Annotated in this window: 219 protein-coding genes, 3 tRNA genes, 1 other RNA gene and 4 pseudogenes (2 of these 227 running past the window's edge); 81 read left to right on the forward strand and 146 right to left on the reverse strand. The window is 69.8% G+C overall.

Annotation, left to right across the window (positions count from 1 at the left end):
• Together AMO33_RS12135 and AMO33_RS12140 are read left to right on the forward strand one after the other, a co-directional pair.
• Window positions 1-338 carry the 3' portion of a DUF5919 domain-containing protein gene (locus tag AMO33_RS12135; protein ID WP_060592657.1) on the forward strand. Its footprint begins 424 nt before the window's first position, so 338 of the gene's 762 nt are visible here — the last part of the coding sequence; the start codon falls outside the window, past its left edge; it ends in the stop codon at window positions 336-338.
• Entirely contained in the window at window positions 335-802 is a 468-nt protein-coding gene (locus AMO33_RS12140) for an NUDIX hydrolase (RefSeq protein ID WP_060592658.1), read from the forward strand. Before AMO33_RS12135 ends, AMO33_RS12140 begins: the two co-directional genes overlap by 4 nt.
• On the opposite strand, the gene AMO33_RS12145 is transcribed toward AMO33_RS12140, so the two are convergent.
• Window positions 795-1,328 (reverse strand): HD domain-containing protein, encoded by a 534-nt coding sequence (locus AMO33_RS12145; protein WP_076574116.1) that lies wholly within the window; start codon window positions 1,326-1,328, stop codon window positions 795-797. The two genes, AMO33_RS12140 and AMO33_RS12145, sit on opposite strands and share 8 nt — an antisense overlap.
• 692 nt (window positions 1,329-2,020) lie before the next feature.
• Here AMO33_RS12145 and AMO33_RS31455 point away from each other — a divergent pair.
• The 7 genes from AMO33_RS31455 (at window position 2,021) to AMO33_RS12175 (ending at window position 7,210) form a co-directional block, all read left to right on the forward strand.
• Window positions 2,021-2,197 (forward strand): hypothetical protein, encoded by a 177-nt coding sequence (locus AMO33_RS31455; RefSeq protein ID WP_159005459.1) that lies wholly within the window; start codon window positions 2,021-2,023, stop codon window positions 2,195-2,197.
• Between the two features lie 809 nt (window positions 2,198-3,006).
• A complete protein-coding gene (locus AMO33_RS12150; protein ID WP_060592659.1) occupies window positions 3,007-3,387 on the forward strand; it encodes a hypothetical protein in 381 nt (126 codons plus the stop codon).
• Window positions 3,388-3,584: 197 nt separating this feature from the next.
• Window positions 3,585-3,779: an antitoxin VbhA family protein gene (locus AMO33_RS12155; protein WP_228799768.1), complete on the forward strand. Its 195-nt coding sequence runs from the start codon at window positions 3,585-3,587 to the stop codon at window positions 3,777-3,779.
• 4 nt (window positions 3,780-3,783) lie between these two features.
• Window positions 3,784-4,446, forward strand: a complete 663-nt coding sequence (locus AMO33_RS12160; protein ID WP_060592661.1) for a Fic/DOC family protein — start codon at window positions 3,784-3,786, stop codon at window positions 4,444-4,446.
• A gap of 77 nt (window positions 4,447-4,523) precedes the next feature.
• On the forward strand, window positions 4,524-5,900 hold the full coding sequence (locus AMO33_RS12165) for a M20/M25/M40 family metallo-hydrolase (protein ID WP_228792361.1): 1,377 nt from the start codon (window positions 4,524-4,526) through the stop codon (window positions 5,898-5,900).
• The gene (locus AMO33_RS12170) at window positions 5,897-6,736 is read left to right on the forward strand and encodes an alpha/beta hydrolase (protein WP_060592663.1); all 840 of its coding nucleotides are present in this window, start codon (window positions 5,897-5,899) and stop codon (window positions 6,734-6,736) included. The genes AMO33_RS12165 and AMO33_RS12170 overlap by 4 nt, the downstream gene beginning before the upstream one ends.
• 9 nt (window positions 6,737-6,745) lie before the next feature.
• On the forward strand, window positions 6,746-7,210 hold the full coding sequence (locus AMO33_RS12175) for a 6,7-dimethyl-8-ribityllumazine synthase (protein WP_060592664.1): 465 nt from the start codon (window positions 6,746-6,748) through the stop codon (window positions 7,208-7,210).
• Between the two features lie 5 nt (window positions 7,211-7,215).
• On the opposite strand, the gene AMO33_RS12180 is transcribed toward AMO33_RS12175, so the two are convergent.
• A complete protein-coding gene (locus tag AMO33_RS12180) occupies window positions 7,216-8,157 on the reverse strand; it encodes an endonuclease/exonuclease/phosphatase family protein (RefSeq protein WP_240327490.1) in 942 nt (313 codons plus the stop codon).
• Between the two features lie 87 nt (window positions 8,158-8,244).
• On the opposite strand from AMO33_RS12180, the gene AMO33_RS12185 reads away from it, so the two are divergent.
• Entirely contained in the window at window positions 8,245-8,571 is a 327-nt protein-coding gene (locus AMO33_RS12185; RefSeq protein ID WP_060592666.1) for an HPr family phosphocarrier protein, read from the forward strand.
• On the opposite strand, the gene AMO33_RS12190 is transcribed toward AMO33_RS12185, so the two are convergent.
• The 4 genes from AMO33_RS12190 to AMO33_RS12205 form a co-directional block, all read right to left on the reverse strand.
• Window positions 8,514-11,528 (reverse strand): bifunctional [glutamine synthetase] adenylyltransferase/[glutamine synthetase]-adenylyl-L-tyrosine phosphorylase, encoded by a 3,015-nt coding sequence (locus AMO33_RS12190; protein ID WP_060592667.1) that lies wholly within the window; start codon window positions 11,526-11,528, stop codon window positions 8,514-8,516. The two genes, AMO33_RS12185 and AMO33_RS12190, sit on opposite strands and share 58 nt — an antisense overlap.
• A gap of 17 nt (window positions 11,529-11,545) precedes the next feature.
• Window positions 11,546-12,886 (reverse strand): type I glutamate--ammonia ligase, encoded by a 1,341-nt coding sequence (gene glnA / locus AMO33_RS12195; RefSeq protein WP_011208191.1) that lies wholly within the window; start codon window positions 12,884-12,886, stop codon window positions 11,546-11,548.
• 77 nt (window positions 12,887-12,963) lie between these two features.
• Window positions 12,964-14,493, reverse strand: a complete 1,530-nt coding sequence (locus AMO33_RS12200; RefSeq protein WP_060593453.1) for an alpha/beta hydrolase — start codon at window positions 14,491-14,493, stop codon at window positions 12,964-12,966.
• A 115-nt stretch (window positions 14,494-14,608) separates the two neighbouring features.
• Window positions 14,609-15,172, reverse strand: a complete 564-nt coding sequence (locus AMO33_RS12205; RefSeq protein WP_060592668.1) for a TetR/AcrR family transcriptional regulator — start codon at window positions 15,170-15,172, stop codon at window positions 14,609-14,611.
• 385 nt (window positions 15,173-15,557) lie between these two features.
• On the opposite strand from AMO33_RS12205, the gene AMO33_RS12215 reads away from it, so the two are divergent.
• Together AMO33_RS12215 and AMO33_RS12220 are read left to right on the forward strand one after the other, a co-directional pair.
• Window positions 15,558-16,781: a CaiB/BaiF CoA transferase family protein gene (locus AMO33_RS12215; RefSeq protein ID WP_060592670.1), complete on the forward strand. Its 1,224-nt coding sequence runs from the start codon at window positions 15,558-15,560 to the stop codon at window positions 16,779-16,781.
• Between the two features lie 6 nt (window positions 16,782-16,787).
• Entirely contained in the window at window positions 16,788-17,462 is a 675-nt protein-coding gene (locus AMO33_RS12220) for a hypothetical protein (RefSeq protein WP_060592671.1), read from the forward strand.
• Here the strand turns inward: AMO33_RS12220 and AMO33_RS12225 are convergent.
• The 4 genes from AMO33_RS12225 to AMO33_RS12240 all read right to left on the reverse strand — a co-directional run bounded on the left by AMO33_RS12225 (window position 17,442) and on the right by AMO33_RS12240 (window position 19,721).
• Window positions 17,442-18,035 (reverse strand): NAD-dependent epimerase/dehydratase family protein, encoded by a 594-nt coding sequence (locus AMO33_RS12225; RefSeq protein WP_060592672.1) that lies wholly within the window; start codon window positions 18,033-18,035, stop codon window positions 17,442-17,444. The genes AMO33_RS12220 and AMO33_RS12225 overlap by 21 nt on opposite strands.
• A gap of 51 nt (window positions 18,036-18,086) precedes the next feature.
• Window positions 18,087-18,899 (reverse strand): acyl-CoA thioesterase domain-containing protein, encoded by an 813-nt coding sequence (locus AMO33_RS12230; RefSeq protein ID WP_060592673.1) that lies wholly within the window; start codon window positions 18,897-18,899, stop codon window positions 18,087-18,089.
• Between the two features lie 253 nt (window positions 18,900-19,152).
• Complete coding sequence (locus AMO33_RS12235; RefSeq protein WP_338068923.1) at window positions 19,153-19,311, reverse strand: VOC family protein; 159 nt, start codon at window positions 19,309-19,311, stop codon at window positions 19,153-19,155.
• 2 nt (window positions 19,312-19,313) lie between these two features.
• Window positions 19,314-19,721 (reverse strand): hypothetical protein, encoded by a 408-nt coding sequence (locus AMO33_RS12240; RefSeq protein WP_060592674.1) that lies wholly within the window; start codon window positions 19,719-19,721, stop codon window positions 19,314-19,316.
• 467 nt (window positions 19,722-20,188) lie between these two features.
• On the opposite strand from AMO33_RS12240, the gene panB reads away from it, so the two are divergent.
• The 4 genes from panB to AMO33_RS12260 all read left to right on the forward strand — a co-directional run bounded on the left by panB (window position 20,189) and on the right by AMO33_RS12260 (window position 23,433).
• Entirely contained in the window at window positions 20,189-21,040 is an 852-nt protein-coding gene (panB, locus tag AMO33_RS12245; protein ID WP_060592675.1) for a 3-methyl-2-oxobutanoate hydroxymethyltransferase, read from the forward strand.
• A 120-nt stretch (window positions 21,041-21,160) separates the two neighbouring features.
• Entirely contained in the window at window positions 21,161-21,595 is a 435-nt protein-coding gene (locus tag AMO33_RS12250; RefSeq protein WP_060592676.1) for a hypothetical protein, read from the forward strand.
• On the forward strand, window positions 21,595-22,560 hold the full coding sequence (gene pip, locus AMO33_RS12255) for a prolyl aminopeptidase (RefSeq protein WP_060592677.1): 966 nt from the start codon (window positions 21,595-21,597) through the stop codon (window positions 22,558-22,560). The genes AMO33_RS12250 and pip overlap by 1 nt, the downstream gene beginning before the upstream one ends.
• On the forward strand, window positions 22,561-23,433 hold the full coding sequence (locus tag AMO33_RS12260) for a CHAD domain-containing protein (RefSeq protein WP_060592678.1): 873 nt from the start codon (window positions 22,561-22,563) through the stop codon (window positions 23,431-23,433).
• A gap of 31 nt (window positions 23,434-23,464) precedes the next feature.
• Here AMO33_RS12260 and AMO33_RS12265 read toward each other — a convergent pair whose 3' ends face one another.
• Window positions 23,465-24,898: an RNB domain-containing ribonuclease gene (locus AMO33_RS12265; RefSeq protein ID WP_011208177.1), complete on the reverse strand. Its 1,434-nt coding sequence runs from the start codon at window positions 24,896-24,898 to the stop codon at window positions 23,465-23,467.
• A gap of 11 nt (window positions 24,899-24,909) precedes the next feature.
• Window positions 24,910-25,359 carry a hypothetical protein gene (locus tag AMO33_RS12270; RefSeq protein WP_228787242.1) on the reverse strand — a complete coding sequence of 150 codons (450 nt, stop codon included), beginning with the start codon at window positions 25,357-25,359 and terminating at the stop codon, window positions 24,910-24,912.
• A 319-nt stretch (window positions 25,360-25,678) separates the two neighbouring features.
• Here AMO33_RS12270 and AMO33_RS12275 point away from each other — a divergent pair, with 319 nt between their 5' ends.
• Complete coding sequence (locus tag AMO33_RS12275; protein WP_011208175.1) at window positions 25,679-26,062, forward strand: hypothetical protein; 384 nt, start codon at window positions 25,679-25,681, stop codon at window positions 26,060-26,062.
• Window positions 26,063-26,133: 71 nt separating this feature from the next.
• On the opposite strand, the gene rnpB is transcribed toward AMO33_RS12275, so the two are convergent.
• Window positions 26,134-26,551, reverse strand: an RNA gene (gene rnpB / locus AMO33_RS12280) — RNase P RNA component class A.
• A gap of 74 nt (window positions 26,552-26,625) precedes the next feature.
• On the opposite strand from rnpB, the gene AMO33_RS12285 reads away from it, so the two are divergent.
• A complete protein-coding gene (locus tag AMO33_RS12285; protein WP_060592679.1) occupies window positions 26,626-27,513 on the forward strand; it encodes an alpha/beta hydrolase in 888 nt (295 codons plus the stop codon).
• 19 nt (window positions 27,514-27,532) lie between these two features.
• Here the strand turns inward: AMO33_RS12285 and AMO33_RS12290 are convergent, their stop codons facing one another.
• From AMO33_RS12290 to AMO33_RS12305, 4 genes are all read right to left on the reverse strand, one after another.
• Window positions 27,533-28,513, reverse strand: a complete 981-nt coding sequence (locus AMO33_RS12290; protein ID WP_060592680.1) for a YihY/virulence factor BrkB family protein — start codon at window positions 28,511-28,513, stop codon at window positions 27,533-27,535.
• Between the two features lie 125 nt (window positions 28,514-28,638).
• A complete protein-coding gene (locus AMO33_RS12295) occupies window positions 28,639-29,328 on the reverse strand; it encodes a chymotrypsin family serine protease (RefSeq protein WP_011208172.1) in 690 nt (229 codons plus the stop codon).
• 179 nt (window positions 29,329-29,507) lie between these two features.
• A complete protein-coding gene (locus AMO33_RS12300; RefSeq protein ID WP_060592681.1) occupies window positions 29,508-30,728 on the reverse strand; it encodes a bifunctional RNase H/acid phosphatase in 1,221 nt (406 codons plus the stop codon).
• Between the two features lie 4 nt (window positions 30,729-30,732).
• Window positions 30,733-31,470, reverse strand: coding sequence for a zinc ribbon domain-containing protein (locus AMO33_RS12305; protein WP_060592682.1), 738 nt, complete (start codon window positions 31,468-31,470; stop codon window positions 30,733-30,735).
• A 222-nt stretch (window positions 31,471-31,692) separates the two neighbouring features.
• Here AMO33_RS12305 and AMO33_RS30325 point away from each other — a divergent pair, with 222 nt between their 5' ends.
• The 9 genes from AMO33_RS30325 (at window position 31,693) to AMO33_RS12340 (ending at window position 37,816) form a co-directional block, all read left to right on the forward strand.
• Window positions 31,693-32,235, forward strand: coding sequence for a DUF3558 domain-containing protein (locus AMO33_RS30325; RefSeq protein ID WP_076574112.1), 543 nt, complete (start codon window positions 31,693-31,695; stop codon window positions 32,233-32,235).
• A gap of 44 nt (window positions 32,236-32,279) precedes the next feature.
• Window positions 32,280-32,684 carry a hypothetical protein gene (locus AMO33_RS12310; protein WP_060592683.1) on the forward strand — a complete coding sequence of 135 codons (405 nt, stop codon included), beginning with the start codon at window positions 32,280-32,282 and terminating at the stop codon, window positions 32,682-32,684.
• Window positions 32,684-32,824, forward strand: coding sequence for a hypothetical protein (locus AMO33_RS31460; RefSeq protein ID WP_159005457.1), 141 nt, complete (start codon window positions 32,684-32,686; stop codon window positions 32,822-32,824). Before AMO33_RS12310 ends, AMO33_RS31460 begins: the two co-directional genes overlap by 1 nt.
• Before the next feature lie 173 nt (window positions 32,825-32,997).
• Window positions 32,998-33,534, forward strand: coding sequence for a DUF3558 domain-containing protein (locus AMO33_RS12315; RefSeq protein ID WP_060592684.1), 537 nt, complete (start codon window positions 32,998-33,000; stop codon window positions 33,532-33,534).
• Between the two features lie 279 nt (window positions 33,535-33,813).
• Window positions 33,814-34,359 (forward strand): DUF3558 domain-containing protein, encoded by a 546-nt coding sequence (locus AMO33_RS12320; RefSeq protein ID WP_060592685.1) that lies wholly within the window; start codon window positions 33,814-33,816, stop codon window positions 34,357-34,359.
• A gap of 320 nt (window positions 34,360-34,679) precedes the next feature.
• On the forward strand, window positions 34,680-35,216 hold the full coding sequence (locus tag AMO33_RS12325) for a DUF3558 domain-containing protein (protein ID WP_060592686.1): 537 nt from the start codon (window positions 34,680-34,682) through the stop codon (window positions 35,214-35,216).
• A gap of 49 nt (window positions 35,217-35,265) precedes the next feature.
• The gene (locus tag AMO33_RS12330) at window positions 35,266-35,670 is read left to right on the forward strand and encodes a hypothetical protein (RefSeq protein WP_060592687.1); all 405 of its coding nucleotides are present in this window, start codon (window positions 35,266-35,268) and stop codon (window positions 35,668-35,670) included.
• Window positions 35,670-37,055, forward strand: coding sequence for a hypothetical protein (locus AMO33_RS12335; protein WP_060592688.1), 1,386 nt, complete (start codon window positions 35,670-35,672; stop codon window positions 37,053-37,055). The genes AMO33_RS12330 and AMO33_RS12335 overlap by 1 nt, the downstream gene beginning before the upstream one ends.
• Entirely contained in the window at window positions 37,052-37,816 is a 765-nt protein-coding gene (locus tag AMO33_RS12340) for an ESX secretion-associated protein EspG (RefSeq protein WP_060592689.1), read from the forward strand. Before AMO33_RS12335 ends, AMO33_RS12340 begins: the two co-directional genes overlap by 4 nt.
• 1 nt (window position 37,817) lies before the next feature.
• Here AMO33_RS12340 and AMO33_RS12345 read toward each other — a convergent pair whose 3' ends face one another.
• From AMO33_RS12345 to cobC, 3 genes are all read right to left on the reverse strand, one after another.
• Window positions 37,818-38,462 (reverse strand): hypothetical protein, encoded by a 645-nt coding sequence (locus AMO33_RS12345; RefSeq protein ID WP_060592690.1) that lies wholly within the window; start codon window positions 38,460-38,462, stop codon window positions 37,818-37,820.
• A gap of 99 nt (window positions 38,463-38,561) precedes the next feature.
• Window positions 38,562-39,686 carry a Nif3-like dinuclear metal center hexameric protein gene (locus AMO33_RS12350; RefSeq protein WP_060592691.1) on the reverse strand — a complete coding sequence of 375 codons (1,125 nt, stop codon included), beginning with the start codon at window positions 39,684-39,686 and terminating at the stop codon, window positions 38,562-38,564.
• Window positions 39,687-39,888: 202 nt separating this feature from the next.
• A complete protein-coding gene (gene cobC, locus AMO33_RS12355; RefSeq protein ID WP_060593454.1) occupies window positions 39,889-40,899 on the reverse strand; it encodes an Rv2231c family pyridoxal phosphate-dependent protein CobC in 1,011 nt (336 codons plus the stop codon).
• A gap of 71 nt (window positions 40,900-40,970) precedes the next feature.
• Here cobC and AMO33_RS12360 point away from each other — a divergent pair, with 71 nt between their 5' ends.
• Together AMO33_RS12360 and AMO33_RS12365 are read left to right on the forward strand one after the other, a co-directional pair.
• Window positions 40,971-41,471: a low molecular weight protein-tyrosine-phosphatase gene (locus AMO33_RS12360; RefSeq protein WP_011208162.1), complete on the forward strand. Its 501-nt coding sequence runs from the start codon at window positions 40,971-40,973 to the stop codon at window positions 41,469-41,471.
• Window positions 41,471-42,355 carry an SURF1 family cytochrome oxidase biogenesis protein gene (locus tag AMO33_RS12365; protein WP_060592692.1) on the forward strand — a complete coding sequence of 295 codons (885 nt, stop codon included), beginning with the start codon at window positions 41,471-41,473 and terminating at the stop codon, window positions 42,353-42,355. The genes AMO33_RS12360 and AMO33_RS12365 overlap by 1 nt, the downstream gene beginning before the upstream one ends.
• Window position 42,356: 1 nt before the next feature.
• Here the strand turns inward: AMO33_RS12365 and AMO33_RS12370 are convergent, their stop codons facing one another.
• The 3 genes from AMO33_RS12370 to AMO33_RS12380 all read right to left on the reverse strand — a co-directional run bounded on the left by AMO33_RS12370 (window position 42,357) and on the right by AMO33_RS12380 (window position 44,990).
• Window positions 42,357-43,181: a sterol desaturase family protein gene (locus AMO33_RS12370; RefSeq protein ID WP_011208160.1), complete on the reverse strand. Its 825-nt coding sequence runs from the start codon at window positions 43,179-43,181 to the stop codon at window positions 42,357-42,359.
• Window positions 43,182-43,183: 2 nt separating this feature from the next.
• Complete coding sequence (locus AMO33_RS12375; RefSeq protein ID WP_060592693.1) at window positions 43,184-43,909, reverse strand: FadR/GntR family transcriptional regulator; 726 nt, start codon at window positions 43,907-43,909, stop codon at window positions 43,184-43,186.
• A gap of 163 nt (window positions 43,910-44,072) precedes the next feature.
• Window positions 44,073-44,990, reverse strand: coding sequence for a cobalamin biosynthesis protein (locus tag AMO33_RS12380; protein WP_011208158.1), 918 nt, complete (start codon window positions 44,988-44,990; stop codon window positions 44,073-44,075).
• Between the two features lie 109 nt (window positions 44,991-45,099).
• Here AMO33_RS12380 and sigJ point away from each other — a divergent pair, with 109 nt between their 5' ends.
• The gene (sigJ, locus tag AMO33_RS12385) at window positions 45,100-46,038 is read left to right on the forward strand and encodes an RNA polymerase sigma factor SigJ (protein ID WP_060592694.1); all 939 of its coding nucleotides are present in this window, start codon (window positions 45,100-45,102) and stop codon (window positions 46,036-46,038) included.
• A gap of 21 nt (window positions 46,039-46,059) precedes the next feature.
• Here sigJ and ald read toward each other — a convergent pair whose 3' ends face one another.
• Window positions 46,060-47,175, reverse strand: coding sequence for an alanine dehydrogenase (ald, locus tag AMO33_RS12390; protein ID WP_060592695.1), 1,116 nt, complete (start codon window positions 47,173-47,175; stop codon window positions 46,060-46,062).
• Window positions 47,176-47,414: 239 nt separating this feature from the next.
• On the opposite strand from ald, the gene AMO33_RS12395 reads away from it, so the two are divergent.
• The 3 genes from AMO33_RS12395 (at window position 47,415) to AMO33_RS12405 (ending at window position 49,004) form a co-directional block, all read left to right on the forward strand.
• Window positions 47,415-47,930, forward strand: coding sequence for a gamma carbonic anhydrase family protein (locus AMO33_RS12395; RefSeq protein ID WP_011208155.1), 516 nt, complete (start codon window positions 47,415-47,417; stop codon window positions 47,928-47,930).
• Between the two features lie 130 nt (window positions 47,931-48,060).
• Window positions 48,061-48,246 carry a hypothetical protein gene (locus AMO33_RS12400; RefSeq protein WP_060592696.1) on the forward strand — a complete coding sequence of 62 codons (186 nt, stop codon included), beginning with the start codon at window positions 48,061-48,063 and terminating at the stop codon, window positions 48,244-48,246.
• Window positions 48,247-48,356: 110 nt separating this feature from the next.
• Window positions 48,357-49,004, forward strand: coding sequence for a TetR/AcrR family transcriptional regulator (locus AMO33_RS12405; RefSeq protein ID WP_011208153.1), 648 nt, complete (start codon window positions 48,357-48,359; stop codon window positions 49,002-49,004).
• On the opposite strand, the gene AMO33_RS12410 is transcribed toward AMO33_RS12405, so the two are convergent.
• Complete coding sequence (locus tag AMO33_RS12410; RefSeq protein ID WP_060592697.1) at window positions 48,962-50,638, reverse strand: Eco57I restriction-modification methylase domain-containing protein; 1,677 nt, start codon at window positions 50,636-50,638, stop codon at window positions 48,962-48,964. The two genes, AMO33_RS12405 and AMO33_RS12410, sit on opposite strands and share 43 nt — an antisense overlap.
• Window positions 50,639-50,779: 141 nt before the next feature.
• Here AMO33_RS12410 and AMO33_RS12415 point away from each other — a divergent pair, with 141 nt between their 5' ends.
• Window positions 50,780-51,472: a nitroreductase gene (locus AMO33_RS12415; RefSeq protein ID WP_011208151.1), complete on the forward strand. Its 693-nt coding sequence runs from the start codon at window positions 50,780-50,782 to the stop codon at window positions 51,470-51,472.
• Window positions 51,473-51,488: 16 nt separating this feature from the next.
• Here the strand turns inward: AMO33_RS12415 and AMO33_RS12420 are convergent, their stop codons facing one another.
• From AMO33_RS12420 to aceE, 7 genes are all read right to left on the reverse strand, one after another.
• A complete protein-coding gene (locus tag AMO33_RS12420) occupies window positions 51,489-51,953 on the reverse strand; it encodes a winged helix-turn-helix transcriptional regulator (protein ID WP_060592698.1) in 465 nt (154 codons plus the stop codon).
• 112 nt (window positions 51,954-52,065) lie between these two features.
• On the reverse strand, window positions 52,066-53,499 hold the full coding sequence (locus AMO33_RS12425; RefSeq protein WP_011208149.1) for an acyl-CoA carboxylase subunit beta: 1,434 nt from the start codon (window positions 53,497-53,499) through the stop codon (window positions 52,066-52,068).
• Window positions 53,500-53,623: 124 nt separating this feature from the next.
• Window positions 53,624-54,874, reverse strand: coding sequence for a KasA/KasB family beta-ketoacyl-ACP synthase (locus tag AMO33_RS12430; RefSeq protein ID WP_011208148.1), 1,251 nt, complete (start codon window positions 54,872-54,874; stop codon window positions 53,624-53,626).
• Window positions 54,875-54,884: 10 nt separating this feature from the next.
• Window positions 54,885-55,184, reverse strand: a complete 300-nt coding sequence (gene acpM / locus AMO33_RS12435) for a meromycolate extension acyl carrier protein AcpM (protein ID WP_011208147.1) — start codon at window positions 55,182-55,184, stop codon at window positions 54,885-54,887.
• Between the two features lie 125 nt (window positions 55,185-55,309).
• A complete protein-coding gene (locus AMO33_RS12440) occupies window positions 55,310-56,224 on the reverse strand; it encodes an ACP S-malonyltransferase (RefSeq protein ID WP_011208146.1) in 915 nt (304 codons plus the stop codon).
• Between the two features lie 128 nt (window positions 56,225-56,352).
• A complete protein-coding gene (locus AMO33_RS12445) occupies window positions 56,353-57,684 on the reverse strand; it encodes a PucR family transcriptional regulator (RefSeq protein ID WP_050767980.1) in 1,332 nt (443 codons plus the stop codon).
• Between the two features lie 11 nt (window positions 57,685-57,695).
• Entirely contained in the window at window positions 57,696-60,500 is a 2,805-nt protein-coding gene (gene aceE / locus AMO33_RS12450) for a pyruvate dehydrogenase (acetyl-transferring), homodimeric type (protein ID WP_205317783.1), read from the reverse strand.
• A 377-nt stretch (window positions 60,501-60,877) separates the two neighbouring features.
• Here aceE and AMO33_RS12455 point away from each other — a divergent pair, with 377 nt between their 5' ends.
• From AMO33_RS12455 to AMO33_RS12470, 4 genes are all read left to right on the forward strand, one after another.
• The gene (locus tag AMO33_RS12455; RefSeq protein WP_228791250.1) at window positions 60,878-61,438 is read left to right on the forward strand and encodes a hypothetical protein; all 561 of its coding nucleotides are present in this window, start codon (window positions 60,878-60,880) and stop codon (window positions 61,436-61,438) included.
• Between the two features lie 105 nt (window positions 61,439-61,543).
• Window positions 61,544-61,966 (forward strand): DUF3052 domain-containing protein, encoded by a 423-nt coding sequence (locus AMO33_RS12460; protein ID WP_041560789.1) that lies wholly within the window; start codon window positions 61,544-61,546, stop codon window positions 61,964-61,966.
• A gap of 79 nt (window positions 61,967-62,045) precedes the next feature.
• A complete protein-coding gene (locus tag AMO33_RS12465; RefSeq protein ID WP_011208141.1) occupies window positions 62,046-62,525 on the forward strand; it encodes a peroxiredoxin in 480 nt (159 codons plus the stop codon).
• A gap of 32 nt (window positions 62,526-62,557) precedes the next feature.
• Window positions 62,558-62,629, forward strand: a tRNA-Val gene (locus AMO33_RS12470).
• 443 nt (window positions 62,630-63,072) lie between these two features.
• On the opposite strand, the gene AMO33_RS12475 is transcribed toward AMO33_RS12470, so the two are convergent.
• On the reverse strand, window positions 63,073-63,381 hold the full coding sequence (locus tag AMO33_RS12475; RefSeq protein WP_060592700.1) for a putative quinol monooxygenase: 309 nt from the start codon (window positions 63,379-63,381) through the stop codon (window positions 63,073-63,075).
• 89 nt (window positions 63,382-63,470) lie between these two features.
• Here AMO33_RS12475 and AMO33_RS12480 point away from each other — a divergent pair, with 89 nt between their 5' ends.
• Together AMO33_RS12480 and AMO33_RS12485 are read left to right on the forward strand one after the other, a co-directional pair.
• Window positions 63,471-64,457 carry an alpha/beta fold hydrolase gene (locus AMO33_RS12480; RefSeq protein ID WP_240327492.1) on the forward strand — a complete coding sequence of 329 codons (987 nt, stop codon included), beginning with the start codon at window positions 63,471-63,473 and terminating at the stop codon, window positions 64,455-64,457.
• On the forward strand, window positions 64,454-64,891 hold the full coding sequence (locus AMO33_RS12485; RefSeq protein WP_060592702.1) for a GbsR/MarR family transcriptional regulator: 438 nt from the start codon (window positions 64,454-64,456) through the stop codon (window positions 64,889-64,891). Before AMO33_RS12480 ends, AMO33_RS12485 begins: the two co-directional genes overlap by 4 nt.
• Here AMO33_RS12485 and AMO33_RS32315 read toward each other — a convergent pair.
• From AMO33_RS32315 to AMO33_RS12510, 6 genes are all read right to left on the reverse strand, one after another.
• Entirely contained in the window at window positions 64,824-65,012 is a 189-nt protein-coding gene (locus tag AMO33_RS32315; RefSeq protein ID WP_240327554.1) for a hypothetical protein, read from the reverse strand. The two genes, AMO33_RS12485 and AMO33_RS32315, sit on opposite strands and share 68 nt — an antisense overlap.
• Window positions 65,013-65,135: 123 nt before the next feature.
• Complete coding sequence (locus AMO33_RS12490; protein WP_041560788.1) at window positions 65,136-65,672, reverse strand: DUF3145 domain-containing protein; 537 nt, start codon at window positions 65,670-65,672, stop codon at window positions 65,136-65,138.
• 95 nt (window positions 65,673-65,767) lie between these two features.
• Window positions 65,768-66,586, reverse strand: a complete 819-nt coding sequence (locus AMO33_RS12495; RefSeq protein WP_060592703.1) for a serine hydrolase domain-containing protein — start codon at window positions 66,584-66,586, stop codon at window positions 65,768-65,770.
• An 89-nt stretch (window positions 66,587-66,675) separates the two neighbouring features.
• Complete coding sequence (locus AMO33_RS12500; RefSeq protein ID WP_011208135.1) at window positions 66,676-67,806, reverse strand: NDMA-dependent alcohol dehydrogenase; 1,131 nt, start codon at window positions 67,804-67,806, stop codon at window positions 66,676-66,678.
• Between the two features lie 146 nt (window positions 67,807-67,952).
• Complete coding sequence (locus AMO33_RS12505) at window positions 67,953-68,528, reverse strand: DinB family protein (protein WP_060592704.1); 576 nt, start codon at window positions 68,526-68,528, stop codon at window positions 67,953-67,955.
• 68 nt (window positions 68,529-68,596) lie between these two features.
• Complete coding sequence (locus AMO33_RS12510) at window positions 68,597-69,661, reverse strand: phosphotransferase family protein (protein WP_076574106.1); 1,065 nt, start codon at window positions 69,659-69,661, stop codon at window positions 68,597-68,599.
• A gap of 80 nt (window positions 69,662-69,741) precedes the next feature.
• Between AMO33_RS12510 and pabB the strand changes: the two genes are divergently transcribed.
• Window positions 69,742-71,814 (forward strand): aminodeoxychorismate synthase component I, encoded by a 2,073-nt coding sequence (gene pabB / locus AMO33_RS12515; protein WP_060592706.1) that lies wholly within the window; start codon window positions 69,742-69,744, stop codon window positions 71,812-71,814.
• Here the strand turns inward: pabB and AMO33_RS12520 are convergent.
• On the reverse strand, window positions 71,806-72,303 hold the full coding sequence (locus AMO33_RS12520; RefSeq protein ID WP_011208131.1) for a hypothetical protein: 498 nt from the start codon (window positions 72,301-72,303) through the stop codon (window positions 71,806-71,808). The genes pabB and AMO33_RS12520 overlap by 9 nt on opposite strands.
• Before the next feature lie 155 nt (window positions 72,304-72,458).
• Here AMO33_RS12520 and AMO33_RS12525 point away from each other — a divergent pair, with 155 nt between their 5' ends.
• The 3 genes and pseudogenes from AMO33_RS12525 (at window position 72,459) to AMO33_RS12540 (ending at window position 75,639) form a co-directional block, all read left to right on the forward strand.
• On the forward strand, window positions 72,459-73,277 hold the full coding sequence (locus AMO33_RS12525; RefSeq protein ID WP_060592707.1) for a hypothetical protein: 819 nt from the start codon (window positions 72,459-72,461) through the stop codon (window positions 73,275-73,277).
• An 80-nt stretch (window positions 73,278-73,357) separates the two neighbouring features.
• A pseudogene (locus tag AMO33_RS31015) lies at window positions 73,358-73,780 on the forward strand (TerD family protein); the annotation flags it as partial.
• Between the two features lie 845 nt (window positions 73,781-74,625).
• On the forward strand, window positions 74,626-75,639 hold the full coding sequence (locus AMO33_RS12540) for an HNH endonuclease (protein WP_082668650.1): 1,014 nt from the start codon (window positions 74,626-74,628) through the stop codon (window positions 75,637-75,639).
• Window positions 75,640-75,657: 18 nt separating this feature from the next.
• On the opposite strand, the gene AMO33_RS12545 is transcribed toward AMO33_RS12540, so the two are convergent.
• Window positions 75,658-76,380, reverse strand: coding sequence for a TetR/AcrR family transcriptional regulator (locus AMO33_RS12545; protein ID WP_011208128.1), 723 nt, complete (start codon window positions 76,378-76,380; stop codon window positions 75,658-75,660).
• Between the two features lie 88 nt (window positions 76,381-76,468).
• Window positions 76,469-76,762 (reverse strand): hypothetical protein, encoded by a 294-nt coding sequence (locus tag AMO33_RS12550; protein WP_011208127.1) that lies wholly within the window; start codon window positions 76,760-76,762, stop codon window positions 76,469-76,471.
• A 216-nt stretch (window positions 76,763-76,978) separates the two neighbouring features.
• On the opposite strand from AMO33_RS12550, the gene AMO33_RS12555 reads away from it, so the two are divergent.
• Window positions 76,979-77,254 (forward strand): hypothetical protein, encoded by a 276-nt coding sequence (locus AMO33_RS12555; protein WP_041559979.1) that lies wholly within the window; start codon window positions 76,979-76,981, stop codon window positions 77,252-77,254.
• Window positions 77,255-77,270: 16 nt separating this feature from the next.
• Here AMO33_RS12555 and AMO33_RS12560 read toward each other — a convergent pair whose 3' ends face one another.
• The 3 genes from AMO33_RS12560 to AMO33_RS12570 form a co-directional block, all read right to left on the reverse strand.
• Window positions 77,271-78,536 (reverse strand): vWA domain-containing protein, encoded by a 1,266-nt coding sequence (locus tag AMO33_RS12560; RefSeq protein ID WP_060592710.1) that lies wholly within the window; start codon window positions 78,534-78,536, stop codon window positions 77,271-77,273.
• A gap of 64 nt (window positions 78,537-78,600) precedes the next feature.
• On the reverse strand, window positions 78,601-79,047 hold the full coding sequence (locus AMO33_RS12565; RefSeq protein ID WP_011208124.1) for a hypothetical protein: 447 nt from the start codon (window positions 79,045-79,047) through the stop codon (window positions 78,601-78,603).
• Between the two features lie 61 nt (window positions 79,048-79,108).
• Entirely contained in the window at window positions 79,109-79,555 is a 447-nt protein-coding gene (locus AMO33_RS12570; protein ID WP_060592711.1) for a MarR family winged helix-turn-helix transcriptional regulator, read from the reverse strand.
• Window positions 79,556-79,649: 94 nt separating this feature from the next.
• Here AMO33_RS12570 and AMO33_RS12575 point away from each other — a divergent pair, with 94 nt between their 5' ends.
• Window positions 79,650-80,951, forward strand: a complete 1,302-nt coding sequence (locus tag AMO33_RS12575; RefSeq protein ID WP_060592712.1) for a Dyp-type peroxidase — start codon at window positions 79,650-79,652, stop codon at window positions 80,949-80,951.
• A 75-nt stretch (window positions 80,952-81,026) separates the two neighbouring features.
• Here AMO33_RS12575 and AMO33_RS12580 read toward each other — a convergent pair whose 3' ends face one another.
• The 7 genes from AMO33_RS12580 to AMO33_RS12610 all read right to left on the reverse strand — a co-directional run bounded on the left by AMO33_RS12580 (window position 81,027) and on the right by AMO33_RS12610 (window position 87,615).
• On the reverse strand, window positions 81,027-81,704 hold the full coding sequence (locus tag AMO33_RS12580; RefSeq protein WP_041559978.1) for an MspA family porin: 678 nt from the start codon (window positions 81,702-81,704) through the stop codon (window positions 81,027-81,029).
• A gap of 68 nt (window positions 81,705-81,772) precedes the next feature.
• Complete coding sequence (locus tag AMO33_RS12585) at window positions 81,773-82,447, reverse strand: MspA family porin (protein WP_041559977.1); 675 nt, start codon at window positions 82,445-82,447, stop codon at window positions 81,773-81,775.
• A 504-nt stretch (window positions 82,448-82,951) separates the two neighbouring features.
• On the reverse strand, window positions 82,952-83,647 hold the full coding sequence (locus AMO33_RS12590) for a type 1 glutamine amidotransferase domain-containing protein (protein WP_060592713.1): 696 nt from the start codon (window positions 83,645-83,647) through the stop codon (window positions 82,952-82,954).
• Window positions 83,647-84,684 (reverse strand): cytochrome d ubiquinol oxidase subunit II, encoded by a 1,038-nt coding sequence (locus AMO33_RS12595; protein ID WP_041559976.1) that lies wholly within the window; start codon window positions 84,682-84,684, stop codon window positions 83,647-83,649. Before AMO33_RS12595 ends, AMO33_RS12590 begins: the two co-directional genes overlap by 1 nt.
• Window positions 84,684-86,090 (reverse strand): cytochrome ubiquinol oxidase subunit I, encoded by a 1,407-nt coding sequence (locus AMO33_RS12600; RefSeq protein WP_098083021.1) that lies wholly within the window; start codon window positions 86,088-86,090, stop codon window positions 84,684-84,686. The genes AMO33_RS12595 and AMO33_RS12600 overlap by 1 nt, the downstream gene beginning before the upstream one ends.
• Window positions 86,091-86,185: 95 nt before the next feature.
• On the reverse strand, window positions 86,186-86,809 hold the full coding sequence (locus AMO33_RS12605; RefSeq protein WP_197657701.1) for a PQQ-binding-like beta-propeller repeat protein: 624 nt from the start codon (window positions 86,807-86,809) through the stop codon (window positions 86,186-86,188).
• A gap of 14 nt (window positions 86,810-86,823) precedes the next feature.
• Window positions 86,824-87,615: an AraC family transcriptional regulator gene (locus AMO33_RS12610; protein WP_060592715.1), complete on the reverse strand. Its 792-nt coding sequence runs from the start codon at window positions 87,613-87,615 to the stop codon at window positions 86,824-86,826.
• 44 nt (window positions 87,616-87,659) lie between these two features.
• Here AMO33_RS12610 and AMO33_RS12615 point away from each other — a divergent pair, with 44 nt between their 5' ends.
• The gene (locus tag AMO33_RS12615) at window positions 87,660-88,454 is read left to right on the forward strand and encodes an alpha/beta fold hydrolase (protein WP_060593457.1); all 795 of its coding nucleotides are present in this window, start codon (window positions 87,660-87,662) and stop codon (window positions 88,452-88,454) included.
• A 1-nt stretch (window position 88,455) separates the two neighbouring features.
• On the opposite strand, the gene AMO33_RS12620 is transcribed toward AMO33_RS12615, so the two are convergent.
• On the reverse strand, window positions 88,456-88,830 hold the full coding sequence (locus AMO33_RS12620; RefSeq protein ID WP_060592716.1) for a VOC family protein: 375 nt from the start codon (window positions 88,828-88,830) through the stop codon (window positions 88,456-88,458).
• A gap of 96 nt (window positions 88,831-88,926) precedes the next feature.
• Window positions 88,927-90,093 (reverse strand): NAD(P)-dependent oxidoreductase, encoded by a 1,167-nt coding sequence (locus AMO33_RS12625; protein ID WP_240327494.1) that lies wholly within the window; start codon window positions 90,091-90,093, stop codon window positions 88,927-88,929.
• A gap of 29 nt (window positions 90,094-90,122) precedes the next feature.
• On the opposite strand from AMO33_RS12625, the gene AMO33_RS12630 reads away from it, so the two are divergent.
• Together AMO33_RS12630 and AMO33_RS12635 are read left to right on the forward strand one after the other, a co-directional pair.
• Complete coding sequence (locus AMO33_RS12630) at window positions 90,123-90,929, forward strand: inositol monophosphatase family protein (RefSeq protein WP_060592718.1); 807 nt, start codon at window positions 90,123-90,125, stop codon at window positions 90,927-90,929.
• Window positions 90,930-91,483: 554 nt separating this feature from the next.
• On the forward strand, window positions 91,484-92,413 hold the full coding sequence (locus AMO33_RS12635) for a helix-turn-helix domain-containing protein (protein ID WP_240327497.1): 930 nt from the start codon (window positions 91,484-91,486) through the stop codon (window positions 92,411-92,413).
• Window positions 92,414-92,684: 271 nt separating this feature from the next.
• Here the strand turns inward: AMO33_RS12635 and AMO33_RS32320 are convergent, their stop codons facing one another.
• The 11 genes from AMO33_RS32320 to AMO33_RS12695 all read right to left on the reverse strand — a co-directional run bounded on the left by AMO33_RS32320 (window position 92,685) and on the right by AMO33_RS12695 (window position 103,220).
• Entirely contained in the window at window positions 92,685-97,538 is a 4,854-nt protein-coding gene (locus tag AMO33_RS32320) for a transglycosylase SLT domain-containing protein (protein WP_060592719.1), read from the reverse strand.
• Window positions 97,538-97,978 carry a phage terminase small subunit gene (locus AMO33_RS33100; protein WP_444980005.1) on the reverse strand — a complete coding sequence of 147 codons (441 nt, stop codon included), beginning with the start codon at window positions 97,976-97,978 and terminating at the stop codon, window positions 97,538-97,540. Before AMO33_RS33100 ends, AMO33_RS32320 begins: the two co-directional genes overlap by 1 nt.
• A 147-nt stretch (window positions 97,979-98,125) precedes the next feature.
• The gene (locus tag AMO33_RS12650) at window positions 98,126-98,317 is read right to left on the reverse strand and encodes a hypothetical protein (protein ID WP_060592721.1); all 192 of its coding nucleotides are present in this window, start codon (window positions 98,315-98,317) and stop codon (window positions 98,126-98,128) included.
• 33 nt (window positions 98,318-98,350) lie between these two features.
• Window positions 98,351-99,280, reverse strand: a complete 930-nt coding sequence (locus AMO33_RS12655) for a hypothetical protein (protein ID WP_060592722.1) — start codon at window positions 99,278-99,280, stop codon at window positions 98,351-98,353.
• Between the two features lie 237 nt (window positions 99,281-99,517).
• Window positions 99,518-99,850, reverse strand: coding sequence for a helix-turn-helix domain-containing protein (locus AMO33_RS12665; RefSeq protein WP_060592724.1), 333 nt, complete (start codon window positions 99,848-99,850; stop codon window positions 99,518-99,520).
• A gap of 156 nt (window positions 99,851-100,006) precedes the next feature.
• Entirely contained in the window at window positions 100,007-100,996 is a 990-nt protein-coding gene (locus AMO33_RS12670; protein WP_060592725.1) for an AAA family ATPase, read from the reverse strand.
• 368 nt (window positions 100,997-101,364) lie between these two features.
• Entirely contained in the window at window positions 101,365-101,715 is a 351-nt protein-coding gene (locus AMO33_RS12675; RefSeq protein ID WP_060592726.1) for a hypothetical protein, read from the reverse strand.
• The gene (locus tag AMO33_RS12680) at window positions 101,712-102,062 is read right to left on the reverse strand and encodes a hypothetical protein (RefSeq protein ID WP_060592727.1); all 351 of its coding nucleotides are present in this window, start codon (window positions 102,060-102,062) and stop codon (window positions 101,712-101,714) included. Before AMO33_RS12680 ends, AMO33_RS12675 begins: the two co-directional genes overlap by 4 nt.
• Window positions 102,059-102,412 carry a hypothetical protein gene (locus tag AMO33_RS12685; protein WP_060592728.1) on the reverse strand — a complete coding sequence of 118 codons (354 nt, stop codon included), beginning with the start codon at window positions 102,410-102,412 and terminating at the stop codon, window positions 102,059-102,061. The genes AMO33_RS12680 and AMO33_RS12685 overlap by 4 nt, the downstream gene beginning before the upstream one ends.
• Window positions 102,409-102,930, reverse strand: a complete 522-nt coding sequence (locus AMO33_RS12690; protein ID WP_060592729.1) for a DUF6907 domain-containing protein — start codon at window positions 102,928-102,930, stop codon at window positions 102,409-102,411. The genes AMO33_RS12685 and AMO33_RS12690 overlap by 4 nt, the downstream gene beginning before the upstream one ends.
• A gap of 89 nt (window positions 102,931-103,019) precedes the next feature.
• Complete coding sequence (locus tag AMO33_RS12695; protein ID WP_060592730.1) at window positions 103,020-103,220, reverse strand: helix-turn-helix transcriptional regulator; 201 nt, start codon at window positions 103,218-103,220, stop codon at window positions 103,020-103,022.
• A gap of 125 nt (window positions 103,221-103,345) precedes the next feature.
• On the opposite strand from AMO33_RS12695, the gene AMO33_RS32175 reads away from it, so the two are divergent.
• Together AMO33_RS32175 and AMO33_RS12705 are read left to right on the forward strand one after the other, a co-directional pair.
• Window positions 103,346-103,957, forward strand: coding sequence for a helix-turn-helix domain-containing protein (locus tag AMO33_RS32175; protein WP_060592731.1), 612 nt, complete (start codon window positions 103,346-103,348; stop codon window positions 103,955-103,957).
• A 103-nt stretch (window positions 103,958-104,060) separates the two neighbouring features.
• Entirely contained in the window at window positions 104,061-105,158 is a 1,098-nt protein-coding gene (locus AMO33_RS12705) for a site-specific integrase (protein ID WP_240327499.1), read from the forward strand.
• Between the two features lie 44 nt (window positions 105,159-105,202).
• On the opposite strand, the gene AMO33_RS12710 is transcribed toward AMO33_RS12705, so the two are convergent.
• Window positions 105,203-105,276: transfer RNA gene (locus AMO33_RS12710), tRNA-Ile, on the reverse strand.
• Between the two features lie 134 nt (window positions 105,277-105,410).
• Between AMO33_RS12710 and AMO33_RS12715 the strand changes: the two genes are divergently transcribed.
• Window positions 105,411-105,842: a nitroreductase/quinone reductase family protein gene (locus AMO33_RS12715; RefSeq protein WP_041560783.1), complete on the forward strand. Its 432-nt coding sequence runs from the start codon at window positions 105,411-105,413 to the stop codon at window positions 105,840-105,842.
• Between the two features lie 7 nt (window positions 105,843-105,849).
• On the opposite strand, the gene AMO33_RS31465 is transcribed toward AMO33_RS12715, so the two are convergent.
• Entirely contained in the window at window positions 105,850-106,005 is a 156-nt protein-coding gene (locus AMO33_RS31465; RefSeq protein WP_157838360.1) for a hypothetical protein, read from the reverse strand.
• Window positions 106,006-106,601: 596 nt separating this feature from the next.
• Between AMO33_RS31465 and AMO33_RS12720 the strand changes: the two genes are divergently transcribed.
• Both AMO33_RS12720 and AMO33_RS12725 read left to right on the forward strand, forming a co-directional pair.
• On the forward strand, window positions 106,602-107,126 hold the full coding sequence (locus tag AMO33_RS12720; RefSeq protein WP_060592733.1) for a glycine-rich domain-containing protein: 525 nt from the start codon (window positions 106,602-106,604) through the stop codon (window positions 107,124-107,126).
• Window positions 107,127-107,175: 49 nt separating this feature from the next.
• Complete coding sequence (locus AMO33_RS12725) at window positions 107,176-108,594, forward strand: WS/DGAT/MGAT family O-acyltransferase (protein ID WP_060592734.1); 1,419 nt, start codon at window positions 107,176-107,178, stop codon at window positions 108,592-108,594.
• On the opposite strand, the gene AMO33_RS12730 is transcribed toward AMO33_RS12725, so the two are convergent.
• The 8 genes from AMO33_RS12730 to kdpF all read right to left on the reverse strand — a co-directional run bounded on the left by AMO33_RS12730 (window position 108,591) and on the right by kdpF (window position 117,623).
• Window positions 108,591-109,496, reverse strand: a complete 906-nt coding sequence (locus AMO33_RS12730) for an alpha/beta fold hydrolase (RefSeq protein ID WP_060592735.1) — start codon at window positions 109,494-109,496, stop codon at window positions 108,591-108,593. The genes AMO33_RS12725 and AMO33_RS12730 overlap by 4 nt on opposite strands.
• Before the next feature lie 71 nt (window positions 109,497-109,567).
• Window positions 109,568-109,879 carry a pyrimidine/purine nucleoside phosphorylase gene (gene ppnP, locus AMO33_RS12735; RefSeq protein ID WP_060592736.1) on the reverse strand — a complete coding sequence of 104 codons (312 nt, stop codon included), beginning with the start codon at window positions 109,877-109,879 and terminating at the stop codon, window positions 109,568-109,570.
• 80 nt (window positions 109,880-109,959) lie between these two features.
• Window positions 109,960-110,640, reverse strand: a complete 681-nt coding sequence (locus AMO33_RS12740) for a response regulator (protein ID WP_060592737.1) — start codon at window positions 110,638-110,640, stop codon at window positions 109,960-109,962.
• Complete coding sequence (locus AMO33_RS12745) at window positions 110,637-113,123, reverse strand: sensor histidine kinase (RefSeq protein WP_060592738.1); 2,487 nt, start codon at window positions 113,121-113,123, stop codon at window positions 110,637-110,639. Before AMO33_RS12745 ends, AMO33_RS12740 begins: the two co-directional genes overlap by 4 nt.
• 7 nt (window positions 113,124-113,130) lie before the next feature.
• Window positions 113,131-113,775, reverse strand: coding sequence for a potassium-transporting ATPase subunit C (locus tag AMO33_RS12750; RefSeq protein WP_060593459.1), 645 nt, complete (start codon window positions 113,773-113,775; stop codon window positions 113,131-113,133).
• A 5-nt stretch (window positions 113,776-113,780) separates the two neighbouring features.
• Window positions 113,781-115,835 carry a potassium-transporting ATPase subunit KdpB gene (gene kdpB, locus AMO33_RS12755; protein WP_060592739.1) on the reverse strand — a complete coding sequence of 685 codons (2,055 nt, stop codon included), beginning with the start codon at window positions 115,833-115,835 and terminating at the stop codon, window positions 113,781-113,783.
• Window positions 115,832-117,517 carry a potassium-transporting ATPase subunit KdpA gene (gene kdpA, locus AMO33_RS12760; protein WP_060592740.1) on the reverse strand — a complete coding sequence of 562 codons (1,686 nt, stop codon included), beginning with the start codon at window positions 117,515-117,517 and terminating at the stop codon, window positions 115,832-115,834. Before kdpA ends, kdpB begins: the two co-directional genes overlap by 4 nt.
• Window positions 117,518-117,524: 7 nt before the next feature.
• Window positions 117,525-117,623, reverse strand: a complete 99-nt coding sequence (gene kdpF, locus AMO33_RS12765; protein ID WP_060592741.1) for a K(+)-transporting ATPase subunit F — start codon at window positions 117,621-117,623, stop codon at window positions 117,525-117,527.
• Window positions 117,624-118,294: 671 nt separating this feature from the next.
• On the opposite strand from kdpF, the gene AMO33_RS12770 reads away from it, so the two are divergent.
• Together AMO33_RS12770 and AMO33_RS12775 are read left to right on the forward strand one after the other, a co-directional pair.
• Window positions 118,295-119,482, forward strand: a complete 1,188-nt coding sequence (locus AMO33_RS12770; protein WP_060592742.1) for a lipase family protein — start codon at window positions 118,295-118,297, stop codon at window positions 119,480-119,482.
• A 333-nt stretch (window positions 119,483-119,815) separates the two neighbouring features.
• Window positions 119,816-120,850: a PQQ-dependent sugar dehydrogenase gene (locus tag AMO33_RS12775; protein ID WP_076574182.1), complete on the forward strand. Its 1,035-nt coding sequence runs from the start codon at window positions 119,816-119,818 to the stop codon at window positions 120,848-120,850.
• An 827-nt stretch (window positions 120,851-121,677) separates the two neighbouring features.
• Here AMO33_RS12775 and AMO33_RS12780 read toward each other — a convergent pair.
• From AMO33_RS12780 to AMO33_RS12790, 3 genes and pseudogenes are all read right to left on the reverse strand, one after another.
• Window positions 121,678-122,973: a low temperature requirement protein A gene (locus AMO33_RS12780; RefSeq protein WP_240327500.1), complete on the reverse strand. Its 1,296-nt coding sequence runs from the start codon at window positions 122,971-122,973 to the stop codon at window positions 121,678-121,680.
• On the reverse strand, window positions 122,970-123,305 hold the full coding sequence (locus AMO33_RS12785) for a nuclear transport factor 2 family protein (RefSeq protein ID WP_060592744.1): 336 nt from the start codon (window positions 123,303-123,305) through the stop codon (window positions 122,970-122,972). Before AMO33_RS12785 ends, AMO33_RS12780 begins: the two co-directional genes overlap by 4 nt.
• A 118-nt stretch (window positions 123,306-123,423) precedes the next feature.
• Window positions 123,424-124,181, reverse strand: a pseudogene (locus tag AMO33_RS12790) (SDR family oxidoreductase).
• Between the two features lie 74 nt (window positions 124,182-124,255).
• On the opposite strand from AMO33_RS12790, the gene AMO33_RS12795 reads away from it, so the two are divergent.
• Both AMO33_RS12795 and AMO33_RS12800 read left to right on the forward strand, forming a co-directional pair.
• On the forward strand, window positions 124,256-124,963 hold the full coding sequence (locus AMO33_RS12795) for a TetR/AcrR family transcriptional regulator (protein WP_060592745.1): 708 nt from the start codon (window positions 124,256-124,258) through the stop codon (window positions 124,961-124,963).
• A 56-nt stretch (window positions 124,964-125,019) separates the two neighbouring features.
• Window positions 125,020-125,472 (forward strand): IclR family transcriptional regulator, encoded by a 453-nt coding sequence (locus tag AMO33_RS12800; protein WP_082668652.1) that lies wholly within the window; start codon window positions 125,020-125,022, stop codon window positions 125,470-125,472.
• Window positions 125,473-125,516: 44 nt separating this feature from the next.
• Here the strand turns inward: AMO33_RS12800 and AMO33_RS12805 are convergent, their stop codons facing one another.
• The 4 genes and pseudogenes from AMO33_RS12805 to AMO33_RS32575 form a co-directional block, all read right to left on the reverse strand.
• Complete coding sequence (locus tag AMO33_RS12805; protein ID WP_240327511.1) at window positions 125,517-127,031, reverse strand: aldehyde dehydrogenase family protein; 1,515 nt, start codon at window positions 127,029-127,031, stop codon at window positions 125,517-125,519.
• 285 nt (window positions 127,032-127,316) lie between these two features.
• Window positions 127,317-127,568 (reverse strand): hypothetical protein, encoded by a 252-nt coding sequence (locus tag AMO33_RS32225; RefSeq protein WP_179946645.1) that lies wholly within the window; start codon window positions 127,566-127,568, stop codon window positions 127,317-127,319.
• Complete coding sequence (locus AMO33_RS32230; protein WP_179946649.1) at window positions 127,555-128,064, reverse strand: fumarylacetoacetate hydrolase family protein; 510 nt, start codon at window positions 128,062-128,064, stop codon at window positions 127,555-127,557. The genes AMO33_RS32225 and AMO33_RS32230 overlap by 14 nt, the downstream gene beginning before the upstream one ends.
• A gap of 141 nt (window positions 128,065-128,205) precedes the next feature.
• Window positions 128,206-129,054 (reverse strand): annotated as a pseudogene (locus AMO33_RS32575) (cupin domain-containing protein); the annotation flags it as partial.
• Between the two features lie 460 nt (window positions 129,055-129,514).
• Here AMO33_RS32575 and AMO33_RS12820 point away from each other — a divergent pair.
• The 6 genes from AMO33_RS12820 to AMO33_RS12845 all read left to right on the forward strand — a co-directional run bounded on the left by AMO33_RS12820 (window position 129,515) and on the right by AMO33_RS12845 (window position 135,610).
• A complete protein-coding gene (locus AMO33_RS12820) occupies window positions 129,515-130,249 on the forward strand; it encodes an IS5/IS1182 family transposase (RefSeq protein WP_062954307.1) in 735 nt (244 codons plus the stop codon).
• A gap of 213 nt (window positions 130,250-130,462) precedes the next feature.
• Window positions 130,463-131,389 (forward strand): hypothetical protein, encoded by a 927-nt coding sequence (locus tag AMO33_RS31470; protein ID WP_139337617.1) that lies wholly within the window; start codon window positions 130,463-130,465, stop codon window positions 131,387-131,389.
• Between the two features lie 1,185 nt (window positions 131,390-132,574).
• Window positions 132,575-133,156: a TetR/AcrR family transcriptional regulator gene (locus AMO33_RS12830; protein ID WP_060592748.1), complete on the forward strand. Its 582-nt coding sequence runs from the start codon at window positions 132,575-132,577 to the stop codon at window positions 133,154-133,156.
• A complete protein-coding gene (locus AMO33_RS12835; RefSeq protein ID WP_060592749.1) occupies window positions 133,153-133,806 on the forward strand; it encodes a TetR/AcrR family transcriptional regulator in 654 nt (217 codons plus the stop codon). Before AMO33_RS12830 ends, AMO33_RS12835 begins: the two co-directional genes overlap by 4 nt.
• Window positions 133,807-133,924: 118 nt before the next feature.
• The gene (locus AMO33_RS12840; RefSeq protein ID WP_060592750.1) at window positions 133,925-134,902 is read left to right on the forward strand and encodes an alpha/beta hydrolase; all 978 of its coding nucleotides are present in this window, start codon (window positions 133,925-133,927) and stop codon (window positions 134,900-134,902) included.
• Between the two features lie 36 nt (window positions 134,903-134,938).
• Window positions 134,939-135,610, forward strand: a complete 672-nt coding sequence (locus tag AMO33_RS12845) for a hypothetical protein (protein ID WP_060592751.1) — start codon at window positions 134,939-134,941, stop codon at window positions 135,608-135,610.
• A gap of 33 nt (window positions 135,611-135,643) precedes the next feature.
• On the opposite strand, the gene AMO33_RS12850 is transcribed toward AMO33_RS12845, so the two are convergent.
• The 15 genes from AMO33_RS12850 to AMO33_RS12920 all read right to left on the reverse strand — a co-directional run bounded on the left by AMO33_RS12850 (window position 135,644) and on the right by AMO33_RS12920 (window position 150,949).
• Window positions 135,644-136,243 carry a hypothetical protein gene (locus tag AMO33_RS12850; RefSeq protein ID WP_139337616.1) on the reverse strand — a complete coding sequence of 200 codons (600 nt, stop codon included), beginning with the start codon at window positions 136,241-136,243 and terminating at the stop codon, window positions 135,644-135,646.
• An 11-nt stretch (window positions 136,244-136,254) separates the two neighbouring features.
• Complete coding sequence (locus tag AMO33_RS12855) at window positions 136,255-137,199, reverse strand: MlaD family protein (protein WP_076574209.1); 945 nt, start codon at window positions 137,197-137,199, stop codon at window positions 136,255-136,257.
• On the reverse strand, window positions 137,196-138,215 hold the full coding sequence (locus AMO33_RS12860; protein ID WP_060592754.1) for an MlaD family protein: 1,020 nt from the start codon (window positions 138,213-138,215) through the stop codon (window positions 137,196-137,198). The genes AMO33_RS12855 and AMO33_RS12860 overlap by 4 nt, the downstream gene beginning before the upstream one ends.
• Window positions 138,212-139,141 (reverse strand): MCE family protein, encoded by a 930-nt coding sequence (locus AMO33_RS12865; RefSeq protein WP_115411096.1) that lies wholly within the window; start codon window positions 139,139-139,141, stop codon window positions 138,212-138,214. The genes AMO33_RS12860 and AMO33_RS12865 overlap by 4 nt, the downstream gene beginning before the upstream one ends.
• A complete protein-coding gene (locus AMO33_RS12870) occupies window positions 139,141-140,166 on the reverse strand; it encodes an MCE family protein (RefSeq protein ID WP_076574213.1) in 1,026 nt (341 codons plus the stop codon). The genes AMO33_RS12865 and AMO33_RS12870 overlap by 1 nt, the downstream gene beginning before the upstream one ends.
• A complete protein-coding gene (locus AMO33_RS12875) occupies window positions 140,163-141,170 on the reverse strand; it encodes an MCE family protein (RefSeq protein ID WP_060592757.1) in 1,008 nt (335 codons plus the stop codon). Before AMO33_RS12875 ends, AMO33_RS12870 begins: the two co-directional genes overlap by 4 nt.
• The gene (locus AMO33_RS12880) at window positions 141,167-142,141 is read right to left on the reverse strand and encodes an MlaD family protein (RefSeq protein WP_240327555.1); all 975 of its coding nucleotides are present in this window, start codon (window positions 142,139-142,141) and stop codon (window positions 141,167-141,169) included. The genes AMO33_RS12875 and AMO33_RS12880 overlap by 4 nt, the downstream gene beginning before the upstream one ends.
• A 67-nt stretch (window positions 142,142-142,208) precedes the next feature.
• Entirely contained in the window at window positions 142,209-143,075 is an 867-nt protein-coding gene (locus AMO33_RS12885; RefSeq protein ID WP_373457337.1) for an ABC transporter permease, read from the reverse strand.
• On the reverse strand, window positions 143,072-143,908 hold the full coding sequence (locus AMO33_RS12890; protein ID WP_373457311.1) for an MlaE family ABC transporter permease: 837 nt from the start codon (window positions 143,906-143,908) through the stop codon (window positions 143,072-143,074). The genes AMO33_RS12885 and AMO33_RS12890 overlap by 4 nt, the downstream gene beginning before the upstream one ends.
• 108 nt (window positions 143,909-144,016) lie before the next feature.
• The gene (locus AMO33_RS12895) at window positions 144,017-144,550 is read right to left on the reverse strand and encodes an SRPBCC family protein (protein WP_060592760.1); all 534 of its coding nucleotides are present in this window, start codon (window positions 144,548-144,550) and stop codon (window positions 144,017-144,019) included.
• Window positions 144,534-146,156, reverse strand: coding sequence for a flavin-containing monooxygenase (locus AMO33_RS12900; protein WP_082668655.1), 1,623 nt, complete (start codon window positions 146,154-146,156; stop codon window positions 144,534-144,536). Before AMO33_RS12900 ends, AMO33_RS12895 begins: the two co-directional genes overlap by 17 nt.
• A 53-nt stretch (window positions 146,157-146,209) precedes the next feature.
• On the reverse strand, window positions 146,210-147,754 hold the full coding sequence (locus AMO33_RS12905) for a flavin-containing monooxygenase (RefSeq protein WP_240327512.1): 1,545 nt from the start codon (window positions 147,752-147,754) through the stop codon (window positions 146,210-146,212).
• Window positions 147,751-148,671, reverse strand: a complete 921-nt coding sequence (locus AMO33_RS12910; RefSeq protein WP_076574203.1) for an SDR family NAD(P)-dependent oxidoreductase — start codon at window positions 148,669-148,671, stop codon at window positions 147,751-147,753. Before AMO33_RS12910 ends, AMO33_RS12905 begins: the two co-directional genes overlap by 4 nt.
• Window positions 148,668-150,296, reverse strand: coding sequence for a flavin-containing monooxygenase (locus AMO33_RS12915; protein ID WP_076574201.1), 1,629 nt, complete (start codon window positions 150,294-150,296; stop codon window positions 148,668-148,670). The genes AMO33_RS12910 and AMO33_RS12915 overlap by 4 nt, the downstream gene beginning before the upstream one ends.
• Window positions 150,293-150,949, reverse strand: coding sequence for an SRPBCC family protein (locus tag AMO33_RS12920; protein WP_159005644.1), 657 nt, complete (start codon window positions 150,947-150,949; stop codon window positions 150,293-150,295). The genes AMO33_RS12915 and AMO33_RS12920 overlap by 4 nt, the downstream gene beginning before the upstream one ends.
• Before the next feature lie 188 nt (window positions 150,950-151,137).
• Here AMO33_RS12920 and AMO33_RS12925 point away from each other — a divergent pair, with 188 nt between their 5' ends.
• Window positions 151,138-152,469, forward strand: coding sequence for an ABC1 kinase family protein (locus tag AMO33_RS12925; RefSeq protein WP_240327556.1), 1,332 nt, complete (start codon window positions 151,138-151,140; stop codon window positions 152,467-152,469).
• 680 nt (window positions 152,470-153,149) lie between these two features.
• On the opposite strand, the gene AMO33_RS12930 is transcribed toward AMO33_RS12925, so the two are convergent.
• Window positions 153,150-153,222 (reverse strand) — tRNA-Asn (locus AMO33_RS12930).
• A 224-nt stretch (window positions 153,223-153,446) separates the two neighbouring features.
• Here AMO33_RS12930 and AMO33_RS12935 point away from each other — a divergent pair.
• Window positions 153,447-153,701 (forward strand): hypothetical protein, encoded by a 255-nt coding sequence (locus AMO33_RS12935; RefSeq protein ID WP_011208001.1) that lies wholly within the window; start codon window positions 153,447-153,449, stop codon window positions 153,699-153,701.
• 13 nt (window positions 153,702-153,714) lie between these two features.
• Here the strand turns inward: AMO33_RS12935 and dnaG are convergent, their stop codons facing one another.
• From dnaG to AMO33_RS30355, 5 genes and pseudogenes are all read right to left on the reverse strand, one after another.
• On the reverse strand, window positions 153,715-155,622 hold the full coding sequence (gene dnaG / locus AMO33_RS12940; protein ID WP_060592763.1) for a DNA primase: 1,908 nt from the start codon (window positions 155,620-155,622) through the stop codon (window positions 153,715-153,717).
• Window positions 155,623-155,655: 33 nt separating this feature from the next.
• The gene (locus tag AMO33_RS12945; RefSeq protein WP_060592764.1) at window positions 155,656-156,915 is read right to left on the reverse strand and encodes a deoxyguanosinetriphosphate triphosphohydrolase; all 1,260 of its coding nucleotides are present in this window, start codon (window positions 156,913-156,915) and stop codon (window positions 155,656-155,658) included.
• Between the two features lie 4 nt (window positions 156,916-156,919).
• Window positions 156,920-157,615, reverse strand: a complete 696-nt coding sequence (locus AMO33_RS12950) for a YdcF family protein (protein WP_170916209.1) — start codon at window positions 157,613-157,615, stop codon at window positions 156,920-156,922.
• Between the two features lie 69 nt (window positions 157,616-157,684).
• Complete coding sequence (locus AMO33_RS12955) at window positions 157,685-158,836, reverse strand: serine hydrolase domain-containing protein (RefSeq protein WP_060592766.1); 1,152 nt, start codon at window positions 158,834-158,836, stop codon at window positions 157,685-157,687.
• A gap of 61 nt (window positions 158,837-158,897) precedes the next feature.
• Window positions 158,898-159,340 (reverse strand): annotated as a pseudogene (locus tag AMO33_RS30355) (hypothetical protein); the annotation flags it as partial.
• Between the two features lie 297 nt (window positions 159,341-159,637).
• Here AMO33_RS30355 and AMO33_RS12965 point away from each other — a divergent pair.
• Entirely contained in the window at window positions 159,638-160,210 is a 573-nt protein-coding gene (locus AMO33_RS12965) for a dihydrofolate reductase family protein (RefSeq protein ID WP_060592768.1), read from the forward strand.
• Window positions 160,211-160,349: 139 nt separating this feature from the next.
• Here AMO33_RS12965 and AMO33_RS12970 read toward each other — a convergent pair whose 3' ends face one another.
• Window positions 160,350-161,072, reverse strand: a complete 723-nt coding sequence (locus tag AMO33_RS12970) for an MBL fold metallo-hydrolase (protein ID WP_081433165.1) — start codon at window positions 161,070-161,072, stop codon at window positions 160,350-160,352.
• A 7-nt stretch (window positions 161,073-161,079) separates the two neighbouring features.
• Between AMO33_RS12970 and AMO33_RS12975 the strand changes: the two genes are divergently transcribed.
• Entirely contained in the window at window positions 161,080-163,086 is a 2,007-nt protein-coding gene (locus AMO33_RS12975; protein ID WP_060593464.1) for a TPM domain-containing protein, read from the forward strand.
• Here the strand turns inward: AMO33_RS12975 and AMO33_RS12980 are convergent.
• Window positions 163,064-163,414, reverse strand: coding sequence for a DUF6463 family protein (locus AMO33_RS12980; protein ID WP_228791262.1), 351 nt, complete (start codon window positions 163,412-163,414; stop codon window positions 163,064-163,066). The two genes, AMO33_RS12975 and AMO33_RS12980, sit on opposite strands and share 23 nt — an antisense overlap.
• 29 nt (window positions 163,415-163,443) lie before the next feature.
• Here AMO33_RS12980 and AMO33_RS12985 point away from each other — a divergent pair, with 29 nt between their 5' ends.
• The gene (locus tag AMO33_RS12985) at window positions 163,444-164,043 is read left to right on the forward strand and encodes a TetR/AcrR family transcriptional regulator (RefSeq protein ID WP_011207992.1); all 600 of its coding nucleotides are present in this window, start codon (window positions 163,444-163,446) and stop codon (window positions 164,041-164,043) included.
• Between the two features lie 9 nt (window positions 164,044-164,052).
• Here AMO33_RS12985 and AMO33_RS12990 read toward each other — a convergent pair whose 3' ends face one another.
• Complete coding sequence (locus AMO33_RS12990) at window positions 164,053-165,324, reverse strand: phthiocerol/phthiodiolone dimycocerosyl transferase family protein (protein ID WP_076574198.1); 1,272 nt, start codon at window positions 165,322-165,324, stop codon at window positions 164,053-164,055.
• A gap of 106 nt (window positions 165,325-165,430) precedes the next feature.
• On the opposite strand from AMO33_RS12990, the gene AMO33_RS12995 reads away from it, so the two are divergent.
• On the forward strand, window positions 165,431-166,036 hold the full coding sequence (locus AMO33_RS12995; RefSeq protein WP_011207990.1) for a TenA family protein: 606 nt from the start codon (window positions 165,431-165,433) through the stop codon (window positions 166,034-166,036).
• Between the two features lie 48 nt (window positions 166,037-166,084).
• On the opposite strand, the gene AMO33_RS13000 is transcribed toward AMO33_RS12995, so the two are convergent.
• Window positions 166,085-167,485 carry a glycine--tRNA ligase gene (locus AMO33_RS13000; protein WP_011207989.1) on the reverse strand — a complete coding sequence of 467 codons (1,401 nt, stop codon included), beginning with the start codon at window positions 167,483-167,485 and terminating at the stop codon, window positions 166,085-166,087.
• A 300-nt stretch (window positions 167,486-167,785) separates the two neighbouring features.
• Here AMO33_RS13000 and AMO33_RS13005 point away from each other — a divergent pair, with 300 nt between their 5' ends.
• Both AMO33_RS13005 and AMO33_RS13010 read left to right on the forward strand, forming a co-directional pair.
• Entirely contained in the window at window positions 167,786-168,130 is a 345-nt protein-coding gene (locus tag AMO33_RS13005) for an ArsR/SmtB family transcription factor (protein ID WP_011207988.1), read from the forward strand.
• 3 nt (window positions 168,131-168,133) lie between these two features.
• Window positions 168,134-168,559: a Fur family transcriptional regulator gene (locus AMO33_RS13010; RefSeq protein WP_011207987.1), complete on the forward strand. Its 426-nt coding sequence runs from the start codon at window positions 168,134-168,136 to the stop codon at window positions 168,557-168,559.
• Between the two features lie 146 nt (window positions 168,560-168,705).
• On the opposite strand, the gene AMO33_RS13015 is transcribed toward AMO33_RS13010, so the two are convergent.
• Complete coding sequence (locus AMO33_RS13015) at window positions 168,706-169,683, reverse strand: hypothetical protein (RefSeq protein ID WP_060592770.1); 978 nt, start codon at window positions 169,681-169,683, stop codon at window positions 168,706-168,708.
• 101 nt (window positions 169,684-169,784) lie between these two features.
• Here AMO33_RS13015 and AMO33_RS13020 point away from each other — a divergent pair, with 101 nt between their 5' ends.
• Window positions 169,785-170,402: a TetR/AcrR family transcriptional regulator gene (locus tag AMO33_RS13020; RefSeq protein WP_060592771.1), complete on the forward strand. Its 618-nt coding sequence runs from the start codon at window positions 169,785-169,787 to the stop codon at window positions 170,400-170,402.
• On the opposite strand, the gene AMO33_RS13025 is transcribed toward AMO33_RS13020, so the two are convergent.
• The 23 genes from AMO33_RS13025 to AMO33_RS13140 all read right to left on the reverse strand — a co-directional run bounded on the left by AMO33_RS13025 (window position 170,388) and on the right by AMO33_RS13140 (window position 200,072).
• The gene (locus tag AMO33_RS13025; RefSeq protein WP_011207984.1) at window positions 170,388-170,801 is read right to left on the reverse strand and encodes a YbjN domain-containing protein; all 414 of its coding nucleotides are present in this window, start codon (window positions 170,799-170,801) and stop codon (window positions 170,388-170,390) included. The two genes, AMO33_RS13020 and AMO33_RS13025, sit on opposite strands and share 15 nt — an antisense overlap.
• A 29-nt stretch (window positions 170,802-170,830) precedes the next feature.
• A complete protein-coding gene (locus AMO33_RS13030; RefSeq protein ID WP_011207983.1) occupies window positions 170,831-171,634 on the reverse strand; it encodes an isoprenyl transferase in 804 nt (267 codons plus the stop codon).
• A 43-nt stretch (window positions 171,635-171,677) separates the two neighbouring features.
• On the reverse strand, window positions 171,678-172,448 hold the full coding sequence (gene recO / locus AMO33_RS13035; RefSeq protein WP_076573565.1) for a DNA repair protein RecO: 771 nt from the start codon (window positions 172,446-172,448) through the stop codon (window positions 171,678-171,680).
• A gap of 61 nt (window positions 172,449-172,509) precedes the next feature.
• The gene (locus tag AMO33_RS13040; protein ID WP_041559946.1) at window positions 172,510-173,112 is read right to left on the reverse strand and encodes a TetR/AcrR family transcriptional regulator; all 603 of its coding nucleotides are present in this window, start codon (window positions 173,110-173,112) and stop codon (window positions 172,510-172,512) included.
• Entirely contained in the window at window positions 173,099-173,965 is an 867-nt protein-coding gene (locus AMO33_RS13045) for an alpha/beta fold hydrolase (RefSeq protein WP_011207980.1), read from the reverse strand. The genes AMO33_RS13040 and AMO33_RS13045 overlap by 14 nt, the downstream gene beginning before the upstream one ends.
• Window positions 173,966-174,041: 76 nt before the next feature.
• Entirely contained in the window at window positions 174,042-175,271 is a 1,230-nt protein-coding gene (locus AMO33_RS13050; protein WP_240327513.1) for an acyltransferase family protein, read from the reverse strand.
• Between the two features lie 86 nt (window positions 175,272-175,357).
• Window positions 175,358-176,728 (reverse strand): SGNH/GDSL hydrolase family protein, encoded by a 1,371-nt coding sequence (locus tag AMO33_RS13055; RefSeq protein WP_159033816.1) that lies wholly within the window; start codon window positions 176,726-176,728, stop codon window positions 175,358-175,360.
• Window positions 176,729-176,751: 23 nt separating this feature from the next.
• Window positions 176,752-177,321 (reverse strand): 1,2-dihydroxy-3-keto-5-methylthiopentene dioxygenase, encoded by a 570-nt coding sequence (locus AMO33_RS13065; protein WP_011207976.1) that lies wholly within the window; start codon window positions 177,319-177,321, stop codon window positions 176,752-176,754.
• On the reverse strand, window positions 177,318-178,889 hold the full coding sequence (locus AMO33_RS13070; RefSeq protein ID WP_060592776.1) for a bifunctional S-methyl-5-thioribose-1-phosphate isomerase/methylthioribulose 1-phosphate dehydratase: 1,572 nt from the start codon (window positions 178,887-178,889) through the stop codon (window positions 177,318-177,320). Before AMO33_RS13070 ends, AMO33_RS13065 begins: the two co-directional genes overlap by 4 nt.
• A 12-nt stretch (window positions 178,890-178,901) precedes the next feature.
• A complete protein-coding gene (locus tag AMO33_RS13075) occupies window positions 178,902-180,035 on the reverse strand; it encodes a DUF3419 family protein (RefSeq protein ID WP_060592777.1) in 1,134 nt (377 codons plus the stop codon).
• Complete coding sequence (locus tag AMO33_RS13080) at window positions 180,032-181,612, reverse strand: MFS transporter (RefSeq protein WP_060592778.1); 1,581 nt, start codon at window positions 181,610-181,612, stop codon at window positions 180,032-180,034. The genes AMO33_RS13075 and AMO33_RS13080 overlap by 4 nt, the downstream gene beginning before the upstream one ends.
• Window positions 181,609-183,105, reverse strand: coding sequence for an FAD/NAD(P)-binding protein (locus tag AMO33_RS13085; RefSeq protein ID WP_060592779.1), 1,497 nt, complete (start codon window positions 183,103-183,105; stop codon window positions 181,609-181,611). The genes AMO33_RS13080 and AMO33_RS13085 overlap by 4 nt, the downstream gene beginning before the upstream one ends.
• A 17-nt stretch (window positions 183,106-183,122) precedes the next feature.
• The gene (locus AMO33_RS13090) at window positions 183,123-184,232 is read right to left on the reverse strand and encodes an acyl-CoA dehydrogenase family protein (RefSeq protein ID WP_060592780.1); all 1,110 of its coding nucleotides are present in this window, start codon (window positions 184,230-184,232) and stop codon (window positions 183,123-183,125) included.
• Between the two features lie 42 nt (window positions 184,233-184,274).
• A complete protein-coding gene (locus AMO33_RS13095; RefSeq protein WP_060592781.1) occupies window positions 184,275-186,896 on the reverse strand; it encodes an aminotransferase class III-fold pyridoxal phosphate-dependent enzyme in 2,622 nt (873 codons plus the stop codon).
• Between the two features lie 24 nt (window positions 186,897-186,920).
• Entirely contained in the window at window positions 186,921-187,964 is a 1,044-nt protein-coding gene (locus AMO33_RS13100; RefSeq protein WP_060592782.1) for a 3-oxoacyl-[acyl-carrier-protein] synthase III C-terminal domain-containing protein, read from the reverse strand.
• A gap of 1 nt (window position 187,965) precedes the next feature.
• Complete coding sequence (locus AMO33_RS13105; RefSeq protein ID WP_076573569.1) at window positions 187,966-190,065, reverse strand: AMP-binding protein; 2,100 nt, start codon at window positions 190,063-190,065, stop codon at window positions 187,966-187,968.
• Window positions 190,066-190,949: 884 nt separating this feature from the next.
• Window positions 190,950-193,784: a type 1 periplasmic-binding domain-containing protein gene (locus AMO33_RS13110; RefSeq protein ID WP_060592784.1), complete on the reverse strand. Its 2,835-nt coding sequence runs from the start codon at window positions 193,782-193,784 to the stop codon at window positions 190,950-190,952.
• 135 nt (window positions 193,785-193,919) lie between these two features.
• Complete coding sequence (gene era / locus AMO33_RS13115) at window positions 193,920-194,837, reverse strand: GTPase Era (protein WP_060592785.1); 918 nt, start codon at window positions 194,835-194,837, stop codon at window positions 193,920-193,922.
• Window positions 194,830-195,189, reverse strand: coding sequence for a cytidine/deoxycytidylate deaminase family protein (locus tag AMO33_RS13120; protein ID WP_011207965.1), 360 nt, complete (start codon window positions 195,187-195,189; stop codon window positions 194,830-194,832). The genes era and AMO33_RS13120 overlap by 8 nt, the downstream gene beginning before the upstream one ends.
• Window positions 195,186-196,547, reverse strand: coding sequence for a hemolysin family protein (locus AMO33_RS13125; protein WP_060592786.1), 1,362 nt, complete (start codon window positions 196,545-196,547; stop codon window positions 195,186-195,188). The genes AMO33_RS13120 and AMO33_RS13125 overlap by 4 nt, the downstream gene beginning before the upstream one ends.
• Window positions 196,544-197,098: an rRNA maturation RNase YbeY gene (ybeY, locus tag AMO33_RS13130; protein ID WP_011207963.1), complete on the reverse strand. Its 555-nt coding sequence runs from the start codon at window positions 197,096-197,098 to the stop codon at window positions 196,544-196,546. Before ybeY ends, AMO33_RS13125 begins: the two co-directional genes overlap by 4 nt.
• 76 nt (window positions 197,099-197,174) lie before the next feature.
• A complete protein-coding gene (locus AMO33_RS33105; protein ID WP_107103122.1) occupies window positions 197,175-199,316 on the reverse strand; it encodes a PhoH family protein in 2,142 nt (713 codons plus the stop codon).
• A gap of 255 nt (window positions 199,317-199,571) precedes the next feature.
• The gene (locus AMO33_RS13140; protein ID WP_060592787.1) at window positions 199,572-200,072 is read right to left on the reverse strand and encodes an SgcJ/EcaC family oxidoreductase; all 501 of its coding nucleotides are present in this window, start codon (window positions 200,070-200,072) and stop codon (window positions 199,572-199,574) included.
• 55 nt (window positions 200,073-200,127) lie between these two features.
• On the opposite strand from AMO33_RS13140, the gene AMO33_RS13145 reads away from it, so the two are divergent.
• Window positions 200,128-200,616, forward strand: a complete 489-nt coding sequence (locus AMO33_RS13145) for a MarR family winged helix-turn-helix transcriptional regulator (RefSeq protein ID WP_060592788.1) — start codon at window positions 200,128-200,130, stop codon at window positions 200,614-200,616.
• 76 nt (window positions 200,617-200,692) lie between these two features.
• Here AMO33_RS13145 and AMO33_RS13150 read toward each other — a convergent pair whose 3' ends face one another.
• From AMO33_RS13150 to AMO33_RS13170, 6 genes are all read right to left on the reverse strand, one after another.
• A complete protein-coding gene (locus AMO33_RS13150; protein ID WP_060592789.1) occupies window positions 200,693-201,433 on the reverse strand; it encodes a 16S rRNA (uracil(1498)-N(3))-methyltransferase in 741 nt (246 codons plus the stop codon).
• A gap of 4 nt (window positions 201,434-201,437) precedes the next feature.
• Window positions 201,438-202,592 (reverse strand): molecular chaperone DnaJ, encoded by a 1,155-nt coding sequence (dnaJ, locus tag AMO33_RS13155; RefSeq protein ID WP_060592790.1) that lies wholly within the window; start codon window positions 202,590-202,592, stop codon window positions 201,438-201,440.
• A 132-nt stretch (window positions 202,593-202,724) separates the two neighbouring features.
• A complete protein-coding gene (hrcA, locus tag AMO33_RS13160; RefSeq protein ID WP_060592791.1) occupies window positions 202,725-203,759 on the reverse strand; it encodes a heat-inducible transcriptional repressor HrcA in 1,035 nt (344 codons plus the stop codon).
• Window positions 203,760-203,940: 181 nt separating this feature from the next.
• Window positions 203,941-204,144, reverse strand: a complete 204-nt coding sequence (locus AMO33_RS31475) for a hypothetical protein (RefSeq protein ID WP_011207954.1) — start codon at window positions 204,142-204,144, stop codon at window positions 203,941-203,943.
• A gap of 75 nt (window positions 204,145-204,219) precedes the next feature.
• Window positions 204,220-205,428 (reverse strand): radical SAM family heme chaperone HemW, encoded by a 1,209-nt coding sequence (gene hemW, locus AMO33_RS13165; RefSeq protein ID WP_060593467.1) that lies wholly within the window; start codon window positions 205,426-205,428, stop codon window positions 204,220-204,222.
• 62 nt (window positions 205,429-205,490) lie between these two features.
• Window positions 205,491-205,919, reverse strand: coding sequence for an SgcJ/EcaC family oxidoreductase (locus AMO33_RS13170; RefSeq protein ID WP_060592792.1), 429 nt, complete (start codon window positions 205,917-205,919; stop codon window positions 205,491-205,493).
• A gap of 422 nt (window positions 205,920-206,341) precedes the next feature.
• On the opposite strand from AMO33_RS13170, the gene AMO33_RS13175 reads away from it, so the two are divergent.
• The 5 genes from AMO33_RS13175 to AMO33_RS13195 are packed head-to-tail and all read left to right on the forward strand — an operon-like array spanning window position 206,342 to window position 211,880.
• The gene (locus AMO33_RS13175) at window positions 206,342-208,060 is read left to right on the forward strand and encodes a nitrite/sulfite reductase (RefSeq protein ID WP_060592793.1); all 1,719 of its coding nucleotides are present in this window, start codon (window positions 206,342-206,344) and stop codon (window positions 208,058-208,060) included.
• A 38-nt stretch (window positions 208,061-208,098) separates the two neighbouring features.
• Window positions 208,099-208,818, forward strand: coding sequence for a phosphoadenylyl-sulfate reductase (locus AMO33_RS13180; protein ID WP_060592794.1), 720 nt, complete (start codon window positions 208,099-208,101; stop codon window positions 208,816-208,818).
• The gene (cysD, locus tag AMO33_RS13185) at window positions 208,815-209,759 is read left to right on the forward strand and encodes a sulfate adenylyltransferase subunit CysD (protein WP_011207947.1); all 945 of its coding nucleotides are present in this window, start codon (window positions 208,815-208,817) and stop codon (window positions 209,757-209,759) included. Before AMO33_RS13180 ends, cysD begins: the two co-directional genes overlap by 4 nt.
• Window positions 209,759-211,102, forward strand: coding sequence for a sulfate adenylyltransferase subunit 1 (locus AMO33_RS13190; RefSeq protein ID WP_011207946.1), 1,344 nt, complete (start codon window positions 209,759-209,761; stop codon window positions 211,100-211,102). Before cysD ends, AMO33_RS13190 begins: the two co-directional genes overlap by 1 nt.
• 1 nt (window position 211,103) lies before the next feature.
• Window positions 211,104-211,880, forward strand: a complete 777-nt coding sequence (locus AMO33_RS13195; RefSeq protein WP_060592795.1) for a sirohydrochlorin chelatase — start codon at window positions 211,104-211,106, stop codon at window positions 211,878-211,880.
• A 47-nt stretch (window positions 211,881-211,927) separates the two neighbouring features.
• On the opposite strand, the gene AMO33_RS13200 is transcribed toward AMO33_RS13195, so the two are convergent.
• A complete protein-coding gene (locus AMO33_RS13200; protein ID WP_060592796.1) occupies window positions 211,928-213,538 on the reverse strand; it encodes a cation:proton antiporter in 1,611 nt (536 codons plus the stop codon).
• Window positions 213,539-213,643: 105 nt separating this feature from the next.
• Window positions 213,644-214,252 carry a TetR/AcrR family transcriptional regulator gene (locus tag AMO33_RS13205; RefSeq protein ID WP_060592797.1) on the reverse strand — a complete coding sequence of 203 codons (609 nt, stop codon included), beginning with the start codon at window positions 214,250-214,252 and terminating at the stop codon, window positions 213,644-213,646.
• A 97-nt stretch (window positions 214,253-214,349) separates the two neighbouring features.
• On the opposite strand from AMO33_RS13205, the gene AMO33_RS13210 reads away from it, so the two are divergent.
• Together AMO33_RS13210 and AMO33_RS13215 are read left to right on the forward strand one after the other, a co-directional pair.
• Window positions 214,350-215,762, forward strand: coding sequence for an MFS transporter (locus tag AMO33_RS13210; RefSeq protein ID WP_060592798.1), 1,413 nt, complete (start codon window positions 214,350-214,352; stop codon window positions 215,760-215,762).
• Complete coding sequence (locus AMO33_RS13215) at window positions 215,759-216,457, forward strand: SGNH/GDSL hydrolase family protein (protein ID WP_060592799.1); 699 nt, start codon at window positions 215,759-215,761, stop codon at window positions 216,455-216,457. The genes AMO33_RS13210 and AMO33_RS13215 overlap by 4 nt, the downstream gene beginning before the upstream one ends.
• A gap of 100 nt (window positions 216,458-216,557) precedes the next feature.
• Here AMO33_RS13215 and AMO33_RS13220 read toward each other — a convergent pair whose 3' ends face one another.
• From AMO33_RS13220 to AMO33_RS13250, 7 genes are all read right to left on the reverse strand, one after another.
• Complete coding sequence (locus tag AMO33_RS13220; protein WP_159005593.1) at window positions 216,558-218,612, reverse strand: Hsp70 family protein; 2,055 nt, start codon at window positions 218,610-218,612, stop codon at window positions 216,558-216,560.
• Between the two features lie 552 nt (window positions 218,613-219,164).
• Window positions 219,165-220,754 (reverse strand): FAD-dependent oxidoreductase, encoded by a 1,590-nt coding sequence (locus tag AMO33_RS13225; protein ID WP_076573573.1) that lies wholly within the window; start codon window positions 220,752-220,754, stop codon window positions 219,165-219,167.
• A 13-nt stretch (window positions 220,755-220,767) separates the two neighbouring features.
• Window positions 220,768-221,772 carry an AurF N-oxygenase family protein gene (locus AMO33_RS13230; RefSeq protein WP_041560754.1) on the reverse strand — a complete coding sequence of 335 codons (1,005 nt, stop codon included), beginning with the start codon at window positions 221,770-221,772 and terminating at the stop codon, window positions 220,768-220,770.
• A gap of 181 nt (window positions 221,773-221,953) precedes the next feature.
• Window positions 221,954-222,949, reverse strand: coding sequence for a sulfate/molybdate ABC transporter ATP-binding protein (locus AMO33_RS13235; RefSeq protein ID WP_011207937.1), 996 nt, complete (start codon window positions 222,947-222,949; stop codon window positions 221,954-221,956).
• A 34-nt stretch (window positions 222,950-222,983) separates the two neighbouring features.
• Window positions 222,984-223,790, reverse strand: a complete 807-nt coding sequence (gene cysW, locus AMO33_RS13240; protein WP_011207936.1) for a sulfate ABC transporter permease subunit CysW — start codon at window positions 223,788-223,790, stop codon at window positions 222,984-222,986.
• Complete coding sequence (gene cysT / locus AMO33_RS13245; RefSeq protein WP_041560753.1) at window positions 223,787-224,596, reverse strand: sulfate ABC transporter permease subunit CysT; 810 nt, start codon at window positions 224,594-224,596, stop codon at window positions 223,787-223,789. Before cysT ends, cysW begins: the two co-directional genes overlap by 4 nt.
• A gap of 127 nt (window positions 224,597-224,723) precedes the next feature.
• Window positions 224,724-224,823 carry the 3' portion of a sulfate ABC transporter substrate-binding protein gene (locus AMO33_RS13250; RefSeq protein WP_060593470.1) on the reverse strand. It continues 941 nt past the right edge of the window, so 100 of the gene's 1,041 nt are visible here — the last part of the coding sequence; the start codon falls outside the window, past its right edge — the gene reads right to left on this strand; its stop codon occupies window positions 224,724-224,726.

A 224,823-nucleotide genomic window follows, 5' to 3' on the forward strand; every position in this document is an offset into this window, starting at 1 on the left:
CAGCCGACGAGGTTGTGAAGCGCAGCATCGAAGAGCGCTTGGCCGCGGGCACCGTATCGGCGCGGATCAGAAACGCCCTGGCGCTGATCGAGCCATTGGCCAACATCGATGGCGTGGAGCTGCGTTACCACGACACCACCCTGTACAACTCGGTGTTCCGGTTCGATGACGAGATGATCGTGAACATGCACGTCTACGGCCAGCCCGGCGCCTATGCCCCCGCGATGCACTTGCGGCGTTTGGCCGGCGGCGACTTGTTCGACACCTACCTGACCAGTTTCGAACAGGTCTGGTCACAGGCGGTGCCCAAGGCCGCGATCGAAGGAGGAGCCGCATGAGGACCGACTACCTGAACGATCCCACCGCACCGCGGGCAAACAGCCTCAAGGTGGCCGTCAGCGCGTTCGTCCAAGACAAAGCCGGGCGAATCCTGATGATCCACCGCACCGACAACAATTTCTTCTCCCTCCCAGGCGGCGGCATGGAGGTAGGCGAAACCGTCGCTGGAGCGGTCATCCGGGAAGTCGCCGAGGAAACCGGCATCGACGTCCATCCGACTGATGTGATCGGCATTTTCTCCGACCCTGGCCACGTGATCGCCTACGATGACGGCGAAGTCCGCCAAGAGTTTTCGATCTGCTTCGCCGCCGAACCGATCGGTGGGACCGCCCGCGCAAGTTCGGAGTCGAAAGCCGTCGAGTGGGTGGCTCCCGACGAACTCGGCGACCTCCGGATACACCCGTCGATGCGCCAGAGGATCGACCAATGCCTTCAAGCGTCCGGGCGGACCTACTTCACTTGAAACTGAGCCGGTCCTCAGTGCGGCGCACCACCTCACGGATGATCGGCTCGGACTCACGGACCGACCGTCCCACCACATGGTCCGCCCCGTAACGGCGATAGATATCGGCCAGTCGATCATCCAGTGTGGTCGTCTTCCCGTCTGCGGTAGTCGTGAGGTCCGCCCACCACAGCGCGTCCCTCAGCGGCGTCTGTTCGTCTTTCCAGTCGATGCTCAGTTCGCGATTGCGCGCCTCGATACAGGCGCACGAATGGTTCGCCACCAGGGCACATAGCCGTTTCGATGCCCCGATCGACTCGAGGAACACCGCCCCATCGATCGGATGGAACCCCGTTCGCACCAGCACGGGCGCGTAGCCGATGTCATGCAGCCACCCGGCCGCCACTAACAGCTCTGCATCGTCGACCACCGGCCCAGCTAGCGCTGCACGACTCGCTACGCCCTCCACATGCCGCAGCCGGCGCGGCAACACGGACAGGTGCGCACGAGCAGTCTCCGCTGCCCAGCCAACGAGGTCCACAGCCATGCCACCACCGTATCGACCACATCCGACGAGCGTTTAACTGCCGAATTTGGCTATATAGGATCAAGAGCGCCCGCGGCGGCGCATACGCGCCGCCGCCGCGCTACGACGCGCGGCGCTGGCTGATAAGGCGTCGCCCGCGGCGCGTCGGCGCGTCGGCGGCACGTTTGCGCCCTGGCAGAACGCCGACTGTTCCTGTCTGGCCGCCTTCTCCAACACCCTGACGGTGCTGGGCACGACGACTGCCCTACCGGACTTGCCTCCCGCAGCCGAGCACGAATCAGCCGGCCGGTGCCCGGTCAACCGGCCGTGGTCGCCTCCTCCCACGCTTCACCAGAGCACCTGGCGGTAGCGGACGGGACAGCGGGGCAGCGCTTCTGGTCGCCTTCGGGACCGAGGTCGGTGACGGGGGCGGTGCAGCCACGACCCGGGAGCAGATCGCGGCGGGGGCGAGGGCCGCGGTCCTTTCCGGGTCGACGGAATCTGCCCGAGGGGTGTACCAGACCACACCCACCCCGGCAAAGGCCAAGCGGTGTCGGCACCAGAGGCGGGCACGCGGCAATTCCCGGCCCATCCGGCGGTGACCTCCAAGGCTACGGCCGCGCGCCCCCCTCCGGCGCCGAGCCTTTGCCGGGGCGGGCGCGGCCTGGTCCAGGCGGAGCCCAGATCCCACCGACCCGGAAAGGACCACAACCATGACCCTCACCCCCGCCGCGACCTGCTCCCTGCGCGACTGCACCGCCCCCGCCACCGACCTCTACCACTACCAGTGGCAGAACCGCACCATCACCGATCACCTCTGCCCCGCCCACTACCGCCAGGCACTCCGCAACGACGCCGCCATGGAAGCGTTCGACCGCGACTACAACTGACCCGGAGGGGGCTCCGGCCCCCTCTCCCTCACGCCCCGGCGCGGTACTTGCGCGTCCTCCGGCCGCGTGGCCTTCCTCGGTGGTGGCCTGCATTGTGATCCCGCGCCCCTCACGCCTCAAGAGCGCCTATCGGCGTCCCTACGGGATCGGCATCCGCCGACTCTTGACCCGTGAGCCTCTGCGCGTGACAGGCAGGCCGTAGGGGCAGGCGGTAAGCCAGCCCCGAGGTGTGCACGCCACCACCGAGGAAGGCCAACCGTGGTCCAGACACGACGAAGGCTGCGGAGCATTCACCCCGCAGCCTCGGTACGCAGAACGTACGCAGCAGCACCAGCCGCGACCAACGCCGCCAAACGTGGGCACCGCAAAACGCCAGGTCATAGCCACTGACACCTACAGCCACCAACGAACCAAACGCCGAGATACTAGTCCGAGCTGTACTTCGACGTGTAAGTCGAAACCGGCTCCGACCGGGGATGAGCAGCCGGGGCGACCCGTTCGTCCACCGCTCGTCCCCAGGGATTTCAGCGAGTCCACCCGTTCTCGTGATCACTTCACCGATCGCGAAGCGGGTGGACTCGTTTGCGTTCTGCCACACCTGTTGTGGCATACAGCCCAGTACTCATTTCCCGGAAACGGAACCGGCGCGACGCCCCCGTGTTTGCGTGTGGTTCGCCGAACGACGGTGAGTGAGCCGGGTTATGGTGCGATCACCCCGGCGGGAGGCACGTGGCGGGGAACCAGGAGGGTGAGCCGGTCAGGTCGGCAAGCGATCGGCGCCGGCGCGCCGCGGCCGAGGAGGATGCGCCGTGCGTGGGAAATGGTCGATCGCGCTCGTCGCTGTCTCGGTAACGCTCGCGGTAACCGTCGGCGGGCTGGTGCTCCATCGGACGATGGCCGAGCCCACAACAGACCCGGAGGAGTACTCGGTGATCGACGGACAGCACCCTCTAGACCAGCCGGGCGGCGATCTCGCCGACCTCGAGGAACCTCTGATCGAAGGACCCGAGCCGACAACGGCCCGGGACTTCGTCGACGATTCCCGACCCGGCCCGGAGACGGCGCCCGAGACCCTGACACCATCCGGGCCTGGCGTGACTGACGAAGGCGGCGGGTGGACAGCGATCGTGCCGGAGAATTGCATTCGACAACTCGGTGACACCCGCACCAGCCAGGAGGGACACCGATGACCTACCAGCCGCCGCAAGGGTCGCCCGGACCGTCAGAACCGCGTTACGGCACGGCCAGAGCTGATGCAGTGCTTCAATGTCGATCTTCGTCGATCTTCGCGACAAGGTGAAGCTCACTCTGTGCGACACCCCGCTGGCCCGCACTCCGTAAGCACCGCGCTGACACGTAGACTGGGTTGAGATCAACAAGGAGGTCGATGATGGCGACGCCGCCTCCCGCCGACGAGCGGGTGCGACGTGCGCGGGTGATCAAGGCAGCGCGCACGACCAGCGAGTTGGAAGGCGCCCGAAGCACCGATGCCACGCGCGCAGACCAGGACGCCTATGTGCGCGGCGAGATCGACATCGAGCAGTTGAGCGCCAGAGTCCGGGCACGCTACAAGCTGGCCTGACGCCTTGTCTCGACTCGTCGACGACGGCGCTACCCGCCCGTGGGAGAGTGGGAACTTCGAGGCCAGGTGGCTCGGCTACTTCGTTCCCGGCACCTCGGTTCTTCGAAATCGGGTCGGCGCAACGACGGCAGAAGAACTTGTCGACGCGGAGAACGATCTGGTCGAAGTCCGTATCGCCGAGTTGCGCGAATGTCCCGATCGCGTTTCTCGGACCTACGACCTCGCACATCTTCAGGCACTGCACAAGTTCCTTTTTCAGGATGTGTACGAATGGGCGGGCGATCTGAGGACCGTCGGCATCGAAAAGGGTGGAGAATCATTCTGCCCACCTGCTGACATCGCCCGGCCAGTCGACCATATTGCCGCATTGATCGGAGAGTCCGACCGGCTCCGCCGTGTGGATGCGGACGATCTCCCACGTCAGCTGGCTTACCTGTACGACTACGTCAACTTCGCCCACCCGTTCCGTGAAGGCAACGGACGGACACAACGCGAATTCTTCGACCAACTCCTGTCGGAGTCCGGGCGCGGCCTCGCCTGGGACACGATCGACAAGGCGCAACTACATTCCGCATGTCATATCGCTCGCGCTGATAGTGATCTCGCCGCCCTCGAAGAGCTCTTCACTCGAATAGTGGATGACGAGCCCGCGTACTTCTACGATTGATTCTCTGTCCGAGGGTGGACGCCTTCCCATGGCACGGAGACGACCGATCGGGACAGGATGTGGTCATGACAGCGCAGATGAGCAGATCGCATGACCTCGCACCGGTGGACGACGCGACTGCCGAGCGGTTGGCGGGGGCGTTGCGGTGCGCCACGGTGTCCGGGACCGGGGAGCGGGCCGATGACAGCGCCGACGGGGAGTTCGTGCGGTTGGCGGCGCATCTCGAGGCGTGTTTTCCGCGGGTGCATGCCGAGCTGGAGCTCGAGCGGTTCGGGCACAGCAGGCTCTACCGTTGGCCGGGGGTCGAACCGGAGCGGGTGTCGGCGATTCTGCTGGCGCATCAGGATGTGGTGCCTGCCGGGGACGGGTGGACGCATCCGCCGTTCGCGGGCGTCGTGGACGACGGGTTCATCTGGGGGCGGGGGGCGATCGACGACAAGAGCCGGGTGCTGGCGATTCTGGAGGCGGTGGAGGCGGCGCTCGCGGCGGGGGTGCGGCCGCGGCACACCGTCTATCTGGCGTTCGGGCACGACGAGGAGGTGTTCGGGGACGCGGGGGCGGTGCTGATGGCGCGGCGGTTGCGGGATGCGGGGGTGCGGGCGGAGCTGCTGCTGGACGAGGGCGGGGTGATCACCGAGGGGGTGGCCGACGGGGTGTCGACGCCGGTGGCGTCGATCATGGTCGGTGAGAAAGGGTATGCGACGGTGCGGCTCTCGGTGCGGGAGACGGGCGGGCATTCCTCGATGCCGGGGCGGCAGACGGCGGTGGGGCGGATCGCGCGGGCGGTGGCGCGGGTGCAGGATCGGCCGTTGCCGCTGCGGTTGACGCCGGTGATCGCGGACATGCTGGCGCGGTTGCGGACGGTGATGCCGCCGGCGCGGCGGATGCTGCTCGGGGCAGCCGGGGTGGCGGGGCCGGTGATCACGCGGGTGATGGCGGCGCGTCCGCAGACCGAAGCGCTGGTGCGGACCACGACCGCGCCGACGGTCATCCGCGGCGGGGTGAAGGCCAATGTGTTGCCGCAGCACGCCGAGGCACTGGTGAATTTCCGTATCCTGCCCGGTGATTCGGTCGACGGGGTGCTCGCGCACTGCCGCCGGGTGATCCGGGACCGGGGTGTGACGGTGGAGTTGGTGGGGATGGCCTCGGAACCCTCCCGCACCGAGCGGCCGGGTCCGGCGTTCGACCTGGTCGCGCGGCTGGCGCGGCAGGTGGTGCCGGGGGTGGCGGTGACCAGCGGGCTGGTGCCGGGGGCGACGGACTCGCGACATTACGACGGGCTGGCGGCGACCCGCTGCAATTTCGCGCCGATCGTGCTGAGCGAGGCCGATCTGGCGACCATCCACGGAACCGACGAACGCATCTCGCGGGTGAACTACGCTCGCCTCATCGAGTTCAATCGGCGGTTGATCGGCGAACTCGCGGCCGGGCCGATCGGAGAGGAGCAGCGGTGAGCCAGACCAAGGACGGCTCGTTCGAGGGCACGGGGAGCCGGATCGCCTGGCGTGCCTGGCTGCCCGACGGGCCGGCGCGCGCGGCGATCGTGCTGGTGCACGGGGTGGCCGAGCATTCCGGCCGCTACGTGCACGTGGGCACCCGGCTGGCCGATGCCGGATACGCGGTGTATGCGCTCGACCATGTGGGGCACGGCAAGTCGGCGGGCGGCAAGGCCAACATCGGGTCGCTCGACGGTGCCGCCGACAACGTCGCGGGCATGCTCGACATCGCCGCGCGCGAGCACCCCGGTGTGCCGCGATTCCTGCTCGGGCATTCGATGGGCGCGCTGATCGTGCTGTATCTGGCGACGCGCGCGCCGATCGACGTCGCGGGCGTGGTGGTCTCGGCGCCGCCGCTCGAGATTCCGGTCGGCAACCCGTTGCAGAAACTGCTCGCGCCGGTGCTGACCAGACTGACCCCGAATCTCGGTGTATTGCAATTGGATTCGTCGTCGATCAGCCGCGACCCGGCCGTCGTCGCCGCCTACGATTCCGATCCGCTGGTCTACCGGGGCAAGCTGCCCGCCCGCACCGCCACCGAGATCCTCGACGGCTCGCTGACCGTGAAGCGGCGCCTCGGCAAGCTGACGGTGCCGACGCTGGTGCTGCACGGCACCGCCGACACCCTCGCCGCGCCGTCGAGCGCCGACCTCATCGAGCGCGGTGCCGCGGCCGAGGACCTGACCGTGCACCGTTACGACGGCCTCTATCACGAGGTGTTCAACGAGCCGGAGAAGGAGACCGTGTTCGCCGACCTGGAACGGTGGCTGCAGGACCATCTGACGACCCAGTAGGCTCGCGCCATGGGAACCACATCCAGCGCATCGGTGGCGTTCGTGCGCGCGACCTGGCACAGCGGGATCGTCGGCAAGGCACTCGAGGGCTTCACCGCCGAGTTCGCCGACCTCGGCTTCGACCCCGCGGCCATCGACGTCTACGAGGTGCCGGGCGCGTTCGAGATCCCGCTGCACGCCCAGCGGCTGGCCCGCAGCGGCCGCTACGCGGCGATCGTGGCGGCGGCGCTGGTCGTCGACGGCGGGATCTACCGGCACGAGTTCGTCGCCTCGGCGGTGATCGACGGGCTCATGCGGGTGCAGCTGGACACCGATGTGCCGGTGTTCTCGGTGGTGCTCACCCCGCACCACTTCCACGAGCACCGCGAGCACATCGACTACTTCACCGGGCATTTCGTCACCAAGGGCGCCGAGGCGGCGCGGGCGGTGGCCACCACGCTCGCCTCGCTGCGGTCGCTGCCCGCCGCCCGCTGACCCGGTCAGCCCGGTAACCGCAGCTCCGCGTACACGGCCCGGTGGTCGGATCCCGGGATGGTGATGCTCTCCACGCGCCCGGCGCCGCCGTCGGCGACCAGGACGTGGTCGATGCCGATCACCGGCCCCCAGGCGCGGTCCGCGGGCCAGGTGGGCAGCGGACCGGCACCGGCCAGCTCGGCGGCGGAGGCGAACCGGCCGCGCAGCAGGTCGCGGAACAGCGCGTGATCCATGGTGGCGTTGAAATCGCCGCCGACCACGGCGGGCCCCAGCTGGACGTCGAGGACCTCGCGCAGCCTGCGCATTTCCGCGCTCCAGGCGGGGAAGTTCATCGGCGGCGGGACCGGGTGGACCGCGAACACCGTGACCGGGCCGCGCTGCGGATGGTCCATCGTCGCGGAGAGGTTCGCCAGCAGGAACCCGTCCAGTTTCCGGGTGTCGTGCAGCGGATAGCGGCTGAAGATGCCCGTTCCCGCGCCGCCGGGGCCGGGCTCGAGGTGGTGATACGGCAGGTCGGCGGCGAGGTCGGCGGTCAGCTGGTGCGCCGCGTCGGGCGTCAGCTCCTGCACGGTGAGCAGTTCCACGCCACGGCCGCGCACCTCCCCCACCACCGCGTCCAGATCCGAACCGCCGAACAGCAGATTCGACTGCAGCACACGCAGTTCCGGCCCGCTCGCGGCCCGGCCGTCGGGCACGAAGGCGGGCAGCTGCGTCCAGACCACCGCGGCCACGACCACCCCCGCCACGGCGGCGCTACGCCAGCCGCGCACGATCAGGAACAGCAACAGCGCGACCAGCGCGCCGAGCATGAAGTAGGAAGCACCCGAGGCGGCCAGCGCCGGCCATTGCGACCGCCAGCCCCGCAGGTGCAACACGATTCCGGCGATCCCCACCAGCAGACCGCACCAGCCCAGTCCGAGCACGGCCCGCATCGTCCACATTCGCATGTCCCCGACCCTAGGCGGGCCCGCCAACGGTCGACTTGCCACCCGCATAACGGCGGGCGTCGTACGCTCGGCGTGGGAGGCGAACCGATGTACTACGAACAGGTGACGGTGGCGGGCGGGCTCACCGCCGTGGACGCCGAGGAACTCGCGCAGGTGGCGGGCCGGTACCGGGCGCGGGTGACGTTCACCGCGCACGGCCGCAGTGTGCACGCGCCGGTGCTGCCGTACTGCTGGGACGTGCTGCGAGTGGCCGCGGGCGACACGGTGGCGGTGACGGTCGAAGCCGGACCGAGCGCCGACGAGGAGCGCGCCGCGCTGCGCGAGGTCGCGGCCCGGCTGGGCATGTTCGCCCCGCCTCAGGAGCCGAAGACGCGCTCCACGACCGCCCTGGCACGCCGGGTGATGCGCAGGTAGTGGTCGAGGAATTCGCTACCGCCGTCGTTGTTCGGCCAACCGGCCACGGTGGCGACCGCCGAGAGCAGCCTGCCCGGGCCGGGTAGCTGGTCGGAGGGCTTGCCGCGCACCAGGACCAGTGCGTTGCGCGCCTTGGTGGCCAGCAGCCAGGAGTCGCGCAGCAGGGCGACGTCCTCGGCCGCCAGCAGCTCCGCCTTCTCGATGGCCGCCAGCGTCTCGAGCGTGGCGGTGTTGTGCAGCGACTCCACCTCGTGGGCGTGGCGCAGTTGCAGCAGCTGCACGGTCCATTCGATGTCGGCGAGGCCGCCGCGACCGAGTTTGGTGTGGGTGGCGGGGTCGGCGCCGCGCGGCAGCCGCTCGGAGTCGACCCTGGCCTTGATGCGGCGGATCTCGCGCACGGCGTCCTCGGACACGCCACCGGCCGGATAGCGGACCTTGTCCACGGCGTGCAGGAACCGCACGCCGAGCTCCTGATCACCGGCCACCTGGTGGGCCCGCAGCAGCGCCTGCACCTCCCAGGACTGCGCCCACTGCCCGTAGTAGGCCTGGTAGGCGCTCAGCGTGCGGACCAGCGCGCCGCTGCGGCCCTCCGGTCGCAGCCCCGCGTCGACGTGCAGCGGCGGGTCGGTGCTCGGTGCGCCCAACAGCCGCTGCACCCGCTCGGCCACCGTGTTGGCCCACTTCACGGCCTTGGTCTCGTCGACGCCTGGCCGCGGTTCGCACACGAACAGCACGTCGGCGTCGGAGCCGTAACCCAGCTCCATGCCGCCCAGCCTGCCCATGCCGATGACGGCGAAGGCGGCGGGCGCCGGTTCACCCGATTCGGCCTCGCCGGCCCGGATCACCGCCGCCAGGGCCGCGTCCAGCACCGCCACCCACACCGACGACAGTGCCCGGCACACCTGCGGCACCTCCAGCATGCCGAGCAGATCCGCCGAGGCCACCCGTGCCAGCTCGTGCCTGCGCAGCGAGCGGGCCGCCGCGACCGCCCGGTTCGGATCGTCGTAACGGGCGGCGGCGGTGAGGATGCCGCGCGCGACCTCCTCCGGCTGCGGACCGAGCAACAGCGGGCCGTGCGGACCGTCGGCGAACATCCGGATGGTCTCGGGCGCGTTGATGAGCAGATCGGGCAGGAACTCCGAGGAGCCGAGCACGATCATCAGCCGTTGCGCGACCGCGCCCTCGTCGCGCAGCTCGCGCAGGAACCAGGTCTGCTCGTCGAGCGCTTCCGACACCTGGCGGTAGGCGAGCAGGCCCGCGTCGGGATTCGGTGTCTCGCCGAGCCATTCGAGCAGCGTCGGCAGCAGCAGCGCCTGGATGCGGCCCTTGCGCGACACTCCCCCGGTGAGCGCCTTCAGGTGGCCGAAGGCGTTCTCGGGGGCGGCGTAACCGAGCGCGGCCAGCTGCCGGACGGCGGCGTCGGGGCTCAGCCGCAGCGCGTCCGGGTCCATCCGGACGACCGCCTCGAGCAGCGGCCGGTAGAACAGCTTGGCGTGCAGGCGCCGCACCCGCACCGCGTTGCGGCGGATCTCCGAGCGCAGCACGCCCATCGCGTCCTGCCTGCCGTCGGGGCGGATGTGGGCGGCGCGGGCCAGCCAGCGCATGCCCTCCTCGTCGTCGTCGGCGGGCAGGGTGTGGGTGCGCTTGAGCCGCTGCAACTGCAGCCGGTGCTCGAGCAGGCGCAGGAATTCGTAGGAGGCGGTGAGGTTCGCGGCGTCGTCGCGGCCCACGTAACCGCCCGCCGCCAACGCCGACAGCGCGTCGACGGTGCTGGCGACGTGCAGGTTCTCGTCCACCCGGCCGTGCACCAATTGCAAGAGCTGCACGGCGAATTCGACGTCGCGCAGGCTGCCGCGGCCGAGTTTCAGCTCGCGCTCCCGCAGTTCGGCGGGCACCAGATCCTCGACGCGCCTGCGCATGCCCTGCACCTCGGGCACGAAGTCGGGCCGTTCGGAGGCCGTCCACACCATCGGCATCACCGCGTCGCGGTATTCGCGGCCCAGCTCCAGATCGCCGGTCATCGGCCGGTTCTTCAACAGCGCCTGGAACTCCCAGGTGCGGGCCCAGCGCTTGTAGTAGGTCAGGTGCGAGTCCAGGGTGCGCACCAGCGCGCCCTGCTTACCCTCCGGCCGCAGGGCCGCGTCGACCTCGAAGAAAGCCTGGCTGCCGACGCTCATCATCTCCGCGGCCAGCCGGGTCGCGGTCGCGTCGGCGGGCTCGGCGACGAACACCACATCCACGTCGCTGACGTAGTTCAGTTCCCGCGCACCGCATTTGCCCATCGCGATCACGGCCAGGCGCACCGGACACGGCTGGTCCTTGCACACCCGCGCCACCGCCACCGCCAGCGCCGCGGTGAGCGCCGCGTCGGCCAGATCGGTGAGGTGCCTGCCGACCACCCGATACGGCAGCACCGGCTCGTTCTCCACGGTGGCGGCCAGGTCGAGCGCGGCCAGCAACATCAGCTGGTCGCGGTAGCGGCAGCGCAGCAGCGCGACCGCCTCCGGGCCCGCGATCCCGGCACGGAACAGCATGGGTCCGGCGTGCGGGCCCGCCTCCGGGGTCGCCTGCACGGCCGCGAGGAGGTCGGCCAGCAGCTCGTCGCGGTCGGGCAGATCACCGCGGCGCAACACCTCCCAGGCGGCGGGTTCGGCGACCAGGTGGTCGCCCAGCGCCGTGGAGGAACCCAGCAGCGCGAACAGCCGGCCGCGCAGCGAGGTGTCGGTGCGGATCGCGGAATCCAGCCGCTGCCAATCGCTTCCGAGTGCCTCGCGCAGCCGCATCAGGGTGTTCAGCGCGAGGTCGGCGTCGGGGGCGCGGGAGAGCGCCCACAGCACCGGGATGCTCTCGACGTTGTCCCAGCCCAGCTCGCGCAGCGAGGCCGCGGCCGTCGGATCGAGCAGGCCGAGCCGGCCCACACCGGGCACGGCGGAACGGGCAGATGGGGGCCGGACCATGAACCCAACCTACCGTGCTAGAGACCCAGGTACTCCCGCAGCTCGAACGGTGTCACCTGGCTGCGGTAGTCGGCCCATTCGCGTCGCTTGTTGCGCAGGAAGAAGTCGAACACGTGCTCGCCCAGCGTCTCGGCGACCAGCTCGGAACGCTCCATCGCCTGCAGTGCCTCGTCGAGGGTGCCCGGCAGCTCGCGGAAGCCCATCGCGCGCCGCTCCGCCGAGGTCAGCGACCACACGTCGTCCTCGGCCTCCGGCGGCAGCGTGTAACCCTTCTCGATGCCGCGCATGCCGGCGGCCAGCAGCACCGCGAAGGTGAGGTAGGGGTTGCAGGCCGAATCGGGGCTGCGGATCTCGACGCGGCGCGAGGACGCCTTGTTCGGGGTGTACATGGGCACGCGCACCAGCGCCGAGCGGTTCGACCGGCCCCAGGACGCGGCCGTGGGCGCCTCGCCGCCGTGGATGAGCCGCTTGTAGGAGTTGACCCACTGGTTGGTGATCGCGCTGATCTCCGAGGCGTGCTCGAGGATGCCCGCGATGAACGCGCGGGCCGTGGCCGACAGGTTGTCCGGGTCGTCCGGGTCGGCGAAGGCGTTGGTCTCGCCCTCGAACAGGCTCATGTGGGTGTGCATCGCCGAGCCCGGCCACTCCGCGAACGGCTTGGGCATGAACGTGGCCCGCACGCCCTCGTCGATCGCCACCTCCTTGATGAGGTAGCGGAAGGTCATCACGTTGTCGGCCATCGACAGCGCGTCGGCGTAGCGCAGGTCGATCTCCTGCTGGCCGGGCGCGCCCTCGTGGTGGCTGAACTCCACCGAGATGCCCATCGATTCCAGGGCGTCGATGGCGTGCCTGCGGAAGTTCGGCGCCGCGTCGTGCACCGCCTGGTCGAAGAAACCACCGGAATCGGCGGGCCGCGGCGGTGAGCCGTCCTGCGGGCCGTTCTCGAGCAGGAAGAACTCGATCTCGGGGTGCACGTAGCAGCTGAACCCGACATCGCCCGCCTTGTTCAGCTGCCTGCGCAGCACGTGCCGGGGGTCGGCCCAGGACGGCGAGCCGTCGGGCATGGTGATGTCGCAGAACATCCGCGCCGAGTGCTGGTGGCCCTTGCTGGTGGCCCACGGCAGCACCTGGAAGGTGGAAGGATCCGGCCGCGCGACCATGTCGGCCTCCGAGACCCGGGCGAAACCCTCGATCGCCGATCCGTCGAAACCGATCCCCTCCTCGAAGGCGCCTTCGAGTTCGGCGGGGGCGATGGCCACGGACTTGAGGTAGCCCAAGACGTCGGTGAACCAGAGCCGTACGAAGCGGATGTCCCGCTCTTCGAGCGTCCGCAGCACGAATTCCTTCTGGCGATCCATGCTCGCGAGCGTAGGCACCCGGCGTTAAATCCGTGTTACATGAGGAATATGTGTTGTTTTTCCGACCGCGGCGCGACTCAGCAGGTGAGGCCCGCGGGCGGGATCGTCAGGTCGACGAGATAGGCGATGACGGCGCTGTCCAAGCACTCGTTGCCCGCCACCAGCGCGGCGGTGTGGCGGTTGCCGCGGAAGGTGACGAGCGCGGCGCCGAGCTGGGCGGCCAGGTCGACACCGGCTTGATAGGGCGTGGCCGGGTCCTCGGTGGTCGAGACCACCACCGTGGTGGGCAGGCCCTGCACGGAGATGCTGTGCGGCTCCCCCGAGTTGGGCACCGGCCAGGCGGCGCACAGTTCCAGCGGGGCGGCGCCGGTGCCGCGACCGTCGTCCAGGAAGGGTGCGGCCTTGCGGTACTCGGTGTCCTGGCGGGCGGCCACCGCCGGGTCGGTGACGCGCGGGTCGTCCACGCAGCGGATGGCGTTGAACGCGTCCTGGGTGTTGCGGTAGGTGCCGTCGTCGCGGCGGCCGTCGTAGAGGTCGGCCAGTTGCAGCAGCGTGTCACCGCGCCCGTCGCGCAGTTCCTGCAGACCGAGGGTGAGCACCTGCCACAGGTCGTCGGTGTAGAGGGTCTGGGTGACGCCGGTGATCGCGTCGTTGTAGCTCAGGCCGCGCGGGTCGGTGGTGGCGGCGGGCCGCTCCCACAGCGGGTCGACGAGTTCGCGGAAGCGGGCCACGGCCTGGGCCGGATCGGTGCCGAGCGGGCAGTCGGGGGTGCGGGCGCAGTCGGCGGCGTAGGCGTCGAAGGCGCGCTGGAAGCCCGCGGCTTGGCGCAGCGATTCCTGCACCGGGTCCTGGGAGGAGTCGACCGCGCCGTCGAGGACCAGGGCGCGCACCCGGTCGGGGAACTTCTCGGCGTAGAGCGACCCGAGCTTGGTGCCGTAGGAGTAGCCGAGGTAGGTCAGCTTCGGATCGCCCAGGACCGCGCGGATGACGTCCATGTCCTGCACCACCTCGCGGGTGCCGACGTGCTCGAGCAGTTCCGCACCGCTGCGTTGCGCGCACTTGGCCGCGTAGTCGCGGTTGTCGGCCTCGGCGGCGGCGATGCCCGCCGGGGTGTTGTCCTCGGGACGTTCGGCGCGCTCGGCGTCGGCTTCCGGCGGGGTCAGGCAGGTGATCGCCGGGGTCGAGGCGCCGACGCCGCGCGGATCGAAACCCACCCGGTCGAACCGCTCCGACAGCGGCGTCTGGTTCGCGATGGCGACGGTGTCGAGGCCGGAGACCCCCGGGCCGCCGGGGTTGAGCAACAGCGAACCGATCTTGGCTCCCGACGCCGGAATCCGCGACAGGGCGATCTGCGCGGTCGGCCCGGCCGGGTCGGCGTAGTCGACCGGCACCTCGATGCGGGCGCACTGCGCGTTGGGCGGCAGCCGCACCTGGTCGTCGGTGAAGCCGGCGCACGGCCCCCACGGCACCGCCTGCTCGTAGAACCGTTCCAGCCCGGCGGGCGCGGCAGGCATCGGCCCGGCCTGCTCACCCCGCTCGATCGTGCACCCGGCCGCCACCACGGCCAACGCCGCCACCAGCACCCCGCACCCACGCCGCAATCCCATGCCCCGATCCTGCCAGTTACCCCCGGCGGGCCCGGCGATCAGGCGCTGCCCACGCGTGCCGCGCACCTCGAACCCGGTACCGGCACCCGACGTGGCCGTCGCCGACCGCACCCGCTCACGGGCGGAGCAGGAAGTCCACCAACTCGGCGCGCTCGGCGGCGGAGGGCCGGCCGCCACGCGGGGAACTGGCCAGGTGCAGGGCGCCGATACCGATCGCGAAGGTCCATTCGGCGCGGCGCGCGGCGGTCTCGGGGTCGAATCCGTGATCGGCGAAGGCGCGACGCACCGCGCGGCGGGCGTGCCGGTCGGAGGCGCGCACGCTGGCGGCGGCGCGCGGGTCGGAGCGGGCCCATTCGCGCATCGCCCGCTCCAGCGTCCAGTGCCGGGGGCTCACGAGCAGGCCCATCATGGCGACCAGGCGTTCGCGCGGTGGCTGCTCGGCCAGGGCGTCCATCCGGCGGTGCTCGGCGTCGCTCCAGTCGCCCCAGGAGTCCACCAGGGCGTTCTTGAACGAGGTGATGTCCTGGAAATGGTGGTAGAAGCTGCCCTTGGTCACGCCCAGACGGCGGCACAGCTCGTCGACCTTGAGCGCGCGAAAGCCCTGCTCGGCCAGCACCGTGTACCCGGCCTGGAGCCAATCGTCGACCGTCAGCTGGACGGCACCGCGTGCCCGCGCCACCGGGCCAGCTTAGGTCGGGATCGTCCGCCCGGCGCTCGCGGCCTCGGCCGCGACACCCGCCACGATCCTGTCGGCCACGGAGTGCGCGGAGCGGACGGGGTCGCCGGGCGGTCGACCGTTGGCAGCCATCGAAGGCTGCGCGGTGGCGGATTTCGTGGTACCGCACGAGGACTGGATGCTTGTGCCCCGTGACCACGGCGCCGACAACATCTGCACCCCGGTCACGCGCACGCATCCAACGCCGCGATCGGACACCCGGACAAGGGACTCCACGAGATCGCCGACGCCTACCACTACTATCTGGTCCGAACCAGCGCGAGCCCCTCACCGAAGCGGTGCGGATCATCGGGGACTGGTTGCACCGACACGATCTGGCACCCACCACATGAACCCTTCCGACACCACCGAGACCCCCGGCGCGCTGGACGGCATCCGCGTGCTCGAGGTCGGCACCTTGATCTCCGGGCCGTTCGCCGCCCGCCTGCTGGGCGACATGGGCGCCGAGGTGCTCAAGATCGAGCCACCCGACCGTCCCGACCCGCTGCGCACCTGGGGGCAGGCCGAACTCGACGGCCACCACTTCTTCTGGACCGTGCACGCCCGCAACAAGAAGGCGCTCACGCTGAACCTGCGCGAGCCCGCGGGCCGCGACCTGTTCCTGGAGCTGGTCGCGCGCTCGGACATCGTCGTCGAGAACTTCCGCCCCGGCACCCTGGAGAAATGGGGCCTGGACTACGAGACGCTGCGCGCGCGCAACCGCGGCATCATCCTGGTGCGGGTGTCCGGCTACGGCCAGACCGGCCCGGACGCGCACAAGGCCGGGTACGCCTCGGTGGCCGAGGCCGCCAGCGGTCTGCGGCACATGAACGGCTTCCCGGGCGGTCCGCCGCCGCGCCTGGCGCTGTCGCTGGGTGACAGCCTGGCGGGCATGTTCGCGGTGCAGGGCGCGCTGGCCGCGCTCTACCGTCGCACCGTCACCGGCGAAGGGCAGGTCGTCGACGCCGCGCTGACCGAATCCTGCCTGGCCATCCAGGAATCCACCATTCCCGACTACGACGTGGGCGGGGTGGTGCGCGGCCCGTCCGGCACCCGCCTGGAAGGCATCGCGCCCTCGAACATCTACCGCAGCGCCGACGGCAGCTGGGTGGTGATCGCCGCGAACCAGGACACGGTCTTCCGTCGCCTGTGCGCCGCGATGGGGCAACCGGAACTCGCCGACGACCCGCGCTTCGCCGACCACGTCGCGCGCGGGCGCAACCAGGACGAGCTGGACCGCATCATCGGCGACTGGGCGGCGCAGCGGCAGCCCGACGACATCATCGCCACGCTCAACGCCGCCGGGGTGATCTCCGGGCCGATCAACACCGTGGCCGAGGTCGTGCGCGATCCGCAGCTGCGCTCGCGCGGCATGATCGCCGAGCACTACGACGAGCGGATCGGGCGCGCGGTGCTGGGGCCCGGCATCGTCCCGGTGCTGTCGCAGACGCCGGGACGGATCCGGAACGCGGGCTCGGCCCACCCGGGGCAGCACAACGAGGAGATCTACCGGGGGTTGCTGGGCAAGAGCGCCGAGGAGCTGGCGGAGCTGCGCGCGGCCGGGGTGGTCTGAACCGCCGTGGTGTCCGCGCTGCTGCTGCTCGTCGCGGCCGGGCAGCTGGCCTGTGTGGGGGTGTTGTGGACGCGGGTCACCCGGGTGCCGCGGGTCTGGTTGCTGGGTGTGGTCGGGGTGGGGCTGGCCTATGACTCGGCGGTGATCGGGCTGGGTGCGGTGCTCGGCGAGGGGGCTTTCCTGCACGTGCTGAGCGTGCCGCGGTTCGTCGCGCACGCGGTGCTCACGCCGTTGTTGATCGTCTGGGCGGCGGACCGGCTCGGGGCGCGGCGCGGCACGGAGGACGGGCGTCGCGACCGATCGGTGTCCGCTGCACGCGGTTGGTGGTGGACGGCCGTGGTGCTCACCGGCGCGCTGCTGGCCGGGGGTGTGCTGACCGAACTACCCCATCTGCGGCTGGTGCCGCGCGAGTACGCCGACACCCTGCGCTACGCGGCCGAACATCCCGCGCCGCCGGTGCCCGCGCTGGTGGTCGGCATCGTCATGCTCGCCGCCGGAATCGTGCTGTGGCGCAAGGAGTCCGCGCGGACGCTGCTGATCGGCACGGTGGTGCTGATCGGCGCGTCGGCGGCCGCCGTGGCCGTGCCGCCGCTCGGCAACGTGGGCGAGGCGGCGCTGCTCGTCGGGCTGGTCGCCGCCGAGCTGCATGCCCGGCGGGAGTCAGTCGGCGTCACCGTCTGATTCGGCCAGGACCACCACGCCGCTGTCGGCCTCGAGCAGCGGAATCGTCCGGGCCGCGGCGTCGTCGACGTGGATGCGGGGGTGCGTCGGCGGCTCGGATTCGTAGTAGGTGCCCGGGCCGTAGAGCTGGCCGTAGCGGACCACCACACCACCGATCCCGAGGACGGCCCGTTCGTGGACCGCGACGGCGTCACCGCGACCGGGCGGCGTCCAGGCGATGCTCTGCGCCAGGAAGCGCGGCGCGGCGGCCGCGGTGGCGGCCGCGATCAGGTTCGCGGTGCCCTCCGTGCGGATGCGGGCGTTGGCGTCGGCACGGGCGGGGATCTGCGCGGGGTCGTCGGGAAGGTCGGTGAGCTGATGCATGACCAGGTCGGGACGGAACCCGACCACCGCGTCGGTCAGCGCCGCCCGGTCGTAGACGTCCACGACCACCGGCACGCCACCCGCCGCCGCGATCCCCGCGGCCCGCTCGACGGCGCGGGTGGTACCCGCGACCTGGTGACCCGCCGCGACCAGCAGCGGCAGCAGCCGAACACCGAGAACGCCGGTCGCACCGGCGAGGAAGACGCGCACGGGGGGAGCTTAATGTTCGTGACGGTGCGGCCGTTCGCGACCGGATGCCTCCTACGGTCGATTCGGGATGCGATCGCGCGCGACGGCCGCGAGGTCGACCTGGCGATGGGCGTTCGACAGCGTCGTCACGGTGCAGGTGCCCAGCGGTCCGACGCGGTCGTACACGATCGCGGTGCCGATCGAGATGCCGGCGTCGGCGAAGGTGTTCTCGGCGTAGAGGCCGAGCTCGAAGCCAGCTGGCAGACGCGAGAGCGCCAGGGTGACATCGGCATTGATGTAACCGGCGCCGTGCGTGCCCCAGTGGCACACCTGATTCGCCGCGTCGGCGGTGAGTGCCGCCCGTCGGAAGGGCGTGGCCTGCTCCCCGATCACGACCGGCGGCATGCTGTGCCAGGACGCCTTGCGGTCGGCGTTCTGATTCGCCGCGAAATCCCCGGTCCAGGCCGCGCTGCCGCTCCGGAACAGCGGCGGCCCGCCGTCGACGGGCACGCAGCCCGGCGGCGGCACCGGCAGGTCGAGGTCCCGCGTCCACACCCGGCCCGGCGGCTGCTCGCCCCGGCGCAGAAACACCCCCGAGGCACGCACCCGTTCGTGCCCGCCCTGCACGATCCACACCTCCGCGACGACGATCCTGGAACCGGCGCGGATCACGTCGGAGCGGAGTTCGATCGGTGCGTCGAACACCGGCGCGAACAGATCGGCGGTGAATCGGGCGGGCACGAAACCCGTGGGGCACAGCGCTTCCAACCCTCGGCCCAGCAGCCCGCACACCGCCACGCCGCCGAGATGGTCCGGCCGCCACCAGCTCACCGCCACCGGTTCGGGGTGGAACACCTCACCCCGTCTGGTGAAGAACCCCACCATCGCCTACCACCCGTTCGCCGCCGTCCCGATCCGATTGCCGCCGAATGTAACCGGTGAAGCGGACGCACGGCGGTGGATCGGCCGAGCTTCTTCGCGTGCCCGGCCTGTTCGACCCCGAGCGCCCAGGCGACACCGCCTCGATCAGCCACAGCTTCGAGTACACGTCGACCCCGCCCTGGTCGCGGGCGCCGCCGGGCGGCACAACGGATTCTCCGGGAATCGCACTCGCCGCGGAGCTGCGGAACGCAAAGGTCTAGCGCGGTTCGCCGCCCAGCACCCACAGGTGGCCGAACGGGTCACGCACGCCGCCTTGCCGTCGACCGTACGGACGGTTCTCCACCGGAATCACGAGTTCGCCGCCGTGCCGGACCATCTGTGCTGCGGTCGCGTCGGGGTCGGGCACGGTGAGCATGATCAGCACCGGTGAGCCGCCGCTCGATTCGGGGTCACACCATCCCCACTCCGGAACGCTGTGGGCCAGGGCGAAGGTGGCCGCCGCGCCACCCGGGAGGCGAACTCGGGCGTCACTCCCGGGGCACGGCGCATCATCTCGCGCAAGCGCCGTGGGCTCAGGTGCGCCTCGCCGGCCAGTGTCGGCACCGGCACCGTCCCGCCACCGGCGCGGATCCTGCCCAGCGTCAGGAAGGCGTCGTCGGGTCCGGCGGCGCGATCGGTACCGACCAGCCGCTCGAGGAGGCGGACGCCCATGACGTGCACTCGGTCACCGACCGGCCGGCCGGCCAATTCCTCGCACAACGCGTCCACCCACCGCAGCACCGCGTCGGCCGCGAGACCGCCCGCGTCCACGTCGCTCAGCGGCACGCCGATGCCGCAGGGCTGCGGGCGCCAACTCGGCGTAGACCACCGGCCGCCGGGAGCACAGCACCGTCGCGGGCGTCGCGCCCCCGGCCGCATCAGTCCGGTCCCCACGGTCCGGGCGGTATGGACCGCGCCGTCGTAGCGGAACTCCAGCGGGGCGCCCAGGCTCACCACCACCGCGTCGACAGCGTCGAGACCGCCCGGTGCACACGATCGGGTCCCTCGTGTTCGCCCGCGGTCACCACGCCGATACCCACGGCCCGACACGCGCGACGCAGTTCCACCGTCGCGTCGTCGCACGGCGCGGCGGGCCGGGGGCGGTGACGGCGACGCATCCGCGGACGTCCCTGTGACCAATCGCACCCGCGTGCGCCCCTGTTTCCGCGGCGACCCCGGGTGGCACACTGGAGGCGTCAGAGAACCCGGGGACCCGAGAGCGGCCTCGAGGCGACAACACGAAAGGGACGACGATGTCCGTATCCGATTCGGAAACCCCTGCCTACGGTGCGGCGCAGCCAGCTCAGCCGCGGCGCAAGACGCGCATCCCGCACCTGCGGCAGATGAAGGCCGACGGTGAGCGCTGGGCGATGCTCACCGCCTACGACTACTCCTCGGCGCGACTGTTCGAGGAGGCGGGCATCCCGGTCCTGCTGGTCGGCGACTCCGCCGCCAACGTCGTCTACGGCTACGACACCACCGTGCCGATCACCGTCGACGAACTGATCCCGCTGGTGCGCGGCGTGGTGCGCGGCGCACCGCACGCCCTGGTGGTCGCCGACCTGCCGTTCGGCACCTACGAGGGCTCGGCGCAGCAGGCGCTGGCGGCCGCCACCCGTTTCATGAAGGAGGGCGGCGCGCACGCGGTGAAACTGGAGGGTGGCGAGCGCGTAGCCGAGCAGATCGCGCTGCTCACCGCCGCGGGCATTCCCGTGATGGCGCACATCGGTTTCACCCCGCAGAGCGTGAACACCCTCGGCGGGTTCCGGGTGCAGGGCCGCGGCGACGGCGCCGAACAGCTCATCGCCGACGCGATCGCGGTGCAGGAGGCGGGCGCGTTCTCGGTGGTGATGGAGATGGTGCCCGCGGAGCTGGCCGGACAGGTCACCCGCAAGCTCACCATCCCGACGATCGGCATCGGCGCCGGTCCCGACTGCGACGCGCAGGTGTTGGTGTGGCAGGACATGGCCGGGTACACCAGCGGCAAGACCACCAAGTTCGTCAAGCGCTTCGGCGACATCGGCGACCAGCTGCGCGCGGCGGCGGCCGCCTACGCCGCCGAGGTCCGCGAGGGCACCTTCCCCGGGCCCGAGCACAGCTTCTGACACGGCATCGAGCGGGCCGGCCGGTTCGCCGTCCGGCCCGCTCGTCCGTCGGTTGCGCGCCGCCCGCGGCGGGAAATGGCAGACTCGGAGCCGACATTCTCGACTCGAGCAGAGGTATCGATGCCGCACAGCCGTTGGATCTCCCGCAGCCCCATGCTGGTCGCCGCCGCGTTCGCCGTCGCGGCGTTGAGCGCGTGCGGCACGTCCGGTGACCCGAACCCCGCCGGTAGCTCGGGGCCGACCACCTCGTCGGCCACCACCACCCAGGCGCCCACCACCCAGCGACCGGAACCGCAGGTGAGCGAGGCGGCCGCGCAGAAGCTGTGCGACGCGATCCGCCCCGAACTCTCCAACTTCCGCGTCCAGGGCCCGACGCTCGGCCGGGTCGGATTGAACCTGATCGTGCACCCGTGGGGCCTGCAGAACGGCATCGACGTGCTCAACAACAAGACCGTCGTCGACACCGCGACCAGCAAGAGCTGCCCGGACGTGCGCCAGCAGGCCATCGAGGCGCTCGAGGTGCCGGATCTGGCGACGGTCGTCGTGGGGCTGTGATGCGCCGCGAACTGTATCCGCCGATCGAGCCGTTCGACTCCGGCATGCTCGACGTCGGGGAAGGCCAACGGGTGTATTGGGAGGTCAGCGGCAACCCCGAGGGCAAGCCGGTGGTCTTCCTGCACGGCGGCCCCGGCGGTGGTACCGCACCGCTGCACCGGCGCTTCTTCGACCCGGCCTGCTACCGGATCGTGCTGTTCGACCAGCGCGGATGCGGCCGCTCCACCCCGCACATCGCCGACGGCGCGGACCTGTCGGTCAACACCACCTGGCACCTCGTCGCCGACATCGAGGCGCTGCGCGAGCATCTGGGCGTCGAACGCTGGCAGGTGTTCGGCGGGTCCTGGGGCTCCACGCTGGCGCTGGCCTACGCGCAACGCCATCCCGAGCGGGTCACGGAGATGGTGTTGCGCGGAGTGTTCCTGTTGCGGCGCAAGGAGATCGACTGGTACTACAACGGCGCCGCCGGCTACGTCTACCCCGACGAGTGGGAGAAGTTCCTCGCACCGGTGCCCGCCGGCGAACGCGACGGCGACCTGGTGGCGGCCTACCACCGGCTGCTGCACTCCCCCGACCCCGCGGTGGTCGAGCGGGCGGCCGTCGCCTGGTCGGTGTGGGAGGGGTCGACGAGTTCCCTGCTGCCGCACCCGGATCGGGTCGCCGAGACCGCCGAGCCGCGGTTCGCGATCGCGTTCGCCCGCATCGAGAACCATTACTTCCGCCACGGCGGCTTCCTCGCCGAAGGCCAGCTGCTGCGCGACATCGACCGGATCGCGCACCTGCCGGTGGAGATCGTGCAGGGCCGCCACGACATCGTCTGCCCGGCGGTGAGCGCCTGGGAGTTGCACCGGGCGTGGCCGGGATCGCGGCTGCACATCGTCGACGACGCCGGACACGCGGCCAACGAGCCCGGCATCGTCCACCATCTGGTCGAGGCCACGGATCGGTTCGCGAAGGAGGGCTGAATGAGCGACGCCGGGTCCGCGCTCGCCGCCGCGCTGGCCGCCGACATCGATCGACTGCTCGCCGCCGAGCCCGAAGTGCGGGCCGACGCCCCCGATTCGGTGCATCAGATGCGGGTGGCGACGCGCAGGCTGCGCAGCGTGCTGAAGTCCTATCGCACACTGCTGCACAAGGATCCGGCCGCCGAACTCGGCGCGGAACTGCGATGGCTGGCCGGGTTGCTCGGCGCCGCCCGGGACGCGGAGGTGCGAGCCGAGCGTTTCACCGCCCTGCTCGCCGCCGACCGGGAGACCAGCGCGGATCGCCGCGCGGCCGTCGCGGCCCGGCTGGTCGACGGCGAGCGGGAGCGCTACGCGAGCGCCCATGCCGCGGTGCTGGACGTCCTCGACGGCGAGCGGTACCGCGCGCTGCGGCGGGCCCTCGAGCGCTGGCGCGCGCAGCCGCCGCTGCGCCCCGCCCGTGCCGCCCGGCCCGCCGCGGAGTTCTTCGGTGTGGTGCTCGAACGCGACAGCGAACGGTTGGAGGCGCAGATCCGCGGCGAGCCGAGCGTGCCGGCGGCCGACCGGCTCGAGGCGCTGCACGACATCCGCAAGAGCGCCAAACGGCTGCGCTACTGCGCCGAGGCCGCCGAGCGCGTGCTCGGCGAGGCCGCCGCCACCCAGCGGGAACGCGCCAAACACCTGCAAACCGTCCTCGGCGATCACCGCGACGCGGTGGAGTCCGAACACGCCCTGCTCGACGCCGCCGCCGCGGCCGAACGGGCGGGCGAGGACACCACCGTCTACCGCAACCTGGCGGCCACCGAAGCCGCCGCGGCGCAGCGGTGCCTGGCGCGGTATCCGCACGCGGCGCAGGTATTCACGCGAGCAGACTGACTGGTGCCGGGGCGCGCCGGACGGGAACCGATCAGGCTCGGTACGCGAAGCCGATCGTGCGGCTCACCGGGTCGGCCGTCGTCAGCGTCACCCGCACCCGCTGCCCTTCCGGCGGCTCGCCGGTGCACGGACCGAGCAGGGGCGGATCGGCGACGAAGATCTCCGCGGGCCGGTTGCCCTCGGCCGCCCGCAGCACCGACGCCTCGAACTCGGTGCCGATCCGGGGCGCCAGCAGGGTGGCCTCGGTGAGGTCGATGCAGGCGCGGTCGACCTTGTTCGCGAGACCGTCGGTGCGCTTCATCGTGTCGGCGGCCGCGGCGAGGCCCGCGCGCACCCAGGACGGCACCTCGGTGCCCGCGCACCGGGCCAGGCAGATCTCGGTGGTGAACCGATCGGACAGCCTGCGCAGCGGCGCGGTGACGTGGGCATAGGGCGCGCCGAGCCCACTGTGGTGCAACGACTCCTCGCCGTCGGCGCCGGTGAGGATCGTGTAGGCGGCGCCGCGCAGCAGGCTGGTCGCCTCCGACATCAGCACCAGGCCGGCGGGGCTGTTCGGATCGAGACCGGCCAGCAGCCTGCCTACCGGCACGTCCGCGGGCCAGGGCACACCCAGTGCGGCGGCGGTGCGGCGCAGGGAGGCGACCGCGGATTCCGGTGGCGACGGCATGGTGCGCAGCAACCCGATCCGCTCGGGCGCCGGGGTGTCGAGCATGATCCGCGCCGCGCACATGCCGGTGAGCAGCGAGACCTGCTCGTTCCAGTCGTCGGCGGCGGTGCGCGGCTCCAGCACGAGCCGCCAGTGTCCGTGGTTGGCGCCGTCGCGCACGACGCTCTGCGCGGGCAGGCGCAGCCCGATCGCGCCGCGGGCCAGGCCCGCCTCGATGCGCCGGGTGCCGAACTCCGGCAGGGCCGCGATCGAGGGGTGCAGGCGGCCCGCGTCGGCGTCGGCCTGCACGCCCGCGTAGTCGAGGCGGGCGCGGGAGCGCACCAGCGCCCTGGTCACCTCGTAGTGGACCGGCTCGGCGGCCTCGTCGAGTTCGATCGTCCACAGCGCGGCCGGGCGGACGCGGTCGGGAAGCAGGCTGGCGGCGTCTTCGGCGAGCACCGGGGGATGCAGCGGGACGGTGCCGTCCGGCAGGTAGAAGGTCTGGCCCCGGGCACCGGACTCGCGGGCGAGCGCGCCGTCCGGGGCGATCACGGCGCCGACGTCGGCGATCGCGTAGTGGAGCAGGAAACCCGTCTGCGTGCGCCGCAGGCACAGGGCCTGGTCGAGATCGAGGGCGCCGGGCGGGTCGATGGTGACCAGGTCGATGTCGGTGCGATCGACCCGGGTGCCCGCGAACGCGTCGGCCGCGTCGCGGGCTTCCGCGATGGCCTCGGCCGGATACGCCGAGGCCAACCCGAATTCGGATCTGATGGCGCCGAAGTCGACCGGCGCCGAGACGATCCGCTGGTGCAGTTCCACGTACGGGTACGTTACTGCAGGGCCAGCATGGTGCCGTTGAGCTGATCGAGCGGACCGAACACGGTGAAGGTCACCCGCCCGGTCGGGTACTGCGACGACAGCTCGGCCGCGGCGTCGAGCGCCTCACCGAACGACGGCGCGGACGGATGCGGCAGGCTGCCGATCACCCGTCCGAAGTTGTTGTCGGCCACCCATTTCGTATCGGCGTGGCTCAGGTCGACCTGCACGCCGCCCGGCAGCGGGGTCACGGCCACCGCATTCGCGGAACCGGCACCGAGCACGGCGAGAACAGAAGCGGCACCGGCGATGAAAGCACCGGCGACCAGGGAACGAACTACCCGCATATGTGTTGAGACCTGCTTCCCGCATAGATGTAACGAATCGGCCCGCTGCTGCCCGGCACCGGGCCCTGCCAACGGCGACCACTCTATGACGTCCATCACCCTGTGTGCCACTTCCACACAAATCCCCCACGAGCCGTCCCGACCGTCTCGGCGCACCGGGCCCGGACTGCTAGTGTTCGGTGGCCGGACCGGGCCGGAATTCTCTCGCCCGTTTCCAGCGAAGCCCCTACGTCGAACAATTGGAGTACCGCACTGATGTCATCGATCGTTTTCGATTACCTGCTGCCCCTGGTCGGCCCCGAGCAGGCCGCCTATTGGGCGCAGGTTTTCCTGATCGACCCGGCCTGATCCGCCCGCTTCCAGGCCATCGAGTCGTCGCCTTCCGTTCACCCGACGGGAGGCGACCTTCGCCCCGGGGCGGATACCATCCCGCGGCGTGACGAGAACCTCCGCCGCACTCGCGGTAAGCACCACCCTGTTCGCCCTGCTCATCGCGGGCTGTGGCGACAACGCCGATGATGCCGGCGCCCCGGGCACCAGCTCCTCCCCCGCCGCGTCCGCCCCGGCGGGCAGCGTCCCCGACACCGCCAAGGCGGGCATGTTCGTGGTCAGCTACCGCAGCGCCTTCCCCAAGCTCGCCGAGGGGCGCAGCGACGCCCAGATCGCCGAGTTGTTCACCGGCACCTGCTCCGACATCACCGGCGGCAAGTCCGAGGACGCCGTGGTCGACGGCATCGTCGAGCGCACCGGCTCCGGCGGCACCGCCGCCACCACCGAGGAAGCCCGCGCGATCTACACCACCGCCAAGTACATGTGCTGATGCCCCCGGCGCACCGCCGGCCGCGGCGGTGCGCCCCGAAAAGCGTTCCGCGCCAGGGCGATCCGGCGGGGCGGACGAGTTGGTCTGTAAGCCGGATCCTGTCCCCGGTTCGCACCGGGTGGCGGCCATCCATCTGGGCACACCGTCGCCGGGTGCCTCGAGCGGTCCACCCGCAGGCTCGGGCGAGCAGCCCTCGAGCGCCTGCGCAGCCGCACTCGCGAACGAATGCGACCTTCGACCTTGCTCCGGGCGGGGTTTACCGAGCCGCCCCGGTCACCCGGGGCGCTGGTGCGCTCTTACCGCACCGTTTCACCCTCACCGCACGGCCCCGCAGGGCCGTGGGCGGTCTGTTTTCTGTGGCACTGTCCCGCGGGTCACCCCGGGTTGCCGTTAGCAACCGCCCTGCTCTGTGGAGTCCGGACTTTCCTCGGCGCCGGGCTGCGACACCAGCGTGCCCGTTCCCGTCGCCGCGGCCGCCCGACCAACTCGTCCGCCTGTCCAGACTACCCGCCGCGCCCGCCCCGGCCGGTGGGCGGGCCCGTCCGCCAGTACGGTTAGGGCTCATGGAACGTCTCGAGGTCAGTTTCGTCTCAGGGGGCCAGCAGTGCGCCGCCTGGCTGTATCCTCCCGCAGGCGTCCCCAAGCCCCGCCCGCTCGTGGTGATGGGGCACGGTCTGGGGGGCACGCGGGACATGGGGCTCGACAGGTACGCCCGCCGATTCGCCGCCGCCGGGATGGGCGTGCTGGTGTTCGACTACCGGCACTTCGGCGCCAGCGAGGGCGACCCGCGGCAACTGCTGCACATCGGTAAGCAGCGCGAGGATTGGCGCGCGGCCATCGCCTTCGCCCGCACCCTGCGCGGCATCGACAAGACCCGGATCGCCCTGTGGGGCACATCCTTCGGCGCGGGTCACGTGCTCACCGTGGCCCCCGAGGACGACTACATCGCCGCCGTGGTGGCGCAGGTGCCGTTCACCAGCGGCTGGGCGTCGGCGTGGGCCAAAGGGCCGACGAGCCTGACCAAGGTCGCCACCATCGCCGCCACCGATCTGGTGATCGGGTCGCTGCGCCGCAAACCGGTCCGGATCCGGCTGGCCGGGCGCAAACGCGCCGCCGCGCTGATGAGCGCCCCCGACGTACCGGAGGGCTACGGCAGGCTCGCCGAGGAGAGCGCGACCTACGAACCGAAAGTGGCCGCCCGGGTGGCTTTCTCCGCGCTGTTCGACGCACCGGGCAAGCACGCCAAGGAGTTGAAGATGCCGGTGTTCTACGCGATCGCCGACAACGATTCCGTGGCCCCGGTCGAACCGGCGCTCAAAGCCGCGGAGCGCACCAAACACGCGGTGGTCAAACGGTATCCGGTGGGGCATTTCGAGGTCTATTTCGACGACGTCTTCGAACAGGCCGTCTACGACCAGACCGAATTCCTGGTCTCGGTGTTGCGGCCGTGAATTCCGGCCCGCCCCGCACTCAACGCGGGGCGGCGTCCGGGTCGTCGTCCCAGTCGTCCCGGGGCGGCAGAAACGGCTCCTGGTCGGGCGGCAGGCCCTGCTCGATCCGGCGCCCGCGGGCCAATTCGGCATCGAATTCCGCACCGAGCAGGACCGCGACGTTCGATATCCACACCCAGACCAGGAACACCGCGAGACCGCCGAGTGAGCCGTACACCTTGTTGTAGGAACCGAAATTCGCGACGTAGAAGGCGAAACCGGCCGAGGCGAGCACCCACACCAGCACGGCCAGCACACTGCCCGGACTCAACCACCGGAAGCCGGGCTGGCGCGCGTTCGGCGCCACCCAGTACAGCAGCGCGAAGGCGAGGCTGACCAGTACGGCCAGCACCGGCCACTTCGCCACCTCCCACACCGCGACCGCGGTCGGTCCCAGGCCGAGCCAGTCACCGGCCCGGCGCGCGACGCCGCCGGTGGCCACCACGCCCACGGCGGTCACCGCGATCAGCACCACCATCGCCGCGGTGAGACCGACCCGCACCGGCACCGTCTTCCACAGCGGGCGCCCCTCCTCCACCTCGTAGATGGCGTTGGCGGCGCGCATGAACGCCCCGATGTAGCCCGAGGCCGTCCACAACGCCGTCGCCACGCCGAACAGCGCCATCGGCCCGGCCAGGCTGCTCGCGCCGCGCAACTCCCCGATGGCGTCGACGAGCAGCTGGGTACCGCTGCCCGGACCGATCTCGCGGATGCTCGTCACCAGTTCGTCGGTGGCCGTGGGGCTGAGCGCGCCGAGCAGTGCGGTGAGCACGATGATGCCCGGAAAGACCGACAGGACACTGTAATAGGTGAGCGCCGCGGCCCAGTCGGTGACGTTGTCGGCGCGGAACTCGGTCACCGTGCGCCGCAACACGCCCCACCAGGATCGCCAGTTCAGCCGCGCGGGCCCGCCGGACCAGTCCAGCGCGGGACCATGCCGCACCGCCGTCTCGGAACTCATCAGACACTCACCTCCGACATCGCGGGCGGCATACCCGGGTCGCACCGTGCCAAACCGGAACAGCGGTCCGGACAAACCAATTCGCCCCCGCACCGGACGGCACAGGGGCGAATCGGGGGGGACGGTCAGGCCGTGCGGAAGCCCGCGCCGACGCCGCCGATGGCGTCCACGGCGGTGAGGATCACCTCGATCGGCGCGAAATAGGCGGGCGAGTGAATGGGGTTGGCGGAGCTGCTGCACGGCAGATCGAAGCGGATGCCCGAGATGCCGGTGACCCGGCCCTGGTTCATCCCGACCAGCCGGTCACCGACGGTCACCGGGCCACCCGAATCGCCCGGCTTCGAGCAGGCCTGGTTGAGCGTGACGGTCTCGTCCAGATTTCCCCACACCACCCCGCAACCGGATCCGCTGGTGCGGCCGTTCGAACACACCGTCGTGCCCGGCGTCGGCGTCGCGCCCAGGCCGTTGATGGTGGTCGGGCCGACCGTGCGCACCGGCGTCACCTTCGCCGGATCGAACTGCAACACAGCGAAATCCAAGCCCTCCCCGTTGTCGGAGTAGGCGACCACACCGACGACACCCGCGTCCAGCGCCGACTCCGCCGCCAGCCGGGCCCCGGTGGGGGCGCAGTGCCCGGCGGTGAGACCGACCAACCGGTTCGCGTTGTCGTAGCCGATCGCCGTCAGCGAGCACGCCGAATTGTTCTCGAAGATCAGTCCCGAGCCGCCGCCCAGCACCGCTCCCCCCGGTGCGGCCTGCGCCGCCCCCGTGACGGCCGTGCCCACACCCGCGACGACGGCCGCCGCGGCCGCCATCCACCTCAACCTCACAGCAGTTACTCCCTCTCGAATACCCAAGACCGCACGCGGATTCGTCCCGCCACGCGGACAACGGCGCCGCTGCCGGTCCACGCTCGCGACAACCTTCGCATGCGGGCGGCGCCATGGATACCCATTTGCCCGAACCCGGCCGCTCCGGGGCCGGCCGGGGCCGGTCAGGCCAGATAGGAGGTGTCGTTGACCAGGCGCACGGACGAGCCGCCGTCCGGATAGAACTCCGCGATCGACAGCGAGGCCAGATCCAGGTGCAGCCGGTAGAGCAGCGACGGGCCGACCCCGAGCGCGAGCTGCAACAACGTCTTGATCGGCGTCACGTGACTGACCACCACCAGGTTGCGTCCCGGATACAAGGCGACCAGATCGCGCCGCGCCGCCTCCACCCGGGCCCGCACCTGATCGAAACTCTCGCCGCCCGGGGCGGGCACCGACGGATCGCCCAGCCACGCGGCATGCAGTTCGGGGTCGCGCTCGGCGGCCTCACGGAAGGTGAGGCCCTCCCATTCGCCGAAATCGGTCTCGATCAACCCGTCGTCGGTCTGCACGTCGACGCCGAGCGCGGCGGCCGCGGCCTCGGCGGTCTGCCGGGCGCGGCCGAGCGGCGAGGTGATCACCGCGGCGATCCCGCCCTTGGCGGCCAGCATCTTCGCCGCGCGGGCCGCCTGCTCGCGACCCAGCTCGGTCAACGGCGGATTGCCGCGACCGGAGTAACGGCGCTGCACGGACAGCTCGGTCTGACCGTGCCGCAGCAGCAGCAGGCGGGTCGGACGCCCGGTGGCGCCGGTCCAGCCGGGGGCCGGGTCGGCGGGGGTGTCGGGGAGCACGCGGGTGTCGGCAGTTCCGCTGTCCGGAAGGGCGGCCGCGCCCTCGCCGGTCGCCGCCGGACCAGGACGTGCGGCTCCACGGTGCGCGCCGAGATCGGTGGGCGCGTGGCCCGCGTCGCGGGCGGTGCGCACCTCCTCGACCACGGCCGCGTCGTCCATCGCCTCGTTCGCCAAGCGGTCGGCGTGTGCGTTCTGCGCGCGCGGGATCCAGGTGAAGGTGACCGCGTCGAACCCGGCCACCAACCGTCGGGCGCGATCGGCCAGCGGGATCATCGCCGCGTGCTTGACCTTCCAGCGGCCCGACATCTGCTCGACCACCAGCTTGGAGTCCATCCGCACGTCCACCGTGCGCGCGCCAAGCTCGGCAGCCGCCTCCAGCCCGGCGATCAGCCCGCGGTACTCGGCGACATTGTTCGTCGCGATGCCGACACTCTCACGCCGCTCGGCCAGCACCGCCACATGGTCGGCGTCGAACACCACCGCGCCGTACCCGGCAGGCCCCGGATTGCCTCGCGACCCGCCGTCGGCCTCGACGATCACCTTCGGGTAGGACATGGCCTCACAAACCGGATTCCTTGGTACGCACCAGGATCGCGCCGCACTCCGGGCAGCGCACGACCTCGTCCGCCGCGGTCTTGGCGATGCGCGCGATCTCGCCGCGATCCAACTCGATCCGGCACGCGCCGCACCGGCGCGCCTGCAGCAGCGCCGCCCCCACCCCGCGCTGCGCGCGCTGCCGGTCGTAGATGGCCAACAGCTCGTCGGGGAACAACCCCACCAGTTCGCCGCGATCGTTCTCGCACCGGGCCTGCGCCACGTCCAGGTCGGCCAGCGCCTCGTCACGCTGCCGCTGCGCGTCGGCCAGCTCCTGCTCGGTCCTGGTCAGCTGCGCACCGGCATGATCGTGATCCGACGCCGAGGCCTCCCGCCGCTCCATCACCTCGAGCAGTTCGTCCTCGAGCACCCCGCGCCGCCGCTCCAGGCTGCCCAGCTCGTGCTGGATCTCCGACAGCTGCTTGGCACCCACCGACCCCGAGGTCAGCATCCCCCGGTCGCGCTCCTCACGCTTGCGGACCGCCTCGATCTCGCCCTCCAGCTTCTTGATGTCGCGGTCCAGATCGTCGAGCACGATCTCCACCTTCACCGCGGCATCCTTGTGCTCGTTGCGCCGCGCCTCCAGCCGCGCCACCTCCTGCTGCTCCGGCAGCACCGTGCGCCGGTGCGCGATCCGCGTCAGTTCGGCGTCGACAGCCGCGAGCTGAAGCAGCTTGGCCTGGATCGATGGTTCGACATTCAACGGGGGCGAACTCCTGCACACTATGGACGGATGCGGCCACCGGCCACCCCGGCAACCAAGCCTCGAGCGTACCCCGCAGGCCGCCGCCTCCCCCGCGAACCCGGACCACGCGCCCTTCGCCACCCGTTTCCCACCCGAACAGCGGAACCGATCAGCCCCCGCCCGCGTCCTATAGTTACGCCGAGAGTTAGGCCGACAGTCCCGACGCCGCCAGGGGGAACCATGCGAATCGCCCATCGATCGCGCGTCGCGTCGTTTGCGGTGATCGCAGCCGCGGTCGCTGTCACCGCCTGTGGGACGACCGTCGATGGAACGCCGACGGAGTCGGCAGCAAAGCCCAGCGATGTGCAGTTCAATCCCTGCACGGACATCTCCGACGACGTCCTTCGCGGCACTGGTGTCGATCCCGCATCGAAGGACGTGGTAACTGACGCCGCAGGCCCCTCGGCATGGCGAATCTGCTCATGGGACGCGATCGACCTGCCCTATTACCTGGTCGTCGCATCGAGTATCAATACCGTCGCAGACGTCAGGAACAATGACAAAGAAACCGGATTCCGCGAGGTGGCCATCGGTCCCCGGACGGGTCTTGTGCACCAGGACAAGTCGGACACGAAAGGCACCGATTGCCGCGTGGCAATCCCCGCGGAGCAAGGAATGTTCGTTATCAGTGCTTCATGGAGGACGTCGAAGACCATCACTCGTGATCGGTGCGAACTGGCGATCGGCCACGCTAAAGACCTCGAGCCGCATCTGCCGGACTGATCGATCGGTAACGACGGCAGAGCTCGACTGGACAGGGGCAGTTCGTGGCGGACGACACACAAACGCAGCAGGTCACGTGGACGCAGTTGAAAGAGCAAGCAGTCTCCGGTGAACTGCGGATGGATCCCGATCTCGGGGCAGCACTGCACCAGCGCTGCGAAGCCTTACTGGGCGAACTCGATGCCCTCACCAGAAGCGCCAAACAACTCGCATATCTGTCCGGCTACGGCGGTCTTCCTTCAGCGCTCGACCTGAAGGTGAAGTTCGAGAAAAAGGCTGACGGCGGTGGTCAGCACGACGCCGACGACTCGGCGGTCAGACGGTTGGAGCAGCACATCGAAATCGTCAAATTGATGAGGGACACCTACGCCGCCGCGATCGGCAAACTCCAGCAGACCGATCAATCCGCGGCAGGCGAGATGAATGCGCACACCGAGGGGGTCGGCTGATGGTTGCGGGGCTGGACATCGTCAAGGCGGCGCTGGCCGGGCAGCCGGTTCTGGCCGGGGGCGTGGACGGGCACCAGAAGTCGGCGGAGAACAACGCACGGGACGAGATCAACGCGGGGGCGGACGGCTGGCATGGATAAATACGGCCACCGACCACCCCGACAACCAAGCCTCGAGCGTACCCCGGCACATGCCCCCGCCCCGTCAACCCGGACCACACGCCCCCACAATAGTGGAACCGATCGGCCCCCGACCACGTCCTAAAGTTACGCCGAGAGTTAGGCCGACAGTCCCGACGCCGCCAGGGGGAACCATGCGCACCGCCGTAGTCCTACGCGCCACCATCGCCGCCGTCGGGGTTGTGGGGGTGATGGGGTGTGGAGCGACCGTCGATGGAGCGGCGACGACCGCCGGTGACAGCTCCGGCAACGTCACATTCAATCCGTGTACGGATCTCCCGGACGACGTTCTCCGGAGCACCGGCGTCGACCCGTCGACGAAGCGAGTCACCACCGACGCGGCCGGCTCGTCGTCCTGGCGAATCTGCAACTGGGAAGCGATCGACCTGCCTTACTACCTCTCGGTCGCGTCGACCAGCCATACGCAGGAAGAGTCGCGCAACAATCCCAAATTGACCGGATTCCGTGACATCACGATCGGCCCGCGCCAGGCTCTGATTTACCAGGACAAGGTCGATTCCCGCGGCAACATCTGCTACGTGAGCCTTCCCGCGGCCCAGGGGATGTTCGAGGTGGCTGCCTCCTGGCGGGCGTCCCAGCCCATCACGGCAAACCGGTGCGAATTGGCTGTCGAACACGCCAAAGACCTCGAGCCGGTTCTTCCGAAATAACCGGGAGTGCTTCGGACTCACGCTGACGAAGTACCGGGAGGAATCGATGGCTGACGGCGCACGGGACGAGATCATCGCGGGGGCGGACGGCTGGCATGGATAGATACGGCCACCGACGACCCCGGCAACCAAGCCTCGAGCGTACCCCGGCGCATGCCCCCGCCCCGTCAACCCGGACCACATGTCCTCCCCCCAACAGTGGAACCGATCGCCCGCCGACCACGTCCTAAAGTTGCGCCGAGAGTTAGGCCGACAGTCCCGACGCCGCCAGGGGGAACCATGCGAATCGCCGTAGTCCTACGCGCCATCATCGCCGCCGTGGGGGTCGTCGGGGTCGTGGGGTGTGGAACGACCGTCGACGGAGCGGCGACGACACCGACAATTGCCGGTGAATCTGACGGGGCGGAGCTATTCAACCCCTGTTCGGAGGTGCCGGACGAGTGGCTACGGGAAACCGGCCTCGACCCGGCCACGAAGACCGTGACGACAGACCCGCAAGGGGAATCCATGTGGCGGATATGCGGCTGGTACGCAGTGGACGGGCCTTACCGGGTCGACATCATTTCGACCAGCCATACGCAAGCCGAGTCCAGGGCGAACGCGAAGCTGACCGGTTTCCAGGAAGTTGCGCTCGGGTCGAGGTCGGGCCTGATCTACAAGGACAAGTCCGACGAGCTCGAACTGAGCTGCTACGTCAGCTTGCCCGCGCAACAGGGCATGTTCGAGATCGCTGTCGGCTGGCGAGCCTCACAACCTGTCACAGCAGACCGTTGCGAACTCGCGGTGGAACATGCCAAAGACCTCGAACCCCACCTTCCCCGATGACGGCGGCACGACGGTGCAGGACCGAGATCGTGAACGGGAGGCCCGATGAAGTGGACGCATCGGTTCATACAGGCCATCCGCCCCCGCGTTGATCTCGGCCTGCTCGACACCGTGCTGATCGCCCTTGCCGTTCACCGCCTCGGCCACCCCGGCAACGAAGCCTCGGGCGTACCCGGGCCCGCCCCCGCCCCGCGAACCCGGACCACACGCCTCATCCACCCACTTGCTGCGCCGTTCCGGTGGAACCGATCGACCGTCCAGCGCGTCCTATAGTTACGCCGAGAGTTAGGCCGACAGTCCCGACGCCGCCAGGGGGAACCATGCGAATCGCCGTAGTCCTACGCGCCATCGTCGCCGCCGTGGGGGTTGTGGTGGTGGTGGGGTGCGGATCCACGGTGGACGGCGCACCGACGACCACCGGCATGGAAACAGGCGACGTGGCGTTCAATCCGTGCACGGACCTCTCCGGTGAGGTCTTGACGGCAACCGGCGTCGACCCGAACACAAAGCACGTGACTACCGACCCCGCCGGGGCGTCCGCATGGCGTATCTGCTCCTGGGATGCGATATCGCTTCCGTACATGCTGGTCGTCGCCTCCAGCACGCACACGGTCGACGAGCTCCGCTCGAACCCGAAGGAGACCGGGTTGCGAGACGTCACCATCGGCACGCGCACCGGCGTCGTCCACCACGACGTGACCGATCCGGAAGTCGAAGTCTGCCGGGTCGCGCTACCCGCGCAGCAAGGGATGTTCGTCATCAGCGCCGCCTGGCGGGCTTCGCAGCCGATCACCGCAGACCGGTGCGACCTCGCCGTCAAACACGCACGGGACCTCAACGATCACCTGCCGAAATGATGCCGTACGGATCACGGCCCGGTGGCACAGCGCTTTGAACGGGGGACCCATGTCCGATGACCCACAGAACCAGATGCGTCAGTGGCAGCAGTTGAAAGAACAGGCGGTCCACGGCGGACTCCAGATGGACGGAGCCATAGGCGGGGCGTTGCTGCAGCGATGCGAAACTCTTCTCTTGGAGCTGGACGTGCTGAAGCAACAGGCGGGAGATCTCGCCTACCTTTCGGGATACGGTGGCCTTCCCTCGGCGCTCGACTTGCAGAACAAGTTCCAGGCGAAGGCCAGTGGCGGTGCCCCCCATGATCCGAACGACTCCGCTGTCGCCCGGCTCCAGCAGCACATCGAAGTCGTCAAGCTCATGAGGGATACCTACTCCGCCGCGATCGGGCAACTCCAACAGACCGATCAATCCGCGGCAAGTCGAATGAATGCGCACACCGAGGGGGTCGGCTGATGGTTGCCGGACTGGATGTGGTCAAGGTCGCGCTGACAGCAATGGGGCAGCCGCTGCTCGCCGCGGGTGTGGACGGGCATCAGAGGTCGGCGGAGAACAACGCCCGGGACGAGTCGTTGCGGGAGGACGGGGCGAAGTTCTGGGAGGGGGATCGGCAGCATATTCAGAACGAGTGGGGGCAGCTGTCGAGCCAGTACAACAATCCGGCGCCGCAGGCGATCATCAACCCGGAGTCGTTCGAGACGTGGACGCATCAGCAGATCTGGGAGGCGTTGAACGGCAAGGGCGATCAGCGCGGTGTCGAGCAGGCCGAGATCAACGCGGGAGCGGACGGCTGGCGGCGGTTGTGCGAGCAGGCGACGCTCGCGATCGACACGTTCGAGAACGGGGTCGAGGAGGACATCGAGCGGCTGTGGAAGGGCCGAGCCTCCAACGCCGCGATGGACGCCACCCTCTCCTATGCGAAGGATTTCCGTCAGCTCACTGTCGGGTTCCAGCAGGTCGCCAACGGCATCGACCTGATCCAGGGCTATCTCGACCAGGCGAAGCGGTCGGTGGCGCCGCCGGAGGAGGTGAGCTGGGTCGACGAGTTCCTCGGGCACATTCCCGGCAACGGGGTGTTGAAGCTGGGCCAGCATCGCGCGAACGAGGCGACCGCGCATGCGCAGGAGGTCATGAAGGTCTATCAGCAGGGCGCGGAGACGGTCGACAAGCAGACGCCGATCCTGCCGGAGCCGACGAATCCGGTGAGCAATCCGGGTACGCCACCCGGTGGTGGCGGCAGTGGCACGCCGGGCGGGAATCCCGGTGCCGGAACCCCCGGCACGAATCCGGCGGGCACGAATCCGAGCGGGAATCCGAACACCCCGGCGGCGCAGGATCCTTCGAGCCGGAACGATCCCACCGCGGGCGACGACCCGGCCGACGACTCGCCGTACGAGGACCCGCAGGGTACGAATCCGCAGAGCAGCGAGCCGCAGAGTACAGTGCCGCAGAGCACGGTCCCCTCGGCCGCCCCGCCGGGCTCGTCGCTGTCGGATCCGTCGGGCAGGCCGAATTCGAGCACTCCGAGCCTCGGTTCGCCCGGTCTCGGAGCTCCCGGCCTCGGTTCGCCCGGCGCGACGCCGAGCCCGGGGTCGAGTGTGCCGGGTGCGAAGACCGCCCAGCCCACCGGCCTCGGCGCCGCGGCGACGCGCGCCGCCACGGGTGCCGCCGGGCGCGCTGGCATGCCGGGTATGGGCGCGATGGGTGCGGGTGCGGGGCGCCGCGGCGACGAGGACGAGAGCGAACACAAGATCCCGGACTACCTGGTGCAGGACCGCACCACCGAATTGCTGGGCGAGCAGCCGCGCGTCCTACCGCCGGGCGGGGTCATCGGCGGATGAGCGAATTACGGTGGCAGCTGGACGGTCTCGCGTTCACGATCGCGCTGGAACTGCTGGGCCGCGACCGGCTGCCGTATCCGCTGAGTTACCGGCCGCCGTTCCTCGAGCATCGCGACGACTATCGGCGGCTGCGCGCGCAGACGGCGCGGCGGCTGTCGGAGGTGTTCGACGAGCGGTTGCACCGGGCGTTGACGGTGCTGCTCGAACCGCAGGTCCGCATCGAGGTGCACGGGTTCGCGGGGCCGGATCTGCGGCAGGTGGTGCGGCTGCACGTCGGTATCGCCGATCAGGTCGCGACGGTGGCGGTGCAGCAACCGGGGCCGGATCGCGAGCACGGCCGTGACGTCGTGCTGACCATGTGTTACGCGCACACCGTGGCCACCGAGGTGGTCGCCCGGCTCCCGCGCAGCCGGGGCGGCGGGCACGCGCCGTTCACCGGGCGCCGCTCGGAGCTGGAACGACCGGTGTATTCGCGGCATCCGACGCGCCTGAACCCGGTGGAGGAGCTGAACCGCTTCTTCCGCAGGCCGCGCAGCAGCGCGGGCGAGATCACCGTCTACCCGGGCATCGCCTACGACGCCCGTCCCACCGACGACGGGCACGCCTTCATCTGGCTGGACTATCCCGACGACGGCCGCTACGTGCTGGTCAACCACAACGCCGACGACTTCTCGGTGACACCCGCGCCGGTGGCGGAGATCGTGCGCCAGGTGCAGCATCGCATCGACACCGTGCAGCGGCTGCGCGCGCCCGCCTGGTGACTCAGGTGTTCACCGGCCGGGTCTTGATGGCGTCGCGGGAGATGTAGACGTCGTATTCGCCGGGGGTGGCGATGACGGCGTTGCCGTAGGCGGAGCGCACGAACGGGTCGGTCCACCAGGCGCCGTCGCGCATGTCCTCGAAGAAGTCGCGGTCCTCCCCGTCGAGGAAGATGTGGTTCTGGGTGGTGGCGACACCGTCGAGGCGCTGGCCGTAGAGCCGGGTCAACTTGTAGCCGGAATGGAAGCCCAGGGCGTTGACCCACGGTTCGAGTTCGACGATGTTGGCTTGCAGCACCCACAGATCGCCCTGGACCCGGAACGTCTCGCGGCGTTCGGGGGTGTCCTCGTCACCGTAGAGGGTGAGGTCGACCTCGAGCTGATGGTCTGCTCCGTCCACCGGTGTCACCACCGCGTGCGCGGCCTTGATCTCGCCGGTGAGTCCGAGGTAGGTCTGCAGGACGGTCGCGAACCACAGCAACAGCACCGCCACCACGAGCAGCACCAGCCCGCCTGCGCCGCGCGCAAGCAGCACGCGCGGGCCCACCGCGCGCACCTTCAGCACGGCCGAGATCACCATGGCCACCGCGACGAGGATCAGCAGGATCAACCCGATCTGCGCGATCCCGAAATCCACCGGGAAGTTCATGGGCTAGTTGTACCCGCTTCGCGCAGGGGAATTCGGGCGAACCCGGCCGTGCTCCGCGCGCCTCGACGGACACGCCGGAACGAATCCCGGTGGGCGCGGTCAGCTTCCGGCGGCGAGGGTCCAGGGATCGGTGCGCAGCGTGGACACCCGGGTCTGCAGGTCGGGCAGCGCGGCACGGACGATCCCCTCGGCCTGCGCGCACCAGGGAAATTCGGTGGCCCAGTGCGCGGCGTCGACCAGGGCGGGGCCGTGTGTGCGCAGGTGCTCGTCGGCGGGGTGGTGGCGCAGGTCGGCGGTGACGTAGGCGTCGACACCGAGGCGGGTGACGGTGCCGAGGAAGGAGTCGCCGGCGCCGCCGCACACCGCGACCCGCTCGATCATCCGGTCCGGGTCACCGGCCGCCCGCACGCCCCACGCGGTCGGCGGCAGCGCCGCGGCGACGCGAGCGGTGAACGCGCGCAACGTCTCCGGTTCGGGCAGTGTGCCGACGCGGCCCAGGCCGACCCCGGACGGGAGCGCGGCCCGCTCGCCGACGTGGAAGGCGGGCTCCTCGTACGGGTGCGCGGCGCGCAGGGCGGCGAGCACCGCGGCGCGGGCGCTCGGCGGGGCGATGACCTCGACCCGGTCCTCCTCGACCCGCTGGAGTTCACCGAGCGTGCCGATCGCCGGATTCGCCCCCGCCACCGGGCGGAACTGGCCGAGCGCTTCGACCCGCATCGCGCAGTCGCGATAGGCGCCGCTGCCACCCGCCCCCGCCGCGAACAGGGCGGCCAGCACGGCCTCGGTATGGGTGCGCGGCACCTGAACTGTCCAGTTGTCCACGGCGGTCGCCGGTTTCGGCTCCAGCGGGCCGGTGACGGCGAGTCCGAGCGCGTCGGCGAGCGCGTCGGAGACACCGGGATCGGCGGAGTCGGCGTTGGTGTGCGCGGTGAACAGGGCGCAGCCGGAACGGATCAGCCGGTGCAGCAGCGCACCTTTCGGGGTGTCCGCGGCGACGGTGTCGACGCCACGCAGCAGCAGTGGATGGTGCACGACCAGGGCCTGCGCGCGCCAGTCGATCGCCTCGGCGACCACCTCGGCCGTCGCGTCGACCGCGAACAGCACCCGGGTGAGCGCGTCCTCGGGATCACCGCAGACCAGCCCGACCGCATCCCACGACTCGGCCAGCGTCGGCGGATACGCCGCATCCAGCACCGCGACGAGATCCGCCAGCCGCACCACCATCACGCCTCCCTGTCCGTCACACCATCCGATCCAGTCTCGCATCCTCGACACGGACCGGACCGGCGCGTCGATGTGGACCGTGGACCGCCTGGTCGCCGGCGCCGGTCGCAACCCGCCCGGCACCGCCCTGGCCTCGCGCCGGGTCGCGGTCACCGAGAATCCGATCGCCAGGGTCAGCCCCCGGCGATTCCGCGGCTCTCGCTCACACCCCCGCCGACCGCAACCCTTCGACCAGCCGGTCGACGTCGGCCGACCCGCGGACCGCGACGCGCAGGTGATCCGGGCCCAGCCCGGGGAAGGTGTCCGCGCGCCGGACGGCGATCCCCTGTTCGGCGAGATGTTTGCGGGCCAGTTCGCCGTCGGCCAGGCGCAGCAGCAGGAAGGGGCCGTGGGCCGGGGTGTGGACCTCGATCCCGAGGGCGGTCAGGCGCTCGACCATCGCCGCGCGTTCGTCGGCGATCTCCCGCGCGCGCTGCTCGGCTTCGGCGAGGGCGGCGGGTTCGGCGGTGGCGGTGACGGCCTCGAGTTGCAGGGTGCCCAGGGGCCAGTGCGGGCGGCCGTGGCCGAGGCGGGCGAGCAGATCGGGGTGCCCGAGGACGTAGCCGCAGCGCAACCCCGCGAGTGCCCACGTCTTGGTGAGACTGCGCAGGACCAGCACGTCGGGGACCGACCACCCGGCCAGTGACTCCGGCTCGCCGGGGACGGCGTCGGCGAAGGCTTCGTCCACCACGACGAGGCGACCGGGCCTGCGCAGGGCGCGCAGGGTGTCGGCGAGGTGCAGCACCGAGGTCGGGTTGGTGGGGTTGCCGACGACCACGAGGTCGGCCGCGGCGGGGACGGCGGCGGGGTCGAGGGTGAAGGGCCGGTCGAGGACCACCCGGGTCACCGGGACACCGGCCTGGCGCAGGGCCAGCTCGGGTTCGGTGAAGGACGGGTGGATGACCGCGGCCAGCCGGGGCGCCAGGCGGGGCAGCAGCGCGAAGCCTTCGGCGGCGCCGGCGAGCAGCAGCACTTCGGCGCTGTCGCGGCCGTGCCGGGCGGCGACCGCCGCGACGGCCGCGGCGTGGTCGGTCGCGGCGGGGTAGCGGCCGAGGTCGTCCAGGCGGGCGGCGAGGCGGGCGCGCAGCCACGGCGGCGGGGCGCTGCCCTGCACGTTCACCGCGAAATCGAGCATCCCCGGACGCGCGTCGACGTCGCCGTGGTGGCGCAGCATCGCGTGGTCGACTGTGTCGGAGGGCACGAGTCCCCACCCTACGTGGCGGGCCCGCCCGCTCGACGGCCAGAATGGCTGTCGTGGGTGAGCTGCACATTTCGTTCGTCTGTACCGGCAACATCTGTCGTTCGCCGATGGCGGAGAAGATGGTCGCGCATCATCTGCGCCTGGCCGGGCTCGACGACCGGGTGCGGGTCTCCAGCGCGGGCACCACGGCCTGGCACGTCGGCAACGACGCCGACCCGCGCACGACCGCGACCCTGCACCGCTACGGCTACCCGGTCGGCCATGTCGCCGCCGTCGTCGGCCCCGATCACCGGGACGCCGATCTGCTGATCGCCCTGGACACCGGGCACGAGCGGGAGCTGGCCCGGCTGGGCGTGCCCGCCGAGCGGCGCAGGCTGCTGCGCAGTTTCGACCCGGACGCCGACGGCCCGGACGTGCCCGACCCCTACTACGGCGACGACGCCGATTTCGAACTCGTCCGCGAGCAGATCGAAGCGGCCATTCCCGGCCTGCTCGACTGGGTGCGCGCCGCGCTCGGCGAACCCGTCGCGGAAGGCAGCCGCTGATGCGGCGGCTGACCTTCCTGCTGCGGCCGAGCTGGGTGATCCTCGGCGTGGTCGTGGTGGCCTTCGCCTACCTGTGCTTCACCGTGCTCGCGCCCTGGCAGCTGGGCAAGAACACCGCGACCGAGGAACGCAACCAGCTCATCGCCGATTCCGTCCGCGCCGAACCGGTGGACGTCACCGGGGTGCTCGACGCCCCGGCCGACACCCGGTCCGAGTGGCGGCGGGTGATCGCCACGGGCGGTTTCGTGCCGGAGTCGACGGTGCTGGTGCGGCTGCGTCATCTCGACGGCGCCCCCGGGTACGCGGTGCTGGCGGCGTTCCGGCTCGACGACGGCCGCACGCTGCTGGTCGACCGCGGCCTGGTCGCGGCGGTCGACGGATCCCGCCCGCCGCAGGTGCCCGATCCGCCGACCGGGCCGCAGCGCCTGGAGGCGCGGGTGCGGTTGTCGGAGGGCGTGAGCGCGGAGCGGCCGCCGCTGGTGGAAGACGGCTACCGCCAGGTCTATTCGATCGACACCGCCCAGGCGGGCACCGTCATGGGACAGCAACTCACCCCGATTCCGGTGGGTGAGCGCGGGGGCTACCTGCAACTCTCGGAAGGCCAGCCGGGCGCGTTCGCCCCGACCCCGCTCCCCCAGCTCGACGCGGGGCCGTACCTGTCCTACGGGCTGCAGTGGCTGGCGTTCGGCATCATGGCGCCGCTCGGCCTGGGCTACTTCGTCTACGCGGAGCTGCGGGAACGGCGCAGGGAGAAGGCCGACGGCCAGCCACCGACCGCCGGCACCGGCACCGCCGAACCCGCGACCGGTCCGGCGGAATCCGCACCCGCCCCCGCGCCGAGCACCGAAGCCCGCCTGGCCGACCGCTACGGCCGCCAGCGCTGACTCAGTCCGCGGGCGCCCACCCGGGTCCGCGGAACAGGTGCCCGAACCGGGTGCGCCAGTCCCGCGCGGCCCGCACGTCCCGCCAGATCGCCACGAACTCGTGGGTGGCCACCCGCACCGGGTTGAAGGTGTCGATGTTCTTGGTCAGGCCGTAGCGCACCCGTTCGCCCTCGGGTTCGAAGGTGCCGAACAGCCGGTCCCAGACGATCAGGATGCCGCCGTAGTTGCGGTCCAGGTAGACGTCGTTGGCGCCGTGGTGCACGCGATGGTGCGAGGGCGTGTCGAACACCCACTCGATCGGCCGCCACAGCGTGCCGACCCGCTCGGTGTGGATGAAGAACTGGTAGAGCAGGCTGATCGACTGCTGGAGCAGCACCATCCACGGCGGGAACACCAGCGCCAGCGGCAGCCAGTACGGCAGCGCGGTGAACGGCGTCCAGGTCTGGCGCAGCGCGGTGGACAGGTTGAAGAACCGGCTCGAATGGTGGGCGACGTGGCTGGCCCAGAACAGCCGCACCGTGTGATGGGTGCGGTGGTACCAGTAGTAGACGAAGTCGTCGGCGAAGAACAGCAGCACCCAGGTCAGCGGGTGATCGGTCGGCAGGTGCAGCGGCGAGGCCAGATACACCGCGGCGTACACGGCGACCACCACGAGCTTCCAGCCGATGTTGATCACCACGTTGCCCAGGCCCATGAGCAGGCTGGTGACGGTGTCGCGGGCGTGGTAGCCGAGTTCGTCGTCGTCGGGCAGCAGATGGAACGAGACCGCCTCGAGCACGAGGCAGACGACGAAGACCGGGATGGCGTGCGCGATGAGGTCGAACATGATCAGGCTTCCGTGACGACGAACTCGCCGGACAGGGCGTCGACGAGACCGCTGAGCAGGGCGTGGGCGTGGCGATGGGCGCCCTCGGGGTCGCGGGCGGCGATCCGGTCGGCGAGCTCGCGGTGGCGGGCCCGGTCGAGGTATTCGCGGTTCAGGCCGAGGCGGACGATCGTCTCCCAGCCGATGTCGGTGTAGCCGGCGACGAGGGTGTTGAGGGCCAGACGGTAGGCGAGGTTGCCGGAGCCGTCGATGACGGCGGTCCAGAACGCCAGGTCGCCGCTGATCAGGTCGTCGAGGGCGGCGGTGGGCTCGGGGTAGGCGGCCGCGGCCGCGACGATGGCGTCCACCCGTTGCGCTTCGGCGCGTTCGGCGCAGAGCCGGGCGGAATCCGCGGCGACCGAGCGGCGCATCTCGGCGATGTCGCGCAGGATGCGCTGGGCGGGCACCGACCCGGACCGGGCCAGCGCCGACAGCAGGTCGAGCCCGCCGTTGGCCCGCCAGTCCAGCACCCGGGTCTTGCCGCCCTGCGCGACCCGGACCAGTCCGCTCTGCTGCACCCGTTTGAGCGCCTCGCGCACGGCATGCCGGTTGACCTGGAACGTCTCGGCCAGCTCCCGTTCCGCGGGCAGCGGCTCGTCCGGGGCGATGCGACCGGTGAGGATCGCGTCGACCAGCTGGCCGAACACGGCATCGGAGACGGCGGTCCGACCGACCACGGCGAATTCCATGCGAGCCAGTGTGAGGCACGACACGCCAACAGGTCAACTGGTTGGACCAATCGTGTCCGCGTACCACCGTCGTGCTCGTGGCAACGGTGAGCGTGAACCGGGAAGCGCCGTCGTCTCGCTCGGACGCGCGAGTTGCTTCGCGAGAACTGAACGCCCGAACCGCTCAGCGGCGCAGCATCGCCGCGGCAGCCGCCACCGCGACCGCACCCACCTGCACCGCCTCCGACAACCGCACCGCGCGCCGCAGGTCCGCGACCGTCGGCGCGGGACCGTCACCGAGGGTGGGCCGCAACTCGGTGCCGTGCCGATAGCGGGTGCGCCCGCCCAGCCGCACCCCCAGCGCACCCGCCATGGCCGCCTCCGCCACACCGGCATTGGGGCTCGGGTGTTTGCCCGCGTCCCGCCGCCAGGCGCGCAGGACTGCCCGGGGACGACCGCCGACCACCGGTGCGAGGGCGGCGGTGAGCAGGCCCGTCAGGCGCGCCGGGAGCAGATTCGCCACGTCGTCGGTGCGGGCGGCGGCCCACCCGAAGCGCCGGTAGCGTTCGTCGCGGTAGCCGATCATCGCGTCGAGGGTGTTGATCGCGCGATACCCGAGCAGGCCGGGCACCCCGGCGATCGCGCCCCACACCAGCGGGCCGACGGCGGCGTCGGAGGTGTTCTCGGCGATGGATTCCAGTGCGGCGCGGGCCAATCCGTCGGCGTCGAGCACGGCGGGGTCGCGTCCGCAGAGGGAAGGCAGCAGGGCGCGGGCGCCGTCGACGTCACCGGATTCCAGCCGCCGCGCCATCGCGCGTCCGGTGCGGGCCAGGCTGCGGCCGCCGAGCGCGGTCCAGGTGGCCAGCGCGGTCGCCGCCACGCCGCCGCGCCGCAACACCAGCCCGAACCCGACCACGGCGCCCACCGCGACCGACTCGTGCACCAGTCCGGCGGTGCGCCGGTCGGCGTAGGTCACCGATTCGAGAGCCAGTGCCGCCGATCCGAATCCGGCCACCGGATGCCACCGGCGCGGATCGCCGAGCGCCCGGTCGAGCGCGAATCCGAGCACCAGACCGGCCGCGGTCGACTTCCCCGTACGCACGCGGGCAGCCTAGCGGTCCGCGGCGGCGGCGAGCCGGCCGGATGTCACACTCGTCTCCCCGGCGTCGTCAGCTGTACGACCCTGCCCGCACAACCGAAACGGTGGACCGATGACCTCCTTCGACCCGGACGCCGCGCCCGACACCGCCGAACTGGCCAGGCGCTTCGAGGAGCACCGCCCCTACCTGCGCAGACTCGCCTACAGCACGCTGGGCAGCCTCTCCGACGCCGAGGACGTGGTGCAGGAGGCGTGGCTGCGGTTGCAGCGACACCGCCAGACGGCGGGCGAGATCGAGAACCTGCGCGCCTGGCTCACCACGGTGACCGGCCGGCTCGCGCTGGACCACCTGGGGTCCGCGCGGGCGCGGCGCGAGCAGTACGTCGGCGAGTGGCTGCCCGAACCGGAGGTCTCCACCTGGGACGACCCGGCCGACCGGATCGCACAGGACGAGCGGGTGACCACCGCGCTGCTGGTGGTGCTGGAGTCGCTGTCACCGGCCGAGCGCACGGCGTTCGTGTTGCAGGAGGTGTTCGGCATGAGCAGCCCCGAGGTGGCCGAGGTGGTCGGCCGCACCCCGGCGGCGGTGCGCCAGCTGGCCTCGCGGGCCCGCAAGCACGTCGAGCAGGGCACGCCGCGGTTCCCCGCCTCACCCGACGAGCAACAGAAGGTGGTGTCCGCGTTCGCGCTCGCGTGGCGGTCGGGCGACCTCGGCGCGCTGCTCGGCGTCCTGGACGGCAAGGTCACCCTCACCGCCGACGGCGGCGGCAAGGTCCCCGCCATCCGCCAGGCCGTGCGCGGCGCGGAACTGGTCGCCAAGTTGCTGCTCGGCTGGTACCAGGTCCAGTCGAACCGGCCGGCGTGGGGCCGCTTCGTCCTGGTCAACGGCGAACCCGGCCTGCTGGTCTTCGACGGCACCCACACCGGCGTGTTCGCCTTCACGGTCGACGCGGGCCGCATCGTCGCCATCGACATCGTCCGCAACCCGGACAAGCTGCGCGACCTGCCGGTCGACGGACAGCCGGACTGGTTCATGCGGAGCGAGGACTAGCGCGGCCCCGACCCGACCCGCTCAGCCCGCCAACCCCATCGGGCGGGCCTCACCCAGTCCGTGCGCGGCGGCGACCTGCGGGGACAGCAACCGGCCGTCCTCGGCGGTGACGCCCGCGGCGAGGTCGGGCCGGGCCGAACATGCCTCGCGCCAGCCGAGGTCGGCGATGGCGAGCACGTAGGGCAGGGTGGCGTTGGTGAGCGCGACGGTGGCCGTGTGCGGTACCGCGCCCGGCATGTTCGCCACGCAGTAGTACAGCGAATTCGCCACGTAGAAGGTCGGATTGGCATGGGTGGTCGGCCGCGAGCCCTCGAAGCAGCCGCCCTGGTCGATGGCGATGTCGACCAGCACCGAGCCGGGGCGCATCGCCGCGACCATCGCTTGGGTCACCAGTTTCGGCGCCCGCGCACCGGGCACCAGCACCGACCCGACGACGAGGTCCGCGCGCAGCACGGCCCGCTCCACCTCGGCGGCGTTCGACGCGATCGTGCTGACCCGCCCCTGGAAGCGGGCGTCCAGCGCCCGCAGCCGGACCAGGTCGGTGTCGAGCACGCTCACCCTGGCGCCCATCCCGGCCGCCACCGCCGCCGCGTTGCCGCCGGCCACCCCGCCGCCGAGCACCACCACCTCGGCGGGCCGCACGCCCGGGACGCCACCGAGCAGCATCCCCGCCCCGCCGAGCGGCGCCAGCAGATGGTAGGCACCGACCTGCGCGGCGAGCTTTCCGGCGACCTCGCTCATCGGCGCCAGCAGCGGCAGCGAGCCGTCGGCGGCGCGCACCGTCTCGTAGGCGATGGCGGTGATGCCCGACCGCAGGATCGCCTCGGTGCACTCCTTCGAGGCCGCCAGGTGCAGGTAGGCGAACAGCACCTGCTCGCGCCGCATCCGGTGGTACTCCGGTTCGATCGGCTCCTTGACCTTCAACACCAGCTCGGCCTCGCCCCACACCTCGTCGGCCTCGGCCACCACCCGCGCCCCCGCCGCCCGGTAGGCCTCGTCCCCGAACCCCGATCCCGCGCCCGCACCTCGCTCGACGAGCACCTCGTGCCCGTGCCGCACCAACTCCGCCGCACCGGCGGGCGTCAGGGCGACACGGAACTCCTGCGCTTTGACCTCCCCCGGCACACCGATTCGCATACCGCCATCGTGAACCTCCCGCGCCCGATTCGCCACGTTCCGGCGAAAAATCCTCCGGCGAGTCGCCGAGATGACCGGCAGAAGTGGCATGCGGAGCCCTTCTCGGCCCGAACTCTTTCATGAGCGGACGTGGTATCCGCATCCGACGATCCGCCCCGGCGCTTCCTTCCGACCGAGTCATGCCGCGGCGCCGCCGGGCTGCCGAGCCGACGCGCCGGGCACCGGGTTAGTTTCGACACATGAGGATTGAGGTCGGCGGGTTCGCGCCGGAGATCGAGGAGAGCGCCTGGCTGGCGCCCAACGCCACGGTGATCGGGCGGGTGCGGCTGGCCGCGGAGGTGAGTGTCTGGTACGGCGCGGTGCTGCGCGGCGATCTGGAGCAGATCATCGTCGGCGAGCGCACGAACATCCAGGACGGCTGCGTGCTGCACGCCGACCCCGGCGTTCCGCTCACCGTCGGCAGCGGAGTGTCGGTGGGACACAACGCGATCCTGCACGGCTGCACCATCGGCGACGACGTGCTCGTCGGCATGGGCGCGACGGTGCTCAACGGCGCGGTGGTCGGCGCGGGCAGTTTGATCGCGGCCAACGCGCTCGTGCCGGAGGGCGCGCAGATCCCGCCCGGCTCGCTGGTGGCGGGGGTGCCGGGCAAGGTGCGGCGGGAATTGAGCGAGGCGGAGCGGGACGGCATCCGCCTCAACAGCGCCGTCTATCTGCACAACATGGCCACCCATCGCGGCGCGCGCACGCTGTGAGCGCGGGAGTGATACACCGCACAATGGTCAATTGACCAGGATCCGGCGCTGATACCATTTTGCCTGCATGCGCGCAGTTCCGCGAGTCGGCGCGGCGCGCATGATGCGGTAACTGGCAGGAGGTACCACGGTGTCGTACCAGGATTCGAGTATGCACCGGCCCAAGGGGCGGATCAGCGTGGCCGATATCGCGGCCCAACCGGGGGGAATCGAAGCGCTGCAGCGGCGCGTTCACGAATTACGCGCGCGCGGCGTCGATTACGCGGCCAACGCCATCGAGCGGGAAATGGCGGATCTGGACCTACCGCGGATCTAGGGGTGGATACCGGACCGTACCGTACCGGGTGGATGAAATAATGATCCTCCCTCACCCGCAGCGTCGCGCCGCCACGCATCCGGCGGCCGTGCCGAAGGACTGGAGATCCGATGCCCGCCGTCCCACCCATGCTCCAGCGCATTCTCGACAAGCCCGTCGCCGACGGGGAGAAACTGCTGGAGAGCGCGCTCTCGGCCTTCCTGGATTTCGGTATCAAGCGCACCAGCATGGGCGAGATCGCGCGGCGGGCGGGGATCAGCCCCGCCACCCTGTATCGGCGCTTCGAGTCCAAGAACGAACTGGTGGAAGCGGTCAGCGTCCGTGAGGCGCAACGGTTCGTCGAGTACATCGACAAGCGGGTGCAGACGGTCGAGGGCACCGAGAACCAGTTGGTGGAGATCTTCGTCGCGTTCATCACCGCCATCGCGGGCAACGAACTGCTGCGCCGGCTGCTGCGCACCGAACCCGACCTGATCCTGCCCCGGCTCACCACCGAGGCCGGTCCCGTCCTCGCGGTGGGCCGGGTCTATCTGGCCGAGAAGCTGCGCGAGCTGGCCGACACCGACATCGACGCGGACCTGGTGGCCGAGATCATGGCGCGCCTGGCACTGTCGCTCGCGCTGACCCCGGACGGTCTGATCCCGCTCGCCGACATCGACGCCGGGCGCGACTTCGCCCGCCGCACCCTGCTGCCGATGGTCGGGGTACACCGCGCTCAGGAGACGCCGAACGCCGCGGCCACCAGCGCGTCCAGCTGATCCGCCGAGCCCCGGCCCGCGATCAGCTCCGCGACCTCCTCGACGATGCGGCGGGCGGGCGCGCCCGCCGGGTCCGGCAGCGGCAGGCGCGAGACATACTGGGTGATCCATCGCCGCCTGCCCGAATAGAGCCGGTTGCCGCACACCGCGTCGTAGTAGCGCTTCCCCAACGGTGAATTGGCCACGCCCATGAGCAGATAGGCCAGCTCGGCCGAGCCGCCGAGATCGGCCAGCGAGATCCAGTAGCAGTCGCCGTTCACCACCGCCCCCGAATCGTCGAGCGCGAAACGCGGCTGCTCGCTGATGTCGGGGAACACCACCTTCGGCACCCGCCACAGGTGCGGGCGCTGCGGCACCCAGATCTCGTACCACTCCCGGCCGCTGCCGGTCAGGTACTCGCGCGCCGCCAGCGCCGCCCGGTGTCGTTCGAGATACGCTGCGGCACCGGGGAATTCCGCCAGGTCGACAGGGACACGTTGCCGTTCGGACCGGTCGTAGGGATACAGCACCTTCGTCACGGGCGCCCGGTCGATCCGCCACGGAGCCAGATCCCGGTGGGTGATGAGATCCAGCAGCAGCTGCGGCTCCGGCCGCGGTTCGACCGCCGCCCAGTCGTCGCGGATGAAGACCCGGTCCGCGTTCGTCTTGATGCCGACGCGCACCTTCGCCACCTCGCCGATCGTGCGCCAGGTGCGCGCGCCGATCGCGGCCAGCCAGGAATCCAGCACCGGATGCGACATCCGCCAGGGCGCGTCGGGGCCCGACGGCCGCCGTGGCCGATCGCCGCCGGAGTCCCCCGGCTCCCCCGTCGCCAGCGTGCCCACCTCCACGGCGAACGTGCGGCCGTTGTGCCCGACCACGGTGGGCGCGTCGCCGAGCAACGCCTCGAAAAGACCGCCGCCGGAGCCGGTCCCGTCGCCGGGGATCTCGTAGGCCGAGACGTGCCGGCACACACCGCCGGTGCGCGCGCTGACGGCCACGGTGATCGCAGGCAACACCGCGGCCGCGAACAACTTCGTGTCGCCGAGGTCGTACAACTCGACCGGGGGTAGTTCCCGCAGCAGCACGGCACGGATGTTCGCGCCCGCCTTGGTGGTCAGAAACCGGTTGGCGCACAACAGGCCCAGCACCCCCGCGGGCCGCAGCAGGCGCGGTGCGACGGTGACGAACGGGTGGGTCAGGTCGATGCGCCCGTGCAAGCCGAACTCCCGGCTGAGCAGGCGGGCGGTGTCGGCGCCGAGATGCTGCACCCGCACGTACGGCGGATTGGTGATGATCGCGTCGAACCGGCCCGGCCCCAGCCGGGCGACTTCGGACAGGAAGTCGCCGGTGTGCCAGTCGGCCACCATGCCCGCGGCGGCGGCCCTGACCCGGGCCCGGGCGAGTGCGGATTCGTCCAGGTCGTATCCGGTCATCCGGATCGGAACACCGGGCCTCACCCGGGCCGCTTCCCGGTGCAGGGCGAGCAGCAACTCCCCCTCGCCGCAGGCCGGATCGAGAACCTGCCACCCCGCCGCCGACGCGGGCGGCAGATGCGCGAGCACCCGTCGCGCGAGGAAGCGCGCCAGCTCCGGGGGCGTGTAGTGCCTGCCGTGCCGTTTCCGCTCGCCCGCGTCGCGGGCCGGGGCGCCCATGCCAGGGGATTCTGCCCTGCCGCGGCGCGTTCCGGGCCGAGACGAGCCGGACGGTTTCCGCCGCGCGCAGCCGGTTCCGCGACGACCCGCGGACCGCTAGCATCTAGTCTCAAAATGGAACTGATTGAAGGAGGCGGGTCCATGAGCCCGACCAGCACGCCGACCGCCGAGCAGGCGGCACTGGCCCGGATACTCGACGGGCGGTACACCTGCCGCCAGTTCCGTCCCGACCCGGTGCCGCGCGCGACGATCGAGACCCTGCTGCGCATGGCCCAGCGCACCCCGTCGTGGTGCAACACCCAGCCCTGGCAGGTGGTGGTCACCGAACCCGCCGCCACCGACCGGTTCCGCAAGGAGCTGCTCGAACACATCCAGACCGCCACCCCCGCACCCGATCTGCCGTTCCCCGGCCAGTACACCGGCGCCTACCGCGACCGGCGGCGCGAATGCGGCAAGCAGCTCTACGAGAGTGTCGGCATCGCCCGCGGCGACAACGCCGGCTCCATGCGCCAGATGCTGCGCAATTTCGAACTCTTCGACGCGCCGCACGTCGCGATCGTCACCACCGAGGCCGAACTCGGCGTCTACGGCGCGGTCGACAGCGGCCTCTACATCGGCACCTTCCTGCTGGCCGCCCAGAGCCTCGGCCTCGGCGCCGCCCCGCAGGCCGCGCTCGCCGGCTATTCGCCGTTCCTGCGCAGCCACTTCGGGATCCCCGAGCACCGGCAGGTGGTGGCGGGCATCAGCTTCGGCTACGCCGACACCGAACACCCGGTGAATTCCTTCCGCACCACCCGCGCGGACCTCGACCAGGTGGTCACCTTCGTCGACTGAGCACGCGACGGCGCGGTCACCCCGCGGACTGCTCGCGCAGCAGGCCGGGCCCCAGTTCCGGCACGATGTCGCGAGCGGTCACCTCGGCGCCGCAGCTGTCGCATTCCAGCCGCACCCGCGCCTCCCCCGCGCAGTCGCGATGGTGGTAGCGCACCGGCGGGCCGTCCGGCGCCATGTAGGTGTCACCCCACGCGCGGATCGCCATGAGGACGGGGTAGATGTCGTGCCCCTTCCGCGTCAGCCGGTACTCCTCGTACGCGCCCTCCGCGGCCTTCTGCTTCACCAGGATCCCGTGCTCGACGAGCCGGTCCAGCCGGTCCTGCAACCGCCCCCGGGAAATGCCCATCGCACTCTGGAAGGCGTTGAACCGGCGCACCCCCGAGAACGCGTACTTCAGGATCACCAGGGTCCACCGGTCCCCGAGCACGACCAGCGGGCGCGTGATCGAACACGGCTCGTCGGCAAGATCCTCGTAGCGCATCATCCGATGCTACCCAGCGCCGCATCTCCCGGCGGCCACGGAAAGCAGCAGGCCCCGGGATCGCTCCCGGGGCCTGCTCGCCCGATCTCAGGTCACAGCCCCGACCTGAGGATCACAGCGGAATGTTCTTGTGATGGCTCGGGCGCGCGGGCGCGGCGGCCAGCGCGGCGGCGATGACACTGCGGGTCTTCGCCGGGTCGATGACCTCGTCCACCACACCGATGGCCAGGGCGCGGTCCACGCCACCCGCGATCTTCTCGTGCTCGGCGGTGAGCCGCTCGTGCAGCGCCTCGCGCTCCTCCTCCGGCGCGGCCGCGAGGGCCTTCTTGTGGAGGATGCCGACCGCGGCCTTGGCGCCCATCACGGCCACCTCGGACCCCGGCCAGGCGTACACCGCGGTCGCGCCCAGCGAGCGGGCGTTCATCGCGATGTAGGCGCCGCCGTAGATCTTGCGGGTCACCAGCGTGACGCGCGGGACGCGGGCCTCGGCGAAGGCGTGCAGCAGCTTGGCGCCGCGGCGCACCACGCCCTCCCACTCCTGGCCGACGCCGGGCAGGTAGCCGGGGACGTCGGTGATGACGATCAGCGGGATGCCGAACGCATCGCACAGCCGCACGAACCGGGAGGCCTTCTCGGCGCTCTCGGAGTTCAGGCAGCCGCCCAGCCGCAGCGGGTTGTTGGCCAGCACGCCGACGGTGCGCCCGCCGAGACGGCCCAGACCGACCACCATGCTGCGCGCGTAGCCGCCCTGCAGCTCCTCGAACGAGGACTCACCGTCGACGTTGTCGAGCAGCTCGTGCACGATCGGCTTGACGTCGTAGGCGCGCTTGGGCGAATCGGGCAGCATCGCCTGCAGGTCGACGTTGCCGTGCTCGGCCGCCACCAGGTCGAATTCGCCCTGCTCGGCGAACATCGAGACCAGCTTGCGGGCGCGGTGCATCGCATCGGCCTCGTCGTCGGCGACGATGTGGCAGACGCCGGACTTCTTGCCGTGCGTCTCGGGGCCGCCGAGGGTGGCCATGTCCACCTGCTCGCCGGTGACGCTGCGGACCACGTCGGGGCCGGTCACGAACACGCGGCCCTCGGGCGCCATGATCACGATGTCGGTCAGCGCCGGGCCGTAGGCCGCGCCACCGGCGGCGAAGCCGAGCACGACCGAGATCTGCGGGACGCGACCGGACGCGCGCACCATCGCCTCGAAGACCAGGCCGACCGCGTGCAGCGCCTCGACGCCCTCGGCGAGCCGGGCGCCGCCGGAATGCCACAGGCCGACCACGGGAACGCCGGAATCGATGGCGGTGTCGATGGCATCGACGATGTGCTTGCAGCCCTCCACGCCCATCGCGCCGCCCATGACGGTGGCGTCGGAGCAGTAGGCCACGGTGCGCACGCCGTCCACCTCGCCGATCGCGGCGAGCACGCCGGACTTGTCACGCGGGTGCAGGGGCAGAACGGTGCCGGGATCGAAGAAACGCTGGAGCCGACCCATCGGATCGCGGGGATCGGTCGCGGTTTCCGGTTGAAACGCGGGAGCCATGATTGTCATCGCGTTTTCTCCTCAATCAAGAGTGTGTGCCGCCACAGCGGCTGCGTAAGTCGAAACACCGGTGGGGTCGAGCCGTGGTGTTCGGCCGACCCCACCGGGGATCGTTGAGCAGTCAGTCGAGCGGCTATGCGCGACCGAAGGCGAGGGCGACATTGTGCCCGCCGAAACCGAACGAGTTGTTGATCGCGTATTCGATTTCCTGGCGGCGGGCCTCGCCCTTCACCACATCGAGATCGATCTCCGGGTCCTGGTTGTCCAGGTTCAACGTCGGCGGCACGATGCCGTCGCGGATGCTCAGCACGGTGAGCACCGACTCGAGCGCGCCCACGGCGCCGATCGAGTGGCCGAGCGCCGACTTGGGCGCGTAGACCGAGGGGTGGTTGCCCACGGCCTTGTTGATCGCGTTGGCCTCCGCCGTGTCACCGATGGGGGTGGCGGTGGCGTGCGCGTTGATGTGGGTGATGTCCTGCTTGGTCAGGCCGGCGGACTGCATCGCGCGGGTCATCGCGCGGGCCGCGCCGGTGCCCTCCGGATCGGGGGCGACCAGGTGGTAACCATCGGAGGTGATGCCCGCACCCAGCAGGCGGGCATGGATGGTGGCGCCACGAGCCTTGGCGTGCTCCTCGGTCTCGAGCACCATCAGGGCGCCGGCCTCTCCGAAGACGAAACCGTCGCGATCCTTGTCGAAGGGCCGCGAAGCGCCCTTGGGATCGTCGTTGCGGGTGCTCATCGCGCGCATCATCGAGAACGCGGCGATCGGCACGGAGTCGATGTAACCTTCGACACCGCCGGTGACGACCACATCGGCGTCACCCATCACGATCATCCGCCACGCGTTGGCGATGGCTTCCGAACCCGACGAGCACGCCGAGACCGGAGTGACCACTCCCGCCCTGGCCTTCAGCTCGAGTCCGACACAGGCGGACGGACCGTTCGGCATGACCATCTGAACAGCCAGCGGCGAGATCTTGCGATAGCCACCGTTCTTCAGCTTGTCGACCGAGTCGATCAGCGCGTCACCGCCGCCGAGACCGGTGCCGATCGCCACAGCCAGGCGGTCGGGGTCGACCTCCGGGCTGCCGGCGTTCTTCCACACCTCGCGACCCAGAACGGTCGCGAGTCGCTCGACGTACGCCATGCGACGGATCTCGACCCTGCTCAGCAGGGTGTCGGGGTTGACCTTCAGGTGTCCGCCGATGCGAACAGGGAGGTCGTACTCCTCGATGAAGGAATCCTCGAGAACGTCGATGCCGCTCTCGCCGTTGAGGAGTCCCTTCCACGTCGCATCGACGTCGCCCGCGATCGACGTGGTAGCCGCCATGCTCGTCACGACGACGTTGGGGAAATTCCCGTTCAAGGTGGAAGGAGTGGTCACTGTTTCGGCCCTACTCGGCGTCGAACTTGGCCTTGAGCTCCGCGGCCGCGTCAGCGTTCTCGGCCTCGAGCTTCTGGATGTAGGCGACAGCGTCGCCGACCGTCTTCAAGCTGGCCAGATCCTCGTCCGGGATCTTCACACCGTACTTGTCCTCGGTCTGCACAGCGATCTCGACCATGGACAGCGAGTCGATGTCCAGGTCATCGACGAAGGACTTCTCGAGCGTCACCTCGGAGGGTTCGATGCCCGTCACCTCTTCGATGATCTTGCCGAGTTCCTCGACGATTTGTTCCTGGGTCAGAGCGGCCACTTGGTGGCTCCCTTCTTGTTACTTTGTAGGGCTTCTGTGTGGTTTTTCGGACCGCGCCCGCCGGGAGTTACCGTCGGTTCGGTCACGACCGGGCGTCATTTCCGGCGCACGGTCGCGCAGGAAAGCTAGCCGGAGGTTCCCAGCGCGGCCAACGCGGGGAGGTCGTCGGGGGTCTTGAGCGCCAGGTTCGGCGTCCCCTTCAGTTCCCGCTTGGCGATGCCGACCAGCGTTCCCGCGGGCGGCAGCTCCGCCACCCCGGCCACGCCGGCCTGCCGGACGGTCTCGGTGCACAGGTCCCAGCGCACCGGCCGGGTGACCTGCGCCGCGAGCTTCTCGATCGCGTCACGGCCCGAGCTCACCGGCTTGCCGTCGTAGTTCGACAGCAGGGTCCGGGTCGGCTCACCGGGCGTGATCTGCGCGATGGCCTTGGCCACCGCATCCTGCGCCGGTGCCATGAAGGCGGTGTGGAAGGCGCCCGCCACCGGCAGGGCACGCACCCGCGCCTTCTCCGGCGGGTTCGCGGCGAGCTCGGCCAGGGCGTCCAGCCGGCCCGCGGCCACGATCTGGCCCACCGCGTTGCGGTTGGCCGGAACGAGGTCCAGTTCGGACAACCGCGCCAGCACGGCGGCCTCGTCGCCACCGAGCACTGCGGACATGCCGGTCGGTTCCAGCGCGCACGCCTTCGCCATCTCCGCGCCGCGGATGGCGGCGAGAGTGACCGCCTCGTCCGGGGTGATCACCCCGGCCACGGCGGCGGCGGCGAACTCGCCGACCGAATGCCCGGCCACGATGGTATCCGCCGGCAGCGCATCCTGCCCGATCTCCGCGTAGGCGAGCAGCGCGGCGGCGACGACCAGCGGCTGGGTCACCGCGGTGTCGACGATCTCCTCGGCCGTCGCGGTGGTGCCGAGCCGGGCCAGGTCGAGGCCCGCGGCCTTCGACCACAGGGCGAGGCGATCATTCGCGCCGGGCAGTTCGAGCCAGGGCGCGAGCATGCCGGGTGTCTGAGACCCCTGTCCAGGGGCGAACAACGCGATCACGCCTCTAAGAAAACACTGTGAGCGCCACCGCAGGAGATGTCGGCGCGAATGAAGCTTGTCGGCCGCTTTTGTGGGGGTCCCACAAAACGCCACGTGGGTTGTCCCGATCGACCGATTCCCCTCGCGCGTTACAGCCCTTCCGAACCGATCGTGGCCTGCGATGCCTCTGGGGCAGGGGGTGACGATTCGTTACGCATTCGTGTCAAACGACCCACTGTGGCTGCGATCCGGAGTACATAGGCGTCCCGCGGATTCATCGGATCACGGCCCGTGATCTCGGCGATGCGCTTGAGCCGATAGCGGACCGTATTTGGATGGACGTACAGCTGACGCGCGCACGTCTCCACGGCTCCGCCGCAGTCGAGATAGGCATCGAGGGTGTCGGCCAGCGCCGATCCCGCCGCAGCCAACGGGAGGACAACATACTCGTTCAGCGCGTCGATTGCACCTCGGTCCCCCAACAGGGCTCGTTCCGGCAACAATTCCGCGGCGTGCACCGGCCGCGGCGCCCCGCGCCAGCCCACGACGGCCTCCATACCGGCTAGCGCCTCGACCGCGCTGGCATGCGCCGCGCCCAGGGTCCGCACGGTCGGGCCGATGACCACCGGCCCGTCGGAGAACACCTCGGCCAGCAGATCGGCCAGGAACGGCGAGGCATAGGAATCACCGAGGTGACCGCTGACCACCATCACCAGCCGGGCGCCCTGCACCACCGCCAGCGCGGCGCGCCCGTGCCGGGCGGCGATGGTGTGCACCGCTCCCACCGAGGACACGCCCTGCTCTCCCGGCGGCGTGCCCACCAACACCGTGGCGGGTGCGGTGGCGTCCCAGTTCAGGGTGGCCGCCCGCGAGAGCATGTCCGGCCCGGTGTCCCCGCGGACGACGGCATCCACCACCAGGGCCTCGAGGCGGGTGTCCCACGCGCCGCGCGACTCCGCCGCGCTGGCGTACACCGAGGCGGCCGCGAACCCGAGCTCGCGCCCGTATCGCAGCACCGCCTCGGTGAGCGCCACCAGCTGACGGTCGTTGCGGGCCAGCGCGGGCAGCCACTGTTCGAAGAACTCCATGGCCACCCGCACCATGTCCACGGTCTGGCGCAGCGTGAGCCGCCGCGCCAAATCCTGCGGGATCACCTGGAAGGCGTCCAGGCTGAACCGGATGTCACTGTCCGGGTCCTGCAGCCACTCCAGGAAGTTCACCACCGCGGTCTGCACCAGCATCTGCACGCCCGCGCGTTGCGCGGCGTCCAGATCGGCGAAGAACGGCAGCCGATCCTGCATCGACCCCACCGCCTCGGTGGACAGGCGGCCGGAGAACTGCTTCACCCGTTTGAGCAGCGTGTCCGGCAGGGGGTCGCGGGTCTGGCGGTTCGGCGAGAGCGCGCCCGTGGGCAGATACACCTCGTGCTCGGAAGAGCCTTCGGAGATCCGTCTCGGCCGCGGCGGTTTACGGTCCACCATCCAATATTCCGCTATGCCAGATCTTCGTCCGAACTCACGGCCGCCTTCGGCGCGGCGTCGACGTCACCGATGCGGTACTTGCGCGCCGCCTCGACCGCCTTCGAACGATCGATCTTCCCGGTGCGGGCCAGGCCTTCGAGCACCGCGACCGCGATCGACTGCGCGTCGACGTTGAACACGCGCCGCGCCGCGGGCCGGGTGTCGGAGAAGCCGAAGCCGTCGGTGCCGAGCGTGATGAACTCGCCGGGCACCCACTGCCGCACCTGGTCGGGCACCGCCCGCATCCAGTCGGTGGCCGCCACGAACGGGCCGCCCGCGGCCGAGAGCACCTCGGTGATGTAGGGCGTGCCCACGTCGGCGCCGGGATCGCGCAGTGCCGCGATCTCCTTGGCCAGCGCCTCCTTGCGCAGTTCACCCCACGAGGTGACCGACCACACGTCGGCCTGCACGCCCCACTCCTCGGCCAGCAACGCCTGGGCCCGCAGCCCGTCGGGCACGGTGACGCCGGAGACCAGGATCTGGGCGCGCAGCTCGCCCTCGCCGGCCGCCCGGTAGCGGTAGATCCCCTTCAGCAGGCCCTCGACGTCCAGGTTCTCCGGCTCGGCCGGCTGCTGGTAGGGCTCGTTGTAGAGGGTGATGTAGTAGAAGACGTCCTCGCCGCCGAAGGTGTCGGTGTCGGGACGCTCCACCGGTTCGGTACCGGGCAGCACCGCCTGGTGCGCGGGCGGGCGACCGCCGCCGTACATCCGGCGCAGGCCGTCGCGCACGATGTGGGCGATCTCGAAGGCGAACGCCGGATCGTAGGTGACCACCGCCGGATTGGTGGAGGCCAGCAGCAGCGAATGCCCGTCGTTGTGCTGCAGACCCTCGCCCGTCAGCGTGGTTCGCCCGGCGGTTGCTCCGAGCACGAAACCGCGCGCGAGCTGATCGGCCGCGGCCCACAGGCCGTCACCGGTGCGCTGGAAGCCGAACATCGAGTAGAAGATGTACAGCGGGATCATCGGCTCGCCGTGGGTGGCGTAGGAGGTGCCCGCCGCGGTGAACGACGCGGTCGAACCGGCCTCGTTGATGCCCTCGTGCAGGATCTGCCCGACGGTGCTCTCTTTGTAGGCAAGCATCAATTCCGCGTCGACAGATGTGTACAACTGCCCATTGCGGTTGTAGATCTTCAACGAAGGGAACCACGAGTCCATACCGAAGGTGCGGGCCTCGTCGGGGATGATCGGCACGATCCGCTTGCCGATCTCCTTGTCCCGGAGCAGCTCCTTCATCAGGCGGACCAGCGCCATGGTGGTCGCCACGTTCTGCTTGCCCGACCCCTTGCGCACCGAGCGGTAGGCCTCGTCGCCGGGCAGTTGCAGAGGCTTTGCCTTGGCCCGCCGCTCGGGCAGGAAACCGCCCAGCGCCTTGCGCCGGTCCAGCATGTACTGGATCTCCCTGGCCTCCATGCCGGGGTGGTAGTACGGCGGCAGGTAGGGATCCTTCTCCAGTTCCGCGTCGCTGATCGGGATGCGCTGCAGGTCGCGGAAGTCCTTGAGATCCTGCAACGTCAGCTTCTTCATCTGGTGCGTGGCGTTGCGGCCCTCGAAGTGCTTGCCGAGGGTGTAGCCCTTGATGGTCTTGGCCAGGATCACCGTCGGCTGGCCCTTGTGCGCCATCGCCGCCGCGTACGCCGCGTACACCTTGCGGTAGTCGTGGCCGCCGCGCTTGAGGTTCCAGATCTCCTGATCCGACATGTTCTGCACGAGGGCCTTGGTGCGCGGGTCGCGGCCGAAGAAGTGGTCGCGGACGTAGGCGCCGTCGTTGGCCTTGTAGGTCTGATAGTCGCCGTCCGGGGTGCTGTTCATCAGGTTGACCAGCGCGCCGTCGCGATCCGCGCCGAGCAGCGCGTCCCATTCGCGGCCCCAGATCACCTTGATGACGTTCCAGCCCGCGCCGCGGAAGAACGCCTCCAGCTCCTGGATGATCTTCCCGTTGCCGCGCACCGGGCCGTCGAGGCGCTGCAGGTTGCAGTTCACCACGAAGGTGAGGTTGTCCAAGCCCTCCATCGCGGCCACGTGAGCGAGGCCGCGCGATTCCGGCTCGTCCATCTCACCGTCGCCGAGGAACGCCCACACGTGCTGATCGGAGGTGTCCTTGATGCCGCGGTCGTGCAGGTAGTGGTTGAACCTGGCCTGGTAGATCGCGTTCATCGGGCCCAGGCCCATGGACACGGTGGGGAACTCCCAGAAGTTGTTCAGCAGCCGCGGGTGCGGGTACGAGGGCAGCCCGTGGCCGAGCCCGCCGTGGCTGTACTCCTGACGGAACCCGTCGAGCTGGTCGGCGGTGAGCCTGCCCTCGAGGAAGGCGCGGGCGTAGATGCCCGGCGAGGCGTGGCCCTGGATGAAGATCTGGTCGCCGCCGCCGGGGTGGTCCTTGCCGCGGAAGAAGTGGTTGAAGCCCACCTCGTAGAGCGCGGCCGAGGACGCATAGGTGGAGATGTGGCCGCCCACCCCGATGCCGGGCCGCTGCGCGCGATGCACCATGATCGCGGCGTTCCAGCGGATCCAGGCGCGGTAGCGGCGCTCGACCTCCTCGTCACCGGGGAACCACGGCTCGTTCTCGGTGGGGATGGTGTTGACGTAGTCGGTCGAGGTCAGCGACGGGATCGAGACGCGGCGTTCACCGGCGCGCTCGAGCAGCCGCAGCATGAGATAGCGGGCGCGCTGCGGACCCTCCCGGTCGAGCATCTCGTCGAACGACTCGAGCCATTCGCCGGTCTCCTCCGGGTCGATGTCGGGTAGGTAGGACGCCACCCCTTCGCGGATCACCCGCACGCGTCCGCCCGTCTGCTGTACCGGTGTACCGTTCCGGTCGCTGCGGGGGGCTTCGGCGGCGTCTGTTCCAGCGGATTTCGCCGGAACGGAAGAGTCGATGAGGTCGGTCAAATCTGCTCCTCGTACAGGGGGTGGACAAGCTGATGTGCTTCGGTATCCATGGACGGGACCGCTGGTGTGCGGACCGCCCGATGCGCGGGTGGGGCGCACCCTCCATCCTTGCCGAAGGTGCGTCCCAGGTCATCATGTCAGCCGGAAATCCAGTACCGTCTGCAGAAAATGGGTTACTGCCCAGTTGCCCCGGTGCGGTTCTGTGCGCCGGGCCCGCCAGGACCACGTCCACCACCATGAATTCCGGCACCACGAGCACGGGGAGGATGATGAAGCCGCTGAATCCACGCCGAGTCGGATTGGTGTGCGCGGCCGGCGCCGTCCTCACGGGCGCGGTGCTGGCCGGGTGCGGCGACCGCGTCCAGGGCACGGCCCTGCCCGACACGGTGCAGGTCTCGATCTACAAGACCGAAGCCGCGTCCTCCTCCGCGGCCGCCACCTCCTCGCGCCGGGCCGCCGCGCAGGCCCAGGCGATCGGCGAGAACTGCGGGGCGTTCCCGAACACCACCGGCGCCGGTGTGCGCGCCTACAACGAGTTCGTCGACGCCCACGACGCCAACGCCCCCGACTACGCGGCCAAACGTGACGCCGCCGCGCAGACCCTCGACGGCGCCGCGGGCACGGTGGAGGCCGGGGTGAACGCCGCGGGCGAGTCGCTGCCGCCGGATCTGGCCGCGAAATTCATCGAGTACGTGAACGCGGCGCGCCAGCTCGCCGAAGAAACTCGCAAGATGTCCTACCACGCCAACGTCGATGCCCTGAATGCGGCAAGCCTGCGGGTCAACGACGCGCGCAACGCCGTGCGCGAGGCCTGCCCGGCCCGGTGAACCGGCGCGACATGAGCCGGGTTTTCCACCGACTGGCTTGCGCTCGGGCCGATAACCATGTTCGCTTGCAACTACTTGTTGTCGGGAGTTGAGGAGGACACCACCGTGGTCGCCGCGGCGGACGCGCAGAACTACGCTCAGAAGCTTGGCATTACACACGGCATGGTGGTCCAGGAACTGGGCTGGGACGAGGACACCGACGACGACATTCGGGCCGATGTGGAAGACGCCTGCGGCAGCGAGATGGTCGACGAGGATTCCGACGAGGTCGTGGACGCGGTACTGCTGTGGTGGCGCGACGGGGACGGTGATCTCGCCGACGAACTGATGGAGGTCATCAGCCCGCTCGCCGACGACGGCTTCATCTGGGTCCTCACTCCCAAGACCGGGCGGCCGGGCCACGTCGATCCCAGCGAGATCGCCGAAGCCGCCCCGACCGCGGGCCTGACACAGACCTCGGCCATCAGCCTCGGCAGCTGGACGGGCAGCAGGTTGGTGCAGCCGAAGGCTCCCTCGAAGCAGCGCTGACCCTTTTCGCTATGGTTTCGCCCGGACGGTGGTGTGCCCGCCGCCCGAGCCGAAACCCGTCACGATGGAGGATTCGCGTATGCCAGCCGAGGTCGGCCCGCTGCCTGTCGGCACCGTCGCGCCGGATTTCACCCTGAAGGACCAGAACAACCAGCCCGTCACGCTGTCGGACTATCGCGGCCGCAAGAACGTGCTGCTGGTGTTCTATCCCCTGGCGTTCACCGGCGTGTGCCAGGGCGAGCTGTGCAAGGTTCGCGACGAGCTGCCCAAGTTCCAGAACGACGACGCCGAGATCCTCGCGATCTCCGTCGGCCCGCCGCCCACCCACAAGATCTGGGCGGCCGAGCAGGGCTACACCTTCCCGCTGCTGTCGGACTTCTGGCCGCACGGCGCCGTCGCCCAGGCCTACGGCGTCTTCAACGACAAGTCCGGGTTCGCCAACCGCGGCACCTTCGTCGTCGACAAGGCGGGTCTCATCCGCTTCTCCGAGATGAACGGCCCCGGCGAGCCCCGTGACCAGGCAGCTTGGGAGAAAGCCCTCGCCGCGCTAGATTCATAGACCATTGCCCGTCGGGACGCCCGAGGGGCCTCGGGCGTATAGCTCAGCGGTAGAGCACTGGTTTTACACACCAGCGGTCGGGGGTTCGATCCCCTCTGCGCCCACTCGATAGTTCCTGGGTCAGTGGCTGTTTCTGAGCAATCGCCAGCCCGTCCGCCAGCGGTTCATAACCGCGAACTTGCCACGAACCTGCCAACGGGCCGGAGGACTACGTTCCCGTTGCTGCTCGGCAGCACCGAACAGGGCCGCACCGGTCGCTTCCAACGTCTCGTCATAGCACCGGCAAGTCGGCGCGCTTCGACTCCGTGTGCCTACGGCTGGACCTGGCAGCAGATCGTTGACGAACTCGGCTACGTCAGCCGATCAGGCGACTACCGCGCAGCCCCGTACGCACGCGATCGACTCCACCCGCCAACCCACAGAAGACAACACAACGTCGCTCACCGGCAGGCCATTCACGGCGACCGCCGCAGACAGTTACTCGTCGTAGTCGGATGGCCAGAAGATCATGGCGAACACCACCGCCAAGGGGAATCACGAACCGGCTCTAGACGGACAACCCCTTCGCCGCCGCCGGGGCCAGGAACTCGACACGGAACGACTCGATGAACTCGCCGCGCCGGTCGAGGAAGCGCCGCGTGTGCGGCTGCCGCTCGTGTTCATCGAAAGCGGCCCGGTCTCGATACACCTCGTAGAACACCCGCGACAGCGGCTCACCTTCGACCGCGTGCGTGGCGTACACGAGCGTGCCGGGCTCATGGTCCCGAATAGCCTGGACGGTCTCGGCGACGAGCCGGTCGAACGCTTCCGCCTTGTTGGCGTCGATCAAGTGGAACTTCACCACGAGTGCGAACATTCGCCGACGGTACCGCAGCGGGTCAGCGCGACCCGTCTGACCGATGCCCCGGACCCCGCAGGCCGTGACGGGTACGGCGGGGTGCTGCCATGCGTCGATGGACGCTGCGCCTTCGCAGCTCAGGCGGTATTTCCATCCTGCCGAGAACCTGCAAGGACTGGGACGAACGGCGCGAAGGGGCCGCACGCACCGGACAAGACACAACGTCCGACAAGGAACTCGATCTGATCTATATTCAGAGAATGGTGAAGTTGGCCCGGCGGCTCACACGTCCTGGCGCTGAGATCGCTTTCGCGGACTTCGGTGGCGACGGCTCATCGGTTGTGCTCATTCATGGTGCGGGAGTCGACCACTCGATGTTCGATGAGCAGGTCCCGGTGCTGACACAGCGGGGGTATCGCGTGATCGTCTGGGATCTGCGCGGGCATGGGCAGTCGGCGCTTTCTCCGGGGGAACGGTTCACCGCCTCGGATGCTCTGGAGGACCTCGACGCGCTGCTTGCCGAGTGCGGTGTCGCTGCCCCGGTGCTCGTGGGGCACTCGCTCGGCGGCAACCTCGCGCAGGCATTCGCCCGGAAATTCCCTCGGCGGGTGGGCGGAGTGATCGTGCTCGATTCCACCTGGAATGCCGGTCCTCTGTCCGCGCTCGAACGATTCGCCTTGCGGCTAGCTGCTCCCGGGCTCGCGGTGATCCCGGCTGGGAGGCTTCCACGGATCATGGCGCGGGCCTCGGCGACGACTCCGGAGGCGATGGCGAGAACAGAGGCGCTGTTCACCCGGATACCCAAGCGCACGTTCCTGGACGTGTGGCGCGCGACGGCATCGTTCGTGGCACCGGAGCCCGGCTATCGGTCCCCGGTGCCGCTCGCGCTCGTGCGCGGCGCCGAGGACCGCACCGGCAACATCGCCACGGCGATGCCGAGGTGGGCGCACGCCGAGGGGCTGGTCGAGCACGTCGTCCCGGGCGCCGGGCACATGGTCACCATGGATGCCCCGGCGGAGACGTCGCGGCTGCTCGTCAGCATTCTCGACGGCTGGGACCAGCGGCCCGTCGCATCGGAGCGTCGTTCGCGATGACCCCGGATCAGGAGCGGTTCGTCAACACGATGGGCGACACGATGGCGATGTGGAACCTTCCTCGCGCCACCGGTCGCATGTACGGTTTCCTCCTCCTCAAGGGGTCGCCTTCCAGCTCCGATGACTTACGTGCCGCTCTGGGGCTCAGTTCCGGAGCCGTCAGTACCGCGACGCGTGAACTGGTGTCGTGGGGTCTTGCTCGGACGATTCCACGGCCCGGCAGCCGGAGGCTTCTCGTCGAGGCGGCCGGAGGCTTCGAGCAACTCCTCGCGGCCAGCATCGAACGCGCACGAACCTTCATCCGCGCGCTGCAGGACGCCGAGGAAATCACCGAGACGGCAGAGGCGGCCGCGCGGCTGCGTGATGTCACAGACCTGTTCGCCGCCTATGTCGACGCCGGGGGCGACGTCCTTCGCCGGCGCCACAACTTGTAGAAGGAGGCGCCGCCGGGGTGGAGGTGCGAGCCGGTCGAGTGTCCCGAGAGCCGACATCTCCGATGTGCTGACCCGCGGTGACGGTGTCGCCTTCTGCGACGTGGATGCCGTGCGACCACATGTGCACGTACAACGAAGCGACCCGCTCGCCATGGACGATGTGCTCGATGACTCCGCCGGTCGGTCGGACCCCGCCGCCTTCTCGACGTCGATCAGCCGCCCGGCTCGGCGAGGACAGCGCGGCTCATCCCACGTCCCGGCGCAACCAGGTGACCTCCGCCCCCGCGACCTCGTCCCCGCTGCGGAACGCCTCGAGTTCCTCGTCCCACGGCGTCCCCAGCGCGCGGTCGATTTCGGCGGCGAGGTCGTAGCCGGAGTACTTTCCCACGCTGCGGGCGGATTCGAGCATCGAGCGCAGCCGCATCTCCCCCAGCGTCACATCGCCGTTGGCACTGACGGTTCCGCGCCACAGGCCGAGGCCGGGGGCGAAGCTGTAGCGTTCGCCGTCGACGCCGTCGCTGGGGTCCTCGGTGACCTCGAAGCGCAATACCGGCCAGGAGCGCAGGGATTGGGCGATGCGGCCTGCCGTCCCCACGGGGCCGATCCAGTCGCTGGTTGCTCGCAGGTGGCCGTCGGCGGGTTGGGTGGTCCACCGGAGCTTGGCGGGGGAGCCGAGGGCGGAGGTCAGTGCCCATTCGACGTGCGGGCACAGCGCGGCGGGGGCTGAGTGGATCCAGACCACACCCGCCGTCGCGTCCGCGAACTGACTCGATGCGCGCACCACTGACACCTCCAGCTCAGACGAGGGACGTCTTCCCCAACGACCACGTCTGCTGGCGTTGCCCGAGTGTACTCGAGTGTTCGGAGTTACACGTGTTACCGAGTGAGCGTGTTGCTCTCGGCGATCACCGCATCGCTGAGAACCGGCCATACCTCGCGCGCCCAGTCGCCGAAATTCTCGTCGGCCAGCGCGCAACACGCCAGTCCGTATTCGGGATCGATCCAGAGGAAGGTGCCGGACTGGCCGAAGTGGCCGAAAGTTCGCTCGGAGTTGGTGGTACCGGTCCAGTGCGGGGATTTCCGCGCGCGGATCTCGAATCCGAGTCCCCAATCGTTGGGGCGCTGCGAACCGTAGCCCGGCAACACGCCGTTGAGACCGGGGAACTGGACGGTGACGGCCTCGGCGTGGGTCTGCGGCGAAATGAGGCGGGGGCGTAGCAGTTCCGCGGCGAAGCGCACCAGATCGTCGACGCTGGAGCGGGCGCCGTGGCCCGCCGGCCCGGTGAGCGCCGTGGCGGTCATGCCGAGCGGCTCGAAGACCGACTCACGCAGGTAGTCGGGGAACGGGATGCCGGTCTGCTCGGTGATGAAGTCGGCGAGCACGTCGAAACCGGCGCTGGAGTAGATGCGCCGGGTGCCGGGGGCGGCGATGACGTCGGTGGTGTCGAAGGCGATGCCGGAGGCGTGCGCGAGCAGGTGCCGCACCGTCGCACCGGGCGGGCCCGCGGGCTGGTCGAGCTCGATGGCGCCTTCCTCGACGGCCACCAGGGCGGCGTAGGCGACGAGCGGCTTGGTCACCGAGGCCAGCGGGAAGACGCGCTCGGCCGCGCCCTGGACGCTGGATCCGGCCGCGGAGACGACCCCCGCCGCCGCGTGGCGGACCGGCCAATCCTGGATCTGCTCGAGTGCTCGCACACCGCGAGCCTACGAGACCGCGGTCGGCGCGCCCAAAATGCGGACGCCCGCCGCGGAAGGCGGCGGGCGCTGCGGAAGCCGGTCCGTGATTACCAGTCGGCCTCGGTGTAGCGGATGATGCCGCGCAGGTTCTTGCCGTCGAGCATGTCCTGGTAGCCCTGGTTGATCTCCTCCAGGGAGTAGCTGCGGGTCACCATGTCGTCGAGGTTGAGCTGGCCGGCCTTGTAGAGGGCGAGCAGGCGCGGCGCGTCCTGGCGGGCGTTGCCGCCGCCGAAGATGCAGCCCTTCACCGTCTTCTGCAGCATGGACAGCAGGAAGCTGTTCATCTTGACGGTGCCCTCGTCCATCCGGCCCATCGAGGTGACCACGAGGGTGCCCGCCTTGCTGGTGAGGATCAGGCCCTCCTCGACGTAGTCGCCGTGCATCTCACCCATGGTGAGGATGACCTTCTCGGCCATCCGGCCCTCGGTGATCTCCATCAGCGGCATGATCGCCTCGGCCATGCTGGCGTAGGTGTGGGTGGCACCGAACTTCTGTGCCTGCTCGCGCTTCCACGGCACCGGGTCGATGGCCACGACCTTCGAGGCGCCCGAGAGTACCGCGCCCTGCAGCGCGCTCATGCCCACGCCGCCGATGCCCGCGATGACGACGGTCTCGCCGGGCATCACGTTCGCGACGTGGGTGGCCGAGCCGAAACCGGTGGGCACGCCGCAGCCGACCAGGCAGGCGACCTCGAAGGGGATGCTCGGGTCGATCTTGACCACCGAGGTGTGATGCACGGTCATGTACGGGGCGAAGGTGCCGAGCAGGCACATCGGGATGACGTTCTCCCCGCGCGCCTGGATGCGGTAGGTGCCGTCGCTGATCGCCTGGCCCATGAGCAGGCCCGCGCCGAGATCGCACAGCGCCATGTGTCCGGCCACGCAGGCCGGACAGCGTCCGCACGCGGGGATGAACGACAGGATCACATGGTCACCGACCTGCAGGTCGGCGGGCACGTTCGGGCCGAGCTTGGTGATCACACCCGCGCCTTCGTGTCCGCCCATCACCGGGTAGCCCGGCATCGGAGTCGCACCGGTGACGATGTGGTGATCCGAGTGGCACATGCCCGCGGTCTCCATGCGGATCTGCACCTCGCCGGCGACCGGGTCGCCGATCTCGATCTCCTCCACCGACCACGGCTGATCGATCCCCCACAGGATCGCACCCTTCGTCTTCATTCCTGTCGACCTCTCGCGTGCACAGTGCTTCAATGTGACTGCACCCACAGTAGAAGAAAAGTGGAACGCGTTCTAGTACCGACCGGAAAATTCATCGCCGCGCCTCGGACCCATGCCCGAACACGTTCTAGAAATGACTACCGTTCTCAGCCGCGCACGTCGTGCGCGTGGTGCACCAGATCGTGCAGGAAGTACCGGGCGAGGCCGTCGACGGTGAACAGCGCGCCGTCGCCACGCCGGGCGGTGCGGCCGCGCGCATCGGGCGGCACCGCCGCGAAGGCCGCCGCGACGCGCTCGGCGGCGTCGGTGAGTTCGGCCGCGACGACGGCGGGGTCCTGGCGGTCGTAGCGGTCGGCCACGGCGGTGGCGTCCTGGTCCCAGTTGGTGAAGGTCGGCACCGCGCCGGCGGGGGCGGCCTCGCCCGGATCGAAGGCGGCCACGTGCGGATCGGCGGCGGGCCCGCCGGTCGCCACGGCGATCCGGAAGGCGAAGATCCGGCACACGTCCCGCACGTGGGCGGCGTATTCCAGCGGTGACCAAGTGGATTCGGTGGGGCGGCGGCGCGCGTCGGGGCGATCGAGGGCCGCGCGCACGCGGGCGGCGGCCGCCCGCGCCGCGTCGGGCACCTCGTCGTAGCCGACCTTGCCGCCGTCGTAACCGCATTCGGGGCAGGGGCGTTCCAGCACCCAGGTCCAGTCCTTCACATCGGGAACGATCGCCATGCCCCGAAATCTAGTCTGGCCGGATATGAATCTCCATCCATATCCGGCCAGCGTTCGGTGAGATCGCGTCACTCCATCAAGCGGTGCGCCTTCTCGAACAGCTCGAGGGTGATCGCGTGCAGGAAGTCGCCCACATCCTTGGGCGCCTTGCCCGCGAACGCCCTGGCGTGCGTGCCCTCGAGCACGATGCCGAGCTTGAAGCAGGCCAGCACGGTGTACCAGGTGACGGCACTCAGGTCGCGCTGGGAGAACTTGCCGTAGTGCTCGACCATCTCCTCGGGAGTCGGCAGGCCACCGGTCGAACCGAGCTTGCCGACCAGCGCGGCGCCGGTGGTCCCGGGCTCCGGGCGGGTCGCGATCTGCCAGCCCAGATCCAGCAGCGGGTCGCCGATGGTGGACATCTCCCAGTCGACCAGCGCCGCGACCTGCGGACCGTCGTAGGAGAACATGATGTTGGCCAGGTGGCAGTCGCCGTGCAGGATGCCGGGGGTCCAGTCCGCCGGACGGTTGCGGTCCAGCCACTCGCCGACCCGCTCGATGCCGGGAATCTGCGGGCCCGGGTATCCCTCGTTGCTCGCGTACGACTCGAGCTCGCCCAGCCAGCGCGGCACCTGGCGCTCCAGGAAGCCCTCCGGCTTGCCGTAATCGGCCAGACCGAGTTCGCGGTAGTCCAGGGCGCCGAGCCGCGCGATGGCCTCGACCGCCGACAAGCCCATCTGCCTGCGCACCTCGGCGTCACCGGCGTGCAGGGCGGGCAGCTCGGTCTGCGGGTTGAAGCCGACGATGGGCTCCATCAGATAGAAGACGGCGCCGATCAGCGACTCGTCGGCGCAGGCCGCGATGATCCTGGGCGCCTTGACGTCGGTGCCGTTCAGCGCGCCGAGCAGGCGCGACTCGCGGCGGATGACCTCGTTGCTCTTCGGGCGCAGATGCTTGGGCCCGCGCCGCAGCACGTAGCCGCGACCGCCCCGGGAGAAGCGCAGCATGATGTTCTGGGTGCCGCCGCCGAGCGGGGTCACCTCGGTGAATTCGCCGCCGGGCAGCCCCTGTTCTTCCATCCACTTCCCGACGATCGCGAAATCGACGACGTCACGATCCACCTCGACCGGCTGCGCTACAGACATGCCTGACATTCTGCACCACCGGTCACATGGAACTGAAGGCATCCGACAACAGTTGCGTTCGGTCGGCTGGGCGTAGGGTTTTGCCCACCATGCGCACGCTGTTGATCGACAACTACGACTCGTTCACCTACAACCTGTACCAGCTGATCAGTGAGGTGAACGGGGTCGAACCGACCGTCGTGCGCAACGACGAGACCGATCCGGCCGCGCTGGACCTCGCCGCCTACGACAACATCGTCGTCTCCCCCGGCCCCGGCCGCCCGGACCGGACCCGCGACGTCGGGCTGTCGGCCGCGGTCATCGACGCGGCGTCCCAGCCGTTGCTCGGCGTGTGCCTGGGACACCAGGGCATCGTCGTGGCGGCGGGCGGACGGGTCGACCGCGCACCGGTACCCCGGCACGGCTTCCTCGACCGGGTCGGCCACGACGGGCGCGACCTGTTCGCCGGGCTGCCGCAGGATTTCACGGTCGTGCGGTACCACTCGCTGTGCGCGCTGGAGCCGCTGCCGCCCGCCCTCGAGGTGACCGCCCGCACGCCCGACGGCGTGATCATGGGGGTGCGGCATCGGCAGCGGCCGCAGTGGGGTGTGCAGTTCCATCCCGAGTCGGTGGCCGGCGAGTTCGGGGCGGCGCTGCTGCGCAACTTCGCGGAACTGACCCTGACGCACGGCAAACCCGCGCGCAGGACGCGTCCGGCGACACCCGTGACGCCCGCCCGGCCGGCCGCGACCGACCGGCCGCGGTGGCGGCTGCGGCACGAGGTGATCGAGCGCGCGGTCGACACCGAGGCCGCGTTCCTGCGGCTCTACGGCGCGTCGCCGACGGCGTTCTGGCTCGACAGCGAACACGTCGAGCCGGGGCTGGACCGGTTCTCCTTCCTCGGTGACGCGAGCGGACCGCTGGCGGAGGTGGTGCGTTACCGGGTCGGTGAGGACGTGGTGCGGGTCGAGGACGCCGCGGGAACGCGGACGGTCGCCGGGGACGTGCTGGGTTATCTGTCCACCCAGCTGCGCGAGCGGCACGTCGAGCTGCCCGCACTGCCGTTCGACTTCGTCGGCGGATACGTCGGCTACCTCGGCTACGAGGTCAAGGCCGACTGCGGTGCGCGGGCCGCGCACCGGGCCGCCACACCGGACGCGCAGTGGATCTTCGCCGACCGGCTGATCGTGGTCGACCATGTCGCGGGGCAGACCCATCTGGTCGCGCTCACCGACGACGACACCGCGGCCGATCAGTGGCTGCGCGAGACCGGGCGGGTGCTGGAAACGCTGCCCGCGTGGGCGAATCCGGCGGAATTGGCGATCGAGTCCGCGCCGGCCTCGGTCGCGCCGCTGCTGAACCGGGGCCGCGACCGGTACCTCGCCGACATCGCGGCCTGCCTCGAGTATCTGCGCGCGGGCGAGTCCTACGAGATCTGCCTGACCGACAGCCTCACCGTCGACGCCGCGATCGGCGGGCTGGACTTCTATCGCACGCTGCGCCGCTGCAATCCGGCGCCCTATGCCGCCTACCTGCGCTTCGACGACCTCGAGATCGCCTGCTCCTCACCGGAGCGCTTCCTCAAGATCGACCGGGCGCGCACGGTGGAGAGCAAACCGATCAAGGGCACCGCCCCGCGCGGGGCCACCCCCGGCGAGGACGAACGGCTGCGCCGGGAGCTGGCCGACAGTCCCAAGACCCGCGCCGAGAACCTCATGATCGTCGACCTGCTGCGCAACGACCTCGGGCGGGTCTGCCAGATCGGCAGCGTGCACGTACCCGAGCTGATGGCGACGGAGTCGTATTCGACCGTCCACCAGCTGGTCTCGACGGTGCGCGGCACCCTGCGCCCGGACGTCGACGCCATCGACTGCGTGCGGGCCTGCTTCCCCGGCGGCTCGATGACCGGCGCGCCGAAGCTGCGCACGATGGAGATCATCGACGAGCTGGAAGGCGCGCCGCGCGGGGTCTACTCCGGCACCATCGGCTTCCTCGGACTCGGCGGCACCGCCGACCTCAACATCGTCATCCGCACCGCGGTGCGGCACGACGGGCGCTGGCAGATCGGGGCGGGCGGCGCGATCGTGCTGGATTCCGATCCGGCGGAGGAGTATCGCGAGATGCTGTGGAAGGCGGCGGCGACCCAGCGCGCGGCCACCGCCGCGGCCGCCACCTCACGGTGAGGGCCGTCGGCGGCGCTTGGGCGGCTCGGGTGGCGCCTCCCCCTCCCCGGTCCGCCCGAAACCGGTGACCTTGCCGAGCATGGCGACGCCGGGCAGCCGCGCGAGCGCGCCGAGCACGTCCTCGCCGAGGGCGATCATCGCCTCCAACCGCGGCAGCAGCCGGTCGTAGGCGGCGAAGGCCGGGTCGGCCAACGCCAGGGTGCGGTCGAGCCGGTCGATGGTGGAATTGAGACGGTCGATCGCGGTCGAGAGGTTCTCCACCAGATCGGGCAGCTGGGCGGCGATCTGCGCGGAGGCCGGCGGGAGTCGTACCGCCGCGTCGAAGGCGTGCCCGGCGGTCGTCTGCGCCGATTCCAGCGCCTGTCCGGCCGCCGTCTGCGCCGCGGCGGCAGCGGCTTGGGCGGCGGCCAGAATCTCCGCGGCGCCCGGCACCCGCGGCCCGCCCGGCCTGGGTGTCTGGTCGCGGCCCTTCCCCTTCGGGGTGCTCATGACTCCACTGTGCCCCAGCGCGGTGCCGGACGCCCGTATTTCCTGGACCAGCCGGTCTGTGTCGGGGCAGCCGCGGGCGTTCCCGCGCCGCGGACCGGGGTCGGCGCCGTGGTTCGCCTACGCTCACCGGGAGTGCTCCGGCCGAAAGGACTCCGATGTCGGCTCCCGCGACCCGATCCGCCGCTGTTCCCGGGCGCACCCTCGCCGTCCTCGGGGCGCTCGGCGCGCTCTCGGTCGTCGCGTTCGTGCTGGCGCCCGCGCCCGTCGCGGCGCGCACCGCGGGTGGCGGCTTCGGAGACGAGGCCGCGGTGCGGGCGGCGTTCCGGGCGGCCTTCACCGGGTACTGGAACTCCGGCTCCCGGGATCTTCCGCCGGACACCGCGCATCTCGTCGAGTTCTGGTCGCACTATCACCTCGTCAAGGCGCTGGCCGCGGTGGCGGCGCTGATCGCGTTCGCGGCGACGGCGGTGCTCGTGTGGCAGGCGCTCGCCCGGACGGGCCGCCACCGGGCCGCGCTGCGCACCGCCGGTGTGCTGGCCACGGCGCTCGCGGCGGTGGCCGCGGTGCTGACGCTCGCCAATGTCCAGGGAGCGCTGGCGCCGCTGGCATCGCTGCTCCCGATGCTCGTCGACGAACCGGCCGACCAGGCGTTGGCCGGCACGCTCGCGCAGGTGCGGTCGGCGCTCGCCGATGCCGCGACCGCACCGCCCGCGCTGGCGGTGATGGTCGAGGACTTCGCGCGCTATCACCGGGTGCTCGCGGTGCTCGCCGGAGGTGTCGCGGTCGCGCTGATCGGCGCGAGCATCGAGTCGGGGCGGCGGTTCGCCGCGGGCCGGCACCGGCCGGTGACGGGCACGGTCGCGGTATCGGCGACGGCCGCGGCGCTGGTTGCGACCGTGGTGGCGGTGGCGAACACGACCAACGCCGCCGATCCCGCGGCGGGGCTGGCCGCCCTGTTCACCGGCGGCTGGTGAGGCCGCGGCGGGCAGGCGGAGATCGCCCGAATGCCCGGTGAATTCGGCGTGTCGGAGGGGCGTGGCAGGATGCTCGCACGATGGAACTCAGCAAGGGCGCGCACGCACCGGTACCGACATCCCTTCTAGCCGTGGCCGTTTCATGGCAGTCGGAGCATGTCGTGGACGCGCACGCGCTGTTGCTGGCCGCCTCGGGACGCGTGCGCACCGACCGTGATCTGGTGTTCTACAACGCGCCACGGCATATTTCGCAGGCGGTGACGCTGGATCAGGAGCCCGCGCCGGGCACCGCGCGGTTGAGCGTCTCGCTGCCGCGCACCGAGGCCGACATCGCGCGCATCGTGATCGGCGGCAGTCTCGACCGAGGCAGCTTCGCCGATGTCAGCGGGCTCACGGTCACCGTGCTCGCCGCCGAGGGCCCCGTGCTCCGGTTCCGGCTCGACGCGCCGGATCCGGTGACAGCGCTGATGTTCGGCGAGTTCTACCGGCGCGACGGTGCCTGGCGGTTCCGCGCCGTCGGCCAGGGCTGGCGCAGCGGCCTGGCCGGACTGGTCACCGAATTCGGCGTCAGCGTGGACGATCCCGGCGGCCGGGCCGGCACCGCCCGTCCCGCCGACCCGTTCCGCCATGCCTCGGGCCCCACCACTCCGGCCAGCCGGGCGCATCCCGACAGGGCCGTCGGGGGAACCGATCGCACCGCCGTCACAGGCACCGACCGGGCCGCCGTCCGGGGGACTCACCAGGCCGCCGGCAGGGGGACCGACCGGGCCGCCGCTACGGGCACCGACGGGCCTGCCGCGACGGACCGGGCCGCCTCGGGCAGCGACCGCGCGGCCGTCACCGGGCGAACGACGGGGTCGCCCCCATCGTCCACCGTTGGCGCCGCATCGTCGTCGTTCGCGCAGGCGGCCGCCGCGGTAGCCGACGCGGACTCCGCGGGCCCCCGCACGGATCCGATCCCGGCGGTGACGCACCGGCCGTCCGGAACCCCGTTCCCCACCCGCCGCCTGTCACCCGCGGACCTGCCGGACGCGGGTACCCCGCCCGGCGACGCCACGCCCGCCACGGCAGCGCCCCGGAATCCGGTGGACCTCGACGACATGGTGCGTCCGCCGGCGGCCGACGACACCGACCGAGCCGACGACCGCTCGCCGCGCGACCGGAACGGCCCCGACACCCTTCCCCTGACCCGGCTGTCCCGCGACGAGGACGCCCCGCCCCCGGCCGTTCCGGTCCCGGGTGCACGCCCGGTCGATCTGGTCCGCCGCCGCCCCGACCCGGCGCCCCGCCCCCACCGCCGGACCCGGCCCGCGCCGACTGGTATCCCGACCCCACCGAGCCCGCGCGCATGCGCTGGTGGGACGGCGCGCTCTGGACCTCCGACACCTACCTGCGCGAGCAGGACGATCCCCGGGACTGCCCGCGCTGCGGCTCACCTCGCCGGCGCAGGTTCTTCGGCGGGCTCGCGCCGTGCGCGCACTGCGAGGTGGAGATCGAGGAATTCCTCACGCACTGGCACAGCCGCGCCTGGCGCGTGCTCACCGGTTCGGGGCCGACGGGCGAGCAGTGGGAACATCTGTGGGCGTCGTTGCGGTATCAGCGCATCGACGAGGAACGCGGGCGGGCGGCCCTGCGCGATCTCGGGCTGAGCTATGTGGAGCGGCTGGTGACGTTCGCGTTCGCGGACGGCGAGATCGAGCAGGCCGAGTTCGAGATGTTCGAGCACGCGCTGGTGGAGCTGCGGCTGGGCGGCCCGCTGGTGGAGGATCTGCGCAGGCGGGTGCATCGCGGCCGGACGCTGTGCCGGTTGCGCGAGGGCGACCTGCCGGTGATCCGCACACCGGATCTGCATCTGGATTCCGAGGAGAAGGTGCACCTCGACCTGCCCGCCACCCAGGTCCGCACGCTGGCTCGCGGTCCACGGCACACCGAGGGCAGGCTGATCGCGAGCAACAAGAAGCTGCGCTTCGTCGGCACCGGTGCCGGGGTCGAGCTGCCCTGGACCCGGGTGGTTTCGGTGCGGGTGGCCGAGGGCGCGGTGGTGATCGCGGCGACTTCCGCGCGCGGCGGCGCCACGTTCCTCGTCGGCGACCCCGACTATGTGGCGGCGGCGCTGGAGGGTGCGCTGCGGGTGGCCAAACGGCTGGTGCTCACCCCGGGGCAGCGGGATTCGCGCAGCATTTCCCAGGAGATCAAGGCCGAGGTCTGGCAGCGGGACGGCGGCCGCTGTGTCGAGTGCGGCAGCGGGCACTACCTGGAGTTCGACCACATCATCCCGCTCAGCCGTGGCGGCGCCACCAGCGCGGCGAATCTGCAGATCCTGTGCCGCGCCTGCAACCGGCGCAAGGGCGCCCGGATCTGAACCACCCGGATCCAGACCTCAGCCTTCGAGCATGCCCGCCGATCGCGCCAGGTCGGCGAGCACGGCGTCGAACATGACCTCCGGGTCGCTCAACGGAATCGGGTAGTTGCCGAACACCTCCAGCGTCACGTGCCCGTAGAGGCGCGCCCAGATCTGGATCATCAGGTAGGTCACACCGAGATCGAGCTTCTCGGCCGGGAACTCCTGACCCGATTCCGACAACGCCGCCAGCAGTTCGGTGCGGAAATGCGCCAGGTCCTCCCGCAGCGCGGGTGGGATCACCTCGGTGGCGGGCGTGATGATGCGGTACCCGCTCAACAGCCTGCCCGCGGCGGCCAGGAAGATCCGCCCGAACGGTTCGGTGAACCGGCTCGACATGCCCGCCGCCGCGCCGGGCGAGGCGAACACCAGGGTGAACTCCTTGGTGTTGGCCAGCGCCCAACGCCGAAACCCCTTGCAGATGGCGAAGAACTGGACCAGCCCGTTGTCCGGCAGCGCGTCGATCTCGGCGGAGAGCTCGGCGGCCAGCTCGGCACAGCACTCCAGCCGCAACGCCTCCAGCAGGGCGTCTCGCGAGTCGTAGTGGCGATAGAGGGCGGGCGCGGTGATGCCCAGCGTCCGGGCGATGGCCCGCAGCGTGACCGCGTCCGGCCCCTGCTCGGCGAGCAGGGCGCGCGCCACCCGGCGGATGTCGGCTTCGGCCACCATCGGTGCCCGTCCGCGCGGCTTCGACTCCTTCATGGACGTCGATTCAAGCCTATTCGGCTCCGCCGCGGGACTTCCCCTCGCCCGGAGTCTCAGAGGAATCACCGATTTCGGTCCGGTGGTCTCAGGCTCCGATCACCGCGTTCATGATCGTTCCCGCGCTGGTGGCGACCACGCCACCGATCATCGCGCCCGCCACCATCTTCGGGGACTGCATGGCGTTGCCCGACCACTTCTCCCAGGCGAAGCGGCCGCCCGCGTAGACGATGCTGAGGATGCCGGACAGCAGCGCGAACCAGGTCGCGTAGCGCACGAACTGCATGATCTTGTCCGACAGGGGCGGCGCTTCCGGAGTCGGATTGCCGACCTGCGCCAAGGTCGAGAACGTGTCCCCAACCGACATCAGGATGATGCTCACTGTTCACACCTCGGAATTTTCAGCAGTACCTCGGATATTCGCCCGACCCGGCAGCCGGTGGTATCGCCCGCCGCGTCACCCCCCATGATCGCGACGCCGCCGATGTCCCGCAAGGACGGCGGCACGCACGGGGAGGTGCCTGCGCCACACCGGATTACCGGATACCATCCAAGGAGCGATTCTCCTTGTCCCGAACCCGGAATGAGTAGCACGACGATGATCCTGGCCGCCGCACTCGACACCCTGGCTCAGATCGGTAACCCGACGCCCGAGGCCCCACCGGTGTCCGACAAGATCCTGCAACTCGTCCGCTACCTCACCTGGTTCGTCCTGCTCGCGGGCATCTGCGCCATCATCTACGCCGGTGGCCGCTTCGCCTGGGAGAAGTGGACCGGCGGTGGCCTGGAGTCCCCGAAAATGGTGGCCGGAGCGATGATCGGCGGCGCCGTCGCCACCAGCGCGGGCACCATCATGAACGCCGTCATCGGCTGATCGGTCGCCGCGCCGCTCAGCGCACCACGCCGGCGGCCCGCGCCGCACGCAACCAGTCCGGGAATTCGCCCAGCAAGCGGGAATACAGCTGGGCGTCGTCCACCTGGTCGATGTCGTCGAGGGCGAAGAAGCCCGCGTTGTCGACGAGGCGTCCGTCGAGGTCGTCGAGTTCGCGCAGGAGCCCGTAGTTGGCCTTGCCGAGCCCGATGAACTGCCAGAACGCCGGTAGCGCGGCGGCTTCCCGGATCAGGTCGGCGATCTCGCGTTTCTTGGCGAAGCCGCCGTCGGTGAAGAACAGCACCAGCGTCGGGCCGTCACCGGGCCGCACGGTGTCGAGCACCGCGCGGATGATCGGCGGTTCGACGTTGTGCCCGCCGAGGCGGTTGTAGTCGATGCCCTCGTGCACCCCGGACAGGTGCAGATAGGTCTGCGCCCACTGCTCGGCCTCCGCGACCGTGATGTCGGGCAGTTTGGCGTAGGACACCGCGTAGAGGTAGGCCTCGAGGGTGCCGTCGTCGTCGAGCTGGGTGGCGATCGGAACCATCCGCTCGACCACCCGGTGTACGACCCGCCGCCGGTATTGCTTGTGCATGCTGCCGGTCTTGTCGATCACCAGCACGACCCTGGCCCGCACGCCCAGCGCCCGCTTGTCCAGCAACACCTTGGCGACCTCGCGTTTGCGCAGGTCGAGGGTGGCCCGCTTCTCCAGCGAGAGCGCCGCTTCCCCGGGTACCGTGCGCACCTGCGGGACCGCTTCGGCGGCAGCGGGTTCCCGCGCGGGCGGTTCGTCGTCGACCTGCACGCCGTGATCGGTGACGAGCGCCGCGAATCCGCCTGCGTAGCCCTGGCCCACCGCCCGGATCTTCCACTGCGGGCCGCGACGGTACAGTTCCAGCGCGATCACCACGGATTCCCCGGAGAGCCCGTCGATCCGGTACTCGACCAGCGGCGTGCCCGCGCCGTCGGCGACGGTCACCACCGGCGGCGCGAACTCGCCGAACCGCCTGCCCGGGTCGTCGAGGGTCAGCACCGCGCGCACCTGCGCGATGTCGGCGGGCAGCTGGGCGGGTGAGATCTCCAGCGCGGCAGGCGAGCCCGCGACCAGCCGCACGCCGGGCGCGACGGGCTGGTTGTAGAAGACGAAGTCGGCGTCGGAGCGCACCGTGCCCGCCGCCGTGACCAGCAACGCCGACACGTCCGCGGCCGCCTCGGTGCGTAGCGACACCACGACCCGTTCCGACTCGAGCAGGGCGTTCTGGCCCTTGACCAACGAGGTGACCACCGGCTGACTCCGTCCCGTGTGCGATGGGCTCAGCCTAACGGCGAGGTGCGTGCCCGGCAGGGCTTCAGGAGGCGCCCGGCCGCACGATCATCAACACGACCACGATGGCCCACAGGGTGTTGTAGATGCCCGCGTACATGCCGAGGGCACGCAGCCTGCGCCCGTCGTCGGGGTCGCGCAACGCCTCCCGTTGCAGCGGGTGGATCTGCACGGCGATCAGCCCGCCCGCGACCAGGGTGAGCACCATCGCCGTCGAGATCCAGATCTCGCCCAGCCGCCCCTGCAGCGCGGCCAGCGCGATGCCGACCACCGGCACGATCAACGCGACCGCCACGTACCGCCCGGTGATGCGGTGCAGCGCGGCGGCGACGGCGGGGTTGCGTTGGCCACCCGCGCTGTCGGCGCCCTCGGCCACCGGCGCATAGCGCGGGAACAGGCTGGCCGCGACGGCCGAGCCACCGACGAAGACGATCGCGGCCAGCACGTGGACCGACAGCAGGACATGCTCCATGACGAACCTCCAAGCTTCAATGTGATTGAAGCTTAGCCGATGCTCTCAGCAAGGCTGAAGGTCAGTCGACCCCGCCCGTCTCGAAGGCATGCCGGATCGCCGCGCCGAGCTTGCGGCGCACCGGATCGGCCTCGGCACCGAAGAGCCGCTCGTCGACCTCGCCGACCACCCGCCGCGCCTCGGCGAGCAACCTGGTCCCCGACGCGGTCAGTTCGATGGTCGAGGCCGCGCCCGCCTTGGCCGTGGAGTCGCGCACGAGCCCGGCCGCGGTCAGCGCTTTCACCGAGGTGTGCACGCTCTGCACGCTCACCCCCGCCATGCGGGCGAGCTCACTGAAGGAGACGCCGGGCATCCGGCCGACATGCCCGAGCAACCCGAGCTTGCGCACGGTCAGGTCGAGATCGGCCAGCGCGGCATTGAGTTCGTTCTCCACGCGCCGGGCGAGCGCGAGCACGACGATCGAGGCGCTGGTGACGGGGGGCTCCGGGCGGCCGTTCTCGGTGGTCACCGCCCCAGTCTCGCCCATCGGAAGGAGAAATCGGCAGCGCGGTCACCTTCAATGGTGTTGAAGCTTTCCGGATCCTCGGTTACGCTCGGCCGACATGAGCGAATCTACTACGGTCGGTAGTAATTCCGGCGTGTCGCGGCGCGCGTTGTTCGGCGGCGCGTTGCTCGCGGCGGGCGCGGCCTCGGCGGGTGTCGCCGTGGGCCGTCGCGGCGGATCGGAAACCTCCGCGTCCGCGATCGAGCCCTTCCAGGGTCCACACCAGGCCGGTATCGCGACCGCGCTCCAGTCGACCGCGCTGTTCCTCGCCTGTGACATGGCCCGGCCGGACCGCGCCGCGCTGCGCGACCTGCTCGCGAGCTGGACCGAGGCCGCCCGCGCCCTCACCGCCGGAGCGCGGGTGCCCGACACCGCGTCGACCCCGCCGGGGTTCAGCGCGCACACCGATTTCGCCACCGGCCTCGCCCCCGCGCGCCTGACGATCACCCTCGGCCTCGGCCCCGGCATCTTCGACGACCGTTTCGGCCTCGCCGATCACCGCCCCCGCCACCTGCACCCGCTGCCCGCCTTCGCCGGCGACGCGCTGAACCCCGCCTGGAGCGGCGGCGACGTGCTCGCCCAGATCTGCGCGGACGACCCGCAGATCGTCAGCCACGCCTTCCGCACCCTGCGCGCCCGGATGCCCGGCCTGGCCCGCATGCGCTGGACCCAGCAGGGCTTCCTCGGGCTGCCCGCCGACCGCGGCACCCCGCGAAACATGTTCGGCCACAAGGACGGCACCGCCAATCCGCGCCCTGGCACCCCCGAATTCGACCGCACCGTCTGGGTCGATTCCCCCGACGAACCCGCCTGGTTCCACGGCGGCAGCTACCTGGTCTTCCGCAAGATCCGCATGAAAGTCGCCGACTGGGACCAGCTTTCGCCGGCCGAACAGGACCGCGTCATCGGCAGACGACGCGCCGACGGCGCCCCCATGAACGGCGGCGGCGAATTCGATCCGATCGACCTCGACGCCCGCTCCCCCGACGGCGAACCGCGCACCCCGGCAAATGCCCACGTGCGCCTGGTCCACGGCATCCCCATGCTGCGCCGCAGCTACAACTACGACTACGGCGTCCTGATCGCCAACGCGGGCGGCTCCCCCGACCCCACCCCGGAACTCCCGCACACCCATGCCCCCGGCACCCCGGAACACAGCCACGGCGGCCACAGCACGCTCGATGTCGGCCTGCTCTTCGCCGCCTACATGAACAACCCGCCCGAGCAGTTCATCCGAGCCCAGCACGCCCTGGCCACCGACCGGATGAACGCCCTCGTCCAGCACACCGGCAGCGCCTTCTTCGCGGTTCCGCCCGGGGTGGGCGAGAGCGGTCACCTGGCCGCCGAGCTCGTGCGGTGAGAGCACGACAACGCGCGACGGCGGGCCCGGCACGATGGCCGGACCCGCCGTCCGCGAGCGTCGTGCGGCGCCGGATCAGCCGAGGCTGAACGGCTGACCCCACAGAGTGACGACCGACATCACGTTGTCGGTCTCGACCTTGACCTTGACGAAGGACCGCGCCTGGGCGTAGCCCGCGCAGCCCGACAGACCGATGGTCGAATCGGCCCAGGTGACCGAGCCGCTGTTGCCCTTGAACTTGTTGTTGGTGGCGTGATCCTCGTTGCCGTAGTCGTCCGGCTTCTCGATGTCGAGGATGTAGAACGACTTGGCCTGGCCGGGGCCGAGCGTCAGCTCGCCGCCGGACTCCGCGCCCACGCCACCGGTCACGGTGTCACCGCTCCAGTCGGCCGAGCCTTCCACGCCGCCCTCGACGCCGCCGCCGTCGATGTTGACCTGGCAGCCCACCACGTAACCGGGGTAGATCTTGCCGCCGACATCCTCGCCGCCGCCGCTGATCTCGACCTGCGCGCTACCGGACACCCACGCGTTGCGGTGCACCGGGGTGGCGCCCATCGACGGGCTGATGGTCGCCGACTCGCCCACCAGACGCACGGTCACCACCGTGCCGTCGGACAGGGTCTTGGTGATCTCGCCGCCGGGCAGCGGAACGAAGGTGTCGGCGTTGGCCGCACCCGCGGACAGCATGCCGAACGCGACGGTGGCCGCGGCGCAGGCGCCTGCCGCCCGCAGTGTGTTCTTGTGGATCTTCATAGTTCTGTGCAACCCCTCCGGGTTCGAGTTCGCTTCAGCGAAGACTGGTTTGACGGATTCGACCCACGTCAGCCGATGCTGAACGGCATCCCGTAGAGGGTGGTCTTCGAGTAGTGGTCACCGATGATCTCGACCACGGTGTAGGACCGCGCCTGGGCGTAGCCCGCGCAACCCTGGATCTGGATCTCCACGTCCTGGTACTCGACCGAGTAGACACCGGGCTTGGTGATGTCCTTGTAGTCGATCTGGACGAACTTCACATCGCCGGGGCCGAGGTCCAGGCCGATGGAGCCACCGATCGAGCCGCCCTCGAGGTCGATGCCACCGGACAGGCCGGCCGAGATGGCGTCGTCACCGATGCTGACCTGGCAGCCGACGATGTAGCCGGTGTTCAGCTGGGAGGCGCCGTGGGTCGAGGAGTTGTTGGTGCCCGGGTCGCCGGCCGGACCGTTGTTGGGGCCGACCTCACCCTCGGGGGTGACGGTGACATCCGCGGTCGCGTTGCCCGAGACCCACGCGACGCGTCCCGCGCCGTTGGCCGCCATCGAGGGCGAGATCACAGCATGCTCACCGGTACGGGTGATGGTGACGCCCGGGCCGACCTTCTGACCGTCCGGCAGCGGAACGAACGTGTCCGCGTTGGCAGCGCCGGTCGAGAACAGGCCGACGGCGATGGTGGCGGCGGCGCCGATCCCGACGACGCGACCGCCGCCGCGCAACCCACTGGTGCGGTTGTTGCTCATACTTCCCCTCATCAGGTTAAAGCGGTCCACCCCGTTCAGAGGCGGTAGAACCCCTTCGCGAGGCCGCTCCAGAGCTTGGCCGCCTCCCCTGACCACGAGATGAACCAAAATCCGCCTACCCGGTGAACGGTTCTGGTCGGAAATGTGAAGAGATTGTTGAGATCGGATAACGGAATCCGGCAAAACGGGCGGATACGCAGCGATTTCCCGGCATCCGCCCCGTAACTTCCGGGTGGATCAGACCGGAGGGCGGCGGTGACGGGCGGACGTGCGCGGCTCCGGCCACCGCCGCCGTCCCGGCTTTCCCGGCGGAGTCCGAGCATCGGACGAGCAATTCGCCCGGAATCGGACCGGGCGGTCGAGCCACGCGGCGCCCGGGATTCGTCCGGCGGGTGCCCCCGGCGGCGGTCCGGGTCGCGGCGATTCCCGCTGAGACACGCCTGCCGGAGAATGCACCCGTCCGGTCGCGGGAATTCCCAGGTCACTCGTCGGCATCCGGACAGGTCAGTCGAGGGCGCGCACGATCTCCTCCGCCAGCGGCCGTGACGACGCCGGGTTCTGTCCGGTGTAGAGGGTGCGATCGACTTCGATGTGCGGCGCCCACGGTTCGCCTTCGCGGTACTCCACCCCCAGCTCGCGCAACCGGTCCGCGAGCAGCCAGGGCGCCTTGGCGGCCAACCCGGCCTGCTCCTCCTCGGCGTTGCTGAACGCCGTCAGCCGGTAGCCCGCGAACGGGGAATTGCCGTCGGCGTCGGCGGTGGCCAGCAGTGCGGCGGGCCCGTGGCACACCACGCCCAACGGCTTGCCCGACGACAACGCCTGCGCCAGCACGCGCCCGGAGTCGGCGTCGGTGGGCAGATCCTCCATCGGGCCGTGCCCGCCCGGATAGAACACCGCGGCGTAATCGGCCGGATCCACCTCGGCCAGCGGGACGGGATGCTGCAACGGCGCGGCGGTGCGCACGGCCTCGGCCAGCTTCGCCGCGTTCTCCGGCCCCCCGTTGACCTCGGGCGCCAGGCTGCCCCGGTCCACGCTCGGCACCACCCCGCCCGGTGTCGCGACGGTCACCGTGTGCCCTGCCGCGGTGAACACCTCGTAGGGGGCAACGAACTCCTCCGCCCAGAACCCGGTCGGGTGCTTCGTGCCGTCGGCCAGCGTCCAGTGGTCGGCGCCGGACATGACGAACAGGATCTCGGCCATCAGTCTCTCCTCGCATGATCGGAATCGGTGCTGTTCTCCTCGCGTACCCACGCATCGGTCTGAGTCAGCCAGAACAGGTAGGCCAATGCCGGCAACACCGTCACCCCGGCCAGCGCCACCACGACCAGCAATCCGATCAGCGTGGACCGCGCGCCCGCCGCGTCGGCGATGAGCAGCTGGTCGACCAGGATCCACGGAGTCTGGGCCACCGCCCAGCCGAGCACGATCGCCGCCACCGCCACCAGCGCCGAGACCCGCGCCCACCCGAACCGTCCCCGGTACACCAGCACGAGAGTGAGCACCCCCGCGGCGGCGGACACCACGATCAACGGCAGCGCGCGCCCGAGCAGCTCGTGGCCCAGTGTCGGGGCGTCGCGGCGGATCGGGGCGATCGCCGCGATCGCGAACGCGCCCGTCACCGCACCGACGACCAGGGTGCGCGGGCGCAGATAGGCGGCCAGCGCGTCGTCGCCGGAACGGGCGGCATCGGCGGTGAGGAACACCCCGGCCAGGAACGCCGAGGTCCCCACCGCCAGCGTGCCGCCGATCAGCGAGGTGGGATTGACCCACGAACCCACCAGGTCGCCGTATCCGTCGGCGGGCACCCGGCCCGAGGCGACCGCGCCGACGACCGTGCCGAAGAAGAACGGCGTGATCAGCGAGGCCCCGGCGAACAGCGCGCCGTAGAGGCGCGCCTGGTTGATCGTGGCCGAGTACTTGCGGAAGGCGAAGTTCGCCCCGCGCAGCACGATGCCGAGCAGGGCCAGGCTCATCGGGATGAACAGCGTGGTCATGATCGCGGCGAAGGCGCCGGGGTATGCCGTCCACAGGAACACCAGGATGTAGATGAGCCAGACGTGGTTGGCTTCCCAGACCGGGCCGATGCTGTGGTCGATGAGCACGCGCAACCGTCCGCCGCGCCGCGCACCGCCCGCGGTGAGGTCCCAGAACCCCGACCCGAAATCCGCGCCGGCGAACAGCGCGTAGGCCACCACCCCGGCGAACATCGCCGAGGCGACCACATCCGACAGTTCCATCACGGCCTCCCGGCGCGCTCGGCCTCATCGACCGGCGCCGCGCCCGGCCCGTACGGGGCGGCGATGTGCACCGCGCCGGCCCGCCACCGCCGCGCCATCGACCGCAGCACGACGACCGCGCCCACCGTCATCCCGAGATAGACCAGCAGCACGATCGTGAAACTCCACCACAGCCCCTCGCTGGTGCTCGCCGCGTCCCTGGTGGTCAACACCTGCCACACCGTCCACGGCTGCCGTCCCACCTCGGTGGCGATCCAGCCGCACTCGAGCGCCAGCACCGCCAGCGGCCCGGCGACCACCGCGACCCGCAGGAACCACCGGTGGGCCAGCAGGTCGCGGCGCCGCCAGCGCAGCACCCAGAACACGACCACGAGCAGCGCGAGCGCGGTGCCGACCGCGACCATCGTCTGGAAGGCCAGGTGGGTGATGTTGACCGGCGGGTGTTCGTCGGCCGGGACGGTGTCCAGCCCGGGAATCGGCGCCGTCAGCGAATTGCGGGCGATGATCGACCCCAGCCGCGGGATCTCGAGCGCGCCCCGCACCTCACCGTCGATCAGCAGCCCGCCCAGCCGCAGCGGCGCCGGTCCCTCGGTGGTGGTGGCCAGCTCGAAGGCCGCCAGCTTCGCCGGTTGCGAATCGTGCACCCGCATGCCCAGCACGTGCCCGATCAGCGGTTGCGCCAGCGCGGCCACGGTGGCGAACACGAACGGCACCGTGAAGCCCAGCCGATGGTGCTCGTCGCGCCGCCCCCGCAGCATCCCCGCCGCGTACACCCCCGCCACCACGAAGCCGACCACCATGAAAGCCCCCACCCACATGTGCGCGAACTGCAGGAACGCCGCGTCGTTGAACATCGCCCGCCACGGGTTCACGTCGGTCACCTCGCCGTCGACCAGCCGGAACCCGGTGGGATTGTTCATCCACGCGTTCACACTCACCACGCAGAAGGTGCCCACCACCCCCGCCACCGCCATCGGCACCAGCATCAACAGATGCCGCCGCGGCGGCATCCGCCCCCACCCGTAGAGATAGATGCCGAGAAAGATCGCCTCCACGAAGAACGACAACCCCTCGAACGCGAACGGCAACCCCAGCACGTCCCCGTAGCGCCCCATCAACCCCGGCCACAACAGCCCCATCTCGAAGCTGAGCACCGTGCCCGACACCGCCCCGATCGCGAACAGGATCGCCGACACCGTCGCCCACCGCTTCGCCAACCCCAACGCCACCGCGTCCCCGCGCACGATCCCCCGTCGATGCACCACGAAGATCATCGCCGGAAACGCCACCCCGAAACAGGCCAGCACGATGTGCCACCCCAGCGAGAACGCCATCTGCTGCCGCGCGGGCAGCAACCCCGGCGGCCCCTCCCCCGCCGCCAGCACCCCCCACATCTCCACCACCATCGACCGCCCCTTCCTCGATACCCGAGCCGACCAGCCCTTTCCCGAGGTATCCCCCATTCCCCGGCGAAATCACCCGGTCGGCCCAGCGTCCCGGATCAGTGGATCGTCCGATCCCCGAGCGGCCTGTGCGGCGTGGCTCGGTTGCCCCTCACCGCAGGCGGCGGATGTCGCCGCGCAGGCAGTAGAAGCCGCCGCGCGCGGATTCGACCACATACCTCGCACCTGATTCGCGGATGTCGCGAGGGAATTGGACCGTTCCATTCGCGGCGGTAGCCCGGGGAGACGATGTGCACGCGCGGCCGCCCGTCGCGCTCCACGCACTCCACCACCACGCCGTCACCGGCGCCGGTGGTGATTTCGACGGTGTTGCTCGGCAGGACCGCCGACATCTCGGGTGCCTTGATCGAGACGGTCGGCGGCAGCACGCCGTCCTCGGCGGCGCGGACCGCGGATTCGGCGACGTCCAGACAGGCCAGGGTGCCGTTGGTGGTGACGAGGTAGAGCTTCTCGTCGTGGTACCGCACGGAGTAGGCCGAGCCGCAGCCGGTGGCGAGCTTCCACAGCACCGGCGCCGAACGGGCCGTGGAGCGCGAGCTGGCGATGGCGCGACGGGTGACCGAGCGCGCCGCGCGTGCCCCCATCACCGCGGGCGCGGTCATATCCCCGGTCCCGCTCGTCGTCGGTGCGTCGGCGCGAAAGCTAGCAGCACCCAGTGACATTCAGGCGGGGACATTCAGGCGGGCCGCGGCTGGTCCTCGATGATGCGCAGCGTCCCGCCCAGGCCGAGGAACGCCGTCGGCGTGAGGCCGAACATGGCGCGGGAGGTGTCGCTGAAATGCGACGGCGAAGCGAATCCGGCGTCGACACCCGCGCGGGTGATGTCGTGCCCGGCCGCGTACGCCCGCGCCACCCGCAGCATCCGCGCCCACTGCACATAGCGGCGGAAGCTGGTCCCGGTCTGCGCGGCGAAGGTGCGGAGAAAGTAGGAGGTGGACAATCCGGCTCCTCGTGCCTGTTCCGAGGCGCGTTGGGGCTGGGCGGGATCGGCGCGGATGGCGGCCGCGACGGCGGCGATCCGGGGATCGCGGATCACCGGCAGCGGCATCCCCGCCAGCTCGAGCACCCGGTCGACGTCGAGCGGGTCCCGCTCGCACAGCGCGATCAGCTCGGCTTCGTGCCGGTGTTCGACCGGGTAGCCGCCGACGGCGCGGTTCATTCCGCCGAGACAGTGCGCGACGCGGGTGGAGGTCGGATCGAAGAAGCAGTAGAGCATCCGCCCGCTGCTCCGCGCGACGTGGTGAATCGTCCTGGCGCGGAACAGGAAACTCCGCGCTTCGATGTCGCCGTGCTCGGGCACCCGCACGAGGAACGGCGCGTCGACGCCGACACCGAGCGAGGGGATGGCGGTCGAGTGCGGGTCGAGCCCGGGGCTCGGGCCGAGGTAGATCGCGTGCCCGAGCCGCACCCACAGTCGGGCCGTGCCCACATCCGCGGCGCACGTTTCCGGAAGTGCGAACCGGGTCATGGGGCCGACGATACCCACAACCGAACAACCCCAGGGAGGCGATGATGAGCAGTTCCCTCGACAGCCCCGCGCGGGAGACGACCGTCGACGGCGTCCGCGTGGCCTACGTGACCGCGGGCCGCGGCGAACCACTGGTGCTGTTGCACGGCTGGCCGGAGGATCATCGCGCCTGGTCGCATCAGCTCGCACCGCTGGCGGCGGTGCGGCGCGTGATCGCGCCCGATCTGCCCGGCTGGGGCGCCTCCGACCGCGATGTCCGCCTGTCCCACGACTACGGCGGCTTTCTCGGCCTCGGTTTCCTGCACCGGTATCCGCACCGGGTCCGCCGGTTCGCGCTCCTGAACTCCCGCGCCCACGGCACCTTCACCTGGCCCTACCGCCTGCTGTTCGGCGCGTTCACCACGCTCGCGAGCCACCGCGCCACCCGCCGCTTGCTCACCGTGCGCGCGATGTATCCCCTGCACCGCTGGGGCCTGCGCGGATATGTCCGCAACGGCTCGTTCTCCCCCGGCCTGCTCGACGACTACCTGAGCATGCTGCGCACCCCCGAAGGCCGCCGCTGGTACGCCCACTTCTGGGCCGGTTACCGGGTGCGGGTGCGCCCCGAACTCGCCGCGGGTCTGGCCGCCGTCGACTGCCCGACCACCGTGATCTGGGGACGCCGCGACCCGGCCATCCCCCTGCACACCGCCCGGGAACTGGCGAGCCGCATCCCCGGCGCGCACCTGGTCCTGCTCGACGCCGACCATTTCCTGATGGAGCAACGTCCCGCCGAGGTCACCGAAGCACTGCTCGCCTGGCTCGACCGGCCTGTCGAGAACACTGCGGCGGCAAACTGATTCACTCCTCGAGCCACACCAGACAGAAGGTGTGCCCGACCGGATCGGTGTAGACGCGGAAGTTCTCGGCCGCCTGCACGAACTTCGCCCCGAGCGCCAGCACCGCGGGCTCGGCGACCTCCACATCGCGCACCAGGATGTCCAGGTGGATCTGCTGCGAGGCGCGCGGATCCGGAAAGGTCGGCGGCTGATATTCCGGTGCGAGCTGGAAGGCCAGCCGCCGCCCCTGCGGATCCAGCAGCGCCACCCACGTCCGATCGCTCTCCTCCTCGATGATCTCACCGCCCAGCAGACCCCGGTAGAACTCGGCCAGCTCCCGCGGCTCCGGGCAGTCCAACACGACCGTCCGCAAACCCTTGACACCCTCCGCCGTCATCATCGACCTCCTCCGCTCGGACAACGCGGTGCGTGTACCCGGTGGGGTGGGGTGGAAACCGGCCGCCCTCGGGGACGAAGTGCCCGGCTGAACCAACTACCGATCCCGCACCGCCGTGCGATCCGGTGCCAGGAGTTCGATGAGTGCGGTGACACTCTGCGCGGCCCGCCCCTCGTCGACGGCCCGGCGCAGGAGATCGTGCATCGGCGAATGCCAGGACATGTCGACCCCGGTCTCCTCCCCGAGCCGCCGGTCATCCTCGATCGCGGCATGGAACAGCCCGATCGAGGACCCGAGCCGCGTGTAATCGCGATGGTCGATCTCCTCGGCCAGCACCGGCAGCAGCGATTCGATCATCTGCAACCATTTGACCGAATACGGCACCATCGATCGCGCCGGCAGCCCGCGCGACGCCACCATCGCGGCCCCCTCGAAGAACCCGAGCAACGCGGGGAGCAAGGTCGCGCCGACCGCGGATTCGTAGAGCGCGGCGGTATCCGGCTCGGCCCCCAGATGCACGAGGTCCCCACCGAGCGCCCGCAACACGTCGTAGTAGCGGTCGAAGATCTCCCGCTCCCCACCGAAATACAGCAGCGTGTCCGGCTTTCCGACCGCCCCGGGCACATTCTTCACCGCGCCACCGAGGAATCCCGCACCCTTCTCGGTGACCCAATCGGCGAATTCCCTTGCGGATGCGGGTGTTCCGCTGTTCAACGTGATGATCGTCCGCCCACTCAGCGCATCCACCGCCGCACCCAGACTGTCCCGCGTAGCCGCGAAACTCGTCGCGGTCCCGATGATCAACGGGCTCGCCGCGACAGCCTCCGCAATCCCGAGTTCCTGCCGCGCCCCCGCCGCCACCGACGCCGCCGCACGTTTCGGGGCGCGATTCCACACCGTGGTCGGATGCCCCGCCGAAAGCAGTGCCTCGGCGACCGCGGTGCCCATCGAACCGGTGCCGAGCACGGTCACCGAAGTGTTCTGGCCTGTCATGAAACTCCGATCACGGGGTTGCGCCGTGCAACCACGGCGAGATTCTCGATTGGGGCGAGTGTCGGTGCGCGGCAGGGCGGCGACAAGTACGCACTTTTGCCGGGAGCTCCCCACCCCGGGGTAAGCGAACAGGTCACCGCAGCACTCGGCCGACGGAACCTGTCTCGAATCACAGACTCGTACAGCGATGCCCCTGCCGGCGGCCGCCCGCCGATCGGAACTACCCTCGCGATCCGTGCCGTGGACGAGAATTCCCGGTGACCGGTGCACGAAGAGACGCGTGGGAAGGCAGCGGCCGGGTGAATGGTCTCGACGAACTCCTCGACATCGCACGGGCAGCAGTCACGGAAGGCGCACGGCTCCTGGCGAGCACGCCGGCAGGAAAGATTGCTGCCAAGAGCGACCGCGATTACGTCACCGAATTGGACGTCGAGATTCAAATGGTGGTCCAGCAGTTCTTGGCGCGGCGCACGCCGGAGATCGGCTTCCTCGGGGAGGAAGCGAACCCCGCACCGGACCTGTCGGAACAGTCTCGCTGGTGGACCTTGGACCCCATCGACGGCACCTCGAACTTCGTCCACGGACTCCCTCTCTGCGCCGTCTCGCTCGCCCTGGTCGAGCACGGGCGATCCGTGCTCGGCGTCGTCAACGCACCATTCCTCGACCTCGAGTATCACGCCGCCCTCGATGCCGGGGCCTCTGTGAACGACGCGCCGATGACCGCGAGTACCGTCACCCGCCTCTCCGACGCCGTGATCTCTCTCGGCGACTACGCGGTCGGCGCCGGGGCCGCCCGGAAGAACCGGGAGCGCCTGGCGATCACGACCGCACTCGCGGAGCGGGTCGAGCGGGTGCGGATGTTCGGTTCGGCGGCACTCGACCTCGTGTGGGTGGCCGAGGGACGCACCGACGGCTGCGTCATGCTGTCCAACAACCCCTGGGACACCGCCGCCGGTGCTCTGATCGCCGCCGAGAGCGGCGCGCTGGTCACCGACACCGACGGCAGCCCGCACACCGTCGGGTCCAAACACACCATCGCCGCTGCGCCGGGCCTGTCTGCCGAGCTACTCCGTCTGGTGGCCGATGCGAGAGCAGGTCATCACTGATCGAGCGGGAAAGCGCATACTCACTCGGCGACCGGGGATTGCGATTACTTCTGCTCGGAGAAGGCATTCCGCCCGGCATAGTTTCGCCGCGCCTCGAAGACCGGGCGACGCTCGGCTGCGCGCGGCGGGGCAGCGACCGCCCCACCACACCGGCTCGAACAGCGTTTTTTCGAAGGCCGAAGACTCCTGGACACAGGCCGAGAAGTTGCAAACAATTCCCAGGAAGAAGGGATGGTGGGGCGGGCGGGGCTCGAACCCGCGACCAATGGATTATGACGCCTGGCGTTTCGTCACTTCCCATCGGTTCGCGAAAGACGTTGAATCCGAGCCCTATCCGACCGATCAGGGCGCCCGTCACATCGTGACGTTTCCTGTTATTTCCCACCCATATACGTCGATTAAACGATGGGCGGATCGCCCACCTCCTGGGATCACAGTGGTGGGCGCTCGATGCCGGGGAGCCGCTTCGGGGGGTCGGGGGTCGACCCGGCATCGAGCGCTGATCTGAGTGTGTTCACCCGACACCGGGACCGGAACCGCTCTACCGTTGACCTGTGTTGACCGATGGCACGGTGACGGGGGAACTGCTGCGGGAACTGCGGTGCGCCGCGGGGATCGGGCTACGCCGCATGGCCGCGCAGACCCACTACACCCCCAGCTACTTATCTCTGGTGGAGACCGGCCGCCGACCGGTCACCGAGGGAGTTCTCGACCGCTACCGCGCGGTGCTGTCCGATCCGGTGCTTGACGGCGTGGATCTCCGACGACTCAGCTCCACAGTCTCCGACCCGTCCAGCGCAGGACTGAGCGGGGTTGATGACCTGGCAGTGATACTCGACAAGACCCGCCACCTCGAGGACACCGTGGGCGCCGCGACGGTGGTGTCGTTGGTGAGAGGCATGGACGGCACCGCACGGGAATTGGCGCGGCACGGTGCCGGTGGCCGGCCCTCGGCGGCCCTGGCGTCGGACGTGACCCGCTACCGGGGATGGCTCGAGCACGCTATCGGCCGGCGCATGGTCGCTGATCGGGTGTTGCGCGACGCCGTGGAACTGGCGCAGGACGGGGCGCAGCGGGCACACGCCCTGTCGTTTCGGTCGCTCACTGCCCGCCATGACGGCGACCTGGCGAAAGCCCTGGACCTGGCCGATGGCGCGTTGGCCGAGGATGGGGTTCACCCGGCGTTGCGCGCGTTCGACCGGTATTGGAAGGCCGAGTTGCTCGCTCGCCGCGGTGAGCATCGCGCGGCCGCGCGGGAGCTGGCCGCCGATCCGCCGGAATACGACGAACTGCCGCCGGGCGGTTACTGGTACACCCCGGGGTTCCTCGGGGTGCAGCGAGGCCTGGTGCTCAGTTGCATGGGCCGCCGCGCGGACGGCATCGCCGAGGCGACGCAGGGCGTGAAGGCCATGCCCGCCGAGCATCGGCATACGGACTGGCTGAATGTGATGCTCGCCCAGGTTGATCCGGACATGCGCGACTGACCGCCGAGGAGAGTGACCGGAAGTAACTCACCTCGAATTCGGCGCCTGCTCTACTGCGTCAAATGACGCAGTAGAAGGTTCGCGGCGGATTGTCTCGCGGCTATCCCCAGTTGCCGCCGCAACCGTGCGGCTGACCGACACGGTTGTTAGTGAACCAAACTCTCAAACGAGGCCCGATCATTTTGCCGACGTCGGCAAATAGATCGGATCGCGCAAATTGCGATGCTAGGCACCGCGACAGGTGTCCAGAATCGAACACCTGTCGCCGTTGCTACGGCAGCGACGCCATGAGTCCGATCGCCTTGGCGTGGGCTCGACGCTCGGCCAACTCCACCAGATCGTCGACGTCCGCTACTCGCGCGTTGATCGTGGTGGACAGGTCGTGCCCGGCCGCGGCCGTGGCACCGGTGGGAGCGACGAACGCGTTGGGGTCGACCCTGTTCGCTGACCAGCTGGAGGCGTTGATTGCCTCCAGCAGGGGGGCGTTGCGGGCCGCGGCGTCGGCGTTGACGATGAACTCGCCGTTGGACAAGGGCGCGAGGAACCCGTCGTCGCGGGGGCCGCCGGGCCCGATCGCCCACCCGCCATCGCGGTAGCCGTGCCCCTGCCCCCACATGGTCGACAGGTCCATGCCGTAGCGGGCGCGGTAGTAGCGCAAGGCGGCGACCATGTTGGCGTAGGGGTGGGTGCGGTCGTTCGGCAGCGCCGGATCCCGGTAGGTGGCGAACGTCCCGGGGATCACCTGCAGCAATCCCACGGCTTCGTTGCCGCCGGAGTTGACGTCGATGACCTGCTGCACGATCGCCGGGTCGCCACCGGACTCGGACTGGATCTGGGCGAGCATGATGTCGACCTGGTTGGGGTTGAAGCCCTCTTTGATCAACGCCTGTGTCGCCAACCCCCGCCACTGCTCCACCCCGGCACCAGGGGTGTAGGCGGCGGCGCCCTGCACGGTGATGGTGCCCAGATCCTCCGGCGTACCAGGGACATTCGACGGCGCCGCGGACTGTGGGGTGGTGGTCGTGACCATCGACGGCAGGTTCTTCGGGGTGTAGCTGTACTCCGGCTGCTGCAGCTGCCCGTTCTTCTGCGAGTAGAAGTCCAGCGCGGTCCCGATCGCCCGGTTGTACGGGTTGGACTCGGACAAGATGCTGTTTTCCAGACCGAACGCCGACAGCAGACCGGTCGCCAGGATCGATCCCGCCCGAGAGAAGATCCCTTGCAGGGACGGCGGCGTGGACTCACTGCCAGTGGTCTTCTGCGACGACTCCAGCGAGTTCTGCGCCTGCTGGTACTTCAAGTCCGCCGCGAGCTTGTCGGCGTCGGTGGAGTTCGGGTTCGCGTAGACGGCGTTGCGTTCGCTGTTGGCGGCATCCACTGCCGCCTCACCTTGCAGCCGCTGCAGCTCTTGGTCGCTGCGCCGCCCGGGCAGTGGCGCCTGCGTGTACAGCACCTGCTGGGTGGTGACGCCGGAGGTGTCGCCGGTGCCGATCCCGCCCACGCCGGTGGTGCTCGCGCCCGTGGCCTGCATCTGCAGGAACGCCCACTGGTTGAACATGGGGTGGTTGTAGCCAGCCGCCGACCCGCCGTACACGACACCGGCGGAGCCGTTGGATTCGACGTTCACCCCAGACGGCAAGGTGCCCGCGGTGTGGCCGCCGCCGGGCATGTTGGGGTCGTTGACCCACCCGACCCGGAACGCGCCCGGTCCGCCCTTGCCGGTCTGCCAGCCGAGCGCCGCCAACCACTGGCCCTCGTTCGCGGTCGACATGCGGCCGGTGTCAGGCGGAAGCCCGGCAGCGACGTTGGCGAGCTTGGAGATCAGACCCGAGCAGTCGAACTCGCCACCGTAGGGTGTCCCGGCCAGGGAGCGGGCGTAGTCTTCGAGGGCCTGCGCCGACCCGCCGACCACACCACCCTCGGCCATGCGCGGGAAGGTGCCGGCGTTGATCGCGGCCAGTTCCCGGTCGTACCGGGCAGCGGAGTCGCGGTTGATGACCCATTCCCCGCCGTCGAGCCACGTCATGGGCGCACCTGTCGCCGCGGCGACGCCGAGGATGCCGTCGCGGCGTTCAGTGCCGGGGCCGGTCGTGGGCAGCTGCCCACCCTCAGCACGCGCCGGGAGCTGCACAGTCCCACGCGCCTCGATACCCGCGAACCGCGCGATCTCTACGTTGACCTTCATGGTCACTGGCTGCTCGGTGAACTGACGGATATCGGCCCGCGCCTGCTCAGTGTTGGCGATCAGGGTCAAGGTTCCGTCCAGGTTGTTGCGGATCTCGTACTGCAACTCCCGAATTCGGGCCAGGTTCTCAGGCGTCGTGTCCTTGATGACGATCGTCTTCTCATCGGGCACCGACTGGACCGAAATGCCCATCTCGTCGAACCGTTGCTTGCCCTGCTCGGTGAGGGTGAAAGTACCCTTAAGGGTTTCGTTGATCCGCTGCCATGCCTCCCGCGCCTCCGCGGTGGCAGTGTTCTGCCCGTTCATCTCCCCGCCGAGCGTGGCCGCGGACTCGCCGACATCGGTCATGGTGTCCTTGAGCATCGCCAAATCGGCCACCGGGATGCCCTTGTCCTTGAGCTCCTGGACCGCGTCGGTGTACTTCTTCACCGCTTCCGGAATGCCCTGGAGTGCCTGCGCGATCTCGGTATCGGTCAGCTTGGTCTGCAACCGGACCTGCTCGAACTCGAACTCCGATTCCCGCTTCATCGGCATCTGCTCGAGGATGATCGCGGTGATGTGGTCGTTGATCGCCTTCTTGCCTGCCTCGTCCAAGCCCAGGCCGGCGCGGACGAACGTGTGCGGACTGACACCGAGACCGGCGGCCCGCTCGAGATACCCGGTCTCTTCCAGCTTCTGAGTGGTGTTGGCGATCGTCTCCTGAGTGATCGCGCCAGTCTGCTGGTCGAGGGTGCCGCGCAGATCGTTGACCGCAGCCTGCTGCTTGCGCGCCGCCTCTTCGGCTTCGGCGTGCTTCTGGGTCAGGTAAGTCAGTCCCGCGCCCACGCCGAGGGTCAAGGCAGCCACACCGAGCGGACCCATCGCGCCCAGGGCACCGCCGAGCATGCCCGCCGATCCCGCGGCGCTCTGAGCCGCCGAACCGTAGCCCTGCCGGAAGTTCGCCATAGCCGTGCCCGCGCCCGCGATCGAACCGCGCACCGCATCGAAAATGGGGCCGATCGTCTTCACTGCCAGGTAGGCGATGACGACATCGCGCACCAAGTCCGGGTGATCGGCCAGCAGATCACCGGCCACTGTCAGGAACGGCAGCACTACACCCGCCCACGCCTGGAAACCGTCGTATACGCCGCCGAGGATTTCGGGCAGGTCGCTCAGCAGCGGCTTCAGCTCGGCCATGTTCTCCCGCGCCTCACGGAAGAACTCCTTCAGCTCTTCTTGCCCCTCAGTGGATTTCAGGAACCGCGACATGCGTTCGGTGATTTCGTCGAGGGACCGCAACGTCTCCCCGTCATTGCCCGCCGCACGCATCAGCGACCGGACCGCCGAGCCCGTGTTGTAGAGGATGGTGCCCAGAGTCTTCGTCGACTCGATGCCTTCCTCCATCCACTTCTTCAGCGACCCGTCCGCCGCCGAACGCTGGATCAGATCGTTGAACCGCTCAGCCACGTCGCCGATCGCGGTGCCGAAGCGGGGGAAGAACTCCGACCCGACCGTGATGAGCTTGGTGACGGCGTTGGTCAGCGGCTCCGCGCCCTTGGCCGCGTTGGCGAACCCGACCGTCGTGTTGTCCAGTGCGGTCTTGAAATCGACCCGGTTGACGTCACTGGCCAGCGCCGACAACGACGCCCGGAGACCGCCGTTGATGGCGGTATTGATGCCCACCAGTCCATCCCGCAGCGTCGGCAACTGCCGATCGGCGAGCACGAGAATCGCCGGACCCATCCCGTTGGTCAACGCGTCCTGACTGGCCTTCCGTGCCTCCGTCCACGCCGGGCCGATCGACCGGATATCGGTCACCATCTGCCGAGCGTTCGGCGACAACTCCGCCAGCGCCATGTTCAGCTTGTCCTGCCCGCCCGAAGGCGCGTTCAACGCCTCCGTCGCGTCCCGCAGCTGCCGCAACGCGCTCGCCTCAGCCTGCCGTGCGGCGGCCACCTGCTCAGACCCCTCCACGCCGCGAGCGTTCGCCTCCGCGGTGTCCTGCGCCAGATCCTGTGTCGCTACCTGCTGTTGCCGCAGCCGCAGCACGGCCTGGTCGTAGGAGTTCTGGGCACGCTTTCGAGTGGTGGAGTCCGCCGTCGGATCGAACTGGACCTGCATCAGGCGCTTGCCGGCCTCTTCCACCGAGATGGCAGCGTCCTCAACGGAGAGCTTCTGCTCATCCAGGTCCATGTTCATGTCGCGGATCGAGCGCGACGCGTCCCGGTAGGCGTCGTTCAGCCCACGAGTAGCCGCTCGCGCCCGGTACTGCGCCTCTTCCACGTCCTCGAGGGCGTCACGCTGGTCGGTGACCGAATCAGCCGCATCATCGGATGCCGACTTCATAGCCTTGAACGCTGCCGGGATACCGGACATGCCGGTCGCCACGCTCGCGATACCCGCCAGACCACCGAACCCGATCGCCGGAATCAAACTCACTGTGCGCGCCGCGGTGGCCGCCGCATCAGCAATCGCCAACAGGTCAGCAATCGCCCCGGCCGCGCCGATCACGCCGAGCACGGTCAAGTTCACCGACCCGGCCCGGCGCAGATCCGCCCCCAACCCCGCGACCCTCCCCCGCGCCCGAGCGAACGACGGACCATCGACGTCAGGGCGAATCGTCCACCCCTCCCGCATCAGCTGCCGCAACGCCTCGATCTCCGCAGCCGCCGCCGCGGTGTCGGCACCTACGCGGAAGGTCTGGTTCTCCCGCGCCACCCGCTGCAACGCCGCCAACTCGGCTGCAGCAAGTCGCGTGTCGGCGTCCATCCGGAACGTCTGGTTGGCCCGGGCCAACTCCTGCAACGCCCCGATCTCCGCAGCCGCAGACGAAGTGTCGGCACCGACCCGGACCTCCATCCGGAAGTCGTGCCGCCGCAACTCCGCCTCCGTCTCGGTGACGAAGTTCCGGAAGTTGGGCTTGATCTTGATTCCGGCGGAACCCGCGTCGTACTGAGGCATCAGACGCCACCCTTCATCATCGTCAACCGCGGATCACTCCCACCCGCTCCACGCCGCCGGGAGGTTTGTTCCACCGCCTCCTCGGCCCTACACACCTCCCACTGCAACGACCGCCGCGACATCGGCGTCAACCCACACTCCCGCAACAGGTATCGGACCTCACTCGCCGCGTTCGTGCGAGCCGTCGGAGCTGTCGTCTCCGACCACACCAACTGCATCAACCGGGCGGCCATCACCAGGGCGTGCCGATCACTCTCGGTCCACTCCGGAACCATCGGCGACGACCAGCAATCCGTCCACCACTCCAGCACCGCGGGATGCCATTGGGCATAGGCCGGCAACTCCGGCACCTGAGGATCCTCCACAGGAGTCAGAAACGCCCTGGTAGACGCCCGATTGCGACGGGCCCGAACGCTCGGGTGCTTCGGCAACGGCGGCATCAGCCCCACACCCCCCGTAGACCCTGGGATGCGTACGGCAGGGAATCTGCAGAGCGTCCCGATGCTCGGCTGGTGGCGGGGAGGGGGGTGGGTGGGGGTGTGGTCGTGCTGGTGGGCTGGTGGATGGCCGGTACCTGGGGCATAGGGTCAGCCCTCCAGGTCGATCACGCGCTGCTCAAGGTCGTGGACGACGTCGAGCAGCGCGCGCCAAGCCGGACCTGGGTCCACTCGGGCCCCGTATGGGGTGGCGTCGGACCAGAGCTTGCGCAGTGACGCGGTGAGCGGCGGCAAAGTAGCGTCGGCGTTGGCCTTGGTGCTGCTGTTGAATGTGTCGGGCATTGCAATGCTCCTTCGGTTTGATGCTGGCTCAGCTCAGCGGGTGAGTTCGGCGGCGCTGGTGGGCCAGTCACGCGCGGGTTGGAACACCGGTTCGCCGGTGACGCCGTTGCGGGGTGCCATGCGCCTCATATCGCTCTGGGTACGGGGGTGTTCCAGCTTCTTGCTGATGTGGGTGCGGCGCGCTTCGCTGCGGTCGGTCCACAGCTGTTCGATCTGGCGTTCGGTGGGAACCCATAGTTGCGCGTCGCTGTTGCAGATCAGCCACTTGAGTTGGAGCGGTCCGGGTTCAGGCCAGGGGCCGCGGTCGTGGGATCCATTTCGCCAGCCGGGGAACACCTCGTCGAGGTTTGCGATGAAGTGGTCGTTGGCGAGTTCATCGCGGCAGTGAGCGTTGCGTCCACGCTCCACGATGTGGTGTGACACGTAGTGCTGCAGGACGTGCAGTTGGGCATCGCGGATCTCGCGGTAGCGTCGCCAGATGTCGTCGAGCTGTCCGAAGGCTGCGATTGCTTCGGCGCCGGCGCGGATGGCTTCGTCGGCAGTCTGGGTGTCGCGGAGGGTGGTCGCGGGTGCCTGAGCTTCGTCGATGAGGTTGGTCAGCTGGCCGTTCAGGTGGGTCAGCAGTTGGTCGACGCTGGCGGTGATGATCTGTTTGCAGCGGGCAAGGGCTTGGTCGCGGAGATTGTCGAACGCGACGTATGCGGCTTTCTGGTCGGCGACGGCCTTTTCGTGCTCGGCCATGCGCTTGACGTAGTCCTCGGGGATCTCGCCCGCGGTCAGGACGTTTTGGATTTCGGCTGGCGCGCCGGATGGTTGCGGGGTGTGTTCGTCCCGGCGGCGGATTGCCTGCTCCGCGATCGCGAGCGCGTTGGTGTATCCGTCGAGAGCTTCGACGGCGGTGCGGAGGGCGGGGTTTCGGAGTTCGCCGCGGAGTCGGAGCATGCTCATGTTGATGGCGCTCATCGGTGGCTCCCGTCGTTGCGGGTGAATCGGTGAGCGGCTTGCTTGAGTTCGCCGGCGGGCTCCTCGGGTGGGCGTGCTTCGGCGATGAATGCGGCGAATTCGCCGGGGCTGAGGGAGCTGACGTATTCGACTACGGCGTCCCTCAGGCGGTCCAGGGGCGAGATGGAGGGCAGTGGGTGGCTCATGGATCGAGCGTGCGCCACCGAGGTGTGTGGCACGTTCCGTGTGGGGAATCGATTAGGCGGCGTTGCGGGCTTGCGCGTATTCCTCAACGGTGGCGCGGTTGAAGATCCATGTGCGGCCGACGCGTATTCCGTCCAGGTCGTTGGCGATCTTGCGGACCCATCGGGGTGAGCATCCGAGGATGGCGGCGGCGGTGTTGGTGCTGATTTCGTCGCTGTGGATGCGGGGGTCGGGTTGGTCTGCGGGGCCTTGGCTGATTTCGGTGTGGAGTCGTTCGTACAGGTGTCGGATGGGTCCGGCGATGGGTGCTCCGTTGTGTTGACGTCGGCGGTAGACCTCGGCGACGCAGTGGTAGGCAGCTCGGACTTCCCGGTCGCTGATGTTCATGACGTACTCCTTCCTCCGGGTAGTGGGTAGTCAAATAGTGAAATTGCAGGTCGCGAACGGCCATCCCGATGCGGAGCAGCGCCCGCCGAGGGAACCAGGCGACACGGTTGGCCGACGAGGAGACGTTCAAGTTGAACGTCTCCTCGTCGTCCTGGCTCATGACTCTCCGTCCTGTTCGCGCCATGCTTTGAGCGCCTTGTACGCCCGATCGCTGCCCCAGCCCATCCGCTCCTGCACATCGCGCTTGGATCTCGGGGGCGGGTCCAACTTGCTCAGTTCCACCACATCGCCCGCGAGGTTGCCGCCGCTGTTGAACTGGCCGAGGATGTCGAAGCTCGGCGGTTGGTCTCCCTCACGTGGGGCGTGTATGACCGCCTCGAGCAGGCCATCGGCCGCGTGCGGGCGCAACTCGAAACGTCCGGCCACCGGTTCACGACCGACCGGGCAGTGCTGGCGCACCCCGCCGTGGCGGTCCTTGTTCACCGTCAGCCACGCCGAGCCGCCCTTGCCGGGGGTGAATGCCTCCTGGACTGTCGCGCGCAGCGAAACACCGCCGATCGCGCGCCGCTTGGCCGTGGTGCCACCCGGGCCCAGCTTGCGCGACTCGGCGCCCTTCGCCAGATGGTCGATGACCAGCACCGCGGCGCCAGTCTTGCTCAGCGGCTTGAGCACCGCCGAGTTCGCGGTGGTGTACTCGTCGGCCGAGTTCGACGATGAGCCGAACAGCGGCAGCAGTTCGCCGAGGGAATCGAGCACGACGACATCGGGGGCCCACAGGTGCATGTCGGCGATGATCGCGAGCAAGTGCGTTCGGCTGTCCGGTTCGACGTAGAGGAACCGCTCCCGGTCGGCCAGGACGGACGGGCCAGTACCGAGCGCGAGCAGCCGCGACACCGTGGCCACCGCGCCGTTGTGGTCCAGGTCGATCACCAGCACGCGGCCGTGGCCGTGCTCGGAGAGGACTTCACGCGCGGCGGTCAGCGCGACCCAGGTCTTGCCGGACTCCGGGTCACCGAACAGCGCGTTGACCTCCCCGGCGTAGAACAGCGCTCGGGCGTCGGTCCGGGTTCCGTAGACCGGCTGCGGGGGCTCGGGCAAGGTGCCGTCGAGCAGGGCGGCCACGTCGAAGTACCGTCCATAGTCCATGGCCCTCTCCCGGTCCTGGTCCGGTCCGGGACCAGGACCGGACCAGTCCGGCGCGCGGTCCTGACCGGCATCGGGTTCCAGGACCACGACGGCTGCCCCTTTCTGCTGGTCAGAAGCGCTATTGCGCCGCGTGGTCCTGGTCCTGCCCCTATAGGGTTCAGGACCAGGACCACTGGCGGTCCAGGAAAGGTCCCGACGACGGGCGCGTTCCTCCCGAATCTGCTCGCGATAGGCCGCTTGACAGCTGAAACACACCGCGTCGTAGACGGCATGGTCGTAGCAGTGCGCGGTGGGTTCCGGCTGCCGCACATGCGCGGCGCCCGAAGGCGCGGCCGGTGTGGCCGCGCCTTGGGTGTGTCGGTAGTCGCTCAACGGCCACCGCCGAACTCGTCAGCATCCTGTCTGGTCCTGAACTGTTCCGTCACGAACTGCCCGAGAGTGCCGTCCGTCGCATCGAGGACGGCCAGCAACCCCGCCACGACTTCGGTCGTCATCAATCCCAGCGCGTAGCGCACGACAGCATCCGCGGCGACTTCATCGACGCCGGCCAGCCAGCTCCCGCCAACCTCCTGCACCTTGTCGGCATCCCGCGCTACAGCCGCCAACCGGAACACCAGCGACACAGCTTCAGCGCGAACCTCATGCACATCGAGCACCACGTCCCGCTTCCCTCGGCCGAAGAACACGGATTCGGCACCGCTCCGCATCTGCTGAGTCACTGCCCACCGCCAAGGGTGTTGACCGCGGCGTCGCGGAGCTCGACGAGCTTCGCCCGCATCTGGTCGGCGACCGCGGGCGCCAACTCGTGGATGACGGCGAGCATCGGCGCGACGACGTCCTGGGTCAGCAGCGTCAGGGCCGCCGCGGCGACGTAGCCCGCGGTGTCGTGGTCGAGTTCACAGGGCCATTCGAGCGTCAGGCGGGCCAGAGCGTCACTGTCCTCGGCCACGGCCGCGTGCTTGTAGACGAGCGTGGCCGCGGCTTCCTGGATCGCGGGGATGTAGAGGACACCGAACGGCATTCCGTCTTCGTCCGTGATCATGACGGTGTCGTTGTTGTCGGTCATCGTGTGGCGCCTTTCGTCGGGTCGGTGGGTTGCAGGACGGCGCGGGCGAGGCGGATGGACTCGATCCACGCGGATTCGACTTCCGGCCAGGGGGCTTCGGTGGTGCCGGTGAGTCGCTGTCGCGCGGCTTCAAGCTGGGCGCGGCGGGCGCGCTCCTGCCATTCCTGTTCGGTGAGTGGGTTAGGTCGGGGCCGCGGTGGCGGAACGGGCTGGTCGCCGAGGTGCCGTTTCCAGACCTGTCGGACGTCGGCGGGGCTGGTGATCGCGCGGCCCAGGCTCGGGGCGACGAGCCGGGCCCCCCGGCCGCGGGTGTCCCGCGGCCGGGGGATGTTGCTGTGCGGGGGTGTCATTCCCGCCCCTCGATGAGGTCGGCGAAGTGCTTCAGATCGGCGGCCAGGCGGCGGGCCTCCCACGGGGTCAACCGCAACCCGAGATCCTTGGCGCCGCCGCGGAGGGAGATCAGGACCAGTGCTTCGGTGTCGCCCGCCCGGAGTTGGGCGCCGGTGTCGACGATGGTCGGCAATCCCGCGCCCCATCGGTCCCGGTTGAGGGCGATCGACCGGTCCGTCGACCAGCAGCTCCGGTCGACGGGCAGCTCGTCGTCGTGGCGGTTGGGGTTGTCGCACCAGGGCGGGCACGGCCGGATCGGGTCGGGGACGAGCCGGTCGACGCCGACGACGAGGGGCTGGGCGATGCCGTCCACGCGGATGCGAGCGAACCCGTCGCTGCCGATGTGGTCGAGGACGCCGGAGAGGTGGCCGCCGTCGAGCTTGCCGTCCAGGCTGATGGTGGGCAGCCGGACGGGATCACCGGGGTTGAACGCCCCATGGTTGGGGTTGTCGGGGAGCTCGGGTACTGTGTGGGACATAGCGATGCCTCCTGGGCAGGTGGTGTGCTTGTTGGCCCGGTGAGCGGTGGCCGCCGCTCCCGGGCTTCTTTCTGTTCCGACGTTGGACATCAGGCGGCGTCCGATCCGCCCATCTCCTGCGCGTTCTCCCATTCGATGAGGTCGGCCAGGAGGTAGCGGGTGTGGCGGCCAATCCGCCGGAACTTCGGACCGCGGTTTTGGTACGCCCACTGAGCGACCGTCTTCACCGGCAGCCTCAGCCGGTCCGCGACCTCCTGGCGGGTGAGCCAGTAGTCGGTATTGGCTTCCATGGGGTGCAGTTCCTCCGTTTGCGATTGACGCTGCTATGTTCTGAATCTTTCGCATCGTGTTGCCGATACGCGAACATCGTGTCTCAGCATTGCTCGGTTGTCAAACACCAACTAGTGTTCGCCGTATGCAAACAGAGCCCACCACTTGGACCGTTCCCGCGCTGATCGCCAAGAACGTGGCGCGGATCCGTGACGTTCGGCGGCTAACTGTGCGCCAACTTTCGGAGCGGATGACCACCATCGGCGCCGGCATGCTGCCCTCCGCGATCACGAACATCGAGAAGGGCAAGCGGACGGTGACGGTCGAGAATCTGCTGTGCCTGGCCGCAGCCCTGAACGCCAGCCCTGCCGACTTTCTGGGAGCAGACGACCGTGACCTCATTTCTGTAGCACCCAAACTCGAACCGGTGAAGCCAGTCGTGCTGCGAGGCTGGATGACGGACGCCACACCACTACACATCCGTGATGGTGCTGACTATGACGACGCAAGAAGCGAACTGTTGGCCGCCGCCCCAGAGTGGTACCGGGTGGCCCAGGAACGACAGCAGCGAACCTTTCGACACCCTGCAATGGCTTCGCTGAACACGCTGCGCAGCTTTGTCGTCAGCGCCATCCTCGACGAGGAGACAGTAGAGCCTGCACTGTTGGCGGAGTCGCTGCGTACCGCCCTTGAGGAGGTGTCAGGGTACGTGAATTTGCTCGCGAACTCGCTCGAACGCAAAGGGTCCGATGACTAGGGGCCGCCCACCGCTGCGAATCGGCAAGCACGGCAAGGTCTCCCGAACCAAGGTCAGCGATGGAGTATGGCTAGCTCGCTGCCGCTTCCGCGATGACGACGGCGTGGTGCGCATCGTCGAGCGGCGAACGCCGGCCGGGGCCGACGATCGGTACGGCGCCCTCGCCGAGCGCGAGCTCATGGCCGCCATCGAAGAACGCCGCACCCCGACCGAGAACGACATCGACGCCAACACTTCGGTCTCTGCGCTGTGCCGTACCCACCTCCAGCGTCTCGAGGAAGACGGACGCTCGACGGCCACGCTCGACACCTACCGGTTCGCGCTCGGCAAGCTGGACAACAAGATCGGTGGGCTTCGGGTCGGCGAGGTCGACAGCGGCAGGATCGATAAGGCGCTGCGCGCGATGCGACGCGACCACGGCGCGACGATGGCGCGGCAGGCGAAGACCATCCTTCGCGGCGCCCTCCAGCTCGCCGTCCTGGACGGCCCACTCGATCGCAACCCGGTCTCCGACGTTTCGCGCATAGAGTCGAAGACGCCCCCGAAGGGCGCACCCGCGGTCACGCCCGAGCAGCTGGTCCAGCTGCTCCACGGGATTCGCAACAGCACCGAGCCATTCGACGATGGACGGACGCTCGCCGAGTACTGCCGAGAGGTCGACCTCGCCGACCCGCTGACGATGTTCATCGGCACAGGGCTACGTCGGTCGGAGCTGCTGGCGTTGCGGTGGGTCGACATCGACGACAAGGCGCGGGTTGCCCACGTGTGCGGCAAGGTCGTGCGCGTGAAGGGCGTCGGCCTGGTCCGCGTGGAGGCCACCAAGACCGCGGCGGGATTCCGCACAATTCCCCTGCCGAAGTTCGTCGTTGCGATGCTGACGCGGCGGAGCACCGAACCGCACCCGAGCGCCGATGGCGTGATCTTCCCGAGTTCGGCCGGCACTTTGCGCGACCCGAACAACATGGGCAAGCAGTGGCGGAAGGTGCGCGAACGGTTCGGTCTCCCCGAGGTCACCAGCCACAGCTTCCGCAAGGCTGTCGCCACGCTGATCGATGATGCGTCGCTGTCTGCACGCGTCGGCGCCGATCACCTCGGGCACCGGCATGTGTCGATGACGCAGGATCGCTACTTCGGCCGGGGGCGCCAGCACCCGGAGGTTGCGGCGGTACTCGACCTGACGCTCGCTGTAAGCGATGAATAAACGATGGATGCCCGTTCGCCAAGGGCTGGAAACAGGGGGTGAAGTGGGGCGGGCGGGGCTCGAACCCGCGACCAATGGATTATGAGTCCACGGCTCTAACCGACTGAGCTACCGCCCCGCTCCGCGGATGGGCCGCGGCGTGGTGGATGGTACCGGGTGCGGCGGGGCGGGCACCAGTCAGCGGGTGGGTCGTAGGGTGGGTGGGGCTCGAAGGACATCGACGGCACATGAGCACACGAGCGAGGTGTGGAGATGGCGAATCTGTTCGTCCGCGCGTTGAAGGCCCATCAGTGGATCTACGAGCACAGCAACGGCTGGGTGGGGCATCGGCTGTTGCTGGGGAATCCGACCCTGTTGTTGTATACGGTCGGGCGGAAGACGGGGGAGCCGCGTACATCGGCGCTGACGTACGCGCGGGACGGGGAGAGTTATCTGGTGACGGCGTCCAACGGTGGGTCGCCGCGGCCGCCGGGGTGGCTGGCGAATGTGAAGGCCTCGCCGGAGTGCGCGATCCAGGTGGGGCGGAGAAAGCTGGAAGTCGTTGCGCGGGCGACGTATCCGGACGATCCGGAGTACGCACGCCGGTGGGCGCTGGTCGACGGGGTGAATCGGGGCCGGTACAGCGAATATCAGCGGATGACGAAACGGCCCATCGCCGTGGTGGTGCTCACTCCGACGCGGTGACCGCGGTTCAGTCGTCGGTGTCGGCCGCCCATCCGGCGCCGGCCCGCGAATCTGCTGTGTCGTAACGACTTCGGTCGCGCGGGGGGCGGCTGGCGAATTGGACCACGGCGAAGACGAGGAAGAGGACGGCGATGACCACGCCGACCACGATCAGAGTTTGCACGCAGGCACCTTAACGTCGCTCACACTGCCACGACGGAGGGTGCGTGCTATGTCACAGTTTATGCTCGCCGACCGTTGGACATACCCAATTGCGTTGCGCGCTAATCGCGGTCGTCCGATAGCCGGCGGCTCTGGATCGCCCCGCCGGGAGGGACCGTGCCGTCAGCCGCCACCGCCGCCGCAGCTGCTCCCACCGCCACAACTGCTGCTGCTTCCGCCGCCACAACTGCTGCCCCCACCGCAGCTGCTACCACCCGAACAGCTGCTTCCGCCGGACGAGCCCTCCCCCGCCGAGCATCCGTCACCACCGGAGAATCCGTCACCGCTGGAGCACCCGAAGCCGCCGGGGTCATGCCGGCCTGCACCACCGGCGTCGGCGGCCGACCACAGCGAGGTGTCGTACCCGTGCCTGCCCGCGCCGTACGGCGGCGGTGGTACCTGGGCACCGACGGATCTGATCATCCCGATGACGAAGACCGCGACGCCGCCCCCGATCAGCAGGATCATGATGATGACCAACAGGACTACCGCGAGCGTCACTCGTGCATGGTAGCGGCGGAACGCCCCTGTCCGCAGCGTTGCGCCGTACAGTGAATCGTGCGGATTTTTCCCTTCCGGAACCGGGGCGCCGGGCCGGTCGACCTGCGCGATGTCGAGCAGGCGGTGGCCGCGCTGGAACTGCCCGAGGCGGTGTTCAAGACTTGCCCCTGGCAGCCCCGCGAGCTGGTGGAGACGGGGTTGCGGCAGTGGCTGCGCTGCTGCGGCGCGGCCATGCGCGACGGCCAGGTGATCGGGATGCCGTCGCACGCGGTGGACGAGGCCTGGCACGGGCTGATCCTGTGCACGGAACGCTACGCCGCCTTCTGCGACGCCGCCTACGGCCGCTTCCTGCACCATTACCCGGACGGGTCCGGGTCACCGACGGCGGCGAAGCACGGCACGATGACCGAACAGCTCGGCCGCACGGTGGTGGCCTGGTCATTGGTCGCGCAGCCGGGCGAGACGTGCGTGTTGTGGGATCTCGACCGCCGGGTGGGGGTGACGCATCCGTGGGGCATCGCGGCCGAACGGGTGGCGGCGATCGAAGCGGAGTTGCGGCGGGCGGCGCCCGACCACAGCTGACCGGCCGAGGACGCCACAAAACTAGAACGTGTTCTAGTAGACTTCTGCTATGGAACGACTCACCGGACTGGATGCCAGCTTCCTGTACCTGGAGACCGGGACCCAGCATCTGCACGTGTGCGCGCTGCTGATCCTGGATCCGACGGCCGAGGGCGCGGACTACTCCTTCGACGCCTTCAAAGCCGAGCTGGGGCGCAGGCTCACCTACGTTCCGCAGATGCGCAGGCGACTACGGCAGGTGCCGTTGAACCTCGACCATCCGCTGTGGGTCGAGGACGCCGACTTCGATCTGGACTACCACATCCGCCGCTACGGGTTGCCGCGCCCGGGCGGCCGCAAGGAGCTGGCCGAGCTGGTCGGCGACATCGCCAGCACCCCGATGGACCGCAGCAGGCCGCTGTGGCAGATGAGCGTGGTCGAGGGGGTCGACGGGGACAAGGTCGCGGTGATCTCCAAGTACCACCACGCGGCCGTCGACGGCATCACCGGGGCGAACATGATGATGCACCTGTGCGATATCGAGCCGGGCGCGACCAGGACCGAGGCGCCGGAGCCACCCGACGCGCACCGGCCGCCGCGCCCGGAGCCGCAGCCCAGCGACTGGCGGCTGCTGGCCGACGCGGCCGTGCGCTTGCCGGCCCGTGCGGGCGTGGTCGGCATGCTGCCCAAGACGGTCGGCATGCTGGCGGGCTTCGTCATGCGGCGGCGCGCCACCGACATGCCCGGCATGGCGATTCCGCTCACCGCCCCGCGCACGCCGTTCAACAAGGCGATCACCCCGCACCGCACGGTCGCCTTCACCGCGACCGACCTGGACACGGTGAAGGAGATCAAGGAGGCCTTCGCGGTGAAGGTCAACGACGTGGTGCTGGCCGCCGTCGGCGGCGCGCTGCGCCGCTACCTGGAGCGCCGGGGCGAGCTGCCGGACCGCTCGCTGATCGCCTCGGTGCCGGTGTCGGTGCACGAGTCCTCCCGGCACACCGAGGGCATCAACAAGGTTTCCTCGCTGTTCTGCGAGCTGGGCACCGACATCGCCGATCCGGTGGAGCGGCTGTCGAAGGTCGCCGAGGCGAACAAGGGCGCCAAGGACGAACACGAGTTGATCGGCTCGGACTTCCTGCAGGACTGGACGCAGTACGCACCGCCGAACACCTTCCGGCTGGCGATGCGGCTGTATTCGTCGTTCAAGCTGGCCGAGCGGCACCCGGTGGTGCACAACCTGGTGATCTCGAACGTGCCGGGCCCGCCGATGCCGCTGTATTTCCTCGGCGTGAAGGTGCTCGGCATCTATCCGTTCGGGCCGGTCTTCCACGGCGCCGGGCTCACCATCACCGCGCTGTCGAACAACGGCCACCTCGATTTCGGGCTCATCGCCTGCAAGGAGCTGGTGCCCGATGTGCACGAGCTGGCGAACGAGATCCCCGACGCCCTCGAGGAGCTGCGGCAGGCGGCGCGGCAGCGCGGCTAGAGCCGGTCGGCGACCGAGTCGCAGGCGGCCAGTACCGCGGGGACGAAGCGGTCCGCGCCGAACACGCAACCGGTGTGTCCGGTGCGGGCCAGATGGATGGTGGCGCCGGGGATCATGGTCGCCATCTCCAGCTGCCGGTACACCGGGATGGCGCGGTCGCGGGTGGTGATGACGACGGCGGTCGGCAGGTCGAGGGTGTGCAGCCACGGCGTGGCGTCGAACCGGCCGACCTCGGCGATCACCTGGGTCAAGGCCCAGCCGCTGGTGCTGCGGAACTCCGCCAGCGCCCAGCGCTCGAAGTCGCCCGGCGCCCATTGCTGCTCGGGCACCTCCGGCAGCGCGTGCAGCAGCTTCTCCGCGCGGCGCAGCGACAGCGGGGCGATCACGTCGGCGAGGGCGCCGAACGCCTGATGAAAGGCCTTCTCGCGCCACTTCTCCCGGAACCGGTACGGCGTCGCGCACAGCACGAGCCCGGCCACCCGGTCGGGGTGACGGTGGGCGGTGGTCAACGCGACGGCGCCGCCGAGGGAGTAGCCGACGCAGACGGCACGCGGCACATCGAGCGCGTCGGCGACGGCGACCACGTCGTCGGCGCAGTCGTCGAGACGGAAGGTGCGCGAGCGGATACCGCGGCCGTGCCAGCGCTGGTCGAACAGGATGACCCGGAACCGCTCGGAGAGCCCTTCCAGCGCGGGAAACCAGTTGAGCAGGGCGGTGCTGGCGGTGCCGTGCAACAGGATCAGCGCGGGCGCGCCCGCCGGGCCGGGGATGTCGACGACGTAGGTGCTGCCGCGACCGGGCAGCTCGATCTCGCGCCCACCCGGGACGCCCGCGATGTCGGGGACGCCCGCGCGCCGCACCAGCCGGTGGATCCGGGTCGCCCGCACGTCGGGTCCGGCCATCGTCGCCCTCCTCGCACCACCCCGTAAACTGGAACACGTTCTATACGTGTCCCCCAGGGTAGCGCGCGCGGTCAGCCGTAGTGGCAGACGTAGTGCACGGTCTCGAGCACCTCGATGGTGAACTCGCTGTCGGCGGGCACCTCGAAGGACTCCCCGCCCCGGAACGTGACCGGCGCGTCGGCACCGGGCAGGGTGACGCGGCAGTGGCCCTCGACCAGCTCCATGACCTCGGGCGCGGCGGTGCCGAAGGTCAGCGTCGCGGGCAGGATCACCCCGACCGACTTGGCGGTGCCGTCGGGGAATTCGATGCTGTGGCTGACACATGCGCCGTCGAAGTAGACGTTGGCCTTCTTCGCGACGCTGACATTCTCGAACTTCGACATACGCTCTTTCCCGATTCACCGAACTGCAAGCGCTCGCAGCGTACGCGAGGGGCGGCTGCGACCGGGGTCACAGCCGTGGCTCAGGGCTCGAAGCGGTAGCCGCGGCCCGGTTCGGTGATCAGGTAGCGCGGCCGGGAGGGGTCGGGTTCGAGCTTGTGGCGCAACTGGGTGAGGTAGACGCGCAGGTAGTGGGTCTGGCCGACGTAGGAGGGGCCCCAGATCTCGGTGAGCAGTTCGCGCTGGCCGACGAGTTTGCCGCGGTGGCGCACCAGCATCTCGAGCATGCTCCATTCGGTCGGGGTGAGATGCACGTCGGCGCCGTCGCGGGTCACCTTCTTCGCCGCGAGGTCGACGACGAAGGCGTCGGTCACCACGGTGGGTCCGGGCAGGTCGGGGGTGGCGGCGGCGCGGCGGACGGCGGCGCGGATCCGGGCCAGGAACTCCTCCATGCCGAACGGTTTGGTCACGTAGTCGTCGGCGCCGGTGTCCAGCGCGGCGACCTTGTCGGCCGCGTCGGAGCGCGCCGAGAGCACGATCACCGGTGCCGAGCACCAGCCGTGCAGACCGGCAAGCACCTCGATGCCGTCCAGGTCGGGCAGCCCGAGATCGAGCACGATCACGTCCGGGCGCTGCTGCGCGGCGGCGCGCAGCGCGGAGCGGCCGTCGGCGGCGGTGACCACCTCGTAGCCGCGGGCGGTGAGGTTGATGCGCAGTGCGCGCAGGATCTGGGGTTCGTCGTCGACGACGAGAATGCGGGTCATGCCGGTGCCTCGGTCGACACGGCGGGCAGGTCGATGATCATGGTCGTGCCGCCACCAGGCGTCTCGGCGGCGGTGAGGGTGCCGCCCATGGCCTCGACGAAGCCGCGCGCCACCACCAGCCCGAGACCGGCACCGCCGGTGCGCTGGTCACCGGTGCGGGGGAAGGCGGTGACGCCGGAGTCCAGCCCGGGTCCGTGGTCGGCGACCGTGACGGTGGTGCGCTCGCCGGAGTTGGTGGCGCACACCCGGATCGGGCCGTCGGGCGCGTAGCGCAGGGCGTTGTCGAGGAGGTTGGCCAGCACCCGCTCCAGCAGGGTGGCGTCGGCGCGCACGAGGGTGTCGCCGAGTTCGAGGGTGAGCCGCTCCCCCGCGTCCACCCCGAGGGACAGCAGCGCCGAGTGCACCACCTCGTCGACGTAGACCGGGCGCGGTTCGGGGGTGACGACACCGGCGGCCAGCCGGGACGAGTCGAGCAGGTTGGTCACCAGGCGGGTGAGCTGATCGGTGGATTCCTCGATGGTGGCGAGCAATTCGGCGGTGTCCTCCGGGGAGAATTCGACATCGGTGCTGCGCAGTCCGGCCGCCGCGGCCTTGACGGCGGCCAGCGGAGTGCGCAGATCGTGGCTGACGGCCGAGAGCAGCAACCGGCGCAGCCGGTCGGTCTCGGCGAGCATGGCGGCGCGGGCGGCCTCGGCGGCGAGTTCCCGCTGCCGCACCAGGCCGGCGGCCTGTCCCGCGACCGCGGTGAGGACGCGCCGGTCCCGGGGGCGCAACCGCGGCCCGGCCAGCAGCAGCGCGTAGGGGCTGTCCTCGACGTCACCGCGGGTGTCGGCGGCCGCCGGGGTGCTCGGCGGCTCGGCGCCCGCGGTGCCGAGCACCTCGACCCGGTCACCGTCCAGGCGCACCAGACTGACACCCCGCTGGGCGTAGGTCTCGCGGACCTTCTCCAGCAACGCGGGCACGTCGGCCCCGCGCAGCACCGCGCCCGCGAACAGCGCCAGCAGTTCGGCTTCCCGCGCCGCCGACCCCGCCTCCCTGGCCCGCACCGCCGCGGTGTCGACCAGCGCGGCCACCGCCACGGCCACCACCAGCAGCACCACCGTGGTGACGAAATTGGCGGGCTCGGCGATCGTGAGGCTGTAGAGCGGCTCGGTGAAGAAATAGTTCAGCAACAGCCCCGACAGCAGCGCCGCGACGATCGCCGGGCCGACACCACCGAACAGCGCCACCGCGAGCACCGCGACGAAGAACAGCGCGTTCAGCCCGGCGGTCCCGGTCAGCCGCACGATGGCGGCCATCACCGCGGTCGCCGCGACCGGGATCAGGAAGGCGGCCAGCCAGGCGGCCAGCCGCCGGTCGTGGCGGCCGAGCAGCGCCGGCCGGGGCCCGCGCACGCGGTGCTCGTGGGTGACCATGTGGACGTCGATCTTGCCCGAGTCGCGCACCACCGCGGCGCCGATGCCCTCGTCGAGGATCCGCGCCCAGCGCGAGCGCCGCGAGGTGCCGACGACCAGCTGGGTCGCGTTCACCTGGCGGGCGAAATCGAGCAGCGTGGCGGGCACGTCGTCGCCGACCACGCTGTGCACGTCGGCGCCCAGCCCCGCGGCCAGCTCCCGCACCGCACCCATCTCCGGCGTGGTGAGCCCGTCCCCCCGCACGACGTGCACGACCAGCAGGTCGGCCCCGGCCTTGGCGGCGATCCGGCTGGCCCGGCGCACCAGCGTCTCCGATTCCGGCCCGCCGGTCACCGCCACCACCACCCGCTCGCGCGCCTCCCAGGTGTCGGTGATGGCGTGCTCGCCCCGGTACTTGGCCAGCGCCAGATCCACCTGGTCGGCCAGCCACAGCAGGGCGATCTCGCGCAGCGCGGTGAGATTGCCCTCCCGGAAGTAGTTGCGCAGCGCGGCGTCCACCTTCTCCGGCGCGTAGACGTTGCCGTGGGCCAGCCGCCTGCGCAGCGCCTGCGGGGTGATGTCGACCAGCTCGATCTGCTCGGCGCGCCGCACCACCGCGTCCGGGATCCGCTCGCGCTGCGCGACGCCGGTGATCTGCTCGACCACGTCGGCGAGCGACTCGAGGTGCTGGATGTTGACCGTGGACAGCACATCGATCCCGGCGGCCAGCAGTTCCGCCACGTCCTGCCACCGCTTGGCGTGGCGGCTGCCGGGGACGTTGGTGTGGGCGAGTTCGTCGACCAGGGCGACCGCGGGACGGCGCGCGAGCACCGCGTCGAGGTCGAGTTCCTCGAACTCGACACCCCGGTAGGTGATCCGCCGCGGCGGCACCACCTCCAATCCGGCGAGCTGTTCTTCGGTGCGCGGCCTGCCGTGGGTGTTCACGATCGCGACCACGACGTCGCCACCGCGCGCGATGCGCCGGTGGGCCTCGCCCAGCATCGCGTAGGTCTTGCCCGCTCCGGGCGCGGCGCCGAGGTAGATCCGCAGCCGACCGCGGCGCGGGGCGGGCGCGTCCGAGGTGCTCACCAGGACATCATCCGCCGACCCCGCAGCCCGGCGCGGTCAGCCCCAGCGCCACGTTCAGCGCGGGCACCTCGACCCGCTCGGCGCCGAGGAAGCCCGCCTGCCGACCGGCGGTGTGCTCGGCGACCAGCGCACGCACCCGTTGCTCCCCCAGTCCGGTCACCCGAGCCACCCGGGGCACCTGCAGTTCGGCGTAGGCCGGGGAGATGTGCGGGTCGACGCCGGAGCCGGAGCCGGTGACCGCGTCGACCGGCACCCGCTCGGGCGCGACGCCTTCCCGTGCCGCGATCGCCGCGCGCCGCTGCCCGATCCACCCGGCCAGCAGCTCGCTGCTCGGCCCCTGGTTGGTGGGCAGGGCGGCGGCCGGATCGCCCGGGGCGAAGGCGTCGTCACCGGAACCGCGCAGCCGCGGATGGAAGTACGGGTCCGGCTGTCCCGCTGGCACGACCGGGTCGACGGCGAGCAGTCTGCTGCCCACCACGCAACCGTGCACGTCGGTGAGCGGCGCGCCCTCGGCGGCGGCGCGATCGATCCGGCTCAGCGCCCACACCGCCGCCGGATAGGCCGCGCCGACCACGGCGGTGAGCAGCAGCAGCACGATCGCGCCCGCGCGGGTCTGTCTGGCCAGATTCGTCAGCAGAGTGCCGAAACGCATGGTGTTCACCCGATTCCCGGTACGTGGCGGACGACGAGATCGATCAGGGGGATCCCGAGGAACGGGGTGATCACCCCGCCGACGCCGTAGATGAGCAGATTGCGCCCGAGCAGAGCCGAAGCGCTCGCCGGCCGATAGCGAACCCCTTTGAGCGCCAAGGGGATCAGCGCCACGATCACCAGCGCGTTGAAGATCACCGAGGACAGGATCGCCGACTGCGCCGTGGCCAGCCCCAGGATGTTCAACGCCGCCAGCTGCGGGTAGACGCCGCTGAACAGCGCGGGCAGGATCGCGAAGTACTTGGCCAGGTCGTTGGCCAGCGAGAACGTGGTGAGCGCACCGCGGGTGATGAGCAGCTGCTTGCCGATCTCGACGACCTCGATCAGCTTGGTGGGATCGGAGTCGAGATCGACCATGTTGCCCGCCTCCTTGGCCGCGGAGGTGCCGGAGTTCATGGCCACGCCCACGTCGGCGCGGGCCAGTGCGGGCGCGTCGTTGGTGCCGTCGCCGGTCATCGCGACCAGCCTGCCCGCGGCCTGCTCGGTGCGGATCAACGCCAGCTTGTCCTCCGGGGTGGCCTCGGCGAGGAAGTCGTCGACCCCGGCCGCGGCGGCGATGGCCCGCGCCGTGAGCGGGTTGTCGCCGGTGACCATCACGGTGCGGATGCCCATCGTGCGCAGCCGGGCGAATCGTTCGGCCATACCGGGTTTCACCACGTCGGACAGTTCGACGACGCCGAGCACGGCCGCGTCCACGCCGTCGGCGCGCGCGACGACCAGCGGGGTGCCGCCGCCGCGGGCGATCCGGTCGACGGTCTCGGTCACCGCGTCGGCGAGCTGCCCGCCCTGTTCGCGCACCCACGCCGTCACCGCGTCGGCGGCGCCCTTGCGGATCCGCGCGCTGTCGAGATCGAGTCCGCTCATCCGCGTGTGGGCGCTGAAGGCGACGAATTCGGCACGGCCCTCGTCGGCGCTCGGCAGTGTCGGCAGGCCGTGGTCCGCGGCGCACAGGTCGACGATGCTGCGGCCTTCGGGCGTGCCGTCGGCCAGGCTCGACAGCCGCGCCGCGGCGGCCAGCTCGCTCGCCGTGACGCCCGGCGCCGGGTGCAGCGCGGTGGCGCGGCGGTTGCCGAAGGTGATGGTGCCGGTCTTGTCCAGCAGCAGGGTGTCGATATCGCCTGCCGCCTCGACCGCGCGGCCCGACGTGGCCAGCACGTTGCGCCGCACCAGCCGGTCCATCCCGGCGATGCCGATCGCCGAGAGCAGCGCCCCGATGGTGGTCGGGATCAGGCAGACCAGCAGCGCGATCAGCTCGACCGGGCCCCGCTCGGCGCCCGCGTAGGCGCTCATCGGGCCGAGCGCGACGACGGCGAGCAGGAACACGATGGTCAGCGCGGCCAGCAGGATGTTCAGCGCGATCTCGTTGGGGGTCTTCTGCCGAGCGGCGCCCTCGACGAGGGCGATCATCCGGTCGACGAAGGTCTGTCCCGGCGCCGCGGTGATCCGCACGACGATCCGGTCCGACAGCACGGTGGTCCCGCCGGTGACGGCGCAACGGTCGCCGCCGGATTCCCGGATCACCGGGGCGGATTCGCCGGTGATCGCGGATTCGTCCACCGCGGCGATACCGTCGATCACGTCGCCGTCACCGGGGATCAGCTCGCCCGCTTCGACGACCACCCGATCACCCACACGCAGGTCGGTGGCGGGCACCCGCTCCTCGCCGTCGCCGCCCAGGCGGCGGGCGGTCATCTCCCGCTTGGTCCGGCGCAGCGTCTCGGCCTGGGCTTTGCCGCGGCCCTCGGCCACCGCTTCGGCCAGGTTGGCGAACAGCACGGTGAACCACAGCCACGCCGCGATCGACCAGCCGAACACGCTGGGTTCGGCGACGGCGGCGAGCGTGGTGATCACCGATCCGACGAACACCACGAACATCACCGGATTGCGCGCCATGCGCCGTGGGTCGAGTTTGGTCAGCGCGCCCGGCAACGCGCCGGCGAGCTGCCGCGGCGCGAACGCCGGGTGAGCCGCGCGCTGCGGGCGGTCCAGGACGGTGGTCATTGCAGTGCCTCCGCGATCGGTCCCAGAGCCAGGACGGGGAAGAAGGTCAGGGCCGCGACGAGCACGACGGTCCCGGTGAGCAGCGCCGCGAAACCGGCACCGGCGGTGGGCAGGGTGCCCGCGGCCGCGGGCGTGCGCGGCTGGGCGGCCAGCGAACCGGCCAAGGCCAGCACGAACAGGATCGGCAGGAACCGGCCGAACAGCATGCACAGTCCCAGCGAGGACTGGAACCAGTCGCTGGTGACGGTCAACCCGCCGAACGCGCTGCCGTTGTTGTTCGATGCCGAGGCGTAGGCGTAGAGCACCTCGCTGAATCCGTGCACGGCGCCCGGGGTGCCCGGGTCGCCGGAATTGCCCAGTGCGGCGGCGGTCTCGGGCAGGATCACCGTGATCGCCGTGCCGGTCAGTACCAGCGCCGGCATCACCAACACCGCCAGGGCGGCCAGGGTGATCTCGCGACGGCGCAATTTCTTGCCCAGGAACTCCGGCGTGCGTCCCACCAGCAGGCCACCGACGAACACGGCGATCACCGCCAGCACGAGGATGCCGTAGAGCCCACTGCCCACCCCGCCCGGCGCGATCTCACCGAGCAGCATGTTCACCAGCACGGCCCCGCCGCCGAGCGGGGACATGCTGTCGTGCGCGGAATTCACCGCGCCGGTGCTGGTGCCGGTGGTGGACACCGCGAACAACACCGAACCGGGGATGCCGAACCGGACCTCCTTGCCCTCGAGCATCGCGCCCGCGGCCGTCGCCGCCGCACCGCGCGCCCCGGATTCCGCCGCGGTGGTCACCCCCAGGATCACGGCGTAGATCCCGGCCATCACCGCCAGCACCGTCAAGCCCTGTCGACGGTTGCCGATCATGGTGCCGAAGGTGCGGGTGAGCGCGACGGGAATGAGCAGGATCGCGAGGATCTGCACGAGATTGCTCAGCGGCGTGGGATTCTCGAACGGGTGCGCCGAGTTGGCCGCCAGCACGCCGCCGCCGTTGGTTCCGAGTTCCTTGATCGCTTCCTGCGAGGCGACCGGCGCCAGCGCCGTGGTGACCGGCCGCCCGTCCAGACCGGCACCGGTGAAGCCGCTGCGGTAGGACTGGATCACGCCCTGGCTCAACAGGATCAGCGCGATCACGAAGGCCAGCGGCAGCAGGATGCGCAGCGTGCCACGGGTCAGGTCGACCCAGAAGTTGCCGACCTCCCCGCCGCGCCCGACGCGCACCAGACCACGGATCAGCGCCACCGCGACCGCCATCCCGACCGCCGCCGAGACGAAGTTCTGCACGGCCAGCCCGGCCGACTGGGTGAGCGGGCTCATCGTGGTCTCGGGGACGTAGGACTGCCAGTTGGTGTTGGTGACGAAGGAGACCGCGGTGTTGAAGGCCACCGCGGGGCTCACCCCGGCGAGCCCATGCGACAGCGGCAGCACCCCTTGGATCCGCTGCAGCACATACAGCACCAGCACACCGGCCAGCGAGAAGCCGAGCACACTGCCCGCGTAGCCGTACCAGGTCTGCTCGGCGCGGGGGTCGACACGGGCCAGCCGGTACAGCCACGACTCGGCCCGCAGGTCGGACGAGGACGTGTACACCCGGGCCATGTAGTCGCCCAGGGGGACGTAGACGAGGGCGAGCACTGCCACCACGGAGGCGATCTGCAGGCCCGCGGCGAGAGCGGGGGACATCGCGACCTCAGAACCTCTCCGGATCGAGCAGCGCCACCAGCAGATACACCACCAGGGCCGCCGCGATCAGCACCAGCCCCGCGCTGGTGACCCCGGCCCACGTCATCGCCGCTCCCCCTTGCCGTGCAGGGCGCGCAGCACCAGCGCGCAGCCGAGGAATCCCACGAAGATCAACACCACATAGGCGGCGTCAGCCATCTCATGTCCTTGCGATCGAAAGCCAGGACGCCGGTCGGCGCCCGCGCACCCACGATCCGCCGCCGCGCGCCGTTTCCGGCCGATCCATACGCGGAATTGACGCGGGCGGCCCGAGTCCTGACGCGTTCTTTACGCTCGGGGTTCGACCGCGCCGATCGGTCGCTGAACCGCCGTTCTCCCCCGTCGGTAGCCACCACCGGGGGGCTGCGGCGCAGCTCACAAGGGGTACCGGTGGTCGGGTAACGATCCTATGTTGCCCTCGAATTCCGATCTCCCGAGCAAACACTCAGCACAAACGTACTGGTCACAGGCTTGTGAACGCGCACAGCGCGGGCTTCGGAACGGCTATGAAGATGGGCAACCGACCAGTCGCGACTCCCCGGTCCGATCGTGGTTGCGCTATGTTCGCCGCGGACAGTGCCGTCGCCTACGGCCCCGGGCAGCCACCGCGGCGAAGGAGGTGCGCAGTCCCGGGGCGGATCCCACCGCACTGTTGCCCGTTTCGCCAACTCGTCCTCCGAGGGCAGATCGTGTTCTGCCGGTCCACCCTCGGTGCTGCCTGATGTGTGAAAGAAGACCGTGTCCAGACTCTCGACCCGCATCCTGATCGTCCTGCTGAGCATCCTGTCGCTCGGCGTCGTGGGCGCGCCCGCCCAGGCCGAACCGCGCTACCCCGAACCCGATCCGGACCCGTTCTACACCGCACCGGCCGACATCGGCTCCTTCCAGCCCGGTGACGTGGTCCGCACCCGCAAGATCGACACCGGCCCCTACGTCGGCACCGAGGGCTGGCAGGTGGCCTTCCGGTCGACCAACTCCGGCGGCAACGCGATCATGGGCATCACCACCGTGCTGCTGCCCGCGGGCGTGCACAACCCGCCGCTGGTCTCCTACCAGGCACTGATCAATTCGCTGGGCTCCCGGTGCAATCCGTCGCGCTCGCTGTTCAACGGCGAACTGCAGGACGCCGTCGGCGCCATGCTGCCCATCGGGCGCGGCTGGGCCATCTCGCTGCCCGACTACCTCGGCCCCAGCGTCGCCTACGGCGCCGCCAAGCTCAGCGGCATGGTGACCCTCGACAGCGTGAAGGCCGTGCAGAAGGTCGCCGAGCTCGGCCTCGCCGACTCGCCGGTCGCCATCGCCGGCTACTCCGGCGGCGGCATGGCCACCGCGTGGGCCGCCGCGCTGCAACCCACCTACGCGCCCGACCTGAAGCTGGCCGCCGCCGTGGCCGGCGGCATCCCCGCCGACCTCGAGCAGATGGCGCTGAGCCTCGGCTTCGACCCGCATCCCGGCTTCGGCCTCGCCTTCGCCGCCGCGATGGGTCTCGAGCGCGAATACCCCGACCGCCTGCCGATCTCCGACCAGCTCAACGAGAACGGCCTCTGGTTCCGGGAATTCACCCACGACGCCTGCCGCCGCTTCCTGCTCTTCCACGGCGCCTTCCGCAGCGCCGAGCAGATGGCCGCGTCCAAGAGCCTCATGGACAGCCCCGCAGCGCGGGAAGTGCTGCGCGAGAACAGCTTGCGCTACTTCCCCGGCGTCCCCACCGCCCCCACCTACATCTGGCAGGGCCGCTACGACACCCTCACCGCCTTCGACCCCGTCGCCGAAACCGCCGACCGCTACTGCAAGGCGGGCGCACCGGTGACGATGGTGCCCTACGACATCGCCGAGCACATGACGGCGGCGGTCGCGGGGTTCGTCGACGCCTGGAACTACGTGGAGGCGCGGTTCCGGGGCGATCCGGTGACCAGTAGCTGCTGACGGCGGTGAACGGGGCGTCTCCGGGCGCCCCGTTCGTCGTTCGCCGGACGGCGGCGACCAGGCCACGCTCGGGGAAAAGCCCTGGTCATGGTTCAGGGGTAGGCTCGGTCGGTGAACCCGGCAGCCGCTCGGGCACAGTCGCCCGACGTCGCTAGCACCGAGGGAGCCGCCATGCCGAGCCTGTCGTTTCGAACGCGACCCGTTCGAATCCCCTTCGCGCGCAAGCAGTTCCGCCCAGGCCGCAGGCAAGGTGCCCCCGCCGAGCAGCGTTCCCCGCGCGGCACAGGAACACCACCACTCGCCCGCGGCGCTGCCTTGCTCGCCGCCGTGCTGATGCTCGCCGCGTGCGCCGACGACCCGGCCATCCCCGACGCGACCCGCACGGCACCGCCCGCACCCGCCGAGATCCCCGGCTTCGGCCCCGCGGCGGAGATCGCCCGGGATATCGACGTGCCCTGGGGCCTGGCCTTCCTCCCCGACGGCACCGCTCTGGTCGCCGAACGCGACACCGGCCGCATCCTGCGCATCGAACCCGGCCGGACGCCCGAGGAGGTGTACCGCGTCCCCGGCGTCGCGGCCCGCGGCGAAGGCGGCCTGCTCGGCCTCGCCGTCTCCCCCCGCTACCCCGACGACGGCTACGTCTACGCCTACCTCACCACCGCCGACGACAACCGCATCGTCCGCTTCCGCCTCGACGGCCCCGCCGACCCGATCTTCACCGGCATCGCCAACGCCTCCTTCCACAACGGCGGCCGCCTCGCCTTCGGCCCCGACGGCCTGCTCTACGTGGGCACCGGCGACGCGGGCGAACCCGACCTCGCCCAAGACCCCGCCTCCCCCAACGGCAAAATCCTGCGCCTGACCCCCGACGGCGCCCCCGCCCCCGGCAACCCCACCCCGGGCTCCCCCGTCTACTCCCGCGGCCACCGCAACGTCCAAGGCCTCGCCTGGGACAGCACCGGCCGCCTCTTCGCCGCCGAATTCGGCCAGAACCGCTACGACGAGATCAACCTCATCACCCCCGGCGCCGACTACGGCTGGCCCGAAGTCGAAGGCGCAGGCGGCTCCGCCGACGGCTACACCGACCCCCTGCTCACCTGGACCACCGACGAAGCCTCCCCCTCCGGCATCGCCATCACCGACCGAACCCTCTACGCCGCCGCCCTCCGCGGCGAACGCCTCTGGACCGCCACCCTCACCGGCGACACCCTCACCGACGACCGAGCCGTCCTCGACGGCACCTACGGCCGTCTCCGCACCGTCACCCTCGCCCCCGACGGCGCACTGTGGCTCACCACCTCCAACACCGACGGCCGCGGAGACGTCCGCTCCGGCGACGACCGAATCCTGCGGTTTCCGGGACAATGAGTTTCGCCGGACCCCAGGTGCACGGCAGAGCGTTCCTCGGCGGCGGCGCCTGGCCGACGAGTAACCGCGAGCGGCAACGAAAAAGCCCCCTACCCGCCGCGGGCCGGCATATCGTACGACGGCGCGGACCGTTCGGATCGCACATAGGTGTAGCCCGCGCGGCTCTCTTGTGAGCATCGAGCTCTGATCTGCCATGAACTCAGGATTTTCGGTCGATCTCGACCACCTCGAAGAGATCGTCGCCCGCCTGTCGGGCTCGCCGGCTTCATCGGCGAACATCTCGATGGAATCGATGACCGGGTCGCCACCTCGACCGGCACTGGCTGGGAAAGCGTCGCCGCTCGGGCGTATGCCGAGGCCCACACTCATGGGGTCGGGGGGCACGCGAATTCGTTGAAGGCGTTGAGCCGTTGGTCCCGGGAAGCAGCGTGAGCTGCGGGCGAAAGTGGGGATCAGACGGTAGATGTCGTAATGGTGATTCGAAGCGTCTTTTCACCATTGCCGGGATAATGCCGTCCGGGGATAGCGCGAAGAGAAGAGCACGTCACGACGACGGCGTGCCGCCGCGACCTCCACGGTCACGGCAGTCATCGCCGCCACCGACTCAGATTCGCGCCGGTAGAAGGCGAGTAGAATCGAACACCGCGGTCGCGGTCATCGACGCCGCTGCGGCGCGAAGGCCTGGAGCCCAGGCGGTTCGAGCCGGCATCGGTGGGGTTCACAGTGTCGGTGCTGACTGACGTATCTGACCGATACCGAGGTCCCGCGTCGTGAATACCGCGACCGGACAGACGCCCCTGGGTCGCGCCTCGCAGCCGAACATTGCCTCAGGTCCGGGAATCGACCGTCGCCACGTCCTCGATTACCTCGACGTTGCGCCGGTAGCCGACGGTCTCGTAGCCGACCACCGAGACCCATGGCGCAAGAGAGAGCACCAGGAGGCACCAGGGGAGGTCCACGTCGCCCTGCGCCATCAGCACCGGCACCACAAGGGTGACCGCCGTGATCCCGATCTGCACCACGTGGAGTGCGCCGACGGCCCTGGTCAGAAGGAAGTAGCCGCCGTAAAAGAACGCGATGAACAGTGCAACCGGGACGACCACGGTGACTACGGTGGCGGTCAGGCTCAGCTTCGAGTGATGGTCGAGGAAGTACGCCGCGACATGTAATCCGGCTCCGATGGCGACGATGCTGCCGAACAGCCCCATGGCGCCGTAGCCGAAGCCAAAGGAGCGCTTGCGTCGCACGTGCAGGATCTCACCCGTCGGTACCACGAAGTAGCACCACCAAATTCCGAAGGTGAGCGCCGTGCCCGCCAGCGTGAACAGACCGATCTCCCAGGTGAGGCCACCCTCGGCGAGGATGTTGATCGCGGCCATCGTGCCGATCATGCCTTCGCCCAGGCAGATGATGACCATCAATCCATAGCGCTCGGCAATGTGGTGGGGATGCCAGGGCGTGCCGCCACGGTGGCGCTCGGCGTAGGCCGGGCCTCCGAGCTCGACGAGGAACGGGATCACCATGAGGGCGAAGGTGGTGCCCACGGGCAGGTCGACGAGAGCCAAGATGCACCACAGCACCTGGGCTATCGCGATGGTGAGCAGGTAGGTGCGGCAAGCCACACGGCGGCTCTCGTCCTGCCGGGCCGCGCGCCACCACTGGAAGATCATCGCCACACGCATCACGACGTAGCCCCAAACCATGACGTCGTTGTCGAGAGTCTCGCCGTGGTCGTAGACCGAGATGAACATCGGGTGCAGCCCGAGGGCGAAGATCAGCACCCCGACCATCTGCAGCATGGTGGTCAGCCGGTAGATCCAGTCGTCGGTGTCGAAGGCCGAGGCGAACCAGGTGAAGTTGATCCACGCCCACGAGATCCCGAAGGTGGCGAATCCGAAAGCAACGCCCCCTGCCCAGAGATGGTCCGCGGCCAGTGCGTGCGCCAGTTCGTTGGCGGCGGTGCCGAACGCGACGACGAATGTCAGATCGAACAGCAGTTCCAGCGGCGTCGCCACCCGATGCGTCTCGTGCGGGTCGCGCCCCAGCATCCGGCGGGCGCGGTGGCCGCCCCGCCCTCGGTCGGTCGACCCTGCCGCTCGGTCGCCGCGCAGTTCCTCGGTCACCCGTGGGCCTCACGGATGGTCATCGAGGCGACCTTGTCACCGGCCGGCGCGAACGCGAAGCTGCTCAGACCGTTTGCGTAGTTGCTGCGCCAGTCGCCGACCACGACCACCTCGCCGTCGCCGGTGGTCGTGACCGACTGCACCGTCAGCGTGCCGTCGGCGCCGATCAGCTCCTTGCGACTCCAGCGGTCAATCGCCTCCCGGCCGCGGAAGACGCGACCCCAATCGTCGACGTACCCGTCGGCGGTGAAGCAATCCAGAAAAGCCGCTTCATTATGGCTGTTGACGGCGGTGATGAGGGTGGCGACAGGCTCGGGGATCTGCGTGGTCATGGTTCTCCTTCCTTAGCTCGCGAATGGCGCAAGCAGTCGAGCTGGGTCCTCGCCGGCACCGGGCCGGAAGAGTCGATGGACCAGGCCGTCGGCCGGCCGGCTGCGCCGGCGGGTGGGCTCAGCGGGTGGTGTATCCGCCGTTGGCGAAGATGGTCTGGCCGGTGATCCACCGGCCTTCGGTAGCCAGGAACCGCACGATCGGGGCGATGTCCTCGATCTGGGTGAGCTGGTTGCCCATCGCCTGCGACTTGTGGAACGCGACCCGCCCCGGGGTCTCCTGGCCGTAGAAGAAGGGCGTGTCCATCGGTCCGGGTGCGATGGAGTTCACCGAGATCCCCCGCGCCGCGAACTCCTTCGCAGCAGCCCGGGTGAAGTGCTCGACGGGCGATTTGCCGCCGGCATACGTCGAGTAGCCGTCGGTGAACGCTGCCAGCAGCAAGGTCAAGATGGTGATCACCTTACCGTTGTCGGCCACGTGACGACCTGCTTCGCGCAGGAAGGAAGTACGCCGCCTTGCCGTTGATGTCGAACATCTCGTCGTACTCTGCCACGGTGGTGTCGATGATCGGCTTGCGCAGCACCTTGCCGACCGTGTTGACCGGCGATATCGATCGGGCCCAACGCCGCTGCGGCGTCGGCGAACAGCCGCTCGACGACCTCGACTTTTGTCAGATCGCCGGTGAGCAGTACGCCCTTGCGGCCAGCGGCCTCGACCGCGGCGAGCGTCTCCTCGGCCGCCGGCCGGGTGGGATCGGAGTTGTAGTGGATGGCGACGTTGGCGCCTGCCTCGGCGAACTGGCGGCTGATCAGGCCCCCGAGGTTCTTTACACCTGCGGCGATGAGGACGTTCTTGCCTTCGAGGGCGGGGACGGACATGAGACTCCTTCGCCGACTTGCCATTTCACCGACACACGATTTCTGTATCACTCTTCGAGAGCTACTATATCAATGTGACAGCAGAACGCAAGAGCGATACACGACGCGAGCTCCTGGAGGCCGCGGCGTCGCTGATCAGCGATGCGCCCGGCCAGGACGTGCCGTTGCGCGCGATCTGCGATCGGGTCGGCGTGAAGCTGCCGACGCTGTACCACTTCTTCGGCAGCAAGGACGGCCTCCTCACGGCGGTCATCGAGTACGGCTTCGCGAGCTACCTCGCGCTCAAGCAGGCGACCGAGCCGACCGGCGACCCGATCGAGGACATTCGCCGCGGCTGGGACACGCACGTGCGCTTCGGCCTCGAGCACGCCGGTTTCTACGCGCTCATGTACGGCCAGGTCACCCCGCACCGGCGGCCGGAGGCAGCCGCTGGTCCGCAGGCGGCACTGCTCCGGCTCTGCAAGGACGCCGAGAGGCAAGGCCGACTGGCGGTCCCGGCTGGCGTCGCCGCCGATCACATACTCGCCGCCAACGTTGGCGTCACGCTCTTCCTCATCACCGCCGCCGAGCAGGATCTCGCCCTCGCCAACCATGTTCGCGACGCTACGATCGCGGCGATCACCGGCCTGCCCGCCACACCGGCGGTCGAGCGGGACGGCCGGGCCGCCCTCGCTCGCCGGCTGCTGCACGTTTTGGCCGGCGCCGAGGACGAGATCGGCTCGGCCGAGGTGGCGCTGCTTCGCAAGTGGCTCGCCACGCTCACCGACACCGAGTCGGCATAGTCCTCCCGATTCAGCCAGCCCGCAGCGCGTCGTGACGCGCAGCCAGCCGCCGCCACATGTCCCACGCCAAGATCCACTTCCTGTGGAGCCAAGAGGGGAACCGGACGCTGCGCATCGTCTCGCGCATGGGTGCGGTGCTGCCAGCCAGCACATCGGCCGGCGGCAAAGCCCTGCTCGCCGACCTCCCCGACGACGCGCTCCGCCAGCTCTACCAGAATCCGGGCGCCGCAGCACTGGGCGACGCGCTCAGCGACCGCGAGCTCGCGGCACTGCTGCGTGAGATCAGGGCTTGCCGCCGCAACGGCTTCGCGACCACCAACCAGCAGACCGAGAAAGGGGTCAGCGCTGTCGCGGTGCCCCTGCGCGACCACACCGGCCGCGCCATCGCCTCGATGTCGATTTCAGCCCCCTCAGCGCGCTTCGCCGAGCTGTTGGCACCCGAGTCGATCCAGCTGATCATGGCCAGCCAGCACGACCTTCAATCCGACGTGGCCGCACTGGGACTCTGAGGCTCAGAGTCCCAGTGCGGCCACGTCCGATCCGCCGACAGCGATCACACCATGATGTTGATGACCTTCTCCTCGGTGTAGGAGAGCAGTTCCTCCAGGCACTCCTCCTTGCCGCCCACGCCGGAGGCCTTCACGCCTCCGTACGGCACGTTGAGGAAGTGCTGACTCGAACCGTTAACCCACACGAACCCGGCCTCCAGAGCGCGCGCGACGCGCACCGCGCGGTCGAGGTCCTTGGTCCAGACGCTGCCGGTCAAGCCGTACTCGACGCTGTTGGCAATCGCGACCGCCTCGTCCTCGGTGTCGAACGGGATGACCGAGAGCAGCGGCCCGAAGACTTCCTCGCGGGCGACGCGCGCCGAATGCACCACATCGACCAGCACAGTCGGCGCCACGAACAGCGATCCCTCGAACTCTGGCCCCTTGGGACGTCCGCCCCCGGTGCGGACCACTGCGCCCTCCGCCAGCGCCATATCGATGTACAACATGGACTTGTCGAACTGAGTGCGGTTGATCATGGTGCCCTGCTCGGATCCCTCGTCGAGCGGATCGCCGACAGTTCGCGCCTCGACCAGCTCCACGACACGGTCCACCAGCCGGTCGTGCAGCGAACGATGCACGAGTAGCCGGGAGTTGGAGCCGCAGGACTGCCCGGACCAGGTGAAGTTCATACCGGCGACCGCGCCGGCCGCAGCCTTCTCGAGGTCAGCGTCATCGAAGACCACCATCGCGTTTTTGCCACCGAGCTCCAGCGTCACGTGCTTGACCCCGCTCTCGGCCGCCGCGCGCTGGATCGCCCGGCCGGTCGGCTCGGAGCCGATGAACCCGATCCGGCGAACCGCCGGGTGCCGCACCAGCCGGTCCGGCACTGCAGGCCCGTTGCCGACAACGACGTTGACCACACCTGGCGGGAACACCTCGTTGGCCAGCTCGGCCAGCCGCAGAGTCGACAGCGGCGCTGCCTCCGGCGGCTTGGCCACGACCGGGTTGCCGGCGACCAGCGGCGCGGCAATCCGGCACGCGAACATGAGCGGGTGGTTGTAGGGAAAGATCTTCGCGACCACCCCCACCGGCTCCCGCAATGTGAGAGGCAGGTTCTCACTTGCCGGGATGGTCGCTCCCTTCATCTCGAGTGCGAACCCGGCATACATTCGCATTTGGCTCAATGCGATCTCCACGTCGAAACGGGAATTGGAGATCGGCGAGCCCGCGTCGATCGTGTCGAGCAGTGCAAGCTCCTCACTGTGTTCCTCGACGAGATCCGCCAACCGGCGCACCAGATCGGCCCGTTCGAGCGCCGGTGTGGCCCGCCAGCCCGGCAATGCAGCCTCAGCAGCGGCGACCGCGCGATCGACGTCTGCCAGCGATGCGTCGGGGACCTCGGCGAGCGACTCCTGGGTGAAGGGGTCACCCACGGTGAACGTAGCCCCGCCCTCGGCCGGCACGAGCGCGCCGCCGATCAGAAGTCGCCAGTCACGCTCCACCAGGGTGGCGATCTCGGCCGCCCGGACGGTGCGGGCGGGGGTGCCGGTGCCGGCGACGGACATCGATCGGTTCATCTTTTCCTCCACGTGCAGGGCGCCCGGCCGGATGCCGGCGCTGTCTCCTACCTTGGCCCAGTGCAGAATTCGCGCGCGACAACCTTCCCCACCACAGAAGATTGGTAAGTGCGCGGGGTGGCCGTCGCGCTGCTGAGCGGCACCACGGGGCACATCGGCGGCTCGTCCTCGGGTACCAGCGCCGTCGGGCCGTAGATCCAGTCGGTGTAGGTGTGGTCGTGCACACCACGGGCCCGCAGTAGCGCGTGGCGCTGCTCGCGGGCGAGTCCGTCGAGATGCCATAGCTCACCCCACGCGGGCGGTCGTCACGACCCGGCAGCAGTGCTCCGGGCGGACCGCCTGGTACGACGCGAGCACGGCCCAGCACAGTCCGCCATCGTGCCAACGCAACCGCTCGACATGCTCGGCGAGTACCCAACCGTCCTCGATCGCCACGATCGCGCCCTGCGCCATGTACTGCAGCGGCGGGTGCGCTGCGTCGCCGAGCAGGGCGATCCGGCCGTGGACCCAGGTCAAAATCGAATCACGGTCGTACATCCGCCACCATCTGTCTCGCTACATGTGCGGAGTTCCCGCCCGTACGGCGGTGCACATGCCGTCGAAGGCTGCGTCCAGTCGTCCGGAGTGCCTCAGTTCTCCTCGCCGGCGCGCGCCTTGGGCGACTCGAAGACAGCGACCTGGTTGAGCAGCTCTCCCCCACGCACCCGTAGTGCACGAAGTGACAACGGGGACCGACGTACACCACTACTTCGGAGAGGTCGACAGGTCGGCCTGTGGTATCGGCGCCGGGCACCGTGGTGCGGAACTGCCAGTCCCGCAAGGATATGTCGTTCATGATCGTGAAGCCGGCGATCGCCGCGCCTACCTCCGCCTCGCCCGCTCGGCGCACCTCGGCGCAGATGACCACCATCAATTCGACCTCCCGGTCGAGCGCGGCGGTCTCGGCCGGCTTGGTGATGTCGTCCCGGGCGCCGAGGAGGGAGTCGGCGAACTTCACGAACAGCGTCGGGTACGCCGGCAATTCACGGTCCATCTCCTTGATGTGGTTCGTGTGGTAGTGGCCGACGCAGAGCACTTTCGCCGGGCTGGGGACGACGGGGGCGAAGTCCGGACCCTCTACCGGGTCGATCGCGGCGCGAGCAGGCGCGTCAGGAGCGCCGTTCGCGAGGTAGGCGCCGACGGTAACGGTGCCGGAGCCGTCGAACACCTGATAGACGCTCGAGCCGGTTGCACGCACCGGCGCGGTTTCGGCGCCACGGACCACGGGGAGGAACTCCGCACGGATGGTCGGCAGCACGTCACGTCCGGTGGCCGGGTAGGTGTAGCTGACCGCCGCGTGTCCGGGTTCGGCCGTGCCGCCGAAGGCCTCACGCTCCACAGCGAGCTGGTCGGCCAGGGCTCGGTCGGTGTTCTCCCACTTGTAGGCCAGCAGCGGTGTCCCCGGCGTCGGCTCGCCCACGCCCACCGGGCGCAGTCCCGGATGGCCCCAGAGGCGCTCGGAACGGCAGCGCTCGGGCGTGATGCGCTCACCGTCGCTGATCTCCTCGCGGCCGAACTCGAAGAACTGCGTCTCATTTACATACTGGAACGGGATGTCGAGCCCGTCGACCCGCGCCATCGGTTGGTCGGTGGCGTTGTGGTGCGCGTGCCAGTTCCAGCCGGCCTGGGGCACGAAGCCGCCGCGGTTCATCGGCCTGACCGCCGACGACCGTTCACACGCCGGATCCCTCGACCACGAATCGGAACGCGTGTTGGATGTGCCGGTGCTCGGGCGCGTCCTCGCCCGGCATAAGGTACTGGATCGCGGCCCACAGCGTCGGCGTGGCGAATGGTCGGCCATCGAGGCCGGGGTTGGCCAGCGTGATCGCGCGCCGTTCGCCGCCGCGCCCGACATCTCCGTCCAGAGCGGCACCAGTCGCTGCTTCTCGAAACCCCGGTAGAGCTGCTCGAGCTCGGGTGTCACATCGGGCTGGTCCGGTGCCGCCACAGCCTGCAACCGGACGGGGTAGTCGCTGGGGGCCATGCGAAAACCGTCCCACCTGGCCAACACTGCCGAACACATGATTCTGTGCTCCAGAATCTGCCCTCAGGAGACGTGTCGACCGCGGCGCCGCGCACCTGCACCGTGCCTCGACCGACCGGCGGGTCAACGGCTCATAGGTGCTGCGGGCGACGCTGTGGCCTCGTGCTGCCCGGCTGCAGGAGCTGGACCCTCTTGGCTCGAGGCCGAGCAGGCCCTCGACCATTACGTCAGAATGCCGGTGAAGTGTGGCGACTGACCGGCCCCCACTCGCTGTCGTCAGAGCCAGCTCCTGTTTCCGTCACGCAGAATCTCGTGCGCTCCGCACGTTCGCCCGCGGTGTATTCTGCGCGACGTGACGTTGGTGGGACACAGCTGGGGCGGCTAAGGGCTGTCCCGTAAGTTGTTGAGCGCCAGCCGTTATCGTGTTCCCGTGGCGGTGATCTCGGCGGCCGATCCGGTGATGGTGGAGTTGTTCAGTGGGCTGCGGCCACGCAAGTTCGCCCGCCTGATCACGCGGTTGCGGCGTGAGGGCGCCGACCGGCCGTTGCGGGGCCGGCCCTGGGGGTTGTGCTTCGAGGACCGGGTGTTGCTGGTGGCCACCTACTGGCGCACCAACCTCACGATGCGGCAGCTGGCAGCGGTGTTCGGGGTATCGAAGTCCGCCGCGGCCAGAGTGATCGAAGATCTCGGCCCGGCCCTGGGTTTACGTCCCCGTGTCCGGTTTCCGCATGGCGCGGTGTTGATCGTGGACGGCACCCTGGTCCCGACCCGGGACCACGATGTGGCTGCACCCAGCAAGAACTACCGGTACTCGACCAATCATCAGGTCGTCATCGACGCCGACACCGAACTCGTCGTCGCTCTCGGCCGGCCGCTGCCGGGCAACCGCAACGATTGCCGCGCCTACGGCGAGTCAGGCGCGGCCCATGCCTGCCGCAACGCGGTGGTGATCGCCGATGGCGGCTACCAGGGCACGAGCGCGATCATCCCGCACCGCCGTGTCCCGGGCCGGGACCTACCGGAGTGGAAACAGGCCCACAACGCCTCCCATCGCAAGGTCCGTGCTCGTGTCGAGCACACCTTCTCCCGGATGAAGACCTGGAAGATCCTGCGGGACTGCCGTCTACGTGGCAACGGTGTCGCTGTCGCGATGGCCGGAGTCGCCACCCTGGCCAACCTCGCCCACGCCCGCTGACCCCAGCCAGGGGCAGGTCGTCATCGCCGGGTCGGACTTACGGGACAACCCTTAGCCGCTCACCGGCGCAGCGCCACGGTTCGCCACCAGGCTCCGGAAGCTCATCTATTGGCGTGCGTTCGTCCCGAACAACGGTGTACCGCTCATCGAGGAGGTCCCGCCGACCTACCGGGAGGCGTTCACCGGCCGGGCGGCACATCGGGGAACAACAGCGTGGTACTCCCCCTCGAGATCTTCTCCAACGCCTTCATGCAGGACGCTGATGAGAACGTACAGAAGCTAGTCCACAGCCTCCTTGCACCCCAGCCCATGCAGTACCTGACCGAACCCGTTCCGGCCGCGCCGGGCGTGCCCGCCAGCTACGCGATCACCACCGAGGATGTCTCACTGCCCCCAGACGAGTGGGGCTTCATGCCGTGCCTCCCTCAGCGCCTCGGCGACGTTCCCATCATCGAAACGCCCGGCAGTCACGAGGCCAAAATATCACCCGCCCCGTCGAACTCGCGCAAGCACTGCTCGAGTCGTAGCCGAGAGTATCCGAGCTTCGGCCCTCACTTGAGCGGCGACGCCGCCGAGCTCGAGGGGCCCGCCGGCGCGCCCGTGCCCATTGACCGATCGGTTATATGGGCAATCGCCGGAGCCATTCCGTCAGGAGGTGCTGTTCGGCATTTCTGGGGGCTTTCCTGGCCGGGCAGCGCTGCGCGCAGAGCACGGGCAGTGCCCGCAGGCCCAGGTTCCTGCACAGCGGGTTCCTGGGTGGTGACGGTAGTGATAACCGATTCGCGCAATACGACGAGGAGTGCGGGTCTCGCAGGCTCGGGCAAGGACAGCCAGGTCAGGACAGCGCCGCTCGCGGTGGACATTCTGGGCCGCGAGGCCCTCCTCCATGCGCAAGTGGCCTGCGGCCGCGACGCGCGGGATTCGGTCCATGGTGATTTCATGACCGATCCGGAAGATAACGCTGGACCGGGTGCGTTCGCCGAACATCAGCCTGGACGGGGCCGGGTTGACCAGCGCGAACTCGATCACGATGTCCCAGCCGTTGCGCAGTTCCTTGACCGGACCCTGCGGATCGGGACCGACCTGCTGCTTGGCGGCCAAGAACCGGCTGAAGCCGTACTCGACCTCTGCGTCCAGTAGCCCTCCTTGTCACCAAAAGCCGGTACAGGCCAGCGGCTGGATTACAGCGGCGTCGGCGACCGCCCGGGTGGTGACCGCATTGGCGCTGATCCGCCCGAAGTCACGCAGCACCGACGTGAGCCTGGCGCAGGACGCCAATCAGCCCGAGGTGGCGAACATGATCGCCCGAGCTCGCACCTTGTCGCCGCTACGCGGACCAATAGATCACCGTCATTTCAGATCCTACCCCCTGAATCGCCCGCTCGGCCAGCTTCTTTGACCGGCCAAGGCTGACAACCAGCCCACCCGCTCAGTTATCCACAAGGCCGGATTCCCGGGTAGAAATGTAGCCGCAGCTCGACAGCAACTGAACGTAAGCCTCTGGCCCCCGTCACATCTCATACACCGCAGATCGATCCAGCCCGTCGGCGCCGGTCCCGCAGTCGCTTTTCCGTACCGCACCCAGCAGGCCGCCGAGTCGCCGAACTGGGCACCCTCCTGCTTAGACGAAAATCGAGCTGATCCAGCTTCGATGCCTCGGTACGCCGCGCTCGAACCGGCGGCGGACCAGAATACCGACTCGCTCCCATACCATCTTGTTCGTCTACGAGGCCTGGACCGGAATCACCTCGCGCGACCTGTCTGTCTCGAAGACAGACCAGGCGACCGTCGAAGCCCTCCACATACGGAGCTGCGTCCGGTGGTGCCAGTACCCTAACCCGATGATGCTCAATCTGCCGGACTGGGGCGAGAAGGACGGCCTAGCTCACACCCATCAGATACAAAAGCATCGCCTCCGCCCGGACAGTCGCCGACCGGATGGACACGCGTCGCCCCGAGCATTCGAGCAGGGCAATGCTCTCGGAGAACCCCACCCGATGGCACTCAGAGTTCGGGACAAAACGAATGCCCCAGGCAGTCTGATCAAAGCAATGATCGTTGATGCCACACGGACCGACCACCTTGCACCCGCCCATAGCAGGCTCCCGTCGATCGCGTTAGGCCACCCGGACACGGGTCACCTATAGTCGACTAGTGCGCCCTCATCCAGACGACCATGCCAGGTCGACGGGTGGCCCCGGCCGCCCTTCCGAGGACGACACCGGTAACCCTCGAGGACGAAGGGCGGCAATGACAACCCCACGACGACGTTCACGCGGACGCCCCCGGCAGGAAGGGCTGGCGGAGCGACGTCGGGAGCAGATCGTGCAGGCTGCCTACGAAATTTTCACCGAGCACGGATACCGCTCGACCACTGTATCGATGATCGCGAAGCGGGCCGGGGTCGGCCAAGGAACGGTGTACCGGTACTTCGATAGCAAGCTCGAGATCCTCCGGGCCGTCTTCGACCACACCGCAGAGATGGGTTTCGCCGCACTCGATATCGAGGCGGTGGCACAGCCGATCACCTCAGTCGCCGAACTGACCGACCGGATCGCCGACGCCGCAACAGCGTTGACCGATTTGGTGCAGCGCGATCCGCGCCTGTTGACGATCCTGGCCGTCGAAGCCAGCGCAGCGGATCCGGAGCTGCAGCATCGCGTCATCGGCCTAGAACGCATACTGGCCTCGCGCCTGTCTTCAGCCATCGCAGCCGGAGTCGCCGATGGCACGGTGCGCCCTGACGTCGACGTGGCAGCCTACGGGCATCTCCTCCTCAGTCTGGGCATGCCATCCTTTGTCGACGCGTTCCACGGCCGCATGACACCCGCACGCAGGGACCGGCATGTGACCGCGATATCCGACATCGTCGTCCATGCTCTGCAAGTAGCGGGAGGCGGGCGATGAGCTTCGTCGTCCGACCCGGCGGCACGCTCGACCGAGCCGAGCAGCGCCGGGCCGATCTCATTGCCACCGCCGCCCAGCTGATCACCGACCGCGGATACCACGACACAACGGTCAGCGACATCACGAATGCCCTGGGCGCAAGTCATGGAACCTTCTACAACTACTTCCGCAACCGTCGCGAGATTCTCGATGCGGTGTTGGACCAGCGGTTCTCCGAGATACAGGCCCATGTTCTCGGCAAAGACGAAAAACAGGCCGATACGCTCGACGAGTTCGTAGCAGCGGCGGTCGGTATAGCGGGCCGACTGCAGACATCGATGGTGAACGACCCTGGCCTGATTCGATTCCTGGCATACGAAGCACCGGCCATCGATCAGGAACTCATCGATAAGATCGACGGTTGGCTCAACGGCATCGTCCAGTTGACGAGCCGGCAGATCGCGCATGGCGTCGATGCGGGATATCTCCGCAGCGAGATCGATAGCGAGATGGCCGGTTGGTCGGTGACCGCTTTGATCTTCGCCGCCGCTGCCGGCGGGCTGGCCGGTCCGGGCGACGTGCCGGGTGACGCCTTCATCGCCGCGCTGGCCGACCTCCTGCGGCATGGGCTGGGCGCGACGCCGACGCAGGAACAATCGCAGCAAGCGTAAGGCGCCGCGGGCGACAGCGATAGGCCCTCTTCCGCGTGAGGCCGCCAACCACGGATATCACCGGGCGGCATGACAGGGACACTTGACGGACTGACGCATCATTCCATTTAATTGGCCCATGACTCCACGGATCGTCAGCGTCGACACCAGTGTTATCGAGCATCTGCCGGGCACCAGCCTCCGCGCTCGCCTCCTCGCCCTGGCGACGCGTCTCACCGCGCGGCAGGTACTGCGCCTGTTCGGCCGTTGGCCCGCTCTGCCCTGGCCGTTCAGCCTGGTCGATCGCCTGGCAGTCCTGCTGCCACCCGTCCCAGGCGTCACACGGAAGCTGATCGATCTCGGCGGGTGTCGAGCCGAACTGATCATGGCTCCGCAGGCACGCCACGCCTCCGGGGCGATCCTGTACACCCACGGCGGGGGCTTCCTCACCTGTGGCCTCAACACCCACCGCAGACTGGTTTCGCGCCTGTCGATGGCAACCGGAATGCCCATCCTCAGCGTGGATTACCGGCGGCCACCGAACGTCCCGCTGGCCGCCTCGATCGCCGACTGCGTGCGGGGCTACAACTGGCTGGCGCACCAGGGCTACTCGAGCATTGCGCTTGCCGGCGACTCGGCCGGCAGCTACCTGGCCATCATGGTCGCATTATCCGCGACGGAAGGACCGCGTCCCTCGGCTTTGTTATGTCTGTCTCCCATGTTGGACCTGGAATCCGTACGCGCCGAACCTCGCCGGGGCCGGGATCCGCTCTTTCCTGCATCGTGCCTGAACGCGCTGGGCACGTGGCTGGTGCGCCGAACCGGCCCCACCGACATGCGACTGCCGACACCCTTGTCGGCCGATCTGTCGTCGCTTCCCCCGACATTGGTGCTGGTTGGAGCCTCGGAGCTGCTCGCCGAGGATTCGATCCGGTTGGCGCGCAGGCTCAACGACTGTGGTGTCCCGTGCCGTCTCCAGCTCTGGGAGGGACAGATGCATGTCTTTCCCGCCTTTGCCGAGGTTGTGCCCGAAGGACGGATCGCGACAGCGCAGGCAGCAGAGTTCCTCACCAAAGCCACCGAGCAGCCGCTCCCGACGCGCTCCGGCGCCGCCTGAAACCGACCCTTGTCCACCGACTGAGGAAACCGTGGCATGTTCAGTGACCCGATGATCCCCGATGGCGAGAAGTCCAGTTACACACTCACGATCGCCAACAACTCAGACGCCGCAGATGTGCTGTCGGTGACCAGCCGGGAGGACGACGCCTACGTATCGTCTCTTACGGTGAATCACAACGGAGGCTTCGAGGTGTCCGTCACCCAGCGCTTTCGCCGGGCCGCGGGCGCCGTCACCGCCGAAAGCTACTGCTGCGAATCGAGGGACAGCGGAAAGCTGGTGAGCCGGGAGGAAGGGCGATTCCACGGCACCAGGCACATCCAGTTCGGTGGTGCCCTACAGCCGTTCCCGAGCAAGACGATGCCACTGCTCGGCGCCGCCACCCTCCTGCGCGGCATGGAATTCCGGAAGGGAGCGAAAACGAAGGTCGACCTGTGGCTGGCCTTCTCGGTGCACTGGCCCGCCGAAGCCAAGGTGGAGAAACGAACCCTCATCGACGTTCCGGTGGGCCGAGTCGAAGCCTGGGAAGTCCGGATAAGGCCGAGCTTCGCACACATCAACGGGTTGCTGGACAAGATGATCCAGGGACTGCTCCCACCGTTCATCGCGCACTTCGACGCCGCCGCCGGTCATCGATTGCTGCGATTCAGCTTCCCGACCGGGCCGCTGCCGTGGCATCCGCGCGGTCTGCTGGCCATCCGCAGCTGATCGCGCCGCCCATCGGCAGTCGCCCGAGCGCGATCATCCCCGAGGGCCGTAATCGGCCACCTTCCAAGTATCACCCTGCTTGGCAACGGTGACCGACAACAGGTTCGGTGCCGTCACCGGTTCCGGATTCTGAATGTTCTGTGTCCGCTGTTTCGCGAAAACCGTCACCGTGTACTGGTCGTTCCCAGCGGGCTCGACCGCGGTCGCCACCACCTCACCGGTCGCCACCACCTGCGCTTCGGTCATGATCGATGACAGCGTGTCATGGATTTCGTTGTACCGCTGGGCGAGCTGATCGGATGCGTCCCGGCGCACCGCATCGAAGAACGCCTCGACATCGCGGTGGTCGTAGGTCAACGAGCGCAGGGTGTAATCGCGGGCGAGCTCGGCTGCTCGTGCCGAATCAGCGTTCTGCTGTCGCAAGGCATCCAGATCGGTGGCGGTCGAATGCCAGAACCATGCAGCAGTGAGCGCCACCGCGGTGGCTACGGCCGCCACCAGCGCCAGCGTCGTGGCCGGACGACGGCGGCCCTGCTGCGCGCATTCCGTGACAGCCGGATCCACCGAGCTCTTTCCCTCCTCATCCTTCTCTACGGGAGCCGCTGTGACAGTGGCCGATTCGTTGTCCGTCATGGTGGTCTCCTTCATTTCGGCGCGGTGAGCGTGATCCGAGCGGGGCCGCCCGGCGGGAACATCGCCGACAGCAGGTCGACGATCGAGCCTGCATCCACCCGGAGTGGACGGACCTGGGAGGTCACCGGCTTCAACACGGTCGCAACATGGCCCAGCGGAGGTGCGAGCTCGGCGACGTAGCCGTCGATCTTGTCGAACAGCTGACGCAATGGGTTATCCCAGATGTTCTCACCGGTGTCGGAATAGGTTTTGAACGACCTGATCAGGTGCAAGATCTCCGGCAGCGCCCGGTCGAGGTCCCCCGTGGCGTCGCGCAAGGTCGGCGCGTAGCCGGCGGCATTGTCACCCAGTGTCTGAGCGTTCACATACAGCCGCGTGAGCTGTCGTCGTTTGTCCTGGAGCAACTGGCTCATCCGATCGATGGCATCGGCGAGGCGCTCGATTTCCGCGTCGCGCCCGTCGATCGCTGCGTTGGCCGTCCGCACCAGGCGATCGACCTGTGCCGGATCTATCTGCGCATTGATCTCGTCCAATCGCACCAGCGCTTCGGTGACCGTCATAGCCACCTTCACCTGTTCGGTGGGGATCACGTCGCCGTGGTTCAGGTACGGCCCGTTCGAGGTGGTCGGCCGAAAGTCCACGAACTGCTCGCCCGCGGCGGACAGGTTGGCAATACGGACCTCGCTGTCGGCAGGTATTCGATATCGTGCATCGAGTTCCAGGCGGACCGTCAGCCCGTCACGGTCCGTTCGAATCTCACGGACACGGCCAATCTGCATACCCCGCAGATCCACCTCCGAGGTCTTCAACAACCCGCCCGAGGACTCCAACCGCATCGTCACCTCGATCGTCTCCCGACGCGGATCCATCTCGAGAATGCCGACCGATAGATAGCCCGCGCAGACAACGGTCATGATGAGCAGTAATGCCAGAGACACGGGTGCAGGGAGCTTCATCGGATCATCCCTATCGCGCGCAGAACCTTGATGAACTCCTCCGCCTGCGCCCGAGCATCCGCCTGGGCCGCCGCTGACGTGGTGAGCGTGATTCGGACATCGGGCGGCGCGCTGAAGAACGGGATCAGTCTGTCTCGAAGCAGGTCCTCGGTGACGCTGCTCATCTCGGCCACGGTGAGGTCGGCGGTGGCAACCGTCTGGGTCGCCGGTGCAAGCACGGCAACTATCGAGCGCAGGTCGCCGGCCACCGGAAGCAGCAGGTTACCGACCTGATGGGCCATTTCCCCCGCACCCTGCAGTAGAAGGACGACGCCGAAGATGACATCTGCAAGGCCGTTCGCCCGTTTCGGCCCCACATCGAGAATCCGGTCCAGATCGTCGGCGTCGGCCGCCAAGGTGGTGCTGATCGCTGCCGCATCATCGAGGATCCGGTCGATCTCATCGGTATGCGTTGCCATGTCGTGCAGTGCGGCGCGTCCGGCAGCCATGATCTTGTCGAGTTCCGCCGGATCGTCGGGCAGTGCGGCATTGACATCGGCGACCACCTCGCTCAGCGCTGTCCATGGGCCCCCGGTGATCACATTGGACAACGCACGCAGCGTATCCTCGATGTTCGTCGCTGGGCGGGTGTGTTCCTGGGAAATCCGGCCACCGTCGAACAGATAACGTTCTCCGGTGGCGTCGGGAGTGTCCAACGCGATGTGCATATCTCCCAAGATCGTGTTCTGCCGGAGTTCTGCCGTGGTGTCGACCGGCAGCTGCACATCAGCGCGGATGTCTACGCGTGCCACCGCCGTGTCGCCGACCAGCTCGACACTGTCGAGGACACCCACCTCGACGCCGTCGACCATCACCTTGGCGCGCTCGGGCAGATTGAGCACCGAGGTGAATTCGATGTCGATCGTGTAGTGCTCACCGGCGAGGTAGGTGCCGGGGATCGGGAGATCGGAGGGGCGCAGTCCACATGCGGTCGTCAACGTTGCCACCACGAGGAGCAACCCTGCCCGGCGCTTCATCTCGGTTCCACCGACGGGAGCGCCGCCGCGAGGGGCGGAAGATGCATGAGGATATCTCCGATATCGCCCGCCAGGCGGTTGTACTCGACAACCGCGGGGATGAGTTGGTCGAGGACTGGGTACAACCGATCATCGAATTTGTCGACATTACGGGAGAGGATCGGCAAGATATCGACCCCGAGGTCGATCACCCCGGCGAGATCGCGGGACAGGCCTTCAGCGAGCTGCAATGAGTTACGCAGGTTGCCGAGCACGGCGGCCATATCCGGCCAGTTCGTCACAAACATCGACATCAGCGTGTCCAGGTTGTCGATCAGGCGGCGATACGAGCTCTCGCGGGCAACTGGGTTGCCCGCCAACGTGTCCAGATACCCGATCAATGCGTTCCATTGCTGCGCAGTTCCTTGGAGGGCGGAATCGGCCGCGGACAGGGTGTCCCCGATGACCGGCTCCGCGGATCCGTCGGCGCCTGGCGGGCCGATCAGGTCCTCCGACAACTTTCCGATACCGTCCAAGGCCTCGCTGATGCCGATCGGAGTTCGGGTCCGTTCCACCGGTATGCACTCGTCGCCGAGTGTGGGCCCGCCCGTGTAGGGCTTGACGAACTCGACATGCCGGTCGGTCACGATCGAACTCGACATCGTCACCACTTCCGCATCGGTCGGCAGCTGGGCGGATCGGTCGACGTTCATCGTCACCCGCATGCGGTCCCCGAGGGGTTCGATAGCAGTCACCGTTCCCACTTCGACACCGAGCATTGTCACGATATTCCCCTCGTAAAGGCCCACGGTGTCGGTGAACTCGGCGCACACCTGGCGCTGCTCCGGCCGCACTTCCTCGAGCAATGCCCTCGCGCCGAACACACATCCCACGATGGTGACGACGACCGCGGTCACGGACACCCCGAACTTCACTGCGTTCCGCATCAGCACACCTTGCCCGCGTAGGGAATACACACTGCCGGGCCGCTACCGTGAGCCGGTGGCGGTGCCATCACCACATCGCCGTCACCCAGCATCGCCGTAATCTTGGCGAGAAAGTCCTCGATGCCCGCCACGACCTGGTCGATCACCTGCGGGTTGGCGAGCAGCGAGCCGGCCAGCTGCTCGAACTCCATCACCGACGGCTCGATGGCCGCCTCGTAGGCAATCACCGGACGGTGTAGGAGGTCGAGAAATCGCCTGAGCAAGGTGAACACCCGGACAATGTCGTCTTTGGCCGGAGCGAGTGTCACCGCGACGATACCCAACTCGTGGACCACATCGGCAAGTAGCTGGCGATCGTCGGCGATCGCGGCGACGTACTCGTCGGCCACTTCCACCGCCCGGTCGATTTGATCCGCTCGTTGCGCCAGACTCCCGGTCAGCCCAGTCACGCTACCGAGCACATTGCGGATGCCGTCCGGCCCCCCGGCAAGTGCGCGATTGACTTCGGACACAGTCGCTCGCAATGTGCCCCCGTCGATCTCGCTGAGCACCGGAGTGGCGGTGTCGATGATGTCGTTCAGGTCGAAGGGCGTGCTGGTGTGTTCGGGTGGAATATGCCCGTCACCGAGCGGCTTTTCCCCTCGCGGCTGCAGAGCGAGGTAATGTCCCCCGATCGGGGTCAGCATTTTCACCGCCACCGCTGAATCCCGGCCGACATGGACATCCCGATCGACGGTGAACCGGACCTCGACATGGTCGCCGGCCAATTCGACCGAGCGCACGGACCCGACATCGATTCCGGCGATACGGACTTCGTCACCCGGCCGAGCTCCGCCGGATATCCGGAAATCCGCGGTGTAGGTCTGCTCGCCGAAGGGCAGGACATACACCACTCCGGCGGCGACGAGCGCGACCACGGAGACTACGACTCCGGCGACACCCCAGCTCACATGCGTGGGAGAATACCCGCGATCGGCCATCCACCAGCGTGCTGCGCGAACGCATTGCGCCATCGTCGATTTCATCGGCACACCACCAAGTTCTGGCCGGCAAGTATCGAGGCACCGATACCGGGCAGCGGAAGCTCACCGGCTGAGCAGTTGACTGTAGGTGCCGCACCAGCAGCGGGAACCGCTCGGTTCAACCCGCTGATCAAGGACGGCACAAGACCCAGAATCGACACCAGCTGACCGGACTGTGGAACCAACCGGTGCAGCAACGCATCCATCGGCGGGTAACCTTCATCGTAGACGTCGCGGACTTGTTCCAGAATCGGCACCAACTCCCCCAGCGCGCGGTTGCCACGGTCGGCGGCGAGCAGAATTTCGGAGGTAGTTGTGCTGAACCGGCGCACGATCCCACCCACCTGCTCCACGAAATCCCCTACTGCCTGCGACTTTCCGCCGATCTGATCGGCGATCACCCCCAAGTTCCGTATCAGCAGGACGACTAGCGCCTCACTGTCATTCGCCTGCTCGGTCAGGCGCTCCAGATCCGCCAGCGCAGGCCTGACCCCGCTCCCATCACCCTGCAGGACTCGCAGGATGTTGTTGCCGAACTGATTGAGCTCGGCGGTAGACAGCGTGTCGAACAGGGGCTTGAACCCGTCGAACAGCACCGAGACATCGAAGCTCGCGACGGTGCGCTCCACCGGAATCGTGCTATCCGGCGACAACCGCTCCGCAGACGTGTCGGCCTGGATGATCTCTACATACCGGCGCCCGATCAGATCCTGATACCGCACCGCGACGCGGGTATCGGTATACAGTGGCCGACCGCGGTCCACGGAGAACCGGACCAGTGCCTGGTCACCGACCAGATCGATGGCTTCGACGGTCCCGACCGCCACCCCCGACATTCGGACGGTGTCACCTGTGTGCAGGCCCGAAACATCCGTGAACTTTGCGGAATACCCCACCCGATCGCCGGGCACCGGCGTACGCATCGCGGAGACCACGAACACCGTCGCCAACGCGATCAAGACGCCGAACACCGCGAGTTTTACGGCAGCGCTCCTGATATCTGTCATCGCGAGCCTCCCCGGTTCGGCGTGAGGGAATCGGCCAGATAGGGCATCGTGCCGACAATCACTTCGAGTTGCATCTGCACCCGGCCGTCCACGACCGGGAATGCCGCTCGGATGTTGTCGATCAACCCGGCTAGCCGGTTGTAAGCGGGAGCCACAGTGCCAGCGGACAATGCAATCGGCATCGCGAGGTCCAGCGCCGCTGAGAGCACCGGGGCCAGCAGCGGGTTGTCCCGTCGGAGCGTATCCGCCAGCGAAAGCAGCAGATCGTCGTTCAAACCGTGGACTGCCTTGTTGGTTCGATCTCGATTTGCTTCCTCGCCGAAGTACGCGCTCTCGTCGATGATTTGCAACATCGCCTCGAGTGCCGATGGCGTGAGGTGCGCGACGCTATCCGATAGCTCCGCACCGGCCTCCAGATAGTGCGCCAGTGGCGCACGCTGCTCGGTGGTCAACATTCGAGCGGTCTCGACCAGTGATCGAACGCTGCTACCCAGCAGGCCCGAATTCTCCTCGAGCAGGTCGAATAACCTTCGTACACCGTCGGAATCGACAATCCGGGCAAGCTCTGCGACGCGACGAAGGACACCCGCAACGGTGCCGTCAGCGACCCCGTCGCTCATCGTCAGCACCGCATGCTCGCGCAACGGAGTGCCACCGGCGGCGTCGATCAATTCGACACCGGTCGCACCGAAAATATTCGACGAACTGAACCGTGCGGTTGCCGAACTCGTCAGACCGCGAGCCTGATCGGGTTCCAACGCGATACCGATCCGCTGGTGGCCGTATCCGACCATATCGACCGAAGTCACCGTCCCGATCACATACCCCCGGAACTTGACGTCGGCCCCAGCGACGATCCCCTCGGCCAGGGTGGGCGACTCGACAGTCAACTCGAACCGCTCGGTGAACCGTCCCTGCGCGTATCCGGTGAGTACCACGGCGACTAGCGCCAACACCATCGCCACCACCATGCCCACTATGCGCAGCGTCCATGGCCCCGCAGACCGCCCGGATTGATCTTTGAATATCGCCATACCCCTACCCCGAGATCCTGACTCCGACATCCATCCCCCAGAAGACGATGGTGAGCACCATGTCGACAACGACAACCAGCACCAAGCTCGCCCGGATCGCCCGGCCGGACGCCCGGCCCACTCCCTCCGGCCCGCCGACCGTATAGAACCCCTGATATCCGTGTATCAGGATGATCAGGACGACGAAAACCGCGGCCTTCGCCAGCGAGGCGAACACATCGGTGGGCTGCACAAAGGCGCCGAAGTAGTGCTCGTAGGTGCCCGACGACTGGCCGTGTAGCACGTTCACGACGAGGGCGCAGGACAGATAGGACAGGAGCAACGTCAGCAAGTACAGCGGCACGATGGTGATCAGACCGGCGATCACCCGCGTGGTCACAACGAACGGGATCGGTCGAATACCGATCGCCTCCAACGCATCGATTTCCTCAGAAATCCGCATTGCGCCGATTTCTGCAGTCATCCGACACCCGGCTTGGGCCGCGAATCCGATCGCAGCCACAATCGGCGCCATTTCCCGCGTGTTCGCATAGGCGGAGATGAATCCGGTCAGCGGACCCATCCCGACCATGTCCAGGGCAGCGAAACCCTCGACGCCGACCGATCCACCCACTGCGACACCCAGGAACGCCAGTACCGCGACGGTGCCGCCTCCGACGATGATCCGCCCGTTGCCCCACGTGACATCGGTGAGCACGAGCATGGTCTGCCGTCGATAGGCACACAGCGTGTGCGGTATCGCCGCGATCACCTTCGCGACGAACACCGCCTTGTGGCCGATCGACTCCAGCACCGACGACGGCAACTGAATCGCCGACACAACCACCCGGTAAGCCGGCGGTCGGTAGCGGGACGGAACCTGAGCCATCAGCCTACCCGCGTCGGTAGGAACATCGAGACCAGCTGGGTGATCACCAGATTCACGCCGAACGCCGCGATCACCCCGAGTACCACCGCCGCATTGACCGCGTCGGCGACTCCCTTGGGCCCCGCAGTCGCTTCGAGTCCACGCTGGCACGCAACCACCAACACGATGGCACCGAAGATCAAGGATTTCACCAGCGCAACTGCCAGATCGGACATCGATGCGAAGGCCGCGAACGAGGAGACATAACTGCCAGGGGTGACACCCTGGAAGCCGACCGCGACCACATATCCGGTGAATACGCCCATGAAGACGGTCATGAGGCACAGCAGCGGGCTCAGCACGAGTACTGCCACCAGCCGTGGCACCACCAGGCGGCGGACCGGGTCGATCCCCATGACGCGCATCGCAGCGACCTCTTCCCGGACCGTGCGCGCACCCAGGTCCGATGCGATCGCCGAGCCGGCGGCACCGCCGAGCAGGAGGGCGGTGACAATGGGCGCTCCCTGTCGAATGACCCCCAGGCCGCCGGCTGCACCTGAAATCGAGCTCGCTCCGACCTGCTGGGTGAGGCTTCCGACCTGCACCGACACGATCACCCCGAACGGCACGGCGACCAGGACCGCCGGAATCGCCGTAACGCTCACGATGAACCAGGCCTGCTCCACAGCATCTCGCCACGCGAGCCGCAGCCGGATGATGTCCCGCACCATGTGCACGGTGGCCGACCGACCGAGCACCAATGCCCGGCCGAATGTGGACAGCGCAGACAATCCCGCGTCCACACCGCGGCCGACCAACGGGCCAGCGTTCGGAAGTAACCCGGCTCGATGGTTCATCCGCTCCTCCATTACATTTTGACTGACATGTCACTCTGCTGGTGTGAGCCCATTGTGGGCCGCCAGTCGCCGGTCGACCTCGATTCACCTACCGCGCGGGGTAGCCGATCATGGGTAGAAAGATGGCCCCCGACGTGAGGGTAACTCACGCAAGAGTCCCCGCAGACCGAACCTGAATATCGGCCGGAGTGCGAGCGCGACCCACCGCGCCGGTAGCCACCCGACATACCGCGGCCGCACCGCGAGTGTCCATTCGAGGCGAGTTCGCGCCCCGCCGTCGATCGGGACGACGGCATAGCGTTCACACCACGAACCGAACACCGGCAGCGTGGCGTCGACCGCGGTGTAGACGAGCGACGACCCCTCTTCCCAGTGCAGGATCTTCTCGTGCTGCGCGAAGATCAGCCAGTGGTGAAGGAACATCTGGAAATCGCGTACCACGCCCGGTTCCCGGGTCGGCGCGGTCGGGTACCGGCACCCCCAGACGGTCGGCAGCCAGGACCACATGCGGTCACTCGCGACGACATCCCACACTTCCTCGGGAGCGGCGGCGTATTCGTACTCGATGTGCGATACAAACGGCGCGCGCGCGAAGAACTCCTGGTACGCACCGGCGGCAATCGGTTCAGCTGCGAACCGCATCTGCTTCCTCCCCTGCCATCGGATCCGGTTCGATCGTCACACCGTGGGACTCGGGCAGGCGCTCGTAGGAGTAGTCGTCGAGCGGGAAGTTCGCCACCTCACGGCGCGTCTGCAGCAGACTCGACGGGCGTACATAGGGCGACTGTCCGTGCGAGTTGACGAAGTAGGTGTTGGAACCCGCACAGTGGATGCCGAAGTAATGGGCGATGTTCCGATTCCGCTGCATCAGCCGACTATGGTACCGATCCTGGGCATCCTTGCGGACCTCGATGCGAGTAGCCTGTCGTTCTCGCGCCGCCTGTACCGCACGACTGATACTGCACATGGCGGTCTCGAGAATGTAGTGGAATCCGGTACCCGTCCACGAGTACGGGCCGACCAGAATCCACCGATTGGGCAGGCCGGCCACCGCAGTACTCTGGTACGCCTGCAAACCCTCTGCGTTGAAGAATTTGGCCAGGTCGAATCCTGCCGCCCCGATCACCGTACCCTCGCGGTAGCTCTCGGGGTCGGAGAACACCTCGTAGCCGGTCGCGAGCACCAGGGCGTCGATCTCGCGGACCGTACCGTCGGCGGTGACGATCGCCGAATCGGTGATGCGCGCGATGGAGTCGGTCACGAGTTCGACATGGTCGCGGTTCAGCGTAGGCAGGTAGTCACCACCGAGCGTGCCGCGGGTACAGCCCGGTCCGTACTGCGGCACGAGCGCCTGGCGAACTTTCGGATCGCGGACCTTGATCCGCAGCCACCCTCGATACAGGGCTCGACCCACCGAGTCGAATATCGGCGCCGTGGCACGGAATACCCGTTCCGGGGTGTGCACCAGAACGCGCAGCCCCATCTCGACGAAGCACAGTCCGAGACCGTTCATGAAGGCACTCACACCATTTATCGCGAGGAGCCGTTGCATCCATCGAGGAACCGCGAAATCCGGCTTCGGGAAGTACCACTGCGTGGTGCGCTGATAGATGTCCAACCGCGACACGTGTGGCGCCAGCGATGGTGCGATCTGCACAGTGCTGGAACCGACTCCGATGATGCCGACCCGTTTACCGGTGAAGTCGTAGTCGTGATTCCAGGCGGAGGGGATCATCACCTCGCCACGGAAGGAGTCGAGGCCAGGAATATCGGGGCGGTCCTTCGGACGCAGGTATACGCCGATCGCACTGATCACGAACCGAGCGGTGATCGTGTCACCGGTGGCGGTGTGCAATTGCCACAGATGATTCGCTTCGTCCCATTCCTCACGGACGATATCGGTCTCCAGCCGAGTCTTCTTGTCCAGGCCATAGCGGCGGGCAACCTCGAGATGGTATTCCTGGATCTCCGCCCCGGTGGCGAAGAATCGGGACCAATCATGCTTCCGGGCGAAGCTGAACTGGTACGCCACCGCCGGGATGTCGGCGCCGACACCGGGGTAAGTGTTGAACAACCAGGTACCACCCATTTCAGACGCACGATCAATGAGCAGCACGTCGGTGACTCCGATGTCGTGCAGCTTGGCTCCCGCGCAGATACCGCCGGCGCCTGCTCCGATGATGGCCACTTCGACGTCAGGTCTGACCGCACCGGGGGGCGGTACGGAATTCCTTGCGCTCTCGCTCACCTATTTCTCCTCTTTCCTCGATACCGGGGAGGTGATCGGACTGTCCGGAACCGTCATCCGAGCTGTTCGTAGCGGTAGTCGTCGAGCGGGAACGTCTTACTGGCTCGGGTCGACTGATACGCCGTGGTCGGACGCAGAAAAGAAAAGTCTCCATGGTGGTCGATGTAGTATGAATTGGCGTTCGCGCAGGCTTTTCCATGCATCAGCGTGTCCGTGGCACGGGGACGGATGAAATCGTAGAAGCGGTCATTGGCTTCGGGACGGACCGATACGGCGGTCGCGCCTCGCCGACCGGCCTCCTGGATGACGCGGATCGCGTGCCGAGTGGCGTTTTCCACCATCACATGCCAGGAACTCCCGCTCCATGCGTACGGTCCGAAGATCATGAACGTGTTCGGTAGCTGCGGCATGCTCACACCTTCGTATGCCTTGGCCCGCTCATGCTCATAGAAATCCGCTAGGTCGAATCCGTCACGACCCTTGACCGGACGTTTGCGGAAGACTGCGGGGCTCTGCGACATCTCGAATCCGGTGGCCAGAATGAGCACATCGACCTGCCGGTGGATACCCTCGGTGTCGGTAATGCCCGTGGCGTCGATCGACGCCACACCGGAAGTGATCAGATCGACGTTACTGCGGGTGAATGTCCGATAGTAATGGTTGGACACGCTCGGTCGTTTACAGCCGAATCCGTAGTCCGGAGTGAGTTTCCGTCGGAGCGCGCGGTCGCGCACCTGGGTGAACAGGAATGCGCGAGTCGCCCAGGCCGGGAGAAGGGCTAGTGGTGCGATCTGCTTTCCGTAGACCGTGATGCCCACCAGCCCGAGCTCGACGCACGCTGCGGCCACACCCCGGATCGACGTCTGCAACAGCGGAACCTTCCGGAAGGCGTGTTGCACGAAACGTGGGATGCGGAAGTCTGGCTTGGCGAACACCCAGATCGCCCGTCGCTGGTAGACGTCCAGCTGCGCCGCCACCCTAGCCACCTGCGGAATGACCTGGACGGCGGTGGCACCGGTACCGATGATCGCGACCCGCTTGCCGGTGAGGTCGCAGGAGTGGTCCCAGCGCTGCGTCTGGATCACTGTGCCGGCAAAATCGTCCAGGCCCGGAATGTCGGGCTTCTTGGGCTCGACGAAGGCGCCCAGGGCAGTGATCACGAATCGCGCGGTCAGTGTCTCGCCGTTGTCCAAGCGGAGTCGCCACAGATGCCGGCCCTCGTCCCATTCCCGGGCGAGGACCTCGGTCTTCAACCGCAGCTGCGACCGGATGCCGTACTTGTTCGCACAGCGGTCGATATAGGCCTTGACCTCGGCTCCCTTGGGGAACGTCCGCGACCAGTAAGGGTTCTTCTCGAAGGAGAACTGATAGACGATACCGGGGATGTCGACGGCCACGTCGGGGTACTGGTTGCTGTGCCACGTTCCGCCGATGTCGTCGGAACGCTCCACGATGACAAAATCGTCGATACCGGCGCGGCGCAGCGCAATTCCGGCACCGATTCCACCGATGCCGGCGCCGATTACCACGACCAGATGGTCTGGCATATCGCGCTCGTCATCGGTGTGTTCGGTTTCGACGGTCGCACGCTGTGTCATGATGTCTGTCCTTGTGAAATTGCCTGCCGAGCAGGGGCTGTGTCGCTGCCCGGATCCTGTACCAGCTCGATGGTCTGGCCGTCGATGCGGGAGTCGTATTCGGCCCGTTGTTCGCGGTCGATCGGCCCCATCACGCGATCGGCATCGGATACGCGCCGGCCCCACATCCAGAGGAATTCGGGCACGAAAGCCGCGGCGTTCAGCAGTGGGATGAGACCGCGCGGGGCGCCGACCAGGGCTGGCCGCCGCCGCAGCGTACCGGTGATGACCCGCGCGATACGGTCCGGGGAGACGATCGCGAGGCGCTCCCACCAGCGGAAGGGAATTCCGTCGAGGAGCTGGGTGCGCACTGCGGAGGGCAGGACGGCCGTCACCGAAACTCCCGTGCCGAGGAGTTCTTCCCGGGCCGACCGTGACAGTCCGGTGGCGGCATGCTTACTGGCGACATAGATCGCCAGTCCCGGCGAATGCACCTTCCCGGCCGCCGACGTGACGTTGATGATGTGACCACGACCGCGGTGCACCATCCGCGGCGCAACGGTACGCAGCGCATGGTAATGAGCCCAGAAGTTGGCGCTCATCGTGGCCTGGGCGACCGCCTCGGTGCCGTCCAGCAGAGCCCCGACCGGCATGATCCCGGCATTGTTGACCATCACATCGATGGGCCCTACCTCGGATTCGACACGATCGATGAAGGCTGCGAACGACTCCCGATCACCGACGTCGACCTGATATCCGGTGGCATCGATCCCGAGAGTACGGGCCGAGTCCTGCGCTGCGGCCAGGTCGAGGTCGCCGATGGCCACCCGGGCACCGGCAGCGGCGAACCGACGCGCTGTCGCCAATCCGATCCCGCGGGCGCCACCGGTGATGGCGACCACGGAGCCTTTGATCGTGATCGGTTTGAACGAGTTCATCGGGTCACCGCCATGGCCTTTTCGCTCGCGGCCTCCGGTGCCTGCGATGTGGCTGCGCGACGCCCGAACCGATAGTCGTCGAAGCGTGTCCTCCGGCTCGCCTTGCGTGCGCTCATCAATGATGTCGGCCGGATGTACGGCATGTCGCCCTGTGAATTGACGTAATAGGTCCGCAGCCCGGCATTGATGACCTGGAAGTAGTACGCGATATTTCTGCCCTGCCGGCGGATCATCTTGTGGTACCGCTCATGTGCCTCCGGGGCGACCTCGACCACATCGCATCCGAGACGCTCCGCTTCGGCGATGACGTTGACGGCGTGATCCGTGCCGATCTCGACCAGCTCATGCCAGCCCGTGCCGATCCACGAGTATGGCCCCACCAGCATCCACCGGTTCGGCAAGCCCGGCACGGCGACCGATTCGTAGGCCTGCAGCCGGTTCTCGGCGTAGAAGCGGCCCAGGTCGAATCCGTCGCGCCCGACGATCGCCCCTTCGCGGTAGCTTTCCGGGTCCGAGAACAGCTCGTACCCAGTAGCGAGCACGATCGCGTCGAGCTGGTGTTCGGATCCGTCGACCGTGCGGATCCCCGATTCCGTGATCCGCTCGATCGGTGCCACCACCAGTTCCACGTTCGACCGGTTGAATGTCTGCACATAGTCGTTGGACAATGTCGGCCGTTTTCCCAATGCGCCGTAGGTCGGCATCAGGTCTCGGCGGACTCGCGGGTCGCGCACCTGAGTACGGAGGTACCCGCGGTAGAGCGCACGCGCTAGTGCGTCGAAACCCCGTGCGCCGGGACGGAACAGCGCCGCAGGAGTGAATACGATCAGCCGCAACGCGAGGTCGACGAGCAGGTTCGCCATCCCGCTCAACAGCGGTCCGGCCCCAGGCAAGGCCAAAACGGTCTGCAGCCACGCCGGCACCGCGAAGTCGGGCTTGGGCAGGCACCAGACCGGAGTTCGCTGGTAGACCTGCAGCGAACCGACCTCGGGGGCGATCGAGGGAGTGATCTGCACGGAGCTGGCTCCGGTGCCGATCACCGCGACACGCTTGCCCGCCAGGTCGTAGTCATGGTCCCAGCCGATCGGTCGCAGCACTTTTCCCCGGAAGTCTTGGTAGCCGGGAATACCCGGGTCCTGTTTCGGGTGGATGTATGCGCCGACAGCCGAGATCAGGAACCGGGCCGTGATCTCCGACCCGTCGTCAGTGACAAGGCGCCACCATCGGCGCTGATCGTCCCAGATCTGCTGCACGACATTCACGCCGAAGCGAGTATGTGCCGCCAGGCCGAAGCGGTCTGCCACCGCTTCGTGGTAGGCCAGGACTTCCTCTCGCTTGGGAAACACCCGCGCCCAGTTCGGATTGCGCGCAAACGAGTACTGGTAAGTGAAGCCCGGTACGTCCACACCCAGGCCCGGGTAGTTGTTGTCCCGCCAGCTGCCCCCGAATCCCTGCGCGCGCTCGAGAATGACGAAGTCCGTGAGTCCGCGCTGCAGTAACCGGGCACCGGCGCAGATGCCGCCCGGCCCGGCACCGATCACCGCGATGCGGTAATCGGGTGTTCCGGTGTCCGGGATGGCCTTCTCGGGCGTCGCGCGCTGGCCGCCGCGATTCTTGGGGGTCATCGGTGGGTGTCCTCTCGTTGTTGCGTCGTGGCAGTGATCGCCGCATAGTCGTCGAACCATGTAGCGGCCGAATCGAGGCCGCGCAGGATGCCGCCCAGCACGGGCCGGATCAGCGATTCCGCGGAGCGGATCGGCAACCACCCGATGAACCGCGGAGTCACCGAAACGGTCCACCGCAGCTGGGTGCCGCCATCCGGCCCAGGCTCGAGGGCGAACATCTCGGTCCCCGAAGTAAGCAGGGGCAGCGACATCCCGGTGATGGTGTGCCCGATGCGGACCCCCTCCTCGTAGCAGGTGATCTCTTCGCGGGCGGCCAGCAGCGGAGTGCGCAACACGCGCTTGGCCCCCACTTCGCGGCGCTGGTCGTCGTATCGGAATCCGGACACCAGCGGCAACCACGAAAAGCACGATTCGTCGGTCAGCGCCCGGAAGACCGCCTCCGGAGGTGCGGCGATCGTCCGTCGAACGGTGACGGTCAACGCCGCCCGGCGGAGAACATACTCTTCCTGACGATCCGCCCAGACCGGTCGGACGACGAAGCGCGACGCCGCGTCGTATCCACGCCGCAACAGGATGCACACCGCGGCGGCGGCGCCGACTCCTAGTGCGGCGGCGGCAAGTCCCGATCTCGCAAACACGATCAGTCTTCGCACGATTCTCCGTCCCGAACAATTAGCTGAATGGCGTGTCAATCCGATAATGTCCGATCATGCCCGAACGCGCAAGCACCAGATTCGACGACCAAGATCGATCAGCCCGGCAACAACGCGAGTCAGCGGACCCGCCGGCGACGAGAGCAGCCCGAAGCGCCCGCCTCGGCGGGTTGGCCGCCCGACAGGCGATGCGCAACGCGCGCGCACGCTTCGTGCGCTACACCCGCGGCCGAGACGCCGAAGCGCAGGCCACTGTGGACGCCTTCGCCCGCGGTGCCGACGAACTCGTCACCGTGCTGGGAAGCATGAAGGGGGCGGCGATGAAAGTCGGGCAGATGCTGTCGGTCATAGACCTCGGGTTCCTGCCCGAGACCGAACGGGAACGATTCCGCGCACGGCTCGCCACCCTGCGCGACGCCGCGCCTGCTCTGCCGTTCGAGCGGATGCAGCAGGTTCTGGAGCAAGATCTCGGACAGCCGTGCCGCGCTTTGTTCAGCGATTTCGATCCCACCCCCATCGCGGCCGCCTCGATCGGACAGGTGTACCGGGCCCGACTACACGGTGGCCGCGAAGTGGCCGTGAAGATCCAGTACCCCGGCATCCAACACGCCATCCGGGCTGATCTCAAGAACCTCACCCTGCTGTTACGGATGACGAAACCGCTGCTGCCGGGGTTCTCCGCAGACCCGCTGGTCCGGGAGCTCTCGGTCCATCTCAACCAGGAGCTCGACTATCTCGCCGAAGCACGCACCCAACACGAGCAGGCGCGCCGCTTCGCCGAGCACCCCGCCATCCACATCCCGGATACCATCCCCGCACTGTGCAGCCCGCGGGTGCTGATCAGTGAGTTCGTCCACGGCCGGCGCTTCGACGAGATCCGCGCCGCACCGGCCGAGATTCGCGACCGAGTCGGTGAAACGATCTTCCGGTACTACATAGGGTCAATGTTCCGGGATCACCGATTCAACGGCGATCCACATCCGGGCAATATCCTGCTGGCGCCGGACAACCGCGTCACCTTTCTGGACTTCGGCCTGTTCAAGACCATGGACCCGACGGCGGTCGAGCTCGAGAGGCAAGCGCTGCACGCGGCCATCGACGGGCGTGCCGAGGATCTACTCGATGCGCTCCATCGCACCGGTGCGCTCCGTCCGGATTCCGATCTCACCGCGGACGAAGCCATCCAGTATGTCTACGACGCCTCCCCATGGACGTTCGTCGACGATCGCCTGGAGATCACGCCGGAAATCGCCGGTGGCGCCCTGATGTCCATCGCCGACCCACGTTCCTCGGACTTCGCGCACATGCATCGGGAGGACCTGCCGGCAGAGCACTTCTTCTCCCGCCGCGCCGACTTCTACACTTTCGGCGTACTCGGACAGTTAGGGGCAACCGCGAACTGGCACCGCATCGCCCGGGAGTGGCTGTGCGGGGATCCACCAACCACCCGACACGGTCGACTGGATGCGCAATGGCGCGCTGAGGCGGGCCAGTGCGCGGACAACACGGCCGCGAAATAGGTCGGTTTCACATCGCGTTTCAGCACATCCCAGTCCTGACGTCCGGCCACCGCCGGATCGCTCCAGTCAAATTTGAGCCGAGCGAAACGTAGTCGCTGCCGAGATGCCGGATGTGCACCGAGCCTTTTCATCCTCGGTCGGCGGCCCGGAGCTCGCGATCTTGCAGGACGTGGACGGCTTTGGCCAGCGATCCGGTCTTGTCGGGGCAGCAGCGGAGTCTCCGCAGCACACGCCAACTTTCAGTAAATCTGGTCCGTGAAGCGGAGGTACCGGAGAACGTCGCCCCGAAGGGTCGCGTGGGCGGATCAGCGCACATTGGTCGATGAGCTCTGGTTCATCTCGGTGTCAGTGTGTTGGTCCACGCGTCCCGTATTCGTTCCGGAAACTCATCGCGATGATCTTGGATAACGAAGGTCTGTGGGGCCGGGTCACCGCCGACGTCCTGCAGCACGCCGATCCGGCCATGACTCAGCGCAAGTACAGGGCCCGAGCGCGGGTGCATCACGGCAGCAGCGGTCGCCCACGGTGCAGTAATGGCTCGCTCGGCAATGCGGGCGCAGGATGACGATGCAATCGGACGTGACCGGACTTTCTCGAGGCTTACTGGAGAGTTCGGTGACCACACTACAAAACGGCCTCTGACCATGCAGAGTGACCTGCTGGTCAGAGGCCTTTTCCTGCTCCCCCATCTGGACTCGAACCAGAAACCTGCCGATTAACAGTCGGCTGCTCTGCCAATTGAGCTATAGGGGACTATCCTCGGTGGCTCTCCCGTTCCGGGCGGGCCGAGGAGAAACTTTAGCGTATCGGCCGTCCGGTTCCCAAATCGCGCTTCTACCTGCGATGATGCCGCCGGTCATCGCTGGGGCGGCTGGGGCGGGAGGGCACGGATGTGCCGGGGTGGCCGGATCGACAGGGGGTGTGCGTTTCGGGCAGGATGGTAGCCGCGAACAGGCGATTGGGAGGAGCTCTACCAGATGCTGCGGTTGTTGATCGGCGTCGCGGCCGGATATGTGCTCGGCTCGAAGGCCGGGCGGGCGCGCTACGAGCAGATCAGTGCGGCCACCCGCGCGGTGACGGGCAGCCCGGTGACGCGCAAGCTGGTGCTGGTGGGGCGGCAGAAGCTGTCGGACAAGTTGAGCACCCGCCCGCAGCTGGAGCCGATGGTGCCGCTGGACGAGCGGACCACGGTGCTGGTGCCGCACGATCAGCTGCGGCACAAGAGCAAGTGAGCTGAGGGCCGCCTCAGCCCGCGGCGAAGTCGTCGGAGTTGCCCATCGCCTGGGCTTCCAGGCTCTTGCGATACTGCTCGAGCGCGACGAGATCGCCGAACAGCGCGAGGTATTCGTCGGTCTGGTCGTTGGCGGACAGGCGCTGCAGCTTGGACTTCAGCGTGGCGATCTGCCGGCCGACGTAGGCTTCCTGGGCGCGAGCGAGCACGCCGGTGATGAAGCGGGGAATGTCGTTGACGCTCTTGACCGGCAGTTGCGCGCCGGCGAGTTCGGAGACCAGGGCGCGCAGGGTGAGGTCGTCGGTGGCGTCGGCGACGGCGTTGACCCATTCGGCGCCGCTGAGCCCGCAGGAGGCCCCGCCCGCCTCGGCGATCATGGTGCGGATCGCGGCGTAGGCGGGGTGGGTGAAGGCTTCCGGTTCGAGCGCGTCGAAGACGGCGCCCGCGATCGCCGGGTATTGCAGTGCGGCGCAGAGGCTTTGGCGCTGCGGCAGCAGGACGGGGTCGTTGGGGTTGGGGCGCGCGGCCGGATGTTCGGCGACCTTGGCGGGGGCGGCGGGGGCGCGGCGCGGGGCGATGCCGGTGCGGCCGCGCTTGGCCTCCTCACCGACGCGCCGCACGACGGTCTGGATGTCGTCCCAGCCGACCCAGCCGGCCAGCCGGGTGGCGTAGGCCTTGCGGGTGGCGTTGTCCTTGATCTGGGCGACCACGGGCACCGCCCGCCGCAGCGCCTCGACCTGGCCCTCCACCGTGTCGAGATCGTGCTCGGCCAGCAGGCCGCGGATCACGAACTCGTACAACGGGGTCCGGCGCGCGACGAGGTCGCGCACGGCGGCGTCGCCGCTGCGCTGGCGCAGTTCGCAGGGGTCCTGACCGTCGGGGGCGATGGCGATGTAGGTCTGCCCGGCCAGCTTCTGGTCGCCGGAGAACGCCTTGATCGCCGCCGCCTGCCCGGCCGCGTCGCCGTCGAAGGTGTAGATGATCTCGCCGCGCCAGAAGTTGTCGTCCATGAGCAGCCTGCGCAGGATGGCCATGTGCTCGTCGCCGAAGGCGGTGCCGCAGGAGGCGACGGCGGTCTTCACCCCGGCCAGGTGCATCGCCATCACATCGGTGTAGCCCTCGACGACGACGGCCTGGCGGCTCTTGGCGATCTCGCGCTTGGCGTGGTCGAGGCCGAACAACACCTGGGACTTCTTGTACAGCAGCGTTTCCGGCGTGTTGACGTATTTGCCGGGCATGGTGTCGTCGTCGAAGAGCTTGCGCGCGCCGAACCCGATGACCTCGCCGCCGAGATTGCGGATCGGCCACAGCAGGCGGCGGTGGAAGCGGTCGATGGGGCCGCGCTTACCCTGCCGGGACAGCCCGGCGGCCTCGAGTTCCTTGAATTCGAAGCCCTTGCGCAGCAGATGTTTGGTGAGGGTGTCCCAGCCGGCGGGGGCGTAGCCGCAGCCGAACAGGCGCGCGGCGGCGGCGTCGAAATCGCGGTCGGTGAGGTACTTGCGGGCGGCTTCGGCCTCGGGTTCGGCCAGCTGCGCCATGTAGAACTCGTGCGCGGCGGCGTTGGCGGCGACCAGGCGGGCGCGGGTGCCGCGGTCGCGCTGCACCGAGGTGCCGCCGCCCTCGTAGTTGATCTGGTAGCCGACTCGGTCGGCGAGCTGTTCGACGGCTTCGACGAAGCCGATGTGCTCGATCTTCTGCAGGAATTTGTAGACGTCGCCGCCCTCACCGCAGCCGAAGCAGTGGAACAGGCCGTGGTTGGGCCGCACGTGGAACGACGGGGACTTCTCGTCGTGGAAGGGGCACAGGCCCTTCATCGAGTCCGCGCCCGCCCGTTTCAGGGCGACGTACTCCCCCACCACGTCCTCGATCCGGACACGGTCGCGAATTGCCGCGATATCGCGATCAGGGAGTCGTCCGGCCACGGGGTGAAGTCTAGCGCCGGGCCCGCGCGCTGATCATCCGGCCAGTTGGGCGGCGACGCGTTCGAGCCTGCTCTCGGTGTAGGAGGCGATCTGGTCGACGATCACCCGCACGCGGGCGGTGTCGGAGTCGGCCTCGGCCCACCACGGCAGCAGCTGGGGGTCCAGGTGTCGCGGCGCGGTCGCGAGCAGGCCGGTGGCCACGGCCTGGATGCGTTCGCGCTGGGCGGCTTGGCGCTGCTTGTGCACCGGGTCGGACATCACGTAGCGCAGCGCCACGGTCTTGAGGATCGCGACCTCGGCGGCGACGATCGGCGGTATCTCCAGGCTCGCCTGGTATCGCACCAGCGGCGCGGGCCCGGCGACGGCACGGGTGGCGGTGATTGCGGCGGTGGCGAAGCGCCCGACGAGTTCGCTGGTGAGCCGCTTGAGCGCCACCGAGCTGGCGAAGGTGCCGTCGTAGCGGAAGGCGTCGGCGACCACCGGCAGTTCGGACAGGCGCTGGGCGGCGGCGATCAGCTCGTCGACGCCGAGTTCGGGATGCTGGCGATGGCCCATCGCGGCGAGCGCGGCCTGCTCCTGCGGGTCGGCCAGGGCGCGCAGGTCGATGCGCCCGGCGATCACCCCGTCCTCGACGTCGTGCACCGAGTAGGCGACGTCGTCGGACCAGTCCATGATCTGGCATTCCAGGCTGCGCACCCGGTCCGGGGCGCCCTTGCGGATCCAGGCCAGCCGGTCGGCGTCGATGTCGTAGGCGCCGAATTTGGTGCCCGGGCCGGTGCGACCCCACGGGTATTTGATGGCGGCGTCGAGGGCGGCGCGGGTGAGGTTCAGGCCCGCGCTGGTGCCGTCGGGGGCGAGCACCTTGGGTTCGAGGCGGGTGAGGATGCGCAGGTTCTGGGCGTTGCCCTCGAATCCGCCGTAGGGGTCGGCGAAGGCGTCCAGCGCCTTCTCGCCGTTGTGACCGTAGGGCGGGTGGCCGATGTCGTGGGCCAGACCGGCGAGGTCGACGAGGTCGGGGTCGCAGCCGAGACCGTCGGCGATGCTGCGGCCGATCTGGGCGACCTCGATGGAGTGGGTGAGCCGGGTGCGTGGAGTGTCGCCGTCGCGGGGACCCATCACCTGGGTTTTGTCGGCAAGCCTGCGCAGCGCGGCCGAGTGCAGCACCCGGGCGCGGTCGCGGGCGAACTGGGTGCGGTGCCCGGCGGTGAACTCGGTGTCGGGCGAGCCGAGCCCGGCGGTCTTGGCGCCCTCGACCACCATCCGCTCGCGGTCGTGTTCGGTGTAGTCGCCCATCAGGTCACTGTCCCGCGGTGTAGGGGAAGTCGGCGGAGAAATGCGTGAGCTGGTACCACAGCAGCGCGAAGGTCTCCCGGGCGATGCCGTGCGCCTGGGATTCGCGGGTGTAGACGGCGGGGCCGGTGCGGGTGGGCGCGGTCCACGCGCGCAGGCCGGCGTCGCGCGCCATGGTGCGGGTGCGCAGCGAATGCCAGGGATCGCTGACCAGCACGGCCGAGGACATCTCACGGGCCTTCATCGCCAGCGCGACGGCCTCCACACTGCGCAGGGTGTCCGAGCCGGTCTCCACGGCCAGGATGGCCTCGGCGGGGACGCCGCGACCCTCCAGGTAGATCTTGCCGGAGGCGGCCTCGGTGTAGAGGTCGCCTTCCTGTTTACCGCCGACGGTGATGACGCGGGGGGCGACACCGGCCCGGAACAGGTCGTAGGCCTGGTCGAGCCGGGCCTCGAACACCGACGAGGGCGTGCCGGAGTACTGCGCCGCCCCGAGCACCACGATCGCGTCGGCCGGGGTGTAGTCGTCGATGCGGGCCACCTGCCACACCCGCACGGCGGTGCCGCCGACCAGCACCATGCTCATGAGCACGGCCGCCGCCACGGTGCGCCGAATCCAGCGGGCGAGCCCGGCCCCCACACCCCGCGCGAGACCGGATTCGTACGCCGAAGCCGAGCGGTTGCGCTGTGGTGCCGAGATCACTCCACCAAGTCTGCCAGGTGGGTGCCGCGCACGCGGTACGGGTGAAGGCCGGCGTGGTCCGCGGGCCTGTCACAGCGCGGCGTAGACGGCGGCGAGCAGGTCCTCGGCACGCCGGTCACCGGCGAGGGCTTCGCGGCGCATGTTGGGCACGAAGGCGAAGGCCAGGTCGTGGTCGGGATCGGCCAGACCGAGTGACCCACCGGCGCCCGGATGACCGAATGCGCCGGCGCGCGCGGCTTCCGGGACCGGCAGGGTCTGGGAGGGCAGCATCACGCCGAGTCCGAAGGCGCTGTCGAGAAGCAGGACCTCGTCGGCGCCGCGCACCCGCTCCCGGACCGCGTCGCGCAGCAGGGACTCCGGGATCAGGGCGCCGCCGAGCAGGTCGCGATAGAAGCCGGCGAGACCGCGGGCGGTGGCCACCAGGCCACTGGCGGGCCAGCCACCGGCGAGCACGGCCGGATCGTTGTGGGAGCCGCGCGGATTCGTCGAGGAGCGCATCAACAGGGAGTCCGGATCGCGGTAGGCGGCGGCGAGGCGGCCGACCACGGCGTCGGCGCTGGCGGAGTCGCCCGGCTCCCAGGTCATCTCGTGTGCGGCGGGGAACTCGAGCCGGGCCGCCTTCGCGATCACCTCGGCGGGCGGACCGAACCACAGCTCGCCGTCGACCAGTTCACGGACGAATTCCCCTACGCTGCGGCCGGTCCCGCGACGGACCAGTTCGCCGACCAGCCACCCGTAGGTGAGCGCGTGATAGCCGTGCCGGGTGCCCGGCTCCCACAGCGGGGCCTGGCCCGCGAGTTCGGCCGCCATCGCGGCCGGATCGGCCGCCTCGGCCTTGGTGATCGGACGTTCGAGCACGGGCAGCCCCGCGCTGTGGGTGAACAGGTGCTCGGTGGTGACCGCGTCCTTGCCGTGCGCGCCGAACTCCGGCCACCAGTCGACGACCGGCGTCTCCGGCTCGATGCCCGTGCGCCGCATCACCGCCAGGGCGGCGACAGCCGTGACCGCCTTGCCGCTGGAGAACGCCACGCACGGGGTGTCGGCTTCCCACGCCCGCCCGCTTCGCCGGTCCGCCGTGCCGCCCCACAGATCCACCACCGGGCGGCCCCGCACGAACACCGCCACCGCCGCGCCGAGATCCGCGCCCGCGGCCAGCGACGCTTCGAAGACCTCCCGCACGGCGGCGAAGGCCGGATCGCACGTGCCCGCAACGTTGCCCATCACCGAATTAGAACACGTATCAGTTCAGTGGGCGGGCGGAAACGTGGACCCCGGTGCTCCGTCACACGGCGATTCGCCGTTGGAGGCGTTTCATCCATCGCGGCGCCCACCAGCAGTCGTCGCCGAGCAGTTTCATGGTGGCGGGCACGAGGAGCATGCGCAGCACGGTGGCGTCGATGATCAACGCGGCGCGACGGCCATGATCACCACCAGCATGTTCGACTGGATGGGCTGCGGGGTGAAGTTCAGCAGACCCGCGCCGTTGCCGTCGATGAAGATCCAGGTGAGGATGCCCAGCGTCGAGCCGAGGCCGAGCGCACTCATCGCGGCGGCCTCGAGGGGCAGCACCAGCGAGCCGAAGGTCAGGAACATCAGCACCGTGGTCACCAGCACCACCAGCGCGATCATCCACGGCATCCGAACCAGCAGGGCGTCGATGCTGTCCTTCTGCAACGCGGGCACGCCGCCGACGAGCATCCGCACGCCCGGGGGCCGGTCGGTTGCGGCCGAACGCGGCATCGGCGAGGCGACCGGCCTCGGACGATTCCGAGGTGGGTCGAACATGCCGCCCGAACTCAGGTGGTCCGCCAACCCGTGACCGTAGCCCGCGAGCGCCAGCGCCGCCGCGGCGATCACGCCGATCACCAGGTACCGGGCACGGCCGACGAACCCTCCCCACCACTGCATACGGCCGACGTCCTTTCCCCGGGTGGTCCCGCGACGTCCCACCCCGCGCGCCGATGAGTTTCCGCCGCGCCGCCGGTCTGTATCGACAGACCGATCAGCATTGGAGGAACAGCCATGACCGCCGTCTACACCTTCGACGTCTTCACCAGCCTCGACGGCTTCGGCTCGTACGGTCCGGACGGGGACTGGGGCGGGTATTGGGGCAAACACGGCCCCGAGTTCCTCGACCACCGCGTGGCGCAGATGATCGAGGACCAGCGAATGGTACTCGGCGCCAACACCTTCCGTGAGTTCGTGGAGATGATCGGCGCGGTGCCCGACCTCGACCCCATCAACGCGCGCATGCGCGGCATGCCCACCACGGTCGTGTCCACGACGCTGACCGACACCGCCCCCTGGCCCGACGCCACCCTCGCCGCAGGCGACGCCGTCGACATCGTCGCCCGGCTCAAAGCGGAATCGGACGTGCCGCTGCGCTCACACGGCAGCCTGTCGATGAACCGCGCGCTCATGGCCGCCGGGCTCGTCGACCGCGTCCAGGTGACGATCTTCCCCGTCATCACCGGCCGCACCGGCGAGGCACCCATCTTCCGCGGAGCCGAAGACTTCGACCTCGAACTGCTCGACAGCCGAACCTTCGACAACCGCATCCAGGAACTGATCTTCCGGCCCACCCGGCACAGGTGAGGATCGACCTCCCGACTGTCCCGCCTGCTGTCGTTGACCGGGACAGCACCGGCGCGGGAGACCGCCGGATCGGTCCCGCGCGTACCTCGAGGCTGCACCGCTGCGGCGATCATCTGGAATTGGGCCGGCGACTGTTCCCTCACCAGCCGCGTTCGCGCCATTCGTTCAGGTGGGGGCGTTCGACGCCGAGGGTGGTGTCGTCGCCGTGGCCCGGGTAGACGACGGTGTCGTCGTCGTAGCGGTCGAAGATCTTGGTGGTGACGTCGCCGAGGAGGGTGTCGAAGTCGGCGGGGGACCAGGTTTTGCCGACGCCGCCGGGGAACAGCGAATCGCCGGTGAACAGGTGGGTGCGGACGGCGGGTTCGGGGAGGGCGAGGGCGAGGGAGCCGGGGGTGTGGCCGCGCAGGTGGATGACGTCGAGGGCGAGTTCGCCGATCTCGACGGTTTCGCCGTCGTCGAGGAGGCGGTAGGGCTTGACGGGCAGGGGCTCGGCGTCGAGGGCGTGGGCGGCGGTGGGGACGTCGAGGGCGGCGGCGACCTGCTGCAGGGCCGCCCAGTGGTCGGGGTGCTGGTGGGTGGTGACGATCAGGCGGACCTTGCCGGGCATCTCCTGCTCGACCAGTTCGAGGATGCGGTCGGCTTCGTTGGCGGCATCGATGAGCACGGCGGCGCCGGTGGCCGCGCACTGCACCAGGTAGACGTTGTTGTCCATGCCGCCGACCGCCATCTTGACGATGCGGGCGCCGTCGAGGTCGCGCTGCTGCGGGTTCGATCCGGGGGACACGTGGCCGGTGTACGGGCGGTCGATCGTGATCACCCCACCGATGCTATTCCACGGCAACCCCGGCGGCGGGGGATACATTCATGGCATGCCGCTGCCGACGAGAAACCGTGTCCGCCGGTCCGCCCGGGTGATCGTCGGCCTGCTGCTGGTGATCCTCGCGCTGACCGGTGCCCCGGGCGCGCTGGCCGAGCCGCCCACCCGGATGGGCACCTACGTGGTGGACGAGGCCCGGGTGCTGGACGGCGACGGCGCGGCGCGGGTCCGCTCGGCGGTCGACCGTCTCTACGCCGACCACCGGATCCGGCTGTGGGTGTACTACGTCCACGATTTCGGCGGTGCGAGCCCGGAGCAGTGGGCGACCCGCACGGCCGCGGTGTCCGGGTTCGGCGAGCGCGACCTGTTGCTCGCGGTGGCGACCGATGCCCGCGAGTACTGGTTGGCGGGCAGCGTGCCGGGCGGCGTCTCCGACGGTGAGCTCGACACCGTGCTGACCGATCGGGTCGAGCCCGCGTTGCGGGACAGCCGGTGGGCCGAGGCGGCGGTGGCGGCGGCCGACGGTCTCGGGGCGGCGTTGAGCGGTGGCGGGATCAGCGGCCGCGCGGTGCTGGTCGCGCTGCTGGTGGTGGCGGCGTTGGTGGGCGGGCTGGTGCTCTGGTCCCGGAAACGCCGTCGCGACCGCGCCGCCACCGAACTGGCCGCCGCCCGCCAGGTCGATCCCACCGATTCCGCGGCGCTGGCCGCGTTGCCGTTGGCGGCGCTGCACGCCCGCTCGCGGGAGGTGCTCGTCGAGATCGACGATGCGATCCGGGCCAGTGCCGAGGAGCTCGCCCTGGCCGTCGGCGAGTTCGGCGAGACCGCGGCGATGCCGTTCACCACCGCGGTCGGCGAGGCGAAGGCGGCCGCGGCCCGGGCGTTCCGCATCCGGCAGCAGCTCGACGACGCGGTGCCCGAGACACCCGACGAACAGCGCAGCCTCCTGATCGAGCTCATCACCCTGGTCGGGCGGGCCGACCGCGAACTGGACGCCCGGGTGGCCGAATTCGACGCCATGCGCGACCTGCTCATCGACGCGCCGGGCCGGTTGGACGGCTTGACCCGGGATCTGGTGGAGCTCACCGGCCGCGTGCCGGCCTCGGAGGCCGAACTCACCCGGCTCGCCGCGACGCATCCGGCCGGCGTGCTCGCGCCGATCGCCGACAACGTGCGGATGGCGCGCGAACGCATCGCCTTCGCCGAGGAGAACATCGACGCCGGGCGCGCCGCGCTGGCCCGGCCCGTGGGCGAGCAAGGTCCGGCGGTGGGCGCGATCCGCGCGGCCGAGAGCGCGATCGGCCAGGCCCGCGCCCTGCTCGACGCCGTCGACAACGCGGCCGCGAACATCCAGCAGGCCCGCGACGGGTTGCCCGCCGCGCTCGACGAACTGCGCAAGGACATCGCCGCCGCCACCGAGCTGGAGGGCTACGGCGGCGCGGAGCTGGCCGCCGCCACGGCCGCGGCCCGCCAGACCCTCGACGCCGCCACCGCCCAGGCCGACACCGATCCGCTCAGCGCGTTCCACGACGCCGTGGCCGCCGACGCCGACCTCGATCGGGCGCTGGCCGCCGCCACGGACCGCAAGCTCGCGGTGGCGGATCTGCGCCGTCGGTTCGATCACGCGATGACCGACGCGCAGGCCAGGATCGGCGCCGCCGCCGATTTCATCAGCACCCGCCGCGGCGGTGTGGACGCCACCGCCCGCACGCGGCTCTCCGAAGCCCAGCGCCACCTCGACGCCGCCCGGGCACTGGCCGCCGCCGACCCGGCCCAGGCACTCACCCACGCCCAGTCCGCTGCCGGGCTGGCCGGTCGTGCCTTACAGGAGGCACAGGCCAGCGTGCGGGCCTTCGAGGCGAGCAGGCCGCCCTCGGGCGGGGCGCAGGCCGGGGCGATCCTCGGCGGCATCCTCGTGGAAGGGTTGCTCCGTGGCGCGATGACGGGCGGGCGACGCGGTGGAGGTTTCGGCGGCGGTGGTTTCGGGGGCGGGGGTTTCGGCCCGCGCTCCTTCGGCGGTTCGAGCGGATCGCGGCGGGTCAGCCGCGGTGGACGGTTCTGACCGACCGGCGCTTCGCCCAGCCCGCCACGCCGATGCCGAGCGGCACCAGGACGGTGAGGAACCCCGACATCGGCTCGAACGCCAAGCCGAAGGCGGTCATGGCGGCGACGGCGGCCAGCACGGGCCCGGGGACGTAGCCGCGGGCCCGCTCCACCTCCATCACGGCCACGCCGAGGGCCATGCCGACGACGCCGAATCCGGTGAACCAGAAGGACAATTCGGTCGGCTGATCCTTGGTGAGCCAGTCCACCACGCCGAGCCCGGTGTGGCCGGCGCCGATGACGGTGAGCAGGGATCCGACGAGCGGTGGCGGAGTTTTTGAATTCATATTCATAAACTATGCCCTAGGCTGTCCCCGTGGCAAGACCCCGGCGATTCACCGACGATCAGGTTCTCGACGCGGCGCGCGATCTGCTCGCCGATCCCGCCACGCTGCACCCGACCATCGCCGCGATCAGCGCCGCCTCCGGTGTGCACACCGGGTCGATCTACCTGCGGTTCCCCTCCCGCGACGAACTGCTGGCGCGGCTGTGGCTGCGCTCGATCCGTCGCTTCCACGTGGGGTTCGTCGAGGCGCTCGGCGGCCCCGACCCGTTGCTGTCGGCCGCGATCCACCTGCCGCGCTACTGCCGCGCCCACCCCACCGAGGCGCGGGCGATGAAGATGTTCCACCACGAGGAACTGCTCGAGGTGGGCCCGCCGGAACTGCGGGCCGAGATCGCCGGTGTGAACGACGACATGAACGCCGCGCTGCGGGCGGCCGTGGTGGCCGAGTTCGGCGCCGCCGACGAGCACCGGATGGCGATCGCCGAAGCCGCGGTCAAGGCCATCCCCTACGGCCTGGTCCGCGACTACATCGCGCGGGCCGCACCCATCCCGGACTGGGTCGACGACGTGGTGGCCACCGCGACCGGCGCCGTGGTCCGCGAGTTCGGCAGGCGTCCCGCGCCGCGCTGACCGCGGGACTCAGGCGTCGATGGGTTCGGCCGCCAGGGCGGACAATTCGCGAGACACCGCATCCGGCAGCCGGTCGGCCAGCGCACCACCGCCGAGCACCCCCACGCACAACCGCGCCGCGAAGGTGTAGACGAGGAAGGTGACCGCGGCCGCGGCGCCCGCCGAGGGCCGCGGATGGGCACTGAGATAAACGATTTCGTAGTCGGTCACCGACAGGCCGGGTGGCATCGCGAAGGCGGGCACCACGCCGGTGTTGGTGATCGCGACGTGTCCGGCCAACGAATGCACGCGCCGGGGGCCGAAGAACTCCGGGAAGTGCAGCACCGACTGCTGAACGACGCCCTCGGCCAGATCGTGGCCGAGGCGCGCGGCGATGCGCCTGGCCAGCGGCACGAAGCCGGTCGCCGGGCCGATCTCGGCGGCGAACCCGGCCAGCCCGCCCATGTTGGTGCCCGCCGCCGCGGCCACCGGGGGGTCGAAGCGGGTGCGCAGATCCACCGGGTACACACAGGTCAGCGGCACGGATTCCGCTGCGGGACCGCCCTTCTCGGCGGCGACGGCGCGCAGCAGCGCGGCGGTGACCAGGCCGTTGACGGTGACGCCGTGCCGATGCCCGAGCGCGATGATGTGTCCGGTCGCGGCCGCGTCCAGCACCACGCGCGCGGGCCGGGCCAGCGTCGGCGGTGCGGGCGGCGGCGGTTCCAACGGCAGGGCGTGCGCGACGGTCGACAGCGGCGTAGCGACCTCCTCGAGTCCCGACAGCGCGCTGCGCCGGGCGCCCCGGCGGGCGGCGTACCACTCCAGCGACTGCGGGATCTCGTGCGGCACCACGCTCGTCGCACCCTGCTGGACGCCCTCGGTGTAGTGCTGCCAGAGCCGCGCGAACAGCGCCACGCAGTGCCTGGCATCGGCGATCGCGTGGTGGGCGAACAGCGTGACGCGGGCGCGGTCGGCATCGGGCACGATGTCGAGGTAGGCGAGCTGGCGTCCGGGATCCACGGGTTCGGCGGGGATCCGGACGGCATCGACGTCCCCCGGCGCGACCCACGCGCCGATCGCCTCGCCGGGGCGCAGCAACCATCCGCCACCCGCGGCGTCCTCGACGATCCGGCAGACCAGCACCGGGTACTCGCGCTGCAGGGCGGTGAAAGCCGCTCGGAGCGCGGCGATCTCGAGCGCGCCGCGGACCACGATCGAACGCCCGGTGTACGTGCCGTGCCGCACGAACCGCGCCTCCGACGGCGCGAGCTCGCGCACCACCACGTCCTCATCCCACCACACACCGCAAGAGTGACGGGCGGGTCGCCGGTGCGCAAGTGGGACGAGCACCGGTGGCAGTGGGACGGCCCCGGACGGGCAGCGGCCGGGGATGCGCCAGACTGCGGGCATGAGTCTTTCCGCGCACCTGGAGGAAATCGGCCGCCCGCTCGTCGAGGAGCAGCGCCGCCATCCCACCGTCGCCGGCATCGCCGCGGGCGACCTGCCCGAGCCGGTGTTCCGCTCCTGGCTCGAACAGGACTACCTGTACCTGCTCGACTACGTGCGGGTCTTCAGCCGGCTGGCCTGGCAGGCGCCCGACGCCCACCTCGGCGACCTGGTCGATCTGGCGCACAGCACCTTTCACGACGAGCTCGCCCTGCACCGCTCGCTGGCGGCGGAGTTCGGCGCCGACCTCGACAACGCGGTGAAGGGCGCGCCCTGCGCCGCCTACACCGCCTTCCTGCTCGACGCCGCCGCCGACTACGCCGACGGCCTGGCCGCGCTCTACCCCTGCATGTGGGGCTATTCGACGTTGGGCGCGCTGCTGGCCGCCGACCCGCCCGCCGAGCCGCGCTACCGGCGCTGGGTCGAGACCTACGCCGATCCCGGATTCGCCGCCCTCACCCGCCGCTGCGCGCAGATGCTCGACGAATCCGGCGCCGACCCGGCCCGCGCGGAAACGCTGTTCCGCGAAGCCATGCGGCACGAACTCGCCTTCTGGGACGTGCCCTGAGCACGCCGACGGCCCGCCACCGCGCGGTGGCGGGCCGTCGCGGTGCGGTCAGACGCCGATGAGGTGCTGGGCCAGGTAGCCCTCGACCTTGTCGAGCGCGATGCGCTCCTGCGCCATGGAATCGCGCTCGCGGATGGTCACCGCCTGGTCCTCGAGGGTGTCGAAGTCGACGGTGATGCAGAACGGGGTGCCGATCTCGTCCTGGCGGCGGTAGCGGCGGCCGATCGCACCCGCGTCGTCGAACTCCACGTTCCAGTGCTTGCGCAGCTGCGCGGCCAGATCCTTGGCCTTCGGGGTGAGGTCGGCGTTGCGCGAGAGCGGCAGCACGGCGGCCTTGACCGGGGCGAGCCTGCGGTCAAGGCGCAGCACCGTGCGCACGTCCACCCCGCCCTTGGCGTTGGGCGCCTCGTCCTCGGCGTAGGCGTCGACGAGGAACGCCATCAGCGAGCGGGTCAGACCGGCCGCCGGCTCGATGACGTAGGGGATGTAGCGCTCGTTGTTGGCCTGGTCGAAGTAGCTCAGCTCGGTGCCCGAGTGCTCGGAGTGCGTCTTGAGGTCGTAGTCGGTGCGGTTGGCGACGCCCTCCAGCTCACCCCACTCGCTGCCCTGGAAGCGGAAGCGGTACTCGATGTCGACGGTGCGCGTCGAGTAGTGCGACAGCTTCTCCTTCGGGTGCTCGTAGAGGCGCAGGTTCTCCGGGTCGATACCCAGGTCGGTGTACCAGGCCAGCCGGGTGTCGATCCAGTACTGGTGCCACTGCTCGTCCTCGCCCGGCTTGACGAAGAACTCCATCTCCATCTGCTCGAACTCGCGGGTGCGGAAGATGAAGTTGCCCGGGGTGATCTCGTTGCGGAAGCTCTTGCCGATCTGGGCGATGCCGAACGGCGGCTTCTTGCGCGCGGTGGTCTCGACGTTCTTGTAGTTGATGAAGATGCCCTGGGCGGTCTCCGGGCGCAGGTAGTGCAGGCCCTCCTCGTCGTCGACCGGGCCCAGGAAGGTCTTGAGCAGGCCGGAGAAGTTGCGCGGCTCGGTCCACCGGCCGGGCTCGCCGGTCTCGGGGTCGCGGATGTCGGCCAGGCCGTTGGCCGGCGGGTGGCCGTGCTTCTCCTCGTACGCCTCCAGCAGATGGTCGGCGCGGTAGCGCTTGTGCGTGATCAGCGACTCGACCAGCGGGTCGGTGAAGGTGGCGACGTGGCCGGAGGCCTCCCAGACCTGACGCGGCAGGATCACCGAGGAGTCCAGGCCGACGACGTCCTCGCGGCTGGTCACCATCGACCGCCACCACTGCCGCTTGATGTTCTCCTTCAGCTCCACCCCGAGCGGCCCGTAGTCCCAGGCCGACTTGGTGCCTCCGTAGATCTCACCGCACGGGTACACCAGACCCCGGCGCTTGGCGAGGTTGGCAACGGTGTCCACCTTCGACTTGGGTGCCACGCGAGATTTCTCCATCCACTGCGAGTCGGATTGGTTTACAAGCAATGCAATAGTGTGCAGCCGACACTAAGGATGGGACTAGCCTATCCGTAGCCGTGCGGCGGCCGTGCACCAGCCGCGTCGCGGCCGGGCAGCACCGGCGACTCGGCCCGTCCACCCCGACGTCGCCGCCGCGCTCCGCCCCTCGCTTCGGTCACTGACCTGCGGTTTCCCCGCTCCGAAGCAGTGCGGTTCGGATTCTCCGGCGCGCCTGTTTGACATGCGCAACTGTGCATATCAAAATGGGATCGCTTTCCATTAAGGAGATGGTTTCCGATGACCGCCGATACGGCCGCCGCGCACACACCGTACCGCTCCCCCGGGCCCGCCCCGGTGCCCGCCCGCAGCGTGCTCGAGGACGCCGGTGAACTGCTGCGCGCGCTCGCGGCGCCGGTCCGCATCGCGATCGTGCTGCAGTTGCGGGAGTCGCCGCGCTGCGTGCACGAACTCGTCGACGCGCTCGGCGTGACGCAGCCGCTGGTCAGTCAGCACCTGCGCATCCTCAAGTCCGCCGGCGTGGTGCACGGTGAGCGATCCGGACGCGAGGTGCTCTACGAACTCGTCGACGACCATCTCGCACACATCGTCGTCGACGCCGTCGCGCACGCCGAGGAAGGGTGATCCGTGCAGGACAAGACGTCCGCCCCGCAGAAGCCGGTCGGAATTCGCAGTACGCGCCAGCGCAGCGCGATCGCCGCGTTGCTCGGCGACATCGATGAGTTCCGCTCGGCGCAGGAGCTGCACGACGAGCTCCGCAAGCGCGGCGAGGGCATCGGCCTGACGACCGTCTACCGGACCCTGCAGTCCCTGGCCGACGCGGGCATGGTCGACGTGCTGCGCACCGACTCCGGCGAGTCGGTCTACCGGCAGTGCTCCAGCGGCCACCATCATCACCTGGTGTGCCGGCACTGCGGGCGCACGGTCGAGGTGGCCGGCCCCACCGTCGAGGCGTGGGCCGACGCCATCGCGGGCGAACACGGTTTCACCGACGTCAGCCACACCATCGAGGTGTTCGGCACCTGCCGCGACTGCGCCGAGCGCCGTAGCTGAGGACGGCGGACGCACAACGGTCGCGGCCGGATGCCGGTCGTGCCCCTCACCCCGGGGACACATCGATCGGGTGCGCATCGCGGCGGCGATGCGCACCCGATTTCCGGTGTATCGAGGGTCGACGTAGGCCGGGTCCGTCGACCCGTTCAGGCCAGGGCGGGCTCGCTCGCCGCCGTGACCTCGCGCTCGGCGCCGCGGGCCCGCTCGCGCAGCGCCGCCACACCGAGCAGCGCGATCCCGCAGGCGGCCCAGACGAGCAGTACCACAAGGGGTTTCGTGGCACCCGCGCCGTCGAAGAAGGCGACCGACCGCAGCAGTGAGGACGCCGCACCCGGCGGCAGCAGCTGGCCGAGCGCGCCCCACGGCTGCGGCAACAGTTCCGGGGCGGAGGTGGCCGCGGAGAACGGGTTGCCGATCAGGAGCATGGTGAGCGCGCCGAGCCCGATACCCGCCCGTCCGATCACCGCGTTCAGGCCCACGATCGCGCAGGCGACCCCGAACGAGGCCAGGCCCGCCACCGCGGCGAGCGCCGGATAGGAGCCGGGCAGCGCCGACAGCCAGCCCTGCGCGAGCGCCATGCTCAGCAGCCCACCCGCCACGCCGAAGGTGGCCACGCCCGCCAGCCGCGCGCCCGAGCCGGTGACCAGCAGGCTCAGCAGCACCCCGGCGGCGATGCCGGACATCACCAGCGGCAACACCATCGCGCCGAAGGCCGCCCCGCGCGGGTCGTCCGGGTCGGCGGCCACCACGTCCTCCACCGCGCCGCCCTGCGCACCCGACGGCTGCTGGGCCATCGCGGTGAGCTGCTGGGCCACCGCCGGGCTCGCGGCCGAGGCGACCAGGGTGCGCGGTGCGCCCTCGCCGGTGACGATCGCACCGTAGACCTCGCGATCCGCGATCGCGGCGCGGGCGGCCGCGCCGTCGGGCAGCGTGGTGACCGCGAAGGCACCGGGACTGTGCGCGGTGAGCCGCTCGGCGATCGCGGCGGCCTGCGGGCCGGCCACGGCGACCGGCAGATCGCGGGGTGCCAGGTTGGCCGCCGGCCAGGCGAAGGCGATCAGCATCAGCGCTTGCAACAGGGCCGCACCGAGGCCCACCGCGAGCGCGCGTCGCAGGGTGTTCATCGCTTCTCCCAAGAAATCGAATGTCCGTTCTCTTTGTGCGTCCACGGTCCCACCGGCCCCGTTCGCTTGTCAAGAACGAACATTCGTTTTAATTTGGAACCATGCCCCGGGTCAGCGAAGAACACCTCGAACGCCGCCGACAGCAGATCCTCGACGCGGCCCAGCGGTGCTTCGCGCGCAAGGGCTTCTTCGAGACGTCCATGCAGGACGTCTTCGCCGAATCGGGCCTGTCCGCCGGTGCCGTCTACCGCTACTTCAAGAGCAAGAACGACCTGGTGGCGGCGCTGGCCGGGCAGACGAGCGTGCAACTGCGCGCGGTGATCACCGCCGCCGTGCGGGCCGAGCGGCTACCGACCCCCGCCGAACTGGTGCACACGGTCGCCCTGGAGGTGATGCGGCGCAGCGGACCCGACGGCATGGTCCGGCTGGCCCCGCAGGCCTGGGCACTGGCACTGGTCAACGAGGAAGCCGCGGTGGCGGTGCGCGGCGCGATGGGCGGGATCAGGGACCTGTGGTTCGAGTACGCCGCGCGGATGCGGGACGCGGGCCTGCTGGCCCCCGACGCCGACGTCGACGCCGTCGCCAAGACCCTGATCACCGTGCTGCCCGGATTCATCCTCGAGCACCTGATCCTGGGCGATGTGGATGCCGACACCCTCGCCCGCGGTGTCGAAGCGCTGATGCCGATGGCGGCACCGCTGCCCTCAGGGCGCGAGTAGCCCCTGCCGGGCGCGGCCCGCGCCGGAGAGCACCAGCAGCAGCATCGTGGTGAGCGCCTGATCGTCGAGCCCCGCGGCCGGGAAGGTGTAGCGCAGGATGACATCGGCCAGCTTGCCGTGCGCGATCACGGTGAGCGAGCCGAACTGTAAGGCGTTGTTGCGCTCGGCGACTCGCTTGTGCAGCTGCGGTTTGAGCGGGCGGTCCCAGGCCAGCACGCAGGTCAGGCTCAGCACGTCGAGGCCGGGCGCCAGATTCACCGCGCGCAGCGAGCACAGCGCGCCCTCGTACTCGAAGCCGAGCGAGCCCTCCGGGTCGACCCGCACGTCGACGTCGTAGCGGGTCAGGCACGCGCCCGCGCGGGCCTGTAGTTCCTGATCGGGGGTCACTGCCGCGTCCATCTCCGTGCCACCGTTCGCCTGCGTCGCGTCTACTTCGTGCCGCCGAATCGGCGGTCACGCGAAGCGTACTGGAGGCAGGCCTCCCACAGGTTGCGCCGATCGAAGTCGGGGAACAACGTCTCCTGGAAGACGTATTCGGCGTAAGCCGACTGCCACAGCAGGAAATTGGAGGTGCGGAACTCGCCGGAGGGGCGCAGGAACAGGTCGACGTCGGGCATGTCCGGCTCGTCGAGGAACCGGGCAACGGTGCGCTCGTCCACCCGTTCGGGATCGATCTCCCCCGCGGCCACCCGTCGGGCGATTTCCCGTGCCGCGTCGGCGATCTCGGCGCGACCGCCGTAGTTGACGCACATGGTCAGCGTCAGCACGGTGTTGTCCTTGGTGAGTTCCTCGGCCACCTCGAGTTCCTTGATCACGCTGCGCCACAACCGCGGACGCCTGCCCGCCCAGCGCACCCGCACGCCCATCTCGTGCATCTCGTCGCGACGGCGGCGGATCACGTCGCGGTTGAAGCCCATGAGGAAGCGCACCTCCTCGGGGCTGCGCCGCCAGTTCTCGGTGGAGAACGCGTACGCCGAGAGCCACTTCACGCCGATCTCGATGCACCCCTCGACGGTGTCCATCAGCACCGCCTCGCCGCGCTCGTGCCCGGCGGTGCGGGGCAGGCCGCGCTCCTGGGCCCAGCGTCCGTTGCCGTCCATCACCAGGGCCACGTGATTGGGCACCAGCTCCGGCGGCAGCTGCGGCGGACGCGCGCCGGACGGATGCGGGGCGGGCGGGCGCACGGTGCGGGTCGCGGAGGCGGGGTCACGACGGAGGATCACGGGCTCCATCCTGCCCGATGGCGGCACGCCGCTCGGCGGGTGGGGCGCGGGCTCAGCCCGCGTGCCCGGCGGTCGCCGCGTCGCGGGCCGGGCCGGAGCGTTCGATCAGCGGCAGGGTGCGCAACTGCCGCTCGAGATGCCATTGCAGGTGCGCGGCGACCAGGCCGCTGGCCTGCTTGCGGGTCGACTCGGGCACGGCCTCGATACCGTCCCACTCCCCCCGCGCCAGCGCGACGAGATGGTCGAGCACGCCCGGCGCCGGGGTGGCCGCGCCGGGCGGGCGGCAGTGCACGCAGACCGCGCCGCCCGCGGCCACGTGGAAGGCGCGGTGCGGACCCGGGGTGGCGCATTTGGCGCATTCGTCGAGCGCGGGCGCCCAGCCGGCGAAGCGCATGGCGCGCAGCAGATAGGCGTCCAGCACGAGTTCGTGCGGGCGCTGTTTGGCGGCGATGGCACGCAGGGCGCTCGCGGTGAGCGCGTGCAGCTTCGGCGCGGGGGCGCGCTCCTCGCCCGCGAGGCGTTCGGCGGTCTCCAGGATCGCGCAGGCGGTGGTGTAGCGGCCGTAGTCGTCGATGATGTCGGCGGCGAAGGACTCCACCGTGTGCACCTGGGTGACGGTGTCCAGATTGCGTCCGGGGTGCAGCTGCACGTCGATGTAGGAGAACGGTTCGAGCCGGGCGCCGAACCGCGACCTGGTGCGCCGCACACCCTTGGCCACCGCGCGCACCAGCCCGTGCTGCCGGGTCAGCAGCGTGACGATGCGGTCCGCCTCGCCCAGCTTGTGCTGGCGCACCACCACCGCTTCGTCCCGATACAACCGCACGCCCCCATCCTCGCACGCGGGCGCGACAACCACGCTGCGGACATGAGGGCGGCGGCCGGACTCAGGAACGCAGCAACCCGCCGATCAGCAACACCAGGGCATCCAGGGCCTGCGCGTGGGCGGTGGCCTGGTCCTCGGAGTGCGCGACGATCATGCCCGCCTCGGTGACGGCACTGAGCACCACCTGGGCGAGCATGCGCACCGGCGCGTCGGCGAGCAGGCCGAGGCTGCGCGCGGCCTCGAACTGCTCGATGAGCAACCCGAGACCGTAGCGCACCTCGAAGTCGCGCCAGGCATGCCAGCCGAGCACGGCGGGCGCGTCCGACAGCGCGATCTGCACCATCTCCGGCCTGCGGCAGATCCGCAGGAAGGTGTCGAGTCCCTCGCGCAGGCCCGCCATCGGATCGTTCGAGGGCGGCACCGCGGCCATCGCGGCGGCGAGTTCGGCGCTGTTCTCCCGTTCGAGCTGTTCGAGCACCGCGACGAACAGCCCGCGCTTGTCGCCGTAGTGGTATTGCAGCGCACCGCGCGTCACCCCGGCGGCGGCCACGATCTCCTCGGCCGAGACGGCCGTGAAGCCGCGCTCGGCGAACAGTTCGCGAGCCGCCTGTTCCAGTTGCCCACGGGTGCTGCGGGTGCGGTCGAGCTGGCTACGTCGCTGCATGCTGGCGGGTGAAGTCCAGGATCAGCTCGGTCAGCGCGGCGGGCTGGTCTTCCGGGATCGCGGTGTAGGAGTCGTCGACGAACCGCAGCGTGGCGTTCGGCAGGTCCGCGGCCAAGCGCTCGGCCAACCGCACCGGGAACAGCTTGTCCTCGCGCGCCCACACCAGCAGCACCGGCAGGTCGATCTCGCCGAAGTGGCGCGCGGCTTCCAGCGTGTAGCTGTTGCGCGCGCCCGCCAGGAAACGGCGCAGGTCGTGCCGGATGGCGCCGGAGCGGCGGCTGGGCAGCAGGTAGGTGTCCACGACCTCCGGGGGCACCGGACGTTTGACCACCCAGCCCAGCGCGATCGGCAGCGGATGCAGGGCGCGGATGCGCAGCAGTTCGGTGGCCGGGCGCAGCGAGCCGGGAATCCGAGCCAGCGGGGTGAGGAGCTTGAACGGCGGCGGCAGGAACCGCTCGTAGCAGTCCACCGAGGCCAGCACCACGCGCGCGATCCTGGCCCGCTGACGGGCGAGCAGCACCTGGGTGATGGCACCGCCGGTGTCGTTGGCCACCAGGGTGACGTCGGTGAGGTCGAGCCGGTCCAGGAAGGCCGCGATGAGATCGGCGAGCCCGGCGGGCGACAGGTCGGCCTCCGGCACCGGGATCGAATGCGCCCCCAGCGGCCAGTCCGGCGCGAGGCACCGATACCCGGCGGCGGCGATGTCGGGGACGACCTTGCGCCACAGGTTGGCGTTGACGAGCAAGCCGTGCACGAACACGACCGGGGAACCGCTTCCGGTCTCGTAGTACCTGATCCGCCCGCCGGGCAGGTCGATCTCCCGCTGCCGGCCGAGCGCACTGCTGTGTGTCATGACCCCATCCCCTCTGCGAATCCCGTTGTGCGAGAACACGTCGAACATTACATACATTCCGTATGTATGTCCAGGGTCATCGTCCCGCCCGGCGCCCGAATCGTCGCATCAACGGCTCGTCGACCAGGTGGAAGATCAGCGCCGCCGCCAGCACCGAGAGCAGCAGGCACAGCACCGCCCAGCCCAGCCAGCCGAGGAAGCCGAATTGCCCGCCACCGATGAAGAGGCGGGTGACGAGCACCATCACCGGGAACTGGATCAGGTAGAAGGCGTAGGAGATCTTGCCCAGCCACACCATCGGCGGCGCGGCGTTGAGGCCACGGACGCCGGCCAGATCGCGCGCGGCCAGGGTGGCCACCACGGCGGTCATCGGAGCCACCAGCAGCACCGACATCTTGTAGTTCACCGGCACCACGAAGGTCGCGAAGTACGCGACGACGAGGGCGGCCGACGGAACCAGCATGCCGGTGGTGCGCCAGCGGCCCTCCAGCACCAGCCGGGCGGCCAGCACGCCGAGGAAGAACTCCGGCAGCCGGGAGGCCGGGAAGTTGTAGCTGAGCCAGTACGACGGCGAGACCGGGATGTCGGGTTGGGCGAACCAGGCCGGGGAGGCGTGCAGTTCGTGATGCGGTGATACCTCACCCGGCACGAGGCGGGGTGCGAACGCGTTGGCGATCCCCTTCGGGCCGTCCACCCAGAGGTAGAAGCCGGTGTGCAGCAGGGCGATCGCGAGGAACAACACCGCCAGCGCGAGCCACAGCCGATGCGTGGGTATCCGTCGCACCAGTGGAAGAAGCAGCGGAAAGCTCAGGTAGAACAGGATTTCCGCGCACAACGACCACGACGGCACGTTGAGACCGCCGACCGTGGTCCATTTCGGCACCCAGGTGTGCACCAGCGCGAGGTTGGGCAACCACACCACCAGCCGGTGCAACGGCACGCTCGCCACCACGACGAACGCGGCCGCCGCCACCAGGTGCGTGGGATAGATCTTGAGCACCCGGCGCCAGTAGAAGCCGCTTACCGAACTGCCCGGACGGAACGACCAGTAGATGATGAAGCCGGAGAGCACGAAGAAGAACGTCACGCCCGCCGCGCCGAGCTGCATCGGCAGCACCTGGTGGATCTGCCGGAACAACTCCGATTTCTGGAACGGGTAGACCGGCAGGAACACCAGCGCGTGCAGCACGAACACCGCGAACGCCGCCCACCACCGCGCCCCGGTGAGCGCGGGCAGGGCGGGCCTGCGCTCGGGCGCGGGCGCCGCGGCCCGGGCCGAGACAGCCGCGGCGGGACCGGCCGGCACGGGCGCGATCGGAGACGGTGCGGTGGTGGCGGGGGGAACGATCGCGGCCGTGCCCGCCCGCTCCCCCGTGTCGGCGGGGTGCACGATCAGCTCGGGATCAGCTCGCGCAGCCCGGCCGCCACGGCCGCGTCACCGCGGGCCGAGGGATGCAGCGGGGTGCCCATGAGTTCGCTGCGCGGGTCGAGGATGCCGGCCAGCCACGGCTCCGGCGAGCACAGGCCGTGTCCCGCGGTGACGGCCCTGGCGTCGAAGAACTCCACGCCCAACAGAGCCGCCGCCTCGCGCTGGGCGGCGTCCATCCGGTCCCACAGGGCGATCGCCGCGCCCGCGCGCTGCTGCACGATGGAACCGAGACCGAGCACGTCCACGCACCAGTGCTGTTGGCCGGGCGCGTTCATCTCCGGGTAGCCGACCAGGACGATGCGCGCGTTCGGCGCGTAGTAGCGCACGTATTGCACGACAGGCCGGATCTTGTCGGCGAAGAGCGCGCCGTTCACCCCGCGGAAGTCGGTGGCCCGGCCCTGCTCGGCGGCTTCCGGCCCGCACCCGCGCACCAGGTCGAGCACGCAGTTCAGCAGGGTCTGCCGCAGTTTCACGGTGTTCTCGCCCCAGGCGTCGTTGAGCCCGGACTGGATGAACACCGCCCGGGTACGCGGGCCGAAGGCGCCCTGGGCATCGGCGTTGCGGGCCTGGTGCACCAGGGTCAGGCCCGGCCCGCTCACCAGGGACGCCCCGCGGCAGGACAGATCCGCGAAATCGGCCGTGCCCCACACCCCCGTGGCCTGGGCCAGCTGGGTGGGCCAGGAGGTCGGGCTGTGCGAGCAATCGGATTTCGCGCCGGGCGCGGCGTTCTCCAGGGCGGCGGCGATGTCGCCGTTGGCGGTGAACGAATCGCCGAGCACCACCAGCGATTTGCCCTCGGCGGCGGGTGCCGCCTGGGCCGGGGTGACGGCGGCGAGGACGAGTGCGGCCGCCCAGCCGAGCGCGGCGGCGGTCAGGCGGACACGGGAAGGGAGCGTCATGGCATTCCTCGTCGGACGTGGCGGGAATCGGTCAGTAGCCGGGGCGCGGTTCGAAACCGGGGTCGGGCAGCGTGGGCGGTTCCGGCTGCGGCGCGGGGGCCTGCTGCTGGGTGGGCGCCTGCTGCGGCGCCGGTTGCGGTGCGGGGGCCTGCTGGGGCGCCGGCGCCTGCTGGGGGCCGGGCCTGCTGGGGGCCGGGCGGGCGCGGCGGGCTCGGGCGCCGGGGCGGGCGGCTCGACCGTCGTGGTGGGCGGGGTGATGCTCGTGGTGGCGGACGCGGGTGCCGTGGTGGTGGGCCGCGTCGTGGTCGACCGGGTGGTGGTGGACTGCTCGGTGGACGCGTCGTCGTCACCGCAGCCCGCGGCGGCCAGGGCGAGGCCGGTGAGCATCGCGGCGACGGCGAACCTGCGGACGGTGCGGCGGGCGGTGTGCTGCATGGTGTTCCCTCTCCAGAGACGGATCAGCCGACGAGTTCGTCGAGGGTGGGCATGGTGGACGCGATCGGGCTACCGGTGAAGTCCCCGATCCAGCCGTCCTCGCGTTCGAAGAAGCGGATGGCGCAGAAGTGCGGCTGCGCGCCCATGTCGAACCAGTGCGTGGTGCCCGCGGGCACCGAGACCAGATCCCCCGCCTCGCAGACCAGTGCGTAGACCTTGTCGCCGAGATGCAGGTAGAAGCAGCCGCGACCCTCGACGAAGAAGCGGACCTCGTGCTCGGTGTGGCGATGCTCGTCGAGGAAACGGCCGCGGGCGGCGGCGGCCCGGGCGGGCCACTCGGGGTCTTCGGGGGCGGGCACCAGCCGCACGACGTCGACGAACCGGTACCCGCCCGCGCGGCAGACCTCGTCCACCTCCGCGCGGTAGGCGGCGAGCACCGCGTCCTGGCCCGCGTCGGCGGGCAGCTCACGCAGCGGCCACCGGTCGAGCTGGATACCGAACGGCCGCAGGGTGTCGGCGATCTCGGTGCGGTCGGCGGTGCGCAGCACGACCTGATCGCGGTCGTCCTGTGCCATCACCTGTACGAGCGTCATGACCGGTCTCCTCCGGTTCGGAGCTGTAGGGCGCACAGCATTTCCAGGCACTCCATTCGGTTGCGGGCGGTCTCCAGGTCCGGGCCCCAGGTGGTGGCGCCGTGCCGGTCGATCAGGGCCGCGGGCACGGCGTCCGGCGTCAGCCGGGCCGCCAGGTCGGCGGCGATGCGCGGCACCTCGGCGTGATTGGTCAGCACCGGCACGGTGAACGGCCCGGCCGGGCGCGGACCGAAACCCTTGACGATCTCGAAGTCGTCGAACACCACTGTGCCCGCGGCGGCCAGCAGCGTGGCCGCGGTGGTCGCGGCCGGTGGGTGCGCGTGCACCACCGCGCCGCAGCCGGGGACGGCGCGGTAGAGGGCGGCGTGGATCGAGGTCTCGGCGGAGGGCCGCGCGCCCGCGTCGAGCGCGGCGCCGGTGGTCAGGTCGACGGTGATCAGGTCGGCGGCGGTCAACGCCCCCTTGCTGCGTCCGCTGGCCGTCACCAGCGCCCGGTCGGCGTCCAGGCGCACCGAGAGGTTGCCCGCGGTGCCGTCCAGCCAGCCGCGCCCGTACAGCTGCGCCGCGACCGCGGGCACGCCGAAACCGAGAGCCGGGCGCAGGGTCCGGCGTTCGGTGACGATCGCGGTGACCAGATCGCGCGGCGTCACGTCGAAGGCCGGGTTGTAGGCGGCCGTGCCCGAGGGCGCGACGGGCACGCCGGCGAAAGTGGTGACCTCGGCCGGATCACGCTCCTCGAGGACGATCGCCGCCGGGTCGGTCAGCGACTCGTCCACCGTCGATTCCGGCGCCACCACCACGAACGGCACCCCGGCGCGCGCCGCCGCCAGCGCCAGCGGGTAGGTGCCGATCTTGTTGGCGACATCGCCGAGCGCGGTGATGCGGTCGGCGCCGACGAGCACGCAGTCGACGGCGCCGGCGGCCAGCGCGCCCGGGCCCGCCGAGTCCACGCAGATCCGGTGCGGGATACCGGCTTCGGCGAGTTCCCATGCCGTCAGGCGGGCGCCTTGGAGCAGCGGCCGGGTCTCCCCGGCGAGCACCGAGTCGAGCTCGCCGCGGCGGGCCAGCTCGCGCACCGTGCCGAGCGCGGTCCCCCATCCGACGGTGGCGAAGCGCCCGGTGTTGCAGTGCGTGAGCACCCGCACCGGCCCCGGCCCGCACAGCGCGCGCACCTCGTCGGCGGCCCGCGCCGACATCTCCCGGTCGACACGCTCGTCCTCGTCGAGCAGGGCCAGCGCCTCGGCCAGCACGGCCGCGGGCCCGTCCGGCAGCCGCGCCAGCACCCGGCGCACCGCCCACGCCAGGTTCACCGCGGTGGGCCGGGCCGCGGCGATGTGTTCGGCTTCGGCCCGCACCGCGGCGAGATCGGCGCCGTGCGCCCGCGCCGACAACGCCACCGCCAGCGCGCCCGCGGCGCCGATGGCGGGCGCGCCGCGCACGGTGAGCGTGCGGATCGCCGCGACGACCTCCTCGACGGTGCCCAGCCGCGCGATCCGGTACTCGCCCGGCAGCGCCCGCTGGTCGACGACGTGCACCTCGCCGTCGACCCAGTCCACTGAACGTCGCATCGGCCCGTCCCGTCAGGCCACCGCGCCGGGCGCGCCGACGGTGAAGATCTCGAACTGGTACACGAACGCGTAATCGTCGTGGTAGAGCTGCTCGCACAGCGCGTCGTCACGGCGCAGCACCGACGCGAAGCTCGGATCGGGCCGGTGCCTGCTGAGGAAGTTGCGGTAGCAGATCCGCGCGCCCGGCCGGGCCACCCGCACCACCTCGGTCATCATGGTGGCGAACTGCGCCCGGTCGATGCAGCTGGTGACATCGGAGAGCGAGAACTTGTCGATCGAGCCGTCCGGCAGTGCCCGCAGGTGCGCCATCAGGTCGGCGCGCACCGGCTCGACCTTCGTCTCGGCGGATCGGATGGCTTCGACGCTGTCGCGCAACAGGTAGTGCGGCAGCACATTCCGGTCCGGGTAGCGGCCGTGCAGCATGAACGACACCCAGTCGTTGTCGCGGACCAGGTGCTCGGTGAGGGTGTGCTCGAGCCGTTCGAGCACATAGTCCCCGCACGACTGCACATCGGTGACGACGTTGTAGGAGTCGTCGTTGAGCACCGTCTTGAGGGTGCGTTCGGTGAACCCGCGCCGGATCAGCGTGCGCCACAGCACCCCGTCGATCTTCTCCCGGTACACGCGGCGCTGCGCCTCGAGGTCCGCGGCGGCGAAGAGTTCCTTCATCGCCGAGCCGTAGAGCGTGCGCATCATCGGCGCCACCAGCCGCACGTAGAGCCGCTCGTGTCGCCCGGCCAGCAGCACGCCACCGCGAATCGCCTTGTGGTAGCGGGTGAAATAGGCGACGGCGCCGGGTGACAGCGCGGGGGTGAGCTCCTCGAACAGCCGCCAGCGGTCCCGGCTCGGGTCGACCCCGAGGAACTCCAGCAGGGTGTCGTAGGAGAAGTGCCGGATGGCGGCCAGCTTGAGTTCCAGCAGGTAGGTCTGCCCGGCGGAGCTGTCCACCGAGGTGACCGAGCGCGGATTGTGCACCACCAGACTCAGTGCGCGGCAACCGCTTCCGGTCACCGCCAGCACGTCGTCGCCCTCGCCGATGGTCAGCGCGCGCAACTCCGAGCGGGAATCCTCGTCGCAGGTGCTGTAGAGCAGCCAGCGATCGGTCACCGCCGTGGGGGTGGCGGTGGTGGCGGGTGCTGCGGTCATGACGACATCCCTTCCGGGGTTTGACGAGATTCGGAGTCCGCCGGGGCGGGATCGGCGTCGGGGACCGGCGCGCGGGTGGGCAGCAGACTGCCCGCGACGACCGCCGCGACCGCGCAGATGCCGGTGACGACCAGGCAGGAGACCTGGAAGCCGTGCAGGAAGGCGTGTTCGGCGCTGTCCACCAGCGCCGCGGCGACGCCCTGGCCGCCGGATTCGGCGACCCGGGCCGCCACCCCGAGCGCGGCGCCGACCGAGTCGCGGCTGTGGTCGAGCAGGTCGGCGGGCAGGCCGGGCAGCGAGTCGGGCAGCTCACCGGTGTAGAGGGAGTGGTGCACGCTGCCCACGACGGCGATGCCGAGGGTGCCGCCGAACAGGCGGGTGGCGTCGTTCATGGCCGAGCCGATGCCCGCCTTGTCGGCGGGGACGACCGCCATGATCGATTCGGTCGCCGGCACCGCCACCGAGCCGATGCCGAGACCGATGAGCACCATCTGCGCGGCGATCAGCGAGTAGCCGGTGTCCACGCCGTCGACGGAGAACCAGGCGTAGGCCAGCGCCATCAGCACCAGGCCGGTGGTCACCACCGCGCGGGTGCCCACCTTCAGCACCAGCTTGCCGCCCAGCACCGAGCCGACGACGATCGCCACGGCCACCGGGATCAGCCGCACGCCCGCGCCGAGCGGGGTGTAGTCCTTGAGGAACTGGAAGTACTGGGTCACCAGGAAGGTGAAGCCGTTCAGGGTGAAGAACGTGATGGTGATGGTGGCGCAGGCGGCCGAGAAGCGCAGGTTCGCGAACAGCCGCATGTCGATCATCGGATGCGGGGTGCGCAGTTCGCGGGCCACCAGCAGCGCCAGCAGCGCCGCCGCGCCGGCGAAGCCGAGCAGGGTCGGCGCGGCCAGCCAGCCGCGGTTGGGCGCCTCGATGATGCTGTAGACCAGCACACCGATGCCCGCGGTCGACAGCACCAGGCCGGGCACGTCCAGCCCGGGGGTGGCCGGATCGCGCGAATCCGGCACCACCAGCACCGTCAGCACCAGGCAGACCAGACCGACCGGCACCACGACGACGAACACGCTGCCCCACCAGAAATACTCGAGCAGCAGACCGCCGACGATCGGGCCGAGCACCACGCCGATGCCCGACACCGCACCCCAGACACCGATCGCGGCCGCCCGTTCGGTGCGCTCGACGAAGACGTTGGTCAGGATCGACAGCGTCGACGGGAAGATCAGCGCCGCACCGAGGCCCATCACGGTGCGCGCCGCGATCAGCTGCCCGGTGCTGGTGCACAGCGCTCCGAGCCCGGTGGCGACGGTGAAGATCACCAGGCCGAGCAGCAGCGTGTTGCGCCTGCCGAAACGGTCACCGAGACTGCCCGCGGCCAGCACCAGCGCGGCGAAGGTGAGCGCGTAGGCGTCGATGATCCATTGCAGACCGGTGGTGCTCGAACCGAGTTCGCGCACCAGGCTGGGCAGCGCCAGGTTCACGATCATCGCGTCCATGTAGATCGCGATGACGCACAGGCACAGCACGGCCAGCACCAGCGAGCGTGGCCGCGAGGACGTCGTGGTCATGAAATCGGTACCCCTGCTTCGCGTTCGGCACCCATCGCGGTCGCGGCGAGTGCGGCTTGGAAGGACAGTGCGAGCACGTCGTTGGTGACCAGCACCGCGCCGCGGGTGAGATCGCCGATGACGTGCAGTCCGCGGATCGGGGCGCCCTGCGGGCCGAGCGCCTCGAAGGTGGCGACATCGATGCGGACCCCGCCGTGCGGATGCACGGTGAGCCGCCCGGTGTCGAGCAGCTGGGCGAGCAGCGGTTCGCGGCGCAGCGCGTCCGGACCGGTGCCCGCGCCGGTCGCGTTGATCACCACGTCCGCCTCGTGGTCGGCGCCGCCGGCGTGCACGACGAACGCGTCACCGGCCTTCCGCACCGCCGCCAATCCCCCGGTCACCCGCAGCAGGCCCGACTCCATCGCGGCCAGCACCCGTCGCGCGGTCGCGGGGGGAATGGGCGCCCCGTGCACCAGCAGCGGGGTGAGCCATTCGGCGAAGAACACGGCGCGGTCCTCGTCGGCGAGCAGTTGCCAGGCGGGCAACAGGGTGGGCGAGGCGCCGTTGACCACCCGCTGCCAGCCGCGGTCGGCGCCCGCGTCGACCTCGGCGAGTTCGGCGGCCAGCCGCGCGGCCGTGGTGGGCCCGCAGTCGCGCACTTCGCGCCAGTCCGGCGGGGTCGCCGAGGCGGCTTCGATGTCGGCCATCAGCGCCCGGCCGAAGTCCGCCAGCCGCAACGTGCCCGCCGCGAAGGCCGCGCCCATGCACGCCTCGACGTGCGGTACCGGCGCCACGTCCTCGGACCCGCGCAGGCGCGGCAACCTGCCGGAACGGGAGGCCAGCAGGATCGGCCCCTCGTGGCCGCGCGCGGCCAGCGTCAGGAAGACGTCGATGGCGGTGAGCCGGGTGCCGAGCACCGCGACCCGCGCCCGTGGCGGCAGCTCCGGCAACCGCCACGGGTCGGCGAAATACCCTGCGGCGCCGACTATTCCGGGGAACGGATCGGACTGTGCCTGCATCCCCAGGCACAGCACCACGCGCGGGGCCTCGACCGCGAAGCCGCCCGCGCATTCCACCCGGTGCGCAGTCCCCGCACCGGGCACGACCCGGACCGCGTCCGCGCGCACCACGTCCACCAGCACGCCCGCCGTCCGCGCCCGCTCGACGGCCGCGTCGAACATGTCGGCGACGTAGCGGCCGAACCAGCGCCGCGCCGGGAACTCCGGCACCGGCACGCCCGCCCGCGCGGCATGCGCGGTCATCCAGCGCAGGCATTCGTCCGGATCGGCCGGATTCAGGCTGGATTTCGCCGCCCTGGTGTTGATGAGGTGGGTGGGTTCCGGGGTGCCGAAGGCCAGGTGCGGCGCGTCCGGGTCACGGTCGATCACGACGTAGCGGGTGCCCGGGGCGAGGGTGGGCAGCAGCTGCCTGGCCAGCGCGGTACCGGTGGGACCGCGCCCGATCTGCACGACGGCCGCCTCGGTGAGCGTGCGCGGCCGGTCTGGCGTGGACATGATGCCTCGATCCGTGCTCAGGTGACGATGAGCGGTTCACCGGCGGTGAACCGGTCCAGCGGCTCGGCGATGCTCAGCCGCGACGGCGGGTGGAAGGCCAGCGCCCGGCAGCCCGCGTACCGCTGGGCGGACGAGCCGGTGAGGAAGGCGACGCCGCCCAGCAGTTCGGTGGCCGCCGCCGAGACCCGCTCGATGGCCCGCTGCGTCGCGAACCGCACGTGCAGTGCCCGCGCGACGGTGTCGGCCTCGCTGCCGCCGTTCATGATCTCGGTGGCGACGGCCTCGATCGCGGCCATCGCGGCCTCCAGTTCGCCGACCAGCAGCATCCGGTCGGCGGCCGAGCCGCGCCCCTGCTCGAGCACCTCGCGCACCAGCCCGCTCGCCATGCCCAGGTAGCAGGCCGACACGAGCAGCTCGAAGGTGAGCCAGCCCGCGGTGAGCGCGGCGTTGAGCCGGTCGGTGCGGCCGAAGAACGACACCGCCTCGTCCGGGATCTCGACACCGGTGAGCACCACCTCCTCGGTTTCCGAGGCGGGGAAGACCGGCGCGCCCGTCAGCGTCCGCACCGCGAGTCCCGGGCTGTCGGCGGGCACCACCACGAGCGCCAGTTCCGGCTCGTCGGCGCCGTCCGGGGTGAGCAGCACGCTGGCGGTGAGGATGTCCATCGAGCGGGCCAGGCTGCACGGCTTCTTGCTGCCGTCCAGCCGCCACCCGCCCGGGATCCGGGTGCCGCGCAGCTTCGGCGCGATCACGCTCGCGCCCGGCACGCCCTCGGCGAACGCCGAGGCGAGGTAGAGGTTTCCGGCGGCCACCATGCCGAGCATCGCCTCGGTGCCGGGCCCCTCCGGGATGGCGGCGACCGTGCACGAGTGCATGTTCACCGCGATGGCCAGCGAGGGCGAGTGGCTGCCGAGCAGCCGGTGGATCTGGGCGGCCTCCCACAGCGTGGCGCCGAGGCCACCGGCCTCCTTGGCGATCAGCAGGCCGGGCCCGCCGTATTCCTTGAACAGCGCCAGGCCGGGGCTGTCCGGCGATTCCAGGACCGGCAGCGGCACCTCGCGCAGCCGGGCATCGAGACCGGGCACGAACCGCTGCGCGGTCTCGAGCTCACGGGACATGAAACGCATTGCGTCCTCCGCAATTTCGGCCACTCCACAGGGCGGGAGCGGTCAGAGCACGAACAGGTTGTCGGCGAGCATCTCGTCGAGGCTCTTGTCGAAGGCGTGCGCGACCTGATCGAGATCCTCGGTCGTGTGCGCGGCGCTGATGAGGAAACTGTGCAGTTCCGGCAGGTACACCTGGTGCTTGCGCATGTAGTACGCCAGCGCGATGGTGGCCTTGAAGTTGCTGCCCGCCATCCGGTCCCGGTACAGGCCGGCGGCGCGGTGACTGAAGTTCAGCGAGAAGATGGACCGGGAGGCGTTGATGCGGCAGGCGATCTCGCGCTGGGCGGTCGCCTCGCGCAGCATCCCGGCCAGGCGCTGGGTGTTCGACTCGAGCTCGTCGTAGATCTCCCGGTGCGCGTCGAGATGGCGCAGCACCGCGAGCCCGGCCGCGCAGGTCAACGAGTTGCCGCTGAGCGTGCCGCCGGCGAACACCTTGTTCTCGTAGTCGTAGAACGGATCCTGCGAGCTCTTGGCGGTGTCGATCAGCTCCGCCCGGCCCACCACCGCACCGCACGGCAGGCCCCCGCCGATCACCTTGCCCAGGCAGGTCAGGTCCGGGTGCACGTCGGCGAGCACCTGCACACCGCCGTAGGCCACCCGGAAGCCGCTGACCACCTCGTCGAAGATCAGCGGGATGTCCAGCTCGGTGCACAGCCCCCGCAGCGCGGTCAGGAACTCGACGTTCAGCGCCACCACCGAGGTCGGCATCGGTTCGAGGATCACGCAGGCCAGCTCGTCGGCATGCTCGCGGATCCTGGCCAGCCCGTCGAGGTCGCCGTACTGCATCACCACCGTGTTGGCGACCGTCGCCGGGTCGACGCCCTGCGAGCCCGCGACCGGGTCGGGACGGTGCCGGTCGCCGGAGAAGCGGAACCAGGAGCTGACCATGCCCTGATCGGAGAAGCCGTGGTAGTGGCCCTCGAACTTGGCCACCGTGGCCCGCCTGCGGTAACCGCGCGCCATCCGGATCGCGAACAGGATCGCCTCGGTGCCGGAATTGCACAGCACGGCCTTGTCCGCGGCCGGGAAAGCCCGCACCAGCTGCTCGGCCAGTTCGATCTCGCCGGGATTGCCGATGCCGTTGACCAACCCGCGCCGCACCCCGGTCGTGATCGCCTCGGTGATCGCCGGATGCCCGTAGCCCAGCAGGTGCGGACCGTAGCCGCCGGACAGGTCCAGGTAGTCGTTGCCGTCGAAGTCACGCACCCGCCCGCCCGCGGCGGACTCCACGAACACGGGGAAGCCGCTGGGGAAGAAATAGCGGTCGATGTGGGTGGGTGCCACCAGCGTCGCCTGGGCGCGGTCGCGCAACCGCAGCGAGGTCGGCATCTGCTCGGCGAAACCGGCGGCGAAGCGGGCCTCCACCTCGGCGCTCATGTAAGGCGAGTACCGGTCGGTGAACCGCCGGGCGTTGGCCCAGATGTCGATGTCGGGATCGATCTGGGAGGCGAACCCCTCACAGGACAGGAAGACCAGTTCCACCTTGGTGAAGTTGGTGGTGTAGCGCGAGTCGTACTTGCGCAGCACCGCGCTGACGTCGTTGAAGTAGGAGATCGTCGACCACTGGCTCGAACTGATGTCGAAGTGGTAGCGCAGCACCTCGGCCATCTCCGCGTCGTAGGCGGCGCGGTTGCGGTGCAGCTTCTCGTCGGCCAGCACGAAATACCGGGTGAACCGGTCGATGGCGTTGTGCCACTCCTTGCGGGTGCAGGCGTAGTAGAACGAGGACAGGCCCCACTTCTCGTCCTCGGTCAGCTCCACGGTCACGCCGTAGTCCAGCAGGATCAATTCGCCCGTGGGACCGAACATCACGTTGCCCGGGTGCGGGTCGCCGTGGCACACCCCGTGCATGTACAGCATGGTGTAGATGACGTCCTGCAGCCGCCGGGCCAGCTGGTCGCGCGGGAACCCGACCTCCTCGACCCGCTTGCCGGGGATGCCGTCCATGAACTGCATCACCAGCATCCGGCTGGTCACCAGCTCGTCGAGCACCGCAGGCACCGTGACGTAGGGGTGCCCGGCGAAGTTGGCGTGGATGCGCCGCTGCTGGGCGGCTTCGTGCGTCATGTCGGCCTGCGGGCGCAGCAGCCGCGCGATCTCGTCGAAGCGGGTGGCCACATCGAGTTCGCGCAGCCGCGGCGTGGCCCGGTTGAGCAGCCGCAGCAGGGTGGCGATGGACTTCAGGCTCTCCTCGATCTGTTCGGGCACGCCGTCCTTGACCAGCTTCACCGCCACCTTGCGCCCGTCGAGCAGTTCGGCCACGTGCACCTGCGCCACCGAAGCGCTGGCGACCGGTTCGGCGTCGAAGCGGCGGAACACCTGGGTCAGCGGCCTGCCCAGTTCCCGCTCGACGGCGCGCCTGCTCTGCGCGGCGGTCATGTGCGGGGTCTGGTCCTGCAGCACCCGCAGCGTCGACACCCAGTCCGGGCCGAACAGATCCGAGCGGGTCGCCGCGATCTGGCCCATCTTGATGTAGATCGGGCCCATCCGCACCAGGAAGTCGAGGACGGCCTCCGCGCGGCGGCGGTCCCGGCTCGCGGGATCGCGGTCGCGCAGTGCGGCCAGCGAGTACTCGGCGGCGCCGCGCGCGGAGAGCACGCCCGCGCGGGCGAGGTGTTTCAACATCGGGTCACCTGTTCTGCTCGGCCGTCAGAGAACGAAAGAGAAAGCGGCGAAGGACATTCCGGCGCTGCCCACCCAGCCGACCGCGCGTTCGCCCGGTGCCAGCACGCCCAGCTCGAGCGCCGAGGCGATCGCCGCGGGCACCGAGGCCGACACGACGTTGCCGGTGCGTTCGAAGACGTGGTGGATCGCGTGGCCCAGCCCGGCCTTGTCGGCCATGCCCTGCCAGTAGCGCTGGCTGGAGGCGTGGGTGAACAGTGCCGCCACCTCGCCGACGGGCGGGTCGAGCCGCTCGAACACCGCGTGCGCGTCGGCGGCGCCCTGCTCGTGCATCTCGAACCCGTAGGAGGTGAAGAATCCGACGCCGTTGGCGGCCAGCTTGTCCGAGGGATCGCAGTAGCCGTCGTAGCCGTCCAGGGTGACATTGCACAGCGGCGCGAGGTCCGGTCGCGAGGCGAACTCGAACCGCCACGGCTCGTTGTCCTCGGCGGTGAGCACCGTCGCGGTGGCCGCCTCGCCGAGGGTGTAGGCGGGGAAGACCGATTCCAGCGCGCCGACCTCGGGGATGCGGAACAGGTGCGGGAACACCACGCCGCCCGAGCGCAGGTTGCATTCGGCGTTGACGATCATCGCGGTGCGGTGCGTGCCCGACCGGAACAGCGCGTCGGTCACCTGCACCGCGCGGGTCCAGCTCATGCAGGCGTCGAGGATGTCGAAGCAGTGCGCGTTGCGCAGGCCGAGCGCGGCCGCCGAGTGGTAGGCGCCGCCGGGCTCGATGAAGCCGCGGCCGATGCCGGTGTAGATCAGCAGGTCCACGTCCTCGGGCCGCACCTCGGCGCGGTCGAGCGCGGTGTTCGCGGCGCGGCGCAGCAGGTCGATGGGCCGCTCCCCCGCGTCGAGCCAGCGCCGCTCCCGTGAGCCCGCGTAGCGCAGGTAGTAGTCCACCTTGCGCAGGGCGGCGTCGAGATCGCCCTCGAAGTGGCCCGCGCTGTGCTCGCCGATCCAGCCGACGATGTCGTCGTTGGTGACCACCCGCGCGGGCAGTTCCGCCACAGCCGAACGAATTCTCATGTCACTGCGCTCCTACGCCGGTGGGGTCTTCGGTGGGGGTCGCGGCGGGCTCGGCGGCGCCGGGCACCAGGAAACCGGCGATCACCTCGACCATTTCGTCGATCGATGGGGCGTCCCACATCAGTTCCGGCGGGAACCGCTTGCCCGACCAGGTCTCGAGCCGCTCGTGCAGGTCCATCTGGTCGACCGAGCCGAAACCGTTCTCGATGAGTGAGCGGGAGGTGCGGACGCGGCCCGCTTCGGCGCCGAGATTGGCGGTGATCCACTCGCTCACCTGGGTGGCCAGCCCCTGCCGGACCAGCTCCCGCATCGACGGCATGCCGCCGCCCGTGGGCGCCGCGCCGCCGGTGGTCTCCTCGGTGATCGTCACCATGCCCTCCCATCGGTGGATCTCCTGCAACGAGCCGGCCAGGAAGTCGGCCTTGCACTGTTGGCGGCGCAACTTGCCGCTGGTGGTGCGCGGGATCGTGCCCGCGGCGATGAGCACGATCGCGGCGGGCGCGACGGCGTGCTTGCGCGAGACCGCGGTGTGCATGACGGTGACGAGTTCCGCCGGCGCGCGGGTGGTGTCGGGCCGGTACTCGGCGACGAGCACCAGGTTCTCCTGCCCGTCCCGCTCGACCGAGAACGCGATCACCGCGCCGGCCCGCAGCGCCTCGTCGCTACCGACCACGGTGGCCTCGAGATCCTCGAGGTAGTAGTTGACACCGTTGACGATCATCAGGTTCTTCACCCGGCCGCAGATGAAAAGCTCACCCTCGTGGACGAATCCGAGGTCGCCGGTGCGCAGATAGGTGCGGCCCGAGTCGTCGCCGGCGATGCGGGCGCGGAAGGTCTGCTCGCTGTCCTCGGGCCGGTTCCAGTAGCCGGGCGCCACGATCGGCCCGCTCACCCAGATCTCGCCCAGTTCGTCGTCACCGACCCGGCGTCCGGTCTCGGGCTCGACGATGGCGACCTCGGTCTCCAGCACCGTGCCACCGCAGCCGACCAGCTCGGTGGAGCCGTGCTCGGCGGTGCTCGGCACGATCTTGCGCCTGCCCAGCGCGGCATCGTCCAGCCGGACGGTGCGGTAGCGGCGGTCCGGGGTGCCCGAGCAGACCTTGAGGGTGGCCTCGGCCAGCCCGTAGCCCGGCGACAGCGCGGTGGGGGCCAGGCCGTGCGGAGCGAAGGTCTTCTCGAACCGTTCCAGTGTGCCGAGGCGGACCGGCTCGGCGCCGTTGGACACCAACCGCCAGCTGGCCAGGTCGAGCTCGGCACGTTCGGCGGGGGTGATCTTGTCCACGCACAGATCGAAAGCGAAATTCGGTGCGCCGCTGTGCGTTCCGCGATACTCGGTGACCGCCGCGAGCCAGCGGAACGGATTCTTGACGAAGGTCGACGGCGCCATCAGCACCGCGCCGCCACCGACGTACACCGGCATCAACACGCTGCTGACCTGGCCGAAGTCGTGGAAGTGCGGCAGCCAGGACACCACGACGCTGGTGGCGTCGACCTCCCAGGAAAAGGCGAGTTCGCGCACCTGCTGTAACGCCATCGCGTGATCGATGATCACGCCTTTCGGGGTGGACGTGGAGCCCGACGTATATTGCAGATAGGCGATCTGCGACCCGTCTATTTCCGGCGGTTCGAATTCTACCGGCAGGTCGTCGGTATATTCCGTCGAAACTCTCGGCAAACGGGAGACAAACAGATCTCCGGACAGATTCGCCATTTCCGCGAGCACCTCGGGGGTGCTGACGACGGCGGCCGCCGCACAATCTCGCGCCACGGCCTCGACATGGTTCACCCGATTTCGCTGCGGCGGAAAGAGCGGCACCGCGACGAGCCCGGCATACAGACAGGCATAGAACGAGACAACGTAGTCCAAGCCGGGGGGATGCAGCAGAAGAACCCGGTCTCCGAGCTTGAAATCCCTGGTCAGACGCGCCGCGAGGGCTTCGGCCCTGCGGTGCAGGTCGCCGTAGTCCAGCGCCTGCGCCTGCCTGCCCGCATCGTCGAGAAATACGAAGGCGATATCGTCGGATTTCTCGCTCGCACGTACACGGAGAAGTTCGTTCCAATTGCCGAACGAAAACTCGGAGGAATTAGGTGAACAACACATGAGCACCCCAAGAAGATTCGCTCGCCCCGCGCCGCGGACAGCAGAAACAACCGCAGTGGATATCGCCTCGTCCTTGAAGCCTGCGGGGCTCGGAGAAACTGGAATTGATGCGGGGCTGTGGCCGAGATTAGCCGATATCCGATGTCACGGTCAACCATTCTCGACAGAAATGCGCCCGTATGACATCCATGTTAACTGGGACAGGTTGCAGATTCTGGAGTGCATGTTTCATGGTGCGAGCGTGCGCGGTGCACGCCTCACGTCACGGCGACACCCACCGCGCCGCCGGGGCTCGGGCTGTCCGAGCCGGCCGCGGTGCTCGCCGCCGGCACCGTGCGCTCGACCACCGTCGTCCGCGCGGCACTGGACGGCACCGAGGCGAGCCTGCCCACGTTCGACGCGTTCCCGGGGTGGTGCGGCGCGTCGCCGCGCTGGCGACACCGACCGCCGGTGTGCGGCTGCCGCCGCCCGGCGTGCCCGTCGCGATCGAGGGCGACAGCGACATCGCCCGGGCGCCCACCGCTTTCGGTTGCGGCTCACTTCCCGGCCGCGACCGCCGACGCCGAGGCGGTGTGGCGGCTGCGCGCTCGGCGGGCGTTGCGGGCGGCGCCGTCCCCGGCCGAGCGCTCTTCACCGCGGCCTGTCGTACACGTGGTCCTGGACCGTGCTCGGCCGAGCCGAGCGTGAACGTCCGGGCGGGCGGTCGCACCTCCGCCGCTGTCACCGCCGAACACACGGCGATGTCGACGACAGTGGCGTGCCGCTCGGCGCGCAGCTGATGGGCCCGCCGTCCGAGCCGCTGCCGGTCGCCCTGGCCGCGCAGCCGGAGTCGGAACCGGGCTGGGAGCGCGACCGGCCCACCCGGTGGTGGTGACCGGGATCGCTCAGCCGGGCGGGTCGGCCCAGTCCTCGAGCGCGCTGCCGGTACCGGCCGGGCACCCGTCGCCCTGCGCACGCGGCAACATCACCAGGCACCGCTGCGGCCCCGTCTGGCCGACCGACTCGGTGACCAGCACCGCGATCGAGGAACCGTCGGCCACCCGCGACGCGCCGAAACCCAGTGTCCCGGTGATGCCCTGATAGTCGCGCTCGCGCAACTGCATCGCGATCGCGGTGCGATTCGGCGGCAGATCGGTGTGCCTGCCCGCGCGGACCGCCGCCAGGAACAACCCGCTCACGTCGAAGGCCAGACCCGTCCGGTCCCCCGCCCACGACGGGCGGTAGTCGGCCAGCTCGGGGTAGCGGCGCAGATCCTCGATCAGGCCGGGCAGCTCCCGGCACAGCTGTTCGTACTCGATCGGCACCGGCTGATCGCCCAGCTCCGCGACGCCGGTGATGCACCGCGCACCGCCGAGCAGCACCGGCGCGGCCTTGGCGACGTAACGCACGGTGAGGTTGGCGGGCAGCGCCGCCGTCGCGCGCGGGTCGGTGATGACCCGGGTGAGGGTGTCGTTGCCGAGGATGGCCGGGGCCTGACCGGTGAGACAGCCGCGGCTCACCGAGCGGGCGAACGTCGGGAAGTCCTCGTTGCGCCCGGCGTAGAACAGCAGCGTGCCCGGATCGAAATCGTCCGTCTCGCACGGCGCCGGGAAACGGTTCAGCTCCTGCTGGATCCGCCAGGTGTGGGCGTCGTAGTCGATCGCGCGCCGGGCCAGCTCGGACTTCAGGTCCGCCACCAACGTGGTGACGTAGATGTCCTCGGCCGCCTCCGGGTGGTACACGCTCACCCGCCGGTAGCGCGGCTGCCCGGCCTGCGCCGACCCGGCCGGATGGCGCGCGCCCTGCACGTAGTCGGCGATCAGCCTGGCCTGGGTGGCATTGCTCGGCGCGGCCTGGAAATACAGCGGAGACGCCTCGGCCAGTCCGTCGGCGGACAGCGTCGTCGCGACCACGGGCACGCCGAACTCGCCGAGTCTGCCGATCGCGCGGCGGGTCTCAGCATTGCTGCGGTCCAACCCGATCACGCCGAGCACCCCGGGATCGTCGGCGATCAGCCCGCGCAGCTGATGGTCGACCACCCACGTGGCGTGCTGCATGTCCGAGCCGCCGTTGGCCACGATCACCCGCAGCAGCGGCTCGGATTCGTCGGAGGCCAGCAGGGCACGACGCTGCTGCACCGCCAGCCCCGCCAGCTCCTCCACCTGCGCGTGCGGATAACGCACGTTGGTGTCGGTGTAGCTGAGCCCGGAGAAGTAGACCAGCGAAACCAGCGGCCTGCGCGGATTGTCCCGGCGCGCCACCGCGGCGCGGGCGTTGAGCCGGAACACCTCCCGCTGCATCGCGGCCAGCTCGGGATCGTCGGTGAACACCTGATCGGCGTTGTCGCTGTAGCCCACGCACTCCTCGCCGCGCAGCTGCACCGCGATCCCCGAGGTCCACGGCCAGTGCGCGCACGGTGCCCCGCGCAGCGGCGGCACATACACCAGCGCCGCCGCCACCAGCAGCGCCACCGGCACCAGCACCGACATCGCCACGAACCACCGCCGAGCGGCCAGCGGCGGCGCGGGCGGCACCGCCAGATGCGCGTACCCGGGGTCGCGCACCCGACCGTTCAGCGGATCGGGCAGGCGCACCCGCAGCGGCAGGAACCAGGCGTAGGATAGCCGGTTCGTGCGCATGTTCTCGATGTTGCGCAGCCAGCGCTGCAGCGGATCCGGCTCCTGCTCCGCGTACGGGCGATCGACCAGGCTCTCCAGGGTGTCCAGATGCGCCAGGTCCCCGACCCGGGCCAGGTCCCGCACCGGCGGCCGCGCGGGCGGGGTGTCCAGGCAGGCCAGTACGACCAGCGGATCGAACTGTCCGGTCTCGTTGCGGATGTCGTTGATCCAGCCGAGCAGGCGCGCGCCCGCGCTGCCCTCGGCCACCGGGCCGAGCAGCGCCACCGGATAGGCGGTGCGCCGCCAGCCGGACGGGCGCCAGATGTGCCGTCGATAGGCGTCGCGCAGATCCTCCAGGAAGGCGTGCACCAGCAGCTTCGCCAGCTGCTCCTCGTTCTCGTCGCTGCGCCGCGACGCGGTCAACCTGGTCGCGAAACCCAGGAAGGAGTCGGACAGCTCCGGAGCGAGGTAGCGCTGGTGCATGAACCAGCGCGTCACCTTCGACATGCCGGGGATACGCCCGCTGATCCACAACCACAGCCGCAGCACCGGCCACAACGCGAACACCGCGAACACCGTGCGCGACACGATGTCGCCCGCCGCCGCCTCGCCCGCGTCGGTGGCCGAGGCCGCCGGTGAACCGCTGCGCAGCAGGCGCGGCAACCGGGCCCGCAACTCCACCGCCGCCTCGGTCTCGTCACTGGTCACCCGCTGTCGGGTCAGCCAGTCGGCGGTGCGGTAGCGCGGGAACTTGATCGGGCCCATGGCCGTGTCGTCGGTCGAGAACCCCTCCACCAACCGTTGCAGGATCGGCAGGCAGTGGCCGGCGATCTCCTCGCCGGTGGCGTTGGGGTCCGGCGCCAGCGCGTCAGGCGGCAGGTCGGCGGCCGAAAGGTCCACCCGCGCACGGGGAGTCGCGCGCCGCCCGCCGGATTCTCCGAGCCACCGGTAGATCTCGACCAGCAGCGGCCCGGTGGCCGGGGTACCGACCAGCCCGACGATCGGACGCGGCAACGGCCGCCTGCGCCGGATCATGGTGCGCAGGACGCGGGGCCTGGCGTCCGGGACGTTCAGCGCGCGCACCAGTTCGAGCAGCTTGCCGATGTCGTTCGCCTCGGGCACTCGACGGCCTCCCCCGGAAATGTGTCTGGCGGGCGGGACCGCGATCCCGCGCGTAGGGGGACTGTACCGGGCGCGCTTCCGCGAGGACAGCCGGATCGGCCCGGACGTCACTGGGCCGTAATGCTTTCCGCGTCCTCAGAAGCCCAGCTTGCCCAGCTGTTTCGGGTCGCGCTGCCAGTCCTTGGCGACCTTCACGTGCAGGTGCAGATAGATCCGCACACCCAGGATGTGCTCGATCTGCTTGCGGGCGTTGGTGCCCACCTCTTTCAACCGCGATCCGCCCTTGCCGATGACGATGGCCTTCTGACTCGGCCGCTCCACATACAGCAAGGCGTGCACGTCGAGCATGTCGGGGTTCTCCTCGCGCGGGAGCACCTCCTCGATCACCACCGCCAGCGAATGCGGCAGCTCGTCGCGCACACCCTCGAGCGCGGCCTCGCGGATCAGCTCGGCCATGAGCGTCTCCTCGGGCTCGTCGGTGAGCTCCCCGTCGGGGTAGAACGCCGGGCCCTCGGGCATCTTCGCCGCGATCACGTCGACCAGCACCTCGACCTGCTCGCCCCGCACCGCCGACACCGGCACCACCTCGGCCTGCGGGCCCAGCAGCTCCGAGACCGCGAGCAGCTGCTCGGCGACCTGCTGTCGGCCCACCTTGTCGATCTTGGTGACCACGCCGAGCAGCGTCGTCTTCGGCGCCATCTGCTTGACCTGCTGCACGATCCACCGGTCGCCCGGGCCGATCTTCTCGTCGGCCGGGATGCAGATCGCGATCACGTCGACCTCGGAATAGGTGTCGCGCACCAGGTCGTTGAGCCGCTGGCCGAGCAGCGTGCGCGGCCGGTGCAGGCCCGGGGTGTCGACCAGGATGAGCTGCGCGTGCTCGCGGTGCACGATGCCGCGGATGGTGTGGCGGGTCGTCTGCGGGCGCGAGGAGGTGATCGCGATCTTCGCACCGACCAGCGCATTGGTCAGCGTCGACTTGCCGGTGTTCGGCCTGCCGACGAAACAGACGAAACCGGAACGGAATCCGGCGTCCGCGCCCCGCTCAGCCACCCTGCACCTCGGCGCCTGCCGCGTCGTCGACGATGTCGAAGACCGCGCCCGCCTTGTCGGTGAAGATGATCCTGGCCGCGCCGGACACCTCACGCACCGCCGTCACGCCGGGGTCGGAGAACTTGCCGCCCACCACCACCGCCGCCTCGAATCCCTCGGCGCCACTGGAGATCGCGGCCGCGACCGCGGCCTGCAGCGCGGTCAGGCGCAGCGCGGCGAGATCCACCTCGCCCGCCGCGTAGGTGCGGCCGTCGGTGTCGCGCACCGCCGCGCCCGCGGTACCGCCGGTGCGGCCCAGCGCACCACGGGCCAGCACCACCAGCTTGGTGTCCTCGGCGTCCAGTTCGGTCATTCGGTGTCTCCGTCCTCGTTCGTTTCCGCGGGCACATCCCGCTGCGAGCCGTTGCCCTTGCGGCGGCCGTTGGTCCTGGCCGCGGCCTCGACGATCTCGGGCGGCTCCTCGGCCTTGCGCACCAGCACGGTGTGCACCCGCATCCGGCCGCGCGCATCGGGTCCGCCCTCACCGCGCAGCACCAGCCCGTACGCCTCGACCTTGGAGCCGGGCAGCGGCACCCGGCCCAGTTCGTGGGCGAGCAGCCCGCCCACGGTGTCGACGTCCTCGTCCTCGATCTCCATGCCGTAGAGCTCCCCGAGATCCTCCACCGACAGCCGGGCCGACACCCGGTAGCTGCCGTCCCCCAGATCCTCCACCGGCGCGATCTCGTCGGTGTCGTATTCGTCGGCGATCTCGCCGACGATCTCCTCGAGCACGTCCTCGATGGTGACCAGGCCCGCGATGCCGCCGTACTCGTCCACCAGCAGGGCCATGTGGTTGCGCCGGCGCTGCATCTCGTCCAGCAGCGCGTCCAGCGGCTTGGAGTCGGGCATGAACACCGCCGGGCGCATCACCTCGCGCACCCGCACCTGCCTGCCGCGATCGGCGTAGGGCACCAGATCCTTGAGGTAGACCACGCCGAGGATGTCGTCGACGTTCTCGCCGATCACCGGAATACGGGAGTGCCCCGAGCGCACCGCCAGCGACAGCGCCTGCGCCGCGGTCTTGTCCGCCTCGATCCACACCATCTCGGTGCGCGGCACCATCACCGCCCTGGCCGCGGTGTCGCCGAGTTCGAAGACCGACTGGATCATCCGGCGTTCCTCGTCGGCGACCACCCCGCGCTCGCTCGCCATCTCCACGACCTCGCGCAGCTCGATCTCCGAGGCGAACGGGCCGTTGCGGAAGCCCTTACCGGGGGTGATGGCGTTACCGAGCAGGATCAACAGCCTGCTGATGGGGCCGAGCAGCGCACCGATCACCTGGAGCGGCACCGCGGCGGCCAGCGCCAGCGAATAGGCGTGCTGGCGGCCGAGGGTGCGCGGGCCGACACCGATCACCACGTAGTCGACGAGCACCATGATCGCGGCGGTGACCAGCAACGCCACGGTGTCGGACCAGATGTCCATCAGGGCCGCGGCCAGCAGCACGGTGGCGCCGATCTCGCACGAGATCCGCAGCAGCACCATGAGGTTCACGTAGCGGGCGCGGTCGGCCACGATCTGGCTCAGCCGCACGGCGCCGGGACGGTCGGCGCGCACCATGTCGCCCAGGCGGGCCAGTGAGATGGTGTTGAGCGCGGAGTCGATGCCGGCGAAGAGTCCGCCGATCGGCACCAGCAGCACCGCGAGCAGGATGAGGGTCGGTGAACTCACGCCGGGCCCAGCGCGTCACCCGGCGCGGTGAATCCCGCCTTGCCGAGCAGCCGGGCGTCGCGCTCGGCGAGTTCGGCGCGGCGGCGTGCCTCGCGCAGACTCTCGTACCATTCCTCGAGCAGCCGCGCCTGCAGCGCGAACATCTCCTTCTCCTCCTCCGGCTCGGCGTGGTCGTAGCCGAGCAGGTGCAGGACGCCGTGCACGGTGAGCAGGGCGAGTTCGTGTTCGAGCGAATGCCCGGCCTTGTGCGCCTGGTCGGCGGCGAACTCCGGACACAGCACGATGTCGCCGAGCATCGACGGGCCCGGCTCCGGGCTGTCCGGGCGGCCGCCGGGCTCGAGCTCGTCCATCGGAAACGACATCACGTCGGTCGGCCCGGGCAGATCCATCCACCGCATGTGCAGATCGGCCATGGTGTCGAGATCCACCAGCACCATCGACAGTTCCGCGGCCGGATGCACGTCCATCCGGCCGATGACGAACCGCGCGACGCTGACCAGGTCTTCTTCGGGTACGTCGATCCCCGACTCGTTGGCGATCTCGATGCTCACGTGAACAGGGTATTCGGTGCGGCCGGTCCGGGTCCGCCCGGCTCGCGGGCCGGGGGCGGACGCCGGGCGGCATCGATCAGCGGCGCTCGCGCCCCGCGGCCCGCCGCTGCGCGCGGTTGCCCGGATAGTGCGGCCCGACCTGCGGGCGACTGGTCGCCTCGAAGCGGTCGTAGGCATCGACGATGTCGGACACCAGCCGGTGCCGCACCACGTCGCTGCTGGTGAGTTCGGCGAAGTGGATGTCCTCGATCTCGGTGAGGATCTCCGTCGCCGCCCGCAAGCCCGACCGCGCCCCGCTGGGCAGATCGACCTGCGTGACGTCACCGGTGACCACGATCTTCGAGCCGAACCCCAACCGCGTCAGGAACATCTTCATCTGCTCGGCCGTGGTGTTCTGCGCCTCGTCCAGAATGATGAAGGAGTCATTGAGGGTGTTGTGGGTCAGCAGGAAGTCCTCGGTGACGTACAGCGAGTCCGGTGCGGCCACGCGAATGCACACGGCTTCCTCGGTGCCGACCTCTTCGATGGTGTCGATGAAGCGCATCGGCCGCCCGGCACCGTACCGGGCGTACTTCTCGGCCTTCCGTGCCAGGCGGAACGGCGCGATGCCCTCGGGCAGGCGAATGTCCAGGCAGTGCGCGTCGTAGCGATGGTGAACGGCACGCCCGCGCGCCGTACCGGGCTCGCGCCGGTCTGCAGGGCGGATGCGCGTGTTCACGATGCCGCCGAGCGATTGGACGAGGAACACCACGTCGTCACGCAGTTGTTCCGAGACCGTCGTGAACTGGACGCGGCAGGTTCGCCCCGCCTGCGTCACCGGGCCGCCGTCGGCGTCCAACAGGCCCTGCAGCACGCCCAGCCGAACCACCGCGCTGTTGTAGAGGTAGTCGGCGGGGACGAATTTCGTGTTCGACCGCGACCCGTCCAGTCCGAGCTCGCGCATGACCGTGGTCACCGGGTTCGCGATGGTGACGCTGTCGCCCGCCGCCTTGACGCGGTTGATGACGTAATCGGGACCGGACTTGTGGCGAAGTACCACGCCCGGAATCGCCTGTTCGAGGGCACGGGCCAGCTCCGGGTCTTCGGTTGCGAAGGCCGGGGTGGTCGTCCCGGTGAGACAGCCGTCGCCCAGCAGCAGACCGAGCGCGTAGGGGTCCATCGGCACCGGGCGTGCCGGGAAGTCGACCGGGGCACTCAGCAACGGCAATTCGTAGCGGTGGTGGTGCGCCGCCCGCAGGTTGCCGATCATCTCCTTCGTCTGGAGCACGCGGGCGGGCTTGCCGCGGCGTCGATCATCGCGCGTGTACACCGACCACAGGTGATCTCCCGAGGCCAGCGTCGAGGCGCCGTCCTGGGTGGTGACCCGGTAGATCTCCTTGAAGCCCTGCGGGTAGACACCGAGGACCTCGGTGGGGCGGCCGTTCGATCCGATGACCTGGTCGCCCACCAGGAGGTCGCCGATCGGCCGGAAGCCGGAGGGCGTGAGTACCCTGGTGTGCAGCGGCTGCGCGCGACCACGCATGTACGCCAGGGGGGCGACTTCGATGACGCCGGCGGCCATGAGCTTGGGGATGGCCTCGGGGTCCATCATGTCGTGCAGGGCGTCGTAGAGGGGGCGCAGGTAGGGGTCGATCTTCTCGTTGAGCGTGCCGGGCAGGAAGCCGAGGCGCTCGCCCGCCTCGACCGCCGGGCGGGTGAGGATGATCCGGTTGACCTGCTTGGATTGCAGCGCCTGCACGGCCTTCGCCATCGCCAGGTAGGTCTTGCCGGTGCCCGCGGGGCCGATACCGAACACGATGGTGTTGGCGTCGATGGCGTCGACGTACCGCTTCTGGTTCAGCGTCTTGGGCCGGATGGTCTTGCCGCGCCGGGACAGGATGTCCAGGCTCAGTACCTCGGCGGGCGACTCGGAGGAGCCCTCGGTGAGCATGGACACCGTGTGCCGCACGGCCTCGGGCGTGATCACCCGGTTGCGGCCGGTGAGCGCGACGAGCTGCTCGATGACCCGCTCGGCCAGCGCGACCTCGGCCGCCTTGCCGGTGAGGGTGACCGAATTGCCGCGAACGTGGATGTCGGCGGCGAGGAGGCGTTCGAGTTCGCGCAGGTTCTCGTCGGCGGAGCCGAGGAACGGGAAAACGGATTCGGGGGCGAGCTCGATGCTGGAACGGACGGTCCGTGCTGCGGGGCCCGTACCATCGCCTGCACCGATGCCGGTCACGGGGTTGGTCGGGTCGCCGATCTCACCATGGGTTCGCAAAAGTGATTAAGCCCGCTTTCCGGTCTCGACAGTAGTTCCGCGCCGAACAGCGACCCGAGAAACCGGCTCCGACGAGCGGCTTCGAGAACTGTTCACCGATACTCGAAGTTTAACGCGGCCCACCGACACCCGACAGGGATTATCCGGGCGGTGCCGGTCACGGCCGGGTCGACGCCGCGCCCAGCCCGCCCACCGCTCGCGGCACCTCCGGGTGGACTACCGACCGATCCCCAGCGCCCGTGCCGCGCGCGCCATGAGCTGGGACATACGCGCGGGGAACGAATCGGGCGCGGGCACCGTCACCGGCCGCACCCGGCCGTTGTGGATCGCGGCGATCTTCCAGCCCGCGCCGGTGCGCAACACGACCAGCGTCTGGCGCGACAGCCTGCGTTTCGGGAGCCGGGAGCGCCACGGCATCAGCACCGACCCCGTGCCGTGCGCGACGGCGACGTCGTCGGTCACGTACCGGATCGATTCGAGGTCGCCGACCAAGGCCGATCCGGCCAGCACACCGCGGAAGAGCTGGTCGTGATTGCGCTGGTGGGTCGCGCGGCCGCGGGCCAGCGTGCCGTCGTAGGACACGTAGTCGGAGTCCTCGGTGAACAGTGCGCCGAACGCGTCCGCGTCATTGGCAGTCCAGGCACGCAACATGTCGTGGAACAGCGCTCCGATCGCGGCGTCGTCGGAGGCGCGGTCGAGGCTGGCGTCGGTGTGCATCGGTATCTCCTGCTATTATTCGATGATCGAACAATACACTAGCAGAAAGTTTCGAATGTCGAAAGATCATCTGATCGCCGAGATCGGCAGGCAACTCCGCCTCCTGCAACGCAGCTTCGACACCTTCGACGAGGCGGCGGCGGCGCATCTGCGGCTGAACCGCACCGATCTGCGTTGCCTGGACGTGGTGTCGGGATCGGACTCGTCGACTCCGGGGGAACTGGCCAAGGAGCTGAAGCTCAGCCCGGCCGCCACGACCACCGTGATCGACCGGTTGGTGCGGGCCGGGCTCGTGACGCGGGCGCCGGACCCGGCCAACCGTCGCAGGGTGTTGGTCGCGCCCACCGACGCCGCCCGTGCGGCCGCCACGGAGATCTTCGAGCCGGTGGCGGTCGCGGGCGCCGAGGCGCTGGCGCGTTACGACACCGACCAGCTCGCGGTCGTGCTCGACTTCCTGCACACCGCCCTGGACGTCCACCACGACCAGACGATGCGCCTGGTCGCACGGCAGGCGCCACCCGGCGCCGACGACACCCGGCAATGACACCGACCGGACGCGAGTGTCGTCGCGCCGCAAAGCCTCGGGCGGTCCGCCGAGCAGTCCACCCGCCGACCCGCCCTCACCAGCGCGGGGTCAGCGCTCCCAGTGCGCCGAGGGCGACCGCCGCGGCGGTGGAGGTGCGCAGGACGGTCGGCCCGAGCAGCGTGACCTGAGCGCCCGCCGCGGCCAACGCGTCGAGTTCGCCGTCGTCGAGGCCGCCCTCCGGGCCGACGATCAACACCACCCGCGACGCCCCGGCGAAGGACAGCTCGGTGAACTTCGCGGTGCCGGACTCGTGCAACGCCGCCACCACCGCGCCCTCGGCCCGCACGCCGCGCACCAGGTCGAGCACGTCGCGGGTGCGATGCAGGTCGGCGACCTCGGGAATGTAGGCGCGGCGGGACTGCCGCGCCGCCGAACGCGCCGCCGAACGCCACTTCTCGACCCCCTTGGCGGCCTTGCCCTCCCAGTTCGCCACGCACCGGGCAGCCTGCCACGGCACGATCGCGTCGGCACCCGCCTCGGTCATAAGGTCGACGGCCAGTTCCGAGCGGTCCGATTTCGGCAGTGCCTGCACGACGGTGACCTCCGGTGCCGGCCGCGGCGCGACGGTGCGCTCCAGCACCCGCAGTTCCAGCCGATCGCGCTGGGCGGCAACCACTTCGGAGGCGGCCAGCAGGCCGCGCCCGTCCGACAGGGTGATCGGCTCGCCGACCCGGGTGCGGCGCACGGTCGCGGCGTGCCGCCCCTCGGGGCCGTCCAGCACCGCCACCCGGCCGGGCTCGGGAATGTCGTCCAGGTAGAAGACCGTGGCGGCCAACGGATCAGCGTCCGCTGAACGAGGCCCGCAGCCGGGCGAACAGGCCGCTGTTGTGCTCGGACTGCGCCGACATCACCTCGGCACGGTCGCGGTCGCGCAGCGCCTTGTACTTGCGCAGCAGGTCGGTCTGCTTGCCGTCCAGCTTGGTGGGGATGACGATGTCCAGGTGCGCGAGCAGGTCGCCGCGCACACCGGAACGCAGCTTCGGCATGCCGTGCCCGCGCAGCACCGACACCTCGCCGGGCTGCGTGCCCGGCGGGATGGTCAGTTCGGTGGGGCCGTCGAGGATGGTGTCGATGACGACGGTGGTGCCCAGTGCCGCGTCGACCATCGGCACCCGGATGGTGCAGTGCAGGTCGTCGCCGTCGCGGACGAACACGTCGTGCGGCTGCTCGACGATCTCCACGTACAGGTCACCGGGCGGGCCGCCGCCGGGGCCGACCTCGCCCTGCGCCGCCAGCCGCACCCGCATGCCGTTGGCGACACCGGCGGGGATCGGCGCGGCGATCTCGCGCCGCGCCCGCACCCGGCCGTCGCCGCCGCACTTGTGGCAGGGATCGGGGATGGTCTCCCCGGCGCCGCGACAGGTGGGGCAGGGCCGGGAGGTGAGCACCTGGCCGAGGAAGGAGCGCTGCACCGACTGCACTTCGCCCGCGCCGCCGCAGGTCTCGCAGCGGACCGGCTTGGAGTTGCCGTGGGTGCCGGAGCCGTGACACGCGTCGCAGAGCACCGCGGTGTCGACGGTGAGGTGCTTGGTGACGCCGACCGCGCACTCGGCGAGGCTGAGCCGGGTCCGCAGCAGCGAATCCGCGCCGGGCTGCACGCGGCCGCGCGGCTTGCGCTGCCCGCCGCCCGCGCCGCTCATCCCGCCGAAGAACGCCTCGAACACGTCGCCGAGGCCGCCGAAGCCGGCACCGGAGAAGCCGCCGGCGCCGCCGCCGGACTCGAGCGGGTCGCCGCCCATGTCGACGATCCGGCGCTTCTCCGGATCGGAGAGCACCTCGTAGGCGGTCGACACTTCCTTGAACCTGGCCTGCGCCGCCTCATCCGGGTTGACATCCGGATGGAGCTCGCGCGCCAGCTTCCGGTAGGCGCGCTTGATCTCCTGGTCGGTCGCGTTCCTCGCGACGCCGAGCAGTCCGTAGTAGTCCCGTGCCACTTGAGTTCTCTAGTCCTTGGGTCGCTGTCACTCGCTGCCCCCACCGAATGCCGGTAGCAGCATAAGTCGGATGCACTCAACTTTATCCGGCCAGGAGTTCGAGCGTAGCAGCGCCGTGGGCGGGCACCGGTCTCAGCGCTCGGCCAGGACCTCGCCGATGTAGCGCGCCACCGTCGCCACCGAGGCGATGGTGCCCGGGTAGTCCATCCGGGTGGGCCCGAGCACGCCCATGCCGCCCAGCACCGAGCCGGACACGCCGTAGCCGGTGGTCACGACCGAGGCGCTGCGCATCTCCTCGACCTGGGTCTCCTCGCCGATCCGCACCGTCACGGTGCCCGGCCGCTGCGCCGCGGCCAGCAGCTTGAGCACCACGACCTGTTCCTCGAGCGCCTCGAGCACCTGCCGCAGGGAGCCGGGCAGGCCGAAGTCGGCGGCGTTGCGCGTCAGGTTCGCGGTGCCGCCGAGCACCAGCCGCTCCTCGGGATGCTCGACGAGGGTCTCCACCAGCACGGTGGACACCCGGATCAGGACGTCGCGCAGCTGTTGCGGCGCGCTCTCCGGCAGTTCGGCGACCGCGGCGGAGGCGGCGGCGAGCCGCTTGCCGTCCATGGCCGCGCCGAGCAGCGCGCGCAGGGCCGACAGGTCGTCGTCGTCGACCACCGCGCCCAGTTCCACGATCCGCTGATCGACCCGTCCGGTATCGGTGATGACCACCAGCAGCAGCCGCGCCGGGTTGAGCGCCACCACCTCGATGTGGCGCACCGTCGAGGCCGACACCGTCGGATACTGCACGACCGCGACCTGTCTGGTCAGCTGGGCGAGCAGGCGGACACCGCGGCGCAGCACGTCGTCGAGGTCGACACCGGATTCGAGGAACTGCAGGATCGCCCGGCGCTCGGCCGCCGAGAGCGGCTTCACCTCCGAGATCCGGTCCACGAACTGCCGGTAGCCCTTGTCCGTCGGGATCCGGCCGGAACTGGTGTGTGGCTGGGTGATGTACCCCTCGGCCTCCAGCACCGCCATGTCGTTGCGGACCGTCGCGCTGGACACACCAAGGTTGTGCCGTTCGACCAACGTCTTGGAACCGATCGGCTCCTTGGTCGCCACATAGTCCGCGACGATCGCGCGAAGGACCTCGAAGCGCCGATCCTCGGTGCTCGACGACATCGGCCCCACCTCCTCGCTCCTGTAAGTACGTCGCAGGCCCGCCGACGTACCGAGCCCGCGACGACTCACCGCGGTGACCCGGTCGTCTGAGTATCCAGTCTAATTGCCCGCACGCCAATTGCCCGGCGACGCGGGCGTACCGGTGATACCCCGGATCAGCCCCTCCCCGTGGTGAGTTGGGTCACTGTCCGGCGAGCTTGCCCGCCTGCGCGTCCAGCCCCAGCATCGCCAGCAGCGATTCGCAGTCCGCCGCGTCCTGCGCGTGCCCGGCGACCGTCCGGGCCGCCACCGCCCGCTTCTGCGCCAACGCCACCTTCTCGGCCGCGCGCATCTCGGCGAATTCGTACTGCTCGGGCACCAGTTGTGCGCGTCGTGTCTCGGCCAATGCGACTCCTCAGGGTTGCCCGGAGCCTACCTGGTCACCAGCCCAGGGCAATACCTGACAATCGATCGTCCGGGCTCACTCCACCAGCCGGCGGACGACGGCGTCGGCGAGGAGGCGGCCGCGGTCGGTGAGGACGAGGTGGGTGGGGGTGCGGGTGGCCAGGCCGTCGGCGACGACGCGGTCGAGGGCGGGGGCGGCGGCGGGGGCGAGGTCGGCCAGGGGCAGGCCGGTGCGCAGGCGGACGGTGAGCATGACCCGCTCGAGGTAGCGCTCGTCGTCGGTGAGGGCTTCCCACCCTGCGGCGGGCAGGCCGCCGCGGGCGACCCGCTCGGCGTAACGGGCGGGGTGTTTGACGTTCCACCAGCGCACGCCGCCGAGGTGGCTGTGCGCGCCGGGGCCCGCGCCGAGCCAGTCGCCGCCGTCCCAGTACCCGAGGTTGTGCCGGCAGCGGGCGGATTCGGTTGCCGCCCAGTTGGATACCTCGTACCACGTCAGCCCGGCGGCGGTGAGCCTGCGGTCGATGCGCTCGTAGCGGGCGGCCAGCACGTCCTCGTCGGGGGCGGGCAGTTCCCCGCGCCGGACCCGCCGGGCCAGCGCGGTGCCGTCCTCCACGATCAGCGAGTAGGCCGAGACGTGATCGACGCCCGCGGCCAGCACGGCGTCGAGGGTGGCGTCGAGGTCGGCGTCGGTCTCGCCGGGGGTGCCGTAGATGAGGTCGAGATTGACGTGCTCGAAGCCGGCCGCCCGCGCCTCCCGCGCCGCGGCGACCGCGCGGCCGGGGGTGTGTGTGCGGTCGAGCACGGCCAGCACGTGCTGTGCCGCGGACTGCATGCCGAGCGAGATCCGGGTGTAGCCGGCCTCGCGGAGCCGCTCGAAGAACCGCGGCGAGGTCGACTCGGGATTGGACTCGGTGGTGATCTCGGCGTCGGCGGCGACGGTGAAGTTCGCCCGCACGGCGTCGAGCACCTCGGCCAGCCCCTCGCCGCCGAGCAACGAGGGCGTGCCGCCGCCGACGAACACGGTGGCGACCGGCGGGACGGGGCTCGGCAGCCGCGCGAACTGCGCTGCCGCCGTGGCGAGTTCACCGCGCAGCGCCGCCAGCCAGGACTGCGGCGAGGCCGAGGTGCCCAGTTCGCCCGCGGTGTAGGTGTTGAAGTCGCAATACCCGCAGCGAGTGGCGCAGAACGGCACGTGGACGTAGATGCCGAACGGCCCGCCGCCGAAATCGCGCAGCGCGGGCGCGTCGGCGTCGGGCTGCGTCGGGGATGCGGCGACCGGACTCACCCCTCCAGTGTGCCCGGCCCCGCGCACCGGGCCCGCGCGCGGTCGCACGCCGGTGAACGCGGTCACTCCGCGACGACCGGCGTGTTCTGGTTGGCGGTGAGCAACCAGCGCCCGTCCTCCTTGGTGAGCACGTACATCGGCGTCCCCGCGCTCGCCGGCGCGCCGTCGGCGTCGAAGTAGCGTTGGCGCACCTTCACCGCGGCCACGTCCGGGCGCAGGAACAGCACCCGCTCGATCTCGTAGGTGGCCGATCCGTGTGCGGTGGCGCCGGGTAGCACTCGCGCGGTGAATTCGGCGATCGCGTCGCGGCCGAACAGCCGCTTGCCGTGCCCGGTGGTCCAGATGGCGTCGGGGCGGAACTGCCCGACGAACGCGCCGACGTCCTCGGCGGCCTGGGCCCGGTCCACGGCCGCCACCACCTCGCGCAGGGCGGCGAGTTCGGCGTCGGGGTCGGCGGGCAGGTACTGCGGCAGGTTCGCGTCGATGATCATGTCCTCAGCGTGCAACCTCGAGCGGGCTCGAGGTCAACGGCCGCCGGGCGAAACGGACAGATCCCCTCCGCGGCGCGGCGGCGGACCTATGACGGCCGTCACACTCGAGCCGTTGAATCCAGGGGATTTCCCGCGATTTCACGGAAAATGCTGGTACCGGGGTTAGAACGGGCCACCGTACATGGCACAATGGGCGTCATGCGCGCATCAGGAGTTCGACTTGTGGCCCGTCGCCACGTCGACTACAAGCGCGTCTGCAGCGCCCGCTGTCTGCCCGGTTCGCACCGGTAGAGCAGCGACGCGTCACGTCCCCGGGTCTCGAACGATCCGTCCGAGCGCAGCCTGTCGCTGATACCGCGGCGCGGGTCAGCCCCTCGCGCCCTCAGCACGGATGTACCACCCACCCAGCAGGAGCGACCCCCATGACGTCGAGCACCGACGCCGGTCCCACCGTTCAGTCCAAGCCCACGCGTGCCCGTACCGGCAAGCCGGTGCGCCGCAAGTCCGAGGGCCAGTGGGCGCTCGGCTACCGCGAGCCGCTGAACCCCAACGAACAGAACAAGAAGGACGACAACCCGCTCAACGTCCGCGCCCGGATCGAGAACATCTACGCGGTCAACGGCTTCGACAGTATCGACAAGAGCGACCTGCGCGGCCGGTTCCGCTGGTGGGGTCTCTACACCCAGCGCGAGCAGGGCTACGACGGCACCTTCACCGGTGACGAGAACATCGATCTGCTCGAGGCGAAGTACTTCATGATGCGGGTGCGCTGCGACGGCGGCGCCCTGAACGTCGCGCAGTTGCGCACCCTCGGCGGCATCTCCACCGAGTTCGCCCGGGATACAGCGGACCTGTCGGATCGGGAGAACCTGCAGTACCACTGGATCGAGATCGAGAACGTGCCGGAGATCTGGCGGCGGCTCGAGGAGGTCGGCCTGCAGACCACCGAGGCCTGTGGCGACTGCCCGCGCGTGGTGCTCGGTTCGCCGCTGGCCGGTGAATCCCTCGACGAGGTGATCGACCCGACCCCGGCGATCCAGGAGATCGTGCGCCGCTACATCGGCGACAAGCGCTACTCGAACCTGCCGCGCAAGTTCAAGACCGCCATCTCCGGCCAGCAGGACGTGGTGCACGAGATCAACGACGTCGCCTTCGTCGGCGTGGTGCATCCCGAGCACGGCCCCGGCCTGGATCTGTGGGTGGGCGGTGGCCTGTCCACGAATCCGATGCTGGCCCAGCGGGTCGGCGCGTGGGTGCCGCTGGACGAGGTGCCCGACGTGTGGGAGGCCGTCGTGGCGCTCTACCGCGACTACGGCTACCGCCGCCTGCGCACCAAGGCCCGCCTGAAGTTCCTGATCAAGGACTGGGGCGTGGAGAAGTTCCGCGAGGTGCTCGAGGAGAAGTACCTGAAGCGCAAGCTGATCGACGGGCCCGCGCCGGAGAAGCCGGTCCGCCCGATCGACCACGTTGGCGTGCAGCGGCTGCGCAACGGCCTCAACGCCGTGGGCTTCTCTCCCATCGCCGGCCGCGTGTCCGGCACCGTGCTCACCGAGGTCGCCGACGCGGTCGAGCGCATCGGCTCCGACCGCATCCGCTTCACCCCGTACCAGAAGCTGATCGTGCTCGACGTCGCCGACGACAAGGTCGAACAGCTCATCGCCGAGCTCGAACCGCTCGGCCTGCAGGCCCGCCCGTCGGCGTGGCGGCGAAACCTGCTGGCCTGCAGCGGCATCGAGTTCTGCAAGCTGTCGTTCGTGGAGACCCGCAAGCGCTCCCAGGTGCTCGCCCCCGAGCTGGAGCAGCGCCTGGCCGACATCAACGCCGAGCTGGACGTGCCGATCACGGTGAACATCAACGGCTGCCCGAACTCGTGCGGCCGCTCGCAGATCGCCGACATCGGGTTCAAGGGCCAGCTGGTCGACGACGGCAACGGGAATCAGGTCGAGGGCTTCCAGGTTCATCTGGGTGGCAGCCTCGGGCTGGACAGCGGCTTCGGCCGGAAACTGCGCCAGCACAAGGTGACCAGCGCCGAACTCGGCGACTACATCGAGCGCGTCGTGCGCAACTTCGTCAAGAACCGCGACGGCGGTGAGCGGTTCGCTCAGTGGGCCGTCCGCGCCGACGAGGCCGACCTGCGCTGAGGCGCGGACACCGATTCAGTGGTGACGGGAGATCAACTGTGACAACCCAACTCGCGGAGAAGCTGGCCGAGGACGAGCTGCGGGCCATCGCCGAGCGCGGGGCGGCCGAGCTCGGCCCCGACGCCTCGGCGCAGGACCTGCTGCGCTGGACCGACGAGACCTTCGGCACCGGCTACATCGTCGCCTCGAACATGCAGGACGGCGTGCTGGTACATCTGGCCGCCCAGGTCCGGGCCGGGGTGGACGTGCTCTTTCTGGACACCGGCTACCACTTCGCCGAGACGATCGGCACCCGCGACGCCGTGGAGGCGGTGTACGGGGTGAACGTGGTGAACGTGCGCCCGGAGCAGTCGGTGGACGAGCAGGACCGGCTGCTCGGCAAGGATCTGTTCGCCCGCGACCCCAACGAGTGCTGCCGGTTGCGCAAGGTGGTGCCGTTGCAGCGCGCGCTGGCCGGCTACAACGCCTGGGTCACCGGCATCCGCCGGGTGGAGGCGCCGACCCGCGCGAACGCGCCGCTGATCACCTTCGACGAAGCCTTCGGCCTGGTGAAGATCAACCCGATCGCACCGTGGTCGGACGAGGACATGGACAGCTACATCGCCGCGCACGGCATCCTCGTCAATCCCCTGGTGGAGGAGGGTTATCCGTCCATCGGCTGCGCACCGTGCACACGGAAGCCGGAGCCGGGATCCGATCCGCGAAGCGGCCGTTGGGCCGGCCTCGCCAAGACCGAATGCGGGTTGCACCAGTCATGAACGACACCACGATCACCACCGAGACCGCCGAGCGTTCCCTCGGCATCAGCGATTTCGACACCCTCGCCGCGCTCGAGTCCGAGGCCATCCACATCTTCCGTGAGGTCGCGGGCGAGTTCGAGCGGCCGGTGATCCTGTTCTCCGGCGGCAAGGACTCCACGGTGCTGCTGCACGTGGCGCTCAAGGCGTTCTGGCCCGCGCCGCTGCCGTTCGCGCTGCTGCACGTCGACACCGGGCACAACCTGCCCGAGGTGCTGGAGTTCCGGGACAAGGTCGTCGAGAAGTACGGCCTGCGGCTCCATGTCGCCAGTGTCGAGGAGTACCTGGCCGACGGCCGGCTCACCGAGCGACCCGACGGCATCCGCAACCCGCTGCAGACCGTGCCGCTGCTGGACGCCATCTCCGAGAACCGTTTCGACGCGGTGTTCGGCGGCGGCCGCCGCGACGAGGAGCGCTCGCGGGCCAAGGAGCGGATCTTCTCGCTGCGCAACGCCTTCGGCCAGTGGGACCCCAAGCGGCAGCGCCCGGAGCTGTGGAACCTCTACAACGGCCGCCACGCCCCGGGCGAGCACGTGCGCGTGTTCCCGCTGAGCAACTGGACCGAGCTCGACATCTGGCGCTACATCACCCGCGAGAACGTCGACCTGGCCAGCATCTACTACGCCCACCAGCGCCCGGTCTACCAGCGCGACGGCATGTGGATGACCCCCGGCGTGTGGGGCGGTCCGCGCGAGGGCGAGGTGCTCGAGACCCGCTCGGTGCGTTACCGCACCGTCGGCGACGGCTCCACCACCGGCGCGATCCTGTCCGAGGCCGCGACCAACGAGGCGATCCTGGCCGAGGTCGCCGCCTCGCGACTCACCGAACGGGGCGCCACCCGCGGCGACGACCGGGTGTCGGAGGCCGCGATGGAAGACCGCAAGCGAGAGGGTTACTTCTGATGTCCGTTCAGCCGATCACCGCCGAGCGGAACGTGCGCACCGAGCCGCCGACCCAGCTGCTGCGGCTGGCCACCGCCGGTTCCGTCGACGACGGCAAGTCCACCCTGGTGGGCAGGCTGCTCTTCGACACCAAGTCGGTGCTGGCCGACCAGATCGACGCCGTGACCCGCGCGTCGGTGGACAAGGGCCTGGCCACGCCGGATCTCTCGCTGCTGGTCGACGGCCTGCGGGCCGAGCGGGAACAGGGCATCACCATCGATGTGGCCTACCGCTACTTCGCCACGCCCAAGCGCTCGTTCGTGCTCGCCGACACCCCCGGGCACGTCCAGTACACCCGCAACACCGTCTCCGGCGCGTCGACGGCTCAGCTGGTGATCCTGCTGGTCGACGCGCGCAAGGGCGTCATCGAGCAGACCCGCCGCCACGCCGCCGTGCTGGCCCTGCTCGGTGTGCCGAAGCTGGTGCTCGCGGTGAACAAGATCGACTTGGTCGAGGACGCGGCCGAGGTGTTCGCCCGCATCTCCGCGGAGTTCAACGAACTCACCAGCCGGTTGGGCTGGGCCGACGAGGACGTGCTGGAGATCCCGGTCTCGGCGCTGCACGGCGACAACATCGCCGGCCGTTCCGACAACACCCCCTACTACGACGGCCCCTCGCTCATCGAGCACCTGGAGTCGGTGCCGGTGGACGCCGACAGCACCGGCGCCCACTCGATCGGGCTGCGCTTCCCGGTGCAGTACGTGATCAGGCCGCGCACCGCCGAGTACCCGGACTATCGCGGATATGCCGGGCAGATCGCCGCCGGGTCGGTCGCGCCGGGTGACGAGATCGTGGTGCTGCCCTCGGGCGTGCGCACCACCGTCGAGCGCATCGACACCCCCGACGGCGAGCTGGCGGTCGCGCAGACCGGACGCAGCGTGACGCTGATCCTGTCCGACGAGGTCGACATCTCCCGTGGCGACCTGATCGCCTCGGTGGACGACGCGCCCGAGCCGCTGGACACCTTCGACGCCACCGTCTGCTGGCTGGGTGACAAGCCGCTGCGTCCCGGCGCCCGGCTGCTGCTCAAGCACGGCACCCGCACCACCCAGGCCATCGTCGGCGCGCTCATCGAACGCTTCGACGAGCAGCGCCTGGCGGCGCAGGAGAGCCCGGAGGCCTTGGAGCTCAACGACATCGGCCGGATCTCGGTGCGGGTCGCCGAGCCGATCCCGGCCGACGACTACCGGGTCAACCGGCACACCGGCAGCTTCCTGCTCATCGACCCGGCGGGCGGCAACACGCTGGCCGCGGGCCTGGTCGGTGACGTGCTGACGGCGGTCGAGGTCGGTACCGGCGCCTGACATGAACGCTGCGCTCGGCCCGCCGGGGCAGGCTCGCGGGGTGGCCGTCGCGCCGGCGCTCGTCGCCGTCGCGCACGGCAGCCGGGATCCGCGCTCGGCGGCGACCATGTCCGCGGTCGTCGACGCGGTCGCCGCGGCCCGCCCGGAGGTGGACGTGCGGCTGGCCTTCCTCGACCTGAGCACGCCCGCGGTGGCACAGGTCGTCGACGCCGTCGCGGCCCACGGGCACGCGCACGCCGTCGTGGTGCCGTTGCTGCTGGGCAGCGCCTTCCACGCCCGGGTCGATCTGCCGGGTCTGCTGGATGCCGGGCGGGCCGCGCATCCGCGGTTGCGCCTGGATCAAGCCGAGGTGCTCGGCCCCGATCCCCGGCTGATCGCCGTCCTGGCCGAACGGGTGCGGGCGGCCGACCCGGCGGGCGATCCGGCTCGGCGTGGCGTGGCGGTGGCCGCGGTCGGTTCCTCCTCCCCCGCCGCCAACGCCCGCACCGCCGCGGTGGCCCGCGCACTCACCGCACGGACCGGCTGGCTCACCGAATCCTGTTTCGCCACGGCCGAACCCGGTCTGCCCGCGGCCGTCGCGCGGTTGCGGGCCCGGGGCGCGGACCGGGTCGTGGTCGCGCCGTGGTTCCTGGCGCCCGGCCTGCTGACCGACCGTCTGCACGCGGCCGCGCCCGACGCGATCCACGCCGACGTGCTCGGCGCGCACCGGGCGTTCGCCGAGGTGGTGTGGGACCGCTACGACGCGGCGGTGACGGCCGCGCTGCCGCTGTCGGCCTGAGCTGCTCGTGGCGGCGTTGCCCGGGCAGGTCACGGTGAGTCGCTGGATCAGACCGGACCGCCGCGCATTTCGAGCGCGATCTGGGCGGCGTCGATGTTCGACAGCGCCGCCTGCAACACCTCGGCGTCGAAAGCGCCGTCGTCGCGCGCGTCCAGGATGGCCGCGCGCTGGGCCGACAGGACCGCCAGCCGGTGCTGCTTCGGCGAGGCGGACGGATCGCGCGGTACCCCGGCCGAGACGGTGCGCAGCAGTTCGAGCACACTCGCGCGCTCGTCCCGCAAGTCGTCGCCCGGCCGGGCGGGGCCGAGCAGGCGGCGCACCAGCGGGCCGACGGTCGCGCCCTGGCACAACAGCGAGAGGGTCGCCACCGCGAACGCGACGAAGATCAACAGCGGCCGGTTCGGGGTGTCGGCGGGCAGGGTCTGCGCGGCGGCGACCGTGATCGCGCCGCGCATCCCGGCCAACACCACGACGAAGCCCTCGCGGGGGCCGAGCGGCTGGGCGAGGAAGTAGTCGATGTCGGCCAGCGCGCGGCGCACCCGGCTACCGGCCCGGCGCACCCGGCGCTCGGGGATCGACCGGCCCGCGGGCTCGCCCTCGGCCACGCGGCGGGCGAGCCGCTCGCCGAACTGCCGGATCCGCGGTTGCAGCGCGACGCTGCGGCGCGCACGGTGGGCCAGGGCGGCCAGCAGCAGCCCCACGTAACCCGCGCGCACCAACAGACCCAGCACCAGCGCACCCACCGCGACCAGCAACGCCGAGCCGATCCCGGCGTGCTCGCGGTGCACCTCGGCGACGATGCCCGACAGATGCAGGCCCATGGTGAGGAAGACGATTCCTTCCAGCACCACCTCGATCGTGCGCCAGTTCTGCGAGTCCGAGAGCCGGTGCCGAGCCGAGAGCATGCGCGGCGCGCGGTACCCGGTGACGATCCCGGCCACCACCGCGGCGACGAGCCCCGACCCGCCGAGCAGTTCGGTGGGGACGGACGCGACGAACGGCACCGTGAACGAAATCACGGTGTTCACCGTCGCATCGGCGACCCGGTGCCGCACCGCCAGATTCGCCCACCCCACCACACCGCCGACCACGACCGCCACCAGCACCGACCACGCGAACGTGCCCACCGCCGCACCGAAGGAGAACGCCGCCGCGGTGGCCGCGATCGCGGTGCGCAGCAGCACCAGCGCGGTCGCGTCGTTGAGCAGCGACTCCCCGTCCAGGATCGCCACCACCCGCCGCGGCACGGGCGCCTGCCGGATGATCGAGGTCGCCACCGCATCGGTCGGGCTGATCACCGCGCCCAGCGCGATCCCCCACGCCAGGCTCAGACCGGGAATCGCCCAGGCGAAGAACACCCCGAGGGTCACCGCGGTCAGCACGACCAGCACCACCGAGAGCCCACCGATGGCACCGAAATCGCGGCGGAAGTTCATCGTGGGCATCGCGACGGCGGACGAGTACAGCAGCGGCGGCAGCAAGCCTTCCAGTACCCACTCCGGATCGATCTCCACCTCGGGCACGAAGGGCACCACGCTCCCGACGATGCCCACCGCGACCAGGATCAGCGGTGCGGCCACCCCGAGCTTCGGGCCCACGGTGGCCGCGCCGGCGATCACGATCAGCATCACGACCCCGCCGATCAACAACTCCGCCATGCTCCGACCCTCCCAGATCCGGGCGGACGAATCCCGGACCATCGCCGGGAGCGTCGGAACCGGCTGTCCCCGATGTCGGATCGCATGCGGCGACCTCGTGGCGGGTCAGGTGAGCAGCCGGTCGATGATCGCGCGGGCCGTGGCGAGCTTGGTCTCGTCGCCCAGTTGACGGGCGGTGTTGGCGGCGGTGACCAGGGCGTCGAGTTCGAAGGCCAGAGCGGCCGGGTCGCGCCCGGGCAGTTCGTCGCGGTCGACGGCGTGGCGAAGTTGCTTCTCCAACAACGCCATCCACTCGGCGTGATCGGCGACCAGGGCGTCCCGGACCGGGCCGGGTCTGCTGTCGAACTCGGCCAGGGTCGCGGCGCGGAAACAGCCACCGGGAAACACCGGGTCGGTGATGTAGTCGAGCCAGCGGGTCACCAGGGCGCGGACCCGGGGCAGGCCACGCGGTTCGCGCACGGCGGGCTCGACGATCCGCTCGATGAAGACCTCGCGCGCGGCCCGCACCGCGGCCAGCTGCAACGCCTGCTTGGAGCCGAACAGGGTGGCGATGCCGCTCTTGCTGACGCCCAGATCGGTGGCGAGCCTGCCGATACTCAGCCCGTCCAGTCCTTCCACGGAGGCGACGTCGGCGGCGTGGCGGGCGATCGCCGCGCGGGAGCGGGCGCCCTTGACCAGGCGTTGGTCGGTGATCAGTTCGGCCATAAGCCCCATTCTTCCACCGCGGGGTTGTGAATACGAACGGTCGGTCGTACTTTAAGTACACGAACGATCGTACTTCTTGTTCCCGTTCTCTTCTCGAAGGAACCCCATGACCACGGTGTCCGAGCGGACCCAGCGTCCGCCGAACCTCGCACGCCGCACCTTGCTGATCGCCTGCGGCGCCACCTTCATCGCCCTGCTCGACCTCTCGGTCGTCAACATCGCCTTCCCCTCGCTCGCCCGCGACTACCCCGACACCCCCGTCACGACCCTCACCTGGGTCGTCAGCGGTTACGGCGTGGCCTTCGCCGCCCTGCTCACCCCGGCGGGCCGCTTCGCCGACGCCCTCGGCAGGCGCAGGCTGTTCCGGATCGCGTTGGCCGCCTTCGCACTGACCTCGCTGCTGTGCGGGCTGGCACCCGACGCCGCGACCCTGATCGCGGGACGGGTGGCGCAGGGCGCCGCGGCCGCGCTGATGATGCCCGCCGCCCTCGGCCTGATCCTCGCCGTGACACCGCGCGAGCGGATCGGTGCGGCGATCGGCGCCTGGTCCGCCGCGGGCAGTTTCGCGGCGGTGGTCGGCCCGCCGCTGGGCGGGGCGCTGGTGGAGGCCTTCGGCTGGCGCGCCGTCTTCGTCGTCAACGTGCCGATCGCCCTGGCACTGATGCTGCCCGCCCGCGGGCTCCCCGAGACGGGCCTGCGGCCACCGGGCAGCGGCCTGCCCGACCCGGTCGGCACCATTGCCGTCGCCCTCGGACTCGGCGGACTCGTCGTCGGTGTCACCGAAGGCCAGCGGTGGGGGTGGACCGCCCCCACCACCCTGCTCGCGCTCGGCGTGGGCGCGGCCCTGGTGGCGGTCGCGATCGCCCGCTCGGCCCGCCTGACCGTCACCGGGCGCGCGGCCGGCGCGGCGCTGGCCGTCGGCCTGTGGCGCAGCAGGCCGTACGCGCTGGCGAACGCCGCCTCCTTCGTGTTCGCGGGCGCGATGTACTCCTGGCTGATGGCCGGGCCGCTGTTCCTCGACGCGGTGTGGGGCTACTCGGTGCTCGGATCGGCGGGGGCGATGACGGCCGGTGCGCTGACCTCGATGATCACCGCCACGGCGGCCGGGCGGATCACCGCGCCCGCCGTGCGGCGGTGGGCGGGAGTGCTGGGCGCGCTGCTGTTCGCGGCCGCCGCGCTGTGGATGAGCAGCGACTCCTTCGGCCCCGATCCGGCGCTGTGGACGGCCTGGATCCCCGCCGGCGTGCTCGGCGGCGGCGGGATCGGGCTGGTGCTCACCGCGCTCGGCACGGCCGCGGCCGCGGCGCTGCCACCGGAGCAGTTCGCCGCGGGCATCGGCATGAACCTCACCGCCCGCCAGGTGGGCGGCGCGCTCGGAGTCGCCGTGATGGCCGCAGTGCTCGCCGCCCATCCCGGCGACGCGCTCACCGGCCTGCACACCCACTTCGCCGTCTGCGCGGCCATCGCCGCGCTGACGGCCGTCCTCACCGCCCTCCCCTCCCGACAGGAACAGCCATGAGCGAGACCACGATCGGATCCCACACCGAGGCCGACGACCCGATGCTCCTCGATCCCGGCGCCGCCCGCGCGCTCCTGCGTGGTGCGCCGTGGCGCCGGTACGCGGTGCTCGGCGACTCCATCGCGCAGGGCATCGGCGACCCCACGCCCGGCTACCGCGCGGTCGGATGGGCCGAGCGCGTCGCCGACGCCCTGCGGGCGGTGGTCCCCGGCCTGGCCTACCTCAACACCGGCCGGATGGGCGCCACCTCGGCCCAGGTTCGCGAAGACCAACTCCCCCGGGTGCTCGAGTTCGCGCCCGACCTGGTGCACGTGATCTGCGGCGGCAACGACATGTTCGCCACCGAACCGGACCTGGACGGGCTACGCGACAACCTCGACGCGATGTTCACCGCGCTGCGCGCCACCGGCGCGCAGCTGTGTACGTTCACCGTCGCCGACGTGTGGGAGGTCGAGCGCATGGCGGACATGCGGCCGATGCGCGAGCGCATGACCGCCATGAACGCGGTGATCCGCGATGTCGCGGCCGACCACGACGCCCTGCTGGTCGACTTCTGGCGGCATCCGCTGCGTCTGCGTCCCGATCTGATGAGCGCCGACCTCATCCACTTCGGGACCGGTGGGCATGCCGTCGTCGCCACCGAAATGATCCGCGCGCTGGGTACTCTCGTGCCGGTGAACCCGGCCGCAGGCTGAGCGCCCACGTCCCCGTCGACCGGCTTCCCACTCCACACGGTGGCCGGCGCGACGCCGCGCCGGTCCGGTGGCCGGTCGACGGGGACGGGTACGCCGGCGGTCAGCGGTCGCCCGAGCCACCGCCGGAACCGCCGTTCCCGCCACCGGAGCGGGAGCCACCGTCGGACTTGCCGCCGCCACCCTTACCGCCGCCCTTACCGCCGCCGGACTTCGAGCCACCGCCCGACCCCGCGCCGCCGGAATCCGAACCCTTCGACGACGTGCCGGACGAACTCGCCCCCGAACCGTTCCGGTCACCCGGCGTCCCGCCCGACGACTCGCCGCCGGAACCACCCGAACCACCGGCGGACGTGCCGCCACCGGAACCGCCGCCGGCACCGGAGGACGCCCCGCCCGAACCACCGGAGCCCGCGCCCGCCGAACCGCCATCGGAACCGCCGGAGTCCGCGGCCCCCGAGCCACCACCGGAAGCATCACCGGAACTCTCACCCCCGGAGGACGCGCCGCCCGAACCGTCGGTGGTTCCGCCGGACGCGCCGCCCGAACTGGCACCGTCGCTTCCCGGCGCACCTTCGGCTCCGCCGCCGTCACTCGCGGCCCCCGAACCCGGTTGATCCCCACCGGTATTCGTCTCCGCCGTTCCGTCCGCGCCGGTGCCCGGCGCTGCCTCGGTACCCGCGGGCACCGACCCACCGGCAGCGGGAGCCGAGGGCTGCGCACCGCCCGGCGCGGGCACACCGGGATCGCTGACCGGCGTCCCCTGGGCGGGGCCGGTAGCCGGCTGACCGGGCGCGGGGCCCGAACCCGGCTGTGCCGGTGGTGTGTTCGTGCCCGGCGCCGGGCTCGGCGGAGTCGGCCGCTCCCATTCGCTGTCGAGGGTGGCCCACCCGAACGGCAGCGGGTTGGTGAAGTGCGCCGGGTCGGCGTAGAGCGCGGGGTACCGCTCGGTCCGGGGATCGTTGTGCGCACCGCGGCGGGATTCCGCGATGGTCGGTCCGGCGGGCCGGTCGGTGGCGGTGGCGGCGTAACGGCCGTGCGGATTGCGGGTGAGCCCGGCGACGGGCTGGGTCAACCCTAGTGGAACACCGTGGCGGACACCGTGATCCACGACCGCGCCGGTGTAGGACGCGTGCGGCAGCGCCTCCAGCGGCACCGGCAGTTCCGGGAAGCGCTGCAGGACCGGCGCCAGCACCGGCTCGGCGGTGCCGCCGAGCACGGTCGCCGCCGAGACCGCGATCGCGGACGCGACCGCGGCGCCCGAGAACACCACCCCGCGCGCGGAGTGCGACTCGCCGAGCTCGGGCGCGAAGACGCGCGCGGCGAAATGGGCCGCGCCCGCGGCGGTGATGTGTGCCGGGTCGGCGGCCGTGACCACCGGCCTGCCCAGCTCGGCCAGGGTCGCCGCCACCTCGGGCGGGCGGGCCGCACCGCCGACGACCAGCACGCGGTCGATGTCGGAGAGGCTGCGGCCGGTGGAGCGCACCGCGGCCCGGACGACCTCGAACGAGTCGCGCACGTGCTCGGCACGCAGGCCGTCGACATCGACCAGCGAGGTGAGCGAGACCGACCCGGTGACCGCGCCGCGCGAGTAGCGGGCGAGCATCGTCCCGAGCGGTCGCCCGCCGAAGTCGTAGCAGCGCCGGGGATTTCCCACGATCGGGTGATCGGGCCAGTCCGGGCCGACCCGCACGACGGTGACATCGAGGCTGGTGGCGCCGAGGTCGTACACCAGGACGAAGCCGGACTCGAGCGGGCCGTGCTCGTGCGCCAGCCACTCCGCGGCGGCGACCGGCTCGGGGACCAGCATCACCTCGCGGGCGCCGGAGAGGTCGAGCGCCTGGCGCAACAGGGCGACCTGCTTGTCCGAGTACACCGCCGGATAGGTGAGGACCGCACCCGCGACGGCCTCGGTGCCGCCGATCAGTTCACGGAGCACGGTGGCGACGAGACCGGGCGCGGTGTAGAGGCGACCCCCGAGTAGCAGTGGTTCGGGATCGCGCGCCAGATCCGCGAAATCGGTGACGGCCGAGTCGACCCGCGGCACGCCCCCGACGCGGACCGCCGCGCCGGCGTCATCGAAGGTGAGGGCGGTGCGCCGGACCCGGATCGACGGCCGGGGCCGAGTAGTGGTGACCGCGGCGGACACGGAGTTCACCGCACCGATGCTGAAACCCACGCACAGAGACAATTCGCCATCCCGTCAACGCACCGAGACCACGTCCAGCACACAGTCCAGCCGTGTGGCCGCGGTCGTCTTCCAAACAGCTCACATAGGGTAACTGACGATCCGCGCCGCGCGTGTCGATTCCGTATCAATTCATGTGCACTTCGGTACATTTCGGCACGAAGTCGCAGGAAGACGCGGTACAAGCGGGCATCAAGTCCCCTCGACACGCCGGAAATGCACTGAGCGGGAGGATCTTCCGCTACCGAGCAGCGACCATGGCGTGAACCATGGCCACCCGCCGGGCCGTCCCACGAGCGGGCACGAGCAAATAGCGAGACATCGCTGGACACAGCGCATTTCCCCCATTGCCGGCGATTCGCTTGTTACCGGTCGGTCGGTATGCCAAGCACGACCGTCGCCGGACAATCGGTCTGTTTTCACCGCGCCGGCCGTACCGCGGGGAAAAGGAGAGCGGCGCATCGGTTTCCGATGCGCCGCTCACTCACCGCCGTTCGGGCCGCCCCACGGCGGCCCGCTCGCTCACACCCGCGCCAGCAGCTTCCGCAGCCCGCGCTCGTGTCGCGGCGCGACCGCGCCGCCGGCGATCGCCTCGGGCCTGCGCGCCCGCACGAGCCGGTCGAACTCCTCGGCACCGTGCACCGGGTCCGGCAGCCGTCCGGCGTTGAAATCGTCGGCCAGTTGCTGCACCGTCTCCTGCGCGCACGACTTGTTCGTGCCGATGAACCCGGTGGGGCCGCGCTTGATCCAGCCGGTCACGTAGGCGCCGGTCAGCGGTTCGCCCTCGGCACGGTCGAGCACCCGCCCGGCGCGGTTGGGAATGACGCCGCCGCGCTCGTCGAACGGCAGCCCCGGCAGCGGCACGCCCCGGTAGCCGACCGAGGTGAGCACCAGACCGGCGTCGATGCGCTCGGTGACGTCGGTGGGCACCGCGGTGGTGCGGCCGTCCGCGTCGGTGACCAGCTCGTTGCGCGTCACCTCCAGGCCGGTGACCCGGTCGGTGCCGAGCACCTGCGCGGGCGAGGCCAGGTAGCGGAACACGATCCGCTTGCGCTCGCCCACCGGCCGCCGCGCGACCTGGTGCAGCAGGCGCAGCTTCTGCTCGATCTTGTACAGCAGGTCCGCGGTGATCTCGGGCAGCTCGCCCTCGACCACGATGTCCACGTCGGCACCGAGCAGGCCGACGAACTCCGGCACGGTGAAGGCGGATTCGGCCGGGCCGCGCCTGCCGAGCACCACCACTTCCTCGATCTTGCTCTCGCGCAGCGCAGCCAGGGCGTACGGCGCGACGTCGGTGCCCGCGAGAGTGGCCGGGTCGCTGGTCAGGATGCGGGCGACGTCGAGGGCGACGTTGCCGTTGCCGACGATGACCGCGCGCCGCTGGGTCAGATCGAACCGATCGTCGGCGTGGTCGGGGTGGCCGTTGTACCAGGCGACGAAGTCGGTGGCCGAGACGTTGCCGGGCAGTCCCTCACCGGGGATGCCGAGCTTGCGGTCCGAGGACGCGCCCACCGCGTAGATCACCGCGTGGAAGTACCGCAGCAGTTCCTCGTGCGAGATGTGCTCGCCCACCGCCACGTTCAGGTACGAGCCGAAGCCCGGCTGCGCGGAGATGACGTCGAAGAGCCTGCTGACCTGCCGGGTCTTCGCGTGATCCGGCGCAACGCCGTGCCGGGCCAGGCCGTAGGGCACCGGGAGCCGGTCGAACACGGTCACCGCGACGTTCGGCTGGGTGAGCAACTCGTCGGCGGCGTACATCGCCGACGGACCCGAACCCACGATCGCCACCCGCAGCGGGGACCGTTCGGTCTCGATCCGCGGCGCGGGCACCGGACGCGCCAACAGCGGCCGGGGCCGCTCCTGCCGGTAGAAGTCGGCGTTGATCTCGATGAAGGGCAGCTGCTCGGCGGTCAGCTTCTTCGAAGAGGTGATCGCGTCGACGGGGCAGGCGGTGGCGCACGCACCGCAGTCCACGCACGCCTGCGGGTCGACGTAGAGCATCTCCGCCGTCAGGAAGTCCGGCTCGTCGGGCGTGGGATGGATGCAGTTGACCGGGCAGGCGTACACGCACGAGGCGTCACTGCAACAGGATTGGGTGACGACGTAGGGCATGGTCTTCCGCCGATCAGCCGGCCGTGACCAGGCGCAGCGGCTCGGACCGGTAGCGGCTGGACGGGCCGTCGATCTTCAGCAGCTTCCACACCCGCTTGGCGATCGGGTTCATCAGGCCCAGTTCCTTGGCCAGCGCGCGCACGTCCACGAAGTAGTCGCTGAAGACCTGCTTGGCCTCCTTCGAGCCGTAGAACAGCTCCTTGCGCACCTTCTCCGGGATGCCGAACTCCTTGAAGAACGACTTGGGCGGGGTGGCGATGGAGCGGCCGAGGATCCACATCACCAGCGGCATGGCCAGCGACAGCACGAACTTGTTGGCCGCGTTGACCTCGGGCACGTGGGTCTTGAGGAACTCGTGCGCGAAGGAGATGTGGCGGGCCTCCTCGGCGACGTGGATGGCCATCACGCCGAGCATGATCGGGTGGACCTCTTCGCCGGAGCGCAGGATCTGCTTCTGGATGTGGTCGATGGGCTCCTCACCCGCGAGCACGGCCATGAAGAACAGGTTGGGGGCGAGCGCGGCCACCGGCGCAGCCAGGTACTTGAACTTGCTGACCAGGGGGCCCATGCCCGGCACATCGATGCCGATGCGGTTGACCATCTCCTGGAACATCAGGGTGTGGTTGTGCTCCTCGATCATCTCGTGGGAGCAGTAGCGGAACTCCGGGGAGCCGTTGGGCAGGCCGAAGTTGTGGATCACCATGCCGCTGATGAGGATCGACTCGAACTGTAGGCCGACCTTGGCGACGTTGGCCTGGCGGTACTTGCCGATCTCGATCTGCTTGTCCTTGGGCAGCGCGAGGTACCACGGGTGCCGGCCGAGCGGATCGGCCGACTGCGGAAGGATCCAGCGCTCCTCACCGGCGGTGGCGGCGTAGTCGGGGTTGTCCCAGTCGATGTCCTCGAAGGGGTCGAAGTGCCGGTTCACCGAGCCCTCGGACAGCAGCAGCAGCTTGGCGGCGTACTCCTGCGCCTTCGCGAGATCGGGGTCGATATCGGGCGTCGCGGCTGTCGACATCGTCGTCACTGCCTCTCCTCAGGGGACCGATTAACTGTTTCCAATAGTTACACCTACGCGCGAGTAGGTCAACCCGACAAGATCATCGATCGCCGTCACCCCGTCCCACCTGCGAAAACACGCGGCACGCGACATGAAAAAGTGCCGGACGCCCAGCGGCGTCCGGCACTCTCGGTCACAGTTACTGCGTCGGCAGCTCCGGAATCCGGGTGGCCCGCGCGTACACCGTCTCCCCGTCGGTCAGGCGCAGCGCCTCGGCGTCGCCGCGGGTCACCTGCGCGGAGAACAGGTCGCCGGTCGCGGCGTTGCGCAGCTCCACCCTGACCTCGAACCCGAGGTGCACCACCCGCTCCACCGTGGCCCGGGTGACACCCGCCGACTCCGCGGTGCCCTCGTGCGCGGCCAGCGCCATGCTGGGATCGCGGCCCACCCGGATGTCGTGCGGCCGCACCAGGTGGCCGTTGAGCCGGGCGACGTCACCGAGGAAGGACATCACGAACTCGTTCGCGGGCCGGTCGTAGACGTCCTCGGGGGTGCCGACCTGCTCGATGCGGCCCTTGTTCATCACCGCGATCCGGTCGGCGACGTCGAGCGCCTCCTCCTGGTCGTGGGTGACCAGCACGGTGGTGACGTGCACCTCCTCGTGCAGCCTGCGCAGCCAGGTGCGCAGATCGGCGCGCACCTTGGCGTCGAGGGCGCCGAACGGCTCGTCCAGCAGCAGCACCTGCGGGTCCACCGCCAACGCGCGGGCCAGCGCCATGCGCTGGCGCTGGCCGCCGGACAGCTGCGCGGGATAGCGGTGCTGGAAGCCGTCCAAGCCGACGATGCCCAGCAGTTCGTCGACCCGTTTGGTGATCTCGGCCTTGGGCCGCTTGCGGATCTTCAGGCCGAAGGCGACGTTGTCGCGCACGGTCATGTGCTTGAACGCCGCGTAGTGCTGGAAGACGAACCCGATGTCGCGCTTCTGCGGCGCCACCCGGGTGACGTCCTTGCCCGCGATCACCACGACGCCGTCGTCGAGGGCTTCCAGACCGGCGATGGAGCGCAACAGCGTCGACTTGCCGGAGCCGGACGGGCCGAGCAGCGCGGTCAGCTCACCCGAGGGGATCTCGATGGTGACGTCGTCGAGCGCGGCGAAGTTGCCGTAGTTCTTGCGGGCGTTGGTGACGGTGATCATGGCGTGCCTCTGCGGGTTCCGGTGGGCGGGGTGATCATGTGGCGTCCCGCTTGCGCTCGAGAACGGTCATCAGCAGCAGGGTCACCAGGGCTATGCCCATCAGCAGGGTGGCGGCGCAGTACGCGCCGAAGGTGTTGTGGTCGTTGATGTAGCGGCCGTGCACCAGCAGCGTGAGCGTCTGGGACTTGCCGGGCAGCGCCGAGGACACCATGATCACCGCGCCGAACTCGCCGAGCGAGCGCGCGACGGTGAGCACGATGCCGTAGGTCAGCCCCCAGCGGATGGCGGGCAGGGTGATCCGCCAGAAGGTCTGCCAGCGCGAGGCGCCGAGGGTCGCGGCGGCCTGCTCCTGGTCGTCGCCGATCTCGTGCAGCACCGGCTCGACCTCGCGCACCACGAACGGCAGCGTGACGAAGATGGTCGCGATGACCATGCCGGGCAGGCTGAAGATGACCTTGAAACCCAGGTTCTCGACGCCGCCCAGCCAGCCGCCCGCACCCCACAGCAGAATCAGCGCCACACCGACGACCACCGGCGACACCGCGAACGGCAGGTCGACGATGCCCTGCACCAGGGTGCGGCCCGGGAACCGGCCGCGCACCAGCGCCAGGGCGGTGATCACACCGAACACCACGTTCACCGGCACCACGATCGCGACGATGAGCAGCGACAGCTGGAAGGCCGAGATGGCGGCCGGAGTGGTGATGGAGTCGACGAAGGCGCCGATGCCGTTTTCGAACGTGCGCCACAGGATGACGATCAGCGGCAGCACCAGCAGCACGAACAGGTAGCCCAGGGCCACCGTCCGCAGCGACAGGCGGGTCAACGGTGACAGTCTCATCGGCTCGCCTGCTCCTTGCGCGCGGCGCGGTCGGCGAGCAGCCGCAGCACCAGCAGCGTCACGAACGCGATCGCCAGCAGCGCGACCGAGACCGCGGCGGCGTTGATCGGCCGATCGATCTCGATCTGCTTCTGGATGTACTGCGAGGCCATCTCGGTCTTGCGGGGGATCGCGCCGCCGATCAGCACCACCGATCCGTACTCGCCGATGGCGCGGGCGAAGGCCAGGCCGCCGCCGCTGATGACGGCCGGGGTGAGCGCGGGCAGCACGATCCGGCGGAAGGTGGTCCAGTTGTCCGCGCCCAGCGAGAGCGCGGCCTGTTCCACCTCGCGGTCGGCCTCGATGAGCACCGGCTGCACCGAGCGCACCACGAACGGCAGCGTGACGAACGCCAGCGCCACCACCAGGCCCGGCTGGGTGGCGTTGAGGTGGATGTCGATGGGGCTCTGCGGGCCGTAGAGCGAGAGCAACACGATGCTGGCCACGATGGTCGGCAGCGCGAAGGGCAGATCGATGAGGGCGTTGACCACGCCCTTGCCGGGGAACTCGTCGCGGACCAGCACCCAGGCGATCAACGTGCCCATCACCACGTTGATCAGCGCGACCACCACCGAGACGAGCACGGTGATGCGCAACGAGTCCAGCGCCGCGGGGGCGGTGACCGCGTCCCAGAAGCCGCCCCAGCCGTCCTCGAAGGAGGTGACGGTGAGCGCGGCCAGTGGCAGCAGCACGATGATGCTCAGCCACAGCACCGCGGTGGCGATGCCGAGCGGGCCCACCGACCCGGTGACCCGCAGCCACGCCAGCGGCGAGCGCGTCGGTTTTCTGGTGACGCCGGTACCGAGGGCGGGCGTGCCCACCTCGGTACCGGCGCTACTGCTGTCACTCACAGTGCTCGAGTTTCCCGTATCGATCCGGCTACTTGGTGGCGTTTTACTTGGTGGCGTTGTCGTAGATCACCGCGATGCTGCCGGTCTCCGGCGCGAACAGCTGCGAGTCCACCTGCTTCCAGCCGCCGAGGTCGGCGATGGTC

The organism is Nocardia farcinica (genome assembly GCF_001182745.1).
In the GTDB taxonomy this organism is placed as follows: Bacteria; Actinomycetota; Actinomycetes; order Mycobacteriales; family Mycobacteriaceae; genus Nocardia; species Nocardia farcinica.

What these genes read in the sequence shown, in the direction of transcription:
- AMO33_RS32315 (WP_240327554.1), bottom strand. Translation starts at nt 65,012, where the DNA reads ATGTGGTCGCACGGCATCCACGTCGCAGAAGGCGACACCGTCACCGCG.
- AMO33_RS12935 (WP_011208001.1), top strand. Translation starts at nt 153,447, where the DNA reads ATGCTGCGGTTGTTGATCGGCGTCGCGGCCGGATATGTGCTCGGCTCG.
- AMO33_RS12715 (WP_041560783.1), top strand. Translation starts at nt 105,411, where the DNA reads ATGGCGAATCTGTTCGTCCGCGCGTTGAAGGCCCATCAGTGGATCTAC.
- AMO33_RS12425 (WP_011208149.1), bottom strand. Translation starts at nt 53,499, where the DNA reads ATGACAATCATGGCTCCCGCGTTTCAACCGGAAACCGCGACCGATCCC.
- AMO33_RS12405 (WP_011208153.1), top strand. Translation starts at nt 48,357, where the DNA reads ATGCCCGCCGTCCCACCCATGCTCCAGCGCATTCTCGACAAGCCCGTC.
- ppnP (WP_060592736.1), bottom strand. Translation starts at nt 109,879, where the DNA reads ATGTCGAAGTTCGAGAATGTCAGCGTCGCGAAGAAGGCCAACGTCTAC.
- AMO33_RS13055 (WP_159033816.1), bottom strand. Translation starts at nt 176,728, where the DNA reads ATGCAGCACACCGCCCGCCGCACCGTCCGCAGGTTCGCCGTCGCCGCG.
- AMO33_RS12260 (WP_060592678.1), top strand. Translation starts at nt 22,561, where the DNA reads ATGAGCGACGCCGGGTCCGCGCTCGCCGCCGCGCTGGCCGCCGACATC.
- AMO33_RS12995 (WP_011207990.1), top strand. Translation starts at nt 165,431, where the DNA reads ATGAGTCTTTCCGCGCACCTGGAGGAAATCGGCCGCCCGCTCGTCGAG.
- AMO33_RS12320 (WP_060592685.1), top strand. Translation starts at nt 33,814, where the DNA reads ATGCGAATCGCCGTAGTCCTACGCGCCATCATCGCCGCCGTGGGGGTC.
- glnA (WP_011208191.1), bottom strand. Translation starts at nt 12,886, where the DNA reads ATGGATCGCCAGAAGGAATTCGTGCTGCGGACGCTCGAAGAGCGGGAC.
- AMO33_RS13190 (WP_011207946.1), top strand. Translation starts at nt 209,759, where the DNA reads ATGTCCGTTCAGCCGATCACCGCCGAGCGGAACGTGCGCACCGAGCCG.
- AMO33_RS12725 (WP_060592734.1), top strand. Translation starts at nt 107,176, where the DNA reads ATGGAACGACTCACCGGACTGGATGCCAGCTTCCTGTACCTGGAGACC.
- AMO33_RS12295 (WP_011208172.1), bottom strand. Translation starts at nt 29,328, where the DNA reads ATGGCGGCCGCGGCGGCCGTCGTCGCGGGTGTGGGCACGGCCGTCACG.
- AMO33_RS12190 (WP_060592667.1), bottom strand. Translation starts at nt 11,528, where the DNA reads ATGGTCCGGCCCCCATCTGCCCGTTCCGCCGTGCCCGGTGTGGGCCGG.
- AMO33_RS12180 (WP_240327490.1), bottom strand. Translation starts at nt 8,157, where the DNA reads ATGCGAATGTGGACGATGCGGGCCGTGCTCGGACTGGGCTGGTGCGGT.
- AMO33_RS13090 (WP_060592780.1), bottom strand. Translation starts at nt 184,232, where the DNA reads ATGCGTTTCATGTCCCGTGAGCTCGAGACCGCGCAGCGGTTCGTGCCC.
- ald (WP_060592695.1), bottom strand. Translation starts at nt 47,175, where the DNA reads ATGCGAATCGGTGTGCCGGGGGAGGTCAAAGCGCAGGAGTTCCGTGTC.
- AMO33_RS12445 (WP_050767980.1), bottom strand. Translation starts at nt 57,684, where the DNA reads ATGGTGGACCGTAAACCGCCGCGGCCGAGACGGATCTCCGAAGGCTCT.
- AMO33_RS13015 (WP_060592770.1), bottom strand. Translation starts at nt 169,683, where the DNA reads ATGAACACCCTGCGACGCGCGCTCGCGGTGGGCCTCGGTGCGGCCCTG.
- AMO33_RS12175 (WP_060592664.1), top strand. Translation starts at nt 6,746, where the DNA reads ATGGGAACCACATCCAGCGCATCGGTGGCGTTCGTGCGCGCGACCTGG.
- AMO33_RS13120 (WP_011207965.1), bottom strand. Translation starts at nt 195,189, where the DNA reads ATGACCGAACTGGACGCCGAGGACACCAAGCTGGTGGTGCTGGCCCGT.
- AMO33_RS13215 (WP_060592799.1), top strand. Translation starts at nt 215,759, where the DNA reads ATGAGCGAGACCACGATCGGATCCCACACCGAGGCCGACGACCCGATG.
- cysD (WP_011207947.1), top strand. Translation starts at nt 208,815, where the DNA reads ATGAACGACACCACGATCACCACCGAGACCGCCGAGCGTTCCCTCGGC.
- pabB (WP_060592706.1), top strand. Translation starts at nt 69,742, where the DNA reads ATGCGCACGCTGTTGATCGACAACTACGACTCGTTCACCTACAACCTG.
- AMO33_RS12620 (WP_060592716.1), bottom strand. Translation starts at nt 88,830, where the DNA reads ATGACGGCGGAGGGTGTCAAGGGTTTGCGGACGGTCGTGTTGGACTGC.
- AMO33_RS12370 (WP_011208160.1), bottom strand. Translation starts at nt 43,181, where the DNA reads ATGTTCGACCTCATCGCGCACGCCATCCCGGTCTTCGTCGTCTGCCTC.
- AMO33_RS12850 (WP_139337616.1), bottom strand. Translation starts at nt 136,243, where the DNA reads ATGACGGACAACGAATCGGCCACTGTCACAGCGGCTCCCGTAGAGAAG.
- AMO33_RS12230 (WP_060592673.1), bottom strand. Translation starts at nt 18,899, where the DNA reads ATGGTGGGGTTCTTCACCAGACGGGGTGAGGTGTTCCACCCCGAACCG.
- AMO33_RS13045 (WP_011207980.1), bottom strand. Translation starts at nt 173,965, where the DNA reads ATGACACACAGCAGTGCGCTCGGCCGGCAGCGGGAGATCGACCTGCCC.
- AMO33_RS13205 (WP_060592797.1), bottom strand. Translation starts at nt 214,252, where the DNA reads ATGGGGCTTATGGCCGAACTGATCACCGACCAACGCCTGGTCAAGGGC.
- AMO33_RS12945 (WP_060592764.1), bottom strand. Translation starts at nt 156,915, where the DNA reads ATGGGCGACTACACCGAACACGACCGCGAGCGGATGGTGGTCGAGGGC.
- AMO33_RS12970 (WP_081433165.1), bottom strand. Translation starts at nt 161,072, where the DNA reads ATGTATCCCCCGCCGCCGGGGTTGCCGTGGAATAGCATCGGTGGGGTG.
- AMO33_RS13030 (WP_011207983.1), bottom strand. Translation starts at nt 171,634, where the DNA reads ATGGAGCCCGTGATCCTCCGTCGTGACCCCGCCTCCGCGACCCGCACC.
- AMO33_RS12690 (WP_060592729.1), bottom strand. Translation starts at nt 102,930, where the DNA reads ATGTCCCACACAGTACCCGAGCTCCCCGACAACCCCAACCATGGGGCG.
- AMO33_RS12285 (WP_060592679.1), top strand. Translation starts at nt 26,626, where the DNA reads ATGGAACGTCTCGAGGTCAGTTTCGTCTCAGGGGGCCAGCAGTGCGCC.
- AMO33_RS12350 (WP_060592691.1), bottom strand. Translation starts at nt 39,686, where the DNA reads ATGGTGGTGCGGCTGGCGGATCTCGTCGCGGTGCTGGATGCGGCGTAT.
- AMO33_RS12465 (WP_011208141.1), top strand. Translation starts at nt 62,046, where the DNA reads ATGCCAGCCGAGGTCGGCCCGCTGCCTGTCGGCACCGTCGCGCCGGAT.
- AMO33_RS12615 (WP_060593457.1), top strand. Translation starts at nt 87,660, where the DNA reads ATGAGCAGTTCCCTCGACAGCCCCGCGCGGGAGACGACCGTCGACGGC.
- AMO33_RS13230 (WP_041560754.1), bottom strand. Translation starts at nt 221,772, where the DNA reads ATGTCGACAGCCGCGACGCCCGATATCGACCCCGATCTCGCGAAGGCG.
- AMO33_RS12655 (WP_060592722.1), bottom strand. Translation starts at nt 99,280, where the DNA reads ATGAGCGCCATCAACATGAGCATGCTCCGACTCCGCGGCGAACTCCGA.
- AMO33_RS12140 (WP_060592658.1), top strand. Translation starts at nt 335, where the DNA reads ATGAGGACCGACTACCTGAACGATCCCACCGCACCGCGGGCAAACAGC.
- cysW (WP_011207936.1), bottom strand. Translation starts at nt 223,790, where the DNA reads ATGAGACTGTCACCGTTGACCCGCCTGTCGCTGCGGACGGTGGCCCTG.
- AMO33_RS12480 (WP_240327492.1), top strand. Translation starts at nt 63,471, where the DNA reads ATGCGTCGATGGACGCTGCGCCTTCGCAGCTCAGGCGGTATTTCCATC.
- AMO33_RS12545 (WP_011208128.1), bottom strand. Translation starts at nt 76,380, where the DNA reads ATGAAGGAGTCGAAGCCGCGCGGACGGGCACCGATGGTGGCCGAAGCC.
- AMO33_RS13070 (WP_060592776.1), bottom strand. Translation starts at nt 178,889, where the DNA reads ATGCGACGTTCAGTGGACTGGGTCGACGGCGAGGTGCACGTCGTCGAC.
- AMO33_RS12845 (WP_060592751.1), top strand. Translation starts at nt 134,939, where the DNA reads ATGTTCAGTGACCCGATGATCCCCGATGGCGAGAAGTCCAGTTACACA.
- AMO33_RS12575 (WP_060592712.1), top strand. Translation starts at nt 79,650, where the DNA reads ATGAGCGAATCTACTACGGTCGGTAGTAATTCCGGCGTGTCGCGGCGC.
- AMO33_RS12870 (WP_076574213.1), bottom strand. Translation starts at nt 140,166, where the DNA reads ATGAAATCGACGATGGCGCAATGCGTTCGCGCAGCACGCTGGTGGATG.
- AMO33_RS12475 (WP_060592700.1), bottom strand. Translation starts at nt 63,381, where the DNA reads ATGTTCGCACTCGTGGTGAAGTTCCACTTGATCGACGCCAACAAGGCG.
- AMO33_RS12685 (WP_060592728.1), bottom strand. Translation starts at nt 102,412, where the DNA reads ATGACACCCCCGCACAGCAACATCCCCCGGCCGCGGGACACCCGCGGC.
- AMO33_RS12650 (WP_060592721.1), bottom strand. Translation starts at nt 98,317, where the DNA reads ATGCCCGACACATTCAACAGCAGCACCAAGGCCAACGCCGACGCTACT.
- AMO33_RS12415 (WP_011208151.1), top strand. Translation starts at nt 50,780, where the DNA reads ATGAGCCCGACCAGCACGCCGACCGCCGAGCAGGCGGCACTGGCCCGG.
- AMO33_RS12610 (WP_060592715.1), bottom strand. Translation starts at nt 87,615, where the DNA reads ATGACCCGGTTCGCACTTCCGGAAACGTGCGCCGCGGATGTGGGCACG.
- AMO33_RS12300 (WP_060592681.1), bottom strand. Translation starts at nt 30,728, where the DNA reads ATGTCCTACCCGAAGGTGATCGTCGAGGCCGACGGCGGGTCGCGAGGC.
- AMO33_RS13195 (WP_060592795.1), top strand. Translation starts at nt 211,104, where the DNA reads ATGAACGCTGCGCTCGGCCCGCCGGGGCAGGCTCGCGGGGTGGCCGTC.
- AMO33_RS12395 (WP_011208155.1), top strand. Translation starts at nt 47,415, where the DNA reads ATGAGGATTGAGGTCGGCGGGTTCGCGCCGGAGATCGAGGAGAGCGCC.
- AMO33_RS12505 (WP_060592704.1), bottom strand. Translation starts at nt 68,528, where the DNA reads ATGGCGATCGTTCCCGATGTGAAGGACTGGACCTGGGTGCTGGAACGC.
- AMO33_RS12500 (WP_011208135.1), bottom strand. Translation starts at nt 67,806, where the DNA reads ATGAAGACGAAGGGTGCGATCCTGTGGGGGATCGATCAGCCGTGGTCG.
- AMO33_RS12880 (WP_240327555.1), bottom strand. Translation starts at nt 142,141, where the DNA reads ATGGTGGTGGCGATGGTGTTGGCGCTAGTCGCCGTGGTACTCACCGGA.
- AMO33_RS12585 (WP_041559977.1), bottom strand. Translation starts at nt 82,447, where the DNA reads ATGAGCAACAACCGCACCAGTGGGTTGCGCGGCGGCGGTCGCGTCGTC.
- AMO33_RS12290 (WP_060592680.1), bottom strand. Translation starts at nt 28,513, where the DNA reads ATGAGTTCCGAGACGGCGGTGCGGCATGGTCCCGCGCTGGACTGGTCC.
- AMO33_RS12890 (WP_373457311.1), bottom strand. Translation starts at nt 143,908, where the DNA reads ATGAACCATCGAGCCGGGTTACTTCCGAACGCTGGCCCGTTGGTCGGC.
- AMO33_RS12785 (WP_060592744.1), bottom strand. Translation starts at nt 123,305, where the DNA reads ATGACCACGCAGATCCCCGAGCCTGTCGCCACCCTCATCACCGCCGTC.
- hrcA (WP_060592791.1), bottom strand. Translation starts at nt 203,759, where the DNA reads ATGTCGTCGAGCACCGAGGATCGGCGCTTCGAGGTCCTTCGCGCGATC.
- AMO33_RS13170 (WP_060592792.1), bottom strand. Translation starts at nt 205,919, where the DNA reads ATGATCATCGACGCGAACCTGCCGCAGTACCTGCCCGCCGACCCCGAC.
- AMO33_RS12750 (WP_060593459.1), bottom strand. Translation starts at nt 113,775, where the DNA reads ATGCGTTTCGGCACTCTGCTGACGAATCTGGCCAGACAGACCCGCGCG.
- AMO33_RS31455 (WP_159005459.1), top strand. Translation starts at nt 2,021, where the DNA reads ATGACCCTCACCCCCGCCGCGACCTGCTCCCTGCGCGACTGCACCGCC.
- AMO33_RS12740 (WP_060592737.1), bottom strand. Translation starts at nt 110,640, where the DNA reads ATGACCCGCATTCTCGTCGTCGACGACGAACCCCAGATCCTGCGCGCA.
- AMO33_RS12315 (WP_060592684.1), top strand. Translation starts at nt 32,998, where the DNA reads ATGCGCACCGCCGTAGTCCTACGCGCCACCATCGCCGCCGTCGGGGTT.
- AMO33_RS12840 (WP_060592750.1), top strand. Translation starts at nt 133,925, where the DNA reads ATGACTCCACGGATCGTCAGCGTCGACACCAGTGTTATCGAGCATCTG.
- AMO33_RS12605 (WP_197657701.1), bottom strand. Translation starts at nt 86,809, where the DNA reads ATGTCACTGGGTGCTGCTAGCTTTCGCGCCGACGCACCGACGACGAGC.
- AMO33_RS13040 (WP_041559946.1), bottom strand. Translation starts at nt 173,112, where the DNA reads ATGCAGCGACGTAGCCAGCTCGACCGCACCCGCAGCACCCGTGGGCAA.
- AMO33_RS12860 (WP_060592754.1), bottom strand. Translation starts at nt 138,215, where the DNA reads ATGAAGCGCCGGGCAGGGTTGCTCCTCGTGGTGGCAACGTTGACGACC.
- AMO33_RS12420 (WP_060592698.1), bottom strand. Translation starts at nt 51,953, where the DNA reads ATGCGCTACGAGGATCTTGCCGACGAGCCGTGTTCGATCACGCGCCCG.
- AMO33_RS12905 (WP_240327512.1), bottom strand. Translation starts at nt 147,754, where the DNA reads ATGACACAGCGTGCGACCGTCGAAACCGAACACACCGATGACGAGCGC.
- AMO33_RS12410 (WP_060592697.1), bottom strand. Translation starts at nt 50,638, where the DNA reads ATGGGCGCCCCGGCCCGCGACGCGGGCGAGCGGAAACGGCACGGCAGG.
- AMO33_RS12590 (WP_060592713.1), bottom strand. Translation starts at nt 83,647, where the DNA reads ATGGCCGAGATCCTGTTCGTCATGTCCGGCGCCGACCACTGGACGCTG.
- cobC (WP_060593454.1), bottom strand. Translation starts at nt 40,899, where the DNA reads ATGCTGCGCCACCACGGCGACGTCGACGCGCGTCCGGGGATGCTCGAT.
- AMO33_RS12915 (WP_076574201.1), bottom strand. Translation starts at nt 150,296, where the DNA reads ATGACCCCCAAGAATCGCGGCGGCCAGCGCGCGACGCCCGAGAAGGCC.
- AMO33_RS12455 (WP_228791250.1), top strand. Translation starts at nt 60,878, where the DNA reads ATGATGAAGCCGCTGAATCCACGCCGAGTCGGATTGGTGTGCGCGGCC.
- AMO33_RS12980 (WP_228791262.1), bottom strand. Translation starts at nt 163,414, where the DNA reads ATGAATTCAAAAACTCCGCCACCGCTCGTCGGATCCCTGCTCACCGTC.
- AMO33_RS12680 (WP_060592727.1), bottom strand. Translation starts at nt 102,062, where the DNA reads ATGACCGACAACAACGACACCGTCATGATCACGGACGAAGACGGAATG.
- kdpB (WP_060592739.1), bottom strand. Translation starts at nt 115,835, where the DNA reads ATGACCACCGTCCTGGACCGCCCGCAGCGCGCGGCTCACCCGGCGTTC.
- AMO33_RS12555 (WP_041559979.1), top strand. Translation starts at nt 76,979, where the DNA reads ATGATCCTGGCCGCCGCACTCGACACCCTGGCTCAGATCGGTAACCCG.
- AMO33_RS12525 (WP_060592707.1), top strand. Translation starts at nt 72,459, where the DNA reads ATGTCGGCTCCCGCGACCCGATCCGCCGCTGTTCCCGGGCGCACCCTC.
- AMO33_RS13105 (WP_076573569.1), bottom strand. Translation starts at nt 190,065, where the DNA reads ATGTGTTGTTCACCTAATTCCTCCGAGTTTTCGTTCGGCAATTGGAAC.
- kdpA (WP_060592740.1), bottom strand. Translation starts at nt 117,517, where the DNA reads ATGTCCCCCGCTCTCGCCGCGGGCCTGCAGATCGCCTCCGTGGTGGCA.
- panB (WP_060592675.1), top strand. Translation starts at nt 20,189, where the DNA reads ATGTCCGTATCCGATTCGGAAACCCCTGCCTACGGTGCGGCGCAGCCA.
- AMO33_RS12365 (WP_060592692.1), top strand. Translation starts at nt 41,471, where the DNA reads ATGCGGCGGCTGACCTTCCTGCTGCGGCCGAGCTGGGTGATCCTCGGC.
- AMO33_RS13085 (WP_060592779.1), bottom strand. Translation starts at nt 183,105, where the DNA reads ATGTCCACGCCAGACCGGCCGCGCACGCTCACCGAGGCGGCCGTCGTG.
- AMO33_RS13005 (WP_011207988.1), top strand. Translation starts at nt 167,786, where the DNA reads ATGACCGCCGATACGGCCGCCGCGCACACACCGTACCGCTCCCCCGGG.
- AMO33_RS12865 (WP_115411096.1), bottom strand. Translation starts at nt 139,141, where the DNA reads ATGCGGAACGCAGTGAAGTTCGGGGTGTCCGTGACCGCGGTCGTCGTC.
- AMO33_RS33100 (WP_444980005.1), bottom strand. Translation starts at nt 97,978, where the DNA reads ATGCCGCCGTTGCCGAAGCACCCGAGCGTTCGGGCCCGTCGCAATCGG.
- AMO33_RS12565 (WP_011208124.1), bottom strand. Translation starts at nt 79,047, where the DNA reads ATGGAGCATGTCCTGCTGTCGGTCCACGTGCTGGCCGCGATCGTCTTC.
- AMO33_RS12335 (WP_060592688.1), top strand. Translation starts at nt 35,670, where the DNA reads ATGGTTGCCGGACTGGATGTGGTCAAGGTCGCGCTGACAGCAATGGGG.
- AMO33_RS12325 (WP_060592686.1), top strand. Translation starts at nt 34,680, where the DNA reads ATGCGAATCGCCGTAGTCCTACGCGCCATCGTCGCCGCCGTGGGGGTT.
- AMO33_RS13000 (WP_011207989.1), bottom strand. Translation starts at nt 167,485, where the DNA reads ATGGAGAAATCTCGCGTGGCACCCAAGTCGAAGGTGGACACCGTTGCC.
- AMO33_RS12155 (WP_228799768.1), top strand. Translation starts at nt 3,585, where the DNA reads ATGATGGCGACGCCGCCTCCCGCCGACGAGCGGGTGCGACGTGCGCGG.
- AMO33_RS32175 (WP_060592731.1), top strand. Translation starts at nt 103,346, where the DNA reads ATGCAAACAGAGCCCACCACTTGGACCGTTCCCGCGCTGATCGCCAAG.
- AMO33_RS12800 (WP_082668652.1), top strand. Translation starts at nt 125,020, where the DNA reads ATGTCCCACGCCAAGATCCACTTCCTGTGGAGCCAAGAGGGGAACCGG.
- AMO33_RS12345 (WP_060592690.1), bottom strand. Translation starts at nt 38,462, where the DNA reads ATGAACTTCCCGGTGGATTTCGGGATCGCGCAGATCGGGTTGATCCTG.
- AMO33_RS12375 (WP_060592693.1), bottom strand. Translation starts at nt 43,909, where the DNA reads ATGGAATTCGCCGTGGTCGGTCGGACCGCCGTCTCCGATGCCGTGTTC.
- AMO33_RS12250 (WP_060592676.1), top strand. Translation starts at nt 21,161, where the DNA reads ATGCCGCACAGCCGTTGGATCTCCCGCAGCCCCATGCTGGTCGCCGCC.
- AMO33_RS12600 (WP_098083021.1), bottom strand. Translation starts at nt 86,090, where the DNA reads ATGGTGGTGGAGATGTGGGGGGTGCTGGCGGCGGGGGAGGGGCCGCCG.
- AMO33_RS12775 (WP_076574182.1), top strand. Translation starts at nt 119,816, where the DNA reads ATGCTCGCCGCGTGCGCCGACGACCCGGCCATCCCCGACGCGACCCGC.
- AMO33_RS13100 (WP_060592782.1), bottom strand. Translation starts at nt 187,964, where the DNA reads ATGAGAATTCGTTCGGCTGTGGCGGAACTGCCCGCGCGGGTGGTCACC.
- AMO33_RS12695 (WP_060592730.1), bottom strand. Translation starts at nt 103,220, where the DNA reads ATGGAAGCCAATACCGACTACTGGCTCACCCGCCAGGAGGTCGCGGAC.
- AMO33_RS12835 (WP_060592749.1), top strand. Translation starts at nt 133,153, where the DNA reads ATGAGCTTCGTCGTCCGACCCGGCGGCACGCTCGACCGAGCCGAGCAG.
- AMO33_RS12730 (WP_060592735.1), bottom strand. Translation starts at nt 109,496, where the DNA reads ATGGCCGGACCCGACGTGCGGGCGACCCGGATCCACCGGCTGGTGCGG.
- AMO33_RS12185 (WP_060592666.1), top strand. Translation starts at nt 8,245, where the DNA reads ATGTACTACGAACAGGTGACGGTGGCGGGCGGGCTCACCGCCGTGGAC.
- AMO33_RS12670 (WP_060592725.1), bottom strand. Translation starts at nt 100,996, where the DNA reads ATGGACTATGGACGGTACTTCGACGTGGCCGCCCTGCTCGACGGCACC.
- AMO33_RS12820 (WP_062954307.1), top strand. Translation starts at nt 129,515, where the DNA reads ATGGTGGAGTTGTTCAGTGGGCTGCGGCCACGCAAGTTCGCCCGCCTG.
- AMO33_RS13095 (WP_060592781.1), bottom strand. Translation starts at nt 186,896, where the DNA reads ATGTTGAAACACCTCGCCCGCGCGGGCGTGCTCTCCGCGCGCGGCGCC.
- AMO33_RS13235 (WP_011207937.1), bottom strand. Translation starts at nt 222,949, where the DNA reads ATGATCACCGTCACCAACGCCCGCAAGAACTACGGCAACTTCGCCGCG.
- AMO33_RS12875 (WP_060592757.1), bottom strand. Translation starts at nt 141,170, where the DNA reads ATGACAGATATCAGGAGCGCTGCCGTAAAACTCGCGGTGTTCGGCGTC.
- AMO33_RS13020 (WP_060592771.1), top strand. Translation starts at nt 169,785, where the DNA reads ATGCCCCGGGTCAGCGAAGAACACCTCGAACGCCGCCGACAGCAGATC.
- AMO33_RS12215 (WP_060592670.1), top strand. Translation starts at nt 15,558, where the DNA reads ATGAACCCTTCCGACACCACCGAGACCCCCGGCGCGCTGGACGGCATC.
- AMO33_RS12580 (WP_041559978.1), bottom strand. Translation starts at nt 81,704, where the DNA reads ATGAAGATCCACAAGAACACACTGCGGGCGGCAGGCGCCTGCGCCGCG.
- AMO33_RS13225 (WP_076573573.1), bottom strand. Translation starts at nt 220,754, where the DNA reads ATGCCCTACGTCGTCACCCAATCCTGTTGCAGTGACGCCTCGTGCGTG.
- AMO33_RS30325 (WP_076574112.1), top strand. Translation starts at nt 31,693, where the DNA reads ATGCGAATCGCCCATCGATCGCGCGTCGCGTCGTTTGCGGTGATCGCA.
- AMO33_RS13140 (WP_060592787.1), bottom strand. Translation starts at nt 200,072, where the DNA reads ATGCACACCGACGCCAGCCTCGACCGCGCCTCCGACGACGCCGCGATC.
- AMO33_RS13065 (WP_011207976.1), bottom strand. Translation starts at nt 177,321, where the DNA reads ATGACGCTCGTACAGGTGATGGCACAGGACGACCGCGATCAGGTCGTG.
- AMO33_RS32230 (WP_179946649.1), bottom strand. Translation starts at nt 128,064, where the DNA reads ATGGACCGTGAATTGCCGGCGTACCCGACGCTGTTCGTGAAGTTCGCC.
- AMO33_RS12665 (WP_060592724.1), bottom strand. Translation starts at nt 99,850, where the DNA reads ATGAACATCAGCGACCGGGAAGTCCGAGCTGCCTACCACTGCGTCGCC.
- sigJ (WP_060592694.1), top strand. Translation starts at nt 45,100, where the DNA reads ATGACCTCCTTCGACCCGGACGCCGCGCCCGACACCGCCGAACTGGCC.
- AMO33_RS32225 (WP_179946645.1), bottom strand. Translation starts at nt 127,568, where the DNA reads ATGTACGACCGTGATTCGATTTTGACCTGGGTCCACGGCCGGATCGCC.
- AMO33_RS13145 (WP_060592788.1), top strand. Translation starts at nt 200,128, where the DNA reads ATGTCGAAAGATCATCTGATCGCCGAGATCGGCAGGCAACTCCGCCTC.
- AMO33_RS12330 (WP_060592687.1), top strand. Translation starts at nt 35,266, where the DNA reads ATGTCCGATGACCCACAGAACCAGATGCGTCAGTGGCAGCAGTTGAAA.
- AMO33_RS12955 (WP_060592766.1), bottom strand. Translation starts at nt 158,836, where the DNA reads ATGGGCAACGTTGCGGGCACGTGCGATCCGGCCTTCGCCGCCGTGCGG.
- AMO33_RS13210 (WP_060592798.1), top strand. Translation starts at nt 214,350, where the DNA reads ATGACCACGGTGTCCGAGCGGACCCAGCGTCCGCCGAACCTCGCACGC.
- AMO33_RS12340 (WP_060592689.1), top strand. Translation starts at nt 37,052, where the DNA reads ATGAGCGAATTACGGTGGCAGCTGGACGGTCTCGCGTTCACGATCGCG.
- AMO33_RS13175 (WP_060592793.1), top strand. Translation starts at nt 206,342, where the DNA reads ATGACGTCGAGCACCGACGCCGGTCCCACCGTTCAGTCCAAGCCCACG.
- AMO33_RS32320 (WP_060592719.1), bottom strand. Translation starts at nt 97,538, where the DNA reads ATGCCTCAGTACGACGCGGGTTCCGCCGGAATCAAGATCAAGCCCAAC.
- AMO33_RS12910 (WP_076574203.1), bottom strand. Translation starts at nt 148,671, where the DNA reads ATGAACTCGTTCAAACCGATCACGATCAAAGGCTCCGTGGTCGCCATC.
- AMO33_RS12520 (WP_011208131.1), bottom strand. Translation starts at nt 72,303, where the DNA reads ATGAGCACCCCGAAGGGGAAGGGCCGCGACCAGACACCCAGGCCGGGC.
- AMO33_RS12595 (WP_041559976.1), bottom strand. Translation starts at nt 84,684, where the DNA reads ATGGAACTGTCGGATGTGGTCGCCTCGGCGATGTTCGCCGGGGTGGTG.
- AMO33_RS12165 (WP_228792361.1), top strand. Translation starts at nt 4,524, where the DNA reads ATGAGCAGATCGCATGACCTCGCACCGGTGGACGACGCGACTGCCGAG.
- AMO33_RS12540 (WP_082668650.1), top strand. Translation starts at nt 74,626, where the DNA reads ATGCGCTGGTGGGACGGCGCGCTCTGGACCTCCGACACCTACCTGCGC.
- AMO33_RS31460 (WP_159005457.1), top strand. Translation starts at nt 32,684, where the DNA reads ATGGTTGCGGGGCTGGACATCGTCAAGGCGGCGCTGGCCGGGCAGCCG.
- AMO33_RS12145 (WP_076574116.1), bottom strand. Translation starts at nt 1,328, where the DNA reads ATGGCTGTGGACCTCGTTGGCTGGGCAGCGGAGACTGCTCGTGCGCAC.
- pip (WP_060592677.1), top strand. Translation starts at nt 21,595, where the DNA reads ATGCGCCGCGAACTGTATCCGCCGATCGAGCCGTTCGACTCCGGCATG.
- AMO33_RS13200 (WP_060592796.1), bottom strand. Translation starts at nt 213,538, where the DNA reads ATGGCGGAGTTGTTGATCGGCGGGGTCGTGATGCTGATCGTGATCGCC.
- AMO33_RS13075 (WP_060592777.1), bottom strand. Translation starts at nt 180,035, where the DNA reads ATGACCGCAGCACCCGCCACCACCGCCACCCCCACGGCGGTGACCGAT.
- AMO33_RS13080 (WP_060592778.1), bottom strand. Translation starts at nt 181,612, where the DNA reads ATGACCACGACGTCCTCGCGGCCACGCTCGCTGGTGCTGGCCGTGCTG.
- AMO33_RS12975 (WP_060593464.1), top strand. Translation starts at nt 161,080, where the DNA reads ATGCCGCTGCCGACGAGAAACCGTGTCCGCCGGTCCGCCCGGGTGATC.
- AMO33_RS12200 (WP_060593453.1), bottom strand. Translation starts at nt 14,493, where the DNA reads ATGGGATTGCGGCGTGGGTGCGGGGTGCTGGTGGCGGCGTTGGCCGTG.
- AMO33_RS12855 (WP_076574209.1), bottom strand. Translation starts at nt 137,199, where the DNA reads ATGAAGCTCCCTGCACCCGTGTCTCTGGCATTACTGCTCATCATGACC.
- AMO33_RS12925 (WP_240327556.1), top strand. Translation starts at nt 151,138, where the DNA reads ATGCGCAACGCGCGCGCACGCTTCGTGCGCTACACCCGCGGCCGAGAC.
- AMO33_RS12510 (WP_076574106.1), bottom strand. Translation starts at nt 69,661, where the DNA reads ATGTCAGGCATGTCTGTAGCGCAGCCGGTCGAGGTGGATCGTGACGTC.
- AMO33_RS12360 (WP_011208162.1), top strand. Translation starts at nt 40,971, where the DNA reads ATGGCTGTCGTGGGTGAGCTGCACATTTCGTTCGTCTGTACCGGCAAC.
- AMO33_RS12235 (WP_338068923.1), bottom strand. Translation starts at nt 19,311, where the DNA reads ATGCTCACCGTGCCCGACCCCGACGCGACCGCAGCACAGATGGTCCGG.
- kdpF (WP_060592741.1), bottom strand. Translation starts at nt 117,623, where the DNA reads ATGACGTGGGCCGGGGTCACCAGCGCGGGGCTGGTGCTGATCGCGGCG.
- AMO33_RS12805 (WP_240327511.1), bottom strand. Translation starts at nt 127,031, where the DNA reads ATGAACCGATCGATGTCCGTCGCCGGCACCGGCACCCCCGCCCGCACC.
- AMO33_RS12965 (WP_060592768.1), top strand. Translation starts at nt 159,638, where the DNA reads ATGACCGCCGTCTACACCTTCGACGTCTTCACCAGCCTCGACGGCTTC.
- AMO33_RS12895 (WP_060592760.1), bottom strand. Translation starts at nt 144,550, where the DNA reads ATGCGGTTCGCAGCTGAACCGATTGCCGCCGGTGCGTACCAGGAGTTC.
- AMO33_RS13025 (WP_011207984.1), bottom strand. Translation starts at nt 170,801, where the DNA reads ATGGACGCGGCAGTGACCCCCGATCAGGAACTACAGGCCCGCGCGGGC.
- AMO33_RS12485 (WP_060592702.1), top strand. Translation starts at nt 64,454, where the DNA reads ATGACCCCGGATCAGGAGCGGTTCGTCAACACGATGGGCGACACGATG.